At 59.9% G+C, this 230686-nt stretch carries 177 protein-coding genes, 2 pseudogenes and 1 riboswitch (2 of these 180 cut by a window edge); of the genes and pseudogenes, 95 read left to right on the forward strand and 84 right to left on the reverse strand.

Annotated features, from left to right (window positions below; all coding sequences use genetic code 11):
• The 5 genes from BMZ66_RS07660 to BMZ66_RS07680 form a co-directional block, all read left to right on the forward strand.
• A protein-coding gene (locus BMZ66_RS07660; protein WP_234795024.1) for a TonB-dependent receptor domain-containing protein crosses the window boundary here: on the forward strand, window positions 1-2892 show its 3' portion. 84 nt of this gene lie to the left of the window's left edge; the window shows 2892 of its 2976 coding nt (coding positions 85-2976); its start codon lies off the left edge, out of view; its stop codon occupies window positions 2890-2892.
• Between the two features lie 134 nt (window positions 2893-3026).
• Entirely contained in the window at window positions 3027-4112 is a 1086-nt protein-coding gene (locus BMZ66_RS07665) for a lysylphosphatidylglycerol synthase transmembrane domain-containing protein (protein WP_092672875.1), read from the forward strand.
• A 704-nt stretch (window positions 4113-4816) separates the two neighbouring features.
• On the forward strand, window positions 4817-5590 hold the full coding sequence (locus tag BMZ66_RS07670) for a hypothetical protein (RefSeq protein ID WP_143080103.1): 774 nt from the start codon (window positions 4817-4819) through the stop codon (window positions 5588-5590).
• A 99-nt stretch (window positions 5591-5689) separates the two neighbouring features.
• Entirely contained in the window at window positions 5690-6211 is a 522-nt protein-coding gene (locus tag BMZ66_RS07675) for a hypothetical protein (RefSeq protein ID WP_092670771.1), read from the forward strand.
• A gap of 55 nt (window positions 6212-6266) precedes the next feature.
• Entirely contained in the window at window positions 6267-6581 is a 315-nt protein-coding gene (locus BMZ66_RS07680; RefSeq protein WP_092670772.1) for a hypothetical protein, read from the forward strand.
• Between the two features lie 74 nt (window positions 6582-6655).
• On the opposite strand, the gene BMZ66_RS07685 is transcribed toward BMZ66_RS07680, so the two are convergent.
• A complete protein-coding gene (locus BMZ66_RS07685; RefSeq protein WP_143080104.1) occupies window positions 6656-7075 on the reverse strand; it encodes a copper resistance protein NlpE in 420 nt (139 codons plus the stop codon).
• Window positions 7076-7258: 183 nt separating this feature from the next.
• On the opposite strand from BMZ66_RS07685, the gene BMZ66_RS07690 reads away from it, so the two are divergent.
• From BMZ66_RS07690 to BMZ66_RS07705, 4 genes are all read left to right on the forward strand, one after another.
• Window positions 7259-7543: a LysM peptidoglycan-binding domain-containing protein gene (locus BMZ66_RS07690; RefSeq protein WP_092670776.1), complete on the forward strand. Its 285-nt coding sequence runs from the start codon at window positions 7259-7261 to the stop codon at window positions 7541-7543.
• A gap of 257 nt (window positions 7544-7800) precedes the next feature.
• Window positions 7801-7916: riboswitch (SAM riboswitch) on the forward strand.
• A gap of 383 nt (window positions 7917-8299) precedes the next feature.
• On the forward strand, window positions 8300-9679 hold the full coding sequence (locus tag BMZ66_RS07695) for an O-acetylhomoserine aminocarboxypropyltransferase/cysteine synthase family protein (protein WP_092670778.1): 1380 nt from the start codon (window positions 8300-8302) through the stop codon (window positions 9677-9679).
• 124 nt (window positions 9680-9803) lie between these two features.
• The gene (locus tag BMZ66_RS07700) at window positions 9804-10829 is read left to right on the forward strand and encodes a homoserine O-acetyltransferase family protein (protein ID WP_092670780.1); all 1026 of its coding nucleotides are present in this window, start codon (window positions 9804-9806) and stop codon (window positions 10827-10829) included.
• A 96-nt stretch (window positions 10830-10925) separates the two neighbouring features.
• Window positions 10926-12182 carry a homoserine dehydrogenase gene (locus BMZ66_RS07705; RefSeq protein ID WP_092670782.1) on the forward strand — a complete coding sequence of 419 codons (1257 nt, stop codon included), beginning with the start codon at window positions 10926-10928 and terminating at the stop codon, window positions 12180-12182.
• 30 nt (window positions 12183-12212) lie between these two features.
• Here the strand turns inward: BMZ66_RS07705 and BMZ66_RS07710 are convergent, their stop codons facing one another.
• The gene (locus BMZ66_RS07710) at window positions 12213-13445 is read right to left on the reverse strand and encodes an alpha/beta hydrolase (protein WP_092670784.1); all 1233 of its coding nucleotides are present in this window, start codon (window positions 13443-13445) and stop codon (window positions 12213-12215) included.
• 136 nt (window positions 13446-13581) lie between these two features.
• Window positions 13582-16542, reverse strand: coding sequence for a DUF8693 domain-containing protein (locus BMZ66_RS07715; protein ID WP_092670786.1), 2961 nt, complete (start codon window positions 16540-16542; stop codon window positions 13582-13584).
• A 260-nt stretch (window positions 16543-16802) separates the two neighbouring features.
• Here BMZ66_RS07715 and BMZ66_RS07720 point away from each other — a divergent pair, with 260 nt between their 5' ends.
• Window positions 16803-17711 (forward strand): S66 peptidase family protein, encoded by a 909-nt coding sequence (locus BMZ66_RS07720; RefSeq protein ID WP_092670788.1) that lies wholly within the window; start codon window positions 16803-16805, stop codon window positions 17709-17711.
• A gap of 21 nt (window positions 17712-17732) precedes the next feature.
• Here the strand turns inward: BMZ66_RS07720 and BMZ66_RS07725 are convergent, their stop codons facing one another.
• The 3 genes from BMZ66_RS07725 to BMZ66_RS07735 form a co-directional block, all read right to left on the reverse strand.
• Window positions 17733-18764, reverse strand: a complete 1032-nt coding sequence (locus BMZ66_RS07725; RefSeq protein ID WP_092670790.1) for a M28 family peptidase — start codon at window positions 18762-18764, stop codon at window positions 17733-17735.
• A gap of 116 nt (window positions 18765-18880) precedes the next feature.
• The gene (cysS, locus tag BMZ66_RS07730; protein ID WP_092670792.1) at window positions 18881-20365 is read right to left on the reverse strand and encodes a cysteine--tRNA ligase; all 1485 of its coding nucleotides are present in this window, start codon (window positions 20363-20365) and stop codon (window positions 18881-18883) included.
• Window positions 20366-20627: 262 nt separating this feature from the next.
• Window positions 20628-21812: an endonuclease/exonuclease/phosphatase family protein gene (locus BMZ66_RS07735; protein ID WP_177204642.1), complete on the reverse strand. Its 1185-nt coding sequence runs from the start codon at window positions 21810-21812 to the stop codon at window positions 20628-20630.
• A 169-nt stretch (window positions 21813-21981) separates the two neighbouring features.
• On the opposite strand from BMZ66_RS07735, the gene BMZ66_RS07740 reads away from it, so the two are divergent.
• Window positions 21982-25593 (forward strand): DUF7948 domain-containing protein, encoded by a 3612-nt coding sequence (locus tag BMZ66_RS07740; protein WP_092670796.1) that lies wholly within the window; start codon window positions 21982-21984, stop codon window positions 25591-25593.
• 220 nt (window positions 25594-25813) lie between these two features.
• Window positions 25814-29803, forward strand: a complete 3990-nt coding sequence (locus BMZ66_RS07745; RefSeq protein WP_177204643.1) for a DUF7948 domain-containing protein — start codon at window positions 25814-25816, stop codon at window positions 29801-29803.
• A 188-nt stretch (window positions 29804-29991) separates the two neighbouring features.
• On the opposite strand, the gene BMZ66_RS07750 is transcribed toward BMZ66_RS07745, so the two are convergent.
• The 4 genes from BMZ66_RS07750 to BMZ66_RS07765 form a co-directional block, all read right to left on the reverse strand.
• On the reverse strand, window positions 29992-31275 hold the full coding sequence (locus BMZ66_RS07750) for a lipopolysaccharide biosynthesis protein (protein WP_092670800.1): 1284 nt from the start codon (window positions 31273-31275) through the stop codon (window positions 29992-29994).
• A gap of 66 nt (window positions 31276-31341) precedes the next feature.
• Entirely contained in the window at window positions 31342-32571 is a 1230-nt protein-coding gene (locus tag BMZ66_RS07755; RefSeq protein ID WP_143080106.1) for a glycosyltransferase, read from the reverse strand.
• A gap of 169 nt (window positions 32572-32740) precedes the next feature.
• Window positions 32741-34465, reverse strand: coding sequence for a T9SS type A sorting domain-containing protein (locus tag BMZ66_RS07760; protein ID WP_092670804.1), 1725 nt, complete (start codon window positions 34463-34465; stop codon window positions 32741-32743).
• Window positions 34466-34593: 128 nt separating this feature from the next.
• Window positions 34594-37449: a TonB-dependent receptor gene (locus BMZ66_RS07765; RefSeq protein ID WP_092670806.1), complete on the reverse strand. Its 2856-nt coding sequence runs from the start codon at window positions 37447-37449 to the stop codon at window positions 34594-34596.
• A 262-nt stretch (window positions 37450-37711) separates the two neighbouring features.
• Here BMZ66_RS07765 and BMZ66_RS07770 point away from each other — a divergent pair, with 262 nt between their 5' ends.
• Both BMZ66_RS07770 and BMZ66_RS07775 read left to right on the forward strand, forming a co-directional pair.
• Entirely contained in the window at window positions 37712-38611 is a 900-nt protein-coding gene (locus tag BMZ66_RS07770) for a YicC/YloC family endoribonuclease (protein ID WP_092670808.1), read from the forward strand.
• 335 nt (window positions 38612-38946) lie between these two features.
• Complete coding sequence (locus BMZ66_RS07775; RefSeq protein WP_143080107.1) at window positions 38947-39483, forward strand: hypothetical protein; 537 nt, start codon at window positions 38947-38949, stop codon at window positions 39481-39483.
• Between the two features lie 89 nt (window positions 39484-39572).
• Here the strand turns inward: BMZ66_RS07775 and BMZ66_RS07780 are convergent, their stop codons facing one another.
• The 7 genes from BMZ66_RS07780 to BMZ66_RS07810 all read right to left on the reverse strand — a co-directional run bounded on the left by BMZ66_RS07780 (window position 39573) and on the right by BMZ66_RS07810 (window position 57079).
• The gene (locus BMZ66_RS07780) at window positions 39573-41363 is read right to left on the reverse strand and encodes a VanZ family protein (protein ID WP_177204644.1); all 1791 of its coding nucleotides are present in this window, start codon (window positions 41361-41363) and stop codon (window positions 39573-39575) included.
• A gap of 39 nt (window positions 41364-41402) precedes the next feature.
• Window positions 41403-41783, reverse strand: coding sequence for a glycine cleavage system protein GcvH (gene gcvH, locus BMZ66_RS07785; RefSeq protein WP_092670812.1), 381 nt, complete (start codon window positions 41781-41783; stop codon window positions 41403-41405).
• Between the two features lie 156 nt (window positions 41784-41939).
• A complete protein-coding gene (gene sov, locus BMZ66_RS07790; protein ID WP_234795025.1) occupies window positions 41940-49496 on the reverse strand; it encodes a T9SS outer membrane translocon Sov/SprA in 7557 nt (2518 codons plus the stop codon).
• Window positions 49497-49688: 192 nt separating this feature from the next.
• Entirely contained in the window at window positions 49689-50294 is a 606-nt protein-coding gene (gene ruvA, locus BMZ66_RS07795; protein ID WP_092670814.1) for a Holliday junction branch migration protein RuvA, read from the reverse strand.
• A 244-nt stretch (window positions 50295-50538) separates the two neighbouring features.
• Window positions 50539-52353, reverse strand: a complete 1815-nt coding sequence (locus BMZ66_RS07800) for a DUF885 domain-containing protein (protein WP_092670816.1) — start codon at window positions 52351-52353, stop codon at window positions 50539-50541.
• Between the two features lie 39 nt (window positions 52354-52392).
• Window positions 52393-54666 (reverse strand): NADP-dependent malic enzyme, encoded by a 2274-nt coding sequence (locus BMZ66_RS07805; RefSeq protein WP_177204645.1) that lies wholly within the window; start codon window positions 54664-54666, stop codon window positions 52393-52395.
• A 217-nt stretch (window positions 54667-54883) separates the two neighbouring features.
• Window positions 54884-57079 carry a LysM peptidoglycan-binding domain-containing protein gene (locus tag BMZ66_RS07810; protein ID WP_092670818.1) on the reverse strand — a complete coding sequence of 732 codons (2196 nt, stop codon included), beginning with the start codon at window positions 57077-57079 and terminating at the stop codon, window positions 54884-54886.
• A gap of 388 nt (window positions 57080-57467) precedes the next feature.
• On the opposite strand from BMZ66_RS07810, the gene BMZ66_RS25090 reads away from it, so the two are divergent.
• A complete protein-coding gene (locus BMZ66_RS25090; RefSeq protein WP_143080108.1) occupies window positions 57468-57737 on the forward strand; it encodes a hypothetical protein in 270 nt (89 codons plus the stop codon).
• A 69-nt stretch (window positions 57738-57806) separates the two neighbouring features.
• Here BMZ66_RS25090 and BMZ66_RS07815 read toward each other — a convergent pair whose 3' ends face one another.
• From BMZ66_RS07815 to BMZ66_RS07835, 5 genes are all read right to left on the reverse strand, one after another.
• A complete protein-coding gene (locus BMZ66_RS07815; RefSeq protein ID WP_143080109.1) occupies window positions 57807-58400 on the reverse strand; it encodes a glycoside hydrolase family 97 C-terminal domain-containing protein in 594 nt (197 codons plus the stop codon).
• 11 nt (window positions 58401-58411) lie between these two features.
• A complete protein-coding gene (locus BMZ66_RS07820; protein WP_177204646.1) occupies window positions 58412-58954 on the reverse strand; it encodes a glycoside hydrolase family 97 N-terminal domain-containing protein in 543 nt (180 codons plus the stop codon).
• A 240-nt stretch (window positions 58955-59194) separates the two neighbouring features.
• Entirely contained in the window at window positions 59195-60622 is a 1428-nt protein-coding gene (gene gatA, locus BMZ66_RS07825; protein WP_092670824.1) for an Asp-tRNA(Asn)/Glu-tRNA(Gln) amidotransferase subunit GatA, read from the reverse strand.
• A 32-nt stretch (window positions 60623-60654) separates the two neighbouring features.
• The gene (gene tatA / locus BMZ66_RS26415; protein WP_092670826.1) at window positions 60655-61149 is read right to left on the reverse strand and encodes a twin-arginine translocase TatA/TatE family subunit; all 495 of its coding nucleotides are present in this window, start codon (window positions 61147-61149) and stop codon (window positions 60655-60657) included.
• A gap of 17 nt (window positions 61150-61166) precedes the next feature.
• Window positions 61167-61442, reverse strand: a complete 276-nt coding sequence (locus BMZ66_RS07835; protein WP_092670828.1) for a Sec-independent protein translocase subunit TatA/TatB — start codon at window positions 61440-61442, stop codon at window positions 61167-61169.
• A 275-nt stretch (window positions 61443-61717) separates the two neighbouring features.
• Here BMZ66_RS07835 and BMZ66_RS25510 point away from each other — a divergent pair, with 275 nt between their 5' ends.
• Entirely contained in the window at window positions 61718-62662 is a 945-nt protein-coding gene (locus BMZ66_RS25510; protein WP_214606970.1) for a GAF domain-containing DNA-binding protein, read from the forward strand.
• 245 nt (window positions 62663-62907) lie between these two features.
• On the opposite strand, the gene BMZ66_RS07845 is transcribed toward BMZ66_RS25510, so the two are convergent.
• The 7 genes from BMZ66_RS07845 to BMZ66_RS07875 all read right to left on the reverse strand — a co-directional run bounded on the left by BMZ66_RS07845 (window position 62908) and on the right by BMZ66_RS07875 (window position 71276).
• The gene (locus tag BMZ66_RS07845; RefSeq protein WP_092670830.1) at window positions 62908-64398 is read right to left on the reverse strand and encodes a peptidoglycan DD-metalloendopeptidase family protein; all 1491 of its coding nucleotides are present in this window, start codon (window positions 64396-64398) and stop codon (window positions 62908-62910) included.
• A 78-nt stretch (window positions 64399-64476) separates the two neighbouring features.
• Window positions 64477-65274 (reverse strand): lipoprotein insertase outer membrane protein LolB1, encoded by a 798-nt coding sequence (lolB1, locus tag BMZ66_RS07850; protein WP_092670832.1) that lies wholly within the window; start codon window positions 65272-65274, stop codon window positions 64477-64479.
• Window positions 65267-67087, reverse strand: coding sequence for a tetratricopeptide repeat protein (locus BMZ66_RS07855; RefSeq protein ID WP_092670834.1), 1821 nt, complete (start codon window positions 67085-67087; stop codon window positions 65267-65269). Before BMZ66_RS07855 ends, lolB1 begins: the two co-directional genes overlap by 8 nt.
• A gap of 112 nt (window positions 67088-67199) precedes the next feature.
• Window positions 67200-68210 carry a sugar phosphate nucleotidyltransferase gene (locus BMZ66_RS07860; protein ID WP_092670836.1) on the reverse strand — a complete coding sequence of 337 codons (1011 nt, stop codon included), beginning with the start codon at window positions 68208-68210 and terminating at the stop codon, window positions 67200-67202.
• 169 nt (window positions 68211-68379) lie between these two features.
• Window positions 68380-68814 carry a dUTP diphosphatase gene (gene dut / locus BMZ66_RS07865; protein ID WP_092670838.1) on the reverse strand — a complete coding sequence of 145 codons (435 nt, stop codon included), beginning with the start codon at window positions 68812-68814 and terminating at the stop codon, window positions 68380-68382.
• A gap of 62 nt (window positions 68815-68876) precedes the next feature.
• A complete protein-coding gene (locus BMZ66_RS07870; protein ID WP_092670840.1) occupies window positions 68877-70385 on the reverse strand; it encodes a lipopolysaccharide biosynthesis protein in 1509 nt (502 codons plus the stop codon).
• Window positions 70386-70484: 99 nt separating this feature from the next.
• A complete protein-coding gene (locus BMZ66_RS07875) occupies window positions 70485-71276 on the reverse strand; it encodes an enoyl-CoA hydratase/isomerase family protein (RefSeq protein ID WP_092670841.1) in 792 nt (263 codons plus the stop codon).
• A 235-nt stretch (window positions 71277-71511) separates the two neighbouring features.
• Here BMZ66_RS07875 and mscL point away from each other — a divergent pair, with 235 nt between their 5' ends.
• Window positions 71512-71940 carry a large conductance mechanosensitive channel protein MscL gene (gene mscL, locus BMZ66_RS07880; protein WP_092670843.1) on the forward strand — a complete coding sequence of 143 codons (429 nt, stop codon included), beginning with the start codon at window positions 71512-71514 and terminating at the stop codon, window positions 71938-71940.
• A gap of 236 nt (window positions 71941-72176) precedes the next feature.
• Window positions 72177-72626, forward strand: coding sequence for a hypothetical protein (locus tag BMZ66_RS07885; RefSeq protein WP_143080110.1), 450 nt, complete (start codon window positions 72177-72179; stop codon window positions 72624-72626).
• Between the two features lie 87 nt (window positions 72627-72713).
• On the opposite strand, the gene infB is transcribed toward BMZ66_RS07885, so the two are convergent.
• From infB to rimP, 3 genes and pseudogenes are all read right to left on the reverse strand, one after another.
• Window positions 72714-75848, reverse strand: coding sequence for a translation initiation factor IF-2 (gene infB / locus BMZ66_RS07890; RefSeq protein ID WP_092670847.1), 3135 nt, complete (start codon window positions 75846-75848; stop codon window positions 72714-72716).
• 359 nt (window positions 75849-76207) lie between these two features.
• Window positions 76208-77440, reverse strand: a pseudogene (gene nusA, locus BMZ66_RS07895) (transcription termination factor NusA); the annotation flags it as partial.
• A 122-nt stretch (window positions 77441-77562) separates the two neighbouring features.
• A complete protein-coding gene (gene rimP / locus BMZ66_RS07900; protein ID WP_234795026.1) occupies window positions 77563-78033 on the reverse strand; it encodes a ribosome maturation factor RimP in 471 nt (156 codons plus the stop codon).
• A gap of 292 nt (window positions 78034-78325) precedes the next feature.
• On the opposite strand from rimP, the gene BMZ66_RS07905 reads away from it, so the two are divergent.
• The 3 genes from BMZ66_RS07905 to BMZ66_RS07915 all read left to right on the forward strand — a co-directional run bounded on the left by BMZ66_RS07905 (window position 78326) and on the right by BMZ66_RS07915 (window position 80713).
• A complete protein-coding gene (locus BMZ66_RS07905) occupies window positions 78326-78853 on the forward strand; it encodes a DUF2911 domain-containing protein (RefSeq protein ID WP_092670849.1) in 528 nt (175 codons plus the stop codon).
• Between the two features lie 196 nt (window positions 78854-79049).
• Entirely contained in the window at window positions 79050-80099 is a 1050-nt protein-coding gene (gene selD, locus BMZ66_RS07910; protein WP_092670851.1) for a selenide, water dikinase SelD, read from the forward strand.
• A gap of 20 nt (window positions 80100-80119) precedes the next feature.
• Window positions 80120-80713 carry a PH domain-containing protein gene (locus BMZ66_RS07915; protein WP_092670853.1) on the forward strand — a complete coding sequence of 198 codons (594 nt, stop codon included), beginning with the start codon at window positions 80120-80122 and terminating at the stop codon, window positions 80711-80713.
• Between the two features lie 13 nt (window positions 80714-80726).
• On the opposite strand, the gene BMZ66_RS07920 is transcribed toward BMZ66_RS07915, so the two are convergent.
• On the reverse strand, window positions 80727-82145 hold the full coding sequence (locus BMZ66_RS07920) for a hypothetical protein (RefSeq protein WP_092670855.1): 1419 nt from the start codon (window positions 82143-82145) through the stop codon (window positions 80727-80729).
• Window positions 82146-82313: 168 nt separating this feature from the next.
• Between BMZ66_RS07920 and BMZ66_RS07925 the strand changes: the two genes are divergently transcribed.
• The 7 genes from BMZ66_RS07925 (at window position 82314) to BMZ66_RS07955 (ending at window position 91150) form a co-directional block, all read left to right on the forward strand.
• Window positions 82314-82736: a ribosome-binding factor A gene (locus BMZ66_RS07925; RefSeq protein WP_092672889.1), complete on the forward strand. Its 423-nt coding sequence runs from the start codon at window positions 82314-82316 to the stop codon at window positions 82734-82736.
• 114 nt (window positions 82737-82850) lie between these two features.
• The gene (locus tag BMZ66_RS07930; protein WP_092670857.1) at window positions 82851-83660 is read left to right on the forward strand and encodes a class I SAM-dependent methyltransferase; all 810 of its coding nucleotides are present in this window, start codon (window positions 82851-82853) and stop codon (window positions 83658-83660) included.
• Between the two features lie 98 nt (window positions 83661-83758).
• Window positions 83759-84145, forward strand: a complete 387-nt coding sequence (locus tag BMZ66_RS07935; RefSeq protein WP_092670859.1) for a hypothetical protein — start codon at window positions 83759-83761, stop codon at window positions 84143-84145.
• A 25-nt stretch (window positions 84146-84170) separates the two neighbouring features.
• Window positions 84171-85403, forward strand: a complete 1233-nt coding sequence (locus tag BMZ66_RS07940) for an ABC transporter permease (protein WP_092670861.1) — start codon at window positions 84171-84173, stop codon at window positions 85401-85403.
• A 120-nt stretch (window positions 85404-85523) separates the two neighbouring features.
• Window positions 85524-88502, forward strand: coding sequence for a DEAD/DEAH box helicase (locus tag BMZ66_RS07945; protein WP_092670863.1), 2979 nt, complete (start codon window positions 85524-85526; stop codon window positions 88500-88502).
• Between the two features lie 173 nt (window positions 88503-88675).
• Entirely contained in the window at window positions 88676-90649 is a 1974-nt protein-coding gene (locus BMZ66_RS07950; protein WP_092670865.1) for an OmpA family protein, read from the forward strand.
• Window positions 90650-90709: 60 nt separating this feature from the next.
• Window positions 90710-91150, forward strand: coding sequence for an SRPBCC family protein (locus BMZ66_RS07955; protein ID WP_092670867.1), 441 nt, complete (start codon window positions 90710-90712; stop codon window positions 91148-91150).
• A gap of 6 nt (window positions 91151-91156) precedes the next feature.
• Here BMZ66_RS07955 and BMZ66_RS07960 read toward each other — a convergent pair whose 3' ends face one another.
• Window positions 91157-91621 (reverse strand): GNAT family N-acetyltransferase, encoded by a 465-nt coding sequence (locus BMZ66_RS07960; RefSeq protein WP_092670869.1) that lies wholly within the window; start codon window positions 91619-91621, stop codon window positions 91157-91159.
• A gap of 78 nt (window positions 91622-91699) precedes the next feature.
• Here BMZ66_RS07960 and BMZ66_RS07965 point away from each other — a divergent pair, with 78 nt between their 5' ends.
• The 6 genes from BMZ66_RS07965 to BMZ66_RS07990 all read left to right on the forward strand — a co-directional run bounded on the left by BMZ66_RS07965 (window position 91700) and on the right by BMZ66_RS07990 (window position 98054).
• Window positions 91700-92896, forward strand: coding sequence for a class I SAM-dependent rRNA methyltransferase (locus BMZ66_RS07965; protein WP_092672892.1), 1197 nt, complete (start codon window positions 91700-91702; stop codon window positions 92894-92896).
• A gap of 298 nt (window positions 92897-93194) precedes the next feature.
• Window positions 93195-94115, forward strand: a complete 921-nt coding sequence (gene ctlX / locus BMZ66_RS07970; protein ID WP_092670871.1) for a citrulline utilization hydrolase CtlX — start codon at window positions 93195-93197, stop codon at window positions 94113-94115.
• A 33-nt stretch (window positions 94116-94148) separates the two neighbouring features.
• Entirely contained in the window at window positions 94149-95651 is a 1503-nt protein-coding gene (crtD, locus tag BMZ66_RS07975) for a 1-hydroxycarotenoid 3,4-desaturase CrtD (RefSeq protein ID WP_234795027.1), read from the forward strand.
• Window positions 95652-95718: 67 nt separating this feature from the next.
• Window positions 95719-96381 carry a carotenoid biosynthesis protein gene (locus BMZ66_RS07980; protein WP_092670873.1) on the forward strand — a complete coding sequence of 221 codons (663 nt, stop codon included), beginning with the start codon at window positions 95719-95721 and terminating at the stop codon, window positions 96379-96381.
• Window positions 96382-96470: 89 nt separating this feature from the next.
• On the forward strand, window positions 96471-97085 hold the full coding sequence (locus tag BMZ66_RS07985) for a hypothetical protein (protein ID WP_092670875.1): 615 nt from the start codon (window positions 96471-96473) through the stop codon (window positions 97083-97085).
• A gap of 471 nt (window positions 97086-97556) precedes the next feature.
• A complete protein-coding gene (locus tag BMZ66_RS07990) occupies window positions 97557-98054 on the forward strand; it encodes a YciE/YciF ferroxidase family protein (protein ID WP_214606971.1) in 498 nt (165 codons plus the stop codon).
• 148 nt (window positions 98055-98202) lie between these two features.
• Here BMZ66_RS07990 and BMZ66_RS07995 read toward each other — a convergent pair whose 3' ends face one another.
• The 3 genes from BMZ66_RS07995 to BMZ66_RS08005 all read right to left on the reverse strand — a co-directional run bounded on the left by BMZ66_RS07995 (window position 98203) and on the right by BMZ66_RS08005 (window position 100666).
• A complete protein-coding gene (locus BMZ66_RS07995) occupies window positions 98203-98454 on the reverse strand; it encodes a hypothetical protein (protein ID WP_092670877.1) in 252 nt (83 codons plus the stop codon).
• Window positions 98455-98716: 262 nt separating this feature from the next.
• On the reverse strand, window positions 98717-100183 hold the full coding sequence (locus BMZ66_RS08000; protein WP_092670879.1) for a hypothetical protein: 1467 nt from the start codon (window positions 100181-100183) through the stop codon (window positions 98717-98719).
• A 51-nt stretch (window positions 100184-100234) separates the two neighbouring features.
• Entirely contained in the window at window positions 100235-100666 is a 432-nt protein-coding gene (locus BMZ66_RS08005) for a hypothetical protein (protein ID WP_092670881.1), read from the reverse strand.
• A 158-nt stretch (window positions 100667-100824) separates the two neighbouring features.
• Here BMZ66_RS08005 and BMZ66_RS08010 point away from each other — a divergent pair, with 158 nt between their 5' ends.
• A complete protein-coding gene (locus BMZ66_RS08010; RefSeq protein WP_092670883.1) occupies window positions 100825-102459 on the forward strand; it encodes an NADP-dependent glyceraldehyde-3-phosphate dehydrogenase in 1635 nt (544 codons plus the stop codon).
• Window positions 102460-102533: 74 nt separating this feature from the next.
• Here BMZ66_RS08010 and BMZ66_RS08015 read toward each other — a convergent pair whose 3' ends face one another.
• The 4 genes from BMZ66_RS08015 to glyA all read right to left on the reverse strand — a co-directional run bounded on the left by BMZ66_RS08015 (window position 102534) and on the right by glyA (window position 107467).
• Window positions 102534-104534, reverse strand: coding sequence for an ATP-binding protein (locus BMZ66_RS08015; protein WP_092670885.1), 2001 nt, complete (start codon window positions 104532-104534; stop codon window positions 102534-102536).
• Between the two features lie 120 nt (window positions 104535-104654).
• Window positions 104655-105083 (reverse strand): ribose 5-phosphate isomerase B, encoded by a 429-nt coding sequence (gene rpiB, locus BMZ66_RS08020; protein WP_092670887.1) that lies wholly within the window; start codon window positions 105081-105083, stop codon window positions 104655-104657.
• Window positions 105084-105157: 74 nt separating this feature from the next.
• The gene (gene tatC, locus BMZ66_RS08025; RefSeq protein ID WP_369407585.1) at window positions 105158-106009 is read right to left on the reverse strand and encodes a twin-arginine translocase subunit TatC; all 852 of its coding nucleotides are present in this window, start codon (window positions 106007-106009) and stop codon (window positions 105158-105160) included.
• A gap of 165 nt (window positions 106010-106174) precedes the next feature.
• A complete protein-coding gene (gene glyA / locus BMZ66_RS08030) occupies window positions 106175-107467 on the reverse strand; it encodes a serine hydroxymethyltransferase (RefSeq protein ID WP_092670891.1) in 1293 nt (430 codons plus the stop codon).
• A 171-nt stretch (window positions 107468-107638) separates the two neighbouring features.
• Here glyA and BMZ66_RS08035 point away from each other — a divergent pair, with 171 nt between their 5' ends.
• Window positions 107639-108127 carry an RNA polymerase sigma factor gene (locus tag BMZ66_RS08035; RefSeq protein WP_092670893.1) on the forward strand — a complete coding sequence of 163 codons (489 nt, stop codon included), beginning with the start codon at window positions 107639-107641 and terminating at the stop codon, window positions 108125-108127.
• Window positions 108124-108939 carry a hypothetical protein gene (locus BMZ66_RS08040; protein ID WP_092670895.1) on the forward strand — a complete coding sequence of 272 codons (816 nt, stop codon included), beginning with the start codon at window positions 108124-108126 and terminating at the stop codon, window positions 108937-108939. The genes BMZ66_RS08035 and BMZ66_RS08040 overlap by 4 nt, the downstream gene beginning before the upstream one ends.
• Window positions 108940-109042: 103 nt before the next feature.
• Here BMZ66_RS08040 and BMZ66_RS08045 read toward each other — a convergent pair whose 3' ends face one another.
• From BMZ66_RS08045 to BMZ66_RS08055, 3 genes are all read right to left on the reverse strand, one after another.
• Complete coding sequence (locus tag BMZ66_RS08045; RefSeq protein ID WP_234795028.1) at window positions 109043-109768, reverse strand: metallophosphoesterase family protein; 726 nt, start codon at window positions 109766-109768, stop codon at window positions 109043-109045.
• A 57-nt stretch (window positions 109769-109825) separates the two neighbouring features.
• Window positions 109826-110047, reverse strand: coding sequence for a hypothetical protein (locus BMZ66_RS08050; protein ID WP_092670899.1), 222 nt, complete (start codon window positions 110045-110047; stop codon window positions 109826-109828).
• Window positions 110048-110111: 64 nt separating this feature from the next.
• Window positions 110112-110609 (reverse strand): hypothetical protein, encoded by a 498-nt coding sequence (locus BMZ66_RS08055; RefSeq protein WP_092670901.1) that lies wholly within the window; start codon window positions 110607-110609, stop codon window positions 110112-110114.
• A gap of 119 nt (window positions 110610-110728) precedes the next feature.
• Between BMZ66_RS08055 and BMZ66_RS08060 the strand changes: the two genes are divergently transcribed.
• The 6 genes from BMZ66_RS08060 (at window position 110729) to BMZ66_RS08085 (ending at window position 115439) form a co-directional block, all read left to right on the forward strand.
• Window positions 110729-110980, forward strand: coding sequence for a 4a-hydroxytetrahydrobiopterin dehydratase (locus tag BMZ66_RS08060; protein WP_092670903.1), 252 nt, complete (start codon window positions 110729-110731; stop codon window positions 110978-110980).
• A gap of 218 nt (window positions 110981-111198) precedes the next feature.
• Window positions 111199-111954 (forward strand): 16S rRNA (cytidine(1402)-2'-O)-methyltransferase, encoded by a 756-nt coding sequence (gene rsmI, locus BMZ66_RS08065; RefSeq protein ID WP_092670905.1) that lies wholly within the window; start codon window positions 111199-111201, stop codon window positions 111952-111954.
• Entirely contained in the window at window positions 111875-113650 is a 1776-nt protein-coding gene (lnt, locus tag BMZ66_RS08070; protein WP_234795029.1) for an apolipoprotein N-acyltransferase, read from the forward strand. Before rsmI ends, lnt begins: the two co-directional genes overlap by 80 nt.
• A 191-nt stretch (window positions 113651-113841) precedes the next feature.
• A complete protein-coding gene (locus BMZ66_RS08075; protein ID WP_092670907.1) occupies window positions 113842-114645 on the forward strand; it encodes an inositol monophosphatase family protein in 804 nt (267 codons plus the stop codon).
• A 105-nt stretch (window positions 114646-114750) separates the two neighbouring features.
• On the forward strand, window positions 114751-114972 hold the full coding sequence (locus tag BMZ66_RS25515) for a hypothetical protein (protein ID WP_092670909.1): 222 nt from the start codon (window positions 114751-114753) through the stop codon (window positions 114970-114972).
• Window positions 114973-115097: 125 nt separating this feature from the next.
• Entirely contained in the window at window positions 115098-115439 is a 342-nt protein-coding gene (locus BMZ66_RS08085; protein WP_092670911.1) for a hypothetical protein, read from the forward strand.
• Window positions 115440-115666: 227 nt separating this feature from the next.
• Here BMZ66_RS08085 and BMZ66_RS08090 read toward each other — a convergent pair whose 3' ends face one another.
• The 5 genes from BMZ66_RS08090 to BMZ66_RS08110 form a co-directional block, all read right to left on the reverse strand.
• A complete protein-coding gene (locus BMZ66_RS08090) occupies window positions 115667-119056 on the reverse strand; it encodes a DEAD/DEAH box helicase (RefSeq protein WP_092670913.1) in 3390 nt (1129 codons plus the stop codon).
• Window positions 119057-119104: 48 nt separating this feature from the next.
• Entirely contained in the window at window positions 119105-120124 is a 1020-nt protein-coding gene (locus BMZ66_RS08095; RefSeq protein WP_092670915.1) for an SPASM domain-containing protein, read from the reverse strand.
• Between the two features lie 122 nt (window positions 120125-120246).
• A complete protein-coding gene (locus BMZ66_RS08100) occupies window positions 120247-121881 on the reverse strand; it encodes a TlpA family protein disulfide reductase (protein WP_177204649.1) in 1635 nt (544 codons plus the stop codon).
• Window positions 121882-122298: 417 nt separating this feature from the next.
• Window positions 122299-123696, reverse strand: a complete 1398-nt coding sequence (radA, locus tag BMZ66_RS08105; protein WP_092670919.1) for a DNA repair protein RadA — start codon at window positions 123694-123696, stop codon at window positions 122299-122301.
• A gap of 131 nt (window positions 123697-123827) precedes the next feature.
• Window positions 123828-124430, reverse strand: a complete 603-nt coding sequence (locus BMZ66_RS08110; RefSeq protein ID WP_092670921.1) for a hypothetical protein — start codon at window positions 124428-124430, stop codon at window positions 123828-123830.
• 194 nt (window positions 124431-124624) lie between these two features.
• Here BMZ66_RS08110 and BMZ66_RS08115 point away from each other — a divergent pair, with 194 nt between their 5' ends.
• Window positions 124625-126043 (forward strand): sensor histidine kinase, encoded by a 1419-nt coding sequence (locus BMZ66_RS08115; RefSeq protein ID WP_092670923.1) that lies wholly within the window; start codon window positions 124625-124627, stop codon window positions 126041-126043.
• A 130-nt stretch (window positions 126044-126173) separates the two neighbouring features.
• The gene (locus BMZ66_RS08120; RefSeq protein WP_092670925.1) at window positions 126174-127832 is read left to right on the forward strand and encodes an NAD(P)/FAD-dependent oxidoreductase; all 1659 of its coding nucleotides are present in this window, start codon (window positions 126174-126176) and stop codon (window positions 127830-127832) included.
• A gap of 41 nt (window positions 127833-127873) precedes the next feature.
• On the opposite strand, the gene BMZ66_RS08125 is transcribed toward BMZ66_RS08120, so the two are convergent.
• Window positions 127874-128605, reverse strand: coding sequence for a LytR/AlgR family response regulator transcription factor (locus tag BMZ66_RS08125; RefSeq protein WP_092670927.1), 732 nt, complete (start codon window positions 128603-128605; stop codon window positions 127874-127876).
• An 11-nt stretch (window positions 128606-128616) separates the two neighbouring features.
• The gene (locus BMZ66_RS08130; protein WP_092670929.1) at window positions 128617-129666 is read right to left on the reverse strand and encodes a sensor histidine kinase; all 1050 of its coding nucleotides are present in this window, start codon (window positions 129664-129666) and stop codon (window positions 128617-128619) included.
• Window positions 129667-129874: 208 nt separating this feature from the next.
• Here BMZ66_RS08130 and BMZ66_RS08135 point away from each other — a divergent pair, with 208 nt between their 5' ends.
• The gene (locus BMZ66_RS08135) at window positions 129875-130792 is read left to right on the forward strand and encodes a DUF5694 domain-containing protein (RefSeq protein WP_092670931.1); all 918 of its coding nucleotides are present in this window, start codon (window positions 129875-129877) and stop codon (window positions 130790-130792) included.
• Between the two features lie 71 nt (window positions 130793-130863).
• Here BMZ66_RS08135 and rfbA read toward each other — a convergent pair whose 3' ends face one another.
• The 9 genes from rfbA to BMZ66_RS08180 all read right to left on the reverse strand — a co-directional run bounded on the left by rfbA (window position 130864) and on the right by BMZ66_RS08180 (window position 140898).
• Window positions 130864-131742, reverse strand: a complete 879-nt coding sequence (rfbA, locus tag BMZ66_RS08140; protein ID WP_092670933.1) for a glucose-1-phosphate thymidylyltransferase RfbA — start codon at window positions 131740-131742, stop codon at window positions 130864-130866.
• 117 nt (window positions 131743-131859) lie between these two features.
• Window positions 131860-132867, reverse strand: coding sequence for an SDR family oxidoreductase (locus BMZ66_RS08145; protein ID WP_092670935.1), 1008 nt, complete (start codon window positions 132865-132867; stop codon window positions 131860-131862).
• 128 nt (window positions 132868-132995) lie between these two features.
• Complete coding sequence (gene rfbB, locus BMZ66_RS08150; RefSeq protein ID WP_092670937.1) at window positions 132996-134039, reverse strand: dTDP-glucose 4,6-dehydratase; 1044 nt, start codon at window positions 134037-134039, stop codon at window positions 132996-132998.
• Between the two features lie 113 nt (window positions 134040-134152).
• The gene (galE, locus tag BMZ66_RS08155) at window positions 134153-135175 is read right to left on the reverse strand and encodes a UDP-glucose 4-epimerase GalE (protein ID WP_092670939.1); all 1023 of its coding nucleotides are present in this window, start codon (window positions 135173-135175) and stop codon (window positions 134153-134155) included.
• Between the two features lie 100 nt (window positions 135176-135275).
• On the reverse strand, window positions 135276-136571 hold the full coding sequence (locus tag BMZ66_RS08160; RefSeq protein WP_092670941.1) for a nucleotide sugar dehydrogenase: 1296 nt from the start codon (window positions 136569-136571) through the stop codon (window positions 135276-135278).
• A 32-nt stretch (window positions 136572-136603) separates the two neighbouring features.
• On the reverse strand, window positions 136604-137236 hold the full coding sequence (locus BMZ66_RS08165) for an acyltransferase (RefSeq protein WP_092670943.1): 633 nt from the start codon (window positions 137234-137236) through the stop codon (window positions 136604-136606).
• A gap of 93 nt (window positions 137237-137329) precedes the next feature.
• Window positions 137330-138772, reverse strand: coding sequence for an aldehyde dehydrogenase (locus BMZ66_RS08170; protein WP_092670945.1), 1443 nt, complete (start codon window positions 138770-138772; stop codon window positions 137330-137332).
• Between the two features lie 500 nt (window positions 138773-139272).
• Window positions 139273-139998 carry a glycosyltransferase family 2 protein gene (locus tag BMZ66_RS08175; protein ID WP_092670947.1) on the reverse strand — a complete coding sequence of 242 codons (726 nt, stop codon included), beginning with the start codon at window positions 139996-139998 and terminating at the stop codon, window positions 139273-139275.
• Between the two features lie 105 nt (window positions 139999-140103).
• Window positions 140104-140898: an SDR family oxidoreductase gene (locus BMZ66_RS08180; protein WP_092670949.1), complete on the reverse strand. Its 795-nt coding sequence runs from the start codon at window positions 140896-140898 to the stop codon at window positions 140104-140106.
• 136 nt (window positions 140899-141034) lie between these two features.
• Between BMZ66_RS08180 and BMZ66_RS08185 the strand changes: the two genes are divergently transcribed.
• Window positions 141035-142582: a DUF2079 domain-containing protein gene (locus BMZ66_RS08185; RefSeq protein WP_092670952.1), complete on the forward strand. Its 1548-nt coding sequence runs from the start codon at window positions 141035-141037 to the stop codon at window positions 142580-142582.
• Window positions 142583-142757: 175 nt separating this feature from the next.
• On the opposite strand, the gene BMZ66_RS08190 is transcribed toward BMZ66_RS08185, so the two are convergent.
• Window positions 142758-143741 carry a hypothetical protein gene (locus tag BMZ66_RS08190; protein WP_177204650.1) on the reverse strand — a complete coding sequence of 328 codons (984 nt, stop codon included), beginning with the start codon at window positions 143739-143741 and terminating at the stop codon, window positions 142758-142760.
• Between the two features lie 32 nt (window positions 143742-143773).
• Window positions 143774-144271, reverse strand: coding sequence for a hypothetical protein (locus BMZ66_RS08195; protein WP_092670958.1), 498 nt, complete (start codon window positions 144269-144271; stop codon window positions 143774-143776).
• Window positions 144272-144644: 373 nt separating this feature from the next.
• Here BMZ66_RS08195 and BMZ66_RS08200 point away from each other — a divergent pair, with 373 nt between their 5' ends.
• The 5 genes from BMZ66_RS08200 to BMZ66_RS08220 all read left to right on the forward strand — a co-directional run bounded on the left by BMZ66_RS08200 (window position 144645) and on the right by BMZ66_RS08220 (window position 149682).
• Window positions 144645-145175 carry a 3-hydroxyanthranilate 3,4-dioxygenase gene (locus BMZ66_RS08200; protein WP_092670961.1) on the forward strand — a complete coding sequence of 177 codons (531 nt, stop codon included), beginning with the start codon at window positions 144645-144647 and terminating at the stop codon, window positions 145173-145175.
• Window positions 145176-145180: 5 nt separating this feature from the next.
• Entirely contained in the window at window positions 145181-146467 is a 1287-nt protein-coding gene (locus BMZ66_RS08205) for a glycosyltransferase family protein (protein WP_092670963.1), read from the forward strand.
• A 70-nt stretch (window positions 146468-146537) separates the two neighbouring features.
• On the forward strand, window positions 146538-147572 hold the full coding sequence (locus BMZ66_RS08210; protein WP_092670966.1) for an amidohydrolase family protein: 1035 nt from the start codon (window positions 146538-146540) through the stop codon (window positions 147570-147572).
• A gap of 70 nt (window positions 147573-147642) precedes the next feature.
• The gene (gene kynU / locus BMZ66_RS08215; RefSeq protein ID WP_092670969.1) at window positions 147643-148929 is read left to right on the forward strand and encodes a kynureninase; all 1287 of its coding nucleotides are present in this window, start codon (window positions 147643-147645) and stop codon (window positions 148927-148929) included.
• Between the two features lie 66 nt (window positions 148930-148995).
• Window positions 148996-149682 (forward strand): hypothetical protein, encoded by a 687-nt coding sequence (locus tag BMZ66_RS08220; RefSeq protein WP_092670972.1) that lies wholly within the window; start codon window positions 148996-148998, stop codon window positions 149680-149682.
• 41 nt (window positions 149683-149723) lie between these two features.
• Here BMZ66_RS08220 and BMZ66_RS08225 read toward each other — a convergent pair whose 3' ends face one another.
• Window positions 149724-151361, reverse strand: a complete 1638-nt coding sequence (locus BMZ66_RS08225) for a glycosyltransferase family 39 protein (protein ID WP_092670975.1) — start codon at window positions 151359-151361, stop codon at window positions 149724-149726.
• A 186-nt stretch (window positions 151362-151547) separates the two neighbouring features.
• On the opposite strand from BMZ66_RS08225, the gene BMZ66_RS08230 reads away from it, so the two are divergent.
• Complete coding sequence (locus tag BMZ66_RS08230; RefSeq protein ID WP_092670978.1) at window positions 151548-152159, forward strand: alpha-ketoglutarate-dependent dioxygenase AlkB family protein; 612 nt, start codon at window positions 151548-151550, stop codon at window positions 152157-152159.
• A gap of 171 nt (window positions 152160-152330) precedes the next feature.
• On the opposite strand, the gene BMZ66_RS08235 is transcribed toward BMZ66_RS08230, so the two are convergent.
• Entirely contained in the window at window positions 152331-155048 is a 2718-nt protein-coding gene (locus BMZ66_RS08235) for a TonB-dependent receptor (RefSeq protein WP_092670981.1), read from the reverse strand.
• A 593-nt stretch (window positions 155049-155641) separates the two neighbouring features.
• On the opposite strand from BMZ66_RS08235, the gene BMZ66_RS08240 reads away from it, so the two are divergent.
• Together BMZ66_RS08240 and BMZ66_RS08245 are read left to right on the forward strand one after the other, a co-directional pair.
• A complete protein-coding gene (locus tag BMZ66_RS08240) occupies window positions 155642-157021 on the forward strand; it encodes an FAD-dependent oxidoreductase (RefSeq protein ID WP_092670984.1) in 1380 nt (459 codons plus the stop codon).
• Window positions 157022-157174: 153 nt separating this feature from the next.
• A complete protein-coding gene (locus BMZ66_RS08245; RefSeq protein ID WP_092670987.1) occupies window positions 157175-157891 on the forward strand; it encodes a LytR/AlgR family response regulator transcription factor in 717 nt (238 codons plus the stop codon).
• On the opposite strand, the gene BMZ66_RS08250 is transcribed toward BMZ66_RS08245, so the two are convergent.
• Together BMZ66_RS08250 and BMZ66_RS08255 are read right to left on the reverse strand one after the other, a co-directional pair.
• Window positions 157888-158502: a 3'-5' exonuclease family protein gene (locus BMZ66_RS08250; protein WP_092670990.1), complete on the reverse strand. Its 615-nt coding sequence runs from the start codon at window positions 158500-158502 to the stop codon at window positions 157888-157890. The two genes, BMZ66_RS08245 and BMZ66_RS08250, sit on opposite strands and share 4 nt — an antisense overlap.
• 481 nt (window positions 158503-158983) lie before the next feature.
• Complete coding sequence (locus BMZ66_RS08255) at window positions 158984-159781, reverse strand: IS5 family transposase (RefSeq protein WP_092670993.1); 798 nt, start codon at window positions 159779-159781, stop codon at window positions 158984-158986.
• Window positions 159782-160487: 706 nt separating this feature from the next.
• Here BMZ66_RS08255 and BMZ66_RS08260 point away from each other — a divergent pair.
• The 8 genes from BMZ66_RS08260 to BMZ66_RS08295 all read left to right on the forward strand — a co-directional run bounded on the left by BMZ66_RS08260 (window position 160488) and on the right by BMZ66_RS08295 (window position 172819).
• Window positions 160488-161000, forward strand: coding sequence for a hypothetical protein (locus tag BMZ66_RS08260; protein WP_143080112.1), 513 nt, complete (start codon window positions 160488-160490; stop codon window positions 160998-161000).
• Window positions 161001-161054: 54 nt separating this feature from the next.
• Entirely contained in the window at window positions 161055-163814 is a 2760-nt protein-coding gene (locus BMZ66_RS08265) for a TonB-dependent receptor (RefSeq protein WP_092670999.1), read from the forward strand.
• Window positions 163815-165005 (forward strand): DUF4249 domain-containing protein, encoded by a 1191-nt coding sequence (locus BMZ66_RS08270; RefSeq protein WP_092671002.1) that lies wholly within the window; start codon window positions 163815-163817, stop codon window positions 165003-165005.
• 101 nt (window positions 165006-165106) lie between these two features.
• Window positions 165107-167479, forward strand: a complete 2373-nt coding sequence (locus tag BMZ66_RS08275) for an MG2 domain-containing protein (RefSeq protein ID WP_143080113.1) — start codon at window positions 165107-165109, stop codon at window positions 167477-167479.
• A gap of 134 nt (window positions 167480-167613) precedes the next feature.
• The gene (gene polA / locus BMZ66_RS08280) at window positions 167614-170505 is read left to right on the forward strand and encodes a DNA polymerase I (RefSeq protein ID WP_092671008.1); all 2892 of its coding nucleotides are present in this window, start codon (window positions 167614-167616) and stop codon (window positions 170503-170505) included.
• Window positions 170506-170600: 95 nt separating this feature from the next.
• Window positions 170601-171704: a hypothetical protein gene (locus tag BMZ66_RS08285; protein ID WP_143080114.1), complete on the forward strand. Its 1104-nt coding sequence runs from the start codon at window positions 170601-170603 to the stop codon at window positions 171702-171704.
• A gap of 124 nt (window positions 171705-171828) precedes the next feature.
• A complete protein-coding gene (locus BMZ66_RS08290; RefSeq protein WP_092671014.1) occupies window positions 171829-172299 on the forward strand; it encodes a DoxX family protein in 471 nt (156 codons plus the stop codon).
• Window positions 172300-172336: 37 nt separating this feature from the next.
• Window positions 172337-172819, forward strand: a complete 483-nt coding sequence (locus tag BMZ66_RS08295) for a DinB family protein (protein WP_092671017.1) — start codon at window positions 172337-172339, stop codon at window positions 172817-172819.
• A gap of 26 nt (window positions 172820-172845) precedes the next feature.
• Here BMZ66_RS08295 and BMZ66_RS08300 read toward each other — a convergent pair whose 3' ends face one another.
• The 5 genes from BMZ66_RS08300 to BMZ66_RS08315 form a co-directional block, all read right to left on the reverse strand.
• Entirely contained in the window at window positions 172846-173280 is a 435-nt protein-coding gene (locus BMZ66_RS08300) for a DUF3060 domain-containing protein (RefSeq protein WP_177204652.1), read from the reverse strand.
• A 138-nt stretch (window positions 173281-173418) separates the two neighbouring features.
• Window positions 173419-173541: a hypothetical protein gene (locus BMZ66_RS26250; RefSeq protein ID WP_262507572.1), complete on the reverse strand. Its 123-nt coding sequence runs from the start codon at window positions 173539-173541 to the stop codon at window positions 173419-173421.
• Window positions 173542-173611: 70 nt separating this feature from the next.
• Complete coding sequence (locus BMZ66_RS08305) at window positions 173612-174805, reverse strand: PQQ-dependent sugar dehydrogenase (RefSeq protein WP_092671023.1); 1194 nt, start codon at window positions 174803-174805, stop codon at window positions 173612-173614.
• 302 nt (window positions 174806-175107) lie between these two features.
• On the reverse strand, window positions 175108-175593 hold the full coding sequence (locus tag BMZ66_RS08310; RefSeq protein ID WP_092671026.1) for a peptide deformylase: 486 nt from the start codon (window positions 175591-175593) through the stop codon (window positions 175108-175110).
• Between the two features lie 173 nt (window positions 175594-175766).
• On the reverse strand, window positions 175767-177884 hold the full coding sequence (locus BMZ66_RS08315; RefSeq protein WP_092671029.1) for a sigma 54-interacting transcriptional regulator: 2118 nt from the start codon (window positions 177882-177884) through the stop codon (window positions 175767-175769).
• A gap of 234 nt (window positions 177885-178118) precedes the next feature.
• On the opposite strand from BMZ66_RS08315, the gene BMZ66_RS08320 reads away from it, so the two are divergent.
• The 3 genes from BMZ66_RS08320 (at window position 178119) to BMZ66_RS08330 (ending at window position 181276) form a co-directional block, all read left to right on the forward strand.
• A complete protein-coding gene (locus tag BMZ66_RS08320) occupies window positions 178119-179450 on the forward strand; it encodes a TolC family protein (RefSeq protein WP_092671032.1) in 1332 nt (443 codons plus the stop codon).
• Window positions 179451-179627: 177 nt separating this feature from the next.
• Window positions 179628-180077: a universal stress protein gene (locus tag BMZ66_RS08325; RefSeq protein WP_092671035.1), complete on the forward strand. Its 450-nt coding sequence runs from the start codon at window positions 179628-179630 to the stop codon at window positions 180075-180077.
• A 74-nt stretch (window positions 180078-180151) separates the two neighbouring features.
• Window positions 180152-181276: an HlyD family secretion protein gene (locus BMZ66_RS08330; protein ID WP_092671038.1), complete on the forward strand. Its 1125-nt coding sequence runs from the start codon at window positions 180152-180154 to the stop codon at window positions 181274-181276.
• Window positions 181277-181332: 56 nt separating this feature from the next.
• On the opposite strand, the gene BMZ66_RS08335 is transcribed toward BMZ66_RS08330, so the two are convergent.
• Window positions 181333-181740 (reverse strand): four helix bundle protein, encoded by a 408-nt coding sequence (locus tag BMZ66_RS08335; protein ID WP_092671041.1) that lies wholly within the window; start codon window positions 181738-181740, stop codon window positions 181333-181335.
• Window positions 181741-181824: 84 nt separating this feature from the next.
• Between BMZ66_RS08335 and BMZ66_RS08340 the strand changes: the two genes are divergently transcribed.
• The 3 genes from BMZ66_RS08340 to BMZ66_RS08350 all read left to right on the forward strand — a co-directional run bounded on the left by BMZ66_RS08340 (window position 181825) and on the right by BMZ66_RS08350 (window position 185463).
• The gene (locus BMZ66_RS08340) at window positions 181825-183396 is read left to right on the forward strand and encodes a DHA2 family efflux MFS transporter permease subunit (protein WP_092671044.1); all 1572 of its coding nucleotides are present in this window, start codon (window positions 181825-181827) and stop codon (window positions 183394-183396) included.
• A gap of 879 nt (window positions 183397-184275) precedes the next feature.
• Window positions 184276-184953: a carboxypeptidase-like regulatory domain-containing protein gene (locus BMZ66_RS08345; RefSeq protein WP_177204653.1), complete on the forward strand. Its 678-nt coding sequence runs from the start codon at window positions 184276-184278 to the stop codon at window positions 184951-184953.
• 129 nt (window positions 184954-185082) lie between these two features.
• On the forward strand, window positions 185083-185463 hold the full coding sequence (locus tag BMZ66_RS08350; protein ID WP_092671050.1) for a hypothetical protein: 381 nt from the start codon (window positions 185083-185085) through the stop codon (window positions 185461-185463).
• A gap of 74 nt (window positions 185464-185537) precedes the next feature.
• On the opposite strand, the gene BMZ66_RS08355 is transcribed toward BMZ66_RS08350, so the two are convergent.
• The 4 genes and pseudogenes from BMZ66_RS08355 to BMZ66_RS08370 form a co-directional block, all read right to left on the reverse strand.
• Window positions 185538-186005, reverse strand: a complete 468-nt coding sequence (locus BMZ66_RS08355) for a hypothetical protein (RefSeq protein WP_234795030.1) — start codon at window positions 186003-186005, stop codon at window positions 185538-185540.
• A 49-nt stretch (window positions 186006-186054) separates the two neighbouring features.
• The gene (locus BMZ66_RS08360) at window positions 186055-187086 is read right to left on the reverse strand and encodes a hypothetical protein (RefSeq protein ID WP_234795031.1); all 1032 of its coding nucleotides are present in this window, start codon (window positions 187084-187086) and stop codon (window positions 186055-186057) included.
• Between the two features lie 199 nt (window positions 187087-187285).
• A pseudogene (locus BMZ66_RS26420) lies at window positions 187286-187471 on the reverse strand (TonB family protein); the annotation flags it as partial.
• Between the two features lie 185 nt (window positions 187472-187656).
• Window positions 187657-190122, reverse strand: coding sequence for a TonB-dependent receptor (locus tag BMZ66_RS08370; RefSeq protein WP_177204654.1), 2466 nt, complete (start codon window positions 190120-190122; stop codon window positions 187657-187659).
• 127 nt (window positions 190123-190249) lie between these two features.
• Between BMZ66_RS08370 and BMZ66_RS08375 the strand changes: the two genes are divergently transcribed.
• The 9 genes from BMZ66_RS08375 to BMZ66_RS08415 all read left to right on the forward strand — a co-directional run bounded on the left by BMZ66_RS08375 (window position 190250) and on the right by BMZ66_RS08415 (window position 202195).
• Complete coding sequence (locus tag BMZ66_RS08375; RefSeq protein ID WP_177204655.1) at window positions 190250-191362, forward strand: sensor histidine kinase; 1113 nt, start codon at window positions 190250-190252, stop codon at window positions 191360-191362.
• Window positions 191363-191405: 43 nt separating this feature from the next.
• Entirely contained in the window at window positions 191406-192509 is a 1104-nt protein-coding gene (locus tag BMZ66_RS08380; protein ID WP_092671059.1) for a sensor histidine kinase, read from the forward strand.
• Complete coding sequence (locus tag BMZ66_RS08385) at window positions 192502-193200, forward strand: LytR/AlgR family response regulator transcription factor (protein WP_092671062.1); 699 nt, start codon at window positions 192502-192504, stop codon at window positions 193198-193200. Before BMZ66_RS08380 ends, BMZ66_RS08385 begins: the two co-directional genes overlap by 8 nt.
• Before the next feature lie 295 nt (window positions 193201-193495).
• On the forward strand, window positions 193496-194053 hold the full coding sequence (locus tag BMZ66_RS08390) for an RNA polymerase sigma factor (protein ID WP_092672914.1): 558 nt from the start codon (window positions 193496-193498) through the stop codon (window positions 194051-194053).
• A 674-nt stretch (window positions 194054-194727) separates the two neighbouring features.
• Window positions 194728-195837, forward strand: a complete 1110-nt coding sequence (locus BMZ66_RS08395) for a hypothetical protein (protein ID WP_143080115.1) — start codon at window positions 194728-194730, stop codon at window positions 195835-195837.
• A 156-nt stretch (window positions 195838-195993) separates the two neighbouring features.
• On the forward strand, window positions 195994-198771 hold the full coding sequence (locus BMZ66_RS08400; protein WP_092671068.1) for a T9SS type A sorting domain-containing protein: 2778 nt from the start codon (window positions 195994-195996) through the stop codon (window positions 198769-198771).
• 273 nt (window positions 198772-199044) lie between these two features.
• Window positions 199045-199866, forward strand: coding sequence for a porin family protein (locus tag BMZ66_RS08405; protein WP_092671071.1), 822 nt, complete (start codon window positions 199045-199047; stop codon window positions 199864-199866).
• A 705-nt stretch (window positions 199867-200571) separates the two neighbouring features.
• Window positions 200572-201027, forward strand: a complete 456-nt coding sequence (locus tag BMZ66_RS08410) for a DUF2147 domain-containing protein (RefSeq protein ID WP_092671074.1) — start codon at window positions 200572-200574, stop codon at window positions 201025-201027.
• A 109-nt stretch (window positions 201028-201136) separates the two neighbouring features.
• On the forward strand, window positions 201137-202195 hold the full coding sequence (locus BMZ66_RS08415; protein ID WP_234795032.1) for a DUF6268 family outer membrane beta-barrel protein: 1059 nt from the start codon (window positions 201137-201139) through the stop codon (window positions 202193-202195).
• A gap of 122 nt (window positions 202196-202317) precedes the next feature.
• Here the strand turns inward: BMZ66_RS08415 and BMZ66_RS08420 are convergent, their stop codons facing one another.
• Window positions 202318-204279, reverse strand: a complete 1962-nt coding sequence (locus BMZ66_RS08420) for a vWA domain-containing protein (RefSeq protein WP_092671078.1) — start codon at window positions 204277-204279, stop codon at window positions 202318-202320.
• 104 nt (window positions 204280-204383) lie between these two features.
• Between BMZ66_RS08420 and BMZ66_RS08425 the strand changes: the two genes are divergently transcribed.
• The 3 genes from BMZ66_RS08425 (at window position 204384) to BMZ66_RS08435 (ending at window position 207912) form a co-directional block, all read left to right on the forward strand.
• Window positions 204384-205073 carry an RNA polymerase sigma factor gene (locus BMZ66_RS08425; RefSeq protein WP_092671081.1) on the forward strand — a complete coding sequence of 230 codons (690 nt, stop codon included), beginning with the start codon at window positions 204384-204386 and terminating at the stop codon, window positions 205071-205073.
• The gene (locus BMZ66_RS08430; RefSeq protein WP_092671084.1) at window positions 205060-206208 is read left to right on the forward strand and encodes a TonB family protein; all 1149 of its coding nucleotides are present in this window, start codon (window positions 205060-205062) and stop codon (window positions 206206-206208) included. The genes BMZ66_RS08425 and BMZ66_RS08430 overlap by 14 nt, the downstream gene beginning before the upstream one ends.
• 438 nt (window positions 206209-206646) lie before the next feature.
• Window positions 206647-207912 carry a S8 family serine peptidase gene (locus tag BMZ66_RS08435; RefSeq protein WP_234795033.1) on the forward strand — a complete coding sequence of 422 codons (1266 nt, stop codon included), beginning with the start codon at window positions 206647-206649 and terminating at the stop codon, window positions 207910-207912.
• A 329-nt stretch (window positions 207913-208241) separates the two neighbouring features.
• Here BMZ66_RS08435 and BMZ66_RS08440 read toward each other — a convergent pair whose 3' ends face one another.
• The 4 genes from BMZ66_RS08440 to BMZ66_RS25520 form a co-directional block, all read right to left on the reverse strand.
• On the reverse strand, window positions 208242-209324 hold the full coding sequence (locus BMZ66_RS08440) for a proline iminopeptidase-family hydrolase (protein WP_092671087.1): 1083 nt from the start codon (window positions 209322-209324) through the stop codon (window positions 208242-208244).
• A 221-nt stretch (window positions 209325-209545) separates the two neighbouring features.
• A complete protein-coding gene (locus BMZ66_RS08445) occupies window positions 209546-211720 on the reverse strand; it encodes a S9 family peptidase (protein ID WP_092671090.1) in 2175 nt (724 codons plus the stop codon).
• A 227-nt stretch (window positions 211721-211947) separates the two neighbouring features.
• Window positions 211948-214215, reverse strand: a complete 2268-nt coding sequence (locus BMZ66_RS08450; RefSeq protein ID WP_092671093.1) for a transferrin receptor-like dimerization domain-containing protein — start codon at window positions 214213-214215, stop codon at window positions 211948-211950.
• 320 nt (window positions 214216-214535) lie between these two features.
• Entirely contained in the window at window positions 214536-214712 is a 177-nt protein-coding gene (locus BMZ66_RS25520; RefSeq protein ID WP_177204656.1) for a hypothetical protein, read from the reverse strand.
• A gap of 163 nt (window positions 214713-214875) precedes the next feature.
• Here BMZ66_RS25520 and fumC point away from each other — a divergent pair, with 163 nt between their 5' ends.
• The 8 genes from fumC (at window position 214876) to BMZ66_RS08490 (ending at window position 220800) form a co-directional block, all read left to right on the forward strand.
• Entirely contained in the window at window positions 214876-216270 is a 1395-nt protein-coding gene (fumC, locus tag BMZ66_RS08455; protein ID WP_092671096.1) for a class II fumarate hydratase, read from the forward strand.
• Between the two features lie 230 nt (window positions 216271-216500).
• Window positions 216501-217091 carry a Crp/Fnr family transcriptional regulator gene (locus BMZ66_RS08460; protein WP_092671099.1) on the forward strand — a complete coding sequence of 197 codons (591 nt, stop codon included), beginning with the start codon at window positions 216501-216503 and terminating at the stop codon, window positions 217089-217091.
• 44 nt (window positions 217092-217135) lie between these two features.
• Window positions 217136-217759 carry a DinB family protein gene (locus BMZ66_RS08465; protein ID WP_234795034.1) on the forward strand — a complete coding sequence of 208 codons (624 nt, stop codon included), beginning with the start codon at window positions 217136-217138 and terminating at the stop codon, window positions 217757-217759.
• 120 nt (window positions 217760-217879) lie between these two features.
• The gene (locus BMZ66_RS08470; RefSeq protein ID WP_143080116.1) at window positions 217880-218473 is read left to right on the forward strand and encodes a GNAT family N-acetyltransferase; all 594 of its coding nucleotides are present in this window, start codon (window positions 217880-217882) and stop codon (window positions 218471-218473) included.
• The gene (locus BMZ66_RS08475) at window positions 218466-218879 is read left to right on the forward strand and encodes a diacylglycerol kinase family protein (protein WP_234795035.1); all 414 of its coding nucleotides are present in this window, start codon (window positions 218466-218468) and stop codon (window positions 218877-218879) included. The genes BMZ66_RS08470 and BMZ66_RS08475 overlap by 8 nt, the downstream gene beginning before the upstream one ends.
• A gap of 141 nt (window positions 218880-219020) precedes the next feature.
• The gene (locus BMZ66_RS08480) at window positions 219021-219491 is read left to right on the forward strand and encodes a DUF6970 domain-containing protein (RefSeq protein ID WP_092671105.1); all 471 of its coding nucleotides are present in this window, start codon (window positions 219021-219023) and stop codon (window positions 219489-219491) included.
• Between the two features lie 98 nt (window positions 219492-219589).
• Complete coding sequence (locus tag BMZ66_RS08485; protein ID WP_092671108.1) at window positions 219590-220087, forward strand: DinB family protein; 498 nt, start codon at window positions 219590-219592, stop codon at window positions 220085-220087.
• Window positions 220088-220176: 89 nt separating this feature from the next.
• The gene (locus BMZ66_RS08490) at window positions 220177-220800 is read left to right on the forward strand and encodes a thioredoxin family protein (protein ID WP_092671111.1); all 624 of its coding nucleotides are present in this window, start codon (window positions 220177-220179) and stop codon (window positions 220798-220800) included.
• Between the two features lie 272 nt (window positions 220801-221072).
• Here BMZ66_RS08490 and BMZ66_RS08495 read toward each other — a convergent pair whose 3' ends face one another.
• Both BMZ66_RS08495 and BMZ66_RS08500 read right to left on the reverse strand, forming a co-directional pair.
• The gene (locus BMZ66_RS08495; RefSeq protein ID WP_092671114.1) at window positions 221073-221903 is read right to left on the reverse strand and encodes a DUF4382 domain-containing protein; all 831 of its coding nucleotides are present in this window, start codon (window positions 221901-221903) and stop codon (window positions 221073-221075) included.
• A 113-nt stretch (window positions 221904-222016) separates the two neighbouring features.
• On the reverse strand, window positions 222017-225058 hold the full coding sequence (locus BMZ66_RS08500) for an AsmA family protein (protein ID WP_092671117.1): 3042 nt from the start codon (window positions 225056-225058) through the stop codon (window positions 222017-222019).
• A gap of 397 nt (window positions 225059-225455) precedes the next feature.
• On the opposite strand from BMZ66_RS08500, the gene BMZ66_RS08505 reads away from it, so the two are divergent.
• Complete coding sequence (locus BMZ66_RS08505) at window positions 225456-226502, forward strand: PorP/SprF family type IX secretion system membrane protein (protein ID WP_092671120.1); 1047 nt, start codon at window positions 225456-225458, stop codon at window positions 226500-226502.
• A gap of 69 nt (window positions 226503-226571) precedes the next feature.
• Complete coding sequence (locus tag BMZ66_RS08510; protein WP_092671123.1) at window positions 226572-227825, forward strand: SUMF1/EgtB/PvdO family nonheme iron enzyme; 1254 nt, start codon at window positions 226572-226574, stop codon at window positions 227823-227825.
• 80 nt (window positions 227826-227905) lie between these two features.
• Here the strand turns inward: BMZ66_RS08510 and BMZ66_RS08515 are convergent, their stop codons facing one another.
• The gene (locus tag BMZ66_RS08515) at window positions 227906-228607 is read right to left on the reverse strand and encodes a ComF family protein (RefSeq protein ID WP_234795036.1); all 702 of its coding nucleotides are present in this window, start codon (window positions 228605-228607) and stop codon (window positions 227906-227908) included.
• A gap of 256 nt (window positions 228608-228863) precedes the next feature.
• On the opposite strand from BMZ66_RS08515, the gene BMZ66_RS08520 reads away from it, so the two are divergent.
• From BMZ66_RS08520 to BMZ66_RS08535, 4 genes are all read left to right on the forward strand, one after another.
• A complete protein-coding gene (locus BMZ66_RS08520; protein WP_092671126.1) occupies window positions 228864-229244 on the forward strand; it encodes a carboxymuconolactone decarboxylase family protein in 381 nt (126 codons plus the stop codon).
• Window positions 229241-229624, forward strand: a complete 384-nt coding sequence (locus tag BMZ66_RS08525; protein ID WP_092671129.1) for a hypothetical protein — start codon at window positions 229241-229243, stop codon at window positions 229622-229624. Before BMZ66_RS08520 ends, BMZ66_RS08525 begins: the two co-directional genes overlap by 4 nt.
• A 106-nt stretch (window positions 229625-229730) precedes the next feature.
• A complete protein-coding gene (locus BMZ66_RS08530) occupies window positions 229731-230498 on the forward strand; it encodes an exodeoxyribonuclease III (protein WP_092671132.1) in 768 nt (255 codons plus the stop codon).
• Window positions 230499-230617: 119 nt separating this feature from the next.
• A protein-coding gene (locus BMZ66_RS08535; RefSeq protein WP_234795037.1) for a DUF4175 family protein crosses the window boundary here: on the forward strand, window positions 230618-230686 show its beginning. It continues 3441 nt past the right edge of the window; the window shows 69 of its 3510 coding nt (coding positions 1-69); the start codon lies at window positions 230618-230620; its stop codon lies beyond the right edge, outside the window.

Below are 230686 nucleotides of genomic sequence, written 5' to 3' on the forward strand. Positions count from 1 at the left end.
GGTGCACGGCCCGCCGCCGCCGCCGCAGCCCCGCGCACCTCAGCGGGCCGCATCACCGGCACCATAGTGGAGCCGGGCACCAATAAGCCCGTTTCTTACGCCACGGTAGCCGTGCTCGACGCGGCTGGCAAGGTCGTGAACGGCGGCGCTGCCGGCGACGACGGCACCTTTGTGCTGACCGGTATTCCGGCCGGCACCTACACGGTGCAGTTCAGCTTCATTGGCTACAAGAACGAGGAGCGCACCGGCGTAGTGGTGCCCGCGGGCGAGTCCGTCAGCTTGGGCTCGGTGACCATGGCCGTGGCCGCCCAAAAGCTGGGCGAAGTGGTAGTGGTAGCCCAGAAGCCCCTGATTGAAGAAAAGGTAGACCGCACGGTATACAACGCCGAAAACGACCAGACCGCTCGCGGCGGCGACGCCACCGACGTGCTGCGCCGGGTACCCCTGCTGAGCGTGGACCTGGACGGCAACGTGAGCCTGCGCGGCTCCAGCAACCTGCGGGTGCTGATAAACAACAAGCCGTCGGCCATTGCGGCCAGCAGCATTGCCGACGCGCTGCGCCAGATTCCGGCCGAGCAGATTAAATCCGTGGAAGTTATCACCTCGCCTTCGGCTAAATACGATGCCGAGGGCACGGGCGGCATCATCAACATCATCACCAAAACCAATACCCTGCGCGGCGGCACTTTGGGCATTAATACCAGCCTAGGCACCCGTAACTCCAACCTGAACCTGAACAGCTCGTACCGGACCGGCAAAATGGGCTTCACGTTCAACGCCGGTGGCCGGGCGCGCTACAATACGCCGGGCAGCTTCGAGAACGAGCAGACCACGTTCAGCCCCACCGACCAGTCTATCCGGACTTCTACTTTGCAACGGGCCGAGACCCGCCAAAATGAAGGCGGTGGGCGCGCGGCGTTGGGCTGGGACTATGACATTAACAAGCAGAATGCGCTGCAAGCCTCGCTCACCTACGGCTTGCGCGCCGGCACCAACCTTCAGGACCGGCTGACGCGGGTGAACCTGCTGCCCTCGCCCAACCAGACGCTGGACGTGCGCGACGTGAACGTGCGCGACCGCTCCAACTCTGTGGACGCCAGCTTGAACTTCACTCACCTCTTCGAAAAGCCCCAACAAGAGTTCAGCATTCTGACCCTGTACAGCCGCAATGACCGGCAGAACGACTTTACCAACTCCATTCTCGACCGCAACAGCTTCAACACCACCAGCCGGCTGCGCAACGAGAACCCCAGCGCCAACGAGGAATTCACGGTGCAAGCCGACTATCAGTCGCCAACCGGCAAAAACCAGCTGCTGGAGTTTGGAGCCAAGGACATTCTGCGTCGCGTGAGCAGTGATTTTGCCTTGTTCACGGCACCGGGGGCCAATGGCGAGTTTTCGCGGGTTACCGGCGCCGCTGTCAACAACGGCTTCACCTACGACCAGAACGTGGCCTCAGCTTACGCAACCTATACCCTGGGCTTGCCCAAGAACATTACCCTCAAGCCAGGGCTGCGCTACGAATACACCACCATTACGGCGAACTTCAACAACGGCGACCGGCCGGCGCCGGTCCCCAACTACGGCGCGTTCATTCCAAGCGTGAACCTCTCGCGGCGGATGGAAAACGGCAATGTGGTTAAAGCATCTTACAACCGGCGTTTGCAGCGTCCCTCGCTGCAATTTTTGAACCCGGCCCTTCAGTTCTCCAACCCTCTGATTGTCACCGAAGGAAATCCCGGATTGGACCCGGAATTCACCAACAACTTTGAGCTGGGCTATAGCACGTTGGTCAAAAAGGTCAACCTGAGCTTCAGCGCCTTTTCGCGCAACACCACCGGCGCTATCCAGTCGGTGCGCCAGACCCTGTCCGATGCCGACCGGACTCGCATCAACGCGCAACTGCCCCCGGAGTCGCCGCTCGCGCCCGGTGCCCAGCTGATTAATTTCCAGAACATCGGCGAGGAAAACGCCTATGGTGGCAACGTCTTCGCTTCCCTCAACGGCAAGAAGCTCAACGTGAATACCGGCTTTGACGTGTTCTATGCCGTGCTGCGCAACAACGTGACCGACCGGCTCTACAATGCGTCGAACCAAGGCTTTGTGGCCAGTGGCCGACTGTTTGGCTCTTATAAAATGACTGATGTGTGGGGTTTGCAGGGCTTCGCTTTTTACCGAGGCCGCCAGGTGCAGCTGCAGGGCGAGCAAAGCGGCTTCGGCTTCTACGGCATGAGCGTGCAACGCGAGTTCGCCAACAAGAAAGGCAGCTTCGGCTTGGGGGCCCGCAACTTCCTGACCCGCGCCATCCGCATCGAAAACGAAATCCGTACCCCTCTGCTGGCGCAGAACAGCCTCATCGAGTCGCGCAACCTGAGCTTCCAGCTGGACTTCAGCTACCGCATCGGCCAGCTTTCGGCCGACCAGCGGCCGCGCCGTCGCCGTGGCATCAGCAACGACGACCTGAAAAGTGATGGTGGCGGCGACATAAACGGGGGCGACGCTCCAACTGGTGGCGGCGGAGGCGGTGGCGGCGGTGCTCGGCCGGCTCCGGCCAGTGGCGCCCCTGGCGCCCGGCCGGGTGGTGCGCCCGGTGCTCGCCCGGGTGGCGCTCCAGGTACCGTTCCTGGCTCGCAGCCGATGGTAAATCCCGGCAGCCCCACAGCTGACTCGACCGCGACCGACTCGACCAAAACCCTGCCGGCCGCTATCCCACCAACGGTGCCTGGAGCGCCCCGCCCCACGGTGCAGCCCACCGACTCAACGCGTCAGCGCCCTACGGCTCCCGTTAATCCCCCCGTCAACCCCATCAATACGCCGGCCAATACGCCGTCGCCTGGCACTACCACGCCGGGTGGCATCACGCCAGCGGGCAGCCCCGGTGGCCGGCCTTAACCATTGCTGCAGAAGAACACCAGAACGTCATGCCCGCGCCGCGAAGCATGGCGTTCTGCTTTAATGCCATTTCTTAATGACCAGACCTGGCGGGCCACGCCCTACTTTTGCTGAGCGGCCGCATCCCTCTCCAAATGCCCAATAAGCTCCCCCATCTTTCCGAAACCGACGAGAATTTCCTGCAGCGGCTACGGCCCTCGCGGCTCATCCTGCCGGTGGTCATTGGCCTGGGGGTTGTGGCGTTTCTGTTCTACCGGAGCTACAAGCCCGGCGAGCTGGCCCCCCTGCAGAATGCCGACTGGCGCTGGTTGCTGGTGGCCCTGCTGGTGCTGGTGGCCCGCGACCTGGGCTATATCTACCGCATCCGCCACATTGCCGAAGACGAGCTGACCTACCGCCAAGCCCTGGACGTCATCATGATATGGGAGTTTGCCTCCTGTGTGCTGCCCTCGGGGCAGGGCGGCACGGCGGCGGCCCCTTTTATTCTGGAAAAAGAAGGCATCCCGCTGGGAAAAGGCTTGGCCTACATCATGGTCACGGCCCTGCTCGACAACCTGTACTACGTGCTGATGGTGCCCCTGGTGGTGCTGGTGGCCGGCGCCGGCCTGTACCCGCACGAGGCGCTGCAAACCGGCTTTGTGGCCACGCTGCGGGTGGCGTTTGGGGTGAGCTACATTTTTGTGATGCTCTATGCGAGCCTCATGCTCTACGCCATTTTTGTGAATCCGCGTGCGGTGCGACGCTTGCTGGTGCGGCTGTTTTCGTTCCGGCTGCTGCGGCGCTGGCAGCGCAAGGCCTACCGCCACGGCCAGGAAATGGTGCGGGCCTCGGTGCAGCTGCGCGGCAATGGCGCCCGCTACTGGTGGCGGGCCGCAGCCAGCACGGCCTTTGTCTGGACGGCCCGCTACGCCATTATTGGCTGCCTCATCGCGGCTTTTGTGCCCATGGGCACGGGCACCTTCCTGTTCATTTTCGCCCGCAACATCACCTATAAGGTCATTCTCCTGCTGGCAATTACGCCCGGCGGGGCGGGCATTGCCGAGGGCGCGTTTCCCACCTTTTTCGGCAGCTTCATCGGCACCGCTACCATGACCAGCTTCATGGTGCTGCTGTATCGGGTCGTGACCTACTACCTGTACTTGGTGCTGGGCATGATTTTTTTGCCGCGCTGGGTGGCGCGGGTGTTCATCAAGCGCCCTGCCAAAACGGTCACGGTGTAGTAGCGTCGATGGCTGCGCTGCGCCACTGAAACATCTTCTTCGCAGAATAGCAGAATACTTGCCCGTGAAATGCCAAGCTGCCCAAGGTGCGCCCCGCCAAAATAGCTTGGTCCAGGCTCCGCCTCACACGCTAGCGCCCGTGGCTTGCAAGAGCCAGTCTGGCTACCCATCCTTTCCCGCATAAAGCGAATCAAGCTGCTTTTGGCAGCAAATTCGTTGCCCCAGCCGTGGACGGGCTCGCCTAATTGCTGCCAAGCACGACGCGTATTAGCCACGGGCCGGGCACCTGAGCCGGCCCGGAATAACCGAAGCTACAGGCCAGAGTAAAGGCTAGAAGAGCCTGGCAGCCCACAAACACACAACGGCAAACGAGGGCCAGCAACAACCACGACTTTCTGAAAGTGTGCCACTGAAGCTGCATATTTTGACCTGCACTGCACTGGCATGCAAAGCGTTGCCGCGAGAAAAAAATACATGGGCGGGAGCATTGTGGGCACGTGCATGTCATCGGCATAACTCCTACAAGCTAACAAGGGAACCGCCATCCACGGCAGAACCTCCAGAGTAGGCGGTGTCACCAAGGCCAGAAAAAAGATTGGAAATACACCTCGGCGAAAGCAACAAATAATTATTTTGATAGTATTACTATTGAATTCAATAGTAATATTAACATCATGCTTTTGCGCCCGCTCCAATTTCCTGTTTTGCAACTGCCTGTTTTGCTCCGCTGGCTGCTGGTACTGGCCGCGCTGTTGCTATTCGACACCCCAGGCTGGGGCCAGCAAAACCTGTTCAACATCCCGGCCGGCGACCTGACACCTAAGAGCAAGTTCTTCCTGCAAAAGCAAGTCAACGTTTTGTCGACGCAGGACCTGGAAAGCAAAACGCACGTGGTGTATGGACTGGGCCACGGCTGGGAAGCCGGCCTGAACGTGGTGAACGTGAAGCTAAACCTGCGCCGTGAGGCCGAACTGGTGGCCTCCAACCAGCACGACCGCCGCGCCCCCATGCAGCCCCTGGTGCAAGCCACGGCTCAAAAGTTTTTCTTTCTCAGCAACAATCTAAAAACCAGCGTGGGAACGCAGGTAGGCACAACTCCTGTGCGAGCGGTCGGCGCGTCCCGCCTCACGCACTTCACCTACAACACCTGGGTGCTGGAGCCGCGGCACCACCTCAAGTTCGTAGCGGGCCCCTACCTCTCTGACTGGGGCACCGTTGGGGCGGGCAGCCAGGCGGGCTTGCTATTGGGTCTTGAAGTGCCCCTGACCAAGGACCTGCTGATGATGGCCGATGCCGTAACGGGCACCAATGCCAGCGGGGTGTCGGTGCTGGGCATCAACTACTTGCTCACGCAGCGGGTGCAGCTGTGCTTGGGGGCCATGCTGCCGAACCCGCGCAGTGGCAATTCGGCGGGTATTGTGCTCGAGCTCAACCTGCTCGGGTACGATGACGACGAAAATCCGCCGCCTACGCTGTAAGCCCAGCTTCAAAAAGCAAGATTCTGAATCACAAATACTGAACATCCTTCCACAGCCAACATATGTCTCCCAATCTCAGCTCATTTCGCCCCAACAGTCATGAAAAAAATCACCTTTTTGCTACTCGCCGGTTGCCTGAGCTGCTTGGGCTCCGCCACTGCCCAGGACCTGGCGCCGGTCGTGAACCGCAGCTACCAGGTGAAGTACATGGTGCCCAACGACTGGCAGCCTACGCGCCACATCACCGACTCGCTGACCCTAACGCACTACCTAAGTCCCGACCGGACCATGCACCTGTGGGTGGGCCAGTTGCGCGGGACCCATAGTGGCTTGCCCCCGGCCCGCGCGCTGCAGCGGCTGCTGCGCCACCTCGGCGCCACGCATCACCGGGAGCACAACGCCATTGGCCACGGGCTCGACTACCTCGAAAGCACCGGCACGTGCTTCGTGCAAGGCCGCGAGCTGCGTTACGAAGCCCGCCTGGCCCAACACCACGGGCAAATGCTGGTGATGTACGTGTACGCAACGCCCGAAGAATTCAACATGCAAGCCCCGCTGCTCCACCAGCTGCTGGACAGCCTCACGCCCGTGCACCACCCGGTGCTGGGCCCGCGCCACTAGCTTGCCCCAGCAGCAGCCGTAGCTTTCACTCATCCTTCAACCAACCCCTTGCCACATGATACTCTTCAATCTGCTTACGCTCAACGGCCAGCACGCGCGGGAAGCCACCAACCTGTTGCTGCTTGAGCACCTGGCGACCGATGTGTTCGTGGACGATGCCATCGCCAACTACCGGTTGAACGCGGACGGCACGGTGGGAACCGAGCCCCTATACCGGGTAATTTTTTTGACCAAAGCCCTGCTTTGCCGCCACATTGAGGACCTGCTGAGCAAGGCTTTCCCAGACAATGATTTTCGCGTGTATACCACGGCGGTCCCTCACGTCAACGACGCCGAAGCCGAGCGCATTCGGGGGTTGCGCCTGGCGTAGCGGGACCAGGCGCGCACAAAAAAAGCCCTGCGCCAATCTGGCACAGAGCTTTTTTATGAAGTAAACTGAGTTGCTTACTGAGCTTCCAGCATAAGGGCTGCTCCCTCGGCCGACTTCAGCGTTAGCTTCTTGTCAGTCAGGGTTTCAACCGCAAACGTGTTGCTGGTAGCCGAGCCATCGGGGGTCATGGTGATGGTTTTACCGGCCTGGTCAAAGGTGTATTTTCCCGAGACGGCACCGGTGGCACCGGTCATGTTGTAGGTGCCGTTGGCAAAAATGCGCAACTCCTCTTGCTTTTGCGCCGAGGTTTGCTTCACTTTGTCGCCGGTAGTGTCAAGCTCTTTGGCAGTTTTCCATACCTTGCTGTCGGTACCGTACAGCATATTCACCCCTTCTACCTTGCCCTTGTCGTTGCCACAGGCAGCGGTGAACAGCGACAGGAGCATCAACAGGCTGGCGATATAACGAAGCGAAAAAAGCGAGTGAGGTTTCATGAGAACAAGCGAAATGGTGAAAGAATGAAGAACAAGCCGCGCAGTGGCGGGCTCGTCGGCTTACGGCTGGCAGGCAAAAGGGTTTAGAACGAAACCCGCCCCGAGCTTGCCCGTATATGTGCCCTGTCGGCTGGCCTTCAGGCAGCCTGACTTTTTTTATTTTTCATCTATTTGAAACTTTCCATGGGACTCTTTGATTTTCTCAGCGACAAAGGCGAGCAAAAGCCCGTAGAGCCCGCCGCGAACCCGGCTGCTGGCGGAACCGATTTTTTCGGCAACAACAGCAATCCGGCCGCTTCAGGTGATTCGTACACCGTAGTGAGCGGTGACTCGCTTTCAAAAATTGCTAAAAACCACTACGGCGATGCCGCCAAGTGGCCAAAGATATACGAGGCCAATAAGGCCGTCATCGGCAACAACCCTGACCTGATTGAGGTCGGCCAGGTGTTGACCCTACCTAGTCTCTAGGTACTTTTTTGCAGAAAAAAGGTGAGAAAAGCCACTCTGTTTCAGGGTGGCTTTTTTGTGTTTAAAAGGTTTGAGAAAGCTGGCCCAAAGCGGCTGGAGCCGGGAATTTCTAGGCAGCGTTTGCGAGCCGTGCGCCGGGCCCGGCAAAACTTTTTAACTATTTTTTCTTGGCGCGCACTTGCCCATAAAAAAATTTCTCGCGTACATTTGGCTCACCAACAACAAGGTACTCTCCCGCTCGCGGCGGGAAAGTTTAAGTTTTATACAGAAGCGGCGAGAGACTAGGCTCCCTGACCCGCTGGCAACCTTCGACCGCGCGAAAGGTGCCAATTCCTACCCACTCCGGCTCAGGCTGGGGCGGGGCATATGAATCGAGTGCCATGGAAAACTTCCCCGCTTCCGCTTTTTTAGTCCCGAACGCTCCGGCCGCTACTCGTGCCCTGGCTTCGGGTTTTGTCGTTGTGGCCCGTGCCGGCTGCGGCGTTGCACCGCGCCCGGCACGAATGCCAATGTGCTGTTGGTGCCCGTGTTGTTGCTAAGCTGATTTCGGCTTAGACAACCCCTCCCCTCCTTACTGGAAATTTTGGTGGCCTTTCGTGCCCGCTGCTGGCCTTTTTGGCGCAGGCAGCTGGCGCAAGCCGCACCTTCAGCACGGGCCTTTGGGGTTTCGCTCCGCTTACCAAACCGCCTTAGCTGGCCGTTTCGCGCTCATTTTCTAGCATTTTCTGGTTTTTCACCTTCAATCATACCCGCATTATGTCTGCTTCCCCCCTGCATTTCGAAACGCTGCAACTCCACGCCGGCCAGCAGCCCGACCCCACCACCGGCGCCCGCGCGGTGCCGCTGTTCCAAACCACGTCCTACGTGTTTAAGAGCGCCGAGCACGGCGCCAACCTATTTGCCCTGAAGGAGTTCGGCAACATCTACACCCGTCTGATGAACCCGACCACCGATGTGTTTGAGCAGCGCGTAGCAGCCCTGGAAGGCGGCGTGGCTGCGCTGGCCACAGGCTCGGGGCAGGCGGCTCAGTTCATTGCCCTCAACAACATCTTGCAGGCCGGCGACAACTTCGTGAGCTCGGCTTATCTCTATGGCGGCACCTACAACCAGTTCAAGGTGGCTTTCAAGCGCCTGGGCATTGAGGTGCGCTTTGCCGACGGCGACAACCCGGCCAGCTTTGAGGGCCTGATTGACGACAAAACCAAAGCCATTTACCTCGAGACCATCGGCAACCCCAGCTTTAGCGTGCCCGATTTTGAGGCCGTGGCGGCCATTGCCAACAAGCACGACTTGCCGCTGATTGTGGACAATACTTTTGGCGCAGGCGGCTACCTGTTTCGGCCCCTGGAGCACGGCGCGCACATTGTGGTGGAGTCGGCCACGAAGTGGATAGGCGGCCACGGCACCAGCGTGGGCGGCGTGATTGTGGACGGCGGCACCTACGACTTTGGCAACGGCAAGTTCCCGCAGTTCACCGAGCCCAGTGAGGGATACCATGGCCTGGTTTTCAACGATGTATTCGGCAAGGGCGGGCCGTTTGGCAACATCGCCTTCATCATTCGGGCGCGAGTGGAAGGCCTGCGCGACTTCGGCCCGGCCATCAGCCCGTTCAACTCCTGGCAGCTGCTCATCGGCCTCGAAACTCTCAGCCTACGCGTGGACCGCACCGTGGAAAACGCTCTCAAAATCGCGAATTGGCTGGAGCAGCACCCGCAGGTGGAAAGCGTGAACTACCCCGGCTTGGCCAGCAGCCCCTACAACTCCCTTGCCCAGAAATACCTGAAGCGCGGCTTCGGCGGCGTGCTCAGCTTCCGGGTGAAAGGCAGCAAGGAAACGGCTACCCAGTTTATCGACAACCTGAAGCTCATCAGCCACTTGGCCAACGTGGGTGATGCGAAGACGCTAATTATTCAGCCCTCGGCCACCACGCACCAGCAGCTGAGCGAAGAGGAGCAATTGGCGGCTGGCGTCACGCCCACTTCGCTGCGCCTGTCGCTGGGCATCGAGCATTTCGAGGACATCAAAGCCGATTTGCAGCAGGCTTTTGATGCCATTGGCAACACGGCGAGCCTGCCCGCTGCGGGTGTCGAAGTAGAAGAGCCGGAGCTGGAGCATGCCCAGCCATTGGAAGTTTAAGAGCATTTCTCGCTGAGGTTCGCAGAGGTTGACGCTGAGGTACGCAGAGCACAAGAGTCGTTTTCCTCAGCGTACCTCAGCGCTAACCTCTGCGAACCTCAGCGAGAATTAATTAAAACAGATTATGCCCGACCATATTTTTCACCTGCCCGACCTGCGCCTCGAAAATGGGGAAACCCTCGCGGGCGCCCACGTGGCCTACCGCACCTGGGGCCAGCTGAACGCCGAGCGCGACAACGTGGTCTGGGTGTGCCACGCCCTCACGGCCAACGCCGACGTGCTAAGCTGGTGGCCGGGCCTGGTGGGGCCGGGCTGCTATTACGACCCGGCCGATTGGTTCATTGTGTGCGCCAACGTGCTGGGCTCCTGCTACGGCAGCACCAGCCCGCTAGACCCCGACCCGGCCACGGGCCTACCGCGCTTCCAGCATTTCCCCCGCCTGACCATTCGGGACTTGGTGGCGGCCCACGAAGCCCTGCGCCAGGACCTGGGCCTGACCGACATTCACACGCTGATTGGGGGGTCGTTGGGCGGGCAGCAGGCCCTGGAGTGGGCCGTGCAGCGCCCCGATTTGTTTGACCACCTGGTGGTAATTGCGACCAATGCTCGGCATTCGGCCTGGGGCATTGCCTTCAACGAAGCCCAGCGCCTGGCCATCGAAGCCGACCCGACATACGCCGCGGGCCAGCCGGGCGGGGGCGACGACGGTCTGCGGGCCGCCCGGGCCATTGCCCTGCTTAGCTACCGCAGCTACTCGGCCTACGGCGAAACCCAAACCGACCCCGACGACGAACTGCTGCGCGAACACCGCGCCAGCACCTACCAGCGCTACCAGGGCAACAAGCTGGTGACCCGCTTCGACGCCTACAGCTACGTGGCCCTGAGCCGCAGCATGGACACCCATAACCTGGGCCGCAACCGGGGCGGGGTGCCGGCCGCGCTGCGCCGCATTGGGGCCCGTACGCTGGTGCTGGGCATTACTTCCGACGTGTTGTTTCCGCTCAGTGAGCAGCGGGAATTGGCCAATCACATACCGGGTGCGATGTACGCCGAACTGGATTCGCGCTACGGGCACGACGGCTTTCTGTTGGAAACGGCGGCCATCACCCACTTCCTGGAGCTGTTCTACGCGCCCACTTTCGCACACTAAGCGCTTACCCGAGCAAACTTGATACACGGCCCGGAAGAGCGCCGTGAACCGGCTGTTGGCGAAACCACGCAAGCTGCTGTCACTTATCTAACACTTATGGAGGCTACTAAACCGCCGGTTCGCATCGGCCTGATTGGCTTCGGCTGCGTGGGGCAAGGCTTCTACGACATTGTGCAGCGCCAGCCCGGCCTGGGCTTGGCCGTGACGCGCATTGCCGTAAAAAATGCCGACAAACCCCGGATACTGCCTTCTGAACGCTTCAGCTTCCGGGCCGATGAGCTGCTCGATGACCCGGAGCTTGACTTGTTGGTTGAGGTGATTGACGACCCAATCGAGGCGTTTCGGCTGGTGAGTACGGCGCTCCGGTTGGGTCGGCGAGTGGTGACGGCCAACAAAGCAATGGTGGCCCGGCACCTGCCCGAGCTGGTGCAATTGCAGCAACACTTCGGCGGGGCTCTGCTCTACGAAGCCGCTGTGTGCGGCAGCATACCCATCATTCGCACGCTGGACAGCTACTTCGGTCACGAACCCCTGCAGGCTGTGAGCGGCATATTCAACGGCTCGTCTAACTACGTACTGACGCGCATGAGCGAGGAAGGCTCTGACTACAACGAGGCCCTGGCCGAAGCCCAGGCCCGGGGCTTTGCCGAAACCGACCCCTCGCTGGACATGGGCGCTTTTGATGCCCGCTCCAAAGCCGTGATTTTGGCCGCCCACGCCTTTGGGGTTTTTCTGAACCCCGACGAGGTATTGAACCTGGGTATTGAAGGCATAGGCGCGGCTGACGTGGCTTACGCCGCCAGGCTGGGCCAGAAGATTAAGCTGGTGGCGGGGCTGTACCAATTGCCCAGCGGCCGCCTCACGGTGTTGGTCACGCCGCAGCTGGTAGGTTCTGCGTCACCCTTGTTTGAGGTGGGGCACGAGTTCAACGGCGTGCTCATTGACGCAGCGTTTGCGGGGCCACAGTTTCTGCGGGGCCGCGGGGCGGGAGGCCACCCCACGGGCTCGGCGGTGCTGGCCGATGTGCTGGCCTTACAGCGCGGCTTTCGCTATGGGTACGCCAAGCGCCAGCCGGGCACCGAGTTGCAGCTCACGAAAGGACTGGAAGGCGATTTCTATCTGCGCCATGCTGACGAAGCGGTGCTTCGGACTACGCTGCAGCAGCTGGAAATACCCGTTAAAGCACTGCGCTCAGATGAACACAGCCTCTACGCCACTGGCGCTGTGCAGCTGGAGCTGCTCCACCAGTTGCGCGACTGGCTGCGCACGACCGGTGTATTTGTGGCTCGTGTGGGCGAGGTGAGCGCAACCCAACCGGCGAGAGAAACCGCGGCGGTCCGAGCGCAGGAGTAGCAAGGGTGGGCGGGTGGGACTGCTCCTACCCTATCGAAATTCGATGCGGATGGGAAGCTGCCCGGGGAACCTTAGCGAGTAAATCCCGGCCCTTAACGCTCCGCGCAGCACCTCCACGTCGCGGGCTTGGGGGTTGATGGTGCGTACCACGCGGCCGGTGACGTCGAGCAGTTGGGCTTCGACGGGTAAGGCCCACGCCTGGGGCAGCACAAGACGGATGGCATCATCGGCCGGGATGGGATAAGCCTGGGCGGCCGGCCCGGCCTGCGCGGCGCTTGGCGTGGCCGATGTTATCACCGTGCCCGGCTGAGCTAGGGCGGGCCGCAGAAAGTCGCGCATGACGCGAAAAGTGGTGTCGGCGTAGGCGGCATTATTTTCGAAGGGAACGTGGCCAGCCCCTCGCAAGGTAAGTAATGTGTTGCGGATGCCCAAAGCGGTAGCCCGGGGGTGCAAGCGGCCGCTGCCGTACACGTACTTGGGTGGCAGGGCGCCGCCTACTCTTCCCTGCAAGTAGGGCACGGTGGCATCCAATGTGCCGTGCACGCTGCACAGGGGCACATTGCCGGGCTCGATGATGTTCGGGCTTTCGGTGGCGCCGCTCAGGTTGAGCACAGCCAGCACGGCGCTGGAGTAGCCAGGGTTGCCGCTGGCACCTTCAATGCCGCCCAAGCCGGCTAGGCCCACATACCCTGGCACTTCCGAGGGTTTGTCGAGGTAGCCAACTGCCAGAGCCGCAAAGCCCCCGGCCGACGACCCGCCTACCGTAATGAAATCGGGATGCACGCGGTAGGTGTTAGTAGTGGCGGCGTCGCGGCGGAAGAAGCGCACGGCGGCCCGCATGTCCTGCATGCCCCGAATGGCCGATTTAGCAATGTTCACGGAATCAAAAGCGGTGAGGATGGTCACAACATCCAGCAAGCGGTAGTCGATGCTGGCCGTGACGTAGCCGAGCCGCGCAAATTGGGTGCACACGTTCACCATGTAGGCGTCGGTGCGGCTGCCAATGACAAAGCCGCCCTGGTGCGCGAAGATGATGACCGGGCGCCGCCGCACGGTGTCGCCGGTGGGCTGGTAGATGTCCATCCGCAGCGTCTGGGTGATGCCCGCTGAGTTGACCGCCGAGCCATAAGTGACGCCCGACGTCACGGTCACGTTCGGGAAGATGGGCTGGTAGTAACGGGCCCGCGTGGTATCAATCTGGGCGGTGGCGGCCTGCAAACCGGCTAACAAGAGGGCCAACGCAAACAGGAGAGTTGTTTTCATAGCAATGCAAGCAAGGGACAGACGACATTCTCAATAAGGCAAACGCGCCCGATTGGAGCATTGTTTTGTCGGGCTTGCAAAGAAAATGGCTGAGGCGTTGGACGCCTCAGCCATTTTCTTTCAGCAGCAGCTCAGGCTATTGCACCACCACCCGGCGCACTACGGGGCTACCTCCTACAACAATGTGCAGCTGGTAAACGCCCGGGGCCAAGCCACGCACGCTCACCTCGCCCTGGATGGACTGGCCCGTGGCCGCCAGCTGCTGGCGCTGCACCGTTTGGCCCAGAGCATTGGTGAGGTGTACCGACACGACGCCCTGGCTGCCAGCAGGCCGCGGCAGCAGCACCGTGAAGCTGGTGGAGGCCGGGTTGGGATATACTTGCAGCTGCGCAGCCAAGGCCTGGGCCGAACTGGTAGCCGTCAGGTTGGCGGGGTTTAGCTCCAGCGCAAAGCGGCCGTTGGCGGTTAGGCCCGCCAGGGTGAAGCGGTATTCGACACCCGCGGCCAGTGGGGTGCGGGTGCCGGTCAGGGCATCGGTTAAGGTGAGGGCAATGCCGGGCGCAAAGTTGACGAACTGCTCCGCCGTGAGAACGTAGTCGCCGGCCTGGGGCGCGGTGAGGCTCAGGGGAACCACGGTGGAGGTGATAGGGAGCGGCAGGCCGTTGATAGACAGCGCTTGACCGCCGGCCAGAGAAGCCAGGTTCAGGCCGCTGGGGTTGGGCATTTTGTAAGCGTCGAACTGCGCATCGGGGCCGGCATTGGCGCCAGCTTCGAGGTAGAGGTAGGTTTCGTCGGTTTGGGTGGGAGCGGCGGCGCTGGCCAGGGTCAGGCGCAGGCGGGGGCGGGCATCGGCCGTGCCGCGCTGCACCGTGGCGGTGTTGGCAGCGCCGAATTCACTGATGCGGGCGCTGAGCGGGAAGGTGAGGGTAGCGGGGGCCGTGGCCAGGGAACGCACGAAAAATCCTTGTCCCAGCGGAATGGTGGCCCTGACCCCGCCAATGCCATTAACATAGGCGCGGTACTGCCCACCGTACTGACTGGTGCTCACGAAGATGTACATGGCGCTGCCCACACCCGCGGGAATGGGCACATTGTCCCAGTTTAGGGCCGAGGGGAACGGGTTGCCCAGCAGGTGCCAGCCCGCCGTGGGCGTAGCGGCGCCATCCAGGGTCACGGCAATGGGTTCGTTGTTGCGGCTCAGCGAGCCGGTGAACGCCAGCGTCTGGCCCGCCGTCAGGTTGATGGCGTAGCCCTGGCCACGGGCCGAGGTAACCACCGGCAGCGCGGGGCTGAGCGTGGGCACGTACCAGCCTTTGTCGAACTCGGTGTAGCTCGTGGCGGGGGAAGTGGTGGCGCGTCGCTGGTCGTACCCGTACACGTTCGGGAAAGGCGTCACCAAATCGGGCCGGGGGCTGGTGTTGTAGGCCAGGTTGAGTACCGGGGTGAAGGCGGGCGCGGCTAGGTTGGCCAAGGTGGCGTCGTCGAATGGCAGGGTGAGGTGCCGGTAGCCCAGGCCCGGGTTCACGGCGGGGTCCAGGTAGCGCTGCAGGGCGAAGGCACTGCTTACACTGCCTGCGCCGGGGGCCACCAGGGCCGTACCGGCCGGGCCCGAAAGCAAGGTCACGGCTTGGCCGCTGTTGTTCAGAGTGCCGCTGGTGGGCATCAGCTTTTCACTGATGCGCAGGGCGTTGGTCAGGGTTACGGCGCTGGCGGTGGGCACGGCCACTTCCAATTCGCGCACTTGCGTGGGCAGGCCGGAACCGGTTACCTGGCTGGCGGTGCCTTCGTAGGCATAGCCGGCAGCCGAGCTAAAGGTGCGGGTGCCCGTGTTGCGGATGTCGCCGGTGGCGCCGCTGGCCGCGATGCCATCGGTGCTGCAAATGCGCAGCGTGGCGCCGGCCTGCAGTTCAAAGTTGCCGGGGCCGTCGACCACAAAGCAGTTGGTTTTCAGCGAGCTCGGGGTTTGACCCGGCAGGCTGCGGATGGTCAGGCTGCCATACACGGTGATGTTGCCGGTGAGCACGGCCTGGCTGCTGTTGATGGTAATGTCCTGGTAGTTGCCGCCATCTATGTTGGTTGGGGTATTAATGACCAAGCTGGGATATACGGTAGCAGTGACGGGCACCAGCAACGGGCGCAAAAAGGCCCGAATGTCGCGGAAAGTCGTGTCGGCGTAAGCTGCTGAGTTGGCGCTGCCGGTACCGGCGCTTTGAACCGGGTACTGCGGAAGGTGGGGCGCCTTGCTGAAGCGGCGCAACACGTTGGGCACGCCCACAGCGGTAGCTCGCGGATTGAGCAGGCCGCTGCCGAACACGTACTTGGGCGGGAGGCTCGCCCCTACCCGGCCTTTAAAGTAAGGCACCACGACATCGGCGGTGCCGTGGGCGCTGTAGAGTGGCGCGTTGCCGGCCTCGATGAGGCTAGGCGGGTCCAGTGCGCCGCTCAAATTGAGCACGGCCAGCACGGCGCTGGAGAAACCAGGGTTGCCACTGGCACCTTCGATGCCGCCCAGGGCCACGATGTTCACGTCGCTAGGCACTTCGCTGGCCCGGTCCAGGTAGCCCACTTCCAGCGCCATAAATGCCCCGGCCGAGGCGCCGCCCACCACAATGCGGCTGGGGCTGGCGCGGTAGGTGTTGGCATTAGCGGCATCGCGGCGGAAGAAGCGCACGGCGGCCCGCATGTCCTGCATGCCCCGAATGGCGGCCACCGACACGTTGGTGGTGTCGAGGGGAAAAAACAACAAGCGGTAGTCGATGCTAGCCGTGACATAGCCCAACCGGGCAAACCGCGTGCACACGTCCACCATGTACTGCTCAGATTTTGACCCCGTGACAAAGCCGCCCTGGTGCGCGAAGATGATGACCGGGCGCTCCGGAGCCACGTCGCCCGTCGGTTGGTACACATCCATCAGCAGTTGTTGATTACCGCCTAAAACGTTGACAGCGGAGCCGTAGACCACGTTCGGAGTTACCGTTACGTTCGGAAAGATGGGCTGGAAGTATCGGCCGCCGGTAGTGTCGATGGGGGTTTGAGCCGCAACGGTCACGGTGGCGCCTAGTATCAGAAGCCAGATTAACAGTAGAGTAGATTTCATAGAAACAGAAAAAGGGTAAAAAATGAGGCTGTTGGGCCAAATGCCTTGTACTTAAAGTACAAAGTTGTACCTATGGTATAAACTAAGAGGAAATGGTGAGGCAACTCAACCCCTCTTGAGCCGAGTGGTTCAGGGCAGAGCCGAGGCCCAGGGTTGCCCCAATTGTACCCCAAACTTAACCGCCAGTCGTGGTATCGGCGCTGGCCAAGTGGCAGCCGGGCAAGTCCTGCTTTATTTGCGGCTGCATTTTCTGTTCTTCTATGCCGGTTCTTTTTCCTCCCGCTTTGCAGCGTGGCCAGCGCGTGGCCATCGTTAGTCCTGCCCGCAAAATCAGCGCTGCCGAATTGGCGCCTGCCATCGAAACGCTCGAAAGCTGGGGCCTGGAAGTGGTACTGGGCGAAAGCATAGCCGGCGACCACCACCAGTTTGCCGGCCCCGATGACCTGCGCCGCCGCGACTTTCAGCAGCAGCTTGACGACTCTAGCATCCGGGCTATTCTGTGCGCCCGGGGCGGCTACGGCACGGCCCGCCTGATAGATGGCCTCGATTTTTCGCGCTTTGCCCAGCAGCCCAAGTGGGTGGCCGGCTTCTCCGACATCACCGTGCTCAACAGCCACTTGCTCCGGCTCGATTGCGCCAGTATTCACGGCGTGATGCCGGTGCTGTTTCATCAGGAAGGCGGCGAACTGGCTCTTAAGAGCTTGCGCCGGGCTTTGTTTGGCGAAGCAGCGCTTCCACTGCAAGTTCCACCTCATCCGCTCAACCGCCCTGGCACGGCCACCGGCCAGCTGGTGGGCGGCAACCTAAGCTTGCTGCACACCATTACGGGCACGGCCTCGCAGGCCAGTTTTGCGGGCCGCATTCTGTTTCTGGAAGACCTCGACGAATACCTCTACCACATCGACCGCATGATGCTGCACCTGCACCGCAGCGGGCAGCTGGCGGGCCTGGCCGGGCTGGTGGTTGGCCACTTTTCGCAAATGCGCGACAACACCGTGCCCTTCGGCAGCGCGGCCGAGGAAATTATTGATTCTTACGCCCAGCTCTACGGGTTCCCGGTTGGCTACAGCTTTCCCGTGGGGCATGAGGCCGACAACATGGCTCTGGTAGTAGGCAGCGAGGCGCAGTTGGTTGTCGACGCGGCTGGGGCGCGGCTAACGGCGCGGTAGTGCGCTACTGCGTCGGCCAAGCTAGTCCACGTACAGCGTCTGCAGCACCGTCTGGCCCACGGCCTTGAGGGTGTTGCGGTCGATAATACTCATGTTGTCGCTGGTGGCGTGGTGGTAGGCGGGAAAGTAGTCGCTGGAAGAGTTGTAATGGTAAATGTCGACGGTGGGAATGCCGGCCTGGTTGGTGTAGACGTGGTCGTCGGTGATGCCACCGGTGTCGACGTACAAAAAGTAGTTGGAGTAGCCGAGGCGGTTGGCCACGTTCCAGATTTTGTCGAGCGCAAAGCGGGCGCTGTTGCGCGAGGTTTCCTCACGGGTAAACTTGCCGCCTTTGGCCCCTACCATGTCGAGTAGCACGCCGTACTCGGCCTTGTAGTTTTTAGGCAACAGGTTTTTGGCCCAATACTGCGAGCCCAGGCACCAGGAATCGGTGCCGCTGCCTTCGAGCTGGTTTTTTAGGTCGGCCTGCGTGGCGGTGTCGTGGCCCCAGTCTTCGGCGTCGAAGAGGATGAAATCGACGCCTACGTTAGGCGAAAGGCTGTCGGGCTGGTGGCTGAGCACGCGGGCCATTTCCAGGGCCACGGCCACGGCGCTGGCGCCGTCGGAGGCGCCGTCCATGGGGGCGTTTTTCTTCTCCTTGTCGTTGTCAGCGAAGGGGCGGGTGTCCCAGTGGCCAAAAATGGCCACGCGGCGGGCGGCCTGCGGCTGGTACTGCACAATAATGTTGCGCGCCTTAATGTAGGTGCCATCGAAGGTCATGGCCTCAAACGGCTGTTCCATCACCTTCAAGCCGTAGCCTTTGAACTTGGCCACCAGCCAGTTACCAGTTGCCACGTGCGCCTTGGAGTTGGGCACACGCGGCCCGAAGGCCACTTGCTTGGCCGTGAAAGCATAGGCCGAGTCGGCGTTGAAGACCGGGGCTTTGGGCAGCGGAGCTTCGGCGGCGGGGGCAGCGGTGTCGGCGGTTTCGGTAGCCTTTTTGTCGGGGCAGCCAGTGAGAAACAGCAGGCCGGCCAGCGCGGCAAGGGGAAGGCGGAAGGATGGAAGGCGCATGGGTTGTCTGTCATCCTGAGCGCAGCGAAGGACCTTATCGCGCCAGGTGTCTTATGATTAGTAGCTCAACCGGCGCCAGCGTGATAAGATGCTTCGCTGCGCTCAGCATGACAGAATTATTCCTCGCTGTAGGCCCACTCCACCCCGGCCTTGGTGTCTTTGATGACGATGCCCTGGCCTTTGAGTGCGGCGCGAATCAAATCTACTTTGTCGTAGGCTTTTTCGGCTTTGGCTTCGGCGTAGAAGCTCAGCGTGAGCTCGAGCAGCTGCTCGGCGTTGGCGCGAGGCTCGTCTACGAGGCCGAGGATGGTGGTAACCACCGTGCGGTACGTGTCCACGGCCTCGGTCAGGGCCGCGGCCGATACTTCGGCCAGGGCCGCCGGCGTGGTGGCCAGGGTGTTGAATTTGCGGAGCAAGTTAAACAGGCTGGCGATGCTGCGAGCGGTATTCAGGTCGTCGTTGAGGCCGGTGAAGATGTCGGCGGTGAGCTTGCGCAGGTCGGCATCGCCAGATAGCTCGGCGCCATCGGCGGTGGGCACCAGCTTCTCAAGCAGGCGCAGGCCGTTCATCAGCTTGCGGTAGCCTTTGCGCGCAGCCTGCAGGGCGTCGTCGCTCACGTCAACCGGGCTGCGGTAGTGGGCTTGCAGCAGGAAGAAACGCACCACCATGGGCGAGTAGCCCGACGCCAGCGGGCCGGTGGGGCCCTTGAACATGTCGCCGAGCAGCACGAAGTTGCCGAGGCTCTTGCTCATCTTGGTGCCGTTGACGGTAATCATGTTGTTGTGCACCCAGAAGCGGGCTTCGTCGGTGTGCGAGTGGCTGCCCTGGCTCTGCGCAATCTCGCACTCGTGGTGCGGGAACATTAGGTCGAGCCCGCCGCCGTGGATGTCGGACAGGTTGCCGAGGTACTTGCGGCTCATGGCCGAGCACTCGAGGTGCCAGCCGGGGAAGCCTTCGCCCCAGGGCGAGGGCCAGCGCATGATGTGCTCGGGCGAGGCGTTTTTCCAGAGCGCAAAGTCCAGGGGGCTGCGCTTTTCGCTCTGGCCTTCGAGGTTGGCGCGGGTGCCGGCCAGCTGGTCCTCAATGCTGCGGTTCGAGAGCTTGCCGTAGCGCTGGTTTTCGTTGTACTTGGGCACGTCGAAATACACCGAGCCGTTCACCTCGTAGGCCAGGCCGTTGGCCATGATTTCTTCCACCACCTGAATCTGCTCGATGATATGGCCGCTGGCCTGGGGCTCGATGTCGGGCGGCAAGCAGCCTAGCGCCAGCATGTGCTGGCGGTAGCGGTTCACGAAGTGCTGGGCCACTTGCATGGGCTCGATACGAGCGGCGCGGGCGGCCTTTTCCATCTTGTCCTCGCCGGTGTCGGCGTCGCTTTCGAGGTGGCCCACGTCGGTCACGTTGCGCACGTAGCGCACCTGGTAGTTGAGGTGGCGCAGATAGCGGGTGAGCACGTCGAATACCACGGGACCGCGGGCGTTGCCCAGGTGGGCCTCGCTGTACACGGTGGGCCCGCACAGGTACACGCCCACCTGGGGCGGGTGCACGGGCTGGAATTCTTCTTTTTTGCGGGTAAGCGTGTTATAAAGCGAGAGCGACATAGTGCAAAGGTAGCGGGCAGTAGAACGATAACTCCCCTCCTTACCAAGGAGGGGATGTTCGAGCCAAAGGCTCGGACGGGGGTGGTTGGGGCGTTGAACGGTGGGCGAACAACACGCGACCGTCGAACCCTGGGAAATAATACGTGACAAGTAGGCATCAGGCATCGTTCGGGTGTCGTTCATTCCTCGTTCAACGAATGCAACCACCCCAGCTGACGCTTCGCGTCAGCATCCCCTCCTTGGTAAGGAGGGGAGTTACGTTCTATTTGCGCAGCTGGTACAACGCTTCGATGGGAAAATGGTCGCTCCATTGAATCTCGCGGTGCACGCGGCAGTCCAACACGTCCCATTTCGGCCCGGCAAACTGCTGGTCGATGCGCAGGCCGGGCAGTTTACCGTTGTAGGTGGCGCCTGGGCCAGTGCCAGCAGTGGCCCAGGCGTTTTGCATGCGGTCGGCCAGTTGGTCGTAGACGTAGGAATAGGGCAGGTCGTTGAGGTCGCCGGCCAGCAAAACGGGGTAGGGCGAGCGGGCCGCGTGCCCGAGCACCGTATCGATTTGCGCGCCGCGGGCCACGGCGCCGTTGCGGAAGCGGCGGAGCAGGTTGGGGGCTTTTTGGCGCAGGCCGGCGCGGCTGGTGGTGGCGGTCACGATGTCGGCCTCCTCCATGCTCATGCTTTGCAGGTGCATGTTGTAGACCCGGATGGTGTCGGGGCGGCTGCGGCTGGTGCGGTTAGCGGGGCGAGCCAGGTCGGCCCACATGGCGTGGTTCTGGGTAAGGCGACCGAAGGGAATGGTGCCGCGGCGCACAATCTTAAACCGCGAAAAGATGGCTAGGCCAAACTCGGCCCCGATGCCGTTGGTGAGCGTGACCGATATAAAGGAGTGGCGGCCAGTTTCGCGGCCGATTTTGTCGTCGGTTTGAAACAGGTTTTTGTCGTCGCGCGAGCCGCGGGGCTCGTTGTAGTATTCCTGCAGGCAGAGCACATCGGCCGGGCTGTCGGCTAGCCAGCGAATAAACTCTTTGGACGACGTGTTATCCGAGTCGCGCAGCTGCGAATACACGTTGAAAATCCGCACGTTAGACGACAGCAACGAAACTTTATCTGCTTCCGGCTTGAAGAAAGTGGAATGCAGCGTTTTGCCTCCCGGCAGCTCCCGTTCCTTTTCGATGGTTGCGGCCTTGGCACGAAACAGGTTCAAGGCCAGGCCGCGCTGCACTTGGGGCCAGGTAAGGGCCAGGACCACAATTGGCAGGATGGCTACCCGCCAGTTGCGCCGTAGCCAGTACAGCGCCAGCAGCGCCGTGAGCAGCAGGGCCCCCGGCGTGGTTAGTGCCCCGAATACTACCGGCCAAAACGCCCCCGCCGGCACCTGCTGGCAGGCAATGGCCAGCAGCAGCCACGCCAGGGTGAGCAAGGTGATTTTAAAAGCAAATGAGCGGCGCACGGCACGAGTTAGAAGGGCCGCAAAGGTAGCGGCGGCCGGCAAAGCCGATTGGCCATCCAGAGTTATTTATCTTTAGACCTTTAGCTGCCATCTGATTTTTACGCTAATGAGTCTGGTTGAATTACCAAGCACTGCTTCCATGGAGTTTGCGCATCGGTAAGCTGACTCGATGCCTAAGAAACCCGCTGATTCGGCTGTTTCCGTCACCATTTCCATCCCTTCTGCCCTCAACTTCTACATGCTCCAACTTCTCCGCGCTGTGCAGCTGTGCCTTTTGGCGATGTTGCCTTTAACCTCTTCGCTGGCGGCACCAGCACCCGCGCGGGTTTTTTCGGCAGAGCCCGAAGCGCCCAGCCTGGAATTTATTCAGAACAAGGGGCAGTGGGACAGCCGGGTGCGCTACCAGGCGGCCCTGCCCGCGGGGTGCCTCTTTGTGCAGAGCCGCGCCCTGACGTATAATTTTATCGACCCGGCGGCGCTTCGCCACCACCATGAGGGCGCGCGCAGCCTGGCCCCGCTCGCTGCCACCGAAGCCGAGGCCACCATTGCGGGCCACGCCTACACCGTGCACTTTGAGCAGGCCAATGCCAACGTCCGCCTCACGGCCGAGGGCCCCACGGCGGGCGAGCGCAACTATTTTATGGGCAGCGACGCCCGGCGCTGGGCCAGCCACGTGGGCGCGTTTCGCCGCCTGCGCTACGCCGGCCTCTGGCCCGGCATCGACCTGACGCTGTACGAGAACTCGGGCAACAACCTGGAATACGACGTGCTGCTGGCGCCGCGCGCCAACCCCGCCCGCGTGGCCCTGCGCTACGAAGGCGCCGCGGGCCTCTCTCTGGATGCCGCCGGCAACCTGGTGGTGAAAACTACCGTGGGCACCACCACCGAGCTGGCCCCCAAAGCTTGGCAGCTGGACGCCGCGGGCCGGCAGCAGCCCGTGGCCTGCCGCTACGTGCTCAGTGGCCGCACCCTCACCTTCGCCCTCGGGGCCTACGACAAGTCGCGCGCCCTGACCATCGACCCCACCGTGCAGTTTTCGACCCTCACCGGCTCGACAGCCGACAACTGGGGCTTCACGGCGACCTATGACGAAGCGGGCAACATGTACTCGGGCGGCATTGTGTTCAACACGGGCGGGTCGTTCCCGGCCACCCCCGGCGCTTACCGCACCACCTTCAGCAGCGCCCTGGACATGGCGCTTATCAAGTACAACACCGCCGTGACGGGAGCCGCTTCCCGAGTTTGGGCCACCTACCTGGGGGGCAGCGACGCCGACTATCCGCACAGCCTGGTGGTGAATGCCCAGAACGAGCTGGTGGTACTTGGCAGCACCTCGTCATTGAACTACCCTACGTCGAGCGGGGCCGTGCAAGGCAGCTTTGGCGGCGGCACGTCGGTGCGGGGCTACAGCTCGGCCGATGCGGTTTATAACATGCCCAATGGGTCGGACATGGTGGTGAGCCGCCTGAGTGCCAACGGCAGCGCTCTGCTGGCCAGCACCTTCTTGGGTGGAAGCGGCAACGACGGCGTGGCAGCATCGGTGCTGTGGACGAACTACGGCGACGCTTTCCGAGGCGACGTGCTGCTCGACGACGCGGGCAACGTGTACATCGCCTCGGTCACGAGTTCGAGCAATTTTCCGGGCCTTGCCCGAGGGTTTAACCCCACGTACCGGGCGGGGGGCACCGATGGCATATTGTGCAAGCTCCCGCCAGCCCTGAACGCCGTGACCTGGGCCGGCTACCTCGGCGGCAGCGGGCAGGACGCGGCCTACTCGGTGCAGCGCGACGGCCAGGGGCGGGTGTACGTATGCGGGGGCACTACTTCGCGCAATTTCCCGGTCACGGCCGGCACCTACCTGGCCGCTACCCCACCCAACCCCGGCACGCTTACCATTGGCAGCATCGATGGCTTTGTGGCCCGCGTCAGCGCCGACGGCCGCACCCTGGAGCGGGCCAGCCTCATTGGCACCAACGACTACGACCAAGCGTACTTTTTGCAGCTCGACGTGGCCGGCAACGCCTACCTCTATGGACAAACGTTCGGCGCTTTCCCCAGAACAACGGGTTTGTTCGGCAATGCCAACGGCACCCAGTTTATTCAAAAGCTAAACCCCGACCTCACCGCCAGCTTGTACAGCACTGCCTTCGGCACCCGCAGCGGCCCCAATAATGGACCCAACCTGGTGCCCACAGCCTTCCTGGTCGATGAATGCGAGCGGGTGTACATCAGCGGCTGGGGCGGTACTGTGAATGCCGGCAATATCGGGGGCAGCACCACGGGGCTGCTCACCACGTCCGGGGCCGTGCAACGCGCCACCGACGGCAGCGATTTTTACCTGGCGCAGTTCCAGGCCGGCATGGGCGATGTGGAGTACGCCACTTTCTTTGGCCAGCAGGGCTCCAACGAGCACGTCGACGGTGGCACGTCGCGCTTCGACAAGCGGGGCGTGGTATACCAGGCCGTGTGCGCCGGCTGCGGGGGCCGGCAGGGTTTTCCGGTGCCCCCCACCGCGGGCTCCTACACCACCCGCAACGGCAGCACAAACTGCAACAACGCGGCGTTTAAGATGAGCTTCGAAATCATTCAGGCCGACCCCGGCCCCCGGCGCTACGTGTGCCTGGACAACGGACCTATTACGCTTGGCGGCTCGCCGACGGGCGGGGTCTGGGCCGGGCCCGGGGTGCAGGCCATCGCCGGTGGCGGCTACCGCTTTGTGCCGGCAGCGGTGGGGCCGGGCCAATACCTTATCAACTATACCGTGACGGCTACGGGCACCTGCCAGAGCACCCGCACGGTGCGCTACCTGGTGGCCCCGACCGTTGCTCCTGCCATTACCTCCCTGCCGCCGCAATGCACCACCATGCCCAGCATGGCCCTTGTGGCCACCCCAGCGGGCGGCACCTTTAGCGGGCCCGGCGTGAGCGGCAACCAGTTCAACCCCGCCGCGGCGGGCCCCGGCACCCATACCCTCTCCTACTCGGTTTCCGATTCGATGGGTTGTGGCCTGACGAGCCGGCAGGTGGTGGTGAGCGCGCCACTAGCCGTGACCCCCGGCCCCACCATCACGCTTTGTGCCGACGAGATGCAGCCGTTTCAGCTGCAGGGCTTCGGGCCCGCGGGAGGCACCTGGAGTGGCACTGGCGTCACGGCCAGCGGCTTTTTCTCCCCGCCCAACACCAACAACCGCGGCGGCCTGTTTCCCCTCACCTACACCGTGACGCAGGGCGCTTGCTCCACCGTGGCCACTCGGCTGGTGGTGCTGGCGCCCACCTCCATGCAAAACGTGGAGCTAAACCTGCCGGTGTGCGCCGCCGCACCCCAGTACGCCGGCCTCGCGCCCTTCGACTGCCCGCTGGCGCCGGTGCTGCTGGCGCCCAATGCCACCTACCGCTGGGACTTTGGCGACGGCAGCCCCACCAGCACCGAGGCCACGCCCACCCACCGCTACGAGCAGCCGGGCACCTACCGCGTCACCCTCACGGCCCGCTACGGCAACTGCGAAGTCCTCACCGGCTTCTCGCCCGTGGTCATCGGGGAGGTGTTTGTGCCCAACATCATCACCCCCAACGACGACCAACAAAACCAAACCTTCCGGCCCACCTTCAGCTGCCGCCCGGCTTCGCTGGAAGTGTTTACGCGCTGGGGCCAGCGGGTATACCAGACCAATAATTACCAGAATAACTGGGACGCCAAGGGCCTGGAGAACGGCATCTACTACTACCTGCTGCGCGACGCCGACGACCGCCGCCTCAAGGGCTGGGTGGAAGTGCGCCGGTAGGGCGCGGACCCTTTCGCACGAGTTCGCGGCAAGCACTGGCCTTGTCGCATCTAAACATATATTTATAAGTTTTTAGAAAGACCAATACTCATAGTTCCGCTAGAGAATTCCATTATTCGTTTGCCCTATTCGCCCTTTTCCTTGCATGAAACTACCCCTACTTTTTGTTGCTGTTTCACTACTAAATCTGCTTGCAGACCCGGCTGTTGCCCAATCCAAAGTGTCTCATCGCCCCCCGGCCGAAGCGACGCTGGAGTTCATTGAAAACAAAGGCCAATGGGACGTACCGGTGCGGTACGCAGCCCCCCTGCCCGGTGGGCGCCTTTTTGCCGAAGCCGATGGGCTTACTTTTTCATTGCTGGCTAATGGCGGCCCCGCCCAGCACGGGCACAACCAAGACAAAGCTTCTCCCCCCGACGGCCCGCTGCGCGGCCACGCCTTCACGCTGCGTTTTGATGGTGCCCGTCCGGCCACGATTACCGCCGAGATGCCCACAACCGAGCGCCGGCATTACTTAGTCGGCAACGATGCCCAACACTGGGCCCGAGACGTGCGTGGCTTTCGCGAGCTGCATTACGCTGGCCTCTGGCCCGGCGTGAGCGCCCGGGTTTACGAAAGCACTGACCAGCATCTGGAATACGATTTTGAGCTGGCGGCTGGCGCCAACCCCGCTGCCATTGGAGTGCGGCACGACGGCGCCGACGGCTTGGCGCTGGACCCCGCCGGCAACCTGCTGGTGCGCACCAGCGTGGGCACCGTGACCGAGCGTGCTCCGCAAGCCTGGCAAACCGACGCCAGGGGCCGCCGCCAGCCTGTGGCCTGCCACTACGTGCTGACCGGCAAGGTGGTGCGTTTTGCGCTTGGCGCCTACGACGCGGCCCGGCCGCTGACCATCGACCCGGTGGTAGTTTTTGCCACTTATTCGGGCTCAACGGCCGACAACTGGGGCTTCACAGCGACCTATGACAACTCGGGCAATATGTACGCGGGCGGCATTGCCTTCAGCCCCGGCTACCCCACTACTACCGGAGCCTTCCAAACGGCATTTGCCAACTTGATTGACATTGCCATCACGAAGTACAACACCGGCGTGAGCGGGCCCGCAGCGCGGGTGTGGGCCACCCATCTGGGCGGCAACAACGCCGACTTTCCGCACAGTCTGGTAGTAAACAATCAGGACGAACTGCTCGTGCTGGGCTCGACGGGCTCGACTGACTACCCGGTTACTGCCAATGCCCTGCAAAGCCGCTTTGCCGGCGGCTTTGCGACGGACCTGTTCGGCTCTTCCGCGCCCTATGATGCGCCCAATGGCTCGGACCTGATTATTACGCGCCTCAATGCCAGCGGCTCGGGCCTGGTGGCCTCCACCTACCTGGGCGGCAGCGGCAACGACGGCCTGCTGCCCCTGGTATACACCAATTCTCCTTTTGGCGGCGCTTTGCAGTTGCCTCACAACTACGGCGACCCCTTTCGGGGCGATATTCAGGTTGATGCGGCGGGCAATGTGTACATCGCCTCGCACACCACCTCTACCGATTTCCCGCTGGCCCGCGGGTTTAACAGCACCTACCGAGGGGGCACTTCCGACGGCGTGGTTTGTAAGCTGGCGCCCAACCTTGCTTCCCTAACCTGGGGCAGCTACTTGGGAGGCGCCGGCGCCGACGCCGCCTATTCCATCCAAATAGAGCCCGCCAGCGGTGACGTATACCTGGCCGGTGGCACGCTCAGCGCTGATTTTCCGGTCACCGCTGGGGCTTACCTCGCCACCCGGCCCGGCAACGTTGACGGCTTCGCCGCCCGCATTTCGGCCAACGGCACCAGCTTGCTACGGGCCACCTATGTGGGCACGGCAAGCTACGACCAGGCGTATTTCCTGCAGCTAGGCACCGATGGCGGGGTTTACCTGCTGGGCCAGACGTTGGGGGCTTTCCCGGCCACCCCGGGCTTGTTCGGCACCACCAACGGGACGCTGTTCATCCAGAAGCTTGACGCCGACCTCAACCAAAGCCTGCTAGCCACTTCCTTCGGTAGCACCGACCCCTTGAACGCGGGCAAGGCGAGCCTCGACCCCACGGCTTTTCTTGTCGACCGTTGCGACCGGGTGTACGTGTGCGGATGGGGCGGGGCGGCCAACACTACGGGCACAAACCCCACTTATCTGTCGGGCAACGGCAGCACCACACGCCTGCCCACCACCCCCGATGCCATCCAGCCGACCACCGATGGCAGCGACTTTTACCTGGCGCAGTTTTCGGCGGGCCTCACCTCCCTCACTTACGGCACTTATTACGGCAACAACGCGCCCGGCCGCAGCGGCGAGCACGTAGACGGCGGCACGTCGCGCTTCGACCCCCGCGGCATCGTTTACCAGTCGGTGTGCTCTTGCTTTACTAATACGGGTTTTCCCATTCCGGCGGGCGCCAACACCTACTCGACTACCAACAACAGCGGCTCGCGCTGCAACAACGCCGCGTTTGTCTTTAACTTCCAGCCTGGCACGGCCAATGCGGGTGCCGACCTGGCCGTGTGCGCCACGGCCGGCCCACTGCCTTTGGTGGGCACCCCCGCCGGCGGTATCTGGGCCGGCCCAGGCGTGAGCGGCAGCATAGCCACTGGCTACGTATTTACGCCTTCCCTGGCCATGGTGGGGGTGCATACGCTCACCTACACTTTCGTTAGCACGGGGCTGTGCACCACCACCGATACCCGGCGCACCACGGTGGGCGCACCGCCGGCGGCCGTGGCCATTTCGCCGCAGCTGTTGAGCACCTATTGCCTGCCTCCTCCGGGCGGCACGCCCTTGCCCGACGTGACGCTGACGGCCACTCCGACGGGCGGCACCTTTAGTGGGCCCGGCGTGAGCGGCAGTGTCGCCACCGGCTTTGTATTCAACCCCAACCAAGGGCCCGGCATTGTGCAGATAACATACACGCGCGATGTTGATGGCTGCGTAGTGCAGGGCACCCGCGACGTTGCCCTGGCCCCCGGCGTGAGCGCCGGACCCGCCCAGACGCTGTGCGCCACCGCCCCCCCCATTGCCCTGACTGGCAGCCCCGCGGGGGGAGTATGGGCTGGCCCCGGCGTGAGCGGCACCACCGCCACCGGCTTTGTATTCACACCATCGGCAGCGCTTACAGGCCTCCAAACCCTGACCTATACGGTGGCGACTACAGGCCCTTGCGGCAACACGGCCACCCGCGCCGTAACGGTAGTGCCTCCCCCCACGCTTGGCATCGCGGGGTTGGCCCCCATTGGCTACTGCCTGCCCAGGAACGGCACTTTCTTGCCTTATGCCACCCTTACGGGCACCCCTGCTGGCGGCACATTTAGTGGCCCCGGGGTTTTTGGCAGCGCAGCCACCGGGTTTCAGTTCAACCCCAACATTGGTCCCGGCACTTACCAGGTAGTGTACACGCTTGATTTCAACGCCTGCGTACTGCAAACCACGCAGGCCGTAACGCTGACCAATCAGTTCACGGCCACCTTGGCGGCCGATACGATACTGTGCCCGGGCAGCCGGCAGCCGTTTGCCCTGCGGGGCAGCCCGGCTGGAGGCGTATTCACGGGCACAGGCGTGAGCGGTAGTGCGGCCACTGGCTTTCAGTTTACGCCGCCCGCAGGCTTTAGCGGCACGGCCAGCCTCACCTATACGGTTACCCAGGGGGCCTGCACCACCACGGCTACCCGGCGCATTTCGGTGGCCACGCCGCCCTTGCTGCTAGCCTTTTGGGACCCGGTGGCCTGCCCCGAAACTCGTTATGCGCCCTTAACAGCGCGGTTTACGTCGGCCAGCGCGAACAACTTCTCCCAATTTCCACGGGTGTGGGACTTTGGCGATGGCACCCAGTCTACTGAACCCACTCCCACCCATACCTACACCACGCCCGGCACTTACCGGCCCCGCCTGCTGGTGCGCTACAACGACAATCGCTGCGAAGCCGTCGCCAATGCGCCCCTAATCGAGGTAAAAGCCCGCATCATCCCCAACATCATCACCCCCAACGGCGACAACCAAAACCAAACCTTTCGCATCGGCCCCGACTGCACCCCGCGCCTACAGGTGTTCTCCCGCTGGGGCCAGCAGGTATTCGAATCGGCCGCTTACCACGACGAATGGGACGCCCACGGCCAGCTCCCCGGCGTCTACTACTACCTCCTGACTTACACCGATGGCCTACGCATTAAAGGCTGGGTGGAAGTGGTAAGGTAGCGCGGTCGTACCCGGAGACGTTTTAGTCTGCGAATGGGTACGCTTGGGCCCCGTGGACAAGTAGCGCGGTCGTACCTGGCGGGACTTTTAGTCCGCGAAGGGGCACGCTTGGACAAAAAGTCTGTCCGGCTACTACCGCGCTACTTGTCCACTGACTCCGCAACTACTCTGAGCTGCTAAGTGCCTCACTAGCCTCTGCCCGGCAGCCACTTTCCGGCCAGCCATTGCACATCGCCCCAGCCGGGCACTAAGTCGGGCCACTCAGCACCAATAGCACGCACGTAATGCCAGCCCAGATACGCCACGCTTGCCGTGTAGGAAGCCGACATGCCCAGCGCTGCCCCCACCATTCCCAGCCTGGGCACCAGCAGCAAACACACCGGCACGGTCACGGCCAGGCCCAGCAGCGCGGCGCGATTGTTCACGCCATAGCGGGCCGTGGCGCTGAAATACGAGCTGGCCTGCATGCCCGCTCCATTAATAAAAATGCCCGGCGCCAGCGCCAGAATCACCGCGCGGGCAGCCCCGAACTCGGGACCAAAAACCGCGGCTAGCCACGCCGCGGGCACGGCCGCGAGCACCAGCACCGCCCCGGCCGTGGCCAGCAGCGTGAGCCGGCTGCCGCGCAGGGCCGCGTAGGTCTGGCCGCGCTTGTCGGCCGCGTTCACCAAGGCCACATATTGAATGAGGGCGGTGCTGCGCGGAATCAGCCAAATGGCCTCAGCCAGGGCCACGCCCACCGACAGGATGCCCAAGGCCCGGGCGTCGGCCAGATAAGCCACCGCGTAGTACCCGAAGCGGTAGTTGGCGAAGGTGACCAAGTTGGAAAAATGCGCCCCGCGGCTGTGACGGGCCAACTCGCGCACCGCGGCCCAATGGCGTGCCCGGCGGTGGCGGGTAAGGCGCGAGGCTCGGGCATCGGGCAGGCGCAGCAGCAGCCCTAGGCTCAGGAGCCACGGCACGCCGTAGGCCACGTAGTTGGCGTAGTAGTACGCGTCAATGCTGAGCCACTGCAGCGCACCAAATGCCAGCGCTAGCGCCCCGGCCAGCAGCGCGGCCTGCGCCGTAGTGAGCACATTGTAAGCTTGCTCACGCTGCCGCCCCAGCAGCAAAAACACATTCACGGACAGCAGCACCTGCACCAGCGTGACGCCGCCCAGGTGCAGCATATACTCCAGCCCCACGGGGCGCAGCAGGCCCACCACAGCCGCCCCGCCCACGCTCACCACCACGGCCCAGGCATAGGCGGGCGCCAGCAGGTGCCAGGCGTTGCGGCGGGGCACCAGGTATATCAGCGACGAGCCGCCCAGCAGCCCAGCCAGCAGCACCAGCCCCGACATATCGGTGAAAAACAAGCTGACCTGCCCGCGCCCCGCCGCGCCCAGGTACCGCGCCGTGAGCCACACCACCGCAAAGCTCAGCCCCGCCGTGAGCACCCGTGCCGCAAAATGCTGAAGAATGCGTTTTATCATACCGGGGGCGACTCGTGCACAAAAGAACGCGCTGCACAGCCGGGCGCCAATTCCAAAGGCAATTCCTCAGCTCAAGCGGCCACCGAGTATCTGGCGATACACCTCCCCAAAAGCCCTGCCCACCGCCGGGTAGCTGAACCGCTCCACAGCCCGTTGCCGCAGGGCAACTTCGCTAAAGCGGCCTTCCGGGGCCGTAAGCACAGCCACGATGGCTTCTGCCAGAGCAGCCTCATCCCGCGGCGGCACTAAGATGCCGGCCATGCCGTCGTCGGGCAGCAATTCGGGTACGCCGTTCACGCGGGTAGCTACGGCAGGCAGGCCGCTGGCCTGCGCCTCAATAAGCACACAGGGCAGGTTTTCGTAATTGGAAAAGAGCACGAAGCAGGCCGCCCGGCGCATCTCCTCGGCTACCTGCTCCGAAGTCAGCTTACCTATGAACTCCACGGTGCCATCGGCCAGCAGGTTTAGGTCTGCGGCCAATTGTCGCATTTGCTGCTCGGCCGCGCCATAGCCCGCAATGCGCAGGCGCAAGCCGGGCAGGCCCGGGTGCAAATCTCGCAGCCGGGCCATGGTGCGCAGCAGCCCACTCAGGTTTTTGGCTCGTTCATTAAAGGCCGCCACATTCAGCAGGCCGTGCCGGGCGCTAGGCTCGGCGGGCGGGTGGAAAAGCGCCGTGTCCACCACATTGGGGATGATGACCGTGTGGGCATTCACCCCGCCTAGGGCCGCCAGCGCTCGGCGCAGGTCCTCCGATACCGGCGTGTAGGCCGCAGCCTCTCGCACCAGCCACCTCGCCAGCCAGCGCCGCAGCCAGCCCAGCCGTTCCACGTTGCCGGGGTGGAAAGCTGTCCAGTTTTCCGTAATTAAATACGGAATCCCGTGTCGCCATTTCAGCCACCACGCCAGCACCGCGGGCCGGAATAAGATGTGTGTGTGCACCAAGTCGGGCAGTAGGCCACCCCAGTGCTGCCGCACGGCTCGCCGCCCCCGGCGCAGGCACTCCAGCCACAGCAGCAGTTTGAGAAGCTTGTCGATGCCCGGCAGGCCGGTGAGCCGGGCGCGGTAGTAGTAGCGCCACGTGGGTACCGGGCCCGTATGGTCAACCTCCTCATCAATCAGCCCCGGCAGCGGACCTTGGGCCACGCTGGCGTACACCACGGCGGCCTGCACGGGTCCGCCCTCGGGCCCGCCGTGCGCGGCAATGGCCGCTATGTGCCGCGCCACAAAGTCCCCGTCGAGGTTGTCGTAGCGGTGCGGGTACCACTTGGGCAGCATCAAAACGCGGGGCGTTTGCAAAGCAGAAGGCGCGATGAAGAATGAGGAACCGGGAATCGGGCACAAAGTACGGTGGCTCGGGCGGCGGCTTCGTCTGGCGTGGGCCACAAAAAACGCCTGCCCCTTGCGGAGGGCAGGCGTTTACTATTTCGCAGAAAGAAGGTGGCGTTATCTCCTGGTCCTTCGTTATTTACTGGGTTACCACGAAGCGCACCGACTGCACGGCATCGCCGGTGGTCACGGTGGCCAGGTACACGCCGGGGGCTAGCGTGGCGGGCAGGGCCAGGGCCTGCGGGCCGGCGGCCAGCTTGCCAGCGTTCAGCACGGTAGCCACTTCGCGGCCCATCATGTCCACGACGCGCACGGTGGCAACGGTGGCACGCTTCACGTCGAAGCCCAGCGTGGCAGCACCTTGGGTGGGGTTCGGCGACACAGTGAGGGCCTGCAGCGGGGCGTTCACCACCTCGCGGTTGCTAAGCGTCTGGCCGGCCACGTTATAGCAGGTGATTTGGGGGTTAAAGTTTGTCCAGCCCGTAGCCCAGTTGGTTGCGCCGAACGCGCCGCGGTAGGTCACCACATCGAAGGTGCTGTTGGGCCCGCCGTTGCCGGCACCCGTTAGTTTGGCGTTGGTGAAGCCGGCACCGGTGTTCAAAATCGAAGCAGCGGGCAATTCAAATGCCGGGGCGCAACTTTTGTTGTTGGTGCAGTTGCCTTCAAAAGCAAAGTTGTCGGCGTTCAAGCCCAGGGCCACCACTGTGCGGGCCGTGTCGTTGTCGGCTCCCACAAAGCTCCGGATGTTGAAGCCCGTAATGCTGCCGCCAGTAGCGCGCGATACCCGAGGAGTGTAGCCGGCCAGCACGTTATTCTGGAAAGCCAGCGCGCCGCTCTGGGCGTTGGTTTGCGTGTTGCCGTTGGTTTGGCTGTTCAGCTCCAACGCGAAAGGACGGCCGGCAAACACCGAGTTGAAAATGCTCTGGGCCGAGTTGCGGCGAATGAGCGCGCCGGCCGAGTTGTTGAAAGGTGCAGCTGCCGCCGGCGTGGTGCCCATGAACACGCTCATGTTCGTGAACACAGCCGAGGTCAGGGGCGTGTTGTTGGTGCCGGTGGCGTCGTTGTCGCTCTCGAAGCCGTTGGAAACGCCGCCCGTGGCGATATCGCCGCGGCGCGGGTCGCGAATGCTGATGCCGAACTGCACCCGGCCCGAGAAACCGTTGTCGGTATCGAAGTCGTCGTCGGTGCCAGCCAGAGAAATCAGGTACTTGGCATTCACGGTGCCACCAAACCATTCAAACGAGTCATCGCCCGAGCCCGTCACCTGCACGTGGTCGATGGTAGTACCGGAGCCTACCCCGCAAAGCGTGAGGCCGTTGATTTCGCTGTTGGGCAGGAAGTCAACGCCGGGGTATTCGATGCGCACGTAGCGCAGCACCCCGGAGTTGTCGTTCGGCAGGTTTGCGTTGGGCCCGCCAAAGGTGGCCACCACGCCACCTTCCACGTTCGTCACGGCGGGCAGGTTGGTGGGAGCGCGGCCCACTATGACCACGCCGCCCCAGTCGCCGGGGTTGCGCTGGCCAGCGGGCTGGTTCGAGGTGAAAACAATGGGCTGCGTGGGCGTGCCCTCCGCCATCAGCATGCCGCCCTGACGGATGATGAGCGCGCCCTTGTTGGGTAGGCTTCCTTTGATGATGGTGCCGGGCTGAATGGTCAGCGTCACGCCACTGTTCACGTACACGAAGCCGTTGAGCAGGTAAATGTTATTACTAGTCCAAGTGGTGTTGCTGGTGATTTCAAAGCCGGCAACGGCCGACGTACCGGTGCCAACGGAGACCACCGCACCTGCGGCGGGGCAAGGGGTCTGGGCCTGGGCCGCGAGGCTGGCAAATGCGAGTAAGGCCGGGAGTAAAAGCTTTTTCATAGGGAATTTGAGCTGAAAAGGTGCATCAGGAATCACTGCTGCAAAGGTCAGAACGCAAAACGGCCACCGGAACCCGGTGGCCGTTATCATATTGTCTGACTTAGTTTACGTTTATGTTACGCCCCCGCTTAGAAGCGGTAAGTTAGGCCGAGCGTGGAGTAGGTGCCGCGGCGGTAGCGGTTGAACGAAGCGCCCTCCTCAATGCCGTTGATTTTGCCGTTACGGTCAAAGTCGTAGTTCTGGCGGATGAGCTGGTCGAGCAGGTTTTGCACCCCGGCCCGCACTTCAAAGTGGGTGCCGATGCCCTTGGTCAGGGCCAGGTCGACTACGTGGCGCGGCAACTCGATGATGGACGGGTTGTTGCCTAGGTCGCCTACGAACGAGATGCGCGGCCCAATCACGTTGTACTGCGCCGACACCTGCCAGTGGTTGTCGTCGTCCTGGTAAAACATGCCCGCGTTGAGCACGTAGGGCGACTGCCCTTGCAGGGGCCGGTTGGTGAGGGCCAGGCCGGCATTGGCGGCGGCCTCGGTGTTAATCTGCACCCGGCTGCGAATCAGCGAGGCGTTCAGGATAAACGAGATGCGTTCCAGGAAACGGTTTTCGGTGAGGCCCACCAGCGATTTGCGAGCTTCCACTTCCACGCCCACGTCGTAAGCCTTGGGTGCATTCTGGTAGGTCAGGTACAGGTCGCTGCCGGTCACGGAGTACGTCACCTGCTCAATGGCGTCGGTAAAGTGCTTATAAAACAGCCCCACCGAAATCATTTCCGAGCGCGAAGGGTAGAACTCGTAGCGCAGGTCGGCGTTGTAAATTTTGGCGGTGCGCAACGAGTCCGACCCCAGCACGAAGAAGTTGTTGTTGAAATCGTAGTACGTGTAGTTGGCCACCTCTCGGAACTCGGGGCGGTTCACGGATACGCTGCCGCCGGCCCGCAGCAAGTTGCGCTCGTTGAAGTTATACGTGGCATTGAACGAGGGCAGCAGGAAGGTGCGAATTTCCTCGTATGGCTTATTCTGGGCGCCCGACTCCAGGAATTTGCGGTTGTATTCCAGCCGCAGTCCACCCGTCAGGTTAAACTTTTCGGACAGCGGAGCCACGCCGCTCAGGTAGCCAGCTACCAGCGTGTTTTTGCCCACGTAGCGGTCAAAGTCATTCGTGTTATCGCGCAGCACGAAGCCAGTGGTGGCGTTCAGATTTTCTGGGTTGAAAATTTGCGTCAGCGGCAAATTCTCCAGGCTGCGGTCAAAGGTTTGGCGCGGGGCCCGCACGTAGTTGAAAATCCGGCTGTCGTAGTTGCGGTCCTTCAATTCTGTGTAAAAACCTGCCCGCACTTTGTATTGATTGGTGCTCGCCGTATCGCGGCCGGCAAAACGGCGCTCGGCCTGCCCACTGGCCATGTAAGTATTTTCCTTCAGCGTCGCGAAAAAGCGCGAGCTGGCCTGGGGCACGCTGTTCACGGTCACCAGGAAAGGCTCGTTGCTCAACTCGCCGGGTTTGGCGGCGTCGTAGAGGCGGGTCTGCTGGTTTTGGCGGTAGTCGGGCTCGTTGCGGTTCACGTAGTTGTAGCCCGCGGCCCACGTCAGGGTGGTGCGGCTGGCGGGGCCCACTTCGTGGCTGCCGCCCAGCTGGCCAGAGTAGATGCTACGGCTCTGGTAGTGCAGGCTGTAGTCATTGTGCTCTAGGCCAATGTCGGGCAATTCGGCGTAGTTGGGCCCGCGGCGATTCACTACCTCGTCGGTGCCGTACTGGTTGAAGAAGTTGCGGAACTCCAGGCGGTTGCGGTCGTTCAGGCGCACCTGGTAGTTGTGAATAATGCCCAACCGCACCGCCGACAGCGACCGGGTGTCCAGGTACCGGAACTGGACCGTGGGCAGCAGGTCGGGGAATTTGGGGTCGTAGAAATCGTAACGCTGGCGCTCCGAAGTGTACTGCTCCTGCGTGTTCGAATACGAAATCGACGTCACGTTGCTCACGTACACGTTTCCAATCTCAAACTTGCGGTTCAGGCCCAGCGAAAAGCGCATGTCGGGCCGCGAGGTAATGGTGCGGGGCAAAAACTCGTTGCGCAGCGTGTTGCGCACCTCGGCCAGCTGCGGGCTGGTGGTGCTGGCTTCCCGGCTGAGGCCACTCAATACGCCCGGCATGTCGCGCTGCCCGTTGTCGAAGCCGAGAAAATCCGTTGAGCTGTGGTTAGTACTCAAAAACCCGCCTTGAAAGGTATTCGTGCTGCGGGCCCATCCCGAAACGGTGAGCGACGTCGCATCTTCCAGCACCGAGTTTCGGGTATACACCTTCACCACGCCGCCACCAAACTCGCCCGGCAGCTCCGGCGAGCCCGACTTGAAAATCAGCACCCGGTCAATGACCGAACTCGGCAAAATATCGAACGAGAACGAGCGGGTATCCGTCTCGGCGCTCGGCGTCAAGGCATCGTTCAGCATCACCGTGTTGTAGCGCTCGGCCAGGCCCCGGATAACAATGAAGTTGTTGTTCTGAATCGTAACGCCCGGAATGCGCTTCACCACTTCGGCGGCGTCGCGGTCCAGCGTTTTCACAATCTGGTCGTTGCTCATGCCGCTCACCACCACTTCGCTGCGCTTCAGGTCCTGAATCATGGCGACTTCGGTGCCGGTTTGCTTCACGCCGGTCACGGTTACTTCCGAGAGCGAGGTCTGGCTTTCCTCCATCACGCCGTTAAGGGTGGTGGTTTGGTCGCTGGTTATCACAATGCCCGAGAACGTGAGCGGCTTGTAGCCCACATAGGTCATGGTGATGTCGTAGGTGCCGGGGTCGAGCGGCAGCGAGTAGCTGCCATCCACATTCACGGGGGCGGCCTGCGTGGTGCCGGTCACCAGCACGGTGGCGCCGATTACGCCCTCGCCCGCCTTTTTATCGGTCACTTTCCCCGCCAATGTGCCTTGTTGGCCGAAAGCCAACCCATTCATCCACAATAAAAAGAAGCCCAGTAAGGTGAGGCGCATAAAAAGTGTAGTTGGTTTTACGCCACAAAATTACCGGGGGCCTATTACGACAACATAGCCAGTGTGTTGCCCTATTGTTACGGCCCTTGCCGGCAGTTCCGTAATGAAAAATCGAGCTCTACTTTTGCGCCTTTTTTCAAAAAACCGGGGGCCGACAACCGGCATTTCGCCACTGCTGCAGGCACTTCACGGTTCTGCTCGGCAGCCGGGCGGCACGGCTCGGGTCGTTTCTTTACGGCCTCAACCCAGCCCCCTCCTGTATATGCTTATCTCCATGACCGGCTTCGGCCAGGCCCACCGCGAAACCGACACCTACACTGCCGCCCTAGAACTCCGGTCGGTCAACTCCAAATCCCTGGACCTGACCCTGCGCCTGCCCCGCTTCCTGCAGGCCCACGAACTCGAAATCCGCAACACCGTGGCCAAGGCCCTGTTGCGCGGCAAAGTCAACCTCAACCTCGATTTTGTGCGGCCCGCCGCAGCCCGCGCCACCGCCACCCTCAATAAGGAAGCGCTGGTGGCCGCTTACCAGGAGCTCAAGGCCGTAGCCGACAGCCTGGGCCTGCCCACCGGCGAAGACACCCTCCTAGCGGCCCTGCGCCTGCCCGGCGTTATTCCCAGCGCGTCGGAAGCCCGCGAAGCTGAGCCCGCCGCCGAGGACGTAGCCTGGTCCGAGCTGCAGCCGCTACTCACCGAAGCTCTCTCGGCCATGCAGCAGTTCCGGCAGGATGAAGGCACCACCCTCACCATCGAAATACTTAGCTACGTGGCCACCATTCGCCAGCAGCTAGCCGCCGTGGAGCAGCACGACCCCGCCCGCATCGAGCACGTGCGCCAGCGTCTGGCCGGCCACCTCGCCGAGCTCACCAGCCACGAGCAGTTCAACGCCACCCGCTTCGAGCAGGAAGTGCTCTACTACATCGAGAAGCTCGACATTGCCGAAGAAAAAGTGCGTCTCGCCGCCCATTTAGCCTATTTCGAACAGGCAATCCACCAGCCCGACGAGGCCGTAGGTAAGAAGCTCGGTTTTCTGGCCCAGGAAATTGGCCGCGAAATCAATACTATCGGTTCCAAAGCCAACGACGCCACCGTGCAGCACCTCGTGGTGGGCATGAAAGAGGAGCTAGAAAAAATAAAGGAGCAATTAAATAATATTCTTTAAGGCTGTGTTATTGTCCGATTTAGCATTCTTAAAATACAAGCGCCTATTAATCTCAAACGTCAAAAGTCTTACATAATTGCACTTTTACAATTTTTTATAAAAGTCAATTACTCATAAAAGCAGTTTTTCAGGGGTTTTGAAATACATACCACATTATCTGACCAAATCACAACATTCCGATTCCTAGCCTGTTATTGAGGGAAATAAGTGCTTAATGCACTGGTTTTAAAAAATAAATCGCAATATTTGTAGCGGAAAAGTTGGATACTTGATTATTGTATCTAACTTGGGTTCATCAAAGGCGCTTTAGTTAATCACCTTTTATCCTCATTAGCATGAAATCTACACTTCTACTCCTTATTCTTGGGTTGATACTGACGGCTGCGCACCCGGCATCCGAAATTGAGCTGATAAAAAAGCGCGTGCTCAGCGAGCGCGTGGAAATCCTGATTCCCAAAGGCTTCGAGGTGATGACCGAGCAGCAGATGGATTTCGCCTACGCCAAAGCCCAGAGCCGCCCGAGCGTTATTTTCACGAATAACAACCTCATCAGCCTGGCTTTTAACTACAGCGACAACGATGCCGACCAGGACATGGTCGACATCTATGCTGGCTCGTTCAGCAAAACTTACCACAAGCAGTACAAAGACGCTACCTGGTTTGGCGATGGTGTGAAAAACATCAACAACCGCAAGGTGGGCTACCTGGAGTTCATGAAGCCCGAAATGGGCCACGAAGTATACACCCTGGTGTTCTTCACCGACGTGGAAGGCAAGCTGATGATTTGCACCTTTAACTGTGCTGACCGCCAGAAGCCCGAGTGGGAGCCCATCGCCAAGCAAATTATGCTGTCGCTGAAAGCCAAAGGCTAGGCCGCAGCTCGTTCCCCTTCATTATCGATAAACTAGCTATACATTATCGAAAGCCTCTGCAGCCAACTGCAGAGGCTTTTTTATGCTCTCTACTTGGCAGCACCCATGCCGTTGAGGAAGTCGCGCACCAGCCCAAAGGCTCCGGCAAAACCCGCCAGCGACAGGGCCTCGGGGCGGTCGTTCACGTCGTGGTAGGCCGTGCTCCCGCCCCGCGTGTAGAGGAAGAAAGCAGGCACTCCCGCCTCGGAGAACGGAAAGTGGTCGGAGTTGGCCGCACGGCCACGGGGCGCCAGCTGCGGTAGGTAGCGATGGGCATCGTTGAGGGCCACGAGCCGTTGATAAGGCGCTTCCAGCAGCCGGCCATTGACCACGGTGGCGCCCTGCTCGCCGGTGCCCAGCAAGTCGAGGTTCACCAAAAACTTGATGCGCTGCAGCGGCACCAACGGCTTCGCCACAAAGTAGCGGGAGCCTACCAGGCCAGCTTCTTCGGCCCCGAAGAGCAGGAAGGCCACGGAACAGGCGGGGCGGTTTTCGGGGCGGGCGTAGTGGGCGGCCAGCTCCAGCAGCAGGGCTACGCCGCTGGCATTGTCGTTGGCGCCAGGGAAGTACACGTCCTTGCCCATCCGGCCCAGGTGGTCGTAGTGGGCCGTAACAACGAGGAACGAATCGGGCTGCGCGGTGCCGCGAATGACGGCGGCGAGGTTCTGGGTTTGATAGTTGCGCCGGAGCTGGGCATCGATAGCCGTGGTCGATGTCCAGGCGGGAGAAGAAATAGGTGCACCAATTCGATGAAGCATTGGGTGCGGCAGTGCTTCGAGCTGCACCTGCTTGCTTTGCGTGGCCGCTACTGAGGCTGTCAGCTTTGGGACCACGCGCAGCACAGCAGCCACACTATCGAGACGGGCTCTCACGGCCTCCGGCAAGTGCGCCGGTTGCTGCACGTATCGGTCGAGTAGTACTACCATACAGGAGTATTGGCCGTCGCGCTTGAATTGGCTGGTACGCAAAAATTCCTCCACCCCCGCAGGAGTACTAACCGTGACGCTGTCCAGGTAGCGCAGGAACCGACCGCTCAACTGCCCACCCCCCGAATTCGCCGTAGCAATGAAGTCGCGTCCGGGCTGCAGCCGCCACTTTGGCCCCAGCCCTGGCACAAAACCGTGCTCAAGCCGAAAATCCATCTTACTCGGAAACGTGTTCACGTCCAACGTAAACGGCTGGGTATAATCCGGGGCCAGCGGCTCTAGCTTCAACTCTTTCAGCCGGCCGCGCAGGTAGGCCGCCGCTTTTTTATCACCGTCCTTCACGTAGCCGCGCCCGTGCATCTGCGGCGCAGCCAGCTTCTCGATGGTGCGGCGCACCCGCGGCATGTCCTGCGCCTTGGCGGGCGCCGGGGTGGCACTCATGGCAGCTGCGGCTCCTGTTAGCCACAGCATAGCTGCCGCGTAGCCGGTCCGGCGCGCCCGCCAGCTGGCCCACGCAGTCAGCACGCCTACTGCTACGGCCGCGCCGATGGCATCGCTGAGCAGGTCGGTCCAGTCGCCTTGGCGGCCCAGGCCCATGGTGTGCTGAAGTAGTTCAATCAGGCCCCCAAACAGGGTGCTGCCCACCACCACCACCAGCCCCACATGCCGGGCCAAACGTGGCCAGCGGCGCTGCCGCGATAGCGAGAACCAGCTGAGCCCCGCCAAAACCACAAACACGCCCGCATGGGCCGCTGTGTCGAACGACAACAGCTCCCAAACGGGCGTGATTGGCATTTCCTGGGCCGGCGTGAGCGTGAGCACCAAGACAAGAATGGCCCACAGAATGGGTAGGGCCGCGTAGGGGCGGCGGGGCGGCAGCGTCGGTAGTGGCTTGGGCGTGGGGGGGGCGGGCATGGGCATCTCAACGCACAAGCTAAAGCGAACGCTACAGTTTTAAGCGCCTACCAGCTCGCCGTAGGTTTCGGCCGACAACAGCTCTTCCAGCTCCTCGGGCTTGGCAATGGAGATTTTCACCATCCAGCCGTCGCCGTAAGGGTCCGCGTTTACGGTTTCGGGAGCGTCGCCCAGCTTGGCGTTCACCTCCAGCACCGTGCCGGTGATGGGGCTGAACAGGTCGGAAACCGTTTTCACAGCTTCTACAGTGCCAAACACTTCGTGCTGGGCCACTTCTTTGTCAAGCGTGTCGATGTCGACGTAAACAATATCGCCGAGCTCTTTCTGAGCGTGGTCGGTGATGCCTACGTAGGCAACATCGCCCTCAACGCGAATCCATTCGTGATCCTTGGTGTAGTGTAAGGTGGCGGGCAGGTTCATTGGGGAGAGTTATGAATGGTGAGTTATGAATGATGAGTTCGAGCAGCAGCCTCCGGCTCATGCCCAAAAGTAAGGACCAAATACCAGTGCCCGCGACAAGCACGGCCCCGCACCGACCAACTCACCTCACAATTCGTCGCTCCTGATTCATAACTGCTACTGCGTGAGGCTGTAGCGCAGCTGCAGGCCGCCCTCGGTCATGGAATTGCGGAAGGCGTTGCTGATGCGAGGCGTAGTGATGGTCTGGCTGTAGTACAGCTGCAGGTTCAGGCGCGTGTTCAGCAGGTAATCGATGGTGGGGCGCAGCTGGAAGGTTTTCGAGCCGTTGGTAATCTGCCCTTCGGCGCGGCCCTCAAGGGGGCCTGTGGAACCAGGCTGCGGGGGGGTGCCCACGTCGACCACGTCGAGGATGCTGCGCTGCACGCTGATGTTGTCGCGAATGCTCAGGTCGAGGCGGGCCGTGAGGTTGTTGCGCAACACGCGCTGCTCGCCGCCCACTTTGAAGGGCAGTTTGAGGCTGTTGGTGGCGTAGCCCAGGCCCACAATTATCTCGTTGGTGTACAGTTCGGTCACCTGCGAGTTAGTGGTGTTGAGCACCACGGCGCGGTCGGTGCGGTACTCCAGGCGGCCGGTGGCCCGGCTCACGGTTTGGAAATTGACGCCGATAAGCGGCGACAAGCGCTCAATGATGCTTACCTGCCCCACCACGTAGTAGGGAATTAGCTGGTTGGAGGCGTTTCTAAGGTTGGGAAACTGGCTCTCGGGATTGAAATCGGGAGCGTATACCGTGGACGTGGTGTAGCTGCCCACGCTGTAGGTCGACGAGTAAGCGTGGTTGAGGGTGAACGACGAGAAGTATTGCTTGATGACGGGCAAGTCGGCAAACCCGTTGTAGTCAACCCGCCAGTTGGGCAGGGGCAGCATAGCAAACGGGTTGAACTTCTTGGCCTCGTAACCGTCCGAGTCGCGGCCGTGGTAGGCGTCGATAAAGCTTTGCACCAGCACTTCCTGCGAATTGTAGCCGTAGCCAGTGGGGCCGGCAATTGGGTTGGCATCGGTGAGCTTCTGCCGCACTTTGGCACGGTTGGACACGAATCGGTTGAAGGCCTTTGAGGTTTCGCCGTTGCGGCCCAAATCACCAAACAGCGTTTGGATGGTGACCGTGGACGTCTGGAAAGAACCCGTGCCGAGCAGCGGGTTATTAGCGAGCTGCGTGAGGCCGGTGCTGGGGTTGCGCACGGGCAGCAGCGTTACCGTGTCGAGCAGGTTGCGGTAGTACACTTCCTGGTTGCGGGCCAGCTGCCGGCGGGCATCTACCTGAATATTGAAGCCGCGGAATGGCTCCAGGGCAGTGCGCAGCGTGAGCGTTTCCGTGAGCAGGGAGCTCAGCGGAGTGTTGAGGAACTCGCTGCGGTCGGTGTACCAGCCGTTGCTGCGGGCGCGGTCAAACAGGTTGGGCAGGTCGTATTGCTTGCCCAGAATGAACGGCACGCCCGGGGCGGTAAAATCATTGTCGAGGCCGAAGGCGCGGGTCTTGGGCAGGTAGCCCGGCAGCAGGGTGCCGTCGGTGCGCACGTAGGTAAAGTTGAGCGAGCGGGCCGTCATCAGCGAACGGAGCACGGCTTTCACGAAGCGGTTGGCTTCCTTGGTGGTGTCGGCTGCTGCAGGCTGCTGGCCCCCTTCCTGGGCCTGGGCGCGGGTCCGCGGCTCGGGGCGGGGCCGCGCCGTGGGCGGCGGGGCGTTGTTGATGATGTTGAGGAAGCGCACCTTGTTGTAGAGCTTCACCAGGTCGATGCGGCCGTTGGCGCTGATTTCGCGGTTGTTCTGGATGGTGTTGCCCAGGGCCAGCTCTTCGGTTCTGGCGTCTTGTTCCTCGTCGCCGGTGGGCACAGGGTTCAGCGGAGCAAGTAGCGCCGTGGACGCGGCCTGCCACGTGTAGCTGGCCGAATAGCGGGTGTCGGCGCTTAGCCAGTCGGTAAGCGGGAACTTGTCGAGCGGCAGGCGGTAGGTGAGCGCCGCTACCTGGTTGAAGTTGGTGGTGCGGCCGCCGCGCAGCAGGTTTTCCTGCAGCTCGCGGCGGTTGCGGACGGCCACATCGCTGCCCCCAATGGTGCGGCCCAGGCCTTCGTCGACTACGCCGCGGTTGTTGGCGGTGTAGTCAAAAATCAGGCTCTTGGTCAGGTCCCACTTCAGGTCGTAGATGCGGCTGATGAAGAACGACTTTTGAATCACGGGTGAGCCGGCCTGCACGGGCAGTTCGCCGGGCGCGAGCACGCGCTGCAGGAACCGCTCGTTGTAGCGCCGGTCAATGTCGGAGCGGAAGGAAAAGCGCGAGGGCAGCGGCGTGAAGTTTATCTCCTGGAAAATCTTCAGGTAGGGGTTATCCAGCGCCGTTATCTTGCTCAGGGGCGTGTAATTCTTGGGCGTGGTCTGGTACACGTAGGCCACGGCGGCGGTATAGGCCCGGGTATAGTCGCGCTCGGTGCGAATGTCGGTGTGCAGGCGGTCGGTGAGGGAATAGCTCAAGGCCAGGTTCTCAATGTCCCAGGGCTTGGGCGTGGTGGGCGCCGCGCCGGGCTTGCCGGGGCCGCGTTCCTTGCGCACGTTCAGCAGCGAGATGCTGCGGCTGGTGGTTTGGTCGATGACCTTGCTGCGGTACTCGGCCTGGGCGGCGGTGTTGGTTTCGCCGGTGGTGGGGTTGGTAAACTTTTCGAGGCTCTGGTTGAGCTTGGTGTCGGGGTCGAGGGGGTCGTAGAGGGGGGCGCGGCTTTCGTGGCCCACCTGCAGCAGCACGGGCACCCGCAGCTGCAGCTGCTCGGGCAAGAACTTCTCGGCGGCCACCGTGGCCTGCAAGTCGCCACGGAACGCATCGTCGATGGAGCGCTGCTGCACTTTGTCCTGCAGGCCGCCAAAGCCTACGCTGGTGAAGCTGCCCGTGGCCGTGATGTTAGCTAAGTCGGCCATTTTCACATTGAGGCGGGCAGTGGCGGCGTAGCCGGCCTGCTGCTCAAAGTCAAACACCCGGAATTCATCGGCCCACAGGTTGGCGCTCACGCTGGTTGCGCTGGGGTCCACGCCATCAGCGGTGGGGTTCAACATGCCTATCATCACGCCCTGCACCGCCGAAAAGTCGGGGTTGCCGACCACCGTAATGGTGGCGCCGTTGGGCAGGGTTTTGGTGTAGGGAACCTGGTAGGGGATGCGCAGCTTGTTGCGCTCCGACTTGGCATCGATAAAATCCTGAAACGCCACGTCGATGCGGTTGGCCACGGGCCATACCTGGTCAACGGAGGTCTCGCCGCGCCGGGTCATCACCAGCGGCAAGGCGTACTGGTAGAAGTTTTGGGTGTAGTCGGTGCCGATGCGAATGAAGCCCTGCACCTGCGTCTGGCCTTGTTCCACGCTTGCATCTTCGCTGTCGCCGTGCAAGAACATGCGTAGGCGCTTGTAGCGCAACATGTTAATGGTTATATTTTTATAAGCCGCCTTGGCGTAGCCATCGCGCAGGTTCGTGACGGACAGGCGCAGGCTTTGCTCATTTTGCAGGCGGGCAACGCTGCTGCTGCCGTACTCGCGGTCGCGCAGAATGCCGGGCGGCGATACGTAGGGAATGCTGCTGCCCACGGCCAGGCCGTTTTCCTCCACGCTCACCGTCGACACGCTGAAGGCGTCGGCGTCGGTGAGCGTGCCCACGGGCGGCGTATTGCCTTGGCGAGTGTCCACAATGCGGTAGATGAAGCGGCGCCACTGGTTGGCAACAAACTGCGGCTGCACCAGGCGCAGCACCACGGGCTGCTCCCAGCCGGTCATGTACATGCGCAGGAAGCGGATGTTCTTGAAGCCAAACTCGTCCTGGGCACCCCGCACGGTGAAGCCCTCCCGAATCGGAATACGGAACTGGTACCACGTCACGGCATCGCCGCTGGTGCGCTCGTCCGCGTTTGTTACCTTGTCGATGATGAAGTTCTGGCCGACTTCAAGACCGCCACCAGCCACCGTGGTGGGGCGCAGCGGTATGCGGTATTCGTAGTAGCGCTCCACGTCCTGCACCACGTTGTCGCGGTTCAGGTCTTCTTTGTCGGGGAAGGCCGTCGAGCTGAGCTGGTTGTTTTCGGGGGAGTTGCCCTCGTAGCCGTTGTAGTCCTTGTAGCGGCCCAGCAGCTTGGTGTTGGTCTGGTCGTAGCTAGGGTCGAGGTGGTGGCGGAAGTTGTCGCCCGAGGGGTCGGGCAGGGAGGTGTAAGGCGCGCCGTACTGGGTTTGAGCCCGTTCGCTGTTGTCGTTCACGCCGTCGAGGCCCACGTCCTGCCGCTCCCGGGCACCGGGGGCAGCGTTGAAGGCATCGGTCAGGAATTGCTGGCGCGTCACGCGCCCCCACACCGTGGGACTGCTATTGTCGCGTATTTCCTGGGGGTCGTCGGTGGTGGGCAGGCCGTTCTCAAATTCGTGCTGGTTGTCATTTTTCAGCACGTCTTCGCTCACGTTGCCCAGGTTGATGAGCAGTTCGCCCCCGGTGGTGTTGACCACGTCGTTGCCGTCCTGGTCGGTCACGCTCACCCGTGCGTTGGGCGCGTTCGGGTTGGTCACCTTCAGGAATGGGTCCATCATCCAAAACTCGAGGTATTCGATGTTGGAGTTGTCAAAGTCGGTATCGAAGGTGATGGCCCGGCTGATGCCGCCAAACTTATCCTGCGGCCGCTCGGCGCCAGCGAACCGCTTACCAGCAGCATCAATATTGGGATTGTAGTTGTAAGGCCCCCGCTCGTTGGGGAAGTAGGCCATGTCGAACGTGTACTCGTAGCCGTTGCCAGTGGCCCCCAGGTCCTTGTTGGGGAATACCTCGTCGCGCTTAATGCCGCGCACGTAGTGGTTGGTCAGGTCGCCGGCCCCAATGTTGCCGGGCACGTTGGGCCCGCCGGTGTAGTAGCTCTGGTCGATGGTGTACCAGGCCAGCTTGGCGCGCTGGTAGTTGGAGGGCAGGCCCACGGCCGTGCTACCCGTAATGGGCAAGGGAGTGGCCGCCAGGCGCCACGCCGGAATGGAAGCCAGCCCCCCGAGGGTGTAAGGCGTGCGCGCATTCTCGAAGTCGTCGATGTACGACACCCCATCTTCGCCGTTGCCCAGCCGTGATTTCCCCGGCAGCAGCTTGGCAAACTCTCCACTAAAGGCAATGGTGGAAATCTCCTTGGTCGACACAAACGGAAGCATGTCGAGGTACTTGGTGAGCACCCGGCTGTCTTTGCGGATGCTGCCGTCGAGCCCCACAATGGTGTTGTTGCCGGGCTCGTCGCCGATGTTCACGCGGTTGATGCCGGGGGCCTGCCGCTCGAGCAGGTGCAGGGCCGTGCCGCCAATGTTCACGTCCTTGTTCAGTCGGTAGTCGAGGCGCACGCCCAACATCTGGCGCGGCTGCACCTGCACCAAGGCATTTTTCTCAAACTCCACCCGCAGCTCATTGGCCGAGTTCAGGTAGGCCGGATTGAGGATTTGCACCTTGGCCTGGTCGTAGAACACCTGGTAGTCGACGCCCTCAGTGAGCAGCGTTGAGCCCGACCGCACCCGCACCGAGCCCTGCGCAATGCCAATGCCCGGCAGCAAAATTTCGTTGGATGCGGCGCCGCCCTGGAAGCGCCCGCGCAGGAAAAACTTGTCCTTTTCCTGCCGCTGCTGGGCGTCGCTCTGGGTCTGGGTGTACAGCTCATCGTACACGTACTTCTCAATCAGGTCGGTTTCGCTGGGGTCGAATTGCGACCGCAGGTAGGAGCCGAAGGGTTCCACGTTCGGGAAAATGACCTTGCCCAGCTCCGGGTCGATGGTGACGCCGGGGAAAAAGTCGAAGTTGCCGTCCGGGTTGCGGTCGTTGTTGGGGTTTACGTTGTCGAGGTTCAGCACCTCAATAATCGGGCGGTTGGCAATGCGGGCGCCTTCCTTCAGCGAAATCAAATCGACGCCGGTTTCGTCGTCTTTGTAAATGAGCTGCAGCTGGAAGTTGTCGCGCTGCAGCTGCGAAGCGTTCAGGGGATAGATGTTTTTCATCATCAGGTCCCAGGTCGGCGTGTTGCGCGTCAGCAGGTTCAGGTTTAGCGGGTTTTTGCTGGGGTCGGCCACGCCCACGCCGGGGTTGCTGGCCCGCAGCATTTTCAGGAACACCACTTCGTCGGGGCGCCGGGTGGCGTACTCGTCCTGCGTTTCCCCTACCTGATAGGTTTGGCCATTGAAGAGGTACTGGTAGCTCACGCCCAGCACCTGGTCGGGCAGCAGGGCCGTGTTCAGCGACACGTAGCCGAGCTGCGGGTTGAAGGTGAATTCACGCGGGTCAAGCTTGCGGGCTCGTACCCGCTCAAAGTCAATGTTTTTGCTCAGGCCCTGACCAGTTTGCAAAACAGCATCTACCCCAAGGTTGTCGCGGGCAGAAGGAGTACTAATCAGGGTTTGGTACAGCGAGTTAGCGCTGTTTTTGGCCGGCACCTGCTGGGTGGGGCTGCCCTGCCGGTACCTGTCCTGATAGAGCCGCAGCGGCTCGGCCAGGTCCATCAGCGTCACCACGTTGCGCAGGTTTTCGGTGGTGCGGTTGTCGTTGGTCACGTACACCTCCACGCGGGTGATGGTGATGCCGCTCTGGATGGTGGGCAGGTTGCGCAGCGCCTGGTCGTAGCGCTCGCGGAAAAAGTGCGACAGAAAGAAGTGCCGGTCGCGCTCGTACTGGCTGGCCTTGATTTCGTACTGCCGGCTCTGCGCGCCGTTCTGAATCCGAATTTCGTCGGCCGTACCGCGCACGGTGGCAGCCACGGCCGTCACGCCCAGCTTGCCAAACTGCAGCTGGGTTTTCACGCCAAACAGGTTTTGCCCGCCCTGCACCAGGGAGTTGGTGAGGGGCAGGCTCACGTTGCCCAGGTCTACCTTGCGAATGATGTCCGTTTCCTCGCCCGCGTAGTCGAACCGCATCTGGTTGTCGAAGTCGAACGAGGCCTTGGTGTCGTAGTTGAACACCAGCTTGAGCTTGGTGCCAATGGCGCCGGTCAGGTTGACGTTGATGTTCTGCTCGAACAGGAAGTCGCCCACGCTTTGCTGGCGCAGGGTCAGGGCCGGATTTTCGTTGCGGTTGTGGCGCCAGCCAAACTTGAGCGTGACCGAGCCCGCGGGCCGAATATCAACGTAGCTGCCGCCAAAAATGCGGTTGGCCACAGGGCCCAGGTATATCTTGGGAATGAGGCGCTGGGCCTGCGGCGTGCCCGCCGCGGCCTCGGGGCCGGTCACGCCGCCCTTGGCCTTGTCGCGGTAGTACCCCCGGATGCCCTCGCGCCGCTGAAACTCGGCGTACTGGTCGTAGGTGAGCACGCTGGGGTCGCGGTAGTCAATCTCGGCCCCCACCCGCTCCTTCACATCAAATTGCTTGAGGCTGTCGTCAACCGTAACGTCGAGTTTCACGTTATTAGGCAACGGCAGCACCAACGGCGACTCGCGGCGACGCACGCCAAACGGACTGCCGGGCCGGTCCTGGGCGCGCACCCGCGGCCGGCGAGTGGGCTTGTAAGGGCCCAAGGTATCGGCCACAGCTCCTGCGGGCTCGGGCGTATCGAGAGCCAGTGTGCGGCTGGCACGCAGCCGACCGCTGGTCAGGCGCGAGCCTACCAGTGGAGAGGCCTGCGCCCACCAGGTCAGCAGGGACGCGACCGCAACAACCGACGCTGGGAGTATCTTCTGACCGAATTTCAAGCAGCTAAGTGGATAGTGGCGCTTGCCCCACGGTTCGCGTTGGGCAAGGCGTTCTGTATAAAATAAGCCAATGGCGCCCGGCCATCAGTGGTCAGAAATCGAGCGAGTAGTTGCCCAGTGGCCGGCCCCAATGAGCCGATACCAGCGTGAGCAACCCTGAGACAGCGAAAACCCGAAAATTTTCGCCGCGACTCAATGCGACTTCAAAGCAAATTTAATCAATTCCTCCACGCTAAGCTCCCCGCCGTGCTTCTGCTGAATCTGGTCCAGCTGCTTTTCGGCGGCGGCCCGCGCAAAGCCCAGGGTCACCAGGGCTTGCAACGCCTCCGAGCGGCGCGTATTGTGTTGGCGGGCCAGCGGCACGGTGTCTACCCCGGCTTTGGCCAGCAGCTCGTCTTTGCGCAGCTTGTCTTTTAGCTCCAGTATAACGCGCTGGGCCGTCTTGGGACCCACGCCTTTAATGCTCTGGATGGCCCGCACGTTTTCGTTCACGATGGCCTCGCGAATCTCGCCCACGCTCATGCTGCTCACCATCACAATGCCCGTGCCCGGCCCGATGCCCGACACCGAAATGAGCTGCATAAACAGCGCCTTTTCGCTCGGGTCGAGAAAACCGTAGAGGGTCTGCCCGTCTTCCTTGATGTGCTGGTAGGTGTAAATTTTAGTGGCTGCCCCCTCGGGGGGCAGCTTGGAGTAGGTAGCGAGCGAAATTCGAACTTCGTAGCCCACCCCAAGGATGTCGACAATGGCTTGCGTAGCGTCTTTGTAAGCGAGTTTACCGTCTAGGTAGGCAATCATGCAGGAAATGAAATAAAAGCGAGGCAGGCGCCAGTCCCTCAGCAGGCCAGCAGCACTGTGGAATTTCGCCCGAAGTACTGATAAAAAGCCGGAACCGGCTGGCATACTCAACAGTAGACTCGCCGGTTTCTATCCCAAATTTACTGGCTTTTTGGCCAAATAATTTGGCTAAAAAAAGGAAATATCGCCCCCGTGCGCTGGCACGAAGGCGATATTTCCGCTTAACCCCGTTCGGACCGCCGAATCAGGCGCTGGCTTTTTTGCCCGCGATGTAAGTGCCGACCACCTGTTCCAAAACGCTCAGGGGCAGGGCGCCGTTTTTCAGCACCGCGTCGTGAAAGTCGCGCAGGTCGAATTTCGAGCCCAGCTCCTGCTTGGCCCGCTCGCGCAGCTCCAGAATCTTCAGCATGCCCACCTTGTAGGCGCAGGCCTGGCCGGGCATCACAATGTAGCGCTCTACTTCGGCGGTCACGTCCGACACCGCCATGCCGGTGGTTTGGCGCATGTAGCGGATGGCTTCCTCGCGGGTCCAGCGCTGGTCGTGCAGGCCGGTATCCGTTACTAGGCGGGCGGCGCGAAACAGTTCGGCCCGCAGGCCGCCCAGCTTGTCGTAGGGGTCTTGCTCGAAGCCCAGCTCGGCGGCCACGCGCTCGGCGTACAGCGCCCAGCCTTCGCTGTAGGCTGTGAACGGAATCAGGGTGCGAAACGTGGGCAAGCCCTTGAGCTCCTGCGCCACGCCTATCTGGAAGTGGTGCCCCGGAATGCCCTCGTGGTAAGCCAGCGTGCGCATGCCAAACTTGGGAGTGGCTTTCACGTCGAAAAGATTGGCGAAGAATATGCCGGGCCGCGAGCCGTCGAGCGCGGGCCTTTCATAGTAAGCGCCGGCCGATGTTTTTTGCTTGAACTCGGGCACCCGTAGCACATCCAGGCTGGCTTTGGGCCGCATGCGAAAGGCGCTGCTCAGGCCCTTATCAACTTCGGCGAGAATGGTTTTGTAGTCGGCCAATATCTGCGTGCGTCCGGTGTCGGTATCGGGGTACATGAACCGCGCTTCCTCGCCCAGCCGGGCCATGGTGGGCCCCACACTGTCGGCCCCAGGCACGCGTTGGGCCTGCAGAATGGCCCGCATCTCGGCCGTAATACGCGCAACTTCTTGCAAGCCTAGCTGGTGAATCTGAGCTGCGCTGAGATTGGTGGTGGTGCTGCGGCGCAGGCAGTAGGCGTAGAAATCCTTGCCATTAGGAAATTTCCACACGCCCGCGTCGTTCGTAGACCGGGGGCGCAGGGCAGTAAAATAGGCTATTAAGCTCTGGTAGGCCGGGTACACATTGCCCTGAATCTGGCGCTTGGTTTCGGCTAGTATTTCCGCTTGCGCGGTGGCGTCTAGGTCTTTCGCCTTCATCAGCTTCTCGACCAGCGAGGTGTAGAGAATATTTTGCTCTGGCTGCTGCTCTACCAGGCCCGACATTTCGGACAGCACCTTGTCAATCACAAAGGTGGGCGGTATTATACCCCGCTGCTCCCGGATTTTTAGTCCCTCGAGCACCTGCGCAAACTTCACTTTCACCGCGGCTAGCCGCTGGTTGTAGTAGTCGGCGTCGCGGCGGTTGTGCACTTGGTGCACGCTGGCCATGAAGGACGGAAACCCGTTCTGCTCCCCGCGCATTTGGTTGACGGGGTAATTGTGGTAGCGGAACGTCGCGCCCTCCGCCGCGTTGGTCATGTACCAGTCGAGCACTTGGTAGTTGAGGCGGTCCTGGCCGCGCATGCCGGTGGTGTCGTAGCGGTGCAGGGTGGCAAGGTCCTGCTGCAGGCGCTCCAGGGTCTCGGTGTCTTTGGCATCGGAGGCGTCGTCCAACTTCTGGTTGTGGCCCTGAATGCCGACGCCTTCGACCAGCCGCAGCGACGATAACATCTCCGGCGAGTCGAAGGCGACTTGGACAAACACCTTCTCGTAGAAAGCCCGAATAAAGAAGGGCTTAAACCAAACGGTGTTGACTACCAACACGACGATAATCAGCAATAAAGCCGCCAGTGTGCGCAGGACGATTTTCTTCATCCCGCAAAGTAGAACTTTTAATTCTACTATACAACATTATTACAGTGCCATACTGCCATCTTGTTGCGCATCTACCACAGCAATGGATGCCATGTTTACAATCTCGCGCACACTGGCCCCCAGCTGCAGAATGTGCACCGGCTTGCGCATGCCCATGAGCACCGGCCCGATTACCTCGGCGCCGCCAATTTCCTGCAGCACTTTGTAGGCAATGTTGCCCGACTCCACATTAGGGAAAATGAGGGTGTTGGCGCCTTTTTCGGCTAGCGGGCTGAAGCCGTAGTGGTCCTGCAGCAGTTGCGGGCTTAGGGCCACGTTGGCCTGCATCTCGCCGTCAATCAGCAGGTTGGGGAAACGGGCTTTGGCCAGCTCGGTGGCCCGGCGGGTTTTCTCGGGCAGCGGGCCGGCGTTCGAGCCGAAGTTGGAGTAGCTGATAACCGCCATGCGCGGCTCGGTGTCGAAGAAGCGCACCGCCCGGGCCGTGAGGCCGATAATCTCGACCATCTCTTCAGCCGTGGGGTTGATGTTCACCGTGGTATCGGCAAAGAAGTACGGGCCTTTCTTGTGCTGAATGATGTACATGGAAGCCACGCGCCGCACGCCTTCCTCGGTGCCAATAACCTGCAGCGAGGGAATAATGCTCTTGCCGTAGTCCTTGGTGAGGCCGGTGATGCAGGCGTCGGCCTCGCCGGTTTCCACCATCATGGCGGCGAAGTAGTTGCGCTCGCGCATCAGGCGGCGGCCCTCGTAGAGGGTCATGCCACGCCGCTGCCGCTTCTCGTAGAGAATGGCGGCGTACTCGGCGCGCTTCTCGTCTTGCTTCAGGATGTTGATAATCTCACAGCCTTCCAAATCCAGGCTGTTGGCCCGGGCAATGGTTTCGATGGTTTCCTGCGGGCCCAACAGAATGGGGATGGCAATGCCCTCGTCGCGCAGAATCTGAGCGGCTTTGAGAATCTTGTAGTTGTCGGCTTCCGCAAACACCACCCGCTTGGGGTTGGCCCGGGCGGCCGAGGTGATGCGGTTCATCAGCTTCTGGTTCACGCCCATGCGGGCGCGGAGCTGGTCTTCGTAGGCCGCCCAGTCCGAAATGGGCAGGCGGGCCACGCCGCTTTCCATGGCCGCGCGCGCCACGGCCGGGCTAATGGTGGTGATAAGGCGCGGGTCGAGCGGCTTAGGAATCAAGTACGTAGGACCAAAGGCCAGCGTATTATCGCCGTAGGCCTTATTCACTATTTCGGGCACGGCCTCTTTGCTCAGCTGGGCCAGCGCGTGCACGGCGGCCAGCTTCATGGCCTCGTTGATTTCGGTGGCGCGCACGTCCATAGCCCCCCGGAAGATGTAGGGGAAGCCCAACACGTTGTTGACCTGATTAGGATGGTCGGAGCGGCCGGTGGCCATAATCAGGTCACCGCGGGTGCTGGTGGCCAGCTCGTAGCTGATTTCCGGCTCGGGGTTGGCCAGGGCAAACACGATGGGGCTGTCGGCCATGTGCAATAGCAAGCCGGCTGGCAGCACCTTGGCGGCCGAGAGCCCCAGAAACACATCGGCCCCGTGCATGGCTTCTTCCAGCGTCGTAATGTCGCGGGTAGTAGCAAACTGCATTTGCAGCGGGTCGAGGTCGGTGCGGGACAGGTTGATGATGCCGTCCTTGTCGAACACCACCACGTTTTCCTTATTCAGGCCCAGCGCCACGTACAGGCGCAGGCAGGAAATGGCCGCCGCGCCGGCTCCGCTCACCACCATTTTAATCTGGTCGATGCGCTTTGCTACCACTTCCAAGGCATTTAGCAGCGCCGCCGAGGAGATAATGGCCGTGCCGTGCTGGTCGTCGTGCATCAGCGGGATGTTCATCTTATCCCGCAGCTCGGTTTCAATCCGGAAGCACTCGGGCGCCTTAATGTCTTCGAGATTGATGCCGCCAAACGTGGGCTCCAACGACTTCACGATGCGAATAAACTCGTCGGGGTCGGTGGCGTCAATCTCAATGTCGAAGCAGTCGAGACCCGCAAATTTTTTGAACAGCACGCCCTTGCCTTCCATCACCGGCTTGCTGGCGGCGGGGCCGATGTTGCCCAGGCCCAGCACGGCGGTGCCGTTGGTAATCACGGCCACCAAGTTGCCTTTGGCAGTGTACTTGTACACGTCGTCGGGGTTAGCGGCAATCTCCTTGCAGGGCTCAGCCACGCCGGGCGAGTAGGCCAGCGCCAAGTCGAGCTGCGTGCTCATGGGCTTGGTGGGCACTACTTCCAGCTTGCCCGCCGGTGCCTGCGAGTGGTAGTTGAGGGCGTCCTGTTTGTTTATTTTCAGCATCGGTATTATCAGAAATTGGAACGGCCGCGCGGGCAGCGCGGCCGTGTAGGGCGAAATTAGCGGTAAATACGCAGCAAGGCTGCGTTTATTTTGTAGCTGCCGCTGTGCCAACCCATTAAGGTTTTGTGTTGCGGAGGCTGGCCAGGACTTTGAGCTTTAACCTAAGAGGCAACCTCCCGCTTGGCCGCGGGGCGCGCTACGGCCGGTTTGATGGGCGCTAGCTTTGCGGCACTAGCAGCTTCTGACCCAGTTTCACCTCATCCGAAGTGAGGTTGTTGAGCTCCCGCAGCACTTTCACACTCACGCCAAAACGGCGCGAAATATTGAACAGGGTATCGCCCCGCTGCACCATGTGCACCTTGGACGGCTCCAGCCGCTTATCTAGGGCCGGTCGGGCTGCCGGAGCCGGGGCTACCGCCGCCTTCGCCACTGCTTTAGTTATGGCTTTGAGCTGCTGAGCAGGCGCTTCGGGCGCGGCCTCACGTTCGGCGGGTGCACGCAGCACCAAGCGCTGGCCGGGCGTTACCGTTTCCGATTGGAGCTGGTTCCACTCCACCAGCTGGGCCACCGTCACGTTATGCTCACGAGCCAGCCTGTTGAGGTAATCGCCTCGGCGTACGGTGTAGGCCACCATGGGAGCAGCTTCCTCGGCAGGTGCTGCTTCCGAGGCAACTTCTGGCGCTACGGCCGCCAGTGCTTTGTCGTCGCCTTTCTTAGTTTCGGCGGCTTGGGTCTGAGCCAGGCGCCGGGCCTCGGCCTTGGCTTCAGCCCGGGCCTTTACATCGGCAGCAGCTTGCTGAATGGCCTGCCGCTGCCGGATGGCCATGAGGCGCACCTCCTGCGCTTTTTCCTGCCGGGCTAGCTCCTGCATCCGGGCCACCTCGCGGGCATTGGCTTCGGCTTGGGCTTGCCGCGCGGCAGCTACTTCCGGCGATACCATCGCACGAGGCGCCACGGCAATAGCCTCGGGCACCGCCGCTACCACTGGCGCGACGGGCCGGCTGGGCGCCGCGGCCGGCACGGGCACAAATACGACCAGCTCCCGGCCCGGCTTCAGCGGCCGGCCCTTGGGCAGCTCGTTCCAGCGGCGCAGTTGGGCCTGGCTCACCTCAAACCGTTCGGCCAGGCTGGCCAGGGTTTCGCCGCGGCGCACTTTGTGCGGCACTTTGCGGAAGCGCGGTGCGGTGGTCTCGGCCTGGGCGCGCGGCCCTTCGGTAGCCGCCAGCATTTGCCGGCTCACCCAGGGCTCTACCCCCTCGAGGCGGGGCGGCAGCACGGGCAGGGGTTGTGGCAGCTCCGTGAGGGGCTGACAATAGGTAAGCAGCGTAGCGCGGTCCACCCCTTTTAGGTTAACAGCGGCCGCGGCAGGGTAGCGGATTATGTAAGGCCGATAGCCGGAGGGCAGCGCCGCCCTCCGCAGCTCGGGGTTGAACCGCGTGAGGTACAAGGAGTCCTCAAAGCCGCAGGCCTGGCTCAGGCGGCGCAAATCGAACGCTTGGCCGCGCAGGCCCAGCGTATCCACGGGCTCGGCGTATTGGTAGTTTAGGTTTTCGGTGCGCAGGCCGTGGGCTTCGGCGTACTTCATGCTGTACATGATGGCCGTGAAGGTGGGCACGTAGTTGCGCGTTTCGGCCGGCATGTGGGGGTACAGGTCCCAGAAGTTGGTTTTGCCGGTACGGCGCATAGTGCGCTGCACGCTCCCCGCACCCCAGTTGTACGCCGCCAGCACCAACTCCCAGTCGTGGAAGATGCCGTAGAGGTAGCGCAAGTGCTTGCAAGCCGCCTCGGTCGCTTTTTCGGGGTGCATGCGCTCATCCACCCAGTCGTCGCGCTGCAGGCGCAGGTCGCCGGCCGTGGGGCCCATAAACTGCCAGAGGCCGGTGGCGCCCACGCGCGATTTGGCCGTCGGAATCAGGGCCGACTCCACCACGGCCAGGTACTTCAAATCGGTGGGCAGGTTGTACTGCGCCAGGTACTTTTCAAAAAGCGGGAAGTAGAAGTTCTCGCGTTCCAGCACGCGCTGCATGTAGCTGCGGTTGCGGGCCGTGAACAAGGTCACGAAGGCCATCACCGAGTTGTTGAACTGGTGCGGTACGTCGGTTTCGAAGCAGCTTACCCGGTCGCAAACCAAGTCGCGCAAGGTGGGCGGGGTGCGCAACCACTCCAGGCGGGCCGAGTCGATGGTGGTGGGCATGGGCACGGCCACCAACGAGTCGGGCTGCAGTTCCAGGTGCACCTGCACGGTATCGCCCAGCAAAGCGGGCATCGTGGGCGTTACTGGTTCAACAGCGCGGTGCTTGCGCCCCCGCTGGGCCATTGTGTCTGTCGTTTTAAACAGTAGCCAAGGCAGCACCAGCATCAGCCACAGGTGGCTGCCTCGGATGGTTTTTGTTCGCTTAATCCCTTGCTTCATAGCACTAAGGTAGGGCAAGGGTAAAGAACTTGTATAGGTAAGGCCCAACGTTTTTTTGCAGCAACCTCAGCGCCGCCATCTTAACGCCAAGGCAAAACCGGCTCTGACAGCAAAGGGAGCCAACAACTTACCCAAGGCGTGAAAAGAGCGAGAGAAAGAAAATCAGCTGGTAGAACTACGCCTGCTCTTACCGCGAAAACGCCCACTCTGCCCCACCTTACTGGGTTCCTCGGCTCGTATAAGCATGATTCTCCCTTCGTTCAACTTGTCTCAAGTCTAACGCCCCAAGCATTCCAGCGGCGGCTTGAGCCAAGAACTACAACCTTACGGGCACATAGTCAGTTGAAAGGGCTCACTATCCGATTCCTTTTCCACTAACATTACCTCCATGCAAATTACTCATGCCGTCCGCGGGCTGCTCGTAGCGGCCGGTGCATGGCTGGCGGCCTGCAATGGCCCGGCAGCCGAGTCGCCAGTGGCGCAAGACGCCCCCGCAACTGCCAGCGCACCGACGCCTGCGCCCGCCACCGCCACCGAGGCTGACACCGTCCAAATGAGCCGGCCTGCCAGCAACCCTGTTCCCTTCGTGACCCCGTCGAAAGCAGGTCGCCTGCTGGGCCCACAGACTCCCTCGCCGCCAGCGAGCCGAACCCGCTAGCTGGCTCACGGCAAACAAGCAGGTACAAAATTGCTTGCGCCCAGAGATAACCGAAGGCTGGATTGAAGCTTAATCCAGCTCCAGCACAAACCCGCCCCGGGCCTTTAGTGGCAACGTGAGCGTGCCACCGCTCACGCGCCGGGTGCTGAAGTTGCGGGCAGTGCCGCCCTCCGTGATGAGGGTGCCGCCACTGGCGGCACCTAGCTTCGACATATCCAGCGTGATGGTCTTGTCGGTGGCATTGCCATTGATACCGGCCACGTACCATTTGCCTTTTGCCGGGCGGGCCACCACGGCAAACTCTCCGGGAAAGCCATCCAGAAATTTCACGTCGTCCCAGCGGGCGGGCAGGTTACGCAAAAAGTCAACCACGTAGGGCGGTTGCTGGGCCATGCCCTCCGGCACCTCCACGTAGTGCTGAATGCCCGACTGAAACACCACCGAGAGCGCCAGTTCAAAGCCGTTGGTAGTGATGTGCTTGCGGTTGGGAATCTCCGAAAAGCAAACCGGCGTGAAATCCATGGGACCTACGGCGTTGCGCGTAAACGGCAGCACCGCGCAGTGCGTGGGCATGGTGCCTTCCTGCTCCTGGGGCATAGCCACACCGTATTCGCCATCGGGTGAAAGGTGCGCCAGGTGGGTGCCACAGTAGCTCCGCCCCATGTCGGCCTCGGTTAGCAATACCCATTTTCCGCCTGCTTGAAAGAGGGCTGGAAACGACCAGCCCTGCCCATCTGATAATTTTCCTTGTACGAGGGCTGCGTATTGGCCCAGCCCGTCTGGGCCACCGCGTGCGGGTGCAACCAGGCCCGGGCAGCCGCGGGCAAGTGAAAAATTGTGCTTTCGCTCAGCACCCGCTGCACCTCATCCGACTTGCCCGGCAGCAGGTAGCGAAACGCCACCCCGTCGTTAGAAATCGGAAAAATGATGTTGATTTTTCGCCCTTTACTGCCAGCAAATGTCAGTTCCTGCCGATTGGTTTCGTAGCGGCAGTTTGCCCGTTTGTCGTTCGCCAACGTGTAAGCGTCGGTCACCCGCTGTGCTTTGCCCGCATTGGTCAGTGCAAGCCCCTGCGTGTAGTCAGCATCGGCCAACCGCAGCCCTAACCGGGAAGTCTGAATAACCTCCGCTTTGTGGTACGCTACCGTATAAACCGGTGAACCGTGGTCCGTAACATTCACCGTCACCTGCACGGACCCGTCCGGGCTGGAAATCACAATTGGCCCAGGCTAACATAGCAGTGAGAAGAAAGGCAATTGTCAAGGAAGCTTCCAGCATGGGACAGATAGCACGTAAAAATTCAAAAGGTATGCTTACGCTTATTCATAAGCAAATAATGCAATCAGCCGGCTGCCAGGCGGTCAAAAACCACTTGGCAGCCGGCTGAATACTTTATACTGTTCTGGTTCTAAACGCTCGAATCAGAACGGCCAAGCTCTAGAACAAAGGTTGCAGTGCTAGACCAGAACCTCTTCGGTAAGCACGCTAGCAAATGCCAGGAGGTCCGCTTCGCGGAACGCCCCAGCCATTACCTGCAAGCCTATGGGCAAGCCAGTAGCATCCTCCCCCACCGGCACTGAGATGGCGGGCACCCCGGCCAGCGAGGCCTGAACGGTGAAAATATCGGCCAAGTACATCGACACGGGGTCTTGCTTCTCGCCTAATTTGAAAGCCGTGGTAGGCGTAGTAGGCAACACCAGGAAATCAAACTGACGCAACAGCTCGTCGGTCTTGTCCTTAATCAGACGGCGCACGCGCTGAGCCTTGGTGTAGTAAGCGTCATAGTAGTTGGCGCTGAGCACAAAAGTGCCGAGCAGAATCCGCCGCTGCACTTCGGCCCCAAAGCCCTGCGAACGGCTTTTTTTATAGAGCGACTCCAGGTCCGTGGCATCCGGGGCACGGTAGCCGTACTTCACCCCGTCGAAGCGGCCCAGGTTAGAGCTGGCTTCGGCCGTGGTGAGGATGTAGTAGGTAGGAATCATGAAGTCGAGGTAGGGAAAGTCCACAGCCTCCACCACGTGGCCCTGGCCACGCAGAATGTCGAGCTGGGTTTCCAGCGCCGACTTGATTTCCGGGTTCAGGCCCTCGCTGTTGATGGCATCGGCAATGTAGCCAATGCGGTAGTGCGGGGCGGGCGTGAGCTGCTGGCTATAGGCGGGCACTTCGCGCTGGCTGGCGGTGCTGTCCATGTCATCGGGACCGGCCATTACTTCCAGTAGCAAGGCCGCATCCTGCACCGAGCGGGTGATGGGCCCAATCTGGTCGAACGACGAGGCAAAGGCCACTAGGCCGTAGCGCGAGATGCGCGAATACGTGGGCTTCAAGCCAATGACGCCGCAGAAAGCCGCCGGCTGCCGCACCGAGCCGCCCGTATCCGAGCCTATCGAGGCCAAGCACATATCGGCCTGCACGGCCACGGCCGAGCCGCCCGATGAGCCGCCGGGTACCCGTTCTGGGTCGGCTGCATTACGTGCCGGGCCGAAGTAGGAAGTTTCGTTCGAGCCGCCCATGGCAAACTCATCGCAGTTCTGGCGGCCGATGAGAATAGCGTCGGCATCGAGCAAGCGCTGCACGGCAGTGCCGGTAAACAGCGATTTGAAGCCGTCGAGCATCAGGCTGCTGCTTTGCAGCGAGTGCCCGGCATAGGCCAGCACATCTTTCAGGCCGATGACCATGCCGGCCAAGGGCCCGGCGGTGCCAGCGGCCAGCTTCGCGTCTACGGCATCGGCCTGGGCCCGGGCCTCGTCGGCCCACACTTCCAGGAAGGCGTTGAGGTGCTGCTGGCGCTCGATGTTGCCAAGGTAATACTCAACGAGCTGACGGCAGGACGTGGTGCCCGCCGCCAGCTCGTTACGAACTTCGGATAAAGAATGAAAACGCTTCAAACTGTTCTGCAGATTAGGTGCCCGATTTGGCGTTATACGTTAGGATTGGGGGAAGCCGGAACATAGGGCTGCCGGGGCTGGGTGCCCTCGGGCGCCAAGTTGGGCGGCAAGGTAGGGGTCACGGGCGGAGCCGGGTCTTCGTTCTGGTTCTCAAATGAGTAGTCAGCATCGGCGGTGGGCAGTACCGAGGCCGTAGCTGGCGCCGCCCAAGGGTCGAACCCAGAACCGGTTTCGGCTACCGGAGGAGTAGACGCGGCCGGCGAAGACAGCGAGGACGAAGACGGGTTCTGCGCATCGTACACGGGTGTTTGCTGTTGCGTGTAGCTGGGCTGCGAAGGCTGGCCGGCCTGCTCAAATTCCTTGCGGATTTCGGTGCTGGCGTCCTTGAACTCACGAATGCCCTTGCCAAGGCCCCGGGCGAGCTCAGGAATTTTGTTGGCCCCAAAGAAAATGAGGATAACAACCATTATCAGCATAATCTCGGAGCCGCCGATATCGCCCAGGAAGAGGATGAAAGGAGTTTGCATGGCTTGCGGGGCGCAGACTAGCGCGGCTGGTTGGTAGGGTCGTTAGGATTGTATACGGGCGGAACGGGCTGCTGATAGCCCTGCTGCACGGGAGGGGTAGTGGGCTGGTCGCGGTACTGCGGCTGCTGCTTGTCGGCCTCCTTGGTCGCGTCCTTAAACTCGCGCACGCCCTGGCCCATGCCTTTGAAGAGCTCGGGAATCCGCTTGGCTCCAAACAGCAGAATAATCACAAACACGATGAGCAGGATTTCGGTTGTCCCGAAGCTGCCGATTAGAAACAAGGAATGAAGCATGAGGAGATGGGCCCCTGGGCCCGATTAGAGTGATAAAGGAGGATATACGAAGCCCAACACCTTTTGGAGTCTCAAAGATACCCGACAAGAAGGTTTTAGCAGATAATCTACTCTCCTTGGGGGGTGATTTGTGTCGATTGGCCGGGCGCTGGCTGGGGTTGGCCGGAATCCCTCCAGTTGCACCTGTCCCAGGGCGTTAGCTTTGCTAAGCTTTTCACCTTGAGCTTTCTTGGCCCAATTGAGCTCAAGCCATGTCCTCATTATCTCCCTACGCTGTGAAATTACCTAAGCGCCCCACGCAGCCCGACTCCGCTCTCCGTCAAGTAAACGAGCCCGAGCGCTTAGAGGCCCTCCATAGTTACGAGGTGCTCGACACCGACCCGGAGCAGGTATTCAACGACATTGCTCACTTGTCGGCATTTATTTGCGGCACGCCCATGTCGCTGGTTTCTCTCATCGACGGGCACCGGCAGTGGTTCAAAGCCAAAGTCGGGCTGGAAACAAAGGAAACGCCCCGCGAGCACGCGTTCTGCCAGTACGCCATGCGCGCCCAGGACGTGTTCGAGGTGAACGACGCCACCGCCGATACCCGCTTCGCGGAAAACCCGCTCGTGACCGGCGACCCCAACATCCGTTTCTATGCCGGCGCCCCGCTGCTCTCGCCCGAAGGCCAGCCGTTGGGTACCCTGTGCGCGCTCGACACCGTGCCCCGCGAACTCAACGACGACCAGCGCGAGGCCCTGCGCATCCTGGCCCGGCAGGTAATGGCCCACTTGGAGCTCCGCCGCATCCGCATTCAGCTCGAAGACGAACGCCAGAAGCTGGAAGGGGTGCTGCGCATGGCCAACAACGCCGGCGATGCGCTCTACGCCAACAACCGCTCTGAGATTTTTGTCAAACAAGACCAACGCCTGGTTCGCATTGCCACCGCCGACCTGCAGTACGTGGAAGCCCTGGGCGACTACGTGAACCTCTACACAGCCCGCGAGCGGTTCACGGTGTACAGCACCATGAAAGACCTGGAAACCAAGCTTCCTGTTCGGGACTTTGCCCGCGTGCACCGCAAATACATTGTCCGCCTCGACCGCATCATGACCATCGAAGCCGACTCGGCCTTGCTCGATGGCGTGCGCGACTCCAGCTTGTCGCGCACCCCGGTGCGGGTGCCCATTGGCAGCTCCTATAAATCGGGCCTGCTGGGGCGCCTAAACCTGGTATAAACGCCACCCGCGCCGCGTCCCTGTTTCAACTTCAAAACTAGGCAAAGCTGACGTTCGCCGGGTGAATTTGACTACTCGCCGAGTTGCAGCGCGGGCCGCCTCGCGAATGCCCCACCTTTGTTTCGGTTATCGGTTGGGGCAGGCTAGTAGCCGCCGCGGCCGACGACTAAGTTTGTTTTCATAGCTCAGAAAGACCCGCACCTTTGGCGCGGGTTTTTTTTCGTGCTCACCGCACGGCCGTTGCCTTAGCGGTGGCCCAGCCAGCTCTGAGGGTTCAGGTTTTGCGAATTATGCCACACCTGAAACTGCACTTCGGACGTGCCCTCGGAGTCGGTAGCCACCACCCCAATTACCTCTTTGGCACTCACGCGCTGGCCCTCGCGCACGCTCACGGACCGGAGCTTGGCATACACCGTGAAAAAGTCGCCGTGTTGAATCATGACAATGGTGTTCATACCCGCGATATTGGCAATGGTGAGCACCTTGCCGTCGAAACAGGAGCGCACCGACTCGCCGGCGCCGGTCTGAATATCAACGCCGCGGTTTTCCACGGTCACGTTTTTCAGCACCGGGTGCGCGTGCCGCCCAAAGCGCTGGCTGATGAAGCCCCGGCTCACGGGCCAGGGCAGCCGGCCCCGGTTCCCAGCAAACGAAGACGAAAGCAGAGCCGACTCGGGGGTGAGGGCAATGCGCACGGCGCGGCGGTCGGCAGCGGTTTCGGCCGCCGTTTCGGGAGCATCAGATTCTGGGGCCGCGCTGGCATCGTCGTTGTCCGAGCGCGTGCGCCCGCCCCCGGCGGCACTGCGCGCTGCGGCCGCACGGCGGGCCGCGGCCGCAGCGGCTATCTCAGCCTGGCGCCGAGCTGCCAGGCGGGCGGCCCGGGCAGCGCGGGCTATTTCTTCGCGCACGCGCTGGGCAATCAGGTTGTCAAGCTGCACCACGGCACGCCGCCGCTCCTCCAGCTCCTGGCGCAGGCCCTGCTCCTGCTGGCTGAGTTGCTGCACCATCTGGTCTTCCTTGGTCTTCAGCGTCAGCAGGTTTTTATTTTCGTTGAGCTGAGTATTCAGCAAGCTGCTTTTGCGGCGCTGCTGCTGCGTGAGGCCCGTGAGCTGCTGGCTGAGTTGCTGCTGCGTACCCATAATGCGGGCCGCTTGCCGCTGCCGCTCCTCGGTGTACTGCCGGATGTAGCGCAGCCTGAGCGCAAACTCGTTAAACGAGTCGGACGCAAACAGAAACATCAATCGGTTGAAACCATTGGACGTTTTAGAGGCCGTGTACAGCAGCCGCGCGTACTCAGCTTTTAGCTCCCGCAGGGTTTGCTGGGTTTGCAGCACCTGCTTGGCGGTTTGGTGCACGTTGCTTTCAATGCCCTGCAGCTGGGTCGAAATCCCCTGAATCACCTGCTTTTTCTCGGTCAGCTTTTCCTTGATGACGTTCAATTGACCCAAGCTCACCTTTTTCTTCTCCTGGGTTTGATTCAGGGCCTGACTGGTTTCCTGAATCTGGCGCAGATTGGCCAGCCGCTCGCGCTCCAGTTGCTCCTTGCTTTTGGGAGCGGCCCGGCGGGTAGGAGCACTTTTTGCCTTGGTTTTGGAAGGGCTAACTTGAGTTGACTTTGTGGGAGTCTTGGTCTTGGCAGGCTGCTTTTTTTTGGGTTGCTGCGCAGCGGCAGGCAGGGCCAGCCACAGGCTGAGTAGGCACAGCAGCCACCATTGCCGGCGGGCTCGCACAGCCATGTGGTAGCCCCGAGGAGCCGTTGTTTTATCAACCGTTGTTACCTGTATGTTCAAAGTCTACCGTTCAAAAGCTGCTACTTATTTCTGCCGCTTGAAGCCTTTGGGCACGGTAAAGGGGAAGGACAGCCGCTCACGCCCGGCATTCACCTTGGTATAGTTGATGGCCGCTGTCACGGCCCCCGCAGTGGGTTGCTGCGCCTGAATAAACGTGGCGTGCGCAAATGGCAGATTCGCCTGTTCCTCCAAGGGGCGGAAATCGGTGTAGTCCACAATCAGGTTGCGCTTGGTGGCTTCGTCGCTCACTTTCAGCTGCTGCACCCGGCCGGTACCGGCTTGCAGCAGGCGCTCAATCAGCACCTCGGCCAATGGGTAGGTGACGCGCTGGCGGCCGGCCTCCTCGTTGGCCACGGTGGGCGTAGTGCCAGCCGGAGCGGGCATGTAGTCGCCCAGCAGCAGCGCCTGCATTTGCTCAAAGCTCACGGGCACGTTCAGCAGTTTACTGAGGTAGTTGTATCCGCCCGAAAAGTAGGTTTTCTCCAGTCGGTTCAGCACCTGTACCGAGTCACGGGTGAGCACGGCGCGCACGCCTTCAATCCCGGCCAGCGAGGCCGACACCCAGATGATGCTGTCGCGGCGCATGCGCAGGGCCAGATTGGCGCCCTGCTTGTTGCCATTCATTGTGATTTGAGCCTTGCCTTTGGCGTTCAAAAACAAGAAGGTGGTGTTGGTGGCCTGCACCGTGGGCAGTGCGGGCTCCATGGCTTGCGCGGTGGGCGTCGATGTGCCCGGGCCCCGGCCCGATTTAGTAGGTACGCCCTTGCGATTGCAGCTGCCCAATAGCAGCCCCAAGGCCAAGAGCAAAGTGAGTTTATTCATACAGTTTTCGGTCTTTCAATTTGCGCTCCAGCAAGTTCGAAGCCACTCCGGCTTTTCGGGCCCGCTGCCACTCGGCCACGGCTTTGTCTTTTTCGCCGAGCTGGTAGAGCACATCGCCGTAGTGTTCAATCACGGCGGCATCTTTGGTGGTTTGCAGGGCTTTTTCCAAAGCAGCTTTGGCTCCTGCGTAATCCTTCATCTTGTAAAGCACCCAAGCGTAGGTGTCGAGGTAGGTGTCGTTGTCGGGAAATTGCTTCACCACCTTGCCCGCCATTTGCTTGGCTTTTTCCAGCTTCTCCCCGCGCAACGATAAAAAGTAACTGTAATTGTTCAGCACCTGCACATTGTTGGGGTCGCTCACCAGAGCAGCTTCGTAGGCCGCGTCCGATTTGGCGTAGTCCTTCATCTCATGGTAAGCATCGCCGAGCTGGGCATCGAACTGCCCCAACAGCTCCGGGTTGGCCAGGGCCAGCTTGCGGCCGTATTCCAGCGCTTTCACGCCTTTCTGCGGCTGCTTCTTCAGCAAGTGGGCCACGCCGTTGTAAAACCATATTGACGCTTGGTTGGGAAAAAGCTCCAGCGCCCGGTCGGTGTGCGTCAGCAGCGAATCCGTCTGGTTAAGCTCAGCATCAATCCACACCACCTGCTGCCAGATTTTAAACTGAGAGTTATCGTAGCGCAAGGCTTTGAGGTAGGTGTCACGGGCGTCCTTTTTACGGTCGGTCAGGGTTTGAATATCACCCGCCACCGCATAAGACTTGGCCTCTTTAGGATAAGTTTTGATAGTGGCAGCGGCCAGGTCGCGGGCTAGCTGGTTCACCGATTCTTTAGGGTTGGGCAGCTGCTTGATGTAGCTCACCAGAATGCGCACCCGCTCGTCGATGTCCAGCGCTGGGCTGGCAAAAGCCAGCTTCAGCTGCTCACCGGCTTGGTCGGGCTGGTTTTGCTGGCGGTACACTTCCGCCAGAATCATGTGGGCCTGGGGGTTCTCAGGGTCGGTCCGCAATGCCTGCTCGGCCACCCGGACGGCATCGGCCAAGCGATTGTTGCTGGCGTACATTTCAGCTTGGGCCAACACGTAGCGGCTTTCATTAGGATTGGCCCGGATGAGCTTTTCGCCTTCGGCCAGCGCCAGGTCCAGCTTGTTTTGCTTCAGATAAATCTGCTGTTTCTTAAAGGAAACCTCATCTACTTGGCCAAACTCCTTCTCGGCGAGCTCCAGCGTGCTCAGCGCTTCGGGCAGCTTGTTCTGGGCCAAGTACAGGTCAGCGAGGTTGAACAGGTAGCTGCCGGAGTTCGGCACCTGCTTGATGAGCGAGGCATACGTTTTTGCGGCCCCGTCGTACTGCTTCTGCCGCACCTGGATATCGGCCAGCAACAGGTAGTAGTACGCATTTTTAGCATCAAGCCGAATGGCCGCATTCGCGTAGTTGGTGGCGTCGCGCAGGTTGCCGCTTAGCAGGTTGGCTTCGGCTATCTTGTAGTTGACGGCCGCGTTGTCGGGGTTCAGCGCATAAGCTCTCAGCAGCTGCTCCAGGGCTTTGGTGTAGTCCTCCAGCAGCACGTACTTCACGCCATCCACAAACAGCGCTTCGGTGTGCTCCCGCTCCCGCTCCGATAAGGGCGGGGCCGCCGCCCGCTTGGCGCGGGCATCGGCCAGCTTCTTGTCCAGCTCGCGTTGTTCTTTTTCCAGCGCCCGCCGCTCTTTGCGGGTCATTTTGGCGGGAGGGGTATCGGCGCCAGTGGAGGGCTGCGCATAGCCAAAGGCCGTCAGCCCCAACCAAAACAACAGACTAAGAACAACTTGACGCATATACAAAAAACCGGACCTGGGGCCCGGCTCACGAATTTACGGGTAATAATGCCCAACGACGCGACCCTCCGCAGAAGGCCGCGTCGTTGTAACGCATTTACTCGCTAAAATGTCACACCCGGAGCTGGTTATAATCGCCGAGGCTCAGGTCGTCGGGCGTACCGGTCACGGTAGCGAAGTTGCCAATCATGGAATTGGTGATGACGGCGTTGAGCACCGAAGCCGACTGCTGCACGATGGAATTCGACAGGCGCGAGTCGCGCACGTTGGCGTTCTCGCCCAGCGACACGTGCGGTCCCACTACCGAATCGGTGATGATGGCGTTTTCGCCGATATACACCGGGTCGATAATGACCGAGTTAGTGATTTTGGCCGATTCCGCTACCAGCGACTCGCCGCGCTCCTTCAGGTACTCCAGGTAGCGCTGGTTGGTAAACACGGTGGCGTCTTTGTTGCCGCAGTCCAGCCACTCGGTTACGCGGCCGGGCACGAACACCGTGCCTTTGTTCTTCATGTTTTCCAAGGCGTTGGTGAGTTGGTACTCGCCTTTGTCCTTGATGTCGTTGTCGAGCAGGTACTGCAGCTCATCGCGCAGGTACTCGCCATCCTGGAAATAATAGATGCCGATGATGGCTAGGTCCGAAACGAAATCCTGGGGTTTCTCCACAAACTCCGTAATCTGGCCCTGTTCGTTCAGCTTTACTACGCCAAACGGACGGGGGTCTTCCACCTGCTGCACCCAGATGGTGCCGGGCACCGAGGAATCCAGCGTAAAGTCAGCCTTAAATAGCGTATCGGCGAAAGCCACCACCAGGGGGCCAGTCAACGACTCTTTGGCACACAAAATGGCGTGGGCCGTACCCAAGGGCTCATCCTGGTACACAATGGTACCCTTAGCGCCCACCGATTCGGCAATTTTCACCAGGCTTTTCTCCACGGCATCGCCAAAGCGGCCAATGATGAAGGCCACTTCGTCCACGGGCTCGCCGCACACTTTGGCAATGTCTTCCACGAGGCGCTGCACGATGGGTTTGCCCGCAATCGGAATCAGAGGCTTGGGAACAGTGAGGGTGTGGGGGCGCATGCGCTTGCCCATGCCGGCCATCGGTACGATGATTTTCATTCGGTGTTGGTGGTTAGTTGTCAGTTACTTATTGTCAGTTGTCAGAACTCTGACGGGCTTTTGCTATGGCGGCGGGGCAGCCGCGCGCAACTGTTGTCAGTCCGCTTCGATGCCGGCAAGATAGAACAAGCCGACAACCGACAGTGAAGAACCGACAACTTTCGGAAAGCTACGCTTTCCCTGTGCTTCCATACCCGCCCGCGCCTCGTTGGGTTTCGCTTAGCGTCTCAGTGGGCTGCCAGGCAATGGTCTCGTGCTTCGCAACTATCAGCTGGGCAATGCGTTCGCCGTCGTTCACCACGAACGGTTCGTTGGATAAATTCACCAGCAGCACCTTTATTTCGCCGCGGTAGTCGGCATCAATCGTTCCAGGACTGTTCACCAGCCCGATGCCATGCTTGTAGGCCAAGCCACTGCGTGGGCGGATTTGCGCTTCATAGCCCACGGGAATTTCCAGGCTCAACCCCGTCGGAATCAGGGCTCGCTCCAGTGGCCCCAGCGTGACGGGGGCTTCCAGGCTAGCCCGCAAATCGAGGCCAGCCGCGTGCGGTGTCTGGTACTCCGGCAGCGGGTGGTGCGAACGGTTGATTACAGGAATGTGCATTGAAAAGAAGGAAGCAGGTCGGGTGGGCAAAGATAGCAACCGTGCTATCCTGTCAAAACCGGCTACGCCACCACTGGCTTAGCTGGCTGGGGCCGCTCAATAAAGTAAAGGGCGAGTAGGAAAGCAGCTGTCAGGCCGGCGTGCCAGGCGCGGCGAACCCACCAATCTTCCGGCTGTATCCACCAGCCCAGCCCCACCACTCCCGCTGCCAGTAGTAGCCACAGCCCCAGGCGCAAGGCTGGGTACGGCACCGGAAAGTGGCGCTCGCCTAAACGCCAGCAGACTACGGCCATCATAAAGTAGCAAACCAAGGTGGCAATGGCACAGCCCATGTAGCCCAGCACGGGTATGAGCAGGAAGTTGAGGGCGATGGTGAGCACGGCACCGCCGGCACCGATGTAGGTGCCGTAATAAGTTTTATCGGTGAGCTTAAACCACACCGACAAGTTGTAGTAGACGCCCAAAAACAGATTAGCTAGCAGCAGCACCGGCACCACCATCAGACCCTGTAGGTACTCTGACCGCCGCAGAAACAGCGGCCCAATATCTTCCACGTTCAGGCTGATACCCACAAAAATCACCGCGCAACACAGCGTAAACCATTTCAAAATCATGGCAAACGTGGCGGGCAAATTCTTCTCGGTGCTTTGGGCAAAAAAGAACGGTTCGGCCGCATAGCGAAACGCCTGAATCACAAGCGACATGAAGATGCTCAGCTTGTAGCAAGCCCCGTAAATTCCCACCGCGGTGAGACTGCTTTGGCCAGGATAAAAATTATCAGGCAGCCACTTAGGCAGCAGAATCCGGTCCAGGGTTTCGTTTACCATGCCGGCCAGGCCCATGAGCATAAGCGGGTAAGCATACTTCAGCAAGGGCCGGAGCGGTTCCAAGCTCAGGCGGAAGCGGACGCCGAACAGCTCACGCCACAGCAGCAGCACCGTGAAGCCGCTGGCTACTAAGTTGGAGAGAAAGACATAGCCCACGCCTATGGTCGGGTCATACACGCGCGCCACCAGCGGCTGCAGACTGGCTAGGTACTCGCCCTTCATCACATCGGCGCAGAACACAATGAAGAACAGGTTCAGGGCCACATTCAACCCAATATTAGCCAGCTTGATGGTGGCAAATTTGCGGGCTTTGTTCTCCAATCGCAGGCGCGCAAAGGGAATGGCCGTTATTGCATCCAGGCCCAGAATCAGCGCGACCCACACCGCATACCGCTCGTGGCCCGACGGAATATCCAGCAATCCCAGCAGCGGTTCGGCCAGCAACACCAGCAAGGCCGTCAGCCCGACGCTGCTCACCAGTAGCAGGCTCATCACCCGGCCATACAGCTCTTCCCGGTCAACGCCCTCTTGGTTGGCGAAACGGAAAAACGTCGTTTCCATTCCGTAGGTGAATAGGACATTCAGAAACGACACATAAGCATACAGCGCCGTAACAATGCCGTACTCCGCCGCCGCAAAATAGCCCGTGTACACCGGCACCAGCAAGTAGGTGAGCACGCGGCCCACTATGCTGCTGACGCCGTACACGGCGGTCTGCGACGCTAATTTTTTAACTACACTCATTCTCTTCTCTGAAGAAGGAGAACAAAGGATGAGGAATGAAACATCACCAAAACCGGCAATGCGTCATTCCTCCATACTTATTCCCTGTTGCTGAAAGGGTTATTTCCCCGTGAAAACCGCCGCCCGCTTCTCCACAAACGCTTGGGTGCCCTCCTTGAAATCGTGGGTTTCGAAGGCCCGGCCAAAGGCCTTTGCTTCCGCTTCGTAGCCGTCGGCGTCTTTGGCGTAGTGCGCATTCACGCACTCCAGCACCATGCCCACGGCTAGGGGCGCCTTGCCCAAAATCTTGCCTAGCAGCTGCTGGCAAAACGAAAGCAGCTCAGCCTGCGGCACCACGTGGTTTACCAAGCCAAGCCGCAGCGCTTCGTCAGCCTTCAAAAGGTCGGCCGTCAGGAGCAGTTCAATGGCCTTGCCTTTGCCAATGAGTTGCGGCAGGCGTTGCGTGCCGCCGTAGCCTGGCAACAAGCCCAGATTCACCTCCGGCTGGCCAAAGCGGGCGTTGTCGGAAGCCACGCGCATGTGGCAGGCCATGGCCAGTTCACAGCCGCCGCCCAGCGCGAAACCGTTCACGGCCGCAATCACGGGCTTGGTGCTTTCCTCAATCCGGCAGAAAGCCTCCTGGCCACGCTCGGATGCTCGGGCTGCCTGGGCGGGCGTAAGGGCGGCTAGTTCGGCAATGTCGGCCCCGGCCACGAAGGCCTTTTCGCCGCTGCCCGTCACAATTACACCCCGCACCTGGGGCTCGTCCAGCGCCTGCTGCATGGCGTTGGCAATGTCTTCAATAGTAGCCGCATTCAGTGCATTGAGCTTGCTGGGGCGGTTGACGGTGATGGTGAGGATGCCGCTGGCGGCGTCCAGGTCGTAAAGCAGATTTTCGTAAGAAGCAGACATGGCGAGAGAAAAGGCCTGAATGAATTGGTCCGACCAAAGATAGCACCCGGGCACGGCGAGGCTGGTCGCGCCAAATACCTGGCTTGTCATCCCAAGGTTGTGCATGGCCTGAGCTAATGCCATTAGGAAAGACCAACGCCCCAGCTTTGCGTGCCAGCACCACCAAAGAAATATGAATTTCTTTTCCTAGATTCCGCTCTCTCTTCTTTCAAATCTCCTTTCCTGACTGATTCCCATGGGCTTCGTTTCCGAATTTAAAGAGTTTATTTCCAAAGGCAACGTCCTTGATTTAGCCATTGGCGTCATCATAGGCGCATCTTTTGGCAAAATCGTCACGTCAATGACCGATGACATTCTCATGCCATTGCTCAGCGTTTTCACCCGGGGCATCGACTTTAAGAACATGTTCGTCACTCTCGACGGCAAGGCCTACGGCACGCTGGACGACGCAAAAAAAGCCGGCTCGGCTGCCATTGCCTACGGCAACTTCATCAATGCCGTGATTTACTTCCTCATCATTGCCTTTGTTATTTTCTGGGTGGTAAAACTGGCCAACCGCATGAAGAAAGCGCCCGTGGAAGTGGTGAGCGTGCCCGCTCCTCCCACCACCGAGCAGCAGCTACTCATGGACATTCGCGATTCGTTACGCGCCAATCGCACCTAAAAGCGCCATTTCGTTCGACGTGAAAAAACCACTGTCTATCGAGTTATGGACGGTAGTTACGCCGTTTGAAGCTCAAGTATTGATTTAGCAAGGATAGATAAATTGCCGAATCAAAATAAGTTGCGACCTTAGAGGCAGGTTAGGCTGGGCTCCATCTTCCGGGTGCTGGCGTTGAACCACCGATTGCCCGCTTTCGTTAGCATGCCATCTCCTCTTCCTCTCCACTTCCCGCGTACATGAGAACCCTTTTTGTTGCCTCGCTCCTCTGCGGCTTGGGCCTAATCGCCTCTTCGAGTGCTAGTGCCCAAACTGGTGGCCCCGCCTTCCCTACTCCCGGCCAAGGCACCAGCGAGGCCGGTGCACGCCGCAACAATGGCAACAACGCCGAAGAGCTAGCCCGCAACCAACGCCGGGCAGCCATGACACCCGACCAAATTAAGCAAGACCAACAGCTCGAGCTTCTGCAGGCTCGCACCGGCAACACCAGCTTTGGCCGCAACGGCGCCCCCGACCGCCACTTCGATACCAACCGCAATGGCGGGGGCTTTATCGTGCGCAAGTACAAAGCCAAAAAAGGCTTTTCGGAACTCAAGCGCGGCATGAGCCATCCCGTTGGCGGTTCCAACCCCAAAGGCAAGCCCCTAGTGCACAAGAGCAAGATGCGCAAGAAGTTCCTCTTGTTCTAAGCAAGAGCTTTCCCTGATTATTGAACACGAAAAAGCCCCGGCTGCGATGCAGCCGGGGCTTTTTCGTGTTCAATGGCAACACTGTTCTTACAGCGTGCGCTTGATTTCCTTCTCTTCGAAGCCCTCAATGTTGTCGCCTTCTTGCAACTCGTTGAAGTTCTTGATGGAAATACCACATTCGTAGCCTTGGCGAACTTCGTTCACGTCGTCCTTGAAGCGTTTAAGGTCCTGAATCTCGCCGGTGTGCAGCACGATGCCGTTGCGCACCACCCGCACGCGGGTCTTGCGCTGGAACGTGCCTTCCGTCACCATACAGCCGGCAATCGAGCCGACTTTGGTAATGTTGAACACCATCCGCACTTCGGCGTTGGCGGTCACCACTTCCTGCACCGTGGGGGCCAGCATGCCTTCCATGGCATCCTTCACCTCGTTGATGGCGTTGTAAATGATGCTGTAGAGGCGCACGTCAATCTGCTCCTGCTCGGCCAGCTTGCGGGCACTCTGCGAGGGCCGCACCTGGAAACCGATGATGATGGCGTCGGAGGCCGAAGCCAACAGGACGTCGCTTTCGGAGATGGCGCCCACCCCTTTCGAGAGGATGTTTACCTTCACTTCCGGCGTCGAAAGCTTCAGCAGGGAGTCGGAGAGTGCTTCTACCGAACCGTCCACGTCGCCTTTCACCAGGATGTTGAGTTCCTTAAACGAACCGATAGCCAGGCGGCGACCAATTTCGTCGAGCGTGATGTGCTTCTTGGTCCGGATGGTTTGCTCACGGGCCAACTGCAGACGCTGGGTAGCAATCTCGCGGGCTTCGCGCTCCGTCTCCATCACCTGGAGGCGGTCGCCGGCCTGCGGGGCACCGGTCAGGCCAAGCACCTGCACCGGCGTAGCGGGCGGAGCCGTCTTCATCTTTTTGCCGCGGTGGTCAGTCATGGCCTTCACGCGACCAAAGTGCGGGCCAGCCAGAATCACGTCACCCACGTTCAGCGTACCGGTTTGCACCAGCACGGTGGTTACGTAGCCACGGCCTTTGTCCAGCGAGGCTTCGATAACGGTGCCGATGGCGCCGCGGTCGGGGTTGGCTTTCAGGTCAAGCAGTTCGGCTTCGAGCAGTACCTTTTCGAGCAAGTCTTCAATACCAATGCCCGACTTGGCCGAAACCTCCTGGCTCTGGTACTTGCCACCCCACTCTTCCACCAGAATATTAATCTGGGAAAGCTCCTCGCGGATTTTCTCGGGGTTGGCAGCAGGCTTGTCAATTTTGTTGAGGGCGATGATAATCGGCACCCCAGCCGCTTGCGCGTGGTTGATGGCCTCCTTGGTCTGCGGCATCACCGAGTCGTCGGCGGCTACTACAATGATGGCGATGTCCGTCACCTTGGCACCACGGGCACGCATGGCCGTAAAGGCTTCGTGACCAGGCGTGTCAAGGAAGGTAATGGGCTGGCCCGATTTGGTCCGTACCTCATAAGCACCAATGTGCTGCGTGATACCGCCGGCCTCGCCCTTGGCCACACTCGCGTCGCGGATGTAGTCAAGCAACGACGTCTTGCCGTGGTCGACGTGGCCCATGATGGTCACGATGGGAGCCCGGGGCTTCAAATCTTCGTCGGCGTCGCCGGCGTCGATGCTGATTTCTTCCTCTTCTTTCGACAGGAACTCTACATCGAAGCCGAATTCGTCGGCAATTACCGTAATGGCTTCGGCGTCGAGGCGCTGGTTGATGGACACGAACATGCCCATGCCCAAGCACACCTTGATTACCTCGTTCACGTTCACGTCCATCAGCGAGGCCAGGTCATGGGCCGAGATGAATTCGGTGAGCTTGAGGGTTTTGGCGTCGAGCTCATTCTGTGCGCGCAGGGCCTCGCGGTCCTCCGCCAGCATGCTCCGCTTGTCGCGGCGATACTTGGCGCGGTTGGCTTGGCCGGTGGCTTTGTTACCGCCGAGCTTAGCCAACGTGGCCTTAATCTGCTCCTGAATCTGCTTTTCAGCCTGTTCAGGGGTGAGTGCCGGGGCATTAGGCTTAGGAGCTGACTGGCCGGGACGCTGACCAGGACCACCGGGGCGTTGACCACCCTGACCACCGCCACCAGCGGGGCGGTTGCCTTGGTAGCCGCCACCACCTTGGCCGGGAGCACCAGCCGGGCGGTTGCCCTGATAGCCAGGGCTGGGCGGCGACGTGGTGCTGCCGGGAGGGCCAGGCAGGCGCGTGCGCTTCTTCTGGCCAGGGCCAGCAGGCAAACCACGCTTGCTCACATCCGACGATGCAATAGGACGAGGACCACGGCCGCCCGGACCACGACGGTCGTTATTGATGGAAGACAAGTCGATTTTGCCCAGAACCGTGAGGCCCTTCAGCGTGTCCGACTTGGCCACAATGGTGCTAGTGTCTTCGGGGGCAGCACTGCCTTCAACGGGAGCCACAGGGGCAGCAGCAGCCGGAGCGGCTGGTGCCAGAGCAGCAGCAGGTGCTGGCGCTGCGGGAGCCTGAGCCACCGGAGCTGGCGCAGCCGGAGCCGGTGCGGCAACTGGAGGCGCAGGAGCCGCTTCTGTCTTAGCCACGGGCTGCGCTACGGGAGCAGCTGGTGCTGGCGCTGGTGCGGGAGCAGCAGGCGCCTCTACTCTAGGAGCTGGCGCAACGGGGGCTGGCGCTGGTGCGGCAGCGACGGGTGCTGGAGCAGCAGGAGCTGGGGCGGGCACCGCAGCAGCCGGCGTTTCCGCTGGCTTGGGCTTGGGGGCCACCACACGACCACGGCTGTCGAGTTCAATTTTTCCCAACACCTTCAGGCCCGGCACGGATGGCGTAGCGGGAGCTGGTGCAGGGGCCGGCGCCGGTGCTGGTGCTGCCGCCACAGGGGCAGCAGGTGCCACCGGAGTGGGCACGGGAGCTGGAGCAGCCGCTACGGGAGCAGCTGGCGCAGCCGGCTTAGGTGCGGGAGTAGCAGCCTGCACTGGGCGCGGGGCCGGAGCAGCAGGCTTAGGGGCCGCGTCGAGGTCGCTCTGGCGCTTGTCCTGAATGACCTTCTGAGCCTCCTGCCGGTCTTGGGCATAGGCCGCGAATTCCTTCTCAAGCGAGGCCACTTGCTCACCGGTGAGCTTCGTGGTCGGCTTGTTTTCTACTTGTATACCTTTCTTGGCCAGGGCTTCGACCACCCTGTCCATTCCAATATTCAGGTCTTTGGCCGCCTGTTGTAGCCGTTTCGGGGTTGCTTCCGCCATTCTATCTGTTACTCGCGTACGATACGCTTCTAAGTGCAAAGGTATTACATTAAATCTTGCCAGCAGGGCGCAAACCGCGCCAACTGGCACGATTTGTTACCCTTGCCGTACCGGCCGCGCGGCCGTCATTGGGCTGATTCGGCGGGAGAGCTTGCGCCCGCATCCTCAGTAGTCGCTTTGGGTTCTTCGGTCATTTCGGTCACCAAAGGGGTGTGTTCAGTTGTAATTTCCGATTCAGAAGCATGATTTACAGCCACTTCCTCTTCTTGATTGTCAGCTTTCGCCTCGGGAGCAGCGTCTACGGGTGCACGCTTTTTAGCGGCATCCAGCGAGTTTTCGTCGAGGTCCTCGTCGTCGGCAAATTCCTGGCGAATAATGCGGTATACATCGTCCACCATTTCTTCTTCCAACTCCGTGCGGCGCACAATGTCGTCTTTCTTGACGGCCAATACGGCACGCCCCGTGTCCAAGCCGATTTTTTTCAGCTCGGCCAGTACCCAAGGCTCGATTTCGTCCTGGAACTCGTCCAGTGAAATGTCTTCCTCGTAATCGATGGCTTCGCGGAATACGTCGATTTCCATGCCCACCAGCCGGCTGGCCAACTTGATGTTGGCACCGCCACGGCCAATGGCCAGGCTAACCTGGTCAGGCTTCATGAAAACCGAAACCCGCCCGCTTTCCTGGTTTATTTTCATTGAACCCACTTTGGCCGGCGATAGTGCCCGGGCAATATAGAGTTCCAGGTTGTCGGTGTAGTTAATGATGTCGATGTTCTCGTTTTCGAGCTCGCGCACCACCGGATGAATGCGGCTGCCCTTCATGCCGACGCAAGCGCCCACGGGGTCAATTCGCTCGTCGTAGCTTTCTACAGCTACTTTGGCCCGCTCGCCGGGCTCGCGCACCACGTTTTTGATAACAATGAGGCCGTCGTAAATCTCGGGCACTTCCAACTCGAACAAACGCTCCAGGAACGCCGGGGCGGCGCGGGAGAGAATGATTTTGGGCGTGCCGTTAATTACTTCAACGCGGTGTACTACGGCCCGCACGGTGTCGCCCTTACGGAAACGGTCCTTGGGGATTTGCTCCGCCTTGGGCATCACTAGCTCGTTGTCGTCCTTGTCCATGATGAGGGCCTCGCGGCTCCACACCTGGTAGACTTCGCCGGTCACGATTTCACCAACCTGGTCTTTGTATTTTTGGTAGAGGTTGTCGCGCTCCAGGTCCTTCACGCGCTGAATCAGCGTCTGGCGAGCCATGAGCACGGCGCGACGGCCAAAGTCTTCCAGCTTCACCGCTTCGGCTACCGATTCGCCAACCTCGAAGTCGGGCTCAATTTTTTGGGCGTCGGCGAGCGGAATTTTATCGTGGTCCCAGATATCTTCGGAGTTGTCGTCCACGATTTCGCGGTTGCGCCAAATTTCCAAGTCACCGTTATCAGGATTGATGATAACGTCGAAGTTTTCGTCCTGGTCGTACTTTTTGCGAATCATCGTGCGGAACACGTCGTCCAGGATGCTCATCATCGTGGGCCGGTCGATGTTCTTGCTCCGGGCAAATTCGCTGAAGGACTCGATTAATTCGTGGCTGTTCATGGGGACTGTCATGCTGAGCTTGCGAAGCATCTTATCACGTTCGCAGTGCTCGGGTAGTAACTAATTCTGAATCTGACGAAAGTAGCCGTGATAAGATGCTTCCTTCGTCAGCATGACAAAAGTTATTTAAAGGAGATAACAACTTTCGCTTCCTGAATATCCGTGAAGGGATAAAAGGCCGCGGGCAGGGTAGTTTTCTTGGTTTTCTGTTTGATAACTTCCTCAATCTCCACGCCTTCCGGAGTGGAAGCGGTGAGGACGCCGGTTTTTTCGGTGCCATCGGCCAGTTTCAGAGCCAGGGAGCGACCGATGTGGCGGGTGTACTGGCGCGGGTCGGTGAGGGGCTGGTCGGCACCGGGGCTGGTGACTTCCAGGGAATAAGCGGAGTCCTCGCCGTAGTGCTCATCGATGCGGCGCGCTAGTCGGCGGCTGATGGTAGCGCACGCTTGGATGGCCAAGCCGGTGGGGCCATCGAGGGTCACGGTCACCTTCGGCATCACCGAATCGGACACGGTGAGGCCCACGATGAACAGCTCCTCGTCGCCGATGGCGTCCTGGAGCATTTCCAGCAGTAGGGTACGGTCAAAATGCATAACTCAAGAAAAAAGCGGGCAAAAAAAGAGGGGACTGCGCGTCCCCTCTTTGCTAAAGCGAATACCAACTTCGTGTGCAAAGATAGGACAATGGGCGGCGGAATGCAAGGCTGGCCCGCTTCCGGGGCTCCGGCTTGCAGCGCAGTGGCGGGCCGTCGGCGGCGGTGCGGGCTTCGAAAAGCAACTACGGCGATAAATTACTGACTTTAAAACCCTAATCAAACTCGCAGGGTTTCAAGGCGCGGGCAACTAACCTGAACCATCACTTCATTCAATTTTTAGCGCTTTCCTCATGAAAACCACACAAATCCTTCGCCACCTCGCGTTCGGCCTAGCCACTGTGCTAACTGCCAGCACGTCCTACGCGCAAACCGAGGCGCCGAAAGACAAGCCCAGCCCCGCGGCTACCGCCAGCGGCAAAATTGGCGCAACTGATGTGACCATTAAGTACAGCAGCCCCGCCGTGAAGGGCCGCACCATTTGGGGCGGGCTAGAGCCCTATGGCAAAGTGTGGCGTGCGGGTGCCAACGAGGCTACTACCGTTGAATTCAGCAAGCCGGTGAAGGTGGAAGGTAAAGCCCTGCCCGCGGGCACGTATAGCCTCTTCATGATTCCTACCGAAAAGGATTGGACTGTCATATTTAATAAGACGGCTAAACAGTGGGGAGCTTATGAGTACGACGAGAAGCAGGATGCCCTGCGAGTGACGGTGAAGCCTCGCAAGTCCAATACCCTGACCGAGCGCCTGGCCTACGAGGTGACGCCGAATGGCCTAGTGCTCCGCTGGGAGTACATGGAAGTGCCCGTGGCGGTGAAATAAACTGCCGCTGCGGCAGCCTTTAGCGGTTTCTATTGATGAGGAACGCAAGCCTGGGCCAACTGGCCTGGCTCGCGTTCCTCTTTTTACGTTCAAACATCGCGAAACTCTCGTTTGAGCTATTTCTGCGACTTCAAAACCCTTTGCAGACTTTTGTGGTCCATACCCGGCGGGCCGGACCGGCTTTTTCCTGATTGATATGACTCCCACCACCGAATACAAACTCACTCAATACAGCCACGGCGCGGGTTGCGGCTGCAAGATTGCGCCGGCCGTGCTCGACCAAATGCTACACACCAGCATTGCCCAGCCCTACGACGAGCGGCTGCTAGTGGGCAATGCCAGCCGCGACGACGCAGCGGTGTATGACATCGGCGGCGGACAGGCGGTGATTTCGACCACCGACTTTTTCATGCCCATCGTGGACGATGCGTATGATTTCGGCCGCATTGCCTCGGCCAATGCCATCTCGGATGTGTACGCCATGGGCGGGCGGCCCGTCATGGCCATTGCGGTGCTGGGCTGGCCCGTGGATAAGCTGCCACCCGAGGTAGCGCGCCGCGTGCTGGAAGGCGCCCGCAGCATTTGCGCCGAAGCGGGAATTCCGCTGGCTGGCGGGCACAGCATCGACTCGCCTGAGCCCATTTTTGGCTTGGCCGTGACAGGCCTGGTGAACATCATCGACCTGAAGCAGAACGACACCGCCACAGCGAGCTCGGAACTGTTTTTAACCAAGCCACTAGGCGTGGGCATCCTGACCACAGCGCAGAAAAAGGGCATTCTGCGGGACGAGGACGCGGCCATTGCCCCGGCGCAGATGATGCAGCTCAATAAAATAGGCGCCGAGCTGAGCAAGCTCGATGCCGTGACGGCCCTAACCGACGTGACGGGCTTTGGCCTGCTCGGCCACCTTTCCGAAGTGTGCGAGGGCAGCGGCCTGACGGCCGAAATCGAGTTTTCGAAAGTACCGCGCATCGCAGCGGCCGAGTCGTATTTGAAGCAAGGCAGCGTGCCGGGTGGCACGGGCCGCAACTGGGCCAGCTACGGCCACAAGGTGGGGCCCATCAGCGACGAGCAGCGGACCTGGCTCTGCGACCCACAAACCTCTGGCGGCTTGCTGGTGTGCGTGGCGCCCCAGGGCCGCGAGGCGGTGCTGGAAGTGTTTGCCAAGCACGGATTGGCTTTGGAAAGCTTTGGGCACCTGAGGGCGCACCAGGAGAACGAAGCCTGGGTGCAGGTCGGCGCGTAGCGCTGGTCTGGCTTTGACCCATGAAATCTTCTATCCTTCGGCCGCTGCTGGAAGTGGCGGTGGCATTGCTCGTGGTGCTGGGCGCGGTGCGCTGGGTAACGGGCCTGTTTTCTAAGCGAACGGCGGTTTACCGCGTCACGGCGGCGCGGCAGATGCGGTTATTGTTTTGGCCCCTGCTGGCGCTGGGGGCCGGGCTGAGCGTGCTGCCAGCGGTGGCGCTGAGCGGCCAGAAAACCACTTTAGTTGAATGGCTGCTGGCGCTTGGCTTTTTGCTGTTTACGCTGGTGCTTAGTGGGCCGGCGCTGGTGCTGTTTCTGCGCTATTGGGTGGTAAACAGCGAGACTGTGCTGCTTTTTCAGCCCACCGAAAATGAGTTTGAGGTGTACGAAGCCGGGCAGCGCGTTGCCTTTGAGCGGCGCGACCTTGCCCGCGTTGAGCGCGTGACGTGCAGCGCCCGCCGCACCTTTTGGGCCAAGTACGACTACCTGCGCCTGCACCTGGCCGACGGACGCATTGTGGTGCTCACCTCGCTCCTGACCGACTTAGAGCCGTTAGCGGTATTCCTGCGCAACCTTCCCTTGGAGCGGCGCAGCCGGTATTGGTGCTGGGTATAGCTCTGGTCTTTGGTTATTGCTTTTCTTGGCGCCGGTAGAGGCCGGGCATGCCGGTGGGCTCGTACGGAGCGAACAGACCGGGCAACAGCTGTTGCAGGCGGGGTACTATAGCGACTTGGTCGAGGAGGTAGTCGGGGGGAGTAGTGCCGATACGTTGGGCTATTCGCACCACGGCCGCGTATTCGTTCAAGTGGTCGAAATCAACCTTGGAAAGAGTCCAGTCGAGGTAAGGCGTGGCGGGCCGGTTGTGAAAATAGGCGCGGTCGTCCTGCCCCAGAATTAGCAAGGTTTGGTTGCGGATGGAAGCATAACGCGGGTCGGGGTGGAGGCCAAAGCGGCTTTCGGCTGGCATTTGCAGTATGGCTTCGAGGCGCGGCACGTGGGCCCGGTAGCGAAGCACCACCGCTGCGTTGAGGATGAGCAGCAGCCCCAATTCCAGCAGCCACGCGTGCTGGTAGCGCTGCCACAAAAAGAGGCCGAAATACGCTAAGGGTGGCAGCAGCAGCACCAATACGCCCGGAGCCGCGCCCTGCTCTACGGCAGCCGTGGCCATGGCTACGAGCAGCCACACCAGCATCATTTGCCGAAATTTCACCTGAAAGACTAGGCCCAGCGAAGTGCCCAACGACCGCAGCAAGCCCAGCAGCAGCACCAAGCCGGGCACTATCAGCAGCCGTAGCTGCAGGCCGGCGGGCAGGCCGCTGGCAATGAGGTCGGTGAGGCCGGGCTGCAGGTGAAACTGCACAAAGCCCGGCATGGCCCCAATGTAGAAGAAGAAGGTGGCGACCAGCGCGTACGGAAAGAAAAACCCGCACAGCAGCAGCAGGGAGCTCCGAAAGGAATTGGCCGCAAAAATGACGACCGCAAACAAGCCCACTATCACAAACAGGCTTAGGGGCAGGTAGCACAGTGCGCCAAGACCAATGAGGAAGCCCGCCCGAAACAGCCGGCGGTTGTCGTAACCCTCGCGCGAAGTGGGCAGCAGCGCACTCAAGGAAAACACCACAAACGTGTGCCCCAGCAGCAGCGGCGACAGCGTGTCGAGGTCGGTGCTGACGCTGCCTATCAGCAGGTAAGTTAGGGCCACTACATACCCGCGCTCGGGGTGCACGTCGTAGCGGTTGAGGACCATATTTAACCGGAAGGCTTGTGCCAGCAGCAAGAACAGGGCAAAAAGCCGGTAAAGCCACACGGGGCGCGCTACCACGGCATCGAGCACGGCAAACACGGCGGCGGCCAGCGGCGCGGTGCCGTCGAACAGGTCACGGTAGGGCATGGCCCCGTCGTGCAGCCGCTCGCCCACCAGCAGCGCCCGCAGCTCGGCGGCCGTCACGGGCAGGCCCAGCCAGAGCAGCGGCAGGCGCAGGGCCAGCACCAAGATAAGCAAGGCCAGGAGCTGCGCAGGAAGGGAGCTTTTGAAAAAGCGAAGCACCAGTTTGGGGGCGAAAGTTTAGCCGAAAGAGCCGGAATAAAGGGCAAAGGTATTGTTCACCAGCGGGCGCGGCATGTCCAGAAAACCTGCCTTTGGCATTTTCCTTTTCGTGCTCGCCCTCGTACCTCTTCTGCCCTACTCCCGCAACCCGTACCTTTGCAGCTTATTATGGAAAGCAAACGACAACAAAAAATGGCGAGCCTGCTCCAACAGGAGCTCGCCCAAGTGCTACAGCGCGACCTGCCACACCTCTTCGGCGGCGGCCTGGCGCCCGGCATCAGCCTGGTGCGCGTGACGCCCGACCTGGGCCAGGCCCGCGTGTACCTGAGCCTGCTCCTGGGTTCCGATGCCAACGACCGCCTCGAAATTATTCGCGAAAACAGCAAGGCCATCCGCCAGGCCCTGGCTAAGCGCATCCGCCAGACGGCCCGCGTGGTGCCGGAGCTCATCTTCTTCCACGACGATAGTGCCGCCTACGCCGCCCACATGGACCAGGTGCTTGGCACGCTGGAGATTCCGCCCGCACCCAAAGACGACGCCCCCGACGAAAACGAAAAGCCCGCCCGGCCGCGGCTCTTCAAGGGCGAGTAGTTTTTATAGGGTAGTAGGGTAAGCGGGTGCGAGGGCAAGAGGTGTATAGCACTTCTTATTCTTAGCCGCTGCTCTACCTTCTCCCCTCATACCCCCACACCCTCATACCCTCCCTTGTACTACGACCCGATTAAGAAGACGCTCGGCCAGGTATTTAACCGCACGCCGTGGTTGCGCCGACTGTTTTACCATTTGCTCGACCTGCTGCTGCTACGCACCTGGCACGTGCACCGGGAGTTGCGCCGCTGGGCCAAAGGCCGCACCCAAGAGACGCTCAACATCCTCGATGCGGGCTCCGGCTACGGGCAGTACACGTATTGGATGAGTGGGCTGAGCTCGAAATGGAACATTCTGGCTGTGGACGTGAAAGACGACCAGGTGGCCGATTCCAATGCTTTCTTTCGGCAGATTGGGCGCCGCAATGTGCAGTTTGCGGTGCAGGATTTGGTGCTTTACCAGGAGCCCAACTCCTTCGACCTGGCCCTGTCGGTGGATGTGATGGAGCACATTCTGGAAGACGTGGAAGTGTTTCGGAACATTCATGCTTCGCTCAAAGACGGGGGCATGCTACTCATCTCCACGCCCAGCGACCAGGGCGGTTCCGACGTGCACGACGACGGCGAAACCAGCTTTATCGAAGAGCATGTGCGCGACGGCTACAACATCCGCGAAATCCAGCAGAAGCTCAGCACGGCCGGTTTTGAGCGCATCGAAGCCCGCTACGCCTACGGCGAGCCGGGCCAAATTTCGTGGCGCCTCAGCATGAAGTACCCCATACTGATGCTGGGCAAGTCGCGGCTGTTCTTCATTCTGCTGCCGTTTTACTACGCCGTCACGTTCCCGTTCTGCTTGCTGTTGAACTGGCTCGATGCCCGCACCGTTCACGATTCGGGCACCGGCCTGATTGTGAAGGCCTGGAAGTAAATCTGCTGCGGCACCCCAGGTTTTGCAGCAGCACAGGTCTGTAAAAACCCGTACCTTGCCCATGTAATAGCCTGCTGCTGCCTTTCAACTACCCCTCAATGGACCCCAGCAATTTTCAAGTGTTTATGGAAGCACTGTTGAACCGCATGGAACAACAGGAAGCCCAGACAACCACAACCAATGAGTTGCTGCTTCAGGTGGTGCAGGAGCAACGTAGTTCCCGGCAAGACAACCAAAAGTTTCAGCAGCAGCAGAGTCTATTCAACCAGCGTTTACTGGACTGGACCGAGCGCCAGGAGAAGTTTAATGAACGCCAAGAGAAGTTCAATGAGCGCCAAGACCAATTCAATATCATAATGCTGGATGAAGTCCGGGACATCAAAAAGGAAGTCCGGGTGCTGGCTGAAGTGGTGCTGAAGCAGCATGAAGAACGCCTGAAGCGGCTCGAAGACTTCATGGATAATTTCATGCGCAAGGCTAGCTGATTAGCGGCCCTGCTACTGCCCTCCTGTGAACGTTCCTCTCCTCATAGCGCGGCGCTACTTCCGTTCCAAGAACAAGCGCAACATCATCACCATCATCTCGAACATCTCGATGATAGGCGTGGCGGTGGGCACCATGGCGTTGATTATCGTGCTGTCGGTGTTCAACGGGCTAGAAGACCTGGTGCGCACGCTCTATGGCAAGTCCGACCCCAACCTGGTCATTTCGGCCGCCAAGGGCAAGGCCTTCGATGTGGACCGCACCTTCCTGATGAGCCTGGAAAAAATGCCGGGCGTGGCCCTGGTCACAGAGGTTATCGAAGACAATGCCCTGCTGCAGTACCACGACCGCCAGATGGTGGTGAAGATGCGCGGCCTTTCCGACAACTACTTTGGCCAGAGCCAGATAGATGCCAATATCCGCGAGGGCGACCACAGGCTTCGCCGCGACAGCCTGGAGCTGGCCCTGGTGGGCGCCGGCGTGCAGCACGAGCTCAGCATCACGCTCAACAACCGCCTGTCGCCCATGCGCCTGCTGTACCCGCGCAACACGCCGGGCAGCAAGACACTGAGCATGAACCCCGAGAAGGCGTTCAACGAGGAAAATCTGATAGCCGGCGGCGTGTTCCTCATCGAGCAGCACATCGACGACAGCTACATTTTTGTGCCCATCAGCTTTGCGCAGCGGCTGCTGGGCTACACCACGCGCCGCACGGCGCTCTACGTGAAGGTGGGCGGCAGCTTTGAGATTGAGCAGGTGAAGGAGCAGCTGCGCAAGCAGCTCGGGCCGGCTTTTAAGGTGCAGGATTCGGACGAGCAGCACGTGAGCTTGTTTAAGGCCATTAAGGTGGAGAAGCTATTTGTGTTTATCACATTCACGCTCATTTTGCTCATTGCCTCGCTCAACATCTTCTTCTCGTTGTCGATGCTGGTGATTGACAAGAAAAAGGACATTTCGGTGCTGCTGGCCATGGGCGCCACTGAAAAAACCGTGCGGCAAACGTTCCTGCTGGTGGGGGCAATTGTGGCGCTGGTGGGGGCCGCTACTGGGCTGATACTGGGCGTAGGCCTGTGCTGGGCGCAGCAGCAGTTTGGCTTCGTGAGCATGGGCATGGCCACGAGCGTAGTAGATGCCTACCCGGTAAAAATGCAGGTTTCCGACCTGGTTTTTACCTGCGTGTCCATCATCGTCATCACCTTGGCCGTAAGCATACGGCCCGCGCTGAATGCGAGCAAGTTGGATTTGCGCGAGAATTTATAACGCAGCATGCATCCTTGAGTGCTGAGGGCCGTAAGCGCGTAACTACCCTCTACCGCTGTTAAGCCCCACAATGCTCGTTTCCGCTTTCAGCCCTACCTTGCGCTCTACGCGTGTCCGGCTATGAAAGTATCTACCTCAGAACCGTTTCAGATTGTTTACTCGCTCTTCGAGCACGAGTTCCTCGGCCATTTGTTTGCGGCTTACGTGGTGCAGCTGGGTCCCCGCGACCAATTAACGCTTCTGCACCAGACGGTTTCGGGCAAAAATGCGCACGAGTTTGAAGCGGGCCTCGATGCTACCGACTTCGAGTTGGTGGAGCTCTGCGACCAGATTCAGCAGGAAGCCGTGGTGAAAGAGTTCTGGCCCCGCAAAATCGCAACGGCCGAATTTTTCCTTAAAACTTATAACGCTGAGAAGGGCGATAAGCCCTTGCAGGATGCCATTTCGCGGCACGTGCAAACGCGTATGGCGGCCATTCTGGCCAAGCTGGCGGGCAAGCGCGTGTTCATCATGGGTCGCGACGGCGAGCCGACGTGGAAAGAAATTGGACTGGCGCCTTCCAAGGCGTCCATCCTCTTCCACTTCCGCCGCAACGAGGACGGCACGCATTACTTCCCCACCATTCAGTACCAGAATCAGCGCCTCGACTTCCAGTACAAGGATGCGCTGCTGGTGTGCCTGCAGCCGGCGTGGCTGCTGCTAGGCGACCTGCTCTACTCCTTCCGCACCGAGGTGGACGGACGCAAGCTGCTGCCTTTTCTGAAGAAGAAATTCATTGTGGTGCCCCGCAACGTGGAAGAAAGCTATTTCCAGAAATTTGTGGCGCCGCTTATGGAATCGTTTGAGGTGCACGCCCGGGGTTTCGACATCCGGTCGGAGCGCTACGTGGCGCGGCCGCGCCTGACGTTCAGCGATGCTATACCCGCGGCGCCGGCGCCCGAAGCGCCGGTGCGCCCGCCCGGGCCGCCGCGTCGCGGCCGTATTCCGCTGCCCAAGCCCTTGGCACCTGTGCTCACGGGCCCCGAAACCGAGCAAATTCACTTTGAGTTGAGCTTCCGCTACGGGCCCCACTTGATGGCGCTGGGTACCGACAAACCGGTGAGCGTGCGCCTGGAGAAAACCGCTGATAGCTACGTGTTTCACCGCCTGCTCCGCAACCCCGAGCAGGAGCAAGCCACCGTAGCCGAGCTGCGCGAACGCCAGCTCACGGTAGAAAATGGCCAAGCCATTCTGCCCAAGAGTGAGGCCTTTAAGTGGCTGCACGACAACACCATGGCCCTGGCCGAACTGGGCTACACGGTGGAAGCCGCCTCAACGGCCACCAAAAGCTACTTCATCGGGCCCACTAGCGTACACGTGGGCATTCAGGAGTCCGGCGACTGGTTTGATGTGCGCGGTACGGTACGCTTCGGCGACATTGAAATACCGTTTATCCGGCTCCGCGGGCACATTCTGCAGCGGCGCCGGGAGTTCAAGCTGCCCAACGGTCAGATTGCCATCATCCCCGACGAGTGGTTTACGGACTACTTGGAGCTGTTTGCCTTCGGCGAAGAGACTCCAGAGGGCCTGAACCTGCGCCGCCATCACCTGGCGCTGGTGGCCGACTTGCAGAGCAATGAGCTGGCCACCGTGCGCATGGGCCGCAAGCTGGCTAAGCTGCGCGATTTTGCCGAAGTAGAAGACCACCCCCTGCCCACCGGCTTCCTGGGTGAGCTGCGGCCTTACCAAAAGGCGGGCTACAACTGGTTGCGCTTTGTGCAGGACTACCACTTTGGTGGCTGCCTAGCCGACGACATGGGCTTGGGCAAGACCGTGCAGACGCTGGCCATGCTGCTGCACCGCCGCGAAAGCGGCGAAGCCAAAGGCGCAGCGTCGCTGCTGGTACTGCCTACCTCCTTGGTATTCAACTGGCTGAACGAGGCCGAGAAATTCACGCCCGACCTGCGTATTCTGGCCTATACCGGCACCTACCGCGACAAAAACCCCGACCGGTTTGCCGACTACGACGTGGTGCTGACCAGCTACGGCATTGTGCGGCTGGATACGGAGCTGCTGGCCGGCTACAAGTTTGATTATGTCATTCTCGACGAGTCGCAGGCCATCAAAAATCCGTCGTCGACAACCTCACAAGCTGTGCGGCAGCTACGCTCCAAGCACCGCTTGATTCTGACGGGCACGCCCGTGGAAAACAGCACCATGGACTTGTGGTCACAGATGTCGTTCATCAACCCGGGCTTGCTGGGCACGCAGGCGTTTTTTCGCAAGGAATTCCTGAAGCCCATTGAGAAGCACCAGGACGAAGGCCGTACGCGGCGCCTGCACGCCCTCATCAAGCCGTTTATTCTACGCCGCCACAAAGCCCAGGTGGCCAAAGAGCTACCCGAGAAAACCGAGCAGCTTAGCTACTGCCCCATGACGGAGGAGCAGGCCCACGCCTACGAGGAAACCAAGAGCTTCTACCGCAATAAAATTCTGCGCAACCTCGACGAGAACGGGCCGGCCAACACGCAGTTCCTGTTGCTGCAGGGCCTGACGCGCCTTCGTCAGATTGCCAACCACCCGCGTCTGGCTGACGAAAATTATACGCACGAATCGGGCAAGCTGCGCGAGGTGATGCGTATGATTCGCAACGTGGTGGCTGAGGGACACAAGGTGTTGGTGTTTAGCCAATTTGTGCAACACCTAGCCCTAGTGCGGGCAGCGCTGGATGAGCGCCAGATTGCCTACGCCTACCTCGACGGCGCTACCCGCGACCGCCCCAAAGAGGTGGCACGCTTCCAGGAAAATGAAGAACTAAAAATCTTCCTCATCAGCCTGAAAGCCGGCGGCGTGGGCCTCAACCTCACTGCGGCCGACTATGTCTTCATTCTCGACCCTTGGTGGAACCCTGCCGTGGAGGCCCAGGCCGTAGACCGCGCCCACCGCATTGGCCAGCAGCGGCCGGTGTTCACCTACAAGTTCATCACCCAAGGCACGGTGGAGGAGAAAATCCTGGCTCTGCAGCGCCGCAAACTGGCGCTGGTGAGCGAGCTGATTGCCACCGACGAGGCCGTTATCAAGCACCTGACGCGGGCTGATATTGAGGAGCTGCTGGGGTAGCTTTTGAGTGTCTTACTGGCGGCGTTAGAGCTAGAGATAAGTTGTGCCTAGCCCATGCCAGGACGAGCCAGAATCAGCCGGGCAGTATGTTTTTCGCGGGAAAGGGTGTTTCTTTACTGTTGATGTGATTTTATTTATCTTAAACAGCATTGTTAACATCTGAGCTATTGTTGATGAAGGTTGTTCTGTTGCTGGTGCTGCTTCTAAGTCCGGCGGCGCTTTACGCGCAGCAGGAAGAAACCCTGCCCCCGGCGGTGTTCACCGATGCCAAAGGCCGCTACCAAATTGAGTACCCAGCCTCCTGGCAATTGCGCAAAGGCGTCGACGGGGCTGAAGCGACGTTCTACGCTACCGCGGCCCGCCCGGCTCCTGCCTACGTCACCCTCACCACCCAGCTGCTTCCCATCCAGCAGAAAGACTTGAAGCTCACGCTACAAGGAGGCCAGGACTCGGTGTGGCGCAGCATTCAGCGGCTGCCCCGGGCCCAGGTGCTGGGCCTTGAGCAGCAGGATTTGGGCAGCTACGAGGAGATACGCTACGAGTACCTCTACACGCATTCGTCGGCCACGCCAACGCGCCTGCACGTGGTGGGGCGCCGGGTGTGGCGCGGCGGCTACCAGTTTCAGATTGAATACCGTGGGGAAGCCAGAGAGGATGCCCAGTACCTGGCCGATGGCAAAGAATTGGTGGATTCCTTTGCCTTCACCGAAAAAGCATGGTCCAGCCTTCGCTACGCGGCCCAGGTGTGCGATAATAAATTTTACGGCATTGCCGCCACGGGCTTCTACAACGGCCGCTGGGAAGACGACTGCCGCACCATCCACGAGTTTCCGGCCAACGACCTGACGGCGGCGCCCAAAGTTCACCGCAAGGTGCTACCCTTCCAGTCGTACGCGTTGGCCAAGGGCTTCGACAACTGCCTGTACTCCGTGACCAAAGCGCCCACCGACACGCCCGAATACGTGTACCGCTACGACCCCGTGACTCGTAAGGGCGCTTATACCACCTGGCAGCTCCCGGCCCAAGGCTCGGAGAATGTCTGGATTTCGGCCGCCACCGATGACCGGGGCGACCTCTACTTCAACAGTTCCGACGGCAACCTGCTGGTGAAAGTGACGCCCTCCACCGGCAAGGTGGCGGTGGTCTGGTTCAACGACCCCCTGCAGAAAGCGCCGTTCTACTACGAAATCACTTTTCCTGGTGCGGGCACTCACGGCAACTTCTGCCTCGACGATGCCAACACCATGTACCGCGTGTACAGCACCGACGGCTCCCTGCTCAAAGTCAATCTGAAAACCGGCCGGCCCTCCCCCGAGCGCATGAAGCTCGACGGCTTGCCCAAGCGCGGCGGCTACAGCGACTTGCTGATGCAAAACGACGCGGCCGGGCGCCGTCGCCTCTACCTGGCCGGCCCCAAAGCCGTGTATCAAGTCGACATGGCCCGGCGCCGTGCCACCCTGGTGCGCAAAGGTACCTACACCGACCTGGCGGGCTGCAACTTGTTTCAGGTGCCGCCCCGTGCCGCGCCCGCCCCGCCGCCCCCCGCCACGGCCACCTGGCGGGGCCGCGTGCTAAATGCCGCTACCTACCAGCCCTTGCCCCAGACGCAGCTGCGCTTGGGGACCGGCTTCGGCACCATCGTGCGCCTCAACCCCAATGGCACTTTTTCTTACCAGGGCAAGCCCGGCACTAGCTATGCTTATCACGCTCAACTCACGGGCTACATTGCCCTCGACAGCACTTGGACGGCCGGCCCAGGCCCTTACGTGCGCGACATTCTGCTGCAGCCCCTGAGCGTGGGCACCACCGTGGCGCTCGACAACGTGCAGTTTGAACAGGGCCAGGCGGTGCTGCTGCCCACCTCGTTTCCGGCCCTAAACAAGCTCGTGGCCCTGCTCTCCGACAACCCCGCAATGACCATTGAGCTGCGCGGCCATACCGACAATGTGGGCCCGCCCGAGAAAAATGTGGTGCTTAGCGAGCAGCGCGTGGGCACCGTGAAGGCCTACCTCGTAGAGCGGGGCATTGCCGAATCGCGCATTGCTGGCGTCGGTTTCGGCGGTGCCCAGCCCACGGCCAGCAACGACCAGGAACACACCCGCAAGCTAAACCGTCGGGTAGAATTTAGGATAACCGGATTTCAGTAAGTTGCTCGCGGGCAAACTGCCGCAAACAAAGCCCGGCTGTGGCCGTTGTGCTGATTACCTATGCACGTCACCCTTCGAACCGCCGTTGCGCAGTCGCCCGCCCAGGTGATGGCCGGCTTTACCCGCGCACTTTTTGTGGCCCTGGCGCCCCCATTTCCCAAGCTGCGGGTGTTGCGGTTCGATGGCTGCGAAACCGGCGACCAAGTCGAAATCGAGCTCAACACCCTGGTGAAGCGCTTGAAATGGACTTCCCTTATTACCGACCACGGCCAATGGCCCGACGGCACGCATTTTTTCATCGACGAAGGCCAGGTGCTGCCCCCGCCTCTGCGCTACTGGCGCCACCGCCACCTCATTGAGCCCGGCCCCCACGGCGGCAGCGTGATTGTGGATGCGCTGGAATACCGCACGGCTTCGCCCCTGCTCGATGCGGTGCTGTACCCGGCCATGTGGGCGCAGTTTGCCTGGCGCAAGCCCATTTATCGGCGCTGGTTCAAGTAGGTCCGTCTACAGGTCTAGCACCATCTTCACGTCGGTGCGCTGGTAGGGCGTGGGCGGCACGGGTACGTGCCGAAACCCGAGCTTTTCATAAAGTTTAAGAGCCGACCCCAGCCGCGAGTTGGACAGCAGCTCGACGCGGTGGGCGCCTAGCTGCCGGGCTTTTTCTATGATGGCCTGACCCAAAGCCCAGCCGATTCCTAGCCTCTGCGCGCGGGGCGAAACGGCCATTTTGGCCAGCTCGTACACGCCTTCATGTTCTTTGATTAGGCCGCAGGTGCCGACTATTTCGCCACCGTGGCGGGCCATGAAGATGTGGCCGCCGGGCGCCAGAATGTAGTCCTCGGGGTCGTCGAGCATCTCATTGTCAATGGGCTCAATGGTGAAATAATGCGAAATCCACTCGTGGTTGAGGGCGCGGAAAGCGGGTTGGTGAGTGGGTTCGTAGTCGAGAATGGTGAGGTCGTGGTTCATAGCGTTGGCCTTGGCGCAGCGGGTGCAAAAGACGAACGCAAAGTTCGCACAGCGGGCGCCGTACCTTTGTGGGCTATGCTGAACCCCGCCACCATCGTCCTCAAAAACGGAAAAGACCACTCCCTGCGCCGCCGCCACCCCTGGGTATTCTCGGGCGCCATTGCCCGCGTGAAGGGCGACACCCACGAGGGCGACCCCGTGCGCGTGGAAGCCATCGACGGTGAGCTGCTGGGCGTGGGCCACTTTTCGGGCGGCGGCTCCATTGCCGTGCGTATGCTCGATTTCGGCGTGAACGCCAATCTGCCCTCGCCGGAATTCTGGGAGAAAAAGCTGCGCGAAGCCTACCAGCTGCGCCAGCGCCTGGGCCTTACCGGCACAGCCGATACCAACGTGTTCCGCCTTGTGCACGCCGAAGGCGACGGCCTGCCCGGCCTGATTATCGACGTGTACGGCGACGTGGCCGTGGTGCAGGCGCACAGCGTGGGCATGTACCGCGCCCGCCCCGAGATTGCCGCTGCCCTGCAAGCCGTGTTCGGCGATAAGTTGCGCGCCATCTACGACAAGAGCGCCGAAACTGTGCCCGGCAACGCCGTGCCCGACGCCCAAAACGGCTACCTCATGGGCGAGAGCACCGGGGCCGAGCACCTCGTGCACGAAAACGGCCACCAGTTTGCCGTGGACTGGGAAACCGGCCAGAAAACCGGCTTTTTCATCGACCAGCGCGACAACCGCGCCCTGCTGGCCCGCTACTCGCCCGGCCGCAAGGTGCTCAACACCTTCTGCTACACCGGCGGCTTCTCGGTATACGCCCTAGAGGCCGGCGCCGAGCTAGTGCACTCCGTCGATTCGAGTAAGAAAGCCATTGCCCTTACCGAGCGCAACGCCGAGCTCTCCACCCACGCCGAGCGCCACGCCGCCTACCCCGACGACGTGCTGGGCTTCCTCAAAAACCACTCGGCCCAGTACGACTTGCTGGTGCTCGACCCGCCCGCATTTGCCAAGCACATGGGTGCCCGCCACGCCGCCCTCATGGGCTACAAGCGCCTGAACGCGGCCGGCATTGCGCACCTCGCGCCCGGCGGGCTGCTGTTTACGTTCAGTTGCTCGCAGGTAGTGAGCCCCGAGCTATTTGAAGGCGCGGTACTGGCCGCGGCCATTGAGGCGGGCCGCCCGGCGCGCATCCTGCACCGCCTCACGCAGCCGGCTGACCACCCCGTGAGCTTGTTTCACCCGGAGGGCGCTTATTTGAAAGGCTTGGTGCTGGCGGTGGAGTAAAGGGATTAGGTTGGGGATTGAAATTATTTAGGAAGTCCCTTATAAACACTCTTGAACGTCATGCTGAGCTTGTCGAAGCGTCTCTACCGCAGCACTAAACTTAGTCGTCTGTCATGCTGAGCTTGCGAAGCATCTTATCACGTTATAACGATTCGTTCAGTGATGATAAGATGCTTCGTGCCTCAGGCATGACAGACGTGGGGCGGACGAAGCGGTAGAGATGCTTCGGCTGCGCTCAGCATGACCATCAGTTGAGAGCTTGAATAACTTCATCACCAGCCCAAAACTCATACCCTGTATGACCCTTGCCAACACGGTGCTGCTGGTGCGCCCTGCCAGCTTCGGATTCAATGCTGAAACGGCAGTTTCTAACCACTACCAGCAGCAAATGACTGGCGCTAGTCTCGCTACCCAGGTGCTAGCAGAGTTCGACGCGGCGGTGGCCACCTTACGTGGCCGGGGCCTGCGGGTGCTAGTATTCGATGATGCGTCGGAGCCGCCCAAGCCCGATGCGGTTTTTCCCAACAACTGGTTCTCAACTCACGCCGACGGCCAGTTGCTGCTTTACCCGATGTGCGCCCCCAACCGCCGCGCCGAGCGCCAGCCCGAGCTTGTGGCGACGCTGGCCCGCGAGTTTGCCGTGCGCGAAGTCGTGGACTTGTCGGGCACCGAGCAGGACAACCGGTTTCTGGAAGGCACGGGCAGCATCATTTTCGACCACACGCACCGCGTGGCCTATGCTGGCTTGTCGCCCCGCACCGATGCGGCCTTATTTGAGCAAGTGGTGCAGCGGCTAGGTTACCAGCCAGTGGCTTTTCGGGCCACCGACGCACAGGGACACGAAATCTACCATACCAACGTGATGATGTGCGTGGGGCCGGGCTTTGCCGTAGTGTGCCTCGACAGCATTGCCGATGCGGCCGAGCGTGCTGCTGTAGTTGCCTCGCTCGCCGCAACCGGCCACGAAATAGTAGCCATTTCGCAGGCCCAGATAGGCCAATTTGCGGGCAACATGCTGGCTCTGGCGCCAACAGCGGGCGGGCAGCCCCTGCTCGTGATGTCGCAGCAAGCCCACGACGCCCTCGCGCCGGCCCAGCGCCAAACATTGGGGCGTTATGCCGAGTTGGTACCCCTGGCCATTCCTACCATCGAAACCGTGGGTGGCGGCAGCGCCCGCTGCATGCTGGCGGAAATATTTTTGCCGACCAAACTCGCCTAACCTCTTAACTGCCGCCTTTCCCCTATTCCGTCTGTGTTCCGCAACAAGCATAAAGTATTGTCTTTGCGCCAACCCGTGGCCGTCATCGGTGCGGGCATCGCGGGGCTGGCCACGGCGGTGCGCCTGGCCGTAGCCGGCCACGCCGTCACGGTGTTCGAGGCCAGTGGCACGTTTGGGGGCAAAATGCACCAGTTCAGCCTGCCGGGCGGCTACCGCTTCGATGCCGGGCCGTCGCTCTTCACGCTGCCGCAGCTGGTCGATGATATTTTCCGACTGGCCCTCCGCGAGCCGAGCGAGTACTTCCGCTACGAGCGGCTCGACCCCATTACCAACTATTTCTTTGCCGATGGCACGCGGCTCACGGCCTGGGCCGACTCGCAAAAATTTGCGGCCGAGGTTGAAGAAAAGCTAGGCACGCCCGCCGCTGACGTCACCAAGTTTCTGCACCGTGGCGGCAAGGCTTACGACGCCACCGCTGGCACGTTCCTGCATAAGTCGCTGCATAAGGCCAAAACCTTCCTCAGCCCCGAAACGCTGAAGGCCGTGGCGGCCCTGCCCAGCCTGGGCCTGACGGGCACCATGCACCAACGCCACGCGCAGGCCTTTTCCGACCCACGCCTCGTGCAGCTCTTCGACCGTTACGCCACTTACAACGGCTCGGACCCCTACCAGGCCCCGGCCACGCTGAGCATGATTCCGCACCTGGAGCACGGCATCGGCGCGTTCTACCCGGAGGGCGGCATCTACGCCATTGCCGAAAGCCTGGCCAAGCTGGCGGTTGAGTTTGGGGTGAAGTTTCGCTACAACGAAGCGGTGGAAGAAATTGTGACCGCCGACGGGCGCGTCACCGGCGTGCGCACGGCCCAGGACGTGTATGACTTTGGCCGGGTGGTGAGCAACATGGACGTGGTGCCGACCTATCGCCGCCTGCTGCCCCGCGAGCCCGCGCCGGAGCGCACCCTTGGCCAGCCCCGCTCCTCCTCGGCCCTTATTTTCTACTGGGGCATCAGCCGCGAATTTCCGGAGCTGGACCTGCACAACATTTTCTTCTCGGCCGATTATCAGCGGGAGTTCCAATCCATCTTTCAGGAGAAAACCGTGGCCGATGACGTGACCGCTTATGTCAACATCACCTCCAAGAAAACGCCGACAGACGCCCCCGCCGGCCACGAAAACTGGTTTGTGATGGTGAACGTACCCCACGACCAAGGTCAGGACTGGGACGCCCTCACTGCCAAAACCCGCGGCGTAGTCCTCCGTAAGCTGAGCCAAGCCTTGGGCACCGACCTTGAGCCCCTGATAGCAGCCGAGAAAGTGTGGACGCCCCCGGGCATTGCCGCCGACACATCGTCGTTTGGCGGCGCACTCTACGGCAGCTCATCAAACAACGCACTGGCGGCATTTTTACGGCACCCCAACTTTTCGGGTCGGCTGGAAGGGCTGTACTTTTGCGGAGGCTCGGTGCACCCAGGTGGCGGCATTCCGTTATGCTTGCTGTCGGCTAAAATCGTTTCGTCTCTTATTAATGAAGAATAAAGCAGAAGGTTAAGAATTTCATCGCAACGATTCTTCGCTTCTCCCGCTTCGTTTTTCATTCTTCCCTATGGTTGATTACACCGAGCCGCTACCGGCCGTGAATACCCGCCGGCTGCGCGTGGCCCAGGGCCTGGTGCTCTTGTTTCACATCACGGGCTTTGTGGGGCTGGCCTTTGTCGACGACCCCAGCTTTTACCTGCGGTTTACGCCCCTCACGCTGGTGCTCACGGCGGGCTTGCTGTTCTCATTTCAGCCGGGCCGCAGCGTTGGGTTCTGGAGCTTCTGCATCGTGGTGGCCTTGCTTGGCTTTGCCATTGAGGTGTTTGGAGTGCACTTCGGTTGGTTTTTTGGCCACTACAACTACGGCGACACCCTGGGCTACAAAATGCTTGGCGTGCCGCTGGCCATTGGCCTCAACTGGCTGGTGCTGACTTATTCCTGCGGCATTTTGGCGCGCTACCTTCCCCTGCCCGAACTCCCGCGCACCCTTCTGGCGGCGCTGCTCATGGTGGGCCTTGATATGTGCATAGAACCAGTGGCCAGCACCTACGACTTCTGGCACTGGACCGCCAACGTGATTCCTTTTCAGAATTTCCGCGACTGGTTCATTTTTTCCTGCATTCTGCAAATGCTGTTCAACAGGGCTAATTTTACCAAATCCAACGCCTTGGTGCCATTGGTCTACCTTACACAATTGCTGTTTTTTTTCCTGCTTGGCGCATTGCAATAAGCTATTTTTCAACGGCCTACTCCGTTTTTGAGGCATAGCGAACTAACTAAGTTCTTATTTAGTTAGACCATTCTTCTTCCCTTCCATCTATGCCCAACGCTACTCCTTTGACCGTTTCTCTCGAATCGGCCATGCCTGTTTTTTACCTACACGGGCTTCTCAGTGCGCCTGAGAACCTGTTGGCAAAAGCTCTTTCTATTTCGGTCGACGACCTTAAGGCTACCTACCCCGACCGGGCCACGCTGGTACACAGCACGCTGCTAGCTGACATAGAGCGCCAAAAGCGTGAGCACGCCGCACTTTATGCCCAGTACCCTTCGGCTGTAGAGCGCCTTTACGGCCTGCTGCAGTTGGGCTTGCGCGATTTGCATACCATTCCGAGCACCTTCTACGGTGACCTGCAGGCTGCTTTTCCGCAGGCCTGGGAGGCGGTGCTGGAGCACTTGAATACCTATTCGGCACCGCAGCTGCAGCAACTGCTCAACGACGGCATTCGCAACAAGCTGTTCCGCTCCGATATCAACATCAACCTGGTGACCAAGATATTGATGGAACAGCTGAACATGTTGCTCAACCCCAGCGTGTTTCCGCCCGAGCGCTACAACATGGCCGAGGTTTTCCGCAGCATTTTTCTCTACTACATCCGCGGCATTTGCACCGACGCTGGAGCTCGCATTGCGGCTGAGCACTTTGCCCGCATCTAGCATGGTGCGTTCAGCGCAACCGCTTAGCTACGGGTGAAAATTTGATTGAGGTCAGAGCGACGCATCAAGACTTGAGCCTGGGGCCGAGGTGCATATTTGTATCTCGTTCCCAGGTTCTTATGCTTGAGCTTATCTCAGTAAATTTCCAATTACTCCCGACTGTTTATTACCTGATGGGTGTCTCTGAGGCGCTGGTCTTATAAAAATGTGCTTCGGGAAGTACGGATTTTCAATTACGTATTTATAGCGGCGATGCGGTTGCCCCCATTTCACTGGCAGCTTAATAAGCTGTCATACAACATAATGTGGATTAAAGGAAGAGGACGATAAACGGCCCAAAAAGGCAGCTAGTTGCGGCCAACCGCTACCCCAGCGGCGGCCTCAACGTAGAGGAACCTATTAAAATCAAACCGGCTCGCAAGGCTGGTTACCGATTATCCTCTCATTTTTTCCCACCTAATTACACCTGTTATGTTCTTCGACAAAATGGAAACCCTCGACGACTTGTTCGAGATGCAGCTCAAAGACTTATACAGCGCCGAAACTCAGCTGGTGAAGGCCCTGCCCATGATGGCTGAAAAAGCCAAAGACGGCCGCCTGCGCGCCGGCTTCGAGCGGCACCTGCGTGAGACTGAGAAGCAAGTAGAGCGCCTGGAGCGCATTGGCAAAAACCTCAACCTGGACCTCGACGGCCACACCTGCAAAGCCATGGCCGGTCTGATTGCGGAAGGCCAGGAAACAATGTCGGAGCGCGCTACTGATGAAGTAATGGACGCCGCCCTGATTGCCGCTTCGCAGCGCATCGAGCACTACGAAATTTCGGGCTACGGCACGGCGGCTCACTTCGCCGAGCGCCTGGGCCACAACGAAGCCGCCGACCTGCTGCGCCAGACGCTTGAAGAAGAGCAGCTAACCGATACCAAGCTCAACGAGCTTGCTAAAAACTACCTGAACGCTAAGGCGATGTAGTCTTAAGCATTAACGCAAAACGCCCCTACGGCCGGTGCTTCCTTTACAAGGAGACAGTTGGCCGTGGGGGCGTTTTGCGTTGCGGTAGGTGCTGCAGCTAGACTTTAAAGGCGGGGTTAGTTGGTCAATTAATTGACGCTAACAGCTTTTAGTGGTGCTGAAGCGTGCCGAAGTCTTGGGGCTGCTGTGCAAAATGGTCGACAATGCGGCCGATGGCCTGGCCCAAAGTGGCGCTTCCGGCAACGAAGTCCTGCAGATGCGCAATGATGGCGGAATCGAGCGGTTGGGCCTTATTGGCCAAAAACGTAATGGCGCACTCGGCTACGTATTGGCGGCGGTTCCAGGCCGTGCGCTGCTCGGGACTAAGGTGGGGAGGCTGGGACAAAAAGTAAGAAGACATAAATCAAGGATTCAGATTTTGAAGAATAGCGAAAAGGAGCGTGGGCGTTGGGAAGCCAGCGAAAGCCGGGCTGGTTGTTTCAGTAATTTGAGTTGGACTATCGACAGCGAGGCGAGCAAGAGTTGTTGCTTGAAGCAATTAAACCCCAACTCAAAATAGCACTTACCCAAGCACTAACAACTTTCTCTTGGTGGCGGAATCGCCTCGATGGCAGTTATAGCCAACTAGCTAAAATCGCGCCAAAGGGCCATTTTTGGCTTGCCTACTTAAGCCACTGCAGTGAATGCGCGGGGTCCAGGTGGCTTTGTTTGGCCAGCAGCACGGCAGCGGCCGTGAACTGAGCCGGGTCGTGCGCATTCACAAGAATTATTGGGCCATTGGGGCCGGTTGTGCTCAGCAGGAAGCTCTTCTCCGGTCGTAGGCGCTGCTTGCGTAGTGCCGGCAGGTTTTTGCGGAGGTAGCGCAGCGTGGCCTCGTGTTTCTGCGCGACGAGGATAACCGGCAGAAACTCGCCGCCCTGCGCTTGGCTCAGCGCCTTCGCTGAGTTCAGAATAGGGGAAGAAGTATAGGTGAATGAGCTCTTGAACCGGTCGCTAAACGGCAGGATGGCGGCGCGAAAGTCCTCGGCATTGGACCAGTACAGGACTTTGCGAAACAGGTTCGCGTAGTCGGTAGCGGCCTGTGGGAAAGTGCGGTCGAACGCGCTAATGGCCTGGCTAACGAACATACTGTCAATGGTCTGTCCACGTTCTACATAGCCGGTCATCAGGGGGTAGAGGGCCTTGGCGTAGCGGTTGATGTAGTCGTCGTTGTACCACTCGCCGGATTCGGGCTGCCCGGCTTGTTGCGCGTAAATCCACTCGCCGGCTACCGTGGCCAAGGCTTCTTCCATGAGGTTGTAAGCGGCCCGGCGGTTGGGCGAAGGGTTGTGCAGGTACCAGCATTCCAGCTGCTGTTGCAGGCCCAGGCGTTGCTGCGCGGAGAGGGAATGGCTCATTTCGTGAAACACGACGGCCGTGCCGTCCACAAAATTGCGCGACGCGGGATGGCAGTCCAGCAACACCGTGTTGCCGCTCACCCAGGCGTGGTTCGTAAACGTGAGGCCACCTACGCCTTGGCTCGTGTTGAGCTGCGGGTTCAGCTGGATGCGGTACGAAAATTCGTCGGGCCACACGCTGCCGTAGAAGGTGCGCAGCCGCCCAAACTTTTGCATCAACTGGCTTTTGGCCAGGAATTCGGCGTAAGCCGGGCGCAGCTTGTTCAGCTCGGCCGCATGGGGCTGCCAGGCCAGCGTGTCGAAAGCCGGCGTGAAAAATCGGTAAACGCTGTCGAGGCTCGCCAGGACCTCATTGGGCAGCAGGCCCACGGTGCGGCGCTGCAGGTCAGGCAGGCTTTGGGCGTCGGCGCTGGCGGCCAGATAGGCCGGGGCAGTAGAGCCTTGGCTGCCCAGTCGGCCAACGGGATAGCCTTCGAAGTCGAACCCCGGCTCGCGGTTTAGGTTTTGGTAGTGACGCAGCCAGCGCCGGGCCGCCGGGGTGTTGAATCGGCTTTTCTCGAAGGCCTTCCGGCTGCCAACGTAGCCGCCGCTGCTGCCCGCCAGCGTTTCGACAAACCGCACCAGGCAAAACACCCGATTGACTTCGACGGTAACTGCCGGGCCTGGGGCCGCTGGTTGAGCAAACACCGGCAGGCTTACCAGCAGCAGGCACAGGCAGATAAAGAGCTTCATGCCGCTAAAAATAGCAGCAGATTCCGCAGTCTCGTCCTTGCTAGTTTGGTTTTACCGCGCCAGCAGCCAGCCCAGCAGGCCGGCCCGTGCCGTCCAAAGCACAGTGCGGAACCAGTTGGTGCGAATGAGGCCATCGATGGCAATGTAGTCGTAGCCCACGGCCAGGCAGTTGTGAAACGGCACCGATATAAAAAAGGTCACTGCCCACACCAGCACCACCAGCGCCACGCTCCACCAGCCGCTGCCGCTGGGCAGTGCCGCCCGCCCCGCCCACGCCAGCCAAATAGCCAGGCCCAGTTCCAGCACCATGGGCACCAGCACCACGTAGCTCATACGGCGGGTGTGCGCCGCATGAAAGGCCGCCCACGCCGCCTTGGGCACCTGCCCGAAACTGGGGTAATGCACCACCTGCACCGTCCAGATGAGGCCGGTGAGGTAGGCAGCGGCGGCAAAATTGAGTAAAATCAGGAGACGAAGCGACATAGCAGAAAAAATAATTTTGGCCTGAACATACAGCTTTCCTGCGCATGCGCGGTACGCAAACGTTCCCGTAAATTATGGTCTGTCGGCATCTCAAGGGACGATATTTCCCTTCGCAGGTACTGGTGCGTAGGTTCGCACCGCACAATGCTCTCCCGACCATGTCTGTAACCACTGAAAGCCTAACCCAACTTTTCCCGCCCGACGAGGCGGCTATTCCCGAAGCCTGGCGCCGGCCCACGCCGCTGCACCAGCGCCAGTACCTGCTCGACGGCGAGCTGCGCGAGTGGAACGGCCCCACGCAGGAAGTGCTCTCACCCATTCAGCTGCGCCAGCCCGATGGCACCCTGCAGCCCGTCGTTATCGGCTCCTACCCTTTGCTCGACGAAGCCGAGAGCCTCAAGGCCCTCGATGCGGCCGTGCGTGCCTACGACCACGGCCGCGGCGAATGGCCCACCATGAGCGTGGCCGCACGCATCGCGGCGGTAGAGAAATTTACCCGTCTTATTGTTGCCCAGAAAAAAGAAATCGTGCAGCTGCTGCTGTGGGAGATTGGCAAGTCAGCGGCCGATTCGGAGAAGGAATTCGACCGCACCGTCGATTACATCCGCAATACCATTGACGCCCTCAAGGACCTGGACCGCGACTCGTCGCGCTTCACCATTGAGGAAGGCATCATCGGTCAGATTCGGCGCTCGCCGCTGGGCGTGGTGCTGTGCATGGGCCCTTTCAACTACCCGCTAAACGAGACGTTCTGCATGCTCATCCCGGCCCTGATTATGGGCAACACGGTGCTGTTTAAGCCTCCGAAACACGGCGCGCTGCTGCACTTTCCGCTGCTGCAAGCTTTCACCGAAGCTTTCCCCAAGGGCGTGGTAAACACGGTGTACGGCCGCGGCAACACCATTGTGCCGGCGCTTATGTCGTCGGGTAAGATTGACGTGCTGGGGCTCATCGGCAGCAGCCGCGTGGCCGATTCGCTCAAGAAGCTGCACCCCAAGTCCAACCGCCTGCGCGCCATCCTCGGGCTCGACGCCAAGAACGTGGCCATCGTGATGCCCGATGCCGACCTAGACGTGGCCGTGAAGGAGTCGGTGCTGGGCGCGCTGAGCTTCAACGGGCAGCGGTGCACGGCGCTCAAGCTATTCTTCGTGCACGAGACCATTGCCGAAGAGTTTGTGCAGCGCCTCGGCGACGAAATCAACAAGCTTAAGCCCGGCATGCCCTGGGACGAGAAAGTGAACATCACGCCCCTGCCCGAGCCTCAGAAGCCCGGCTACCTGGCCGAATGCCTCGCCGACGCCCAGGCCAAGGGCGCCCGCATCATGAACGAAGGCGGCGGTACCGCAGCCGGCCCGCTGGTGTACCCGGCACTGGTGTACCCCGTGCAGGAAGGCATGAAAATGTGGCGCGAAGAGCAGTTCGGGCCCATCGTGCCCGTGGCCTCCTTCTCCCACGTCGACGAAGCCATTCAGTACATCATCGACTCCGACCACGGACAGCAGGTGAGCATTTTCGGCAGCAAGTCGCAGGAAGTTGCCCACCTCGTCGACCAGCTTGTGAACCAGGTAAGCCGCGTCAACATCAACGCCCAGTGCCAGCGCGGGCCCGACACCTTCCCCTTCACCGGCCGCAAGGACTCGGCCGAGGGCACGCTGTCGGTGAATGACGCGCTGCGCTCGTTTAGCATCCGCACGGTGGTGGCCACCAAGCAGACCGAGGCCAACAAGCAGATTCTGAACGAGATTGTGGATGGCCAGGAAAGCAGCTTCCTGAGCACGCGGTTTATTCTGTAGGCGCGCATGGCACTAGTTACGCTTTCAGCCGGCGATGAACAGCACCAATAAGCAGCCTAGAAAAAAGCCCAGCCCTATAAGGTTGGGCTTTTTTTGGCCTTAACTACCTTTGGCGCAGCTGGCGCTGCCGGTGCCGTGGGCAGGCTCACGGTCACGTTGGTACCGGCACCGGGGCGGCTCTGGATTACCAGCGTGCCGCCGTGCCGGTGCACGAAAGCGCGGCACAGCGCCAAGCCCAGGCCCAAGCCCGTGGTTTGGGGCGTGGCAGTAGGCTCGGGCAGGGCCGGGCCGCTCATGAGGGCTGCAACATTGCCCGCGCTCATGCCGGGGCCCGTATCGGTGCAGCTGAGCAGTATCCTTTGCGGGTCGTCGGGGTCGAGGGCTGCTTCCAAATGCACGTGGCCGCCCGCGGGCATGAACTTTAGGGCGTTGCCCACCAGGTTGCGCAGAATGGTGCGCACCATATTATGGTCGACCATCAGGCGCAGGCCAGCGGGAGCCGACATGGTGATGGTCTGCCAGCTGGCGGCTGCCGTGGTTTGGTATAGGGTCTGGCATTCGGTAAAGAGCTCCGACACCAACAAGGGCGCGGGGCGGCATTCCAACTCTCCGGTTTGGCTCACGGCCCAGTTCAACACGTTGTCGAGCAAATGGTTGAGACTGTCCGCAGCCTGCCGCACCAAGGCGGGCAAGCGGGCCAGGCCTACTTGGTCGTTTTGGACAATGTAGGAATCTATCAGGCTGGTAACGCCGGCAAACGCCGTGACCGGGCCGCGCAAGTCGTGGGCCACAATGGCGTAAAGCTTGTCTTTAAAAACAGCCACCCTGCGCAGTTCCTCTGAGGCTTTTTCCAGGGCTTGGTTGTTGGCTGCCAGGGCCGCACGGTTGCGGCGCAGGTTGCGGTAGAGGTACACCGTTACCAACAGGCCAATGGCAAGTATGGCCACGGCAGCGGTCAGAATTCGGCTGTTCCACACCTGCTGCCGGTTTTGTTCGGTGAGGAGGCGGAGACGGCGGGCGCGTTCCTGGGTCTCGTAGTTTACCTGGGCAGTAGCCAGGGTTTGCATCGTTTGGCGGCTGTTCAGGGTGTCGTTGAGCTGCAGGTACCGCTGGTTCCACTCGTACGCTTGCCGGAAGCGGCCCTGCTCGGCAGCCTCCGAGGAGAGAATGCTGTAGGCGTCGAGCACCCGCTCCAGGTAGTTGCTTTGCCGAGCCACCTTTAGGGCTTCCCGGGCCGCTGCTTCGGCTCGTTCGGGCTGCTCGGTTTCGATATAGTACATGGAAAACATAATCAGCTGGCTGGCCATGTTGCGCGCCGTGTTTTGGCGGCGGCTAATGGCCAGCGCCTGCGTGAGCAAGCGCTTTACCCGGCCCATGTTCCCAACCTGCATTTGGTAGGTAGCCAGGCTGGAGAGATAATTCGACTGAGCCGTGGAGTCGCCGTCGCGACGGGCCAGGGCGAGGGCCAGCGAATCGTAGTGCATGGCTTGCGGGTACTGCTGCCGGTAGAAGAACAGGCTGCCCACGTTGCCCAACAGCCGCATGCGGGTGCGGGACTTCACGTCGGGGTGCGATGCCAGCTGCAGGGCGCGGCGGTAGTACCGCCACGCCGTGGTGGAATCTCGCCGCTCGTGGTAAACGCTGCCCTGCGACGTGTAGGTACGAGCCAGGGCATCGTTGTCTTGCAGGCGACGGGCCAGAACCTGTGCTTCAGCAAGCAGCGTCAGCGCCTCGGGCCCGTTCGATAGGTTGGCGTAGCAGCTAGCCAAGCACTGCAGGCCGCGCAGCAGGCCAGCATCCTGCTCTTTTGCGGGCAGGGTTCTGGCCAACGCCACGGCCGCTTCGCCATAAGGCAGCGCACGTGCGGGCTGCTCGGTGTGCAGGGCTGCGCACATAGCGGTTAGCAGCCGCAAGCGGGTGGTGTCGGGCACCCGCGTTTCCAGTTTCAGACGTATTTCTTCGGCCCGGACCGGCAGGGGTTGCTCACCTGCTGCCGCCGCCGAGGAGGTAGGCAGCAAGCCAATGGCCATCAGCCATATCAGCAGAAATCTGAGCCGGGTTATAAGTGGATACATAGTGCCAGTCAAATATAAGCACTATGCAGCAATGCCTCATGCTTTAATGCTATTTTAAAACGAACCGGCCCCACGTACCCTTCGCCCGGGTTAGCATCCCGCAATTTCCTTGCTGGCTCCTCAGCAATTTATTTTGGCTACTCTATTCTGGTGCCTTCCTCCCTCAAACTCAGTCGTGAGAAAGGTCGATACAATTTCCTGGGCTTGCTCTTCGCTCACGTAGCGGGCCGGCACACACAGCACGTTAGCGTTGTTGTGTTGCCGGGCCAAGCCCGCGAGCTCGGGCAGCCAGGCAATGGCCGCACGCACGCCGGCGTGTTTGTTGGCCGTGATGCACACGCCATTGGCCGAGCCGCACAGCAGGATGCCTTCTTCGTAGTCGCCAGCAGCCACCGCCGCCGATAAAGGATGGGCTACGTCGGGGTAGTCCATGGAGTCGGCAGAAAAGGTCCCGAAATCGTGCACCTCGTGGCCTTGGTCGCTGAGCCAGGTGCGAAGCATTTCCTTTTGAACAAAGCCCGCATGGTCGGAGCCGAGAGCAATTTTCATGTGTTTTTCAGTAAAGAGGAAAGAGCCTGAAGCGCCGGAGCCAAGTTATAGTGCCCTGACACTGCTTGGCGCTGCTACTTGGTTATCTCGCTGTTTAGGCGGGCGGTGTCGTTGCGCCGCACGGCCCGGGCTATATTGATACTCAGCTCGTAGAGCAGCAAGATGGGAATGGTAACGATGATTTGCGACGAGATGTCGGGCGGGGTGATGATGGCCGAGATAATCAGAATCACCACAATGGCGTGCTTGCGGTACACCTGCATGATTTCGGGCGTAATCAGCCCGGCTTTGGCCAGGAAGAACACCACCATGGGCAGCTCAAACACAAAGGCGCAGGAGAGCGTCATGGTTGTGAGCGTGGAGATGTAGCTCTGCATGTCAATCTGGTTCTCGATGGTGGGGTCCACCGTGTAGGAAGCCAGGAAGTTGATGCTGAGCGGTGCCGCTACGTAGTAGCCAAACAGCAGCCCGAGAATGAACAGTATCGATACAAAGAACACCGCGCCCTGCGAGTTCTTGCGTTCGTGCGGGTACAGGCCGGGCTTCACAAAGCGCCACAGCTCCCAAAACAGGTAGGGAAAGGCCAGCACGATGCCCACGATGAACGAGGTGCTGATGTGCATGGCCAGCTGCCCGCTCATCTCGCGGTTCTGAATCACAAAGTTGACGCTGTTGCTGCACGGCTCCGCCGACCCCATCCACTTGCCCAACTGGCAGAAGGCGCGGTAGGTCCAGAAGTCGTTGCGCGAAGGCCCCAGAATCAGGTCATGAAACAGAAACTCCTTGGCAAAGAAGGCGCCGGTGGCAAACACCACCACCGAAATCGCCGCCCGGATAACGTGCCAGCGCAACGCCTCCAGGTGGTCGATGAAGGACATTTCGTGCTGTTCGCCCAGCGGAAGTTGTTGTTGCGATTTAGACTGCACGGAGAGGGACGGAATGAAGAAGGAAATGGCTGGCGTCTGTCATCCTGAGCGCAGTGAAGGACCTTATCGCGCTCGCAGCAGTTAGATAACTGCAAACCGTTCAGCGGTGATAAGGTCCTTCACTGCGCTCAGGATGACAACTGCTACCATTCCTTATGTAAAAAGCTAAGCAAAAAGCGGGTAGTCCTGCAGCCAGGAGTTCACCTGCTGCCGCACTTGCCCGATGCGGGTGTCGTTGTCATGGTTGGTCAGGGTTTCGTCGATTAGCTCCACAATGCGGCCCATATCGGATTCGCCCAGCCCGCGGGTAGTTACGGCAGCCGAGCCAATGCGGATGCCGCTGGTCACAAATGGCGACTTGTCGTCGAAGGGCACCATGTTTTTATTGATGGTGATATCGGCTTTCACCAGCGTGTTTTCCGCCAGCTTGCCACTGATGCCTTTCGAGCGCAGGTCAATCAGCATGAGGTGGTTGTCGGTGCCGCCCGAAATGATGTCGTAGCCCAAGCCCACAAAGCCCGCCGCCAGCGCTTGCGCATTGCGCGCTACTTGCTGGGTGTAGGATTTGAAATCAGCATTTAAAGCTTCGCCAAACGCCACGGCCTTGGCGGCAATGACGTGCTCCAGCGGCCCGCCCTGGGTGCCGGGAAATACGGCGCCGTCGAGCACCGCCGACATCTGACGGATTTCGCCTTTCGGGGTTTTCAGGCCGAAGGGGTTTTCAAAATCCTGGCCCAGCATGATGAGGCCGCCGCGCGGGCCACGCAGGGTTTTGTGGGTGGTAGTGGTCACGATGTGACAGTGCTCGAACGGCGAATTCAGCAGGCCGGTAGCAATGAGGGCCGAAGGGTGCGAGATGTCGGCCAGCAGCAGGGCGCCTACCTCGTCGGCGGCTTCGCGCAGGGCGGCGTAGTCCCAGTCGCGGGAGTAGGCCGACGCGCCGCAGATTATCATCTTGGGGCGCTCGCGGCGGGCGGTTTCCTTCACCTTGTCCCAGTCGATGAGGCCGGTTTCTTTTTCAACACCGTAGAAGCTGGGCACAAAGTATTTGCCCGAAAAGTTGACCGGCGAACCGTGGGTGAGGTGGCCGCCGTGGCTGAGGTCGAAGCCCAGAATTTTGTCGCCGGGCTTGAGGCAGGCCAGGAACACGGCCGCGTTGGCTTGGGCACCGGAGTGGGGCTGCACGTTGGCCCAGGCCACGCCGAACAACTCCTTCACGCGGTCGATGGCGAGTTGCTCTACCTGGTCTACAATTTCGCAGCCGCCGTAGTAGCGCTTGCCGGGCAGGCCCTCGGCGTACTTATTGGTGAGCACGGAGCCTTGGGCGGCCATCACCTGTTCGGAAACATAGTTCTCCGAGGCAATGAGTTCGAGGCCGTGGGTTTGGCGGATTTTCTCCTGCGCAATGAGGTCGAAAACGGCGGTATCGAGGAGGCGGGCTGGGGCGACTGTTTGCATAACGCCAAAGGTAACAGGTGAGACGATGAGATAGCAGGGGAAGGGAATGAATGCCGAACAACAAACTTCCTTCCTATAAATAAGCAGGCCCGTTTGTTGTTCATTTGCCCAATACCCCGCCCCTTCCCAACCATTTCCGTTGTTACTTGCCAGTGCCTTTGCCTCACCACCATGTCTGCGCCTCTCGCCGAAACCCTTACCCAGCTGCGCGTTGGCAATCAGAAGTCTCTGGTTGACTTTTACCAGCGCAGCCGGCACCTGTTTGCCCGTTGGGCCCAGCGCAAGTACCAGCTGGCCGCCCCCCAGGCTCACGAGTTGCTACAAGACACACTTCTAGACTTTTACGACCAGGTGGCCGATGGCCGCCTCACCCTGATGCCTGCCGACTTGCGGGCCCACGTCTACGGCATGGCCCAGCAGCGGCTCGCGGCACATGTGCCCACGCACATGCCCTTGCCGGCCGCCGAAGCCAGCCGCCGCCAGCACCTGCTGGCCCAGTTCAACCAGCTTGGTCAGGATTGCCAGCAGGTGCTGACCTACTTTTACTTCCGCGGCTACAACTTCGAGAAGATGGGCGGTAAAATGGGCTTCCCCAACGCGACCGTGGCCCGTCGCCAGAAAAGCAACTGCTTGCGCAAACTTTACGAGCTGCTGAAATGAGTCCGCTGACTCCGTCGCCCGACCTCCGTCCCTACATCGATGAGCTGGAACGCTTCGCCGACGGTCAGATGACCCCGGAAGAACAGGAAGCTTTTGAGCTGCGCCTCGAGCAGGAAGATGCCCTGGCCGAAGCCCACGCTACCTACGAGCAGCTCACCGCCGACCTGCGCTGGGCCGCCGGCCACAACACCCTGCGCCAGCGCCTGCAGTCGCTGGACGAGCGCATGAACGAGCGCGGCGACGCCCTGGCCCGGGCCCAAAGCCTGGCCAAAGCACGCCAACGCCGCGTGGCCCTGCTAAGCAGCCTGGGGGCAGTGGTGCTGGTGATTGCGGCCGCAGCGGCCTGGTACTTCACCCGGCCCAGCCCGGCCCGGCCCGACCGCAATTGGGAAGCCTACTACCAGCCCGACCCCGGCCCAGCCGTCACGACGGGCCTGCTGCACACCCGCCCCTTGCTCAGCGAAGCCCTCGACCAGTACCAGGCCGGCCACTACCCGGCGGCCCTGCATTCGCTGGGCCGCGTGTCGCCCACCAGCGTAGGGGCCGATACCTTGCTGTACCTGCGCGGCCTCATTCTGCTGCGGCAGGGCCAGGGCAACGCCGCTCAATTGTACCTGCGCCGCGTTGGCGAGCAGGACAGCTCCAGCGAGCTGGCGCGGCGGGCGCGCTACCACCTGGGCATGGCCTACTGGCAAGCCCGGGAGCTGACGCAAGCGCGCGCCGAGCTCGGCACCGTCGCGGCCGATTCGCTTAATCCGTATCGTGCTTCGGCCCGACAGGCCATCGCAGCAGGCGTTCTACAAGCGGAGTAGCACATGAGGTAGCTGGTGCGAATAAGCCCCCCTTTCCTAACGTTAAACTCTTGCAGGAGAGTCAAATGGTGGTCGGTATCAGGTATGGTATACCAACTATGCTTTAGCGCTTGCCAATGGTATAGGCCGGCTCACGATTGGCAACGAGCGTCAACTCCCAGGTGTCGAGGTTGAGAGCCGCGAGGTGGGCCAGGTCAGGATTGTGGCGATACACGCAACCGGTATCCAGGCCCAAGGCGCCGGGGCGGGCAGCGGCACGGCTGCGCACCTGAGCGGTTGGGGTGGGCACGTGCCCGTGCAACAGGCGTTTGCCTTCGAGCCGCGAGGGGTCAAAAATAAACTTCTTGATGTTGAGCATGGTGGTGTAGTCGCGGCGCATTTCGGCCGGGGGAAGGGCGAAATCATAGCCCGCGTGCACCAGCAGGAAGTCGGGCAGCTCAATTTCGTAGGGCAGCGCGGCCAACCAGTTCAGGTAACGGGGCGGTATGTCGGCCATGCGCTGCACCCCGAAGCTGCGCAGGGTGGGCAGGCGGCCGCGCGGGCCCAGCCAGTCCCAGCGCCACCGGTGGCGGGAGGCATCGAGCAGGGCCTGGTCGTGGTTGCCGCGCAGGCAGTGCACCTGGTAGCCGGTGGCCTGCAACTGCATGAGGTAGTCGAGCACTCCGCGGCTGTCGGGGCCTTTGTTCACATAGTCGCCCAGCAGGTAAAGCTCGTCGGTGGGGGTTAGGCGCAATTCCTCCTCTACCAGATGGCGGAAGGTCTGCAGGCAGCCGTGCAGGTCGGTAGTAGCGTAGCGGGGCACGGAAAATAAGCCTATGGGGTCAGACAAAAGAACGTCACGCTGAGCACTGCTTAGCGTGACGTTCTTTTCAAATCTAACGCCGAATTAGTGACCGCCGTAGGCCGGCTTGTCTAGTTCGGGCTTGTCGAGGTTGCGGTTGGGGTTCGACTTGGGCGCGTCGAGGGCAGCTTGCTCGAGGCGGGCCTGCGTTTCGGCATCGTGCTCAATGGCGGGCAGGTCGCCGGTGCCTTTGGCCAAACCGTCGCCGGCTGGCGCGCCTTTTTTGTCGGAAGACTGCTGGCTGGTTCCTTTGCTTTTGTAGGGCATGATAAAAGTTGTGGAAAGGTGAAAAGAAGGATTGGAATACTGGGCCGCGCCGCGGCGCGGCGGGCTATTGGTCGATAGCGGTATCGGTAGCGTTGGGGTCGTTCAGCTCGGCATTGGTATCGGTGCCGGTGATGGGCTGGATGGGGCGGGGCTCCATTTGGCCCATGCCCACGCGGGAGTTGGGGTTGCGCATTTCGTCGAGGCCGGGGCGGCGGTCGTGGGCGTCGACTTCATCGACGGGGCCCACGGGGCGCATGGTGGCGTCGTAGTCGTCTTCGGGCAGGTCCTGGTTGGGGCGGTCGGGGCGGCCTTCTTCCGAATTGCGGATGTTGTCTTTGGGGTGGCCTACCTGGTCGGCGTCGGCGTTCACGCTCACGGCCGTGATGCCGTCTTCGCTGTCGGTGCCGTAGCCTTCCTTGCCGTCGCGGTTGCCAAAGCCGCCGCGGGCCGCTTCGTTCTTGGGCGGGTCGGCGTTGGGGATGCGGTGGCCGTCCTCCATTTCTTCGTTGGTGGTATCGTCGTTGATGACGCGAATGGGGCGATTATTGGGGTCGATGGCCATTGGTTTAGCGAGAGAGTTAGTGATGCAACTAGGAGTAAGGTGTACTTTAGTTTAGCCGTTTAGGTTGTACTCCAAGCCTTCCCTGCGAATCACCTTACTGCATTAATCTTCTGACAATCATGTGGACAGAAACCGATAACAGCCTCTGCCGCAGCTTTCGCTTTGCGGATTTCAAAACCGCTTTCGCCTTCCTCACTGAGGTAGCCGCCGAAGCCGAGCGCCTCGACCATCACCCGTGGTTCAGCAACGAGTACAACGCGGTAGAATTTCGCCTGCGCACCCACGACGCCGGCAACACCGTGAGCAAACGCGACCACCGGCTAGCCGAGGCGATAGATGCTGTGGCTGCGCGCTTTGAAACGGTGAAGTGAAGAAAACAACGACTCCCCTCCTTGGCTAAGGAGGGGATGTTTGAGCCAAAGGCTCAAACGGGGGTGGTTGGATTCGTTGAACGACGCCCGAACGATTTTCGCTTAATTTCCGCTCAACGGCTCGGACGCCCCAACCACCCCAGCGTCCGCTTCGCGGCCGCGTCCCCCTCCTTACCAAGGAGGGGAGTTGTCGTTGTAATGCCCGTTACCTTTGCCCCATGCCCAACACGGTCCTTTACCTCGTGCCCACGCCCATCGGCAATCTGGAAGATATTACCCTGCGGGCCATCCGCATTCTGGGCGAAGTAGGCACGGTGCTTTGCGAAGACACCCGCACCAGCGGCCGCCTCATGCAGCACCTGGGCCTGAAAAAACCGCTCCTCTCCTACCACCTGCACAACGAGCACCAGCAAGTGCCGCGCCTGCTCGAGCGCTTGGCCAAGGGCGAAACCATGGCCCTGATTTCGGACGCCGGCACGCCCGGAATTTCCGACCCAGGGTTTCTGTTGGTGCGGGAGTGCCTGGCCCAAGGCTTGGGCGTGGAGTGCCTGCCCGGGCCCACGGCCTTTGTGCCGGCGCTGCTCAAGTCCGGTTTCGGAGCCGAGCGGTTCACATTTGAGGGTTTTTTGCCGGTGAAAAAAGGCCGGCAGACGCGCTTGAAGGAGTTAACTTCGGAAACCCGGACCATGATTTTTTACGAGTCCCCGCACCGCATCGTGAAGACGCTGGGCCAGTTGGCCGAGGTGCTGGGCCCCGAGCGGCCGGCGTCGGTTAGCCGCGAATTGACCAAATTGTTTGAAGAAACCGTAACCGGGACGCTGGCCAGCCTGGAGGCTGACTTTGCCGCTCGTCCCACTATCAAAGGAGAAATTGTCGTTGTCGTCGAAGGAAACCTTGCCCCGCCCCCTCGCGAGCCCCGCCCCGGCCGCGAAGACCGATACCGCTCCGACGACGACGTCGACGGAGAGGACTAGCCTGTTGCGGCAGCCCGCGGTGCTGGCCGTGCTCGGCGCCCTGCTGCTTTGGGGTGGTTGGGCACCGTATCCGTCGGCGCCGTTGTCGCTGCTGCTGTTCGTGGGCTGGGTGCCGTACTTGGTGCTGGAGCGGCAGCTTACGCTACAAGGTGCCCGCAAGCGGCACGTATTCGCCTACACCTATCTGTTTTTGGTGCTCTGGAACGCCCTCACCACTTGGTGGGTGAGCTACGCGGAGCTCAGCGCCGGCATTGCCGCCGTGGTGCTCAATGCCCTGTTGATGTGCTTGCCGCTCATGGCCTTTCGTCAAACCAAGAAGCGGCTGGGCAACCGCGTTGGCTACCTATCGCTGCCCGTCTTTTGGATTGCCTTCGAGCAGCTGCACTTGAGCTGGGACCTCACCTGGCCTTGGCTCACGCTGGGAAATGGCTTTGCCGCCGCGCCCCAGTGGGTGCAGTGGTACGAGTACACGGGTTTCCTGGGCGGCTCGGTGTGGGTGTGGGCGGTGAACCTGTTGTTTTTTAATGAGCTGCTAAAGCATATTCCATCGCTGAGCATGTCAACGGAAGCGGTTCTAGGCGCGCGCCCTTCAGCCGTTGCCCCGGTTATTGCCGGACCGGCAAAATCGGTCCCCTTTGCTTTGGCAATACCCTTTCTGGCCCTGCTCCTGCCCATTCTTCTTTCCTATCTAATTGGTGCCACCTACCAGGAGAAAGGCCCTACGGCCGAAGTTGTAGTAGTGCAGCCCAACCTCGACCCCTACGTGGAAAAGTTTGAAGGCGGCGCCAAGTTCGTGCCCTACGAGCAGCAGTTGACCCGCCTGCTGGCCCTGTCCGAGCAAAAGCTCACTCCCCAAACCCGCCTCGTGCTATGGCCCGAAACCGCCCTAGAAGAGTCGTACTGGCAGAACACGATTGAGAGCAACCCTAAGATTCGCCGCATCCGGGAGTGGCTGGCGCGGCACCCCGGCGTGGCCCTGCTCACGGGCATCACCACCATCGACTCTTACCCGAATAAGGAAGCAGCCAGCGAAACCGCCCGTTTCCGCGATGACCTCGGCTACTACGACATTTTCAACACCGGTGCTTACTTCGCCAATGCCACGGCGCCCATTTCCTTCTACCACAAGTCGCGCCTCGTGCCGGGCGTAGAGAAGATTCCGCCGGTATTGGCGTCCGTTATTTCCCACATCGACCTTGGCGGCACCGTGGGCAGCGTGGGCAGCCAGCCCGACCGCACCGTGTACCCCGCCCATGAGCAGGCCCCCGCACTTCGCGTGGCCCCCATCATTTGCTACGAATCGATTTATGGTGACTTCGTGGCCGAATACGCCAAGAATGGCGGTACCCTGCTGAGCGTAATCACCAACGATGCATGGTGGCACGACTCGCCGGGCTACCGGCAGCTGTTTAATCACGGCGCGCTACGCTGCATCGAAACCCGCCGCGACATGGCTCGCTCGGCCAACACGGGCTTCACCGGGTTCATCAACCAAAAAGGCGAAGTCACTCAGCGCGAGCAAGCCTGGATTCCAACCGCCAGCCGCGGCACGGTTCACCTTAATGATGAAGTGACGTTCTATGTGCGCTTCGGCGAGCTGATTGGGCGGGGCACACAGATTTTGGCCGTTCTGCTCCTAGTAGTTGCTATTGTGCGCGGACGGCAGCGCCGAAACACAACTCCCCTCCTCAGCTGAGGAGGGGATGTTCGAGCCAAAGGCTCGGACGGGGGTGGTTGAGTCGTCGAACGATGGACGAACCATACCCGAACGAATTCAAGCGAGGTCGTTCGGGTATCGTTCAACGACCTCAACCACCCCAGCTGACGCTTCGCGCCAGCATCCCCTCCTCAATTGAGGAGGGGAGTTTTTGTTCTTACTATCACCTTATGACCACCAACTTCACCCAACTGTCTCTGGACTTGGCGGCGCTATGCCGCAACACCGCCCTGTTTATCCGCCAGGAAGCGGCTTCCTTCGACCGCAGCAAGATTGAGCACAAAGGCTTGCACGACTTGGTGAGCTACGTCGACCAGGAAACCGAGCGCCGGCTGGTGGCCGGCCTGCGTGAGCTGCTGCCCGAGGCTGGTTTTATCACCGAAGAAGGCACGGCGGGCCCCGACAGTCACACCGAAGACTTCACCTGGATAATTGACCCACTCGACGGCACCACCAACTTCGTGCACAGCCTACCAGTGTACTCCATCAGCGTGGCGCTGCTGTATCAGAAGGAATTGGTGGTGGGAGTAGTACACGAAGTAAACCGCGACGAGAGCTTCCGGGCCGTGCGCGGCGGCGGCGCTTTCTGCAACGACCTGCCCATCCGCGTAACAGACATTGCAGACCTCAACAGCAGCCTCATTGCCACTGGTTTTCCCTACAAGGATTTTGGCAAAATGAATGCATACCTGCAGGTGCTCGGCGCCTTCATGAGCCGCAGCCACGGCGTGCGCCGCCTCGGCTCTGCTGCCGTGGATTTGGCCTACGTGGCCGCGGGCCGCTGCGAAGGCTTCTTTGAGTTCAACCTAAATTCTTACGACGTAGCGGCTGGCATTTTGCTGGTGCGCGAAGCAGGCGGCCACGTCACTCAGTTTCTGGAAGATGGCGACCCGCTGTTCGGACGCGAAGTGGTGGCCAGCAATGGCCACGTCCACACCGAGATGCAGCAGGCCATTGGCGAGTTCTGGCAGTAATCCTTTCCTGAGGCCCCGCCGCTCTGCTTCGTTGATGACTTCGTAGCAGAACAAGCGAGGTCGTAAATTCGCAAACTATTCTTTTCAGCCCGCGGTTTACTCACCATGCTCCTGCTCGCCCTCACTTCCGTCGAAATACAGTATTGCCTCATTGGTGCCCTGTTCGTGGCGGCGGCTTTTTATGTAGGGCGGATTTTCTGGCGGGCCTTCTTTAGCAAAACAGCTGCGGGCTGCGCCAAAGGGTGCGGCGGCGCGTGTGGCGGCATCGACGTCGACCAATTGCAGCGCACCATTGAGGCCCGCGCGGCGGCTCAATCGGGCCGTTAATCACGCTCGCATTTTTCTTACTGATTCGGATAACCCGCCCCCGCCTCGGCTGCGTATAGCCGACGCGGGGGCGGGCTGCGTTTGCACCTTTCCGCTTCGCTTTACTACTTCAAAACACCACCGCCATGCAGGACAAAGAAGAAGAACGCTCCCTTGTGAACGTTGAAAACAAGCTAAAAAAGGATGGCTTCAGCCAAGACTTCACCGTCGTGAACGGCCGCCTGCAAACCATTGGCAACACCTCGGAAAAGAGCTACGCGGCTAATGAGGTTACCATTGTCGATTTCTACCGCTTCGAAGGCGAAAGCAACCCCGATGACATGTCCATCCTCTACGCCCTCGAAGCCAACGACGGTGTGCGCGGCACCATCTCTTCGGCCTACGGCACCTACGGCGACAGCGACGCGCTGGAGTTCCTCACGCAGGTAGAAACCCTGGGCAAGAACCTGGATAAGAAGCATAAGTAAGGCTTTTAGGCTTTAAATATTGCCTAGAAATCGTTCAGGCAATGCAAAGAACGTCACCCTGAAAAAGGAACGTCATGCCGAGCGGAGCCGAGGCATCTCGCATGTGGTAGTAACCTAATCGATTGGTTTACTGCTGCACGCGAGATGCCTCGGCTCCGCTCGGCATGACGTTCCTTTTTAGTTTTGTTTGCGTCTACAGGGCCACTTATATTCTATCTCACAAGCCCTTAGCTTACCAAGGCCAGTAACTCCTGCCTCGTGAGTTCCTTGAAGAAAGCAGCATCAGTTTTCACCAGGTCGTGGGCCAGGGTGCGCTTGGCTTCCTGCAGTTTCATGATTTTTTCCTCAACCGTGTCCGGGCAAATGAGGCGCACGGCCACCACTTTCTTGGTTTGGCCGATGCGGTGGCTGCGGTCTATAGCCTGGTTTTCTACGGCCGGGTTCCACCACGGGTCTACCAGGTACACGTAGTCGGCGGCGGGTAGGTTGAGGCCCGTGCCGCCGGCTTTCAGGCTGATGAGAAACACGCGCACGCTGGTATTTTCCTGAAAAGCTGTTACGGCCGCCGCTCGGTTGCGGGTCTGGCCGGTTAGGTATTCGTAGGCAATGCCGCGCTGGTCCAGCTGCTCCCGAATGAGGTTGAGCATGGCCACAAACTGCGAGAAAATCAGAATCTTATGCTGCGGCGCCTTGGTGCTGATTTCCTCCAGCAGCACTTCCAGCTTTGCCGAGGCCGGGCCGTAGTATTCTTCGTCGGGCAGCAGGGCCGGCGAGTTGCAAATCTGGCGCAGCCTGGTGAGTCCTTGCAGAATGTGCACGCTGCTCTTGCCCGTGGTTTCCTCGTGCAGGCCCATCAGCTTGGCTCGAAATTCCTGCCGACAGGCTTCGTACACCTGGCGCTGCTCGGTGCCCATTTCGCAGTAGAGCACCATTTCGGTTTTGTCAGGCAGCTCCGTGGCGACCTGGGCCTTGGTGCGGCGCAGCACGAAAGGGTTAATTTTCTGGCGAAGCGCCTGTGCCACGCGGCCGTCCTTAAACTTGTCGATACGCGCGGCGTACTGGTCCTGAAAGTGCTGCCGGCTGCCCAGCAAGCCCGGGCAGGCAAAGGAAAGCTGCCCGTAGAGGTCGTAGGTATTGTTCTCAACCGGCGTGCCCGTAATTACCACCCGGTTGCGGGCCTGCAGCAGGCAAGCGGCCTGGTAGCGCAGCGAATCGGGGTTTTTGATGGCCTGGGACTCGTCGAGAAAAACGTAGTTGAAGCTGTAATCTTTCAGCCACTGAATGTCCGACACCACCGTATTGTAGGTCGTCAGCACAATGTCGTAGGCGTAGAACTCGCGGCTGCTCTGGCGGCGGCTGGCACCGTGCAGTACGTGCACCCGCAGCGACGGCGCGAATTTGGCCACCTCGGCCTGCCAGTTGAACACCAGCGAAGTGGGCACCACCACCAAGTTGGCCACAGCCAAGCCTTTCTCGCGCTGCAGCAGAATGAAGGCTAGTACCTGCAGGGTTTTGCCCAGCCCCATGTCATCGGCCAGGCAGCCACCAAAGTTGAAAGTGTCGAGAAAATTCAGCCAGTTAAGGCCCTGCTGCTGGTACTCGCGCAGCGTGGCGCGCAGGGCTTTGGGCACAGCCACCGAGGCAATGCCGGTAAAGTCGGCCGCGGCGGCTCGGTAGCGCGCCAGCTCGGCTTGGGTGGCGGGGGTCAGGTCGGCTGGGGCGTAGAGTTCGGCCAGGGTCGCGAAGCTGATTTTGGGGGTCCGAATCCGTTCCTCCACCACTTCGCCGGCCTCGAAGTAAGCGGCAAACTTTTCTATCCATTCCTGCGGCAGAATTCCGCGGGTGCCGTCGTCGAGTTGCACGTAGCGGCTCTTGTTGCGCACGGCTTTGTGCAGGTTTTGCAGCGAGGCCTGCTGCCGGCCAAACTTCACCCGCAGCACCGTGTCGAACCAATTGGTTTCGCCGGTAACCCGAATTTTCACCCGCGCCCGGTGGGAGTTAAGGGCATTGTTCTTGAGCTTGTTGAAGCCCAGAATGGTGATGCCGTGGCTGCGCCAGTCCTCAAACGCCTCAAGAAACCACTCCTCGCTCAGGAACAGCTTTTTTGGCACATACAATGAGTCTTGGTTGAGCTGCTCCTGGAAGTCAGGGTAGTGTCGGAGCAGGGCCGCGAGCAGGCGCGCTTCGGCCGCAGCGTCGCGGGCCAGCAGAAACGGGCGTCCCAGCTCATCGGTGGCATAAAGCTGGCGGCGCGACAGCACGGGCACTTCCTTGGGGCCGTAGCGCAGCACCGGCAGCACTTCCACGTGGGCCCCGGCATCGGTGAGGTACAGCAGCGCCTCCGGTGCCTGGTCGAAGCCGCTTGCTACCCGCTGCGCAGGCGTGGCCGGGCGCACGTGGCCGTAGTTGATGTGCAGCCGGTCTTCCAGGTTAGCCAGCACATCGCGCTGAAATTCAGCAAACTTGTTGTGGTGAATGAGCAAGGTGTTGTTGCGCTTCTGGAAGAACTCCACCACTCGCCACACGTCCAGGTCATCGAGCAGGTAGAGCGCCTCACGCGCCGCCAAAAAGTACTCGTAGCGCACGGCCAGCGTTTTCAGGTCGAAGGGCTCGTCGTGCAGCAGCAGTTCGCCACGCACTTCGAAATAATCGCCCTGCTGCGTCACGAGTAGCCGTAGGTCGGTTCTGGCACTGCGCAGCTGCACCGGCAGCAAAGACTTGGCCGTGGGCTTGTCCGACACGCTGGCCTTGTGCGCATACACCGGCAACTGGTGCGGATTGCGCACAATGGCGCGCAGCGCTTCAATGCCCGCCATAGAGCGCGCCTCGTCGTAGTTGTGCTGAAAGCGACCCAAAGCGGTATAAAACTTTACCTCGTCGGGGTCCTGCAGTTGCCAGATGCCGTCCAGGGGATTAAGCAGGGCAATGGGGCTTTTGAGTTTGCCAGTAGCGGTGGTGGCAGCTTCGGCCAGGTGAACGGTCAGGTGCCCGTAGTAACGGTGGCGGTCCAGTATCAGCAGGCGCGAGCCGGCGGGTGGGGGCAGCGCGGGCCGCCGTTTCGGGGGCAGGAGCTGTACCATCAGCTCCTGCTTGGTGGCAGCGGTCACGGGGTAGAGGTCGGCGCGCTTGGGTGTCACGACCACTGCTGCCGGGCGGCTGTAGGCCAAGTCGAAATGGGCGTCGAGGTCTTCGCTCTCATCCAGCCCAAAGTCGCGGGCCGAGGCCAGCAAGTACTCCTGCCGCAAGGTCTTATCAAAGAACAAGCGCAGCTCTTTGCGCTGCAGAATGCTCAGCAGCACCACCGCCTGGTGCTCGCACAGCGTGCTTTTCGGGCCCACGCAAGCGCAGGAGACCAGCAAGCCCGACTCCTGCTGCTGCACCACCACCGTAGGAAAACGCAGCGGCCCGGTACCCACCGTACTGGTGAATACCCCGTAGTCCAGCCCCAGCGTTTCGGGCTGAATGGCGGCCAGCGTTCGGGCATCGGCCGTGGGCCAGACGCTGCAGTGCTTGCCAATAATTGCGCTGCTCAGCTCCGGCAGGGCGCGCCCCGGAAACTGGTACTTGTGCGGATGGGAGCCGGCTGGGTAGTCAGGCGCTGATTCCGATTCAGACATGCGGGGTGCAATTATGTTATTGAGGCCGAAATGGCTTGGGGCCGGGGCCTAGCCCCACACCTTCGTGCCTTCCGAGCAGTTGCGACACATCTCAATCTGGTCGCGGCCCTTGAGCAGGCTGCCGCGAAACTGCTGGTACTTAGGCCCCTGCCAGAGCTGCCGGAAGGTTTCGGTCTTGAGGTCGCCTTGCCGGTACTCGGCGTCTTTATCGAAGCAGCAGGGCACCACCAGGCCGTCCCAGGTGATGACACAGGAGTGCCACATTTTCCAGCAGTGGTCCACCAGCTTATTTTTCAGGCTCCAGGTGCCATTCTGGTTGTTTTGGTAGCGGGAGTAGTAGTCAATGGTAGGGATGAGCGGAGAACCGTGCTGGTGGTCGTAAATCTGCGCGGTTTTAAACCACACGTCGTCCACGCCCATGGCGTCGGCCAGTTGCCTGGCGTCGTCAATCTGGTGCTCGTTGGGCCGCACCACCAGAAACTGAAAAATGATGCGCGGCGTGCTCGACTTCAATTCCTTGCGCCATTTCACAATGTTGCGGGTGCCTTCCAGCACTTTCTCCAGCTTGCCTCCCACGCGGTACTGTTGGTATACTTCCTGGGTGGTGCCGTCGAGGGAGATGATGAGGCGGTCCAGGCCGCTTTCCACAGTGCGGCGGGCGTTCTGGTCGTTGAGGTAGTGGGCGTTGGTGCTGGTGGCGGTATAAATGCCCTTATCAGCCGCGTACTTCACCAACTCCAGAAACTGCGGGTGCAGATACGGCTCGCCCTGAAAATAGAAAATAAGGTACCAGAGCCGGCTGGCCACTTCATCAATCGTCCTTTTAAACAAGTCCTCGGGCAGCATGCCCGTGGGCCGCGTGAACGAGCGCAGCCCGCTGGGGCACTCCGGGCAGCGCAGGTTGCAGCTGGTGGTGGGCTCGAAGCTGAGGGCCATGGGCAGCCCCGCCAGCCGCGCCTTGCCCGTGAGCTTGCTCAGGATGTACGACCCGACTACCTGCACCGTGTTCCAGACGCGGAGCGGCGTGGCTTTCGACAAAACGTTCAGGCTATCGGTGAGCACAGACATGGGAGCGGGATAAAGCAGTAGCGCGAACTTTGTAGTTCGCGTCCCCGCGCCATCTGGGTTCGTCCACTGGCGCGGGGACGCGAACTACAAAGTTCGCGCTACTTCGGTTGTGTTGCGGCCGGTTACTTTTTAGTTGCCGGAAAATCGATGGCGCTGGTATACGTACTAGCCTTGCCAAACGACTGATTGATTTCGTCGATGGCGGCGCGGCTACTCAGGCGCTTGGGCTTGGTGTTGAGGAAGGTGCCGTCTTCACCCACCAACATGTAGGTGGGCACCTCCTGCAAAGCATAGTCACTGGCCAGTTTCGAGCGCAAGCCACCGCCGGGCACGCGCACTTGCACTCCGGGCAGTTTTTTCACGGTCACCAGCTGGCGCCAGGCCTGCTCGTTCTCATCGAGGGCAATGTTGATGAAGGTGATGTTCTTGCCTTCAAACTTCTTAATCAACTCCTGCGCATAAGCCAGGTCACGCAGGCACAAGCCGTTGGTGCTCTTCCAGAAGTTCAGGTACACCAGCTTGCCCGCAAAGTCGTGCAAATTCACGGTATCGCCTGCGGCTGTGGCCAGCTTGAAATCGGGCGCGGGAGCGCCAATGGCAAAATCCTTGTGCTGGTCGAAGTCGGCCTGCAAGGTGGGGTAATACTGGTTTTTAAGGTCGTAGGTACGATAGTCGGCCAGCATGGCTGCCGACTGTTTCACGTGCCCAAACCGGAACGACTCCTGCAGGATGCGGCCCAGAACGATGGCCCGAACAGGGCCAGTGAGCTTCTTGCTAGCCAGCGCATACGAGGCAGGGTAGAAGTCGGGGTCGGAACGCTGACGCTTGTCCTGGGCTACGGTGAAGTGAATGTAGTTCAGCAAAAACTCGTGGTAGAGCTCGCTCTGAATAGCATTGGGCTCGTTGAGCAGGCCGGGCTCGCGCAGGAAGTTGTAGTAGTCCGGGGCCATTTTGAGGCGGCTTTCGGTGTTCACCACTTGCTCCCGCAGGTCCTGGAACGTCAGCCGGTCGTTGGCGTAGGCGTACACCACTTCGGCGCGGGCATAGTTGTAGAAATCCTGGGTGAAGGACTGCTTGGCAGCGTGGTCTTCCAGAAAGTTGAACTGGTGCTTGCGGCGGTACTCCAAAAACGACAGGAACGGCGCTTCGTACAGTTGAATGTTGTCGGGCAATACCTGGAAGCCGTCGTTTTCCACAAACTGGGCGTCGGCCTCTACGAGGTAGTTATTGGCGTTGGCAGCCTGCTGGCGGTGGCGTTGCTCTTCGCTCAGGTTGGCGCGGTTGCGCAGCTTGGTGGCCAAGCCGGTAGGCACATCGTTGGGCCGAAATTTCAGGGTTCCCGACATGTCGCTGCCCTTGAAGCGCACATCCATATCGGTGCCCGCGTCCAGGAACAGCGGCGCTACGTCGTCGCCATACACCAGGTCGGCTTTGGTGGAGCCGTACACAGGAATCACCAGCTTAAATTCACCTTTCTCATTCAGCGGAACGCGAATGAGCTTTTCTTTGGGGTCGAGGGGATTCTCGCGCAGTGTAACCCCCACCGAATCGGTGGTAGGGCTGGTGATGCGGCCGCTGAGCACCGCCGTGCCCGTTGGCTTTGCCACAGCAGCAACTACCGGAGCGGGCTTTGCTGGCGCCGGAACTGGCGCAACAGGAGCTCCGGCAGGGGCCACGGCAGTTTCTACTTCATCAGCGGCGGTTGCAGGGGCCGCCGCTTTGGTTTGCACGGCCTTTGCGGCAGGAGCCTTTTTCACGGTTGCCGCACTAGAGGCGGGCTTACGCGGGCTTGCGCTCGTCGTAGGCACCGGCTTGGGCTGGACTGAATTTTTTGCTGGAGCAGGCTTGCTTTGCCCATAGCTCAACAAGGGAGCCGCAAGCAGCGCCGTTCCCAGCATGCGACGCGCACAAGTGATGAAAGCTGACATCATATCACAAAAAAACTAGCAGAAGACGACCACCATCGACCGCCGATAACTGAATATAAACCAACAACACCGACCAGCTTTACATATGAATTCGCGGTAAAAGCCTATCAGCACTCCGAAGATAAGGCTTTTTGATTTATAAAATCCAAATCAGCTTCGCAGTAATTTTTAACCTCGTCCGGTAAAAGCCTATTTAGTGGTTGTTGGCAATGGCAGGCACCTACTGATTATCAGTGCAATTTCGCCCTAACCGAATAAGCCGTTCAACACTTCGTCGAGGCGGCTCACGGCGTGCACTTTTAAGCCAAATCGCGCCAGGTCAAGTCCCTTGCCATTAAACTGCGAAACATACATCTCGCGGAATCCTAATTTTTCGGCTTCGGCCAGGCGCTGGTCGAGTCGCGACACCGCCCGAATCTCGCCGCTCAAGCCGACTTCGGCCGCCAGGCAAACATCGCCGGGAATGGGCAAATCATTTAGCGAAGAAACCACGGCTGCGCACACGGCCATGTCGAGGGCGGGGTCGTCGAGGCGCAGGCCCCCGGCAATGTTCAAAAACACATCGTGCTGACCTAAACGCAGGCCGGCGCGCTTTTCCAGCACGGCCAGCAGCATTTGCAGGCGCTTGGCATCGAAGCCGGTGCTGCTGCGCTGGGGCGTGCCGTAGGTGGACGGCGTGACCAGGGCCTGCACTTCCACCAGCAGCGGCCGGTTGCCTTCCAGCGTGGCGCCAATGGCCATGCCGCTCAGGCTTTCGCCGCGCTGCGAGAGCAGGATTTCGGAAGGGTTGCTCACCTGGCGCAGGCCGTCGCCCTGCATTTCGTAAATACCCAGCTCCGAGGTGCTACCGAAGCGGTTTTTGGTGGTGCGCAGAATGCGGTAGCTCATGTGCCGGTCGCCCTCAAACTGCAGCACGGTGTCCACCATGTGCTCCAGGATTTTCGGGCCGGCAATGCTGCCGTCTTTGGTGATGTGGCCAATGAGCAGCACCGGCGTGCTGGTTTCTTTCGCAAATTTCAGAAACTCGGCGGTGCACTCGCGCACCTGGCTCACGCTGCCCGCGCCGCTCTCCACCAGCGTGGAGTGCATGGTTTGGATGGAGTCGATGACAAGGATGTTGGGCTGCACCTGGTCAATCTGCCGGAAGATGTTCTGGGTGTTGGTTTCGGTGAGGATGAAGCAGCCGGAGTGCTGGCCGTCGGCCATCCGCTCGGCGCGCATTTTAATCTGGGCCTCGCTTTCCTCGCCGCTCACGTAGAGCACCTTCATCTTGCGTAGGCTCAGGGCAATCTGGAGCATGAGCGTGCTCTTGCCAATGCCGGGCTCGCCGCCAATGAGCACAATGGAGCCGGGCACAATGCCACCGCCCAGCACGCGGTTCAGTTCGCCGTCGGGGGTGATGATGCGGGGTTCGTCCTCGGCCAGAATATCGCCAAGCGGCACCGACTTGGCGGCTTTGACAAGGTTGCCGCCGGGCACAGTGCTGGCGGGCTTCCACTGGCCGGTGGTGGTGGCCACGGTTTCTTTCTGAACGACTTCTTCGACGTAGGTATTCCACTCGCCGCACGCCGGGCAGCGGCCTATCCATTTCGCCGATTGAGCGCCGCAGGATTGGCAGAAAAAAACAGTTCTTGCTTTGGCCATATTTTGAAAACTGACGCATGATAAGGTCAGCTTTAGATAAGCTATTTGAGGCATTAAAAGTGCCTCTGAAACGGAATTTGGCTGGCAATTGTAGCTGACTTTGCACCCAGCCAGTTGCTACATGCTCATCCCTATTTGCCTGCTACGAGGGCATTGTATTGGCTCACCAGTTCGGGAGCGTTATCAATCCGATAGCGCGACTTGGTAGCCCCACCAGCTTTGGCCGACTGCTGCAGTTCGGCTGCCAGCGCGGGGGCCTTGCTGCACTGCTTGCTCATGAACTCTACAAAGGCTTTATGGCCCCGTGGCACCTCCTGCAACTCGCCGCCCGCCTTGCGCACATACCAATAATATTTCTCGTGCGTGCCATTAGAATTAGAAACGGAGTAGCCATAAATTTCCATAGGGCCAGGTGTAGCAAGGTTCTCAGCGAGCCTTTTGAGGGGCTTACCCCGCATATGCAGCGACTCCAACGTGTGCCCGTCCACGGTCATGCTTTGCAGGCGCTCAATGCTGATAACTTTCACGGGTGGCATCGGCATTACGTCGGGCGGCTGCTCGTAACAGCGCACTTGGTTGGTGGTGTTGCTGCGATAATCCCTAACGTATCCCCGGGCCTGCTTGCCGCTCACAAAGGTGAAAACCGCTGGGAAGTAAGTTGGCTTGCCGTCCCGGGCGGCCCGCAGCGAATCGACCCGCGTGGCTACGCGCGCCCCCTGCTGCGCGTGAGCCATGAAGCTGACCGCCAGACAGACGACCCCTAATAAAGCAGCGCGGCACCTCTTTGCTTTTCTGACGGGCTCTTCTGGTAAAATTCTTACATTCATAAAGCATTAAAACTAGTTGTCCGTCTGTAATCTAGTTACAAAGTACGTTTGCCGCAGGCTTACTACGCTCCATTTTTTGTCCCTTGCCGGGCCGCATACCCATGTCTGATACGCTTGCCCTGACCACCTCCGACCTGGCTACTGTCACCGCCTTTGCGGGCCTCCCCGATACCGTGCTGGAATGGCTACTGGCCCACGGCGAACGGCGTGACTTGGACGACGGCGGCTCCATTACCCAGCCCGGCGACCCAGCCGAGTACCTCATGGCTATTCTTCAGGGCGGCATCCAGTTCTACACCCTGCAAAACGGCACCCGCGAGCCCCGGTTTCGGGTTGAAAAGGGCCAGGTGAGCGGCGTGCTGCCCTACTCCCGGCTGCGCATCAGCATCGGCCTTGGGTTGGCTGTGGGGCACACGGTGCTGTACCTGTTGCACCGCGACCAATTCCCGGCCCTCGAACAAGTCAGCCCCGAGCTAGTACAGCGCCTCGTAGCCCTAATGAGCGACCGCGCCCGCGACGAGGCCCGGAGCCAGGAGCGCGACGACAAGCTGCGGGCCCTGGGCAAGCTCTCGGCCGGCTTGGCGCACGAGCTGAATAACCCCGCCGCTGCCATCGCCCGCGCCTCCCAGGCCCTGGCCGACCGCGCCGCCATCAAGCCGCATCTCCTGCAGAGGCTCATTGAGCAGTGCTCCAACCCAGAGGCTCTTTGCGCCTTCACCGCCCTGGCAGTGCCCATGGCCCAAAGCGCCACGCCACCGCTGCACCTCTCGCCCCTGCAGCGTTCGGCGCGCGAAGATGAGTTGGCCGACTGGCTGACCGAGCAAGGCGTACCCAACGGGTATGAGCTGGCCCCGGGCCTGCTCGAAACCGGCTTGACCGCCGAAATATTAGCCACGGCGGCCGAAGTTCTGCCCCTGCCCGCTCGCCCCGCGGCCTTTGCCTGGCTGGAATCCCAGCAGAGCACCATGCAGCTCATCCGCGACGTACAGGAGGCCGGCAGCCGCATCAGCAAGCTGGTGGCCGATGTGAAAACGTACTCGCACATGGACCGCGCCGGTGGCTTTGAGCTGCTCGACGTCACCGCCGGGCTCGATAGCACGCTCAACATGCTGGGCTTCGAGCTACGCCAAAAGAACGTGCACCTCACCCGCGACTACGCCCCGGGCCTGCCCCAAATTAGGGGCCAGGTAAGCAGCCTGAACCAAGTGTGGACCAACCTCATCGACAACGCCATCGACGCGCTGCCGGCCCAGGGCGGCGAGCTCACCCTTCGGACCCGCGTGGAGGGAGCTTTTGTGCGCGTTTTTCTGATTGATAATGGTGCGGGCATCCCGGGCGATGTGCTGCCGCACATCTTTGAGCCGTTTTACACCACCAAGCAAGCCGGCGCGGGCTCTGGCCTGGGCCTGGACATTGCCCAGCGCATCATCAGGCAGCACGATGGACGCCTTGAAGCCAGCTCCCGCCCCGGCCACACTGAATTTTGCGCGTGGTTGCCGGTGGCCACGCCCTTGGCTTAGCTCAGTACATCTTGCTTTCCGCAGTCGAAAAATCAGCTTTTTACCACCTTTTTACCTGTCGTATTAGTCCTGCGTCCACATTGGTTGGGTGCCACTCCGCTGATACGCTTTGCTTTAATTAAACGACATCATGGCCTCCAATAAGCCCTTCATCTTAGCTGTTGACGACGACCCGCAAGTACTGGCCGCCATTACCCGCGACCTGCGGCAGGAGTTCGGCAAAGACTACCGCATCTTGCGCGTCGGCTCCGGCCCCGAGGCCCTGACGACGCTGCAGGAGCTGCGCGTGAAGGAGGAGTCGCTGGCCCTCATCGTGGCCGACCAGCGCATGCCCGATTTGGAGGGCGTGGAGCTGCTCACCGCCTCGCGCGACCTGTTTCCAGACGCCAAGCGCGTGCTGCTCACGGCCTATGCCGACACCGAAGCCGCCATTCGGGCCATCAACTCCGCCCGGCTCGACCACTACCTGATGAAGCCCTGGGACCCGCCCGAGCAGCTGCTGTTCCCCACCCTGCACGACTTGCTCAATGCCTGGCAGGCCGCCCACAAGCCCCGCTACGGTGGCCTCCGGCTCATCGGGTTTCAGTGGTCGCCGCTCTCGCACGAGCTCAAGGATTTTCTCAGCGGCTACATGGTGGGCTACCAGTGGCTGGATTTTGAAACCCAACCCGAAGCGCAGGAGCTGCTAAAAGCCAGCGGCTACAACTCCACCGACCTGCCACTAGTCATTTGTGCCGATGGCACCGCCGTGCCCAACCCAACGAAGGCTTCGCTGGCGCAACACCTGGGCATCAACAGCAAGGCCACGCAGGAGATGTACGACGTGGTGGTAGTGGGCGCCGGCCCCAGCGGGCTGGCTGCCGCCGTGTACGGTGCCAGCGAGGGCCTCAAAACACTCATCATTGAGCGCCAGACCCCCGGTGGCCAAGCCGGCACCAGCTCGCGCATCGAAAATTACCTGGGCTTCCCCACCGGCCTGAGCGGCGCCGAGCTCACGCACCGCGCCTGGACGCAGGCCGTGCGCCTGGGCGCCGAGTTTTTGGCCCCACAGGAAGTAAGCCAGCTGTGCGTGCAAGACGGCTACAAAGTTCTCACCCTCAGCGACGGCAGCGAAATCAGCACCCGGGCCGTGGTGCTGACCACCGGCGTGAGCTACCGCACCCTCGATGTGCCCGGCATGGACCGCCTCAGCGGCGCCGGCGTGTACTACGGTGCCGCCCGCACCGAGGCTCGCAGCTGCGATGCGCAGGACGTGTACATCGTGGGCGGTGGCAATTCGGCCGGGCAGGCGGCCATGTATTTGGCTACGTATGCCCGCCGGGTGTTCATCGTTATCCGCGGGGCCGACCTGGCCGCCAGCATGTCGGCCTACCTCATCGAGCAGATTCGCAGCACGCCCAACATCGAGCTGCTGCCCTTTTCGCAAGTGAAAGAAGTGTGCGGCCAGGACCACCTCGAAGCCGTGATGGTCGACATCAACGGCACTGTGGAGAAACGGCCGGCCCGGGCCTTGTTCGTCTTCATCGGTGCGAAACCCAGCACCGAGTGGGTCAACGACCAGATTTTCTGCGATGGCAAAGGCTTCCTGCTTACCGGCCGCGACCTACTGGCTGATTCCCGCTTTGCGGCTACCTGGAAAAAGCAGCGCGAACCGTTTCTACTCGAAACCTGTGTACCAGGCATTTTCGCGGCCGGCGACAGCCGGGCCGGCGCCATGGCCCGCGTGGCCTCGGCCGTGGGCGAAGGCAGCATGGCCATCAAGTTTGTGCATCAATACCTGGACGAGTAGCCATTTGACTTACGTCGGTACCGCCTCGCAATGATACCTGGCTATTCTTTATCCCGAATCACCTTAAAGAAGGCTTTCCGGTACGTTTCGCCAACGGCGATGCTCTCCTGCCCAATGGTTAGAGAATTTCCATCAATTAGCCGGATGTGGTTGAGCGACACGATGTAGGACTTGTGCACCCGCATGAAAGGTGGCTGCGGCAGCTGCGTTTCCAGCTCGCGCAGGCTTTGGTAGGTGACGATGCGCTGGCCCGGCACGAAGATGGACACGTAGTTTTTCAGGCCCTCGATGTAGAGAATGTCATCGTGGCTGACCCGTTGGAACTTGTTTTTGCTGTCGCCTTTCACAAACATGTAGTTGGTCGGGGCAGGCGCGGCCAACGTCGGCGGCATTGGGGCGGGCGCCGGGGCCAGAGAAGGCGTCAGCAAGGCATAGGCTTTCTGGGCCGCTCGTAAGAACCGGTCGAAGGCAATGGGTTTGAGCAGGTAGTCCACCACGTCGTGCTCGTAGCCGTCGAGCGCATATTCGGGGTAGGCCGTGGTGAGGATGACTTTGCACTTGTTGCCGCACAGCTTCAGAAACTGCAGGCCGGTGAGCTCGGGCATCTGGATATCGAGAAAAACCAGGTCGGCCCGGCCCTCCTGGACCCAAAGCAGGGCTTCGATGGGCTTGGTCGTGGTCCCGACCAATTCCAGAAAGGGCACCTTCTCGATGTAAGCCGCCAGAAGCCGGCTGGCGTAGGCTTCGTCGTCGACGGCAATGCAGCGCAGCATGAAGGCAGTTTTCAGGTGAATAATAGCTCCAGCCGGGCGTGGTGCACCGTACCGTTGTTGTGAATGGCCAACTCGTGCCGGCCGGGGTACAGCAACTCCAGCCGCCGCCTAATGTTGGCGAGGCCTATGCCCGTAGTGGCGTCTTTCTGGTGTTGGTTAATGTGGTTGCGCACCTCAAAAGTGAGCCCGTTGTCGGGGCGAAGATGCAGCGTTATTTCTACCGGGCGGTCAGATTTGTCGGTGATGCCGTGCTTAATGGCATTCTCCACGAATGGCACCAACACCAGTGCCGCCACGCGCTGCCCGTTGAGATGCCCGCGCACGTCAAAGTTGACAAAGAAGTTGTTCTCGAAGCGCAGCCGGTAGATGGACAGGTAATTCTCCAGGTAATCGACTTCGTTTTGCACGGCCACCTGTCCGTCGGGGCTTTCCTGCAGCATGTAGCGCATCAGGGCCGAGAGCTTGAGCACGGCCTCGGCCAGCGGCTCCGACACAGGGTACGCCAGCGAGTAGATGTAGTTGAGCGTGTTGTAGAGGAAATGGGGGTTGATTTGCGTTTTGAGAAAGGCGAGCTCGGCCTGCGTTTTCTGCTGCTGCAATTCCTGAAACTGGAGTTGGTTTTCGCGCTCTTTTTCACGAAAGCTAAAGGCTTCCTGCACGCTCCACGTCACGGCCGCCAGCGCCACCGTAGGTATAAGGAAATACAGGTTATCGACCAAGTAATAGAGAAGCGTGGTATCGGGCGAATAGTTGCTTAACCCAAACAGCAGCGGCAGCAACCCCTCTTCCAGCCCATAGCGAGTACCCGCAAACACTACCGGAGTTCCGAGCAGCCCTAACACCAGCAGGCCCCACCGTCCCCGACGAATGCCCTGCGGAAATACCAGCAGCAGGCAGTAATAAAAGAGTACCAGTAGGCTCAGCCAGAAGGTCACCACCAGTAGCATGATGTGCCCCCGGCTGGCCGGTCCTGTGTATAGGAAGCCACGCCACCACACATCGTAGCTGATGAGGAGTCCCCAGCCCAGGAACTGGTAAAGCCCTATGCGCTTCTGATTCATGGGCTAAAAGTACCCATGTCCTGACCTGCACATCGGTATTTTATCCCAACCCGCTCCTTTGAGATGCCAACCCTGGCTTTGAACTTACATAACCGTTTTTGTCTCCTTGCCGGGAGTTGGGATAATGTTTGAGCAGGTTGGGATAATAGACTTTTGACCGCGTGGGTAAGCGGGCACCTTTGCCTCATCACCTTCACCAACTACTCCAATGACCGCCGCCATCCGCTTCCTGCTTGCCCTATTGCTCAGCACTACACTTACTGCTGCCGCTCAAACGAAGCCCCCGCAGCCTCACACCAGAATCAAGGTGTATCTGGTGGGAACGTTTCACTTCGATGGCTCCGCAACCGATGTAGTAAAAGGCAGCAAAACTGACATGGAAGCCACTAAGAAGCAGCAGGAAGTAGAAGACCTGATAACCCGACTGGCCCAAACCAAAGCCGACAAAGTGTTTGTGGAATGGAGACTCAAAGACCAACCGTTTGTGGACAGCACCTACGCGCTGTACCGCAATAATCAGTTTAAGCTCGGCAACAACGAGGTGTACCAAGTGGGCTACCGGCTGGCGAGCAAGCTGAAGCTGCCCCGCGTGTACTGCGCCGATGCCGACGGCGTGTTCGACTACGAGGGCGCCTTAAAATATGCCAAGGCTCACGGCCAGGAAAAAACGTTAAATGGTGCGTTTAGTAGCGCACAGCCGGACAGCATTCGCCAGCTGATGGAAGCCCGGCTAGGCACCACCGTGGGCCTGGACGCGGAACAGGCCCTGAAAGACCTCCCTAACGAAACACTTGTAGCGAAGCTGGCTCGGTTCAATTCTACCGAGTTTATGCGTGGCAACATGGATAGTTACCTGCTCACGCTGGCCCGGGTGGGTGGCAGCAGCAATTATGTGGGCGCCGACCTGGCCGGGGAATTCTATAAGCGCAACATGCGCATTTACACCAACTTGCTTCGCGCCGTCGATATCAAACACGACCAAAGCATTGTCTTGGTAATTGGTGCCAGCCACGTGGCTTTCCTCCAGGAGCAACTTTTGTATAGCTCGCTGTTTGAGGTGCAGGACGTACTGCCGCTGCTAACGACGCAAGCGAAGCCATCTTCCTCCAAGAAGTTGGCTCGATAACCTAATCAACCCAAAAGTGCCCGCAACACAAGGCTGCGGGCGCTTTTGGGTTGAACAAATCCCCGGCCTGACTACTCGGCCATCACCAGCTGCTCGGGCAGGTGCATGAGGTAGTCGCCGTAGCCGCTTTTGCGCAGCGGCGCGGCGATAGCACGGAGCTGGTCGGCATCGATAAATCCTTGGCGGTAAGCAATTTCTTCAATGGCACCAACTTTCAGGCCCTGGCGCTGCTCAATCACACGCACAAATTCGCCGGCCTGCATCAGGCTTTCAAACGTGCCGGTGTCGAGCCAGGCAGTGCCGCGGCCGAGAATGCCGACCTTTAGCGTGCCCCGCTTCAGGTACTCGCGGTTTACGTCTGTGATTTCGTATTCACCCCGTGAGCTAGGCTCTAGGTTGCGGGCGATTTCGATGACGTCGTTGTCATAGAAATACAGGCCGGGCACGGCGTAGTTGCTCTTGGGCTGGGCCGGCTTTTCCTCGATGCTGAGGGCCTTTTTATCACCATCGAACTCCACCACGCCGTAGCGCTCGGGGTCGTGCACGTGGTAGGCAAATACCACACCGCCGGTTGGGTTGCTGTTGGATTTGAGCAATTCTTCCAGGCCCGCGCCGTAGAAAATATTGTCGCCGAGCACTAGGGCCACCTTGTCGTCACCAATAAAATCGGCGCCAATAACGAAGGCTTGAGCTAGGCCGTTGGGCACTTCCTGCACCGCGTACTGGAAATCACAGCCCAGATTCTTGCCGTCGCCGAGCAGCTTCTGGAACTGTGCCTGGTCGTGGGGTGTGGTGATAATCAGCACTTCCCGGATACCTGCCATGAGCAGAATCGACAGCGGATAATAAATCATCGGCTTGTCGTACACCGGCATCAGTTGCTTGGACACAGCAAGGGTGAGCGGGTGCAGGCGGGTGCCGGAGCCGCCGGCGAGAATAATTCCTTTCATGAGTAAACTGTCATGTTGAGCGGAGCGAAACATCTTATCGCGCTTGCACCGCAGGGATTGGTAGTTCTGGCGAAGTCAGCCGTGATAAGATGCTTCCTTCGTCAGCATGACAACGATTTAATCTCGGGCCTGAATGAACTCCTGATTGGCTTTGAACCACTCCAAGGTCTGGCGCAGGCCTTCGCGGATGCGCACTTTGGGGTCGTAGCCGAGCAGGTTGTTGGCCTTGGAAATATCAGCGAGCGAGTCGCGAATATCCCCGGCGCGGTCGGGCCCAAACTTGGGCGCCAGGTCCGAGCCAGCTTCCTCCCGCAGGATGTCGTACATCTCCACCAACGACGTGCGGTCGCCTACAGCAATGTTGTACACCTGGTTTAACGCTGCCGGATTCTGCACCAGCGCGGCGCGAATGTTGGCCTGCACGCAGTTCTCCACGAAGGTAAAGTCGCGGGTCTGGCCGCCGTCGCCGTTGAGCGTAGGCGGCTGGTTTTGCAGAATGGCGTCGATAAACAGCGGAATCACAGCGGCGTAAGCTCCGCCTGGGTCCTGGCGCGGGCCGAAGATGTTGAAGTAGCGCAGGCCAATGATTTCCATGCCGTAGGTGCGGCCGAAGACGTCGGCGTACAGCTCGTTGGCATACTTGGTGACGGCGTAGGGCGAGAGCGGCTTGCCAATACGGTCCTCCACTTTGGGTAAGCCGGGGTGGTCGCCGTAGGTCGAGGAAGAAGCCGCGTACACGAAGCGCTTCACGCCGGCGTCTTTGGCAGCGGTCAGCATTTGCACGAAGCCACCCACGTTCACGTCATTAGTCAACACCGGGTCCTTAATGGAGCGAGGCACGGAGCCCAGCGCCGCTTCGTGCAGCACCACGTCGACACCCGCGCAGGCCGCAGCGCACACCGCCGCGTCGCGGATGTCGCCGTCCATAATTTCCAGTCGGGAATCACCGGCAAACAGTGCCAGGTTTTTGCGGAAGCCGTTGGAATAGTTATCCAAGGTCCGCACCTTCTTCACGCTGTATTTCAGTAGGTACTCCACGATGTTGGAGCCGATGAAGCCCGCGCCGCCTGTAACGAGAAACGTGATGTTATCGAGCGGCTGCTCGTGGAAAGGGGTTTCGTACACTTCGTTGAGTTAAGAGTTAAGAGTTAGGAGTTAGGAGTTAAGAGTTAAAAGTTAGGAGTTAAGAGTTGCTTAAGCATCAACTCTTAACTCCTAACTTTTAACTCTTAACTGAAGCGCTAGCGCCCCGCCTACTGCTTCTGATTGTAGTCCTGGTAAGCGCCGCTGGTCACGCTGTTCAGCCACTCCTCGTTTTCGAGGTACCAATCCACGGTTTGGGCCAGGCCTTGCTCGAAGGTTACGCTCGGCTTCCAGCCCAGTTCGTTCATGATTTTGCTGGAGTCGATGGCGTAGCGCATGTCGTGGCCGGCGCGGTCGGTCACAAAGTTGATGAGCTTGCGCGAAGTGCCCTGCTCCTGGCCGGTTTTCTGGTCTACCACGTCGCAGAGCAGCTCAATCAGCTTCAGGTTCTGCCACTCGTTTACGCCGCCGATGTTGTAGGTATCGCCGTTTTTGCCCTTGTGGAACACCGCATCGATGGCCGTGGCGTGGTCTTTCACAAACAGCCAGTCGCGCACGTTTTCGCCCTTGCCGTATACGGGCACTGGCTGGCCGGTACGCAAGCGGTGAATGGCCAGCGGAATCAGCTTTTCGGGGAAGTGATTTGGGCCGTAATTGTTCGAGCAATTGCTCAGCTTGATGGGCAGGCCGTAGGTGTGGTGCCAGGCGCGCACAAAGTGGTCGGAACTGGCCTTGGAAGCCGAGTACGGCGAGCGGGGGTCGTAAGACGTTTCCTCCGTAAACATCTCCGGGCCAAAATCCAGCGAGCCATAGACCTCGTCGGTGCTCACGTGGTAGAACACGTAGCCGTCGTAGCCACCGGGCTGCCACAGGTGGCGGGCCGCATTGAGCAGGTTCACCGTACCAATGACGTTGGTTTTCACAAACGCCATGGGGTCGGTGATGCTGCGGTCCACGTGCGACTCGGCTGCGAGGTGAATCACCGCGTCGGGCTCCTCGTGGGCAAACAGCTGGTCGACAAACGCCTGGTCAGAAATATCCCCTTTGATAAAGCGATAATTCGGGGCGCTCTCAATGTCGCGCAGGTTTTCCAGGTTGCCGGCGTAAGTCAGCGCGTCGAGGTTGAGAATCTGGTATTCCGGGTACTTCGTTACGAACAAGCGTACGACGTGGGAACCGATGAAGCCGGCGCCGCCGGTGATGAGGATTTTCATAATATTTCTGTCATCATGAGCGCAACGAAGGACCTTATCACGTCTGCGCCTCTAGGGTTAGTAAGCCTGACGAAAGCAGCCGTGATAAGATGCTTCCTTCGTGAGCATGACAATTACTTTTTCAGGGTCTGCTGCCACTTCCACGCGCTGGCCAGGGAATCGGCCAGCGAAGTTTCGGTTTTAAAACCGAGCACCTGCTCCGCTTTCGTGGCGTCGGCGTAGATGGCGGGCACGTCGCCGGGACGGCGCGGGCCGATTACGTAGTTCAGCTTCTGCCCGCTGGCTTTCTCAAAAGTCTGCACAACATCAAGTACCGTATTGCCATTGCCCGTGCCTACGTTAAACGTCTCCACGGTTTCGTCGGCCTTGTGGTCTAGCAGGCGCTGCACGGCCACAATGTGGGCCTTGGCGAGGTCTACCACGTGGATGTAATCCCGAATGTTGGTGCCATCGGGCGTGTCATAGTCGTTGCCAAAAATGGTCAGCTTCTCGCGGATGCCGGCCGCCGTTTGGGTGATGAACGGAACAAGGTTGTTGGGCACGCCCAAGGGCAATTCGCCAATCTTGGCCGAATCGTGGGCGCCAATGGGATTGAAGTAACGCAGCAAGATGGTGCGCAGCTTGTTGTCCGGTGCGCCCGACACGTCGTGGATGATTTCTTCGCACATCTGCTTGGTGCGCCCGTAGGGCGAGGAGGCTGGCTTGGTCGGCGTGGCCTCCGTCACGGGCAGGGCATCGGGAATGCCATACACGGTGCAGGAAGACGAAAACACCAGGTTTTCAACGCCAAACTCAGGCATTACAGCCAGAAGCGTGAGCAGAGAACCTACGTTGTTCTGGAAGTAAGCCAGAGGCTTTTGCACCGATTCGCCTACGGCCTTAAAAGCGGCAAAGTGAATGACGCCCGCAATGTTCGGCTCGGCCTCAAACACGCCCCGTAGCGCGGCTTCATCGGCGCAATCGACGCGATAAGTAGGCACGGCAACGCCCAAAATGGATTCGATACCCGCCAGCACCGACTCTTCCGAGTTGCTGAAGTTGTCAACAATGACCGGCTGATAACCGGCTTGGTACAGTTCTACCACGGCGTGCGAGCCAATGTAGCCGGCGCCGCCTGTAACGAGAATTTTTTTCATTTCTTTTGGCTATTAGCTGATTGTTATTGGCTAATAGCTTGCCGTCTGACTCCGCGAACGAAGCTAACGGCTATTAGCTACTAGCCAATAACTTAAAATACTACAAGCTCCAATACTGCAGCTCCTTCATCTTGCCGCGGTACAGGCCCTTGATATCTACCAGTACGGCGTTTTCGGAAGTGATGGACTGAAAATATGCTTCGTCCTTGGCAGCGTAAGGCAAGTGGCTCACGGCGACGATAACGGCGTCGTAATCGGTGCGCACGTCGTCGTTGGGCGTGAGGCGGAAACCGTATTCATGGTGCAGCTCATCGGAGTCGGCGTGGGGGTCGATGATGTCGACGTTTACCGAGAAGTTCTTCAGTTCCTGAATTACATCGGCCACTTTGGAATTGCGAATGTCTTCCACGTTTTCCTTAAAGGTGGCGCCCATCACGAGCACGCGGCTACGGGCCACGTCCTTGCCTTTCTTAATCATCATCTGCACCGTCTTACGGGCGATGTAGGCACCCATGTTATCGTTGGTGGTGCGGCCGCTCAGGATAACCTTGGCGTCGTAGCCCAGCTCTTTGGCCTTGTAGGTCAGGTAATAAGGGTCGACGCCGATGCAGTGGCCGCCTACCAGGCCGGGCGAGAACTTCAGGAAGTTCCACTTGGTGCCGGCGGCTTCCAGTACTTCGTAGGTGTTGATGCTCATGCGGTCGAAAATCATCGACAGCTCGTTCATCAACGCGATGTTGACGTCGCGCTGCGTGTTTTCGATGATTTTGGCGGCTTCGGCCACTCGAATGCTGCTGGCGCGGTGCACGCCGGCATCGACCACCAGTTCGTACACTTTGGCTACGGTTTCGAGGGCTTCCTCGTCGTTGCCCGACACCACTTTCACGATGCGGCGCAGGGTGTGCTCCTTATCGCCGGGGTTGATGCGCTCGGGCGAGTAACCCACTTTGAAATCGTTCGGAAACTTCAGGCCCGACAGCTTTTCCATTACCGGAATGCAGTCTTCCTCGGTACAGCCAGGGTACACCGTGCTTTCAAATACCACGTAATCGCCCTTTTTCAGGACCTTGCCTACCGACGACGACGCGCCGAGGAGCGGCTTGAGGTCGGGCTGGGCGTGCTCGTCAATGGGCGTGGGCACGGCCACAATGTAGAACTGGGCCTGACGCAACACCTCCAGCGAGTCGGTGAAGGTGATGTCGCAGCCCTCAAAATCCTTTTTCTCCAATTCGCCGCTGGGGTCAATGCCCTGCTTCATCTGGGCCACGCGGCCGGCGTTGATATCGAAACCAATGACCTTGAGTTGCTTCGCGAATTCGAGGGCGATGGGCAAGCCCACGTAGCCGAGGCCGATGACGGCCAGGGTGGCCTCTTTGCGCAATAGTTTGTCGTACACTTGAGTAATTGTCAGTTGCTAATTCTTAATTATTAGTTGCTGATTTTCGGCAACTTAGTAGTAACCCGCGCTACTGGCTGAATCGATTTACCATCAGAACTCAGCTCGTACATTTCCCCACTTTCGGGGCAGGTGGCGCGGCGGTTGGTATTGAAGGTTAGGCGGTGGCCGTAGGCACTCATCCAGCCCTGCGGCCGGGCGGGCGTGCCGTAGACGAGGGCATAAGCGGGCACGTCGTGCGTAACTACGCTGCCCGCTCCCACAAAAGCATAGCGCCCCAGGCGCACCCCGCACACAATGGTAGCATTAGCCCCAATGGTTACGCCCTGTTCCAGGTAGGTGGTCTGGTACTGTTCGGCGCCCTTGCGCGGCACGGCGCTGCGCGGGTTTTTTACATTGGTGAATACCACCGAAGGTCCCAGGAATACATCGTCTTCGCAGATAACGCCGCCGTAGAGGCTCACGTTGTTCTGCACTTTCACGTTACGGCCCAAAGTCACGCCGTCGGCCACGAACACATTCTGCCCCAGATTGCACTGCTCCCCTAAGTCGGCGCCGGCGCAAATGTGGCAAAAGTGCCAAATGCGGCTGCCTGAACCTATCTGGCAGCCCTCGTCGAGGACGGCCGTGGGATGGGCATAGTAATCAGAGGCAGAGTGGGGCATGCAAGCAGGCGGGTGGTTCAGCCTGCAAAGGTAAGGGGCAGGGCGGGGTTAGAATTACCATTCGCTTAATTAAGTAACCTAACCCGCCGATGCTTAGAACTTCACGCACACGTTCTGCGCCTCGGTAAAGAAGCGCAACGCCTCCAACCCGCCTTCTCGCCCCACCCCAGAGTTTTTCATGCCGCCAAAGGGCGTGCGCAGGTCGCGGTGCAACCAAGTGTTCACCCACACAATGCCGCTGTGCAGGGATTGGGCCACGCGGTGGGCCCGATTGAGGTTTGCGGTCCAGACGGTGGCCGACAGGCCGTAGTCGGTGGAATTGGCCCAGGCAACGGCTTCCGCCTCGGTATCAAAAGGTGTGAGCGTGACTACGGGGCCGAAAATTTCCTCCTGGTTGGTGCGGCAGTCGTGCGGCAGGTTTTCGAACACGGTGGGCTCCAGGAAGTACCCGTCGGCGCAACGTCCGGGCACGGTAGCACGCTGGCCGCCCGCCAATAACACGCCGCCCTCCTCATGCGCCAGCTTGATGTAATCCAACACCTTATTCAGGTGTGCTTCGCTCACGAGCGCCCCTTGCTTGGTTGTCGCGTCCAATGGGTCGCCAATCTTCTGGGTCTCGAGTTGCTTTAGAAACTCAGCTTTGAAATCCTCATAAATCGGCCGCTCGATAAAGATACGGGAGCCGCACAAGCAAATCTGTCCCTGGTTGGCAAAGCTGCTGCGGATGCTGGTGGCCACGGCCGCAGCCAATTCGCAGTCGGCAAACACAAGGTTGGGGTTTTTGCCCCCTAGCTCCAGACTGAGCTTTTTAAACATGGGCGCAGCCGTGCGGGCCAAGTGACGCCCCGTAGCCGTGCCGCCCGTGAAGCTAATGGCCTTGATGCCCGGGTGTTCTACTATGGCCTGCCCACAGCCTGGGCCCGTGCCATGGACGATGTTGAGCACACCCGGCGGCAAGCCTGCTTCTATGCACAACTCACCCAGCAGAAAAGCCGTAGCCGGCGTGATTTCCGATGGTTTGGCCACCACGCAGCAGCCCACCGCCAGGGCTGGCGCAATTTTCCAGGTAAACAGGTACAGCGGCAGGTTCCAGGGCGAAATGCACCCAACTACGCCGATGGGATGGCGCACCGTGTAGTTGAGAGCCACACCCTCCTGCATGTGGGCCTCGCTGGCAAAATGCTCGGCCGCCGTGCCGAAAAAATGAAAATTGGAGGCCGCCCGCGGGATGTCCATCACTCGCGCCAAGCTCAGGGGCTTGCCATTGTCTTGGCTTTCGGCGTGGGCGAGGCGCTCGATGTTAGCGTCAATTAGGGCAGCAATGCGCACCAACAAGCGGCCACGTTCCTCAGCCGAGCGGGCCCGCCAAGCCGGCAGGGCTGCTTCGGCGGCTGCCACGGCGGCAGCTACATCTGACGCTCCAGAATCCGGGATTTCGCCGTAGACCTGGCCGGTGGCGGGCTCGATGTTATCGAGGTAGTGGCCGGATTGGGGCGGCATCAGTTGGCCGTTGATGTAATTCTGAATGCGGAGCATGGGCAGGAGGCGGGTGAGGAAGTCAAAAATAGGCCCTGATTGAAAAGGGTTCTTTTTTGCGTTTTGCCTTGATGGGCGCAGAGTAGTAGCCAGATGAGTAGATAAACTGAGGCCTACCTATGGGTAAAGCATCAAATCGCTTCATGCTTTTCCTATGTGATGTCCTTAAGTGAGGTATAGTCATGACCTCCTTATATCATTAAATCACACAGTGCTACATCACAACCCAATGAAAAACCAGTAGCCGTCTGCGACAAAAGACACTAATATTTACGCGCTTATCACTACTCTTTAAGAAAAGCTTACGCCTTCTGAATGTTATCAGAACCAACCAACAAGGGGTTACTATGTAGCTGCACGCATCCCAAGCCCGCCGATGCTCAGCCCGACAACGTGTTTAATCTTTTTGTGCCGAATGAGAGAGGTTTGCCCTATTATCTCAGCGCCATCAAGGCCGAAGCCTTGACGCTCAAGTCAGCGTGGTAACGCCCTAAACTTACTTAGGCGCCTAGCAAGCCGTACTTGATGATGCAGTAGATGGCCCGAAAGCCATCGCGCCAGCCAATCTTTTTGCCCTCGGCGTAGGTGCGGCCGTAGTAGCTGATGCCCACTTCGTACACGCGCACGTCCTTTACCCGGGCCACCTTAGCGGTCACTTCGGGTTCGAAACCGAAACGCTTCTCCTCCAGCTTCAAGCCCTGAAGGATGTCGCGCCGAAACAGCTTGTAGCAGGTTTCCATGTCGGTCAGGTTCAGGTCCGTCACCATGTTCGAGAGGAAGGTGAGGACGTTGTTGCCGATGCTGTGCCAGAAGAACAGGATGCGGTGCGGGTTGCCGCCCATGAAACGTGAGCCGAAAACGACATCGGCGAAGCCCTTCATCACTGGTTTAATCAGCAGGTTGTACTCCTCGGGGTCGTACTCCAGGTCGGCGTCTTGAATGATGACGTAGTCGCCGGTAGCCACGCGGATGCCGGTGTGCAAGGCTGCGCCTTTGCCCTGGTTGACGGTGTGCTCAAGCAGGCGCAGGCCCATTTCGGGGTGGCGCGCTGCGTACGCCCGAATGGTATCGCTGGAGCCATCGGTAGAGCAGTCATCGACCAGAATAATCTCTTTGCCGATGTCATGCACCAGCTCCAGCTCGCGCAACAAATCCAAGATTTGATGGATGGTGCGGGCCTCGTTATAAACCGGGATAACAATGGATAGCGTATCGAATTTTACCACAAGTGAAAAGCTGGGCGCTGCTATGAAGTAATAAAGGTAGTTTTTGGAGGGTGTAAGCGCGTGCCGTGGCCCAGGGAGGTTTCACGATTTGCCACTAAGCCAGCTTTAAAGTGCCCCTGTGCGGCCGCCGTCGACAGGCACGCTGGTACCGTTGATGTAGCCCGCCGCTGGCGAGGCCAGAAACGCAACGGCGGCGGCCACTTCTTCGGCCAAACCAAAGCGCCGGGCCGGAATCAGCTTCAACATCTCTGCTTCGATGGCTTCGGCCGACTGGCCGGTTTGGCTGGTTTTCTTCTCAATGAGCGAGGTGTGGCGCTGGGTGAGGGTGGCGCCCGGCAACACATTGTTTACCGTGATGCCGAACGGACCCAACTCATTGGCCAATGTTTTGGCCCAGCTGGCCACGGCCCCGCGAATGCTGTTGCTCACGCCCAGGCCGGGCAGGGGCACTTTCACAGAAGTGCTCACAATGTTGATGATGCGCCCAAAGCCAGCCGCCTGCATGCCTGGCACCACGGCCTGTGCCAGTAAGTGATTGGCAATAAGGTGCTGCTCGAAAGCGGCCCGGAAATCGGTGGGCGTAGCTGAAAGCAGGGGGCCGCCGGGAGGGCCGCCCGTGTTGTTGACCAGGATGTGGAAGTCAGTGCCCGCACTGCTGAGGTATTCGCGCACGGTCGCCGCCAGGGTTTCGGGGTCGCTAAAGTCGGCCACGATGAAGTCGTGAGCCTGGTCTTGTGGGGTTGGCAGAGACGCGGCTGCTTCCCGAAGCCGTACGGCGTCGCGTGCCAGAAGCGTGACCGTGGCACCCTGGGACGCCAATGCTTCCGCCACAGCCAGGCCAATGCCTTGAGTGGAGCCGCCCACTAGAGCGCGGCGTGAGGAAAGGGGCAAGCTTGTCATGAAGGAAAGCTAAAAAGAAGTGGCAAAGTAAGATTCATGCTTTGTTTTGTGCCTTTATAGCACTTGGCTTTCCCCCTTGTAGTGCACAAGGCAGGTTGGGGCGAGGTGTATTGCATTCGTTTTATTCTATTGACCAATGGCCTTATTGCAAGCAAAACTACCTAACCGACGCGTGGCTTTTGTGCTGGCTCTATTCGGCGTGGCCTATGGGTTGTTATCGCTGGTCAACCATTACCTGTTTCGCACCTATACCTACGACCTGGGCATCTACAATCAGGCCTTGTGGGACTATGCTCATTTGCGCCTCAATGCCAACTCAGTGATACGCTACAATAACTTGTTTAGCGACCATTTAACCTTGGTACAACTGTTTTGGGGGCCCTTGTATTGGTTGTTTGGCTCTTACACGCTGATGCTGGTCCAAATTGGGCTGATGCTGTTGGGTGGCTTCGGGGCCTACCGGCTGCACGTGCTACGCACCCAAGGCGCGCAGCCGGGAGCCGCCTTAGCCTTGCTCGTACTGTTTCTCAGCACCTGGGGCATCTATTCGGCCCTGGCTTTTGATTACCACGACAACGTAGTGGCGGCAATGCTGTTGCCGTGGCTGTTATACTACCTGGAAGCTGACCGGCGCGGCCGCGCCACGGTGGTAGCGCTACTGATGACCATGAGCAAAGAGAACATGGCCCTGTGGGTGGTGTTCATTGGCTTAGGCTTGGCGGCGCTGCATTGGCGCGAGCCGGCCCGGCGGCGCTGGGCGCTGCTGGTTGCGGGCGGAGCTGGCCTGTACTTCGTTCTCGTTGTGAAGGTTATTATTCCGGCCCTAGGGTCCGGTCACCCTTATCTCTACCAAGGGCAATATGCGGTGCTGGGCACCACGCCGGGCGAAATGCTGCACACGGTTTTCACCCGCCCCTTATACTTATTAAAAGTACTTTTTACCAACCACCTTGACACGCCTGGTGGCGACTACGTGAAGACAGAGTTGCACAAAATGGTGCTGCTCTCGGGTGGCCTGGCGCTACTGCGCCGTCCCGGCTACCTGCTCATGCTCGCCCCCATCTATGGACAGAAGCTACTGTCGTCAAGTATCCAGCATTGGGGAATCAACTATCAGTATTCCATTGAATTTGTACCCGTGATTCATGCGGCGCTAAGTGCGTGGTTAGTGAAAAGCAAGCCGCAGCAGGCCACAATACTGGCGGCCGGAGCAGCAGCTATAGCCATAATAGCTACGGTAGATTCAATGCAAGAGCGGCTATCTCCTTACTACGACGAGGCAGCCACCAATATCTTCAGCGGCCGTCACTACCACGTCGACTTTGATGCCGCAGCCGTGCATCGTGGCCTTGCCACTATCCCGGCGACGGCGCGGGTAAGTGCCACTTCAGCGGTAGTGCCCCATTTGGCGGCGCGAGCCTTTATTTATCCATATCCCTACGTAGCCGATGCTGACTACATTGTTGCGTTGCAGCATGCTTCAATTTATCCGGTCTCGGAAGCGGAGCTTGATGCGCAACTAGCAGACTACCAAGCCAACGGCCTTTGGGAAGTTGCGCTGGAGCAGGGGCCGCTTCGCATCTTGCGGCGCGTGCAGCCACTTCCGGAACCGACCAAGCGCTTTTTTAGATACCGTGCCGATGGCAAGGAAGCGCAAGCGGACCCGGTGTCGGCAGTAGATTAGGATTAGGATTCGCAATTAACCCTTCCTTACCCTTGATAACCAGCCCTCTCAGCATCCAGGCCGGCCACTAGAGCAGGGAGGGAGAAAAGGGGCAGGTTCATAAGGCCGTAAACCTTTGACATAAATAGGTTGAGGCGCTACTTTGTAGCTCGGGCCAACCGGACATAACCTTCTATCACCTGCTCTTGGTAGCCATAAGGCTGCAGCATTTGGCGAAGCAGAACGTGCACTGGTTTGTTTCGGTAGGCGGAACTAACGATAAAAGCGACAGGCTTATAAGTTTGCAGAAAATGCTGTATCTGCTGCTCCGATGGGCGGGGAGCACTGTATCGGGTTTCACCTGCACACTAAGCAGCGCGCGCAGCACTGGTTCGGCGTCGAGCGACGCAAAAAGTGTAGGGCTCACACGGGACAAATAACCAGTAGGGAGCTTTTTTTCATGAACCGTCTGATAGAACATCTGCTCGGTTTCCATGTGCCCCACTTGACGGTAGCCATCTAAGATGCCCAAGGGAATGGGCACTACCGTTGTCCCCGGCAGGTCGGCCACCATCCTAAACGCCCTCGGAATAGCAGATTTCGATGCGAACTGGTAAGGCTGCGGCCAGTACTTCAGCAGTATTACCGCAGCTAAGAAACAGGTGAACAGAACCTGAGTGATGGGTTTCAGCCTGCTCTTCCACCAAGCTTCCAGAGCACTGAAGGAAACAATCGGCAACAACAGGCCCACCATCATAATCCAGCGGGTGGGACAACGGATGTTATTAAAAAAGGGAATGAAGGGGATGGCCGCAGTGGGCATGTTTAGCATTTCGTGGCCCAAAATGCGAAAAGTAGGCACCGTGAATATTAAGAACACAACCAGGACCCAGGCCAAAGGCAGCCCCTCCGGGTCATTGAAACGTTGCGATGTGGGCCGAGCCCTCCGTACGCGCAAGGCCCACAGTCCTACTGCTAAGAGTGGCAGGGCAAAGCCCATAAACAAGGTGTTTTCAAGGGAGCCGGGCATATTAAATATGCGGCCGTTGTTATAAAGCGACGCGGCCCATTCTCCGTGCAAAAAGCGGCTGGTGGGCGGCGGCATGATGTAAACCACTAAGTCTCCAGCCCACCAGAGACTGTATTCTTCTAGACCCGAGAGCCGTAGCAATCGCGCCATTATGTGGCTTATAATTAAAATGCCAGCCACATCTAGGTTCGGCCGGCGCGCCACCGCATTTGGCCGAGGCGAAGCCAATACCATGAAGCGTATGCTAGTGAAAAATACAGCATCCCGAACAGAACATAATAGTCGTTCAGCACTGTGAAAAGGCCTAGCACGAAACAACCTGCTACGGCATACCAGCTTCGAACCCGGGGCAGGAACTGTCCTTCCGGAAATTCAAAAGCCCGCATAAAGACCAGTATATAAACCGGAATGGTGGCGGTGAATTGGAGGTTAAAATGCTGGGTAAGACGCTGTAGCTTGAAGGGAGAATAGGCAAACACAAAGCCCGCCAACAGGCATAGCCACGGGCTTTGTATCCAGCGGCGGGCCAGCCAATAGCCCCGGCACCCGATAAGCCAGCGCTTAGCAATAGCGCCGTATTCACGGATAATACGGCATTGTTTAGCGTTAAATTCAACAGCCCGAGCACTGGTATGTAGCCATGCATTACCAATCCTGTGCCCTGCGGATAGAAGACCCAATCGGTCAGGTAGGGATTTTGTCCCGCCAACAATACCTTGCGAAAATGCCAGGCATCCCAAACATATTGACTAGAATCGCCACCTGGTACAGCTAGAAAAGACGAGGTGAAATTATTAGTCAGTGGCCACGTGAAAATGACAAATAACCCCGCGTAGAAGATAAATAAAAGCGTTAGAAGTTGCCACTTCTTCATATTCTAATGCTTTAAAAGAATAACCCGTTGGAAAAGCCACATGGTGCCGAAAGAAACAAAAATAGTGCGTTGATACTCCAGCCCCTAGGAAATGAACCGGGTAAGTGGCTGGGTCAGGCTAATCTCAGAACACAATAGTCCCGGCAGTAGCTTAGCATTTGCAACCAACCCTTCCGCCCATGATAACCCGCCCTTTCAATATCCAAGCTTGGATTGACGAACACCGCCATTTGCTGAAGCCCCCGGTGGGCAACCAGCAGGTGTTCAAAGACAATAAGGATTTCATCGTGATGGTGGTTGGCGGCCCTAATGCCCGCAAGGACTACCACGTCGACGCAGGCGAAGAGCTATTCTGGCAGATAGAGGGCACCATGACCGTCAAAATCATTGAAGACGGCCAGCCGGTGGACATCACCATCGGTCCCGGCGAGATGTTTTTGCTGCCCCCCAACGTGCCGCATTCGCCACGCCGCCCGGCTGGCACCGTGGGCTTGGTGCTGGAGCGCTACCGCGAGGTCGGCGAGGTCGATGGCTTCCAGTGGTACTGCGAAAACTGCGGTAACAAGCTCTACGAAGATTTTGCCGAAATCACGGACATCGTGGCCCAACTGCCGCCCATCATGAACGCCTTTTGGCAGGACGACGACAAGCGTACCTGCAAGCAGTGCGGCACCTACATGGAGGCGCCGGCGCCTCCCATAGCTAGCTAGGGCTTATGCGTTCAATATACGTATGGCTGTTCACGGCAGCTTTGGCCGTGCTGGCCTTGTTTCAGGACCGGCCCTGGAAAGGACTGGAAGTATTTGACTGGGACGCGGGCGGATATTATGTCTACCTGCCCTCGGCCTTTATTTACGGCGACCTTGCTCGTGCCGACTCGCTCCAGCGACTGGCCGAAGCCCAGGTACCGGGCCAGCGGCGGATGCTGGGCCTGCGCGAAGCTACTCCGGGCAAATTCATTTCTAAGTACCCGCTGGGCGTGGCCCTCGGCGAGCTGCCGTGGTTTTTAGGCGCCCACGCCTACGCCAAGTTGCACGGCGACCCGGCTAACGGATTTTCGCGGCCCTATCAGCAAATCATCATGGTAGCAGGGCTAGTATATGGCCTGTTTGGGCTGTGGCTGGTGCGCAAGCTGCTGTTGCGGTACTTCGACGATGGCACCACCGCCTGGACCATTGCCGGGGTAGGGCTTGGAACCAATTTCTTTGCCTACGTCTCCTACGAGGCGGCCATATCCCACGCGGCGCTGTTTATGTGGCAGGCGGCCCTGCTCTACTGCACGGTGCGGTGGCACGAAACCTTTCGGACCAAGTGGGCTGCGGGCATTGGTCTGTTTCTGGGGCTGGCCGTGCTCTGCCGACCCACTGAGGCACTCTACGTCGTGGTGCCGCTGGCCTGGGGCATTACCTCCTGGGCGGCCATGCGGCAGCGCGTTCCGCTGCTGCTAAACCACGCCGGGCAATTGCTGCTTGCCGCGGCCATTGGTGGGGCGGTGCTGAGCTTGCAGCTGCTGTTTTGGCGCACCACCACCGGGCAGTGGGTGCTGTACAGCTACGGCGATGAGCGGTTTGATTTTTTGCGGCCCCACCTCATCGACGGCCTGTTTAGCTTCCGCAAGGGGTGGCTACTCTATACGCCCCTGGTTGGGCTGATGCTGCTGGGGCTGCTGGCAGCCCGACGCTACGTGCCAGCGGCAGTTACTCCCATTCTGGTGCTTCTGCCCCTGGTTGTCTACGTTACCTTCAGCTGGGGCCAATGGGCCTACGGTGGCGGCTTCAGCGCCCGGCCCCTAGTGAGTTTGTACCCGCTGCTGGCCTTGCCCCTGGCCGCCCTTTTGCTGCGTGCCCGGCAGCGCCCCGGTCTGCCGCTGGTGCAGGTGGCGGTAGCATTCTGTATTTGCCTGAACCTGTGGCAAACCTGGCAGTATGCAGCTGGTATTTTGCTTTATGACAACAACACGGCCGAGCTCTACTGGCGAAATTTTTTCCATACTTCGCTCTAGCATATTTCGTTGTTAATTCATCTAAAAGCGTAACGGTAACCATAACCCCGCACCCCACGCATCCTACCCCGTGCTTTCCATCGACATCCACACCCACATTTTGCCCGAGCGCTGGCCCGACTTAGCTGACCGCTACGGCTACGGGGGCTTCATTCGGCTGGAGCACCACAAGCCCTGCTGCGCCCGCATGATGCAGGATGACAAGTTCTTCCGGGAGGTGCAGGACAATTGTTGGGACCCTGCCGTGCGGCTGCGCGAGTACGACCAGTTTGGTGTGCAGGTGCAGGTGCTGAGCACCGTGCCAGTGATGTTCAGCTACTGGGCCAAGCCAGCCGACTGCCTCGACCTGAGCCAGCTGCTCAACGACCACATAGCGGGCGTGGTGCAGCGCTACCCTACCCGCTATGTGGGCCTGGGCACCCTGCCCATGCAGGCGCCGGCCCTGGCCATCAAAGAGCTGGAGCGCTGCATGAAAATTGGGCTGGCGGGCGTGCAAATCGGTTCGCACGTCAACGACTGGAACCTCGACCAGCCCGAGCTATTTGAGGTATTTGCGGCGGCGGCCGAGCTGGGCGCCTGCGTGTTTGTGCACCCCTGGGACATGATGGCCCAACAGAAAATGCCCAAGTACTGGCTGCCCTGGCTGGTGGGCATGCCCGCCGAAAGCACTCTGGCTTTGTGCTCGCTGATATTCGGCGGCGTGCTGGAGCGCCTACCTAAGCTGCGCGTGGCCGTGGCGCACGGCGGGGGCTCGTTTGCCAGCACCATTGGGCGCATCGAGCACGGCTGGCACGTACGGCCTGACCTCTGCGCTATCGATAACCCGCACAATCCGCGCACTTATCTCGGCAAGTTTTGGGTTGATTCGCTGGTGCACGACCCGCTGATGCTCGACTACCTGGTAAAAACTCTGGGCGCCGATAAAATCACGCTGGGCACCGACTACCCGTTTCCACTGGGCGAGCTGGAGCCGGGCCAACTCATCAAGTCCATGCCATTTTCTGACGACCTCAAGGCCCAAATGCTGGGCCAGAACGCGCTCGACTGGCTGGGCCTGACTAAGGAGCAATTTGCCGGCGTCCCTTCGCTGCTAGCAGACCGTTAGCCGCAGCTGGCCCGAATCTTTCGGGCAAATTGGGCCTGCGCGCGCTGCCTACCGCCGATATTTGCGCCTCATGAACGACGTCATTCCCACCCTTTCCGCGGCCCAGCTCGACGCAGCCGACCCGCTGGCTGCTTTCCGCCAGGAGTTTCACATTCCGCCGGGGCCCGACGGCCAGCCGTGTGCTTACCTCTGCGGCAACTCGCTGGGCCTGCAGCCCAAAGCCGCCCGCGCGGCCGTAGAGCAGGAGTTCGACGCTTGGGAGCGGCTGGGTGTTGAAGGCCATTTTCACGGCACTTCACCTTGGATGCACTACCACGAGACGCTCGCCGCAGGCTCGGCAGCCCTGGTGGGCGCCCGGCCTATAGAAGTAGTTGTGATGAACAACCTGACCGTGAACCTGCACTTGCTGCTGGTGTCGTTTTACCGCCCCACGGCCACACGCTACAAGATTTTGATGGAGGGCGGCGCGTTTCCTTCGGACCAGTACGCCATCGAAAGCCAGGCCCGCCTGCACGGCCTCGACCCCGCCGAGGTGATTGTGGAGCTGGTGCCGCGGCCCGGCGAGCACACCCTGCGCACCGAAGACATTGAGGCCACCATTAAGGAACTGGGGGATTCGCTGGCCACCGTCCTCATCGGCGGCGTGAACTACTACACGGGGCAGGCGTTCGACATGGTCGCCATCACGCGGGCGGGCCACGCGGTGGGTGCCTTGGTTGGGTTCGACCTAGCCCACGCGGCCGGCAACCTCGAAATGCACCTGCACGACTGGGACGTGGACTTTGCCTGCTGGTGCTCCTATAAGTACCTCAACTCCGGGCCTGGCGGCGCCTCGGGCGTATTTGTGCACGAGCGGTTTGCCCACCGCCCCGACCTAGTGCGGTTGGCCGGCTGGTGGGGGCACGACCCATCCGACCGGTTTCAGATGAAGAAAGGCTTCCGGCCCATGGCCGGGGCGGCCGGCTGGCAGCTTTCGAATGCCCAGATTTTTCCCATGGCCATTCACCGCGCCAGCCTCGACCTGGTGGAGCGGGCCGGTGGCATGGCCGCCCTACGTCGCAAGAGCGAACAGCTGACGGCTTACCTCGAAGCCCGCATTCACGAGCTGGGCCTGCCCACTTCGCAGCTGGAAATCATCACCCCTACTGACCCCGCCCAGCGCGGCTGCCAGCTCTCCATCCTCGTGCACCAGCGGGGGCGCGAGCTATTCGACTACCTGGCCAGCCAAGGCATCATTGCCGACTGGCGGGAGCCGAACGTCATCCGCCTGGCACCCGTACCCCTTTATAATTCGTTTGAGGACGTAAGGCGGGTGACCGAGGCGATACGAGAATTTACGGCGACTAGTGCGCACTGAACACCTCCTCGCTGAGGCCCACTCCCCCGAATGCTCCCCAATAACTGCTAACCGTTAACCAAATCCATGGAAGATTACGCCGCCAAGATGCTGCTCAAGACCGACGCGGCCCTGCGCGAATACGTGACCGGCCATGTCCAGTACCGCGAGGCGGCCGTGCTTGCGGCCCTCGACGAGCTGCGCCGCCGCGGGCAGCCCGCACCCGAAGAAGCGGCCCTGCGCCCCGGCCTGGAAGAAGCCGCCGCCGCCCAGTTGGCCCTTGAGAAAGCCGCCGCTGCCGAGCGCGAGCAAGCAACTCTCGAAGCCGACCCGGTGGCCGCCGAAGCCACGGGCCCGGCGCTCTACTCGCCCATCACCATTGTGCTGTTTTCCATACCGTTCACGTTCATTGCCGGGGGCATTTTGTTGGGCCTGAACCTGTGGCGGCTTGACCGCAAGCGTGCACTGCTCGGGCTGGTGTTGTTTCTACTAGCCTACATCGTTTTGGGAGCCGTGGCCCTGAACTGGGCCCTGCCGCGCTACGGCATGAGTCAGTGGTATGGTCCGCTGTTTAACTTGCCTGCTATTCTGATATATGTGCTGTGGTTCTGGCCCCGGAACGTGGGCTCCCTCAACTACCGCAGTCGGAGCTGGCTGCCGCCGCTGCTGGTGTGCTTCGCGCTGGTGTTTGGCATCCAGAAGCTGAGCAACTACCTCATACAGAAGCAACCCCGGGAAGTGCGCGAGCAAATGGAGAAGATGATGCCTAAGTAGCGCCCGGCCCGCGTCCATTTGCCGGGCATGGATGGCCAAGCTTACTCTTTGTAGCGCACGGACAGCACTTCCGCCCCAAAGGCTTTTACCACGTGTACTTCTTTGCCCAAGCTGTCGGGGTAAGGGGTCGGCTGTGTGCGGTAGCCTCCTAAAAAGTACTGCCCTTTTCCGCTGCCGCCTATCCGAAAACGGGCCCGGACGGCGGGCTTCATAATGGTGAGGTTGTTGTGAATGAGGCCGTTTATCTGGCCTGTCACGTTGAGTTGCGGGGAGGTGTCGTGCTGCGCAATCCATTCCAGACCCTCACGGTAAGAAAGGCCCCAATAGTCGCGCTCGAAAAGCTGGGCAACGGCGGGCCCCGGCAAAAACGAGAAATACACCTGCTGCTGCGGATGTGCCTGCACCATACCTCTCACCGTAAACACCATTTCGCCAGCGGCTAGCACCGCTGCTCCCACTGCTAGCGGCCGCCCCCACCGGTACAGGTGGCGGGCCTGCCAAAGCCCTTGAGCGCCCCGCACCGCCAGCAGCAGCAAGGCCGGGTACACGAAATAAAGGTGCCGCCACCCATCGTAAAGCACTGAATGAAACCCGATTACCATGAAAATCGGAACAAAAAACCACGCGTGAAACAGCAAATCGAGCCGGTTTTCGAAATGGCGCAGGTACGCCCAAGGGCGTCGGATGGCAGCGAACAGAACGCTCGCCGCTCCTAGCACGAAAGCGAAGGAGTAAGCCAACGGGGTGGTGATAAAAATCCAGACCGGCACGTAATGCCACGGCAATTGCTTCACGGGGATGACATTTCCCCAATACAGTGCGTAGCCCTTCCAAACGGCATACTGGCTCAGGTGCAGAAAGGCTGCCGAAAAATTTTGCACCGGCGCTTCCCACAAATAGGGCCACCCAGCTACAGTGGCTACGGCCGTCACTACCAGATAGACTGTTACGACCTGGGCTAGCTTCCAGCGCAGCGGCCGCCCGCCTGTGCCAAAGCCCGCTTCCAAGACTAACATTCCGATGGTTAGCGCAACCAGCAATACGCCCAGCACCCGAATGTCGATGGCCGCCGCGGTGGCCAGGCCGTGCACGGCCGCCCGGCCCACTGAAGGCCGGCGCAGCAGCCGCACCAAAGTGTAAATGCCCAAGGTGAAAACCGCCACAAAGACCAGGTCTTTCCCATTATAAAAGGACTCTGCAAAAAACCGGGGCGAAAGCAGCAACAGCGTGCTCACCGCCAAGCCTATGCTGGTTTTCTGAAAGCGAACCCGACCGATTTTAAACAGTGCCCACGTGCCTACGCAACACACCAGAAACACGGCCAAATGCCGCATCAAGTAGTAAATGCGGGTATCGTCGATGCCTGATATCTGGTTTAGCAGCACCAAGGGCAGCTCGAAAAGCACGCCGTGGTCGTTATCTCCGAAGCCGTGGATATCGGGAGTTATGGCATAGCCCGGACGGGTGCTGCTCCAGCCGGGCGCCACCAAGCCCATGATGTACTTGGCGCTCACCTGGCCATTGATGCGGTCGACGGGCTCGTCCCACGACAGCCCATAATCCCTGTAAAGGCATAGGCCCAACAACAACAAGGCAGCAAAGTAGCAGCGTACATAAAACGCCCCCGACCTGGCGGCCACAAAAGCCCGCAGGGCGTCCAGCAAACGGTAGAATTGCATAATCAGACCAACAGCATGCGCCGGCTTTACTTGCCTTGTGGCAGCGTAAAAGTACTCGGCGCACCTGCTCGCCACCCACAGTAGCCGGGCTCAGCCGTTTTCAAGTGGGCGCCTCAGGCAAGACAAGCCGCTCCATTTGCTGTTAATGATGTGCTGGGGTTGTCCCGAATACCCGTACTTCCTGCCATGGCCCTTACCTCGCTGCCCCTCCCCCACGCCAACTTACTCTTCGACCCGACTTTCTTACCAACGCCCGTGGCCGACACCCTGTTGGAACAGCTTATGACCGAAGTAGCTTGGGAGCAGCGTAACATCCGAATCTTCGGGCAGGAAATGCCGCAGCCGCGTCTCACTGCCTGGTACGGCGACCCGGCAGCCCGCTACACCTACTCGGGCCTGACCTGGGACCCGCTGCCGTGGACGCCGGCCTTACTCGCCCTGCGCCACCGCGTGGAGGCGGCCACTCAAACGCCCTTCAATAGCGTGTTGCTGAATCACTACCGCGACGGCCGCGACAGTATGGGCTGGCACGCCGACGATGAGCCGGAACTGGGCCCCGCGCCGGCTATTGCCTCCCTTAGCCTGGGCGCGACGCGCCGCTTCCGCCTGCGGCCCCACCCCACTCACTTCCGGACCCAACCCGCGCCCGCGCCCTTGGGCCTGGACCTGCCCCACGGCAGCTTGCTGCTTATGCGGGCCCCCACTCAGCAGCACTGGCAGCACGCCCTACCCAAAACCGCTCGCCCCATCGGCCCCCGCCTGAACCTGACCTTTCGCTGGGTAGGGCCTCAGACTTAGGCCTACCCCCATCACTGCCCGGGCCGGCAAATAAAAACCCCAGCCTAGTGCAGGCTGGGGTTGTATCTACTACTAAATAAACACCTATCAATAAATTAGCTAACGATAAATCACTTACATCGAAGTTGATTCTAAAATTGCTGGCCGATTAAGCTTCAACTCGGCTGTGGTTTACTTAATGTCGAACAGGAGCCCGAAGTAGCCAATGCGGCCAATGCTGGGCGCTCCGTATACCTGCAGGTTTTGTGCGTTCAGCAGGTTGGTGCCGCCCACTTGCAGGGTGGTGTGCAGGCTCTTGAAAGTATAGCCAACCTGCGCGTCCATGGTCTGGGCCACGGGCACGGTGCCAGTGGCGAAGGTCGACTCATACAGGAAGGCGTCGGCCCAACGGTAATTCACGTTGTAGCTCAGCTTGCGCTCCAGGGTCTGGCCGTCGATGCCGAGGTTGAACTTGTGGCGGGGCGTGTTGAAGAACGACTGGGTACCCTCTTTGAAATTCTTAGTGATAAGGTCGTTGAAGCTATAGTTGCTGTTCAGGGTGAAGGCAGGGGAGAAGGCATAGGTTGCCGTGATGCCGGCGCCGTGGCTTTGCACGCGCTGGTTTACGTTGGCCGCAATCTGAATGACGCGCACGCTGCTGCCGGGGGCGTTGGTGGTAGTCAACTCGGCCGGCGCCGGACGCGTACCGTCGAGGCGGCCCACGAAGTTCTGGGTAGCGATGAAGTTATTGTAGGCGCTGTAGAAGTAGTCCACGTCGATGTAGAGCTTCTTGACCAGCTGCGCGCGGTAGCCGACTTCGTAGCTGTTCACTTCCTCCAACCGCAGCTTGTTGGCCTGGTAGAGGTTGTTGGCATCGGCCGGGGAGGCCCCTTTCAGCACGGCGAGCGAATAGCCCTGGAAACCACCGCGCACGTTGCCCAGCAGAATGGCCCGGCCTACGTCGAGGCGGATGTACTGGTCGTTTTGCGTGGGAGCCCGGAAAGCGCGGCTAAAGCTGGCGCGGAAGTTATGCTGCTTATCAGCACCGGCCGAGTACACGGCCGAGAAGCGGGGCGAAAACGCGTTGCCAAAGTTCTGGAAGCGGTCGACGCGGCCGGCGGCAGCCAGCTTCAGGTGGTCGTCGAGCAAGGTTTTGCTGGCTTGAGCATAAGCGCCGTATTCGTAGTTGATGATGCGGTCACCGTCCTTTTTGTCTTCAAACAAGCTGCCGTCGGAACCCAGCAGAAACTGGCGGTAGGCCGCACCCATAGTTACATCGGCAAAGCTATTCTTGTAGGTGTACTGGCCACTGCCTTCGTTCAGCACCGAGCGGATGACGAGGCGGGCGCCCTTGCCCTGCGTCTCGTCGTGGATAATTTGATTGCGCGCAGCCTCAAACTCAGGCGTGCCAGGCTGTACTTGGGGACTCAGGCGGTTAGCTTCGGTGCGGGCGTACAGAGCTGCAGCGTCGGCGTTATTGCCGTTTCTGGCAAATTCCTCGTTGTAGTTCCGGGCGTATACTTGGAAGTAGTTGTTGGCGAAAGGCAACTGAGCTGGCTGGCCGGGTTGTCCCGCGTAGGTATTCGGCACAACGCGTGTTTGCAAGAACGCGCCGAGGAAGCCCAGGTTGTAGGAACCATCGCTCTGAGGGTTCCGGTTGCCGGAGAAGTCGCGTGTGGTGAAGGCACGCAAAAACCAGTTTCCGCCTTCCAACTGCACGCGGCCCTGGTGGGCACCACCATTTAGGAAGCGGTAGCGGCTAGCGCTTTGGTAAGTGGTGTTAGCGCCTGTGAACTTGTAGTCGACGGTGGCTTTAAGGCGGTTGGTCAGCAGCACGGCCAAGCTGGGGGCCACCTTATAAGAGCTGGTCCGGTCATCGCCGGCGATTAGCTGGGCTTCGGAGTAGCCGGGCAAGAATACTGTTTTGCCTGCCAGAGCTCTGCCATCGGCAGCGTAGGTGTTGCCTACGTCACCGTAACGGTTCACAGCATCGTAGCCCAGGTTAGAACCAACAGCATTGTTACTTGGCTCAATCAGCAACGACGTTGCCGCTTCGTTATTAGGAATGAAATCCTTGGCCCGAACGACGCCGCCCGAGATTTTGAACGCCACTCGCTCGCCGAACTTCACGGCGTAGCGCAGCTGGCCATCCAGCAGGTCGCGGGTGCCGCCGCGCAGGCGCACGGTCAGGCCCTGGTCGCGGAAGGGGTCACGGGAGTTGGTAAGCAACACGCCGTTGAAGGCGTTGGCACCGTAAAGGGCCGAGGCCGGGCCGTGCACAATTTCCACGCTGGCCACGTCGAGCACCGGCGTGCCCAGCAGGTTGCCAAAGTTGCTGCTGAGGCTAGGAATCTGGGTGTCCATGTAATCAGCCAGCTGAATCACCCGTTCCGAGCGCGAAGAGTTAAACCCGCGCGTACTGAAGCTGGTGGTGAGCATGCTGGAGCTGCTGATGTCGATGCCCTTGAACCGAGCCAAGCCGGCCACCAGGTCGGGCGTCGTGATTTGCTCTACCTGACGTTGGTTGAGCTTTTCTACCGTTACCGGCACCTGGCCGATGTTTTCCTCTACACGAGAGGCCGCTACTACTACCTGGTCGAGCATGGCGCTGGGCCGCAGGGTAACAATCAGGGCATTATCGGGCTCGCTCAGCGACAGCTCCTGGCTTTCGAAGCCAATAAAAGACACGGACAAAACTAGTGCTCCCTTGGAAAAATCCGATTTTACCTGAAACTGTCCCTCTTCATTGGTACTGCCACCGCTGTAGGTTCCTTTAACAAAAACAGTGGCACCCGGCAGGGGCGTACCCGCTTCGGTTTGCACCGTTCCGCTGATGGTTTGCGAAATTTGAGCCCAAGCTCCGAAAGGAAGCAACAAGCATAAAATAAAAAGAAAGTAATGGTGACGCATATATTGGAAATAAAAATCAGGCTACAAACCTACCATATAATTTTCACAGTTCAAGTATAAACTATTAGTCAACAAAGCGAGTAAATTGTTTAATCATATTATTATCAGTTGATTAGTATCTAATATCTGGATGACCCAAAAGCTGGGGGTCGCCCTCCTCTCCTACCATGAAGCCGCCTACATGCAACACGGTGGCCAAGGGCTGCAATTGAATGATTACGGGAATGGCCCGACGCCAGAAAGCCGTACTCGAATTTTGTTGGGTAGATGACTCAAAGGGAAGTACCACAAATAATGCGCACCGGCCGGCCGCACGGCGCCGCCAACGCATGTATCCTACCCGCTTGTGCCGAAATCGAAAGTGTGTCATAGCGAAAAGCAGTTTTGTTATAATCGAATCAAAGGTCAGGTAACGGGCTGCTTAATTATATGAATTCCGATAAATCGAGGTGAGTGCTCGGCAAACATCAATCCGCGCCCGACGAATCAAACTGGGAATGACATTCCAAGAATTGGAACCCCTGACTGGCTAGAATTTCATCGTTTGGGCGTTTAGTGCGTAGTAGCTTCGCTGCTTCACTTTTGCTTAGCTCATGACTGCTGTTCCTGCCTCGTCCTTGCCCGCTGCCGAACCCCTCACCGTCATGGGCGCTGGCCTGGTGGGGTCCTTACTTTCGCTGTATCTGGCCCAACGCGGACATCCGGTGCAGGTGTATGAGCGCCGGGCCGACCCGCGCCGGGCGGGGTTTCAGGAAGGTCGCTCCATCAACCTGGCGCTGTCGGACCGGGGCTGGCGGGCGCTGGAAGGCGTGGGCGTGGCCGATGACATCCGCCAAGTAGGCATTCCGATGACCGGCCGGGTGATGCACGACGCGCAGGGCAACCTCACGCACCAACCCTACGGACAAGCCGGCCAGGCCATTTACTCCGTCAACCGCGGCCACCTCAACCGTCGCCTGCTCGACCTGGCCGATGCTCACCCCAACGTGCAGCTCAGCTTTGGCCAGCAGTGCCTGCACATTGACCTGAAAAAGCAGCACCTGCACTTGCTAGATGCCGCCACCCAGCAGGAGCACACCGAGCCCTACAGCCGCCTGTTCGGCACCGATGGCGCTTTCTCGGCGGTGCGCGGCGCTCTGCAGAAAACCGACCGCTACGACTACTCGCAGGATTACCTGGAGTACGGCTACAAGGAGCTCACCATTGCGGCCGGCCCCGACGGTGCCTGGCGAATGGAGAAAAATGCCCTGCACATCTGGCCCCGTGGGCAATACCTGATGATTGCGCTGCCCAACTTGGACGGCTCCTTCAATTGCACGCTGTTCTTCCCTTACGAAGGCACCGAGAGCTTCGCGGCCCTGCAAACCCCGGCGGACGTCAGTGCTTTCTTCGGCCGGGTGTTTCCCGACGCCGTGCCGCTGATGCCGGCGCTCACGCAGGAGTTTTTCGAGCACCCCACGGGCTCGTTGGTTACGATTCGCTGCTTCCCCTGGAAGTACAACGACGACGTGCTGCTGCTCGGCGATGCCTCGCACGCCATTGTGCCGTTCTACGGGCAGGGCATGAATGCGGGCTTTGAAGACTGCAGCGTGCTGAATGAACTGCTTGACCAACACGGCGATGCGAACTGGGCCACCATTTTCAATGAATTCCAAACCCAGCGCAAGCCCAATGCCGACGCCATGGCCGACCTGGCCCTGTACAACTTCGCCGAAATGCGCGACCGGGTGGCCGACCCACGCTTCCTGCTGCAAAAGAAAATTGAAGCCAGAATAGCCAGCCAGTACCCCGGCCGTTGGACGCCGCTGTACTCGCAAGTCACGTTTTCGCACACGCCCTACGCCGATGCCTGGGCTGCCGGCCAGCGGCAGGATGCCATCATGGCCCGCCTCATGGCCTACATTCAAACCGAAGACGATTTCGACCAGCCCGCCGTGCAGGAACTGGTGGAACAGGAAATGGCCGAGCGGTAAGACCTCTGCTTACGGGCCATCAGCAGTGGCAGTACCAAGGAATGTGCGCGAACGTGCAGTGAGATTTGGAGAGCGAATGGTTACTTTATTGCGACAAGCGACTTTACTTAACCATCGCCATATTTGCGCCCAACTCTCGCTTCTGCCACTGCTATGTTAACATGCGCTATCATCGACGATGATGAAATCAATCGTCTTACCCTCGAGCACTACATTGAGCTAGCGCCCCACCTGAAGCTGGAGGCCTCGCTTGCCGACGGCATTGCCGGGCTCACTTTTTTCCGCGAGGGCAACAAGGTTGACGTGCTGTTTCTCGACATCGAGATGCCCCACCTGAGCGGGCTGGAGCTGCTGCGCGTGCTCACCGACCCGCCCGAAGTCATCATCACTACTTCGCGCCAGGATTTTGCCGTCGATGCGTTCGAGCTCCGGGTTACCGATTATCTGGTGAAGCCTTTCGATTTCGCCCGCTTCTCGCAGGCCGTGCAGCGGGTGCAGTCGCGCCAAGTTGCAGCGGTCCCCGCGCCCCCGCCCGCGGCCGAAAGCCCGGCCAACACCGACTTGTTTGTGAAGGTGAACAGCCGCATGGTGCGCATCAATTTCGACGACGTACTCTACGTCGAAGCCTTGTCGGACTACGTCAACATCGTCACGGCCAAGCACAAGTACATCGTTTATACCACACTAAAGGCCTTGGAGACCCGGCTTAGCACGTTTCCCAACTTCATCCGGGTGCACCGCAGCTACTTGCTGAACACCCAGCACATCGAGTCGATTGAGGACAACATGGCCAACTTGCGCGGCGGCCACTTCGTGCCCATCGGCAAATCGTATCAGGACGGGTTTTACAAGAGTTTGCAGCGGATTTAAGCTCCTTTGCTCTTCTCGTTGAGTTGCTTATACACGGGCAGCTCGTAGAACGGGCGTAGCAGCCGCACTACGTCCAGGGCGTCGGCGAGGGCTTCGTGGGCTACGTCGCGGTCGTCGAACTGGGCGCGGGCCTTGCAAATGCTCATACTGGGCAGGCGTGAGTCTTTGTGCCAGTTGAGGTAAAATGCGGCAGGGTCGAGCATGGCGGGGTCGGCGCGCACGAGGGTGCCCCAGCCGGGCAGCTCTTTGAGGAAGCCAAGGTCGTAGGAGGCAATGTTTTTGCCGGCCATGGTCACGTTGAGGCAGTCTTTGGGGTTGGGCCGGAAGCCTTGAGCCAGCAGAAACTCGCGGAACTGGGGCAGCAACTCGTCGGGCGTGCAGAGTTCGAGGTTAGGCTTTTTGTCGGCCAGCTCCACCAGCAGGCGGGCGTTGAGGGCCAGCGCGCCGGCCGTGCCCACGTACTCGGGGTGGCGCACCACGCGCCGGAAAGCAGGCAGCTCACCTAGGGGCAGCGGGTGACGGGTGTCTTCTACTACAGCGGCCAGCTCCAGTACCTGGTGGCGCTGGGGGTTGGGGCCGGAGGTTTCGAGGTCGAGGGAGAGGTAGCGCATGGGCGGGTGTACGCAAAGCAGGCTTCTGAGGAAACTGACTGCGGCAAACATAGCGGCGCCAAACCAACCCGCCGCCAACGTGAAAAAGCGTGGGTTGGCTAGTGCTGCACCTGCACTTGCTGGCGGCTAGGCGCGCCACTCCCTACGAGCACTTCAGGTAGCAAAGACCGTTGAGCCTTCCCGTGTCACCGGGGACGGGCTGCCGAAGTCCACTTTGCAGTTCGGGCTACCGTTGAGCGTGAGCGCCCCCAGCGGCTGGTTGGTGATGAAACGGATGTAGACCGTAAGTAACCGGGACTGCCGTTGGCCGTGGGGCTGGCGCAGTTGGTATATGCAGTTTGCACTGTCGCCGCGCCGCTCGGTACATCGGCAAATGACACCTGAATAGTGCCGGCCGTAGTCGAGCTGGCTAATATAGCGGTGTCACCCGTTACGGCCTAGTTCACCGCGCAGTTGTTGGTGCTCAGCGAACTAGAGCCTGTTATGCACTTGCGGCATGTCGGGCGAGCATGAGACAAGCAAAGACGACAAAATGCAGTTGTTGGAGCGTGGCACTGAGGCGTTCGTAGTCGCGGCCTAGTCGCCGGAAACGGCTGAGCCAGGCAAAGCTGCGCTCGACGACCCAGCGACGCGGAAGAAAAACGAAGCCGGTCTGGCCTGCTGGTTTTTTCACCACCTGCAAGTCAATCTCGTGCACGGCCGCCGCGTACTCGGCGTCCTCGCCCGTGTAGCCCTGGTCGACGAAGCCCACCTGCACGGTTTGCCCGGTCACCTGCTGCACCTGGCGGCACAATTCGCCCACCTGTGCCCGCTCTTGCTCGTTGGCCGGGGTGATGATTACGCTCAGCAACTGGCCCAGCGTGTCGACGGCGATGTGGGCCTTGCTGCCCTTGCGCTTCTTCGCGCCGTCGTAGCCGGACCGGTGCCCGCTCTCGGGCGTGCTCTGAAGCGTCCGGCCGTCGAGCACGATGGCCGAGGGCGTAGCCGGCCGGCCCAGCAGCACGCGCTGTAATTCGTTCAAATCGTGCACGATGGACTCAAACACGCGGGCATCCCGCCAGCGCGTCCACTGCTGGTAGACGGCCGGCCAAGGCGGCAGGTCGTGGGGCAAGTAGCGCCAGGGACAACCCGTGTGCGCCAAGTAGCGCAAGGCGTTGAACAGCGCCCGTAAGGGGTACTCGCGCTGCGGCGCTTCCTCGCGCATCAGGGCCAAATAGGGCGCCACAAACGCCCATTCTTCGTCTTTTACATCACTGGGGTACGTACGAACAGCTGCCATGCCCCAAATTTCGGCACAAGTGCATAACAGGCTCTAGTGTAACTAAAGACGTAGGGCCTGCCGGGGCACAGCAGCGTACCGTCGACATTATCAATATCGTTGGGTTGAGCACTGGCTAGGCGAGGTAGTAATCAGGGCAGCCTCAGTAAGAAACATTTACACAAGCGGGCGAATATTTTCTTCATTCAGTTGTCCGAAAAAGGGTGAAAAAAAATCAACATTCATTGCTCAATTTGATACCTAGCGTAAACCAAAATTCTGTACAGTTGCCTCAGACCACCCCGGTCTAATTCAAGCTTCGGCCCTCAGGAAACTAGCAACTGGCTGTTGCAAGGGCAAAGTCCTCGGATTTTGCAGCGGACAGACCAATATGGTGAGGTTTTTATCGGTCTTAATTATCGCCAGCCTGCATATCTTTAAGGGCGATGGCCAGCTTCACATCTTGATTTAATTACTATTTCTACTTACTATGACTGCTCGAGGCGTTGGAATTTTGTTTATGGTGAGCCTTTTGGCGGCCTCCTTTCCAGCTTTCAGCCAACTGCAGCCTTATCCCGGGGATGTTGCGGCGTCGGTTGCCTCCGCAAGCAAGGCCTACGCAGAGGCATTTCCAGTGCATCCGCAGCTTTACAACGGCCCCGAATACAAAGACTATTCGAAAGCGTACCACGCACAAACGGGCCATCAGTTTTTTTTATCGCCTGACATGCAACCCGGCAGCGCATTTTACAACGGACATGCTTTTGCCAATGTGCAGTTATTGTACGATGTGGTGCTAGACCAAGTGGTGCTTTCGCCGCCCCAAAGCCCGCTCACCCTGAGCCTCATCAACGAGAATGTGCGCGAGTTTTCCATTAGCGGGCACCGGTTTACACGGCTGTTGGCCGACAGTTCCGGAAAGGGCGTCATCCGCACGGGTTTTTACGAAGTATTACTCGACGGCACCGTACAGGTGCTGGCCAAACGAACCAAGCATCTGCAGCGCATAGTGCGACAGTTTGACGATGTGGAGTTTATAACTAAAGATGCGTTCTTTATCAAGAAAGCCGGCATCTACGCCTCAGTTTCTCGGAAATCGGCGGCCATGCGCTTGTTTGCAGACCGCGGCAAGGAAATGCAGGAATATTTAAAAAACCACCCGCTGTCTTTCAAGAAAGCGGCCTTTGAAAATGCCTTGGTCCAGCTGGCGAGCCATTACAACAGCTTGCCGCCGCGCTAACCACTGGGCTCACCCACCCATGTCTATCACCTCTTTTGCTACTGCTGCCTGCTCATGAAACACGCCTACCGGGCCTATTTTACATTCTTATTCTTATTAATGGGCCTGTCCGGCCACGGGCAGCAAACCGAAAAAAAAGTAAGTGGTTCCTTCAATAACCTGGTGTTTGAACAGTTCGCCAGCCAGGTGGAAGCGCAGACAGGCTTCCGGTTTTTCTTCGACCCCAAAGCTGTAGACAGCCTCTACGTGACCTTGCAGGTGCAAGACCAGCCGGTGCGGGCAGTACTGGAGCTGGCCTTGCAAAACGCACCTTTTCGCTTTGTCATCGATGACGAAAACCGGGTGTTTGTGACCTCGGGCGTGGGCATCAACCCTGCCTTGCCGGGCGAATTTTATCAGCCCAAGCCCGACGGTCCCGTGACGCCCCAGATAGAAGAACCCGTGGGGCCCGTGGTCAGGTCGCGCTACATAAGCGTGTCCGAGGCGAAGCTGTACGAAATTGGGGTGCCGGGCAGCAGCGGACGCGTTACGCTTGCCGGCCACATCCGGGAGTTGAAATCGGGCGAGCCGGTGATTGGCGCGTCCATCTACTCAGAGTCGCCGAACGTGGGGGCCAGCACCGACCAGTTTGGCTACTACTCGCTTACGCTGCCGCCGGGCCGCTACGACCTCAAAATTCGGGGCGTGGGCATCAAGAACACCAAGCGCCAAGTGGAGCTGCGCGGCAACGGCAAACTGGAAATAGAGGTCGAGGAGGACATCATCACGTTGAAGGAAGTTGTCATTGAGGCCGAGAAGGACAAGAACATATCGGGCATGCAGATGGGCCTGGAAAAGCTCGACATCAAAACGATGCGCCAGGTGCCCACGGCTTTTGGCGAAACCGACGTGTTGCGCGTCATCATGACGTTGCCGGGCGTGAAAACCGTGGGCGAGGGCACTACCGGTCTCAACGTACGCGGCGGGGCCACCGACCAGAACCTGATTCTCTTCAACGACGCCACCATCTACAACCCGTCGCACTTGTTTGGCTTTTTCTCGGCCTTTAACCCCGATATTCTGCAGGGCGTGGAGCTGTACAAGAGCTCCATCCCGGCGAAGTACGGCGGGCGCCTGTCGTCGGTGCTGGACATCAGCACGCGCGAGGGCAACAAAAAGAAGTTCTCGGGCTCGGGCGGCATTGGGCCCCTTACCAGCCGCCTCACGCTGGAAGGCCCGCTGGTGAAAGACAAAAGCGCTTTCATCATTAGCGGCCGGGCCAACTATTCTGACTGGCTGCTGCGCCGGCTTTCCGATAAAAACTTCCGCCAAAGCGCCGCTTCTTTCTACGACGTCACGGCTCACTTTAGCCACGAAATCAACGAGAAAAACTCGGTGTACGCGACTGGTTATTTCAGCACCGACAAGTTTCGGCTGGCCAGCGACACCACTTACCGCTACACTAACCAAGCCGCGACCTTGAAATGGCGGCACAGCTTCAACAACCAGCTCTACGGCGTGCTGACGGGCACTTTCAGCCACTACGATTACGACATCTCCAGCAGCAGCAACAGGGTATCGGCCTCGCAGTTGAAGTACGCCATCAACCAAGGCGGGCTGCGCGCCGACTTCAGCTATTTCCCTAACTCGCGGCATACGGTTGACTTTGGGGCTACTTCGCAGCTTTACAACATTGCACCAGGCAGCTTCACGCCGCTTGGTGAGGCCTCGCTGGTGCAGCCCAATGTGCTGCCCCAGGAACGGGCCTTGGAAAGTGCCTTATATGCGTCGGACCGGTTCGACATTACGCCACGCCTCTCGTTGTCGGTGGGGTTGCGCTATTCCCTGTTTCAGGCCTTGGGACCGCGCGATGTGTACCAGTACGCGCCGGGCGAGTCGCGCACCGAAGCCAGCATCATCGACACCGTTCGGGTGGGCGCAAACAAGGTGCTGGCCAAGTACCATGGCCCTGAATACCGCGTATCGATGCGCTACTCGCTGAACGAAAAATCCTCGATGAAAGCGAGCTACACCCGCACGCGCCAGTACATTCACCAACTTACCAACACGGCTTCGGTGTCGCCGGCCGACGTGTGGAAACTCAGCGACGCCAACGTGCGCCCTCAGATTGGCGACCAGCTGTCGGTGGGGTATTACCGCAACTTCAAGGACAACACCATTGAGGCATCGGTGGAGACCTATTATAAAACGCTGCGCGATTTTGTGGACTACAAAAGCGGCGCCACATTGGTGCTCAACCGCCTCATCGAAACGGACATCATCAACGCCGAAGGCAAGGCGTACGGCGTGGAATTTTTTGTGAAAAAGCTCACCGGCAAGCTCAATGGCTGGGTGGGCTACACGTATTCGCGCTCGCTGGTGCAAGTAAATGCTGCCACCACGGCTGAAATGATTAACGGCGGACGCTACTACCCCACCAATTTCGACAAGCCTCACGACGTGACCTTAGTGGGCAACTACCGTTTCAGCCGCCGCTTCAGCACGTCGCTCAATTTTACCTACAGCACCGGCCGGCCCATTACGCTGCCGCTGGCCAAATTCTACGCCGGCAATTCGCTGCGTGTGTTCTACTCGGACCGCAACGCTTACCGCGTACCCGACTACGTGCGCGCCGATTTTGGTGTGAACATCGAAGGGGGCCACCGTGTAAAAAAATTGGCCCACAGCTCCTGGACGTTGGGCGTGTACAACATCCTGGGCCGCCGCAACCCTTACTCCATCTATTTCAAGTCGGTAAACGGGCAGATTAAAGGCTACCAACTGGCCGTTTTTGGTTCTCCCATTCCTAGCGTCACTTATAATTTCAAATTCTAGATGCGCACCATCTCTGCTTCCTCCTTTTGGCCCCAATGGGTGCTGCTTGGGAGCCTGCTAGCGCTGCTAGCCGGCTGCACAGACCCTTACCTACCCGAGGCAACCAGTTCGCCGCCCAACTACTTAGTGGTGGACGGGTTTCTCAATAGCGAGGGCGTGACGACTATCCGGCTTTCGCGAACGTATGCAATTGCCTCAAAAACGGCTCCGCCTGCCGAAACCAGAGCCACCGTTTACATTGAAGACGAAGCCGGTGCGCGATTTATGTTATTTGAAACCGTGGCAGGCACTTACATTTCTACCGCACTGGTACTGAATACTGCCCGAAAGTACCGGCTGCATTTAAATACGGCGGGGGGCAAAGAGTACGTTTCGGAGTACGTGCCCGTGAAGACCACTCCGCCTATCGACGATGTGCGTTGGCGCACCACTAACGCGGGCCTCGATGTTTTGGTCGACACCCACGACGACGCAAACGCAACTCAGTATTACCGTTGGGAATATGACGAAACTTGGGAGATTACGCCGCCCTACCGACCCGTTGTGGAATACGTCGGTGGCATGATGCGCAGCATTGCGGTGCCTTATCCCCTGTTGTGCTGGAGCAATGCCCGGTCCACCACCGTGCTAATAGACAAAACCACGGCCCTGACCCGGGACGTGGTGGCTAACTTCCGGGTGCGGCAACTGCTCACCACCTCGAATTTGCTGAATACTCGTTACAGCGTTTTGGTGCAACAGCACGCCCTGACCAAAGAAGAATACGCCTATTGGGAGCTATTGCGCAGAAACACCGAAAGCATTGGTTCTCTCTTCGACCCACAGCCGGCTCAACTCACCGGCAACGTGCGCTCTTTGACCAGCGAGACTGACCTTGCCTTGGGATACGTTGGGGCTCATTCGCTCACGGAGAAAAGAATTTTCATTAGCCGACGAGAGTTGCCGCGCACCTGGCCCGTCCAGACGGGATATGAAAGCTGTATTCCTCCCGACAGTGTATTTATCGACCGGCCTAACCCTCCGCCACCCAATCCTGCGCGCATTTTGCAGGACGCCTTCACCAACAAAGATTACCTGCCCATTGAGGGCATAAACAATAGAATTTCAATTCTGATAGGCTACACCGCTCAATCCCGCGATTGTATTGATTGCCGCACACGTGGCACCACAGTTAAGCCTAGCTTTTGGTAATGGTTTTCGTGAAGCATATGGGTTACTACCTTTCGGTGTTCTTTTCAACACAGCAGAAAACGGCGCCCAAGCCGGGTTTTAACACCTTTATTCTCCATTTGTTGGCTGGGCTGTGTAGCCTGGCCACTACCGGGGCTGTCAGGGCCCAAACCACGTCCTTTGACTCGCTGGGTGGAGTCACGCGCCAGCTGGCCCGTTACCAGCAGCGGGCGCCGCATGAGAAGCTATTCTTGCACCTCGACCGACCCGTGTATCTGTGCGGCGAAACCATGTGGTTTAAGGTATACGCCGTGGACGGCACCTATTCCCGGCCCATTGCGCTGAACAGCGTGGCCTACGTGGAAGTACTGGACGCCGCCAACCAGCCGGTGCTGCAGGGTAAGGTGGCGCTACAAAAGGCCATGGGACAGGGGTCGTTTGTGCTGCCTACCTCGTTGGCAGCGGGCAGCTACACGGTGCGGGCCTACACTAGTTCGATGAAGAATTTCGGCCCCGAAGCCTACTTCCACAGCACCGTTACCATCATCAACACATTTGCGGCTTCGGGTGCCGGCAACCGGGACTCGGCTAGCTACGACGCTCGTTTTTTTCCGGAAGGCGGCAACCTCGTGCGCGGCCTGCGCAGCCGGGTGGGTTTTAAGGTAACCGACAAAACCGGGCGTGGAGTGGCCGCCGAAGGAAAGGTGCTGAACCAAAGCGGCGCGGTAGTGGCCACATTTAAGACGTTGCGGCAGGGCATGGGCACCTTCTCGTTTACGCCCGCAGCGGGCCCCGACACGTACACCGCAACGGTGACGCTGGGCAAAAACCGCGTGCTGTCGCGCGAGCTGCCACGGCCCTACGAACAAGGCTACGTGATGCGCCTCGACAACACTGGCCCCGACCAGCTCACGCTCTCAGTAGACGCTACCAGCAACCGGCCGGAAACGTTGTACTTGCTAGGCCATTCGCGGCAAAATATTGCCCTAACGGCGCCGTTGCAGCTAATCAATGGTAAGGCTAGGTTTCTCATCAACAAGAGCCAGCTATTAGAGGGGGTTTCTCACCTTACGTTGTTCAACGCCGAGCGCAAGCCCGTTTGTGAGCGACTATATTTTCGGGTGCCCCAGCGCCGGCTCGCTATATCGGCCCGCGCCGACAAGCCGCAGTATGGCACCCGTGAAAAAGTGAGCGTGCAGGTAGCCACAGCCGACCAGCAGACGCCGGCCCCAGCCAATCTGTCAATGGCCGTGTACCGGCTCGATTCACTGGCCGCCACCACTGGCCTGGCCATTGACCGCTACCTCTGGCTCGCGGCTGACTTGCAGGGCAGCGTGGAGAATCCGGAGTATTATTTCACGGCTACGGGCCCAGAAGCCGCCGAATCTACTGACAACCTGATGCTCACGCAGGGCTGGAGCCGTTTCAAGTGGGAGGACGTGCTGGCGGTGCCCAAGCCGTTTGAGTTTCTGCCCGAACCGTACGGTCCAATTATGCAGGCCCGGCTCACGCAGGCCGGCTCCAACAAGCCCCGGGAGGGCATTATAGCCTTCCTCTCGACGCCTAGCCGCTTAGTCCAGCTGAGTACGTCTCAAAGCAATGCCCAAGGCTTGGTGCACTTTGAACTGAACCGTTTTGTGGGCACTGACAACGTGGTGGTTCAAACCGACCCTCGGCAGGACAGCACTTGCGCAATTACTTTGTTTAGCCCATTTTCGGACCGATATGCTACCAGGCAATTACCGCCGTTTGGTCTTACAAGTCGCTACCAGTCCGACTATCTAAAACGACACCTGCAGGCCCAAGTACAGAATGTATTTTCGGGCAAGTACCGTAACCTATACGCCGCGGAGCGGGTCGACAGCATGGCTTTTTTTGGAAAGCCCAGCGCTACGTATCTGCTGGATAAGTACACGCGCTTCAAGGTGTTGGAAGAGGTGCTGCGTGAATATGTACCAGAGGTCGTTGTTCGCATCCGAAAAGACGGTTTCCACCTGCTGGTGGTCGACAACTTGAATAAAACAGTGTTGGAGGAGAACCCCATGGTGCTGTTGGACGGTGTGCCCGTGTTCAACATTAACAAGATGATGGCCATGAACCCGCTGAAAATTCAGAAGCTGGATGTATTAGAGAGCCGTTACTTCCACGGCACCTCCATGTACAACGGAATTGTGAGTTTCACCACGTACAAAGGCAACCTCGAAGGCTTCCCGCTCGACCCACAGGTGCTGGTGCGTGAATACGAGGGCGTGCAGCGCCAGCGTGAATTTTACGCCCCGCGCTACGACACCCCAGATGCGGCGAAGAGCCGACTGCCTGACCTCCGCAACCTCCTATACTGGAATCCTAACGTTGCGACAAGCACCTCTCCCCAGACGCTAGACTTCTACACCGGCGACCAGGCAGGGCGCTACCTTGTGGTGCTGCAGGGCCTGTCGGATAGCGGCCTCTCGGGCAGCGCCAGCTTTGTGCTAGACGTGAAACCGGCACTGTAGAGACACGTGGTTGTGTTTCTTGCTAAGAACAAAACGCCTTTTGCTTTGGCGAAGCAAAGGCTAAGGTGCAAATATGCGTCTCTAAGGTCGGCATTTTAGCCGCGCCCTAAGTAAGCTACGTACTTTCGCCTACCATGACCGATACCGCTGCTCCCACCGCTCCCAAGAAGCTTTTTCTACTCGACGCCTTCGCCCTTATTTACCGCTCGCACTTTGCGTTCAGCAAAAACCCACGTGTGAACTCAAAGGGCATGAACACCGGGGCCGTGCTCGGCTTCACCAACACGCTGGTGGAGGTGCTGCAAAAGGAAAAGCCCACGCACATTGGCGTGTGCTTTGATGCGGCCAAGAAAACGTTTCGCCACGAGCAGTTTGCCGAGTACAAAGCCCAGCGCCAAGCCATGCCCGAGGACATCGGCATTGCCATTCCGTACATCAAGAAAATCATCGAGGCCTTCCACATCCCCATCCTGATGATGCCGGGCTACGAGGCCGATGACGTGATTGGTACGCTGGCGCAAAACGCGGAGAAAGAAGGTTTCGAGGTGTTTATGATGACGCCCGACAAGGACTACTGCCAGCTGGTGACGAAGCAAATCAAGATTTACCGGCCCGCCTTTATGGGCAACGCGGCCGAAATCCTGGATGTCGACCACGTCCTGGCCCGCTTCGAGATTGAGCGCGTGGAGCAGGTGATTGACATTCTGGGCTTGCAGGGCGACGCTTCCGACAACATTCCCGGCATTCCCGGCATTGGCGAGAAGACGGCCAAGGCGTTGATTAAGCAGTTTGGCTCGGTCGAGAACCTGATTGCCAATTCCGACCAACTCAAGGGCAAGCAGCAGGAGAATGTGCGCAACTTCGCCGAGCAGGGCCTGATGAGCAAGGAGCTTGCTACTATTCATGTGAACGTGCCCCTGCCCTTCGAGCCCGACATGCTAGTACTGGATGCGCCCAACGAAGCCAAGCTACGAGAGCTGTTCGACGAGCTGGAGTTTCGGCAGCTAGCGGCCCGCGTGCTTGGGGGCGGCCCTACGCGCACTCCGGCCAGCGTAGCCAAGCCCGGCACCACCGGCGCGCGGCGCCCCAAAGCAGCGGCCGACGGCCAATCCTCGCTGTTTGGCAATCCCGGCGATGGCGCCATCGCCGCTGGGGCTGAAGAAGGCGAAACCGGCCGCTATGGCGCCCCCAGCGGCCCGCGCAAGCGCCTGGAAGACGTGCCCTACCAGTACCATTTGATTGACACGCCGGAGCTGCGCAAGTCGCTGCTCGGCTTCCTGCTGCAGCAAACCGAAGTCAGCTTCGACACCGAAACCACTGGGCTGGACATCATGACGGCGCGGCTCGTGGGCCTAAGCTTCTGCTGGATGCCGGGCGAGGCCTACTACGTGCCCGTGCCGGTGGAAGACCCAGAAGCCACCCAGGCCATTGTGGATGAGTTCTGCCCCTTCTTCGAGGCCGAGCATATTCTGAAAATCGGGCAGAATGTGAAGTACGACCTCACCATTCTGCGGCACTACGGCGTGGAGGTGAGCGGGCAGCTTTTCGATACCATGCTGGCCCACTACCTCATCGAGCCCGACATGCGCCACAACATGGACGTGCTGGCCGAAACCTACCTGCACTACTCGCCGGTGTCGATTATCGACCTCATCGGCCCCAAGGGCAAGAAGCAAAAAACCATGGCCGACATCCCACCGGCTGAGGTGAAAGACTACGCCTGCGAAGACGCCGACGTGACGCTGCAGCTCAAGCACGTATTCGAGCCCATGCTCAAAGACCTGGGCCTGCTGGACTTGCTTAATGACGTGGAGAACCCGCTGGTGCCCGTGCTATCCAGCATCGAGTATGAGGGCGTGCGGATTGATTCCAACGCCATGAACGAGTACTCGGCCGAGCTGCAGGGCTACATCTCGGAGCTGGAAACGCAGATTTTTGCCGAGTCCGGTGGCCCCTTCAACATCGGGTCGCCCAAGCAGCTCGGCGAGGTGCTGTTCGACAAAATGGACATCGGCAAGGGCAAAATCAAGAAAACAAAAACCGGCCAGTACGCCACCGGGGAGGAAGTCCTGAGCCAACTGGCCGCCGATAACCCCATCGTGGCGCTCATTCTGGAGTACCGCCAGCTCACCAAGCTGCGCTCGACCTACGTGGAAGCCCTGCCCCAGCTGGTGTGCGTGGCCGACGGCCGCGTGCACACCAACTTCAACCAGGCCGTGACGGCTACCGGGCGTTTGTCATCGACCAACCCAAACCTGCAGAACATCCCCATCCGCACGGAAAAGGGCCGGGAAATCCGCAAAGCCTTCGTGCCGCGCGACGACCAGCACGTGCTACTCGCGGCCGACTACTCGCAAGTGGAGCTGCGCATCATGGCCGACTTCTCGGGCGACAAAACCATGATTGAGGCCTTCCGCCAGGGCATCGACGTGCACAGCAGCACCGCCAGCAAGGTATTCAAAGTGCCGATTGACCAAGTCGACAGCGAGATGCGCCGCAAGGCCAAAACCGTCAACTTCGGCATCATCTACGGCATCTCGGCGTTCGGCCTGGCCCAGCGCATCGGCATCAGCCGCAAGGAAGCCACCGACATCATCGAGACATATTTTCAGGAATTCCCGTCGGTGAAGCAGTTCATGGACGACAGCATCAACCGGGCCCGCGAGCTGGAATACGCAGAAACGCTGCTCAAGCGCCGCCGCTACCTGCGCGACATCAATTCGCGCAACGCCACGCTGCGCGGCTACACCGAGCGCAACGCCATCAACGCTCCCATCCAGGGCACGGCCGCCGACATCATCAAGAAGGCCATGATTAACATCTACCACTGGCTGCGCGAGGAGAAGCTCCAGACCCGCATGATTCTGCAAGTGCATGACGAATTGGTGTTCGACGCTGTAAAAGAGGAAGTGGAATTTATCACCCCCAAAATCAAGGAGCTGATGACAACCGCCCTGCTGCTGCCCCGCGGCGTGCCGCTGGAAGTGGAAGTGGGCACCGGCAACAACTGGCTGCAGGCGCACTAACTGGCCGGACATTTCCTATGCTAGTGCCAAAAACCTTCTTCCCCTTACTGCTTCTGTGGTGGCTTGGATGTCCGGCATTCGGCCAGAAAATTATCGTGCCCACGGCAGGACCGCAGTACGGTGATTTTGCGCAAATGCTGGACCACATCAAAAAAAGGTCTTTATTTCCGGATGAAACCATTACCCTGCCGGTGTTGCATCAGGACGGGGTGTTGGTGAATGGCCGGCAGTATGCCGGCAGCAACATTGGGGCTAAAATCCGACTGGCTGAAAAAAGCCTTGGCCTGCGCCCCCGCGTGGTGCAGTTGCGCAATCCGTTTGGCGGCGGCTACCCGCTTGCTTATTCCGTTATCTACCAAAAATGCGTGGTAGCACTGTTCGAGCCGGGCTCCTTCGCCTGCTTCCGCCTGGATGGCCTGACGCGGGATGAGCAACTGGAACGGCAGCTCAACAGCCGCAAATTCACCAACCAATGGCTAATAGTTGGCCAGTTAATTGGGCTAAGCGGCGGCCAACACTACGCCTTTGACCAAGCCAGCAGAACCTGGCGGCCTTACCGGGAGCCCGTGCCGTTTGGAGAAGCGCCGAAGCTGTTTGAAGACGACCGGTACCTGGTGTATGCTGACTGCCAGGGGGAATTTGGCGGCAATGCGTACTTCTTCGACAAGAAGAAGCACACCACGCGCCGTATTGACGCGACTTGTGCTGCAGCCGTCTGGCAGGAGCAGGGGCAATACCGACTGCTTGCTTCCCTGAGCCACATGATGAGCCGGATGAGTTGCGCCGCTATTCCGAACGTGGAAGCATTGCCGCTGGCATCGGCTTCCAGAAACCCTCAGCAAGAGTGGCAGTACACCTTCGCCAACTCCGTACCGAACCCCGCGGTGGTCCCGGTATTTAACTATCACTCGCTACTGGCTTTTGGCGGATTCCGCTGGCAGGGGCAGACGCTCTACTACATCAATTGGCGTAATTCTACTTTCCTGGCCACTATTACTCGGGGCATTATCACGGTGGTAGACCCTTTGTTCAACAATGGCCTCTACACCCACAACCCTATTACCACCAGCTATGGCCCCGAACTGGTTTTAACCAACCTGGATTTCTACGGGCTTGGCGGCAAAAGGGAAGTGGCGGCGCTGGTGCTGCAAGGCCGGCAGCTTACCAAAATTGCCTGGGGCGAACAGCCCCGCGATTAAGCCCCGCCATACGAAAATCTTTTCGCAGCCTTGCCCGCGGGCTCGTTCCAGCAGCCTGGTCGGGTATGCACCTTGCCTGCGGGCTTGCCGTATAGCGTAGCGTCCTGCCACCTGCCCCAAGCCCATGCCCATTCAGCCGCACACCACAACTTTGCAAAACGTAGCCCGGGGGCTGCTGGGCACTTTTATGGTAGTAGCTGGCACGGGGCACCTCACCTTTCAGCGGCAGGAGTTTCAGGCGCAGGTGCCCGATTTCGTACCGATGGATAAGGATACTGTGGTGCTGCTATCGGGCGTGGTGGAAATTGGGCTGGGGCTGGCATTGCTGTTACTCAAAGGTCGGAACCGCGTGCGCATGGGCCTGGGCCTGGCCGTTTTCTACGCGCTGGTCTTCCCCGGCAACGTGCACCAATACACCCACGGCATTTCCGCATTTGGCCTCGACACTGATGCCAAGCGGCTGGGACGGCTGTTTTTCCAGCCCGTGCTGATGGGCTGGGCGCTGTGGTCGACCGGAGCCCTGAAGGCCTTGCAGCAGAAAGCACCGGCGGCGCATCTTCCCAAACCCCAGACGGAGGGACAGCAACCTGATTAAAAGCAGCAAACCCATGATACCAAGCAGCATCGCCCCAATGGACAGGCCCAATCAAAAAGGCCTGGTGGCCGAGCTAACCAGCCTGCTCACCAAGGGCAATGCCCACGCCACGTTTGAGGAAGCCTGCGCCGGCCTGACGCCGAAAATCTGGAACCAGCACGTGCCCGATGTGCCCTACACCATCTGGCAGCTGGTCGAGCACGTGCGCATTGCGCAGTGGGACATTGTAGAATTCTGCCTCGAACCCAAGCACGAATCGCCCAAATGGCCGGAAGGCTACTGGCCTGCCCCGGATGCCACCGCCGACGAAGACCAGTGGCAGGAAACCCTGGACCACATTCGGCAGGACCGGCAGCGTTTTCTTCATTTGCTGCACGCCCCCGGCACTAACATGTTGGCGCCCCTGCCGCACGGCACCGGCCAAACCATTTTGCGCGAAGCCCTGCTTATTGGTGACCACAACGCCTACCACACCGGCGAAATCATTCTGGTGCGGCGCTTGCTATACGCCTGGAAGTAGGTTGTGCATGCGCCGCCCGCCCCTGCTTATTCGGCTTTAGCTATGGTATTGCCCTTGCCAATGTTGGTGATTTCGGGTTCGGTGCCGCGCCAGCGTACGGTGTTGTCGTCGCCGGTTACTTGGATTGTGGTCACGTTCTCCAGCGTTATTCGGTTCTGGTTGCCAATGACGTAAAGCCCGGCGCAGCGTCCGGTGAAATTAGCTTGGTTTTCGTCGCCTTGTATTTGCACGTCCTGTCCGTTGCAGGCGCGCTTTTGCACCGACTTGTTGCCCGTGATGGTTACTTCGATTTCGTCGCTGGTTATTACAGTGGATGCATCCTCTTCGCTTTCAATATTCATGCCCGGCGCTTCCACTTTTTGCGAATCGGGAGTGCTGAGGGCTTCGTCTTTCGGCTGCGAACACGCACTCAAAGCGGTGGCCACTGCCAGGGTCAGCAGTGTAAGTTGTTTATGGTTCATCAAAAAATAGGTTAGCATGCCGAAACTTACGCAAGCGGCCTTTATCGTATGACGTCACGGGCCAAACGGTGCATTTACCGCACAAAAGAGCCCGGCACATCATTTGACGCGCCGGGCTCTTTTGGTATCTCTGGGAAGCTATTTCTTCTGGGTCTTGATGGTCTTGCCCGAGGGCTTGTCCTTCACCTCCACTTCGTTTTTCTTTTCCTTGGTCTTGGTGGCGGGGTCGGTGTGCTGGGGCGTGGTGGTCGTGTTGGCCATGATAAGTGGTTGATTGGTGGAAAGTAAGCCCGTGTACGGCTGACGTCCGCCGGCGACCACAGCTCAACCGTTATTTCTTGGCGTAGGCAATGCGGTAGATGATGCCGTTGTCGTCGTCGGTCATCAGCAAGGAGCCGTCGTTGGCTTGCACCAGGGCGCAGGGGCGGCCGAAGTGCGACTTGCCTTCATTCACCAGAAAGCCGGTGATGAAGTCCTCGAATTTCTCGGGCTTGCCCTGGGCGTCGAAGTGTACGCGCACGATTTTATAGCCCGAAGGCTGGGCGCGGTTCCAGGAGCCGTGCATGGTCACGAAGGCGTCGTTTTTGTAGGTGGTCGGGAACTGCGCGCCGCGGTAGAACACCAGGGCCAGCGGGGCCGAGTGAGCTTTATAGAGCAGCGACGGCCGCACAGCTTTAGCGTCGAACTGGGCGTAGGTTTCGCCGCTTTTGGGCTTGTTGGCGGGGTAGGGCTTGCCGTCGGCGATGATGGAAGGCCAGCCGTAGTTAGCGCCCTGCTTGAGTTGGTTGAGCTCTTCCATCTGGCTTTCGTCGCCGAGCCAGTCGATGCCGTGGTCCATGCCGAAAAGCTGGCCGGTGCTGGGGTGCCAGTCGAAGCCAATGGTGTTGCGCAGGCCGGTGGCGAAGATGCTGCGGCCTGAGCCATCGGTTTTGATTTGCAGCAGGGTAGCGTTTTCGGGGTTGTCCTCGTCGCAGGCGTTGCAAGTGCTGCCTACTGACAGGTAAAGCTGGCCGTCGGGGCCGAAGGCGAGGGTGCGGTTGGCGTGTTGGCCGGCATCAGCCAAATCCTTGTACAGCACTTTTAGCTCCCCGAGGCCGCCGTCGGGCTGCACATCGGCCACGTACACTTCCCGGACGGCACTTATGTAGAGCTTGTTGTCTTTGAGGGCCACGCCGTGCAGGTTGGGCTTTTGGGCTACCTGGCGCTGCACCTCGGCTTTACCGTCCTTGTTGGCGTCGCGCACCAGCGTGATGGTGCCGGCCACGCGGTTCGAGACGTAGACGTCGCCGTTGGGGGCCACGGCCATCATGCGGGGTTTGTCGAGGCCTTCGGCGTACTTGGTGATGGCGAAGCCGGCAGGCACTTTCAGGCTGGCCACGCGGGCGTCGGTGGCTGGGAGCTTGTTGGGCAGGTAGATGTTGCCCGTCATTTTAAACGGCGTGGCCTCGGGCGGCACGTTTTGGGCAATGGCGGGGCAAGCGACCAGCAGGGCTGCGGCCGTGGCAAGGGGTTGGAGGAAGCGCATCAGGAAAGGGAAATGTGGAGGTTATTCAACATCAAATTCCCTCTGGAGGTTACGCGCGTCGGTAGGAGAAGCTCTTTTGCGCTCTGGCGAATATCACTGATTAGGCCTGCTCCTCCTCTAAATCACGAAGAATGCCCGTCATGCCGAGCGGAGCCGAGGCATCTCGCTCGATTCGTTCAACGATTGAGTTACTATCCCACGCGAGATGCTTCGCTACGCTCTGCATGACGGTGGTTTTTGCTGCTAGAGCAAGCTTTCCGGTGGCCAGCCTTTAAATCATTTACCTACCAGTGCTAGCCACGTTAGGGCTTCCAGCGGAAGGACTGCTGGTCGATGGCGCGCATGGTGCAGAGCACGCCATCGAGGTGGTCGCACTCGTGCTGGAGTAGCTCCGACAGGGCGTCCTGCACCGGCCACACCTGCGGCTGCCAGTGCTCATCGCGGTAGCGGACCGTGACTGTCGCGTGGCGCTGCACCCGCACCAGCAGGTTGGGGAAGCTCATGCAGTCGTCCCAGAGCTCAAACATCTCCGCGCTTTGGTCGGTGAGCTCGGGGTTGAGGAGCACCATGGGCCGGTCGAGGTTGAGGTAGACCAGGCGTTTCATAATGCCCATCTGGGGGGCGGCAATGCCCCGGCCGAAGTGGTACTTGGCCCGCACCTCGCTCATCACGTTGTGCAAGTCGGCCACCCAGCCGGCCAAGTGGGGCAGGTCGGCTTCGGTTATGGGTTCACAGGTTTCGTACAGGCGCGGGTCCCCGAGCAGGACCATGTCAGCTAATGTTTTCATTGGAACCAAAGGTTAGGGCGAGACCATGTAGAGACGCATATTTGCGTCTCGTCGTTGAACGATAGCCGCGCCAGTTGTGCATGGAAGGTTGTTCAACGACAAGACGCAAATATGCGTCTCTACAACGTTTCTGCTGAATGATTATACAGCCAGCAAACGGCCCCTGCTCGGCCTCATCCCATGACGGTGCGCCGGATGCCGAGCTTTTTCATGCGGGCTTCCAGGGTTTTGGGGTTGATATCGAGCAGCAGGGCCGCACCCTGCGCGCCGCTCACCCGCCCGTTGGTGCGCTGCAAGGCGGCCAGAATATGGTCGCGCTCCTGCTCACGCAGGGTCTTGAGCGGGGCATTGCTTGGGGTGGAAATCGCCGCGGTCCGGGCCGCCAGGGGCGCCGCCGCAAAGCCAGCAAACTCCAGGTAAGGGCCCTGACTCACGATGATGGCCTGCTCCAGCACGTGCTCCAGCTCGCGGATGTTGCCCGGCCAAGCGTAGGCCTGCAGCGCGGCCAGGTCGGCGGGGCGCACCTGACGCGCGGGCTTGCCCAGGCGCTTGCTCAGGCGCTGCACGAAGTGGCGCAGCAGCGGCTCAATGTCTTCGCGGCGCTCGCGCAGGGGAGCCAGCTCGATGGGAAACACGTTGAGCCGGTAGTATAAATCGGCGCGAAAGCGGCCGGCCGCTACTTCGTCGGCCAGCACGCGGTTGGTAGCGGCGATGACGCGGGCGTCGGAGTGCAGCACCTTGGTGCCGCCCAGGCGCTCGAACTCTTTCTCCTGCAGCACGCGCAGCAGCTTGGCTTGCAGGTCGAGGGGCAGCTCGCCGATTTCGTCGAGGAAGATGCTGCCGCCGTTGGCCAGCTCAAACTTGCCGATGCGCCGCTCCACTGCGCCCGTGAAGGCGCCTTTCTCGTGGCCAAACAGCTCGCTTTCGGTGAGCTGGGCGGGCAGGGCCGCGCAGTTGAGCTTGATGAGGGCGCGGGCGTGGCGGGGCGAGGCGTTGTGCAGCTCGCGGGCCACCAGCTCCTTACCCGTGCCGGTTTCGCCCGAAATCAGCACCGTGGTATCGGTAGAAGCCACCTGGCGAATGCGCAGCAGGGTTTGCTGCAGGGCCGGGCCGCTGCCGATGAAAGTGCCGGAATCAGCCCCGAAGCGCGCCGAAGTGTTGATTTCATCCACCAGGTAGCTCCGCTCCTGCTCTACCTGGGCCCGCAGCTCCTCTATCTGCTCGAAGGCGAACAGGTTTTCCAGCGCCAAAGCAATTTGGGGCACCAGGGCCAGCACAGTGGCTAGGTCATTGGGCCGAAAAGCATCGGGCCGAGCCGCCGAGAGGGTTAGCACCGCCGCGCTGTCGGGCCGCTGCCAGATGGGCGCCACCAGCAGGGCGCGGGTGCCGTAGTGCTCGTACACGTAGCGCAGGCGCGGGTAGCGCACTGCCAAATCCTTGAATTCGGGTCCCGAATAGATAGCGGCGGACTGCAGCAGCCGGGTGCTTTGCTGGTAGATGCCTTCCGCGTTAGTCAGGGCTTCGTCGGCGTCGCGGTTGGGCCCGAGGGCTTCGAGTGGGGCATCGGGGGTAGCCCGCGAAAACTCGGCGAATGCCTGAAACATCTTCTCCTGCCCCGCCCGCTGCACCCGAATGCCAAAGTATTCGAAGGCGACCAAGCGGTTCAGCTCCTCGGCAATGGCCCGGAACAAGGGCTCGCGCTGCTTGATGCTGAGCAGGGCATTGTTGATGTTGAGCTGCAGGGTACGCTCCTGCTCGCGGCGGGCTACTTCTTCGAAAGCCAGGGTGTTGGCCACGGCCACGGCAATGAGCGGGCCTATTTTTTCGAGCAGCTTTTTATCCTCCTCGCTGAGGTGCGGACGCCGCCGCGAAGCCAGGGAGAGAAAACCGGTCAGTTGGCCGCTTGTGCGCAAGGGTACGGTGGTCAGGTGAACGATGCCCATGTGGGATAGGCGCTGAAAAGGCTCGAACGCGGGGTAGTCGCCGATGTAATCTTCGAGCGTGATTTGCCGCACATACGGGTCTGCCACCAGCTTTTCGACGGGAGAACCCGCTATCGGCGTGAAGGTGTCCATGTTGGGTGACGCCGGCCACTGGTCGTCGGCCCCGTAGTAATCGCGCAGGAATAGCCGCTTATTCTTTAGCTCGGCGTCGAATACGTTGATGCCAATAATGTCGAACGGAAATATGAGCCGCAGCTTGGTAGTGACTATTTTGAACAGCGAGTCTTTGTCACGTATCGTGGCAATGGCCTCGTTTAGGTGCAATAGTAAGGTGTCGTCTTGTTGCATCGTGAGGTAAGCGAAACCATGGGCCTATGTTTCCTGAAATAACAGGAACACGTTTTTAGCAATTCCTGATATTTAAGAAATACAGTTTTGGTGCCGTTATGTTTTATAAAACCTTTTAAGTCTACAATAAGCTATTTTACAGATGTTTATGTTATGCGTAATCTTATAAATGAGCTGTAAAGCCAACTGGCACAACATTCGGTAAGAGCGAGGTAACTCATATCTGCTCTCCTTATGTTTTCTCGTTTTTCAAGTTCGGCGCTTTTTTCCCTGGCGCTGGCGTTGCTAGGCGCTGGCTCTGCTTCGGCGCAGAGTCTTTCCGGCGTTGAGTTTGTGTCGGATTCCCTGACGTTGGATGGCACCCTGCGTTCGGTGCTCGATGCCAACCCGGCGGTGACTTCGCTCGACGAACTCGCCAATGCGGCCGGCGGTCGGTTGGCCCAAACGCGCACTGGCTTCCTGCCTCAGATAACCGGCACGGCTTCCTACACCCGCATCGACCCCGTGGTGCAGCTGCCCTTTGGCGGCGAGACGCTGCGCCTGGCGCCCAACAATAACTACGACGCGCACATCACGGCCCAGTACCTGCTGCTTGATTTCGGTAAGAACGACGCCACCGTTAAGCTGGCCGAGTCGCAGGTGCAAACCGCCCGCGACAACGTGAACGTAACCAAGCGGGACCTCGCCTTCAACGCGGCTCAGGTGTATTATAACATCCTGTTTATGCGCGAAAGCATCAGGGTGCAGGACGCGCAGATTGCGTCGCTGCGCGCGCACCGCAACGAGATGGAAAAGCGCGTGCAGGGAGGGGTAAGTACCCGCTTCGACGTGACGACCACCGACGTGCGCATCACGCAGGCCCAAAGCACCAAGATTGACCTGCAAAACCAGCTCCGTAACCAGCAGGTGCAACTGTCCCGCCTCCTACACAAGCCTTCGCAAGCCGACATTCCGGTGAAAGGGCAGTTGACCTTTAAGCCCCAAGCCGTGAACGTGGAGTCAGAAGTAGCCAAGGCGGTCGAGAACCGGCCCGAAATCAAGCTTGCCCGCGATGCCGAAACCACGGCCACCCTCCAGCAGCGCCTCGTGGAGCGCAGCAACCTGCCCAGCCTGGGCATAGGGGCGCAGGTGGGCGCCAAAAACGGCTACTTGCCCAACCTCGACCAGATTCGTCCCAACACCGTGGGCGTGGTGCAGCTGTCGGTGCCGATTTACGACGGTAACAAGAATAAAAACCAGCGCGTGGAGGCCCTGGCCAACGCCCGCAGCGCCGTGGCCCGCACCCAGGACACGCAAGAGCAAATCCGCGCCGACGTGCGCCAGGCCGCCAACAACATGGAATTCAGCCAGGCCCGCTACACCAACGCCGAGCAGCAAATCGCCCAGGCCACCGACGCCCTCACCCGCGCCCGCGCCCGCTACCGCTACGACGTGGGCACCAACCTCGACGTGCTCGACGCCGAAACCCAACTGGCCCAGGCCCGCCTGGCCCGCGCCCAGGCCATTTACAACTACACCCTTGGCCAGTACCAATTGAAGCGCGCCACCGGCGAGCAGATTTGGTAAGGGGTTATTTAGGGTAGGAGGGTGTGGGGTTTTTAGGGTAGGAGGGTATGGGGGTAAGAGGGTAGGAGTTATTGATTTCCAATTCTTTCCTTTTCCAGCTCACTTCCCCTAACCCAAATAACTCCTACCCTCTTACCCCCATACCCTCCTACCCCCACACCCTCCTACCCTAAAAGAATGACCATCCTTTGTCCACTTGATTTCTCTGCTGCCTCGGCGGGAGTAGTGGCGTACGCAGCGGCCCTGGCCGTGGCGCACCACGCCGAACTACGCCTGCTGCACGTGTGCGAGCCGCAAGAGGACCTGGCCGCCCGGCTACCTACTTTCTCAGTAGCCTCTTCGACGCAACCCTGCGCCGAGCGGCTCGAAAGCTTGCGAACGGCGGCCGTTCAAGCCGGAGCCCAACACGTGCACACGGAAATTGTGCGGGGCGAGGCGGCTCCGGAAATCGTAGCCGAAGCCCGGCGCCAGCAAGCCGACCTCATCGTGATTGGGGCGCACGGCTGCACGGGCATCACCCGCTTCCTGATGGGCACCACGGCCGAAATCGTGCTTCGCACGGCGCCCTGTGCCACCCTGCTGGTGCGGGCACCATTATCACTCAGCCAAGAAGGCAAGCACAGCTAGTCTGATGCGCCCGCTTTCTCGCCTACTATTCTTAAACAACCCTTCTAACTCCTTCTTTCTTAATCTTCATTAAGATGGCCCAGACCGAAATTTCTCCTGCCGTGCAGCCCCACAATAACAACCCGGCGCCTTACCCCAACGCTACCGAGGCGGATGCTGGTACGCCCATGGAAGAGCCCAAAAAGCGCAACCCTCTCTTGTTCATCATTCTGGCAGTAGTGCTGCTGGCTGGTGGCTTCTATGGCTGGACGCGCTACCAGTTTGCCCAGGCCCACGAAAGCACCGACGACGCCCAGGTAGAAGGCGACGTGTACCCCATACTGCCGCGCGTGGGCGGCCCGGTGCTGGAAGTGAAGGTGCAGGACAACCAGCCCGTGAAAAAGGGCGACGTCTTGGCTACCCTCGACCCCGCCGACTACCAGCAGCGCGTGAACGCCGCCGAGGCCGCCCTCGCTGCCGCCGAAGCCCAGGTAGTAGCGGCCCGCGCCGCCGTGGGCACCGCCCAGGCCACGGCCCGCACCGCCCAAACCACCATCGGCGTGAGTGAGGCCAGCCGCGCCAAGCTGCAGAAAGATCTACAGCGTAGCACCTTCCTCCGCGAGCAGGACATCATTCCGCAGAGTGAGTACGACGCCGTGCAGGCCAACCTGCGTGCCACCAGCGCCCAGCGCGCCACCGCCACCGACCAGGTGGGCGTGGCCCGCCAGCAGGTGGCCGCCGCCCAGCAGCAAGTAGCCGTGGCCCAGGCCATCGTGAAGCAGCGCCAGGCCGACCTCGACAATGCCAAGCTCCAACTCAGCTACACCACGCTGCTAGCGCCCGGCAACGGCATCGTGAGCAAGAAAAACGTGCAGCCCGGCCAGGTAGTGGCCCCCGGCCAGCAGTTGATGGGCCTGGTAGCCAGCGAAAAAACCTGGATTGTGGCCAATTTCAAGGAAACCCAGCTGGAAAACATGAAAGTGGGCCAGCCCGTGAAAGTGGAGGTCGACGCCTACCCGCACCAGGAGTTTGAGGGCCACATCGAGTCGCTCTCGGCCGCTACCGGCGCCCGCTTCGCCCTCCTTCCCCCCGACAACGCCAGCGGCAACTTCGTGAAAGTGACCCAGCGCGTGCCCGTAAAAATCGCCCTCGATAAAGTAGACCCGCAGCACCCCCTGCGCGCTGGCATGAGCGTGAACGCCATTGTAGCGGTGAAGTGATTTTAGGGTAAGAGGGTGTGGGGGTAGGAGGGTATGAGTTTTTATTCTCCTTACTCTTACTCCTTGCCGTTTTCTCTACTCGCCTTTTTCTGTTTGTCGCGGGCCGTTTTTTCAGCTTTGCCCAGGATGGACATGATGGCCCGGGCTTCAGTTAGCAGCTCGTCAAGCCTGCCTTCGGGCATGTGGCCGCCTTCGCTCAGGAGTTCCAGCCACAGCACGGCTTCGTCGGCTTCTTCCAGCGCGATGTGCAGCTTGGCAAGGAACTCTCGCTCGGAGCGGGCCCGGCACGCGGCCCGGTAGTTGGCGGCGACCGAAGTGCCGGAACGCAGTAGCTGCATCCCGGCCACCCGACAAGACGGCGCGGTAGGCAACCGGTCCACCAGTTTCATCACCCGCAAAGCAAACGCTTTGGTGCGCTGCCGAAACTCTTCGGCAAAATCAAAATTCGACAGCTTATCAGTCATAGTGGGAGGCGCAGGCTACTCAAATCTAAGCTCCTCAACCAAACCCCTACCCTCCCACCCCCATACCCTCCTACCCTAAGAAGAATGGAAACCGGATTTACCAAGTGGATTATCGTTATTACGGTGGTCCTGTGCTGCTTGCTGGAGCTCATCGACACCAGCATCGTGAACGTGGCCCTGACCCAGATGATGGGCAACCTCTCGGCCACGCAGCAGGAAGTGACGTGGGTGGTGGCCTCCTACGGCATCGCCAACGTGATTGTCATCCCGATGACTGGCTTTTTGGCCGAGCAGTTTGGGCGGCGCAACTACTACTTCGTGTCGGTGCTCATCTTCACCATCGCCTCCATTGCCTGCGGGCAGAGCACCAACATCTGGGAGCTGGTGGCGTTTCGCTTCGTGCAGGGCATCGGCGGCGGGGCGCTCATGGCTACCTCGCAGTCTATCCTAATCGATACCTTCCCGCCCAAACAGCTGCCGCTGGGTCAGGCCCTGTTCGGCATGGGCGTGATTATCGGCCCCACCATTGGCCCCACGCTGGGCGGCTACATCGTGGACAGCAACCTCGGCTGGCCTTGGATTTTCTACGTGAACGTGCCTGTGGGCATTCTGGCAGCCATTTTCACGCTGCTGTTCATCCGCGACCCCGAGCGCATCAAAAACGCTATTCCGCGGCCGTTGCGCGAGATTGACTGGGCCGGCATTGGTCTGTTGATACTTGGCGTGGGCTCGCTGCAGCTGGTGCTGGAGCAGGGCGAGACCGAAGACTGGTTCGAAAGCGCCTACATCAACACGTTTGTGTTCTTCTCCGTGGTCGGCATTGTCGGCTTCATCTGGCGCGAGCTCACGGCTGATAAGCCTATCGTGGACCTGCGCGTGCTGGGCAAGAGCCGCAACCTGGCGGTGGGCGCGTTCCTCTCGTTCGTGCTGGGCTTCGGGCTGTTTGCCTCGGTGTTTGTGTTCCCCATTTTCACCCAGCGCATCCTGGGCTTCACGGCCGCCCAAACGGGCCTGCTGCTGCTGCCGGGCGCCCTGGCTTCGGGCTTCATGATGCCGATTATCGGCAAGGCGCTGCAAGCCGGCGTGCCGCAGAAATACATGATTCCGGTGGGCTTCACCATCTTCTTTTTCTTCACCTTCTGGATGGCGGCCCGCATTTCACCCACTGCCGGCGAGAGCGACTTCTTCTGGCCCTTGATGGTGCGTGGCTTGGGCCTGGGCCTGATTTTTCTGCCCATCACCACCATGAGCTTGGCCGGTCTGCAGGGCAAAGACGCCGGCCAGGCCGCCGGCATCACCGGCATGATTCGCCAGCTCGGCGGCTCGTTCGGCGTGGCCATCGTGGGCACCTACCTCGAGCGCAGCCTCATGCAAAACCGCGTGGGCCAGCTGCCCAACATCTCGCTCTACGACCCCGAAACCGTGCAGCGCCTGCAGGCCTTCACCCAGAACTTCATGGCCCGCGGCTTCTCCTTCGAGCAAGCCCAGCGCCAAGCCTACGCCGCCCTCGATGGCATCCTGATGAAGCAGGTTTCCATCATCACCTATTCGCAGGTATTCTCGGCCCTGGGCTTTTTCTTCATCGCCTGCCTTCCGCTCATCTTCCTCATCAAGCGCGTTAAAGTGACCGGCAAGATTAGCCTGGACGCGCATTAACAGATAGCCCTGCCTGGCAAAGTAGTAGTGACGCTACTTTGCCACTACGGTGCAGAAAAGCCACCGGCACGGTGACCCCAAATGATTTTCATTTGGGGTCACCGTGCCGGTGGCTTTTTCATTTCCCAGTGTGCGTGCCGCTAGGCAGAAGTTAGCTTTTGACGTTTTAGTCCCAAAATGGGAATTTAAGAACGGGCATAATTGGGCACCAGTGTCAAAGCCTACCGCCAGCTACTAATGAGGTGCCAGAGAGCTCATCCTTACCCTAGATTAACATCATCCATTTTATAATTAAAGATAAATACTGCTCATAATGAGTCGTTTGCAAATTAAGCTCAAGCATTCATCATATCATCAACCTGTGTTAAAAGGATATAAATCATTAGATAAAAAATAAATATTACTTTATCTATAATGCCAACAAATCTTGTTTACATTTGAGGCAACAAACATTAAACAAAAAAGATGGCGACAGAATCATGCCTGGGCATTCATCAGAGATGTTCCGATTTTATCTGCTCATAACCAAGAGATTATTCATAAGTGATTATGGAAGAGCAAAATTTCATCTTCCGACATTACTTATAATTATTTCAATAAAGCCAAAATCTCCTGCTCGCGTTTCCGTCATCCATTCGAATTAACCAATGCAGGCCTTCTTTCCCATTATCGGAACATTCTTTGGTTTTTATAAAAGCCAAAGAACCCGCTCGCCGCCACTTTCGGGTGTCTTACCGACTGAAAGCCTACTTCTGCTTAGGCTTGCCTAGCAGCACTTGGCAACGCCCGTCTGCCCATTCTGCTATTGCAATACCAACTGTTTGGTAGCCAACACTTACAATGTTAACTTCCTGTTCATCACTTTTCACAATTTACCGCATGTCTTTAACTGCTTACCCCTTTGACACGACTACTGGCGAATTATTGCCTGTTTACCGTGACGCCTACCTCCGCGGCGATTTGTCGCGTGAGCATACCGCCCTGGTAGATGCCCATTTGAAAAAGCATGCCTCGCTGGGAAACGAGACCTGGCAGCGCTTCCACGACATGCAGCTAACCGGCGAAAATGTGCAAGCCGTGGGCTGGATGCAGCGCCAGATTAACCTGGTGCGCACTTCGCCTCAGCGCGTGCGTCGCCAGGCGGCTTCCTTGGTGGCCGTGGCCGCCCTCATTGGCGGGGCCGTATTCGCCAACACTGCTCCCGCTACCAAAGCGGATACGGCCGACACTGCGGCAGAAACCACAGTAGAGGCCGCCGGGATGATGCGCATGACCACGGTGCGGGGCAAAATCTTGGACGAAAATGGCCGGCCGCTCATCGGTGCTACCGTTTTGGACAAAGTCAACTCCCGTGGGGTCACCACCGACGCCGAGGGCAACTATGCCATGTTGGTACCTGTGGACCAAGCGGTTATTCTGGCCTATGGCTACGGCGGCTATACCGGCGAGGACATCAAGGTCAATGGCAAACAGGTGGAGAACGTGACCCTCGTTCCCAACTACGAGTCGCGCGTCAAGCCCGCCCGCAAAGCCAAGCGCTGGTTCGCATTTAACTAATTGCTTCTTAACACCCTCTCGATTCGCGGAACGGGCACTCTTGGCCCCTAACCACCTATAATTTACTCCCGCATCGCCGGTCCGGCGCGGCTTTCCCACAACCCATTTTATTTCCAACTTATAGCTCTAATGGCTTATTCAACCAATTCTCCTGCCGGCCAAGCCGTGCAAAATATCATCAACGATTTGCCGCAGCTCGTGGCCGTAGCCATCGTGGAAGTAAGCTCGGGCATGTGCCTCGCTTCGCACTCCAATTCGCCGTCGCTCAACCCCGAAACGGCTGCGGCTTACAACACGGAAGTGGTGAAGCAAAAACAGAAAGCTATGTCGGCCCTGAAGCTCACGGGCGAGAAAATCGACGACATTCTCATCACCCTCACCAACCAGTTGCACCTCATCAACTTGCTGGATGACGGCAAGAAATTCATTTACCTAGCGGTGAACTCGCGCGATACCAACCTGGCCATCGCCCGCGACGTGCTTCGCCAGCAGTCCGACCTCCTCAAGTAGAGCACAGTCGGCTCCTGCCGCCCACAAAAAAGGCCCCTCGCATGAGGGGCCTTTTTTGTGGGCGGTAGGAGCCATTAAGCGGCAGCGTGGGCTTGGGAGCGTACTACTTCGCGCGCAATCCCGAGGTTGGTATCGCGCATGTTTACCATCAGGTGCAAAAATGTCCGATTGCCGGGCAGCAGGCGCAGAATGTGCCACTGCGTATTCAGAGTCACGAGAATGTCTTCGATGGCCTCCTCTTCTGCCAACCCCATTACTTGCAGCGCTTGCTGCTTTTGACGAATAACTTCGGCATTGTAGCCTGCGGCTTTGCCCGGCGCCAGTTTGCCGGGAATATGATGCGTAGCCAACAGTTTGCCCGACCGGAGCTCGACCACGGATACGGCCAGCAACTCGGGCAACTCGCGTTTGATGTTGGTCAACAACGCCCCAAACTGAGTTTTCTGCCCAGCGTTGATGCCAGAGTCGTACGTTATTTTCGGCGAGCCCGACTTCATATCACCTTCGCTGTTTAAAAACTGAGAGAGAAATGGGATTTTCATATTAACCGTCCGTTCTCAGGCAAATACTTGAATTAACAGCCGCTACCCTTTACTGGTACTGAATATACAGCGGCGAGGGGTTGAGAGCGATGACCTCCTGGGGCGTCATGATGTGGTGGGGCTTGGGCCGGGCATCATACTCGTAGAACAGCTTGAAGCCAGTGTATTGCACGGGCTCGTTCACGATGTAGTGCTGGTAAGAATCCTTCTTCAGGGTGGGGTCGCCGTGGCCGTCCATGTGCATCACAATCTGCACGCGCGGGTCGAGCTTGATGTTTTTGTAGTTGGAAATCATCTTGCGCGTGAAGCGGTGCACGGTGAGCACCTTGGGCGGCAGCTTGTTTTCGCTCACGATGCGGGCCAGGAAACTCACGGTGAAGTTCACGTCCTTCGCGTCGAGGGTGCCGATGCGCTGATTGGGGCGCACGCCGGGCATGGTAGACAGCGAGAATTCGGGGTCGATGCCGAGGTGAATGATGGGGTCCTTAAGGTACTTCTCTAGCTTGGGCAGTTCCACTTGCAGGGTGCTGTGGCCGGGCTGCACGTCCAGAAACAGAATGCAGTTGTGCTCCTTGGCCCAACTGATTACCTCCTCAATGGTGGCGTTGGAGTTCATCAGGCGCCACTTGCCATCTTTGCCGGGCGTGCCTTGGGCCGTGATGGTAACGTTGTGCAGCGCGGGCTGCACGCCCCGGCTGGGGTCGGCGGCGCGCCACTCGGCCAGCACCTTCTCAAACTTGCGGAACATCTGCTCCTTGGGCTCGCGGCCCAAAATGCCCATGCCCTTCGAGCGAATGTTGCCGTAGAATGCCACAATGCGCTTGCCTGGCAGGATGGCGCCCGGTAGTTGCCCGCTCTTCTTCATGATGGAGTCGGCCAGCAGCGAGTCGCGGCGGGCGACCTGCGCCCGAATCTGGGCGCTGTCGATAACGGCAGGCTTGGCGGCAGCGCCATCGGCTGCGACGCCGTTGACGGGCTCGCCTTCAACAGCACGGGTTTGGCAAGCGGGCAGGCTAGCGGCGGCCAGCAAGCTCAAGGAAGCGGCCACTACAGCGTGGCGTGGCAGGAGGGAAAAAAACACTGAATAAATCTGAGTGAGAAGGCCAATACTACCCGCAAGTTAACCCCTTTTGACCGGTTGCTGTCGAGTCAAACGCAGAAAGGCCCCGGCCAACGGCGGAGCTTTTCGGGCGGTTTCTCTTGGGAGCGGGTTGCAGAGTGCCCGGAACCGAAAGTCCTGGCCTCTCGGCAAGCCACCTCTTATTTTTTGCAGAAAGGCCTTACCGAGTAAACTCGACGGGTACGGTGAAGGTGACGGATACTGGCTTACTGTCCTGTGTGCCCGGTGTGAAACGGGGCAATTCCCCCACGGCGGCCACCACTGCAGCGTCATGCATCGGGTCAGGCCATTTCACGACTTTAACTTGTTGGACTTGGCCCTCGCTATCGACGTAAATAGAGACAAATACCCGCCCTGCTTTTCAGTTAGTGGGAGCTACGTTCGGCCCCCGACCCCCTCTCCAAAAAGTAGAGGAGCCGAACGATTCTGTTCTAGAACCCCCTGGCCCCCTCTCCCTCGGAGAGGGGGCCAGGGGGTGAGGCGCTTCGTTGAACGAAATCCACCTTTCTACTTTATCGAATAATCAGCAACCTACATCCCCAACCGACCACGCTCAGCCGCATTGCTGTTATTCTCAAGTCGCTTGGATTTCAAGTCAGTCTTACCAAAGTTGTAAGTGAAGGACAGGCGCACTTGGCGGGTGTCGTTGCGCATTTGCTGCGACGACACGAAGGGCACCACGCTGGACGACACGCGGGGATTGAGCTGGTAGAACAAGTCCACCACCGTAAGATTGAGCGAGGCGCGCTTCTCCCAAAAGGATTTTTTGACGCCCACCGACACGTAGGAATAGGGGCCAATATCAAACAAGCCATCGAAGGAGCCGGAGTTGTAGAGGCCGTACACCCGCGTCGACCAGCCCTTGCCGATGGTGAAGGTGTTGTCGCTGCTGGCGGTGAAATTCGTCTGGCTTTTGGTGTAGGGCGTGGCGGCGTCGAGCGGGTCGGGGAAGCGCAGCTGCTGGTAGATGACGCTGGCGCTGTTGTTCATGCTCCACCACTTGGTGGGGGTGAGGGGCGCGGTGAGCGTGGCGGTAGCCAGATGGCGCTGACGGAGGTTTTGGGTGGTGTTGACGAAGCGCAGGTTGGGCGCATCGTAGAGGTAAACCGATGAGATAGCCCCGGTGGTCTGGGTGTAGTTCAGCTGCAGGCTGTAGCTCTGGTAGAGGTTGTTCCAGGAGAAGCTGTGAGCGTATTCGGGCCGTAGGGAGGCGTTGCCGCGCATGGTGGTGTAGGTATCCAGGAACCGCTCGAAGGGAATGAGGCTCTCGTAGGCGGGCCGCTGAATGTTGCGAGCGTAGCCTAGCGAAGCCGTGTAGTTGTTGGAGGCCTTGTAGTCGGCTCGCACGTTGGGAAACAGGTTGAAGTAGCTCGAATCGATGCCGCTCACCACGGTGTAGCGCGTGTGCTCGGTGCGCAGGCCGCCCTGCAGGCTCAGCCGGCCAATGGTGTGGTTCAGGTTGAAGTAGCCGGCTGCTACCTGCTCCTGGTAGCCCACCTGGGAAAATGGTGTGAGGGCCTCGGGCTGCCAGGCGCCATCGCGCAGGCTCTCGGCCAGCTGGCGGCTTTGGTTGCGGGTGTCGGTGTACTTAAGGCCGGATTCGAGGCGGGTGGTGGGGTTCCAGGTTTTGGCATAATCGGCCGACCCGGTGAAGATGTGATACGTGGCCGGAATGAAGTTGCGGAAGGAGCTGGCGCGGCTCAGTGCATTGCCGGGGCCAGCTATTTCCTGGTCGAAGGACTGCTGCTGCTCGCTGCGGTAGGTGGCATAGTTGCCGCTGAGCAGCAGGTTGGAGCCCAAGCTGTCGAGGGTGTGCTTGTAGAACAGGGTGTAGTTGGTGAAGGCTTGTTTCAGCATTACCTCTTCCTGAATATTGCTGGTAGTGAGGCCCGCGGCTTGCGCGAGGTCGGCCCGGGCAATGCCGGCGCCAGCGAGGCTTCCCGGCAGCCAATCCACGTCGAAGCCGACGGTGGTGCGGGCGCTGGGGTGGTAGTTGAGGCTGCTGTTGAAGCTGCCGTCGCGCGATACTTTGTTGAGGTTGCGCACCTGCCCGAGGGTGGCGGCAGGCTGGCGGCCCTCGTAGAGCGTGCGGCTGCCGGTGCCGCGCTCGAAGCCTTCGCGCCGGCTGAAGCTGCCGCTGGCGGCGAAGTCGAGCTTGGGGCTGCTCACCCGCAGGCCGCCGGTGAGGCCGGCGCCGGTGCGCTGGCCCTGGCGGAAGTTGGCGCCCACATTGGCAGTCCAGCCTAGCTCTTTGCTGCGCTTGGTGTAAATCTCGATGACACCGCCCGTGGCGTCGGCGTCGTACTTGGCCGAGGGGTTGCTGATGAGCTCAATGCGCTCAATCTGGTCGCCGGGCAGGCTGGCCAGCACAGTTTCGAGGCTGGTGCCGCGAGGCAGGCGCTTGCCGTTGAGCAGGATGAGGACGTTGCCCTTGCCCCGGAAGGTGAGGCGGCCGTCGACGAGCTGCACGGCGGGCGCCATGGCCAGGATGTCGTAGGCGCTGTTGCCGGCGGCCAGCAGGCTGTTGTCCACGTTCATCACTACACGGTCGGGCTTTTGCTCCAGCAGGGGCTTGCGGGCCATCACTACTACTTCGTCGAGGCGCTGGGCGGCAGCGGGCAGCGCCATGGTGCCCAGGTCGAGGGCGGGCGTGGCGGCGGCTACCTGCACGACCTGGGTATGAGGCGTGTAGCCCAGCTGCAGCACCTGCAGCTCGTAGCTGCCGGGCTTCACGGCCGGGAGGGTGAAGCGGCCGTTTTCATCGGTGAGCACGGCTTGCACCACTTTGGTTTCAGGGCCGGTGGCTTTCAGCACCACGTTGGCGAAGGGCAAGGCTTCCTGCTTTTGCTGGTCGAGGGCACGGCCGGTGAGGGTGGTTTGGGCCAGGGCGCCGGTGGTGGCCAACAGCCAGACCAGCAGCAGCGCTACCACGCGGTAGGCGGGGGCGGCAGGCAAAAGGGCGATGCTCAATTTCCGGGGGCGGGGCGAAGCAGTCATTGCGTGGTTTATTTGGGGCAGGGAAGAATCTGGACCGAAGTACCGGCCCGGCTTCCCCAGCCAAAAGTTCTTTCGACCAAAGCCACCTCTACCACCACCAAAGTGCGCGCCGCGCCGCACTTTCTGCATGCCCGAAGCCCCTCCCCTTTCTACCAGCTACCGGCCGCGCCTGAGCAACGGTGCCATCGCCGGGCTCATGCAGGTGCTGCTGTGGGTACTGCTGGCGGCGTTCTACTTCGCCTGGAACAACCGGCCCAACTTCAATTTCACCACCCCCGTGTGGCCGCTGGTGCTGCTGGAAATGGGCTTTGCCGTGCTGCTTTTCAACAGTTTGGTTTACCTCATTATTCCGCGCTGGCTGCTGCGGGGGCGCTACGTGCTGGCTCTGGCAGGCGGCTTGCTGCTGCTGCTAACCTACCAGTTTTGGTGGTACACGGGTATTCAACTCATCACGGCTCGCCTCCCGGTCACCTCCGACCTGCGGGTGCACCTGTTGGACTACTACCCAGAGGGGCCTTGGAAGCAGCTGAGTAGCATCACGGGCTTGGTCGACCTGTCCAAAGAAGTGCTGGCAACCACGCTGTTCCCCATTCTCGTGAGCTTCCTGGCCTACGCGCTAATAGTGGACCGCCGCCGCCTGGCCCTGGAGCGCAACCACCTGCGCCTCGAGCTCAGCTACCTCAAGGCCCAGCTTAACCCGCAGTTCTTGTTCAGCACCCTCAACCAGCTCCACGGCCTCACCCGGACCCGCGACCACCGGGCCGGCGACGTGGTGCTGCACCTGGCCGACCTACTCCGCTACACCCTTTACGAAACCGACGCCGACCGCGTGCCCCTGGCCCGGGAGCTGGAATTTCTGGACGATTACCTCGCCCTCGAACGCCTGCGCCACCCCACGGCCAGCATTACCCACGAGGTAACGGGCACCGCCGCCTGGCAGCAGCTCGCGCCCCTGCTGCTCCACCCGTTTTACGAGCGGCTATTCGCCGGGCTCGAAACCGTAGCAGCCCCGGTAGTTATCACCAGCACGGTGTACGTCGGGGCCGAGGAACTGACGCTGGTGCTCACCCGCGAACTGGGCCCAACCTCTCTCCTACCCTACTCCACCGAGGCGGCCGTGCTCGCCGCCCAGCGTCGCCTGCAGCTGCAGTACGCCGGCCGGCACGACCTGCAACTGCAGGAAGCTTCTGGCACCTTGCGGGTTCACCTTCGCCTTCAGCTGACGCTTCATGACGGATAGCCTCTCTACTGCGAGGGCCTGGTGACCGAAATACACGCCCCGCGTGCGAGTGGCGGTGCACGTGGCGCTCTGGGTGCTGTATGCGCTCTATTGGCACTCGGTGTATGCGGGTGGCTTTGGCAAAGACCCGCTCATACATTGGGGTTTTGCCCTGAAGGATACGGTAGCAGCCATCGTGGGCTTTTACTTTTTCTCGGGGGTAGTGCTGCCACGGCTGCTGCTCCGGCGGCGCTGGCTGCTCACGGTGCTGGGCGTGGTGGCCATCTACTACACTTGGGCGCTGATTTCTTACAGCTTCTTCCTGCTGGTTGATGCCTATGCGCTGGTGCCGAAAACCCAGAGCTACGTCTACCGCATCCTCGACAAAGGCCTTTGGACCGGCGTCTTAAGCTGGTACGGCGTCAGCATCGGGCTCTTCGATTTCAGCGTCATCATCATGCCCCCGCTGCTGGTGCGCTTCATCCAGTTTTTGCTGGTGAGCAGCAACCGCAGCCTGCGCCTGCAGCGCGAAAGCCTCAACCTCGAAATCAACTTTCTCAAGGCGCAGGTCAACCCGCACTTTCTCTTCAACACCCTCAACAACCTCTACACCCTGGTGATAAAGCAGGACGAGCGCGCGCCCGCCATCGTACGGCACCTCGCCGACCTCATGCACTACACCGTGTATGAATCAAACGCCCCGCTCATGCCGCTGGCTAAGGAAACCGCTTTTTTGGAGTCTTATTTGGAGCTGGAGCGGCTGCGCTACGGCCCCAAAGTGCGCATAGCCTACCGCCCGCCAGCTCCCGGTGCCACGGGCGAGCTGGCGCCGCTGCTGTTTTTTCCCTTTGTCGAAAACGCCTTCAAGCACGGCATCGACAGCAGCCTCGACGACTCGTGGGTTGAAATTGAGCTGGCCGTGGCCCAGGGCCAGCTGCACTTCGCGGTGCGCAACAGCTACAGCCCCAGCGCCCCGCGACGCGAAGTGGGCGGCGTAGGCATTGCCAACGTCCGCAAGCGCCTCGCTCTGCACTACGCCCCTTCCGACTACCACCTGGCCATCACCCAAACAGCCGAGGCCTACGAGGTAACCCTCACGCTGCGCCTGGCCAACGCCACTTCTCCCCTATGTCCTTCGCCCGCTTCCACCGTTTTGCTGCATGATTAACTGCCTGATTATCGACGACGAGCCCTTTGCCCGCGAACTGCTCGAAGGCTACGTAGCCCAACTGCCCGGTCTGAACCTGGTAGCCAGCTGCGAGCACGTGTTCGAGGCGCTGGAGGTACTGCAGCAGCAGCGCGTCGACCTGCTGTTTTCCGACATCAACATGCCGCAGGTCAACGGCATCGAGTTCCTGCGCTCGCTGCCCAACCCGCCTTACGTCATCTTCGTCACCGCCTCGCCGCACTACGCCCTCGAAGGCTTCGAGCTCGATGCGCTTGACTACGTGGTAAAGCCCGTCTCATTTCCGCGCTTCATGAAGGCCGTGAACAAGGCCGTGAGCCTGCTAGGCAGCAAGCCAGCGCCAGTGGCCACGCCCGCGCCCCAGTTCCTGTTTGTGAAGGAAGGCAACTCGCTGCAGCGCGTGCTTTTCGATGAGATTTACTACATCGAAGGTCTGCGCGACTACATCCGCATCGTGCTCAAAAACCGCTTCGTGGTCACCTACCTGCGCATGAGCCGCATCGAAGACCAGCTGCCGGCTGACCGGTTTATCCGCATTCAGAAATCCTACATCGTGCGCCTGGATGCCATCAAGGCCATCATCGGAAACGAAGTTGAGCTATACGACTCCACCGACCAGCTGCCCATTGGCAAGCAGTACAAGGAGTTGTTACTGGACCGGTTTGGCTTGTAAATTTTAATTATACGCATCGCGAAGTGGAATGCGAAAATCGGCTGGCGGAGGTAGAGACGCAATATGTTGCGTCTCGTCGTTGAACGACTTGAATAAAACAACCCAATGTCGCTGTCCCGGAGACGCAAAATATCGCGTCTCTACCTCGTTCTCGCAAACCACTTTATGAGCAGTATAGCTGAATTACAGCAGGTAACTGAGAGTAAGTGAAATATATTTACGGGTTGCGGCAGCCTTTGTGGGCTGCGGCTTGTCTGCCCCGCACCTGCCACCTGTGCGGGCTTACCTTGCCTTCATGCCAGCTCCACCCGCTGACCTAGCCAACCTGCTTGCCCGATGCCACCGCCACGAGCCGGCGGCGCAACGCCAACTCTACGCACTATACGCCGGGCGCATGCTGGGCGTGGCTCGCCGCTATGTACACTCGGCGGCAGAGGCCGAAGACATTTTGCAAGATGCCTTCGTGAAGGCATTCACGCACCTCAGTGGGTTCCGGGCCGAGGGCTCATTTGAGGGCTGGCTGCGGCGCATTGTGGTCACCACGGCCCTCAACAACTGGCAAAGCGGGCAGCACCGCCGCAAGCAACTGCTGCTCGACGATGTGCCCGAGCCCTTCGCCGCCGACTCCAGCGCCCTCGAGCGCCTCAACGTGGCCGAGGTGCTGGCCCTGATGGAGCAACTGCCCGACGGCTGCCGGCTGGTGCTCAACCTCTACGCCGTGGACGGCTACAATCACAGCGAAATCGCGGAGCTGCTGGGCATCCAGGTCAGCACCTCGAAGGCCCAACTTAGCAAGGCCCGCAAACAACTTCACCTGCTGCACCAGCGGCAGAACAGCTATTTGAAATCATGATGGAAGAACCGGAAGAAGACCGCCTCGACCAGTCCCTGCGCAATAAATTCGAAGATTTCGACCTAACCCCAAGCGCACAGGTTTGGGCCGGTATCGAACAGCGGATACCTGCTTCGCCGGCCCCGATGCTGCGGGTGCGCCGTCGGCCGGTGCCGCTGCCATTGCTGTTTGGGCTCACGGCGCTGTTGGCGGGGCTGCTGGGGTGGCTGTTGCCGCGCGGCAGTGCCTCGCACAATGCGGAACGGACTAGTGCACACTCTGTAACTTCCACAACTGTAAAAACTGAGTCGGAAGGAGAAAGAACCGGCAGCACCACTACTAATGACGACAAGAACCACTCACTGCTGACTGAAAGAGGCACTGCTCAGGTTCGACAATCAGCTTCTCCTTCCGTTCTACCTCAGCAACCACGGAGGACAGACATAGCAAAGCTGCGTGGTATAACTGCGTCCTCATCCCAATCATCCAGCCTAGTTCCTAACTCTTCAGTTTTAGAAGATAAAGCTTCGCTAAATCCTGCTGTCCCTACAGTGGCGAAACAAAACATTCCGCTTTCACCCACCGCAACAGCTGCTACAACAAGCGCGACTTCAGTTTCGGCAGCAACACCGGATTCCAGTAAGGCAGCAACTTCGACCTCCGGCAATGATTCGCTGCCGGCTACCTTACGCACCTTGGCAGCCCTTGAGCGCCAAACCCTAGTTCAACTCCCTAGCATCACCACGCTTGCACCCGGGGCCCCGCCAACGGGAGACCGTACCGCTTTACTCAACAACTTGCGGGCCGAGCGGGCCGAGCTGCTCCGCTTGCATCGGCGTACCGATAGCACGTTGCTGGCGTTGGGCGACGCGCCCGGCGCATCGCTTCCGCCTGCCGTTCCATCACCAGCCCCCGACACCGCCCGGCCCCGCCCTCTAACCAACCGCTGGAGCCTGCTGCTCACGGCTGCTCCGGAGCAAAACACGCTCGGCCTGCAAGGCCGCAATGGCGATAGCCTCACGGCCTTACGCCGCAACCACGAAACCGGCCGGGCAGGCATCAATGCAGCCCTAATGGCCGAATACCGCCTCACGCCGCGCCTGAGCGTGGGCGGCGGTGTGGGCTACAGCACCTTCGGCACTAATCTGGCCCTGACCACCAAAAACACGAACCTGCAAGTGCGCTACGATACCGCCACCACGAGCAGCACTAATACCCAAACCACCACCAGCCGCACGTATACCGTTCGGCTTGTCTACATACGGCAGCTTGTCCCGGTGCCCGGGCCCGGGGCGATTCGCTACGATACCATTTATGTGCCTCGCAGCGATACGTCCTACACCACCGTGGTGCAACGCACCAACTTCCTGTTATTTAACCGGACGACGACGCCGCTCATCAGCAAGCGAGAAGCCATCGTTTCCCAGCAGCTGCAGTCCAACTACCGCTTCTTCACGGTGCCGGTGCACCTGCGCTACCGCCTCACTATGGGCCCCGGGCGCTGGTGGACCGATGTGGCGGCGGGTGCCCAGTTCCAGTTTTTCCTCGGCGGCACACAGGTGGTAACCGACGATGGCGAGAACTTCCGCACCGAAAGCATCCGGGCGGGCAGCGGGCCTTTCCGGCCGCTAAACCTGGGCTTGTCTGGCTCCCTGGCCCTGAACTATGCCCTCACCAATCGCCTCAGCGTGAGCGTGGCGCCCAGTATGCGCTGGCAGGCCCTATCGGTTTATAAAGCCGAAACCGGCTTGCGGCAGCAGCCCGTGGCCACGGGCCTGATGTTCGGGGTTCGATTCGGACTATAAATAAATAGTTAAAAGTATCAGCAGCCTTTTCTACGGATGGCTGGTCTGCAACAGTGAAACCGCAAGCACCCGTGGCCCGGCCGGCACGGAGCGGATTTACTACTGACGCACGGCCACGCTTATGGCACCCTTCCCATCCATCATTTCCTACTGCTGATGAAAATTTTGCACCCCCGCTTTCTATTTGCGCTGCTGCTACTGCTCCTGGGCTCACGCAGCGAGTTGTGGGCTCAATCCTTTGCCTGGGCCAGGGTTGCGGGCGGCACCGTCGACACCGCCTATGTGCGGGCTCAGGCCAGCGCTACCGACGCGGCGGGCAATACCTATATCATTGTCAATTTCACTAACAGTGTTCTGATTGGCACTATTCAGCTCACTGCTCCGGGCCAGAGGGCGCTGGCAGTGGTTAAATATGATTTAGCGGGCCGTCTGGAGTGGGCCAAACCGTTAGTCAACATTTCGAATCCTCATTTAGCCGCCGATAATGTCGCGGGTGGGGTCTTTGTCGTTGCGGTCAACGACGGCGGTGGCACCTGGGATGGCGCGCCCGTACCCACCGCGACCGGTGCCAGCTTTTATGCTAAATGCTCGGCAAATGGCGCGCTGCAGTGGAGCAACTCCCTACCCGTACCATACTATTCATATACCGTCGGAGACGAAAGCGTGGTGACAGATGCTTCCGGCAACGCCTACGTGAGCGGAACCGTGCGAACCGCCAGCTCCGTAGGAGGTACGCTCGTGGATGCTTCCCAAAACTACGTGTTCAAAACTGATGGCGGTGGAGCTATCCAGTGGGTGCAAGTCGTGCACGGAACGTCGACTACTACGCCGTTTAATTATTTAAAACTCGGTCCGAAACCGGCTGGTGGCTGCCTAATAAGCGGCTTCTTCGATACCACGGGCCTTTACTTGGGTTCTGGTACCGGCACTCCATTGCTCACAGGCACTACGTTGCAGTATGGTACTGTGAGCAGCTTCGACGCCGCTGGCACTCACCAATGGAGCCGGCTAGTAGGCACTGGCCTACCACCTATTCAACAGGCATCTGCCAGCATCGCGGCATTGGCAGCTGATGCCAGCGGCAACGTATACGCTACAGGTGAAGCCTCCGGCAACTTTCAGGTGGGCAGCACGACTATCAATGGCTTTATGCTGCTCAAATACGATGCGGCGGGGGCACTGCAATGGGTGCGCACAGCTACGCCAGGAGGCGGTTACAGTAGCGGCCGGCTGCTAACTGTGACTTCCAGTGGCCCAACTGTAGTGGTTCAAGGCTTCGTGACCGTGGGCACCCTGACCTTGCGGGCGCCTTTCAACTTCGTACACTTCAACGACCAAGGCCTGCCCCAATGGGTAACTGCCGACGCTTATGTCCCCCAGCCAGCCGCTACCACGCCCTATTTCGTGCCAACCGGAATGGGCAGCGACGCGCAAGGCAACATGTACCCAGTGGGCTCGTCTAGTTTTTCTTATGCGGTGACATTGCCTGCTGTTCAACTGGGTGCGCAAACCGCCGTGGGCACAGGGGCCATCGTGGCCCGGCTCAACGCATACGCTAATACGCTGCGCGGAAACGTGTACTTCGATGCAAACGCCAACGGTGTGCAGGACAGCGGCGAGGGCGTATTTCCACGTCAAACTACTGGCGTGCTGGAGCAGGGCACTGCCACAATATATTCGCCCGTAGGGCCCGACGGGGTGCTGCAAGTCTATGCAGACCCTGGGGCCTACACCCTACGCTTGGGCTCCTTGCCTGCGCACTACACCGTGTCGCAGCCTGTCAGCGGAGCCTACACCGGGAGCTTTAGCGGCAGCAACCAGCTGGTGTCCGGGCAAAACTTTGGCATTGCGCCCATTGCCAACTTGCCCGACCTCCGCATCACCCTCACCCCTTATAATTTGCCTCGGGCAGGCGAGACCACCCAATACCGCCTCACCCTGGAAAACGTGGGCACCACTACCCTACCGGCTGGTTCGGTCACCCTCACGCTTGACGCGCTGGCGCAATACATAAGGAGTACCCCCAGCGGAACTGTTTCAGGTCAGGTCATCAGGTGGAACTACGGGGCCTTGGCACCCTTCAATCAATTGAACTACGACGTACTCTGGAGCCTACCCGTGACAATTCCCCTGGCCACGCCCCTGACGACAACGGCAGCCGCACCAGTCACCGGCGACGTGGCACCCAACGACAACACTGTTGCCCTGGCCCAAACCGTAGTGGGCCCTTATGACCCCAACAGCATTGAGGTAAACTACGAATTCCTTACCCCAGCGCAGGTCACGGCACAGCAGCCGCTCGATTACACCATCCATTTTCAGAACCTGGGCACGGCATCGGCTACTACCGTCATTCTCAGCGATACCCTGGATTTCCGCAAGCTCAACTTAAATTCCCTGCTGGTGATAGCGCAGTCGCACAATTGCGTTTGGAGCCTCACCAGCAATGGCCTGCTTACCGTTCGCTTTCCCAACATCAACCTACCCGAAAGCAGCGCCGACGAAATGGGGTCACAGGGCTTTGTGCGGTTCCGGGTGCAGCCCCGCTCTACCCTAACCGTGGGAGAGATTGTTCCCAATGAGGCGGGCATCGTGTTCGACTACAATGAACCGGTGATTACCAACACGGCCACCACAACGGTATTCTTAGCCACAGCAACTCTAGTTCGGCACGATGCTACCGCCGCCTGGACAGCCTACCCCAACCCGGCAACCGACGTCGTGACGGTATCGGCTGACTTGGCCACCGCTGGCCCCGTGCGCATAGAGCTCATTGATGCGCTGGGCCGGACCGTACGCCAACAAACCTTGCAAGCCCCAGCCGGCGCCCTGCGCCAAACCCTGGATTTGCGCGGGTTGGCAGCTGGCGTGTACGTGCTGCGGCTCACCCCGCCCACTGGGTCATCTTTCACCCGGCGGTTGGTGCACGAATAATTTATCTGCTTGATCTGGCTAAGAGCCAGGCTCCCTTGCGTGGGTGGCCTGGCTTTTGGTTTTTTAAGGCCATTGATTGGTCGACTCTTAAGCAGCATTAATGGGTAAATTTCAACGCGTTGTCGGCATTACCTGAGCGAGGCAAATTCGAGGCGGCACCCACGCCAAATCTTTGGCACGGTTTTGTAATATACCCTTGCATCGGCCAGTAGCCGGGCGCCGAGCCCGCTACCAACCAGGCCGGTTCCTCTCACTCCTCTATTCTTTCTGGTCATGAAAATTTCACGCCTTTCGGGCGGCCTGGCCGCGGCTTGCCTTTTGATTTCAACTTTTGCCGGTTCAGCCTCGGCCCAGGGTGCCCGCGATGCTTATGGCAACCCCAAAGCGGCGCCATCGCCCCGGCCAGCCGGCACCGCACCAGTGCGCCGCGCGCCGGTTCGCACCCAACCATCGTATTCAGCTCCGGCCAGCACTGGCAGCAACTCCAGCGTCCGCTTCGGCTTTCGCGGCGGCCTCAACTTGGCCGATGTGCAGGGCGACGCCGTGAAGAGCTTCACCGACCTGACCGGTTATCTGCCGGAGGGCGCCATCAGCCGGGAAATGCGCCCGGGCTTCTATGCGGGCCTTTACGCCACGCTTCCGCTAGGCCCCAGCTTCGCCATTGAGCCCGGCATCACGTATTCCGAAAAAGGCACCGTGCTGCGAGGCCGGGTGCCCGTGCCAGCCCTCGACTTCCTGAACACGCAGCTCACGGGCACGGCCCGCCTAGCCTACATCGATGTACCGGTGCTCGCCAAGGTGTTCGTGACGCCCGGCTTCTACCTCTACGCCGGTCCGCAGGCCTCGTTCCTGGTTAGCGGCAAGGCCCGCGTCGAAGCTGGTGCCCTCGGCTTCAACGCCTATCGCCAGGACTTCGACCTCTCCAATCAGCTCCGCAAAGTCGACTTCGCCGCCGTGGGTGGCCTGGGCTACCAGTTCGAAAACGGCCTCGGCCTGAGTGCAGGCTACGACTACGGCCTCTCCTCCCTCGACTCCGGCAGGCGCTTCGACGCCCAGAACCGCGTAGTGAAAGTGGGCCTGAACTACTCCTTCTAATCCCCGCTGCTGATTATCAGCCATCCTATCTCAGTTATAGAAGTTCACTTATTGCTCGGGTCATTATCCGAAATAATTTATTGAAAAGGCCCCACCGCTGCAACGGTGGGGCCTTTCTGGTTTTGAATGGTCAGACCGAGTGCAGCGAAACATGTCGCTCCATCCGCCCCGCGTCTGTCATGGTCAGGCACGAAGCATCTTATCATCGCAGCACACATTGTTCAGCAGCGCTTGAGAAGCGGCTTGACACAGCCGTACCCACAACAGGAGCCAGCCCTACCTGCGAGAAAAAAACTATGGTCAGCCCGTTTACAAGCCCAAGCATGACCAAGTATCTATCCCAAGCTCAAAAGCCGTGACTAACGCAAATAAGCGCATTTTCAAAGTGCGAAAAACTAAAAATCAGCCCTGGATAAAGGGACAAATTTTAACAAAAATCACCTCCTGGCACGGCTGCTCATAATTGGTACGATTCCTGCAAAACAGCTTATTAGCAACCAACCACGGAGCAATTGACCTCCGAAACCGTGGCAGCGACTGCGCCCTGGTATCCGAGAGCTGGCCACTTTCTAGTACCTTAAGCGCTGCAGTAGTTTAACCGCGCATCACAAATCGGTTTTCAAGTGAAAATTTTCTTAGGTTGGGTGACTTCGCTGTATACATTTGCTTTTAATTGCTTTCTCACATTTTCATTTAAATCCCACCATGACCAAACGTTTTCTAGGATTCGTCCTGCTCCTTAGCCTAGTAATGGCTGCCTTCTCGGCCCAGGCCGCTGCCAACCCCGACGATGTGCTCGGGGTATGGAAAAACGGTGAGGGCACCGGCATGATTCAGATATTCAAGAAGGGCGACAAGTACTTTGGCCGCCTGGTGTGGCTGAAAGTGCCCAACAACCCCGATGGCACCCCCCGTACCGACGTGAACAACCCCGACGAGAGCAAGCGCAAGGTTTCTCTTAAAGGCCTGGAGAACATGCGGGACTTCAAATTTGCCGGCGACAACAAATGGGACAACGGCAAAATCTACGACCCCAAAAACGGCAACGACTACAGCTGCGAAATGACTTTGGTTGACCCCAACACGCTGGAAGTGCGTGGCTACATCGGCGTCTCGCTCTTCGGGCGAACCGACGTATGGAAGCGCCAAGTGAAAAAGTAGCCTCTATGTGCCGCTAAGCAAGCTCCCGAGTTATTGCCCCCAACGGGTAGTGGCTCGGGACAATGCTTTTTAGCTGTATCTTCCCACCCCATACCATCCCACCTGCTGCATGAAATATAGCTACTACGCACTTGCTGCCTGCCTGCTGGCCCTGACGCCCGCAGCGGCGCAGGTCACCGACACCACCCGCACTTCGGCCCCGGCCGGCGACGACAACTTCGACGAGTTTGGCGATGCCGGCACGGGCGGCGGCAACTACAACACCCAAAAGGTGCTCTACCTCACCCCCACCAAGCTGATTTCGGTAGGCTACGAGGCGCAGCTGCCCTTCGACCTGACCTCTGTCGGCCCATTGCCCAACAATACGACGTCGGCCGCAACCCGCGTCAATTCGGCCCGGGGGATGCGCCTGGCCTTCAACGCGCCGGTCATTTCGCGCAATGACTTCATCTTTAACGTAGGCCTCACCTACTGGAACACCGGCCTGGACCTGGCCAATACCGAATCGCCGTTTTTCAACCAGTTGAAAGACGGCCTGCGCACCACGGGCATCAACACCACCGTCTTCAACCCCTTCGACAACAAGCACTTCTTCATTCTGCAGTTCAACCTCGATGCCAACGGCAACTACCGGAACTTCAGCGATGTGAAGAGCGAGGCCTTCACTTTTAGTGGCACCGGCATTTACGGCTGGAAGCCCAACGACAACCTGCAGTGGGGCCTGGGTCTGAGCCGCACGTACCGGGCCGGACAGCTGCTCTACATTCCGGTGCTGCTCTACAACCGCACCTTCTCGCCGAAGTGGGGTTGCGAAGTCATTTTCCCAGCCCGCGCCGAGATTCGCCGCAACTTCGGTACGAACGCACTGCTGAAATTTGGCTATGAGCTCGAAGGCAACACCTATTACCTGGGCAAGGTTGGCGCCGACGAGGTGTACCTGCGCCGCGGCGAGCTGAAGCCCCGCTTCACCTACGAGCGCCAGCTGTCGGGCTTTGTGTGGCTGTCGGCCCAGGCCGGCCTGCGCTACAACTACCGCAACGACGCTTTCCGCAACCAAAACGTGACCGGCGAGCGCTCCAGCACGCTGGGCTCGGAGCCCGAGCTGTTCAAGAACACGCTCACCAACCCGCTGTATTTCAACCTCAGCCTGAACTTGGTTAGCCCGTAAGCTTATTGTTAGAGAATAAAAAAGACCCCGCCGTTTCCACGGCGGGGTCTTTTTTATTTTGTGGTCTCGTCAGTCTAGGGATAATTGTGTTGCTCAATCAACACTATTTGGAAAGTGCCGCGCTACCGCTTTCCCACGGCTTTGCTGCCGCTGAGGCCTTCGGCCAGGCGCACTAGGCGCACCAGCTCGGCGCGGTAGCCGTCGGCGTCGGTGCCGCGGGCACCGTTGGCCAGCGCTTCGGTGCTGGCCCAGGTGGCGGTGCCGCGCTGCTCGCTTTGGCGCAGTAGCATCCCAAACTGCGCCACCGCAGCAGCAAAACGGAAGTCAGGCGAGGCGCTGGCGATAGCAGCCGGCGCGCCCGTGATGGACTGAGTGAGGAGCTTGCTGCTGAGCCCGTGGGGCTGCTTGTAGCGCAGCTTCACGGTCATCACCTCCGCGGTAGCAGGTTGCCCGGCCGTGGGGGCGGCGCTCGCGGCCTGGTACTTCAGCTTGTCGACCAAGGGCTGGGAACTGCCTACGGGCACAATTTCGTAGAGGGCCGTCACGGTGTGGCCGGCGCCGAGCTCGCCGGCGTCTTTGCGGTCGTTGTTGAAGTCCTCGGCTTCCAGCATTCGGTTTTCGTAGCCCACGAGGCGGTAGTTGGCCACGCGGGCGGGGTTGAACTCGATTTGCAGCTTCACGTCTTTGGCCACCGTGAAGAGCGTGCCGCCAAACTGCGCCACCAGCACCCGAGCGGCTTCGTCGAGGTTGTCGAGGTAGGCGTAGTTGCCGTTGCCTTTGTCGGCCAGGGCTTCCATACGGGAGTCGCGCAGGTTGCCGCGGCCGCAGCCGAGCACTGTGAGAAACACGCCGCTTTCACGCTGGTCCACAATGAGCTGCTCCATGGCCCGGTCGCTGCTTTCGCCCACGTTGAAGTCGCCATCGGTGGCGAGGATGACGCGGTTGTTGCCGTCTTTGTTGAAGTGCTGCTTGGCCGTGGCATAGGCCAGGCGCAGGCCCGCGCCGCCCGCGGTGGAACCGCCGGCCTGCAGGCGGTCGATGGCATCGAGGATGACCTCGGGCTGCGAGCCGGGCGTGGGCGGCAGCACCAGGCCCGCCGCGCCGGCGTACACCACCAGCGCCACCCGGTCTTGAGGCCGCAGCTGCTTCACTAGCAGTTTCAGGCCGGCTTGCACGAGCGGCAGGCGGTCGGGGCCGTACATGGAGCCCGATACATCGACAAGGAAAACCAAGTTGGCGGGCGGCAGCTTAGCGGTCTCTATTTTTTTGGCCTGAACGCCAATGCGCACCAGCTGGTGGGCGGTGTTCCAGGGGCACACGGCCAGCTCGGTGCTGATGCGCACGGGGTCGGGCGATTCGGCGGGCGGCGCGGCGTACTCGTAGCGGAAGTAATTCAGCATTTCTTCTACCCGCACGGCGTCGCGTGGGGGCAGCTGGCCTTCGTTTAGGAAGCGGCGCACGTTGGTGTAGCTGGCATTGTCCACATCCAATGCAAACGTGCTGAGCGGCGCTTTCTTCACCTCGAAAAAGGCGTTTTCCTTGATAGTAGCGTAGGTATCGCCGGCGCCGGCTTCTTCGCGGGCTGGGTGAGACAGGCGGGGTGAGGCGTGGCTGCTGCGCCGGCTTTTGTCACTAATCATGACCCCGGCCACCTTGCCGGCCAGCACATTGCTCACGCTACCGGAAACGGAACTCACGCCTCGTATGGTGATACCCGTTACCACCACTTCGCTGAGCTGCCTGGCATCGGCTGTCAGCACCACGTCCAGCACGCGGGCCCGGCCCACGGCGTGCTCCCGGGTTACGTATCCGATGCTGGAAAAAACCAGCGTGGCCTGCGCCGCCAGCGGTACCGTCAGGGCATAAGCGCCCTTTGCATCGGTAGAGATGCCGTTGGTGGTGCCCTTCACCAGCACCGTGACGCCGGGCAGGGGTTGGCCGGTGGCTTTGTCTCGCACCGTGCCGCGCACCAGCTGGCTACGCAGGGTGTCCGGGGCCGCGGGGGCAGGTGGAGATGTTTGGGCCGACGCGCTTTGGGCCGAAACCAGCAGCGCGAGCAGCGCCGGAAGCAAGAGGTTTTTCATGGCAGCAGGGTTTGGGAATGAACTATGGCTAGCTGATGCGACCCACCCGCCGATTGCACACCGCCGAGCGAAAAAATTAGCGGCAGCGCTATCTTCCCTCCCCCATGTTCTTCCGCCGCTCTTCGCCCGCTGCTGCCGCGCCGCTCTCCGACCAGGAGTTGCTGGCCCGCTACCGCCTGCACGGCGAGGTGGCGGACCTGGGCCTGCTCTACGACCGGTACCTGCCCGAAGCGTTTGCCGTGTGCCGCCGCTACCTGGCCCCGCCCGACGAAGACGCCCAGGACGCCGTGATGCAGCTGTTTGAGCACTTGGTGAAGGCTCTGCGCACTCACGCGCCCGACAACTTCCCCGCCTGGCTGCACACCACCGCCCGCAACCACTGCCTGATGCAGCTGCGCGCCCGCAAACGCGCCGGCCCCAGCGCCGGACCGCTCATTCTCACCTTTCCCGACGCCGTTGATGTGGAAACCGCCGGCGCCCGGCATCTGGTTGACGAAGGTGCGGCCATGCAGGACGCCGAAGATGCCGAAGCCCGCCTCCAACACATGGAAGCGGCCCTGGCGCAGCTTCCGGCGGCCCAGCGCCGCTGCCTGGAATTGTTTTACCTCGAAAAGAAATGCTACCGCGACATCGCCACCGAAACCGGCCTGGAGCTGAACCTGGTGCGTAGCCACTTGCAAAACGGCAAGCGCATGCTGCGCCGCCAGCTCGACCCACCACCACCGGCCAAGGCCACCATTTCGAACGCCCCCTCCCCCGCGCCCATTAACAACCCGCTTCATGTTGCCCGCTGACTCGCCTTTTGCTCCGCTGCCCGCCCCTGGCCCTCACCCGGCCACGGAGGAGCTGCGCGCCTACGCGGCCGGCACGCTGGCTCCCTCTGAGCAGCACCGCATTGAAGCACACACCCTCGACTGCGAGCGGTGCGCCGATTTGGTGGACGGCTTCTCCATGAGCGACGCCGCCACCACCGACCAGGCCGTGACTGCTTTGCGCACCCGTCTGCACGGGCGCATTGGCATCCCCGCGCCCGGGCCCGCTGGCACCCGCTGGGCTTGGCCGCGGCTGGCGGCTGCGGCGGCCTTGCTGGGAGCGGTAGCCACCGGCGTCTGGACTTGGGAGCAGCGCCCCCCTACTGGCCCCACCGCCCGCATCGAGACTGCGCAGCCAATGGTGGCGAAAGAGCCCGCTCCCGTTGCCGAAACAGCACCCACGGCACACCCGCCAGAAGTTGCTGCCGCCAGCACTCCTGAGAAACAGCAAGCGGCAGACTACGCGGTGGCAACACCAACCAAACGGACTCGCTTAGCTACCCCACGAGCAGCCCAGCGAAGCAGGCCTGCCCGCAAGGCGCCCTCCGAGCGCATTGCCGCGCCCATAGCAAGTGACCTGGCCGATTTGGCTACTACCCAGCAAGCAGTAACTGTGTTGGAAGAAGCTCCGGCCCCTCCCGCCGTGGCTAACACCGCAATAGAAGACTCCAAAGGCACCTTAGCCGCGAAGTCTGTAGCTGCCGATACCATTTTTGCGCGCCCGAAAGCCGTAGCCGGCCGCGTGGCCATGACCCAAGCCCGGGCGCTGGCTGCCACAGACAAAGCCACGGGCTGGGCCACGGCTGCGCCCATGCCTGTCTCACCCAGCATAAAGCCTGCGCCAGTGGGTGGCTCGCCGGCACTGCGCGATTATATCCGCCGCGAGGCCTCGACTTTTGAGCCGGAAAGTGGTGCCCGACGCCTCCAAGGCACGGTCCGCGTCAGTTTCGTGGTAGAAGCCGATGGGAAGCTCAGCAACCTGAAAGTGACCCGCGGCCTGCGCGACGACTACGATGCCGAGGCCCTGCGCATAGTGTGCGAGGGGCCAACCTGGCAGCCGGGCGTCTCGGGCGGACGGCGCTCCCCGCTGCCGACCGAAGTAAACGTGCCGTTTTAACTCGGCGACTGCGCTTGTACTTGCCATGCCACCCAATGCCTTCGGCTTGGGTGGCTTTTTTTGGTCCTATGCCTTCAGTTTGGATTGGTAATTTGAACATCTTTATTTCAGCTTGAGCGCAATATTTTCATCATGTGCTAGCAGCTCAAATTACGGAAATCGAACGATTTCAAATTGTATTAAAACAATTAATGATACTAACCTTCGGCAAAATCAACGTCATAATTAAAGGCGGGGAATTATTCTAATAGCATGCTAGTTGGGCGTCCACTGTTGCAACCTAGGCTTTAAAAGGCAGCTTTTTGTCACTCCTGTAGAATTTTGAAACTCACTTAACTGGCGTGCTGAGCATAATTTTTCGAGGATTCGATTTCATACTTTCAAGCCTAGGTTTTCAATGTTTTGTGTTTCTTTATCTTGTTCCACATAGTTCACATAATGCAAAAACACTTCCCGAACATCCGCCTCGCTTCATGGCTTCTCAGTGGCTCGCTACTGGCCAGCACTTCCGTTTTTATGGGTTGCTCCAACGACACAGTCGCGCCGACCAGCTCAGTAGATACAGCCGCTGCCACCGCCGATGCCCGCCCCGATGACGTCATTCCCGGCCAATACATTGTAGTGCTGAAGGATGGCGCCGTGGCTACCTCGCCCACCGACAACTATGAGGACAAGGTGCGGAAGGTGAGAGCATCAGCCCAGGGCCTGCTACGCGGCCGTGGCCTGCGTGCCGAAGCGGTAGGTGTTGCCTACGGCCACGTGCTGAAGGGTTTTGCCGCCAAGCTAACGCCTCAGGAAGCCGCCGAGCTGGCAAAAGACGAGCAAGTGAGCTACGTAGAAGCCGACCGCATGATATCGCTGGGCAAGCCCGTGAAAGGCCCGAAGGAGCCAGCTCCTGAGCCGACTCCCACGCCCACTCCTACCCCTTCCCCCACGCCCAGCACCCAAACCGTGCCTTATGGCATCACCCGGGTAGGCTACGGCGATGGCACCGGCAAAACCGCCTGGGTTATCGACTCGGGCATCGACCTGAACCACCCCGACCTGAACGTGGACGTGACCCGCAGCCGCTCTTTCCTGAGCTCTAGCACCTCGGCTGAGGACGGCAACGGCCACGGCACGCACGTGGCTGGCACCATTGCCGCCATAAACAACACCTACGGCGTGGTGGGCGTGGCCGCCAACGCAACCGTGGTGGCGGTGCGCGTGCTCGACGCCGCCGGCAGCGGCTCTACCTCCGGCGTGATTGCCGGGGTCGACTACGTGGGCGCCAACGGCCGCGTCGGCGACGTGGCCAACATGAGCCTGGGCGGCGGTGCCTCGCAGGCCCTCGACGATGCCGTGCTCAATGCGTCGAACAAAGGCATTCTGTTTGCCCTGGCCGCCGGCAACAACAGCGGCAATGCCGCGCTCAACTCTCCGGCTCGGGTAAATGGCGCCAACATTTTCACCATCTCGGCCATGGACATTAACGACAGCTGGGCTTCGTTCTCGAACTTCGGCAACCCGCCTATCGACTACTGCATGCCCGGCGTGAGCATTAGGTCAACCTGGATTGGCGATGGCTACAACACCATCAGCGGTACTTCCATGGCCACGCCGCACATGGCCGGCGCACTCTTGCTGCGCGGCAAATCGTTTACCCTCAGCGGCAGCGTGAAGAACGACCCCGACGGCGTAGTCGACCGGATTGCGCATCTGTAAGCGCTTTTGACTTAGAACCAAAAAGGCAGCCCAAGTGGGCTGCCTTTTTTTGTTGAGTTAATGGAACGTCATGCTGAGCGGAGCCGAACCGAAGGTCGCCGTAGGCAAGCCTCTCTACCCCAAACCTGTCATGCTGAGCTTGCGAAGCATCTTCTCACGCCTCAACGATTCGTTCAGCTGCGATAAGATGCTTCGCAAGCTCAGCATGACAGACGTCTAGCAACGAAGCGAGCTAGATGCTTGCCTGCGGCGACCTGCGGTTCGGCTACGCTCAGCATGACCGGTCAGGGTTGCGTCTGGGCTTCCGGCTTTGCGGCAAAAGCTTAGGGTTACAGCGTAGTGCCGGCCTTAAACGAACCGTCATCTACCGATTTCAGGAATTTTATCAGGCCGGCGAAATAGGTTTGCTGGTCGTCGTAGAAGCTCATGTGGCTGCCGTTGGGGCAGATGAGGGCGTTGCCGTTTTTCACCTTTTGGGCCACCATGCGCATGTGCTCGGGGTCCATGGTGTCATACTGGCCGCCGATGGACAGGACCGGCACCGTAAGCTTGGGCAGGTCGGGGACGCGGTTCCAGTTGGCCAGCTTGCCGGCGATGCCGAATTCGCTGGGGCCCTGCATGGTGACGTAGAGTGACTGGTTGGTTTTGGCCATTGCGCGGTTCACGGGTTCGGGCCACTTGTCTATGGGCAGGCGCAGAACGTGCTCGGTGTAAAAATTGGGCACGAGCAGCTCCATGTAGCGGGGGTTGGCAAAGTCTTTCCGGGCCTCAATCTTCTGGATTTCGGCCAGCACCTCGGGCTTCATTTGTTTGGCTAGCACTTCCTTGGCGTAGCGGTCGTAGTCGGGGCAACTCATCATCATGTTGGAAATGATGAGGCCCTTGAGGTTTTGCTGGTACTTGAAGGCGTACTCGGCCGCCAGGATGCCGCCCCAGGAATGGCCGAGCAGAAAGAAGTTAGTCTTGTCGAGGTTGAGGGCTTGGCGCACTTGCTCTACTTCCTCCACGTAGCGCGGTAGGCTCCACATGGAGGTGTCCTTGGGGTCGTCGGAGCGGCCGCAGCCGAGTTGGTCGTAGTAGATAAACTCGATGCCTTCCTTAGGTAAGAAGTTTTCCATGCACTCGAAATACTCGTGCGTGGCGCCCGGACCGCCGTTGAGCAGCAGCACTTTCACCTTGGGGTTGTTGCCGAAGCGCTTGGTCCAGATGTTGAACTTGCCTTTGGGTGTGGTGATGGGAATAACCTGCACGCCGCCGTCCTGCACCCCAGTTTCGGTGGTGGCAAAGTAGCTGGCGGGAACCGCTGAAGTAGCGGTGGCACCTGCGGTATCAGCCGTGTTATCGGACTTGTTACAGGCGGTGAGCGACATAGCAAGCAACGTAGTAGACAGAAATAAGGAGAGATTTTTCATTGACGTGCAGAATGATGATATGAAGCCAAAAGGCCGTCATGCTGAGCTTGCCGAAGCATCTCGCGTGCGCCGGTTGTCATCCTGAGCAGAGCGAAGGACCTTATCACCTTAGAACAATTTGCAGCAATCAATCGGCACAAGCGTGATAAGGTCCTTCGCTCTGCTCAGGATGACAAGCGGCAAGCTCAGCATGACGTGCGTTTGATGGGTTTTGATAACACTCAATTCACCTCGCCTTTGGTGTTGATGTAGCGCTCAAAAAACTCGTAGGTGCGCAGCATTTGGTCGATGCGCTGGCGGTTATCGCCGGCGCGGGTGAGCTCGTGGGTGCCGCCGGGGTGGCGCACGTACTCCACCGGGCGGCCCAGCACCTTGAGGCTGCGGTACATCATTTCGCTCTGCACAAAGCCCGTGCGACGGTCGTTTTCGCCGTGGAAGAGGATGTAGGGCGTGTTGATTTTGTCGACATAGGTGAAGGGCGACTCGCGGGTGAGCACGGCCCGCACCTCGGGCTCCCAGGGATAGCCGCCGAAGTAACCGGGCACGAGGCGCCAGGCGTTACCCTCGCCGAAGAAAGTGGCCAGGTCGTACACGCCGCGCTGTGAGCAGGCGGCTTTGAAGCGCTGGTCGTGGCTGATAATCCAGGCCACGAGGTAGCCGGCGTAGGAGCCGCCGGTCACGGTGAGCTTGGCGGGGTCGGCCCAGCCTTCGGCCACGGTTTTGTCGAGGGCGGTGAGCACGTCGCTGCTCGGGCCGGTGCCCCAGTCTTTGATGTTGGCGCGCAGGAAGTCCTGGCCGTAGCCACCCGAGCCGCGGGGGTTGCTGTACACCACGCCGTAGCCCTGGGCGGCGTAGTACTGGAATTCGTGCCACATGCTGGCTTCGCCCGGGCCCCACATGGCCGAAGGCCCGCCATGGATTTCGAGCACCACCGGGTACTTGCGGCCGGCTTGGTAGCCAGCTGGTTTCATCACCCAATATTCCACCGTGAGGCCTTTATCGTTCACGAAGGTGTGCTTTTCGGGCAGCGAGAGGCGGCGGGTTTTCACCCAGTCGTTGAAGTCGCCGGCGCGCTGGGCCTTTTTCAGGCTGGCATCAGCCACGAACAAGTCGGAGGGGTTGGCAATGCCGGTTTGGGCGTACACCACCTTGTTTTTGGCCAAGCCGAAGCTTAGGATGCCCGTGTCAGCGGCCGTGAGTTTCTCCACTTTCCGAGTCTTGATGTTGGCGCGGTAAAGCGGAGCGCCGCCATTGCTTTGGGCCACGAAATACACGTACCTCTCGTCGTCGCTCCAGGTCAGGTTGCTTTTGTTGCGGTCGAATGGAATAGTGATGACGTCCTTCTCGGTGCCGTTGAGCGGCATCATGGCCAGCACCGGCACATCGACGCCTAGGGCCGGGGCCATCTGAAAAGCCAGCCACTTGCCCGACGGGGAAATAACGGGGTTGGAGTAGGATACATTCTCCTTGCCCAGCAGCAGGCGCGGTCGGCGGCCGTCGCGGTCGGCCAGGTAGATTTCGTTTTCCAGCGAGCGGTCGGGGTGCTGCAGCGAGTCGATATCGGCCGAGAGCAGCAGGTGCTTGCCATCGGGTGTAAAATCAACCTGATTGAAGCGGTAGAATCCGTTGGTAATGGCCACTGGCTTGGCCTCGGGCTGGGCGGCGTCAATCAGGAAAAACTGCGAGAACGTCTGCTCGGCGGTCACGTCGCGCTCATCCTGGAAGTTGAGCTTGGTGAGCACCTTGGCTTTTTTGTCGACTTCGTTTTTGTCGAGGTAGGCGCGCAATTCGGCCAGGCTACCATCGGCGTTGGGCTTGGCGGTGGTGGCGGCCAGCTGGTCGTTTTTGTCGAAACCAGGTTTTTCGAAGGGCCAGCGCGGCAGGGCCTTGGTGGCATTTAGCAGCGAATCTTTCAGCAGCTCGCGCAGTGGAATAGCCGACGAAAACAGTACCTGCTTGCCATCGGGCGACCATTTGGGGTTAGAGGCGCCGTGCTTGTACTTGGTGAGCTGCCGGCCCTCGCCGCCATCGGCAGCCATCACAAACACCTGGGGCTTCTCGTCCACGGTCCGCACAAAGGCCAGCTGCTGGCCATTCGGGCTCCAGGCGGGTTGCGTGGCGCCCTCTCTGGCCGACGTGAGCTGCCGGGGCTTGGCGCCGGCCTCCGTGCCCAGCAGGTAGAGCTGGCTCACGTTTTTGTAGTCGGCTTTGTTCTTTTCATCGGGCTCGATGCCCAGCACGGTGAAGGCAGCTTTGCGCCCGTCGCGGGAAAGGGTGATGCCGCCCACCTGCTTGATTTTTAGCAAATCGGTGACTTTGATTGGCTCGGTGCCTTGCTGGGCGCTGGCGGAGTTTGCAGCCAGGCAGCAGAGTAAGCCAAGGGCTATGATTTTCATGGAGATGATGTCTGTTTTTTTTAATCAATTAAGCTGCGCATTTCCTTTTCATCTGTCATCCTGAGCTTGCGAAGGACCTTCTCACGCTCCAACGGTTCGTTCCTCAGCGATAAGGTGCTTCGTGCCTCAGCATGACAGAAAAGGGCACGGGCGGCGTGGCAAATTTGCTTCGGCACGCCCAATACAGTGTAATGAGCTTGCCACAACACTATTTTTCTTAAGTAGCCCTACTGCGCCGGTGGCGAACTAGCCACGGCCGCCGCCCGGCTTACCTGACCCGCAAACCGCTCCACAGCGGCGGCCGTGCGCTTAATCTGCTCGTCGGCCTCGGCCCACTTGCGTTCTTCCACCGCTTCGCGGATGCCAGGCAGGGTTTTCACGCCGTAGCCCGTGTAGAAGCCGGGCGCGTAAATCTGGTGTCGGTACCAGGGGCGGCGGGGGAGGCCTTCGGTACTCAGCAGTTGCTGTTCGGCCTGGTATAGGAGTTGGTCGAGTTCTCTTTTGCGGGCGGCGGTGAGGCTAGGGTTGCCCTTGCGCACCAGGGCGTAGGTCTGGGCGCTTTGCTCGAGCTTCAGCAACGCGTTGTCTAGCGGCGAGAAGTTGAGGTAGGGCACGGCTTCGTGGGCTTTGGGCGGAAGCAGGGTTTCGGTCGGGTCGGCCACGGCTTCGTAACGCTTTTCGGCTAGGAGGCGGGTTTGCTTCTCGGTTTCGATGCGCATATTGTCGGCCAACTGCTTCACCTCGGTGCCGTACTTGGCCACAGTGTTGGAGAAGTTCTGGAACTCGAAGGGCAGCACGTCGGCATTGACCAGGCGCAGGGCAGCGCGGCCCATGGTTTGGGCCAGCACCTTGCAATAGGCAAAGTTGGGGTCCTTGAAGCGGGTGAAGTGGTCGAAGGAATCGTAGATTGAATGGTACTCGCCGCCTTCGCCCTCGCCGCCAAAGCCCACGTTCATCGACGGAATGCCCAGGTGTTGAATGTAGGGCGAGTAGTCGGACCCGGCACCGAGCGCGCCAATGCGCAGGTCGGCGCGGTCGCGGGCGTCTTTCTGGGCTTCGGGGCTGCCGTTTATCAGGTCGTAAGCCCGGCGCCGGTCGCTGATGGAAATGTTCTTTTGCGGGTCCGTCACGTCGCGGGCCACTTGGTTGAAAAACTTCTCCAGCGTGTGCGAGCCCGATGCGAAGAGGAAGCCGCGCTCGCTGTTGTCGGTGTTCAGGTAGGCCACCACGTTTTTTTGCAGCTGCTTGGCATTGGTTTCTGCCCACTCGGTGGAGCCGAGCAGGCCGGGCTCTTCGCCGTCCCAGGCGCAGAACATGAGCGTGCGCTTGGGTCGCCAGCCGGTTTTGGCTAGCTCACCGGCGACCCGGGCTTCTTCCATCAGCGCCACCAGGCCCGAGAGCGGGTCGCTGGCGCCGTTGACCCAGGCGTCGTGGTGATTGCCGCGCATCACCCACTGGTCGGGGTAGAGGTTGCCTTTCAGAGTGGCAATGACGTTGTAAACCGGCTCGGTTTTCCAGTTGAACGCCAGCTGCAGGTGCACCTTGGCCGGGCCGGGGCCGAGGTGGTAGGAGATGGGCAGGGCGCCGCGCCAGGCCTCCGGGGCCATGGGGCCGGCCAGGGCCGCGAGCAGGGGCTGGGCATCGCCGTAGGAAATCGGCAACACCGGGATTTGCGTCAGCGTGGGGGCTTTTTTGTAATCGAGGCGCTTAGCGTTTTTAGTGGAGCCGTAGCCGGGCGTGAGCGGGTCGCCGGGGTAGGTAGGCATGTCGAGCACGGAGCCGCGTTGGGCGCCACTTTCGGGTTTGAAGGCGCCTTTGGGGTACACATCGCCCTGCCAGTAGCCGTCGTCTTTGGGGTCGGAATAAATAAGGCAACCAATAGCGCCCTTCTCAGCCGCCACCTTGGACTTGATGCCGCGCCAGGCCCCCCCGTATTTGGCAATGACGATTTTGCCCTTCACGTTGATGCCGCGGCGCTCCAGCTCCTCGTAGTTTTTGGGCACGCCGTAGTTCACAAACACCAGCTCAGCCGTGACGTCGCCATCCTTCGAGAAGCAGTTGTAAGTGGGCAGCTGCTCGGCAGTTAGGCCCGAAGTAGCATCTTCGGCTAAAGGCTTTTCGGTTAAACTAGCCTTGAATTGCGTGGGCGCCACCATTTCCAGCACCCGCAGCTTGGGCGTCGGAAACAGCACGTACGACACGTCGATGCGCGTATCGTAGCCCCAGGACTTGAACAGGCCGGCCATGAACTCGGCGTTGTCCTTGCCGTGGGGCGAGCCCACGTGGTGAGGACGCGAGGCCATGCGCTTCATCCAGTCGCGCAGGTTGTCGGTCTTGAGTTGGGCGTCGAACTGGGCTTCGAGCTGGTATTGGGCCGCGGCCCCGGAAGCATCAAACCCCAGCAGCGGCTTGGGTTCGGCAGCGGGGGTTTGGGCAGGGGCGAGGTGGCTGGCCAGTAGCGCAGCCGCCAGCAGCAAAGAGTAGCGTTTCAGCATATGTACTTTGCGTGAAATAGGAGGGAGGCTATGAAAACCTGCATCCTGTTGAGTCTGCGAAAGGTAGCGGAAACCGGGGGTTGTTGGGAAATTAAAATTTGGGTAGGAGAGGGGACGCACGCCTGGGGGAACCTCACCCCCGGCCCCTCTCCCGCGGAGAGGGGAGCCACGGCACAAGATCCAAGTTGACTTTCAAGCAGAAAGCCTCACTGCAAATCGCAATGAGGCTTTCATTATTAATCGTCAGGCTCCCCTCTCCGCGGGAGAGGGGCCGGGGGTGAGGTTCCGCCGGGCGCGTGCACTTAGCCGTAGCGAAAAAGCTACCCGCTGTACCCGCCGCCGCTCTCCGGCTCGGTAGCACTACCGCCGGGCTTGGTAGGCGTGGGCAAGTCGCTTTCCGTCTTAACGTCAACGTCGGAATAATCAGGAGTGCCGTCGCCCTGCACGGGTACGGGGGGTTCGTTCTGAGGGTCGGGGGTGGGAGTGGGCTGGTTCATAAATGCAAACAATGTGGATTGGCATCGTGTACGACGTTGAGCGGCCAATGGCTGCGTTGTGCCGTTCCGGGCCGGCCGGGCAATGTACTTTTGCCAGCGGCAGCGGCCGAAAAGGCCTCACCGACTTCCGCACTTTTCATTCCCTCATCACTTCACCTCAAGCATGGATTTCCGCACCGAAAAGGACACCATGGGCACCGTACAGGTGCCTGCCACTGCGTACTGGGGCGCTCAAACGCAGCGTTCCATCGAGAATTTCCCCATTGCCCAGGACATCAACAAGATGCCCAAGGAAATCATCGCGGCCTTCGCATACCTGAAAAAAGCCGCCGCCTTCACCAACCGCGACGCCGGCGTGCTATCCGCCGAAAAGGCGGAACTGATTGGCAAGGTGTGCGACGAAATCCTGCGCGGTGAGCTGGCCGATTCCTTCCCGCTGGTGGTGTGGCAAACGGGCTCCGGCACGCAGAGCAACATGAACATGAACGAGGTGATTGCCTACCGCGGCCACGTGCTGCAGGGCGGCCAGCTCGCCGACGAAAAGAAGGCCCTCGCTCCCAACGACGACGTCAACAAAAGCCAAAGCTCGAACGACACCTTCCCGACGGCCATGCACATCGCGGCCTACAAAATCCTGAAGGAAACCACCATCCCTGGCATCGAGAAGCTGCGCGATGCGCTGAAAGTCAAGTCGGAGGAGTTCATGGACATCGTGAAAATCGGCCGCACCCACTTCATGGACGCCACGCCGCTCACGCTGGGCCAAGAGTTTTCGGGCTACGTGTCGCAGCTCGACCACGGCCTGCGCGCCATCAACAACACCTTTGCGCACCTAAGCGAGCTGGCCCTGGGCGGCACGGCCGTAGGCACGGGCATCAACACCCCGCCCAACTACTCGGAGAACGTCGCCAAACACATTGCCGACCTCACCGGCCTGCCCTTCATCACAGCCGAAAACAAGTTTGAGGCCCTGGCCGCGCACGACGCCATCGTGGAAGCCCACGGCGCCCTGAAAACGGTGGCCGTGAGCCTCATGAAAATCGCCAACGACATCCGCATGCTCAGCTCGGGCCCGCGCGCCGGCATCGGCGAAATTCACATCCCCGACAACGAGCCCGGCTCCAGCATCATGCCCGGCAAGGTGAACCCCACCCAGGCCGAAGCCATGACCATGGTGGCCGCTCAGGTAATGGGCAACGACGTGGCCATCACCGTCGGCGGCTCGATGGGCCACTTCGAGCTGAACGTGTTCAAGCCGATGATGATTTACAACTTCCTGCACTCGGCCCGCCTCATCGGCGACGTCTGCGTGAGCTTCACCGATAAGTGCGCCGTGGGCATCGAGCCCATCAAGGCCAACATCGACAAGCACGTGAACAGCAGCCTGATGCTGGTGACGGCCCTCAATCCGCACATCGGCTACTACAAAGCTGCCGAAATTGCCCAAACCGCCCACAAAAACGGTTCCACGCTAAAGGAAACCGCCCTGCAGCTCGGCTACGTGACCGAGGAGCAGTTCGACGAGTGGCTGAAGCCTGAGGAGATGGTAGGCCGGTAAGCCGCCCTCCCTTTTAGCGCAAGTCCCTCATACCTCAGCCGTGGTATGAGGGATTTTGCTTTTACAAAAGACTTGTTTCGGTGTACATATGCTCCTCACCCCCGGCCCTACCGGGGGTGAGGCGCAACGTAGCGCATCTTTAAAATGACCTGCTTTCCACGAGCCGCATTGGCTATGAACTATGCAGCTTATTTCGGTATTTGTCGGCCCTTATATCATTTGAATTTCCGATGCATACTGTGCCCGCATTCGCCGCCGAGGCTCGCGCCATGCTCACGGCTTCGCTGAGCACGGTTTCGTATTTGCCAGCCCCCGAAATAGCCGACTTCGTGAGCTGCTGGACCAAGGAGCTGCACGTGCCGCGCAACGAGTTTCTGGTGTCGCCGGGCCAGGCCGAGCAGTACCTGTACTTCACGCACCACGGAACCATGCGCATCTTTTACCCCACGGCCAGCGAGGAAATCTGCGTGGGCTTTGTGCACCCCGGCGAAATGGTGTGCGCCTTTCCTTTGTTTGCTATGGGCAAGCCCTCCGAGTACGCTATTCAGGCCCTGCAAGCCAGCAGCCTGATTGCCATTGCCCGCCACGAATTTCAGAGTTGCCTCGACAGCAGTCCGGCTTTTGCCCGGCTCTGGAGGTTCGAGGTGGAACGAGTGCTTATCGGGCGCATGGAGCACGAAATCGACCTCCTGCTGCCTGAGCCAGCCCAGCGCCTGGAGCGGCTACGCCAGCGCAGTCCGCACATTTTCCAGAAGGTGCCCAAGAAGTACCTGGCCTCCTACCTCCGCATGACCCCCGAAACGCTGAGCCGGCTGCGTTAAATATTGATTTCAATCAAGGCGCCGAAAAAACCATCCACGGACCTTTGAGAAAAAAATCTAACGCTATTACCAGCACCGCTTTTCTCGCCCAGCTCGACCAAAACCTCCGCCAGCTCCTCAGCACCGTGCAAACCGAGCTGGCTCCCCTGGAGCTCGCCCAGCTCAACCATAAGCCTGCGCCCACAGCTTGGAGCATTCTCGAATGCCTGGAGCATCTGAACCGCTACAGCCGCTACTACAACCCGCGTTTCGCGCAGGCCCTGGCCCACGCCCGCCCATCGGCCGAAGCTGAGGTGCGCTATAGCTGGGTGGGGCGCAAGTTCATCGAGATGATAGCGCCCACCAATCCCAAGAAAGCCAAGGCGTTCGGCTACATGAACCCCAGCGGCAGCCAACTGGACCGCGAAACCCTGACCGAGTTTTGTGCGCATCAGCAGCAGTTGCTCGCCCTGCTTGCCCAAGCCCGGCACACCGACCTAAACCGCAAAGCCGTGCCCGTAGAGTTTCTCAAGTTGCTGAAGCTGCGCCTAGGCGAGACGTTTGAACTGCAGGTGTTGCACGAGCAACGCCACGTGCAGCAAGCCCTGCGGGTGAAAGCTGGATTGTCGGATGCTAACAGGCCCGAAACCACCGATGCTGCCCCGTCCTTGCTGGTAGCCAGTTTATAATCACGCTTTTCGCGCCGCTGGTGGTCGCGCACCAGCTCAGCACGTTGCTTTTTCCTGGAAAACCACCGCCTTTCCGAGTTGGAAGGGTGGCTTTTCTTTTTTACCATCATCTTTGCCCCGATGGATTTCTCTACTAACATCGTTCTCGAAAACAAGCGCGTACGCCTACGCCCCCTGGAAATCGGCGATTTCGAAGCCCTTAAAGCCGTAGCCTTCGACGCCGAGCTGTGGCGCTACACCCTCACCCGCGGCGACGACGCGGTGAGCCTCGCAGCCTACATTCGCCAAGCACTGGAAGGACGGGAGCAAGGCCTGCGCTACCCGTTTACCATCGTTGACCGCGAAACCGGCCAGATAATCGGCAGCACCAGCTACTACAACGTGAGCGAGCCCGACCAGCGCCTGAGCATCGGCTACACCTGGGTAGGCAGCAAATTCCAGCGCACCGGCCTCAACCGCGCCGCCAAACACCTGCTGCTGAGCCACGCCTTTGGCCAGATGAACTGCGAGCGGGTGGAGCTGGAAACCGACTCGCGCAATAACAAGTCGCGCGAGGCCATGGCCCGTATGGGCGCTACCGAAGAAGGCACCCTGCGCAGCCACCGCCCCACGCAAGGCGGCATCCGGCGCGACACCGTGATTTTTAGCATCATCAAACCGGAATGGTCCGAGTTGCGGCAGTCGGTGTTTCAAGAGTTTGAAGCCCGTGGCTGAGCCCGCCACACCTAATTCTGACCGCCTGCGGCCACCCGATGGGCTGTTGCGGCGCCGCGTGGCCAGCTTTGGGCACGCCTTTAGGGGCGTGTGGGCGGCGTTGCGCTCCGAAGTCCACCTGCAGTTCCACGCGGTGGCCACGGTGGTGGCTATCGGGCTGGGCTTCTACTTCGGCATCAGCCGTCTCGAATGGGCCTTAGTAGCGCTGGCCGTGGCGTGCGTGTGGGCCGCCGAGCTGGTGAACACCGCCATTGAAGCCCTCACCGATTTGGTTTCGCCCGGCTATCATCCGCTGGCCGGCAAGGCCAAAGACGTAGCCGCGGGCGCCGTGCTGCTGGCCGCGCTGGGCGCCCTGGTAGTGGGGGCACTGGTGTTTGGGCCCTACGTTCTGGCGATTGCCGAATAGGCATTACTGTTCAGCTTGAGAGCACGCCAAAGCCCATAGGAGTGAAAAGACGCGCAAAAACCAACTCATTGCCTGAGCCCGGCGTAAGGAAGCTTGAAGTGCGGCGCGGCCTTACTGTTGAATAAGTCCATACCTAATTACATGAACAAACTGCTCGCCTTAGCCATTTCCGCGTTGCTCGTCGCCTCCTGTGCGCCCAAGCAAGTGAGCGTGACCACGCCCAACACGCCTCAGAACCAGCAGGTGAACAGCCCCACTACGCCCACGCCCACTGGGGGCAGCGCCGTGGTTCCAACCCCGCTCTCAACCTCGGCCCGCGAAGCCATTTCCGATACGTCGGCCCGCCCGGGCTGGCTCAAAAATCGAATTTCGGCGGTGCTGGCCGAGCGCAAGCGCAACCCCATCATCCGCATCCTGAGCTACGACTATCGCGGCCAAACCGTGTACTACCAGTCGGCGCCGTGCTGCGACCAATATTCCCAGGTATTCGACTCGCAGGGCCGCCTGCTGTGCCAGCCCGAAGGCGGCATCACGGGCAAAGGCGATGGCAAATGCCCGGACTTCGATAAAAACAAAGCCAACGAAAAACTGGTCTGGCAAGACCCTCGATAAGGGAATTATGAGTTTTGAGTTATGAATTATAGGTTGTCCTTTCACCAGCTCCTATTCCTCAACTCAGAACTCATCATCCATAACTCACAATTAAACCGATGAATACCCTAGAAAAACTCGGTGCTTTTAACGTGTGGGCCAACACCACCGTGCTCAAGCGCCTCGACGAAGTGGCCGCCTCCGGCCAGGAAGTTCCGCCCGTAGCCCTGCGCCTGTTCAGCCACGTGCTCAATGCCCAGGCCATCTGGATTTCACGCATTGGCGGCACGGCCAGCCCCGTGAAAGTGTGGCAGGAGCACGACCTGGCCGGCTGCCACGCCCTGCACCAGCAAACCTCCGAGCCCTTGCATCAGCTCATGGTAAACGCCGATGAAACCGAGCTGCAGCGCCTTATATCCTACACCAACTCGCTCGGCGACAGCTACGAGAGCCTGGTCCACGACATCCTGACCCACGCCGTGGTCCACGCCAGCTACCACCGCGCCCAAGTAGCCACCCGCCTGCGCGACCACGGGTTTGAACCCGTCAATTCTGACTTCATCACGTACTGCCGCGAACTCTCGGCCGCGGCCCGGCAGGCCGCGCCCAGTCTGTAGCACCAGCCATTTTTCCCCTACTCGAAAACCCTTCCTCCTCCGGAAGGGTTTTTTAGTGGCTTTCCTGTTCAGGCTTACTCATCTATACCATGTCTGAAATATTTACCCCCGCACCAGTCATTGCGGCCGACCAGCTCAACCGCGCCTATTCTTATGCCGGTTATCGCCAGCTCATCGACGAGCTGATGATGCAAAGCCGCACCACGGGCACCACTCAAACCGAGCAGCTCGTGCAATATGCTCGCCTCAACATCAAGCGCATGCAGCGCGTGGACAAGACCATTCAGCTGCTGCCCGAGCTGCAGGCGGCTCTCGAGCAGCTGCCGCGCCGCTACGAGTGGCTGGTCATTACCGAAGGCTGGTGCGGCGATGCCGCCCAGCTGGTGCCCGTGTTCGAAGCCATTGCCCAAGCTAGCCAGGGCAAATTGACGACCCATTACGCGCTGCGCGACGAAAACCTTGACCTCATGGACCGCTACCTCACCAACGGCGGCCGCTCCATTCCCAAGCTCATCGTGCTCCACGCCGACACCCTGACCGAAGCGGCCACCTGGGGCCCGCGCCCCAGGCCCGCGCAGGAACTATTTGAGCGCCTGAAACGGGAGCAAGTGCCCTACGAAGAGTTTGTGACGCAGCTACACGGCTGGTACGCCAAAGACCGCACCCTAAGCACCCAACGCGAGTTGCTGGCGCTGCTACAGAACCTTGGCTAAGTTTTAATTCAGAACTTATTTAAATAAGCAAACACGGGGGTAGAGACGCAACATTTTGCGCCTCGTCGTTGCTGATGGTGTTTACCCTGCGCAGACGCTGACGGCACAGTTCTTTACATTTAACGAGACGATGTTCAACGACGAGACGCAAAATATTGCGTCTCTACCTCGTTCGAATAGCTTTTTTAGTCGATTTCATTTGGGTTAAAAACCAAAAAAGCCCCCGCCTCTTGCACGAGACCGGGGCTTTTCAGTGGCTTAGATTCTGTCGCTTAGTTCAGCGGAATAGAACCCATGTTGGTCACGTTGTCGTTGGTCACCACTACACCGGTGCGAGTCACGTTGCGGTAGGCAGGCTGCCCGGTAGGGGCAGTGGTGCTCGGGAAAAACTCCACGCGGTAGGTACCTGCGGGCAGGGCGCCCATTTGAAACGCGCCGGAGGCATCGGCCGAGGTGCTCACCGTATCGGGGCCGAGAATGGTGCTGCGAATGGCCAGCACCTGAGGCCGCGCGGCCGCTGGGGCCACGGTGCCGCTTAGGCCGCCCCGCACTTCCTGAGTAATCACCCGCACAACGGGCTTCAGCAGGTAACGCTCTTTGCGGTCGTTGCCGGGGCGCCAGGTGCCGCGTTCCACTACAGACTTGGCTACGTCGAAATCGAGCAGCAGCTGGTAGGTCTCGCCATCGCGCAGGGTGGTTTTGTCAAGTTTCAGCTTCACGCCCGACGTTTGGCCGCTGGGGGTTTTGAGGTCGTAGCGCTGGTCGTCGCGGCCAATAACGTAGCTGTCGGGCCCGAGCACCAGGCGGATTTCCTTAAGGTCGCCGGGCGCAAAGTCCTGCTTCACCAGCAAGGCCGACTTTCCGTTCACGTACTCCAGAATGTTGAGTGTCTGGGGCGTGAAGCTCAGGTTTTTCCATCCGTCCTTCGCTTGCTCTTCCTTCAGGTGCACCTCAATTTGCCGCACGTCGAGCACCACTTGATGAAAGTCGCCGGGAGCGTCGGTCATACGCACCTCTAGCTTGGAGGTATCAGAGTTTTTGGAGCAGCTGGCTAGGCCCAACACCGCTAGGCAAGCCAAAGGAAATAGACGAGTAAGGTTCATGTGAGGGAATAGAGAAAGTTGATTTTAGAAACGTAAAACGGCGACGCACACCGACGCCGGCCGGCCGTTCACAATAATACTGCCAACCTTCTATATTGCCCTGTTCAATTGTCTTATTTCGTGCTATCGGCCGGGGCTGGGTCTGCCGCTTTGGCCCGGGGCTTGGGTTTGCCAAACAGGCTATTCAGCCCCTGCCCAACCTGGTTTTTCAGCCGAGCCTGGGCCTCCAAACGTGCCTTTTCGGCCGTGATACGTGCCTTTTCCTCTGCAGTTTGCTCCGCGGCATCGTCGGTGCGCTTGGTGCTATCCTGTGCCGCCTGCTTCTTTTGCGTAAGCCCCATGAGGGCGTCGGTAAGTTTGGTTTTTACCACGTTGGTTACAATGGCTTTGCCCTGGTCTTTCACGCTGCCGCTGGTTAGCTGCACCACGGGGCTGGTCATGGTGCCGCCAATATTCAGGCCCAGCGTCACGCGGTCGGTTCCCTGAATGTTCTGCACGCCCGTCAGCTGCGTGAGCTTGCCCGTCACGGCGTTGCCCAGCTTACCCGTGGGCACATTCAGGGCCGTGACGTAGGCTAGCGCGCCGGCCAAGCTATTCGAGCCGCCGAAGGTCATCTTCACGTCGCCCACGGTCAGGTCGAAGGGCTGCACTACCAGACTGCCGTTTACAATATTGGCTTGAATGGCCTTGTTCACCACCACCAGCGTTTTCAGCTCGGGCAGCGTGGTCAGGCTGGCAATCTTGCTCATCACCTCTGACTGGTTGATGGCCGCCTTCACCACATCAAATACGCCCTTACCGGTCAGGGTAGCCAGATTGGGCATCATGTCGGGGCCCATTTCGCCGCTCACGTTAAAGTTGGTCCCGAACACGCCTTCCACCTGGCCGGCCAGCGGAATGAGCTTCTTCACCGTCGTAAATGCCGAGAAGGCGTTCTGGATGTCCAGATTCTTAATGTTCAGCCCGAAGTCAAAAGTGGGGTGGGCCAGGGTCTTGCTGCTGTAGCTGCCGGTGGTGCCAAAGTTGCCACCCAGCGTATTGAAGGTCATGTTGCTGAGCCGGGCCGTTTCGTCGCGCACCGTCACGGTGCCTGCCACGTTGGTCAGCTTCAGGTTATCGTAGGTCACGTTGTCGACGCGGCTGTTCAGCACCAGGTCAAAGTATTTGGGAATCTGCAGCACGCCTTCGGCCTTGGTCGGCGCCTTGCCGCTGGCCACCGTGGCCGTGGGTTTGGCCGATACCTCGTCCACCATCCACTCGTTCACATTGAAGTTGCGCGAGTTCACATTCATGGTGCCCTTCAGCGACTGGCCCGGCGTGAACAGGTAGCCCAGGTAGTTGCTCACCGTGCCCGACGCCGCAAAGTCGGAGCTGCCGGCCGTGCCGTTCAGGCTTTGCAGGTTAATCTGGTTGTTGTTAAAGGTGGCCGTGCCGCTGCTGATGCGCACGCCCTGCGGCAGGTCTTTGCTCTTGTAAGTCACGTTGGTGGCCTTCACGGTGCCGCTGGCCACCACGTTCTGGTAGCGACCGGCCTCCACGTCGGCCATGTTGCCTTTGGCAGCAATGTCGCCGGCCACGCGGCCGGTCACGGTCATGCCCTGGAGCGGGAAAATCTTGGTGATTTTGGTTAAATCCACCGTGCCGCGCACGTTGGTGTCAAACACCGGCTTGTCGATGTTGCGGGCCGTGAGGCGGCCTTCCAGCGGCTCGCCCTCCAGCACCATCCGGAACTGCGGCAGGTTGATTTGGGTATCGTTTACCTGACCCGTGTTGTTCACCACCGTGCCATTGAGGTTGATGTTCTCAATAGGAGCCGGAAACTGAGCCGATTTCACGAAGCCGTTGGTCAGGCGAATGGCAGCGTTCACCACCGGCATCTGGGTTTTGGAATAGATGCCCTTCGCCGTACCGTCTACAAACAGTTGCCCGCGCATGGCCAGGTCCTTCACCGGGTACACCTTCAGGGCCTCGGCCAGGTTCACGTTGGCTTTCACGCGGCCGTCCACGCGCATGGGCTCCAGGCCGTCGATGGCAATATTGCCGTCCACGGGGTTGGGCCCCAGGTCGAGGTGAAACTGCGGAATGTTCACCTTCACATTGTTGGTGTAGCCGGAAGGGTTATCCACCTGCATTTTCAGGTTGATGTTCTTCGCCGCCTGGGGCAAGTCGGGGTACTGAAATTGCCCGTTGCTTACGGCCAGGTTCACGCCGTAGCCGGGCATCTTCAAGTCGTTCTGCGTGCCTTTGTAGTAGCCATCGAAGGATACCTTGCCGCTGGTTTTCACGTTCTTAAACTTCTCAGTATACACCCCGGGCACCAAGCTGAGCAAGGTCTTGAAGTCCGTTTCCAGTGCCTTAAAAGTCAGGTCGTAGGTAATATCCTTTTCGTTGGGCAGCCCGATGGCGCCCGCAAAGCTGAACGGGAAATCGTTGAGCTTGATTTTGTTGTCTTTGAAGGTATAGAGGCTCTTTTCGAGGTCCATGTTCATGTTCACGTCGGCGGTGAGCTGCTTGTTGCTCACGTAAGCCACGCCGTTGTAAGTCATGTCGAGGTCGGTGGCGGTGGTCTGCGACTTCATGTCGAACACGTTGCTGGCGAAATCGCCGCTGCCGGTGTGGTTCACGCCGGCGGCCTGCATCAAGAAGGGGAGGGTCAGGTCTTCGTAGCGCAGGCGGCCATCGGTCATTTTCCACCCTTTTATGGCGAGGTGCACCTGGCTGGTGTCCTGGCCCTGGGCAGCGGCAGCCGAATCCGAAATCATAATATCCCAGTTGGCCAGGCCGCTTTTCAGCACACGCAAGCTCAGGTTGGGACGCTCCAATTCGATGGATTTGATATCGACGGCGCCGCCTCGAACCACGCTCATCACATCCAGGCCCACCCGCAGGTTGGGCAGGTAGGCCAGCGTGTCGCGGCTAAACGAATCGAGGCCAATCACGCGCAGCTCCCGGATGTTCACCGTCATGTCGGGGAACGAGCGCAACAGGCTCACGTCAATATTGGCGGGGTCATACAGCACCTTGGCCCGCACGCGGCGAGCAATTTGCTCGTCGGCCAGCGCCCGCAGCTTGTCCTTAAACAGCACCGGGGCCAGCGCCAGCGCCACTACCAACAACCCGAAAAAAACGGCGACACCCAACAATATTTTCCGCATGGGAGGAGACAATTAATTATTCGAACAAAGGTAGAGCCCACAAACTACCACGTTTTTTCAACAGGGAGCTCTTAACCAAACCAAACGTTGCGTGGCACGCTTCCGTGCCCCGGCACCTGCTTCCAATTACATCTAGTACCAGGAAGGCCGTATTGAGCTGGCTTAAACACGTTGTAAAAACACTACTTCTTTAGAATCAGGTTGCCCCGGTCGGCCCGCTCTAAGCAAGCGCACCGGGCAGTGAAAACCACAGTAGCAAGCAGTCTGCCAAATGCGCTGAGGACCTAACATCCTGCTCCCTACGCGGAACTGTTTGACCTAGCCTCGCTGTATCAGGCCATACATTTGCGTTGTCGGTCGCACTAAACTGCGTTTCGGTGGCGTTACCTCGGTCCATATGCCAGTACCCTGTTCCTTGTTGCTTGCCAGAATACGGCTCGGCCTTGCAGCCGGTGCGTTGCTGGCCACCGCTTCCGGGGCGCAGGCACAGGATGTTTTTTTCTCGCAGCCGTTTGCTACCCGCCTGCACACCAACCCGGCCTTCACGGGCTTGCTCGACGATTACAGCGTCACACTGAGCTTCCGCAACCAGTTTCCAACCTTAGCGGGCTCTTTCGTCAGCACGCAGGCCGCCGCCGATGTGCGCCTCGACCGGCCCGGCCAGCACCACGCCCTAGGCGTACTCTTCAATCAGGACCGGACGGGCTCAGTCGGCTACACCCGCCTCGAAGCCGGCGCGCTCTACGCCTACCACACCCGCCTCACCCAGAAATTGGCCCTGAGCGGCGGCATGCGGGCCAACTATGGCCGCCAGCGCGTAGGATATGACAATTTCGTGTTTGGCGACCAAATTCTGGAAGATGGCACCGTAGCGGGCCCCAGCGCCGAATCGTTGGACTTTCAGCCCGTTAACTACCTCAGCTTAGGCACCGGGGCCGTGCTCTATTCTGAGCAAGGCTGGCTTAGCCTGGCGGGCCAGCACCTCAACCAGCCCAGCCTTGGTTTTCAGCGCCAAAGCCAGCTTCCCATGCTGCTTAGCCTCTCCGGTGGGTACAAATTCTTTATTGTTAAACCCTCCACCGGGTTGGCTACCCGCGAGGTCAGCGTGACGCCGGTGGCATCCTACAGCCGGCAGGGCGGTTCGCAGCGCACCGAAACCGGGATGTACGTGACCGCAGCGCCCGTTACGTTGGGGGCGATTTATCGCAATATTTTTTCACCTAGCAACGTTGGTTCCCAGCACCTCCTCGCCGTAGTGGCTGGCATTCAGGCAGGAGACCTCCGCCTGGGCTACAGCTACGATGTGGGCCTAAGCCAACTCAGTTCCGACTTGGGTGGGGCGCACGAACTAACGCTGGCTTTCCGCGCATTTGACCGACTAGAAAACGCCCATCGCCGACTAAAAAAACGTGTTTACCCGACGGCCCCTTGTCCGGCATTCTAATTTTTTGTACTATTGTGTCCTAATTGCCCTTGCTAACCCCTCCTTCTTCATAGTCATTTTAACTTTATTATGAACTTCCCTAATTATTTACGCTTGGCCGTAGTGGGCCTCGTAACCTTGGCCAGCTGTGGCAAAGGGGGTCCTCCCACTGCTACAAAACCAGGTAAATATTCCTCTACAACGGGTATCGAGTACAATACTGAGAAGGGAATGGCAGTTGCCAACTTCAAGAAAGTACCCGAGGGCCCGGGCCTTATTTTTATCGAAGGTGGCCGCACCGTACTGGGTTCGCAGTCGGAAGACGTGACCATGACGCACGATAACATCGAGCGCACGGTGACCATCGCCTCGTTTTACATGGACGAAGCCGAAGTAGCCAACATTCACTGGCTGGAATACCTGCACTTTATTCGTACCGACTCTACCGAAGAATTTTATCGTTCCGCGCTGCCCGACACCACCGTATGGGCCCGCGACCTTTCCTTCAACGACCCCTACGTAACGTACTATCTGCGTTACCCCGGTTTCCGCTACTTCCCCGTGGTGGGCGTGAGCTGGCTGCAGGCCGACGACTATTGCACCTGGCGTACGGCCAAGGTGAACGAGCGTCTGGCTACTGAAGGCAGCTCCAAGTCGAGCGGCGGCGGCTTATTTGGCCGGAAAAAGAAGAGCGGCGACGCAGCTGCCGGTGCTGAAGGCACCAACAGCTCGGGCGGCGACACCCCTACCATCGAAAAAGGCAACGTACTGCCCAACTACCGCCTCCCCACCGAGGCCGAGTGGGAATACGCCGCTCAGGCTCTCGTAGGCACCCAGGAAGTGGGCAACGAGAACCAGGAGGAGAAGCGCATCTACCCTTGGGATGGCAAAACCACCCGCAACGCCTACGGCCGCAAGCAGGGCCAGTTCCTGGCTAACTTCAAGCGGGGCCGTGGCGACTACGCCGGCATCGCCGGTAGCCTGAACGACGGCGCCATGATTACCGAGTACATCTACTCGTACCCCCCCAACGACTACGGCCTCTACAACATGGCTGGCAACGTGAACGAGTGGGTGCAGGACGTATACCGTCCCCTCTCGTACCAGGACGTAGAAGACCTGAACCCTTTCCGTCGCAACGGTGTGGCTGACCCCGCCGACAAGTACGACAAGAAAGGCTACCAGTCGCTGATTGACGACCACGTGCGTGTGTACAAAGGCGGTTCGTGGCGCGATGTGGCCTACTGGCTGTCGCCCGGCACCCGCCGCTTCATGGCTGAGGACTCGGCCACGGCAACCATCGGTTTCCGCTGCGCAATGATTAACGCCGGTTCGAACAAGTAATTGAGCTTGGCAAGTAAAAGGGCCGCTCCTGAATCAGGAGCGGCCCTTTTTTGTGCCGTTTGCCTTCGTCCTTCTTCCATTTATCGGTCGGCGCAGGCAATGGCGGCAATGCTGATTTCGGCTGCTCCGGCCGCGAGCAAGGCTGCCCCGCAGGCTTCGAGCGTAGCGCCCGTGGTCAGCACGTCATCCACGACGAGGATGCGCCGGCCAACAACGTCCGCAGGATTCTCCACTTCGAATACATTGGCGACGTTTTCCCAGCGCTGGGCTCGGTTCTTTTTGGTTTGGGTCTTGGTGTTGGCAGTACGGCGCAGGGCGTTATTGCTGGCGGGCAGCTGCAGGCCCTGCGAGAGGCCAGAAGCAAAAGCAGCCGCCTGATTGTAGCCGCGCTTGGCCAGCTTGCGCGGATGCAGCGGCACGGGCACAATAAGGTCGAAGTCGGCAGCCAAGCCAGCAGCGTGCAGCTCCGCGCCATAAAGCTGGCCCAGGGCCGTACCCACGTCGCGCTGGCCCTGGTATTTGAGCTCATGCAGCAGGTTTTGGACGCGGCCGTGGCGCACGAAGCGCAGGTAGCTCAGGGCGTGACAGATGGGCAGCTTGCCCCAGAAGCGGCGGCCCAACGGGTTTTGGTCGGGCGGCAGCAGGTGAAAATCAGTGTAGGGCAGTTCGGCGCGGCAGCCGGTGCAAAGGTGGTTTTCGCCCGTCACCAAGGGCTCTTGGCAGGCCAGGCACAGGCGCGGGAAAATCAGACCGATGAAATCGGTGGCTAGGGAGCGAAGCACGGTAGAGGGAAGGGCGAAGTTTTGGGCAGTAATTTTGGAGGAGCAATGTAGGCAAATACTACTGTCGTGCGGAGCGCCACGTCTGTCATCCTGAGCTGGCGAAGGACCTGCTCACGCCTGAACGAACTGTTCTCCTGTGAGCAGGTCCTTCGCCAGCTCAGGATGACAGATGAAGAGGAGTGATGCGTACCTACGGCAACCTCCGGTTCGACGAGCTCAGCACAACATTTTCTATCTTCTTTACCAGACCTAACGAATGTCCCAAGTAACCGAATTCAACGAGTACCGCCAGCGGATGAACGAAACCATCATGGCGGCTGATAACAAGGTCATCAAGCGGTTTTTCAACCTCGACACCAACACTTACGCGCCCGGCGCCATCGACGTCAAGACCAAGGAAATGCTGGGTCTGGCCTGCTCCATGGTGCTGCGCTGCGACGACTGCATCAAATACCACCTCGGCAAATGCTTCGAGGAGAAGCTGACCGATGAGGAGATTTACGAGGTGTTTGCCATCGCCAACATCATTGGCGGCAGCATCGTGATTCCGCACTTCCGCCGCGCGGTGGAATACTGGGAAATCCTGAAAACGGAGGCCGTTGCGCCCGCGCCACCCCACGCCGAGCACGCCGTATGAGCGAGGACCTGAACCCCGCCGAGCACCCTGAATCCGAGGCCGACTTCGAATCCCGTTGGGAGACCCTGATGCAGGAAATGGAGGCCCGCTTTCACAAGCGGCCCGACCTGAACGCGCTGCTGCTGCTCATCGGCATCCAGGAGTTGAATCAGGGCATTACTACGTTCACCAAAGAGCAAAAGCAGGACCTAATGCACATTGCTACCTGCCGCCTCTTCAGCCTCAGCGGGCACTACGAGCTGGAGCGCGTAGACGAAGACGGCTGGCCCCATTACAAGCTGTTGCGCCCCGTGCCCTTTGCTAACCTGAAGGAGCAGGAGCGCATGCTGAAGTGGCACGTGCTGGAATACTTCTCGTTGGACCCGGGCGACGAACTATAACGTCATGCAGAGCGCAGCGAAGCATCTCGCTCGCTTCGTTAAGTTACTATTCCACGCGAGATGCTTCGCTGCGCTCTGCATGACGTTCTGCTTTTTAAATCCCCTTATGAAAATCATCTCCTACAACGTCAACGGCCTACGCTCAGCACTAAGCAAAGGGCTGCTGGACTGGGTAGCTACCGCGGCGCCCGACGTGCTGTGCCTGCAGGAAATCAAGGCCGGCCGGGAGCCGATGGACGTTTCCGGTTTCGAAGCCCTGGGGTACCGCGCTTATCTGCACCCGGCCCAAAAACCCGGCTACAGTGGCGTGGCCACGTTTACGAAAATCGAGCCCACTGCCGTGGTGCACGGCTGCGGCCAAAGCTGCTACGACGACGAAGGACGTGTGCTACGCCTGGATTTCGACAACGTATCAGTGCTGAACACCTACATGCCCTCGGGTACCAGCGGGCCGGAGCGGCAGGCCTTCAAGGTGGAATGGCTGCACTTTTTCCGGAAGTATGTGGCCGACTTAAAGCGTACTGACGTGCCTCCCTTGCTCATTGGTGGTGACTTCAATTGCTGCCAAACGCCTATTGACCTGCATAACCCCAAGGCCAACCAAAACAGCCCCGGCTACACGCCCGAGGAGCGGCAGTGGTTCAAGGATTTCCTGGCCGACGGCTTTGTGGATACGTTCCGTCACCACCAACGCGAGGCCGTGGGGCACTACTCGTGGTGGAGCTATCGGGCCGGCTCGCGCCAGCGCAACGTGGGCTGGCGCCTCGACCATTGGCTGGCCGACGAAGTCCTGCAACCACGCCTAACCGGAGGCGGTCTATTGCCCGATGTGGTGCATTCGGACCACTGCCCGGCTTGGGTGGAGGTGCAGTAGCGTGGACTCTGCGAGTCCGCGCAATAGGCAGTTCTATGCGCGGACTCGCAGAGTCCACGCTACTGCTGCCGAACCAAGCGCCCCGTCTTGATGTATCTTTCCTGAACAAGACCTGATTTATGGCGATGCTGAAAGAGAGCGGCGCGGCAGCGGCCGAGTACCCGGCCCTGGCCCGGGTCCGGACGGAG

Source organism: Hymenobacter arizonensis (assembly GCF_900115775.1).
Lineage (GTDB): Bacteria > Bacteroidota > Bacteroidia > Cytophagales > Hymenobacteraceae > Hymenobacter > Hymenobacter arizonensis.

What these genes read in the sequence shown, in the direction of transcription:
- BMZ66_RS07665 (WP_092672875.1), top strand. Translation starts at nt 3,027, where the DNA reads ATGCCCAATAAGCTCCCCCATCTTTCCGAAACCGACGAGAATTTCCTG.
- BMZ66_RS07675 (WP_092670771.1), top strand. Translation starts at nt 5,690, where the DNA reads ATGAAAAAAATCACCTTTTTGCTACTCGCCGGTTGCCTGAGCTGCTTG.
- BMZ66_RS07680 (WP_092670772.1), top strand. Translation starts at nt 6,267, where the DNA reads ATGATACTCTTCAATCTGCTTACGCTCAACGGCCAGCACGCGCGGGAA.
- BMZ66_RS07685 (WP_143080104.1), bottom strand. Translation starts at nt 7,075, where the DNA reads ATGAAACCTCACTCGCTTTTTTCGCTTCGTTATATCGCCAGCCTGTTG.
- BMZ66_RS07690 (WP_092670776.1), top strand. Translation starts at nt 7,259, where the DNA reads ATGGGACTCTTTGATTTTCTCAGCGACAAAGGCGAGCAAAAGCCCGTA.
- BMZ66_RS07695 (WP_092670778.1), top strand. Translation starts at nt 8,300, where the DNA reads ATGTCTGCTTCCCCCCTGCATTTCGAAACGCTGCAACTCCACGCCGGC.
- BMZ66_RS07700 (WP_092670780.1), top strand. Translation starts at nt 9,804, where the DNA reads ATGCCCGACCATATTTTTCACCTGCCCGACCTGCGCCTCGAAAATGGG.
- BMZ66_RS07705 (WP_092670782.1), top strand. Translation starts at nt 10,926, where the DNA reads ATGGAGGCTACTAAACCGCCGGTTCGCATCGGCCTGATTGGCTTCGGC.
- BMZ66_RS07710 (WP_092670784.1), bottom strand. Translation starts at nt 13,445, where the DNA reads ATGAAAACAACTCTCCTGTTTGCGTTGGCCCTCTTGTTAGCCGGTTTG.
- BMZ66_RS07715 (WP_092670786.1), bottom strand. Translation starts at nt 16,542, where the DNA reads ATGAAATCTACTCTACTGTTAATCTGGCTTCTGATACTAGGCGCCACC.
- BMZ66_RS07720 (WP_092670788.1), top strand. Translation starts at nt 16,803, where the DNA reads ATGCCGGTTCTTTTTCCTCCCGCTTTGCAGCGTGGCCAGCGCGTGGCC.
- BMZ66_RS07725 (WP_092670790.1), bottom strand. Translation starts at nt 18,764, where the DNA reads ATGCGCCTTCCATCCTTCCGCCTTCCCCTTGCCGCGCTGGCCGGCCTG.
- cysS (WP_092670792.1), bottom strand. Translation starts at nt 20,365, where the DNA reads ATGTCGCTCTCGCTTTATAACACGCTTACCCGCAAAAAAGAAGAATTC.
- BMZ66_RS07740 (WP_092670796.1), top strand. Translation starts at nt 21,982, where the DNA reads ATGCCTAAGAAACCCGCTGATTCGGCTGTTTCCGTCACCATTTCCATC.
- BMZ66_RS07750 (WP_092670800.1), bottom strand. Translation starts at nt 31,275, where the DNA reads ATGATAAAACGCATTCTTCAGCATTTTGCGGCACGGGTGCTCACGGCG.
- BMZ66_RS07760 (WP_092670804.1), bottom strand. Translation starts at nt 34,465, where the DNA reads ATGAAAAAGCTTTTACTCCCGGCCTTACTCGCATTTGCCAGCCTCGCG.
- BMZ66_RS07765 (WP_092670806.1), bottom strand. Translation starts at nt 37,449, where the DNA reads ATGCGCCTCACCTTACTGGGCTTCTTTTTATTGTGGATGAATGGGTTG.
- BMZ66_RS07770 (WP_092670808.1), top strand. Translation starts at nt 37,712, where the DNA reads ATGCTTATCTCCATGACCGGCTTCGGCCAGGCCCACCGCGAAACCGAC.
- BMZ66_RS07775 (WP_143080107.1), top strand. Translation starts at nt 38,947, where the DNA reads ATGAAATCTACACTTCTACTCCTTATTCTTGGGTTGATACTGACGGCT.
- BMZ66_RS07780 (WP_177204644.1), bottom strand. Translation starts at nt 41,363, where the DNA reads ATGCCCGCCCCCCCCACGCCCAAGCCACTACCGACGCTGCCGCCCCGC.
- gcvH (WP_092670812.1), bottom strand. Translation starts at nt 41,783, where the DNA reads ATGAACCTGCCCGCCACCTTACACTACACCAAGGATCACGAATGGATT.
- ruvA (WP_092670814.1), bottom strand. Translation starts at nt 50,294, where the DNA reads ATGATTGCCTACCTAGACGGTAAACTCGCTTACAAAGACGCTACGCAA.
- BMZ66_RS07800 (WP_092670816.1), bottom strand. Translation starts at nt 52,353, where the DNA reads ATGAAGAAAATCGTCCTGCGCACACTGGCGGCTTTATTGCTGATTATC.
- BMZ66_RS07805 (WP_177204645.1), bottom strand. Translation starts at nt 54,666, where the DNA reads ATGCTGAAAATAAACAAACAGGACGCCCTCAACTACCACTCGCAGGCA.
- BMZ66_RS07810 (WP_092670818.1), bottom strand. Translation starts at nt 57,079, where the DNA reads ATGAAGCAAGGGATTAAGCGAACAAAAACCATCCGAGGCAGCCACCTG.
- BMZ66_RS25090 (WP_143080108.1), top strand. Translation starts at nt 57,468, where the DNA reads ATGCAAATTACTCATGCCGTCCGCGGGCTGCTCGTAGCGGCCGGTGCA.
- BMZ66_RS07815 (WP_143080109.1), bottom strand. Translation starts at nt 58,400, where the DNA reads ATGGGGCGGAGCTACTGTGGCACCCACCTGGCGCACCTTTCACCCGAT.
- tatA (WP_092670826.1), bottom strand. Translation starts at nt 61,149, where the DNA reads ATGCAAACTCCTTTCATCCTCTTCCTGGGCGATATCGGCGGCTCCGAG.
- BMZ66_RS07835 (WP_092670828.1), bottom strand. Translation starts at nt 61,442, where the DNA reads ATGCTTCATTCCTTGTTTCTAATCGGCAGCTTCGGGACAACCGAAATC.
- BMZ66_RS07845 (WP_092670830.1), bottom strand. Translation starts at nt 64,398, where the DNA reads ATGGCTGTGCGAGCCCGCCGGCAATGGTGGCTGCTGTGCCTACTCAGC.
- lolB1 (WP_092670832.1), bottom strand. Translation starts at nt 65,274, where the DNA reads ATGAATAAACTCACTTTGCTCTTGGCCTTGGGGCTGCTATTGGGCAGC.
- BMZ66_RS07855 (WP_092670834.1), bottom strand. Translation starts at nt 67,087, where the DNA reads ATGCGTCAAGTTGTTCTTAGTCTGTTGTTTTGGTTGGGGCTGACGGCC.
- BMZ66_RS07860 (WP_092670836.1), bottom strand. Translation starts at nt 68,210, where the DNA reads ATGAAAATCATCGTACCGATGGCCGGCATGGGCAAGCGCATGCGCCCC.
- dut (WP_092670838.1), bottom strand. Translation starts at nt 68,814, where the DNA reads ATGCACATTCCTGTAATCAACCGTTCGCACCACCCGCTGCCGGAGTAC.
- BMZ66_RS07870 (WP_092670840.1), bottom strand. Translation starts at nt 70,385, where the DNA reads ATGAGTGTAGTTAAAAAATTAGCGTCGCAGACCGCCGTGTACGGCGTC.
- BMZ66_RS07875 (WP_092670841.1), bottom strand. Translation starts at nt 71,276, where the DNA reads ATGTCTGCTTCTTACGAAAATCTGCTTTACGACCTGGACGCCGCCAGC.
- mscL (WP_092670843.1), top strand. Translation starts at nt 71,512, where the DNA reads ATGGGCTTCGTTTCCGAATTTAAAGAGTTTATTTCCAAAGGCAACGTC.
- BMZ66_RS07885 (WP_143080110.1), top strand. Translation starts at nt 72,177, where the DNA reads ATGAGAACCCTTTTTGTTGCCTCGCTCCTCTGCGGCTTGGGCCTAATC.
- infB (WP_092670847.1), bottom strand. Translation starts at nt 75,848, where the DNA reads ATGGCGGAAGCAACCCCGAAACGGCTACAACAGGCGGCCAAAGACCTG.
- rimP (WP_234795026.1), bottom strand. Translation starts at nt 78,033, where the DNA reads ATGCATTTTGACCGTACCCTACTGCTGGAAATGCTCCAGGACGCCATC.
- BMZ66_RS07905 (WP_092670849.1), top strand. Translation starts at nt 78,326, where the DNA reads ATGAAAACCACACAAATCCTTCGCCACCTCGCGTTCGGCCTAGCCACT.
- selD (WP_092670851.1), top strand. Translation starts at nt 79,050, where the DNA reads ATGACTCCCACCACCGAATACAAACTCACTCAATACAGCCACGGCGCG.
- BMZ66_RS07915 (WP_092670853.1), top strand. Translation starts at nt 80,120, where the DNA reads ATGAAATCTTCTATCCTTCGGCCGCTGCTGGAAGTGGCGGTGGCATTG.
- BMZ66_RS07925 (WP_092672889.1), top strand. Translation starts at nt 82,314, where the DNA reads ATGGAAAGCAAACGACAACAAAAAATGGCGAGCCTGCTCCAACAGGAG.
- BMZ66_RS07935 (WP_092670859.1), top strand. Translation starts at nt 83,759, where the DNA reads ATGGACCCCAGCAATTTTCAAGTGTTTATGGAAGCACTGTTGAACCGC.
- BMZ66_RS07945 (WP_092670863.1), top strand. Translation starts at nt 85,524, where the DNA reads ATGAAAGTATCTACCTCAGAACCGTTTCAGATTGTTTACTCGCTCTTC.
- BMZ66_RS07950 (WP_092670865.1), top strand. Translation starts at nt 88,676, where the DNA reads ATGAAGGTTGTTCTGTTGCTGGTGCTGCTTCTAAGTCCGGCGGCGCTT.
- BMZ66_RS07955 (WP_092670867.1), top strand. Translation starts at nt 90,710, where the DNA reads ATGCACGTCACCCTTCGAACCGCCGTTGCGCAGTCGCCCGCCCAGGTG.
- BMZ66_RS07960 (WP_092670869.1), bottom strand. Translation starts at nt 91,621, where the DNA reads ATGAACCACGACCTCACCATTCTCGACTACGAACCCACTCACCAACCC.
- ctlX (WP_092670871.1), top strand. Translation starts at nt 93,195, where the DNA reads ATGACCCTTGCCAACACGGTGCTGCTGGTGCGCCCTGCCAGCTTCGGA.
- BMZ66_RS07980 (WP_092670873.1), top strand. Translation starts at nt 95,719, where the DNA reads ATGGTTGATTACACCGAGCCGCTACCGGCCGTGAATACCCGCCGGCTG.
- BMZ66_RS07985 (WP_092670875.1), top strand. Translation starts at nt 96,471, where the DNA reads ATGCCCAACGCTACTCCTTTGACCGTTTCTCTCGAATCGGCCATGCCT.
- BMZ66_RS07990 (WP_214606971.1), top strand. Translation starts at nt 97,557, where the DNA reads ATGTTCTTCGACAAAATGGAAACCCTCGACGACTTGTTCGAGATGCAG.
- BMZ66_RS07995 (WP_092670877.1), bottom strand. Translation starts at nt 98,454, where the DNA reads ATGTCTTCTTACTTTTTGTCCCAGCCTCCCCACCTTAGTCCCGAGCAG.
- BMZ66_RS08000 (WP_092670879.1), bottom strand. Translation starts at nt 100,183, where the DNA reads ATGAAGCTCTTTATCTGCCTGTGCCTGCTGCTGGTAAGCCTGCCGGTG.
- BMZ66_RS08005 (WP_092670881.1), bottom strand. Translation starts at nt 100,666, where the DNA reads ATGTCGCTTCGTCTCCTGATTTTACTCAATTTTGCCGCCGCTGCCTAC.
- BMZ66_RS08010 (WP_092670883.1), top strand. Translation starts at nt 100,825, where the DNA reads ATGTCTGTAACCACTGAAAGCCTAACCCAACTTTTCCCGCCCGACGAG.
- BMZ66_RS08015 (WP_092670885.1), bottom strand. Translation starts at nt 104,534, where the DNA reads ATGTATCCACTTATAACCCGGCTCAGATTTCTGCTGATATGGCTGATG.
- rpiB (WP_092670887.1), bottom strand. Translation starts at nt 105,083, where the DNA reads ATGAAAATTGCTCTCGGCTCCGACCATGCGGGCTTTGTTCAAAAGGAA.
- glyA (WP_092670891.1), bottom strand. Translation starts at nt 107,467, where the DNA reads ATGCAAACAGTCGCCCCAGCCCGCCTCCTCGATACCGCCGTTTTCGAC.
- BMZ66_RS08035 (WP_092670893.1), top strand. Translation starts at nt 107,639, where the DNA reads ATGTCTGCGCCTCTCGCCGAAACCCTTACCCAGCTGCGCGTTGGCAAT.
- BMZ66_RS08040 (WP_092670895.1), top strand. Translation starts at nt 108,124, where the DNA reads ATGAGTCCGCTGACTCCGTCGCCCGACCTCCGTCCCTACATCGATGAG.
- BMZ66_RS08050 (WP_092670899.1), bottom strand. Translation starts at nt 110,047, where the DNA reads ATGCCCTACAAAAGCAAAGGAACCAGCCAGCAGTCTTCCGACAAAAAA.
- BMZ66_RS08055 (WP_092670901.1), bottom strand. Translation starts at nt 110,609, where the DNA reads ATGGCCATCGACCCCAATAATCGCCCCATTCGCGTCATCAACGACGAT.
- BMZ66_RS08060 (WP_092670903.1), top strand. Translation starts at nt 110,729, where the DNA reads ATGTGGACAGAAACCGATAACAGCCTCTGCCGCAGCTTTCGCTTTGCG.
- rsmI (WP_092670905.1), top strand. Translation starts at nt 111,199, where the DNA reads ATGCCCAACACGGTCCTTTACCTCGTGCCCACGCCCATCGGCAATCTG.
- BMZ66_RS08075 (WP_092670907.1), top strand. Translation starts at nt 113,842, where the DNA reads ATGACCACCAACTTCACCCAACTGTCTCTGGACTTGGCGGCGCTATGC.
- BMZ66_RS25515 (WP_092670909.1), top strand. Translation starts at nt 114,751, where the DNA reads ATGCTCCTGCTCGCCCTCACTTCCGTCGAAATACAGTATTGCCTCATT.
- BMZ66_RS08085 (WP_092670911.1), top strand. Translation starts at nt 115,098, where the DNA reads ATGCAGGACAAAGAAGAAGAACGCTCCCTTGTGAACGTTGAAAACAAG.
- BMZ66_RS08090 (WP_092670913.1), bottom strand. Translation starts at nt 119,056, where the DNA reads ATGTCTGAATCGGAATCAGCGCCTGACTACCCAGCCGGCTCCCATCCG.
- BMZ66_RS08095 (WP_092670915.1), bottom strand. Translation starts at nt 120,124, where the DNA reads ATGTCTGTGCTCACCGATAGCCTGAACGTTTTGTCGAAAGCCACGCCG.
- radA (WP_092670919.1), bottom strand. Translation starts at nt 123,696, where the DNA reads ATGGCCAAAGCAAGAACTGTTTTTTTCTGCCAATCCTGCGGCGCTCAA.
- BMZ66_RS08110 (WP_092670921.1), bottom strand. Translation starts at nt 124,430, where the DNA reads ATGGCTCACGCGCAGCAGGGGGCGCGCGTAGCCACGCGGGTCGATTCG.
- BMZ66_RS08115 (WP_092670923.1), top strand. Translation starts at nt 124,625, where the DNA reads ATGTCTGATACGCTTGCCCTGACCACCTCCGACCTGGCTACTGTCACC.
- BMZ66_RS08120 (WP_092670925.1), top strand. Translation starts at nt 126,174, where the DNA reads ATGGCCTCCAATAAGCCCTTCATCTTAGCTGTTGACGACGACCCGCAA.
- BMZ66_RS08125 (WP_092670927.1), bottom strand. Translation starts at nt 128,605, where the DNA reads ATGCTGCGCTGCATTGCCGTCGACGACGAAGCCTACGCCAGCCGGCTT.
- BMZ66_RS08130 (WP_092670929.1), bottom strand. Translation starts at nt 129,666, where the DNA reads ATGAATCAGAAGCGCATAGGGCTTTACCAGTTCCTGGGCTGGGGACTC.
- BMZ66_RS08135 (WP_092670931.1), top strand. Translation starts at nt 129,875, where the DNA reads ATGACCGCCGCCATCCGCTTCCTGCTTGCCCTATTGCTCAGCACTACA.
- rfbA (WP_092670933.1), bottom strand. Translation starts at nt 131,742, where the DNA reads ATGAAAGGAATTATTCTCGCCGGCGGCTCCGGCACCCGCCTGCACCCG.
- rfbB (WP_092670937.1), bottom strand. Translation starts at nt 134,039, where the DNA reads ATGAAAATCCTCATCACCGGCGGCGCCGGCTTCATCGGTTCCCACGTC.
- galE (WP_092670939.1), bottom strand. Translation starts at nt 135,175, where the DNA reads ATGAAAAAAATTCTCGTTACAGGCGGCGCCGGCTACATTGGCTCGCAC.
- BMZ66_RS08165 (WP_092670943.1), bottom strand. Translation starts at nt 137,236, where the DNA reads ATGCCCCACTCTGCCTCTGATTACTATGCCCATCCCACGGCCGTCCTC.
- BMZ66_RS08170 (WP_092670945.1), bottom strand. Translation starts at nt 138,772, where the DNA reads ATGCTCCGCATTCAGAATTACATCAACGGCCAACTGATGCCGCCCCAA.
- BMZ66_RS08180 (WP_092670949.1), bottom strand. Translation starts at nt 140,898, where the DNA reads ATGACAAGCTTGCCCCTTTCCTCACGCCGCGCTCTAGTGGGCGGCTCC.
- BMZ66_RS08185 (WP_092670952.1), top strand. Translation starts at nt 141,035, where the DNA reads ATGGCCTTATTGCAAGCAAAACTACCTAACCGACGCGTGGCTTTTGTG.
- BMZ66_RS08190 (WP_177204650.1), bottom strand. Translation starts at nt 143,741, where the DNA reads ATGGCGCGATTGCTACGGCTCTCGGGTCTAGAAGAATACAGTCTCTGG.
- BMZ66_RS08200 (WP_092670961.1), top strand. Translation starts at nt 144,645, where the DNA reads ATGATAACCCGCCCTTTCAATATCCAAGCTTGGATTGACGAACACCGC.
- BMZ66_RS08205 (WP_092670963.1), top strand. Translation starts at nt 145,181, where the DNA reads ATGCGTTCAATATACGTATGGCTGTTCACGGCAGCTTTGGCCGTGCTG.
- kynU (WP_092670969.1), top strand. Translation starts at nt 147,643, where the DNA reads ATGAACGACGTCATTCCCACCCTTTCCGCGGCCCAGCTCGACGCAGCC.
- BMZ66_RS08220 (WP_092670972.1), top strand. Translation starts at nt 148,996, where the DNA reads ATGGAAGATTACGCCGCCAAGATGCTGCTCAAGACCGACGCGGCCCTG.
- BMZ66_RS08225 (WP_092670975.1), bottom strand. Translation starts at nt 151,361, where the DNA reads ATGCAATTCTACCGTTTGCTGGACGCCCTGCGGGCTTTTGTGGCCGCC.
- BMZ66_RS08230 (WP_092670978.1), top strand. Translation starts at nt 151,548, where the DNA reads ATGGCCCTTACCTCGCTGCCCCTCCCCCACGCCAACTTACTCTTCGAC.
- BMZ66_RS08235 (WP_092670981.1), bottom strand. Translation starts at nt 155,048, where the DNA reads ATGCGTCACCATTACTTTCTTTTTATTTTATGCTTGTTGCTTCCTTTC.
- BMZ66_RS08240 (WP_092670984.1), top strand. Translation starts at nt 155,642, where the DNA reads ATGACTGCTGTTCCTGCCTCGTCCTTGCCCGCTGCCGAACCCCTCACC.
- BMZ66_RS08245 (WP_092670987.1), top strand. Translation starts at nt 157,175, where the DNA reads ATGTTAACATGCGCTATCATCGACGATGATGAAATCAATCGTCTTACC.
- BMZ66_RS08250 (WP_092670990.1), bottom strand. Translation starts at nt 158,502, where the DNA reads ATGCGCTACCTCTCCCTCGACCTCGAAACCTCCGGCCCCAACCCCCAG.
- BMZ66_RS08255 (WP_092670993.1), bottom strand. Translation starts at nt 159,781, where the DNA reads ATGGCAGCTGTTCGTACGTACCCCAGTGATGTAAAAGACGAAGAATGG.
- BMZ66_RS08260 (WP_143080112.1), top strand. Translation starts at nt 160,488, where the DNA reads ATGCAACCCGGCAGCGCATTTTACAACGGACATGCTTTTGCCAATGTG.
- BMZ66_RS08265 (WP_092670999.1), top strand. Translation starts at nt 161,055, where the DNA reads ATGAAACACGCCTACCGGGCCTATTTTACATTCTTATTCTTATTAATG.
- BMZ66_RS08270 (WP_092671002.1), top strand. Translation starts at nt 163,815, where the DNA reads ATGCGCACCATCTCTGCTTCCTCCTTTTGGCCCCAATGGGTGCTGCTT.
- polA (WP_092671008.1), top strand. Translation starts at nt 167,614, where the DNA reads ATGACCGATACCGCTGCTCCCACCGCTCCCAAGAAGCTTTTTCTACTC.
- BMZ66_RS08290 (WP_092671014.1), top strand. Translation starts at nt 171,829, where the DNA reads ATGCCCATTCAGCCGCACACCACAACTTTGCAAAACGTAGCCCGGGGG.
- BMZ66_RS08295 (WP_092671017.1), top strand. Translation starts at nt 172,337, where the DNA reads ATGGACAGGCCCAATCAAAAAGGCCTGGTGGCCGAGCTAACCAGCCTG.
- BMZ66_RS08300 (WP_177204652.1), bottom strand. Translation starts at nt 173,280, where the DNA reads ATGAACCATAAACAACTTACACTGCTGACCCTGGCAGTGGCCACCGCT.
- BMZ66_RS26250 (WP_262507572.1), bottom strand. Translation starts at nt 173,541, where the DNA reads ATGGCCAACACGACCACCACGCCCCAGCACACCGACCCCGCCACCAAG.
- BMZ66_RS08305 (WP_092671023.1), bottom strand. Translation starts at nt 174,805, where the DNA reads ATGCGCTTCCTCCAACCCCTTGCCACGGCCGCAGCCCTGCTGGTCGCT.
- BMZ66_RS08310 (WP_092671026.1), bottom strand. Translation starts at nt 175,593, where the DNA reads ATGAAAACATTAGCTGACATGGTCCTGCTCGGGGACCCGCGCCTGTAC.
- BMZ66_RS08315 (WP_092671029.1), bottom strand. Translation starts at nt 177,884, where the DNA reads ATGCAACAAGACGACACCTTACTATTGCACCTAAACGAGGCCATTGCC.
- BMZ66_RS08320 (WP_092671032.1), top strand. Translation starts at nt 178,119, where the DNA reads ATGTTTTCTCGTTTTTCAAGTTCGGCGCTTTTTTCCCTGGCGCTGGCG.
- BMZ66_RS08325 (WP_092671035.1), top strand. Translation starts at nt 179,628, where the DNA reads ATGACCATCCTTTGTCCACTTGATTTCTCTGCTGCCTCGGCGGGAGTA.
- BMZ66_RS08330 (WP_092671038.1), top strand. Translation starts at nt 180,152, where the DNA reads ATGGCCCAGACCGAAATTTCTCCTGCCGTGCAGCCCCACAATAACAAC.
- BMZ66_RS08335 (WP_092671041.1), bottom strand. Translation starts at nt 181,740, where the DNA reads ATGACTGATAAGCTGTCGAATTTTGATTTTGCCGAAGAGTTTCGGCAG.
- BMZ66_RS08340 (WP_092671044.1), top strand. Translation starts at nt 181,825, where the DNA reads ATGGAAACCGGATTTACCAAGTGGATTATCGTTATTACGGTGGTCCTG.
- BMZ66_RS08345 (WP_177204653.1), top strand. Translation starts at nt 184,276, where the DNA reads ATGTCTTTAACTGCTTACCCCTTTGACACGACTACTGGCGAATTATTG.
- BMZ66_RS08350 (WP_092671050.1), top strand. Translation starts at nt 185,083, where the DNA reads ATGGCTTATTCAACCAATTCTCCTGCCGGCCAAGCCGTGCAAAATATC.
- BMZ66_RS08355 (WP_234795030.1), bottom strand. Translation starts at nt 186,005, where the DNA reads ATGAAAATCCCATTTCTCTCTCAGTTTTTAAACAGCGAAGGTGATATG.
- BMZ66_RS08370 (WP_177204654.1), bottom strand. Translation starts at nt 190,122, where the DNA reads ATGACTGCTTCGCCCCGCCCCCGGAAATTGAGCATCGCCCTTTTGCCT.
- BMZ66_RS08375 (WP_177204655.1), top strand. Translation starts at nt 190,250, where the DNA reads ATGCCCGAAGCCCCTCCCCTTTCTACCAGCTACCGGCCGCGCCTGAGC.
- BMZ66_RS08385 (WP_092671062.1), top strand. Translation starts at nt 192,502, where the DNA reads ATGATTAACTGCCTGATTATCGACGACGAGCCCTTTGCCCGCGAACTG.
- BMZ66_RS08390 (WP_092672914.1), top strand. Translation starts at nt 193,496, where the DNA reads ATGCCAGCTCCACCCGCTGACCTAGCCAACCTGCTTGCCCGATGCCAC.
- BMZ66_RS08400 (WP_092671068.1), top strand. Translation starts at nt 195,994, where the DNA reads ATGAAAATTTTGCACCCCCGCTTTCTATTTGCGCTGCTGCTACTGCTC.
- BMZ66_RS08405 (WP_092671071.1), top strand. Translation starts at nt 199,045, where the DNA reads ATGAAAATTTCACGCCTTTCGGGCGGCCTGGCCGCGGCTTGCCTTTTG.
- BMZ66_RS08410 (WP_092671074.1), top strand. Translation starts at nt 200,572, where the DNA reads ATGACCAAACGTTTTCTAGGATTCGTCCTGCTCCTTAGCCTAGTAATG.
- BMZ66_RS08415 (WP_234795032.1), top strand. Translation starts at nt 201,137, where the DNA reads ATGAAATATAGCTACTACGCACTTGCTGCCTGCCTGCTGGCCCTGACG.
- BMZ66_RS08420 (WP_092671078.1), bottom strand. Translation starts at nt 204,279, where the DNA reads ATGAAAAACCTCTTGCTTCCGGCGCTGCTCGCGCTGCTGGTTTCGGCC.
- BMZ66_RS08425 (WP_092671081.1), top strand. Translation starts at nt 204,384, where the DNA reads ATGTTCTTCCGCCGCTCTTCGCCCGCTGCTGCCGCGCCGCTCTCCGAC.
- BMZ66_RS08430 (WP_092671084.1), top strand. Translation starts at nt 205,060, where the DNA reads ATGTTGCCCGCTGACTCGCCTTTTGCTCCGCTGCCCGCCCCTGGCCCT.
- BMZ66_RS08435 (WP_234795033.1), top strand. Translation starts at nt 206,647, where the DNA reads ATGCAAAAACACTTCCCGAACATCCGCCTCGCTTCATGGCTTCTCAGT.
- BMZ66_RS08440 (WP_092671087.1), bottom strand. Translation starts at nt 209,324, where the DNA reads ATGAAAAATCTCTCCTTATTTCTGTCTACTACGTTGCTTGCTATGTCG.
- BMZ66_RS08445 (WP_092671090.1), bottom strand. Translation starts at nt 211,720, where the DNA reads ATGAAAATCATAGCCCTTGGCTTACTCTGCTGCCTGGCTGCAAACTCC.
- BMZ66_RS08450 (WP_092671093.1), bottom strand. Translation starts at nt 214,215, where the DNA reads ATGCTGAAACGCTACTCTTTGCTGCTGGCGGCTGCGCTACTGGCCAGC.
- BMZ66_RS25520 (WP_177204656.1), bottom strand. Translation starts at nt 214,712, where the DNA reads ATGAACCAGCCCACTCCCACCCCCGACCCTCAGAACGAACCCCCCGTA.
- fumC (WP_092671096.1), top strand. Translation starts at nt 214,876, where the DNA reads ATGGATTTCCGCACCGAAAAGGACACCATGGGCACCGTACAGGTGCCT.
- BMZ66_RS08460 (WP_092671099.1), top strand. Translation starts at nt 216,501, where the DNA reads ATGCATACTGTGCCCGCATTCGCCGCCGAGGCTCGCGCCATGCTCACG.
- BMZ66_RS08470 (WP_143080116.1), top strand. Translation starts at nt 217,880, where the DNA reads ATGGATTTCTCTACTAACATCGTTCTCGAAAACAAGCGCGTACGCCTA.
- BMZ66_RS08480 (WP_092671105.1), top strand. Translation starts at nt 219,021, where the DNA reads ATGAACAAACTGCTCGCCTTAGCCATTTCCGCGTTGCTCGTCGCCTCC.
- BMZ66_RS08485 (WP_092671108.1), top strand. Translation starts at nt 219,590, where the DNA reads ATGAATACCCTAGAAAAACTCGGTGCTTTTAACGTGTGGGCCAACACC.
- BMZ66_RS08490 (WP_092671111.1), top strand. Translation starts at nt 220,177, where the DNA reads ATGTCTGAAATATTTACCCCCGCACCAGTCATTGCGGCCGACCAGCTC.
- BMZ66_RS08495 (WP_092671114.1), bottom strand. Translation starts at nt 221,903, where the DNA reads ATGAACCTTACTCGTCTATTTCCTTTGGCTTGCCTAGCGGTGTTGGGC.
- BMZ66_RS08500 (WP_092671117.1), bottom strand. Translation starts at nt 225,058, where the DNA reads ATGCGGAAAATATTGTTGGGTGTCGCCGTTTTTTTCGGGTTGTTGGTA.
- BMZ66_RS08505 (WP_092671120.1), top strand. Translation starts at nt 225,456, where the DNA reads ATGCCAGTACCCTGTTCCTTGTTGCTTGCCAGAATACGGCTCGGCCTT.
- BMZ66_RS08510 (WP_092671123.1), top strand. Translation starts at nt 226,572, where the DNA reads ATGAACTTCCCTAATTATTTACGCTTGGCCGTAGTGGGCCTCGTAACC.
- BMZ66_RS08520 (WP_092671126.1), top strand. Translation starts at nt 228,864, where the DNA reads ATGTCCCAAGTAACCGAATTCAACGAGTACCGCCAGCGGATGAACGAA.
- BMZ66_RS08525 (WP_092671129.1), top strand. Translation starts at nt 229,241, where the DNA reads ATGAGCGAGGACCTGAACCCCGCCGAGCACCCTGAATCCGAGGCCGAC.
- BMZ66_RS08530 (WP_092671132.1), top strand. Translation starts at nt 229,731, where the DNA reads ATGAAAATCATCTCCTACAACGTCAACGGCCTACGCTCAGCACTAAGC.